192 protein-coding genes and 1 pseudogene (2 of these 193 running past the window's edge) are annotated in these 230686 nt (G+C 73.0%); 98 read left to right on the forward strand and 95 right to left on the reverse strand.

All coding sequences use genetic code 11. From position 1 onward, the window contains the following. Window positions 1-622, reverse strand: the 5' portion of a protein-coding gene (locus FHX74_RS03605) for an ABC transporter substrate-binding protein (protein WP_182558669.1). The gene continues 284 nt to the left of window position 1, outside the view; the window shows 622 of its 906 coding nt (coding positions 1-622); it begins with the start codon at window positions 620-622; its stop codon lies off the left edge, out of view. Window positions 623-679: 57 nt separating this feature from the next. On the opposite strand from FHX74_RS03605, the gene FHX74_RS03610 reads away from it, so the two are divergent. The 10 genes from FHX74_RS03610 (at window position 680) to FHX74_RS03655 (ending at window position 7347) form a co-directional block, all read left to right on the forward strand. Beyond that, window positions 680-1054: a DUF1707 SHOCT-like domain-containing protein gene (locus FHX74_RS03610; protein WP_182558670.1), complete on the forward strand. Its 375-nt coding sequence runs from the start codon at window positions 680-682 to the stop codon at window positions 1052-1054. Window positions 1055-1522: 468 nt separating this feature from the next. After that, window positions 1523-2404, forward strand: coding sequence for a GTP-binding protein LepA (locus tag FHX74_RS03615; protein ID WP_182558671.1), 882 nt, complete (start codon window positions 1523-1525; stop codon window positions 2402-2404). 199 nt (window positions 2405-2603) lie between these two features. Beyond that, window positions 2604-2825 (forward strand): translation initiation factor IF-1, encoded by a 222-nt coding sequence (gene infA, locus FHX74_RS03620; RefSeq protein WP_091075514.1) that lies wholly within the window; start codon window positions 2604-2606, stop codon window positions 2823-2825. Window positions 2826-2901: 76 nt separating this feature from the next. After that, window positions 2902-3015, forward strand: coding sequence for a 50S ribosomal protein L36 (gene rpmJ / locus FHX74_RS03625; RefSeq protein ID WP_013862061.1), 114 nt, complete (start codon window positions 2902-2904; stop codon window positions 3013-3015). A 208-nt stretch (window positions 3016-3223) separates the two neighbouring features. After that, window positions 3224-3598, forward strand: a complete 375-nt coding sequence (rpsM, locus tag FHX74_RS03630) for a 30S ribosomal protein S13 (protein ID WP_182558672.1) — start codon at window positions 3224-3226, stop codon at window positions 3596-3598. Between the two features lie 44 nt (window positions 3599-3642). Next, window positions 3643-4047 (forward strand): 30S ribosomal protein S11, encoded by a 405-nt coding sequence (gene rpsK / locus FHX74_RS03635; RefSeq protein WP_182558673.1) that lies wholly within the window; start codon window positions 3643-3645, stop codon window positions 4045-4047. Between the two features lie 36 nt (window positions 4048-4083). After that, a complete protein-coding gene (rpsD, locus tag FHX74_RS03640; protein WP_182558674.1) occupies window positions 4084-4689 on the forward strand; it encodes a 30S ribosomal protein S4 in 606 nt (201 codons plus the stop codon). A 127-nt stretch (window positions 4690-4816) separates the two neighbouring features. Then, the gene (locus FHX74_RS03645; protein ID WP_182558675.1) at window positions 4817-5842 is read left to right on the forward strand and encodes a DNA-directed RNA polymerase subunit alpha; all 1026 of its coding nucleotides are present in this window, start codon (window positions 4817-4819) and stop codon (window positions 5840-5842) included. Window positions 5843-5907: 65 nt separating this feature from the next. Then, window positions 5908-6588 carry a 50S ribosomal protein L17 gene (rplQ, locus tag FHX74_RS03650; protein ID WP_182558676.1) on the forward strand — a complete coding sequence of 227 codons (681 nt, stop codon included), beginning with the start codon at window positions 5908-5910 and terminating at the stop codon, window positions 6586-6588. Window positions 6589-6690: 102 nt separating this feature from the next. Continuing rightward, window positions 6691-7347 (forward strand): FMN-dependent NADH-azoreductase, encoded by a 657-nt coding sequence (locus FHX74_RS03655; RefSeq protein WP_182558677.1) that lies wholly within the window; start codon window positions 6691-6693, stop codon window positions 7345-7347. 26 nt (window positions 7348-7373) lie between these two features. Here the strand turns inward: FHX74_RS03655 and FHX74_RS03660 are convergent, their stop codons facing one another. Continuing rightward, window positions 7374-7700, reverse strand: coding sequence for a DUF3618 domain-containing protein (locus FHX74_RS03660; RefSeq protein WP_182558678.1), 327 nt, complete (start codon window positions 7698-7700; stop codon window positions 7374-7376). Window positions 7701-7788: 88 nt separating this feature from the next. Then, window positions 7789-9015, reverse strand: a complete 1227-nt coding sequence (locus FHX74_RS03665; protein ID WP_235970091.1) for a citrate synthase — start codon at window positions 9013-9015, stop codon at window positions 7789-7791. 73 nt (window positions 9016-9088) lie between these two features. On the opposite strand from FHX74_RS03665, the gene FHX74_RS03670 reads away from it, so the two are divergent. From FHX74_RS03670 to FHX74_RS03700, 7 genes are all read left to right on the forward strand, one after another. Next, the gene (locus tag FHX74_RS03670; RefSeq protein WP_182558679.1) at window positions 9089-10396 is read left to right on the forward strand and encodes a citrate synthase; all 1308 of its coding nucleotides are present in this window, start codon (window positions 9089-9091) and stop codon (window positions 10394-10396) included. 55 nt (window positions 10397-10451) lie between these two features. Continuing rightward, window positions 10452-11336, forward strand: a complete 885-nt coding sequence (locus tag FHX74_RS03675) for a sugar phosphate isomerase/epimerase family protein (RefSeq protein ID WP_182558680.1) — start codon at window positions 10452-10454, stop codon at window positions 11334-11336. 157 nt (window positions 11337-11493) lie between these two features. Continuing rightward, entirely contained in the window at window positions 11494-11799 is a 306-nt protein-coding gene (locus FHX74_RS03680) for a hypothetical protein (protein WP_182558681.1), read from the forward strand. A gap of 69 nt (window positions 11800-11868) precedes the next feature. Then, on the forward strand, window positions 11869-13446 hold the full coding sequence (locus tag FHX74_RS03685) for an ATP-dependent DNA ligase (protein WP_182558682.1): 1578 nt from the start codon (window positions 11869-11871) through the stop codon (window positions 13444-13446). Between the two features lie 250 nt (window positions 13447-13696). Next, complete coding sequence (locus FHX74_RS03690; RefSeq protein ID WP_328823595.1) at window positions 13697-14629, forward strand: carbohydrate ABC transporter permease; 933 nt, start codon at window positions 13697-13699, stop codon at window positions 14627-14629. A gap of 7 nt (window positions 14630-14636) precedes the next feature. Then, a complete protein-coding gene (locus FHX74_RS20925; RefSeq protein ID WP_220483408.1) occupies window positions 14637-15542 on the forward strand; it encodes a carbohydrate ABC transporter permease in 906 nt (301 codons plus the stop codon). Continuing rightward, complete coding sequence (locus tag FHX74_RS03700; RefSeq protein WP_182558683.1) at window positions 15539-16936, forward strand: ABC transporter substrate-binding protein; 1398 nt, start codon at window positions 15539-15541, stop codon at window positions 16934-16936. The genes FHX74_RS20925 and FHX74_RS03700 overlap by 4 nt, the downstream gene beginning before the upstream one ends. Before the next feature lie 13 nt (window positions 16937-16949). Here the strand turns inward: FHX74_RS03700 and FHX74_RS20930 are convergent, their stop codons facing one another. The 3 genes from FHX74_RS20930 to FHX74_RS03715 form a co-directional block, all read right to left on the reverse strand. Beyond that, window positions 16950-17384 (reverse strand): PH domain-containing protein, encoded by a 435-nt coding sequence (locus FHX74_RS20930; protein ID WP_182558684.1) that lies wholly within the window; start codon window positions 17382-17384, stop codon window positions 16950-16952. A gap of 109 nt (window positions 17385-17493) precedes the next feature. Next, window positions 17494-18120: a superoxide dismutase gene (locus FHX74_RS03710; RefSeq protein WP_182558685.1), complete on the reverse strand. Its 627-nt coding sequence runs from the start codon at window positions 18118-18120 to the stop codon at window positions 17494-17496. A 144-nt stretch (window positions 18121-18264) separates the two neighbouring features. Further along, window positions 18265-21360, reverse strand: a complete 3096-nt coding sequence (locus FHX74_RS03715; RefSeq protein WP_182558686.1) for a glycosyl hydrolase — start codon at window positions 21358-21360, stop codon at window positions 18265-18267. Window positions 21361-21607: 247 nt separating this feature from the next. Here FHX74_RS03715 and FHX74_RS03720 point away from each other — a divergent pair, with 247 nt between their 5' ends. Next, window positions 21608-22477 carry an ABC transporter ATP-binding protein gene (locus tag FHX74_RS03720; protein WP_182558687.1) on the forward strand — a complete coding sequence of 290 codons (870 nt, stop codon included), beginning with the start codon at window positions 21608-21610 and terminating at the stop codon, window positions 22475-22477. Next, window positions 22453-24042, forward strand: a complete 1590-nt coding sequence (locus tag FHX74_RS03725) for a hypothetical protein (RefSeq protein WP_182558688.1) — start codon at window positions 22453-22455, stop codon at window positions 24040-24042. The genes FHX74_RS03720 and FHX74_RS03725 overlap by 25 nt, the downstream gene beginning before the upstream one ends. 107 nt (window positions 24043-24149) lie before the next feature. Here the strand turns inward: FHX74_RS03725 and FHX74_RS03730 are convergent, their stop codons facing one another. From FHX74_RS03730 to FHX74_RS03765, 8 genes are all read right to left on the reverse strand, one after another. After that, entirely contained in the window at window positions 24150-24344 is a 195-nt protein-coding gene (locus FHX74_RS03730; RefSeq protein ID WP_182558689.1) for a CsbD family protein, read from the reverse strand. Between the two features lie 148 nt (window positions 24345-24492). After that, window positions 24493-25092, reverse strand: a complete 600-nt coding sequence (locus FHX74_RS03735; RefSeq protein ID WP_182558690.1) for a class I SAM-dependent methyltransferase — start codon at window positions 25090-25092, stop codon at window positions 24493-24495. Then, on the reverse strand, window positions 25089-26093 hold the full coding sequence (locus tag FHX74_RS03740; protein ID WP_182558691.1) for a tRNA pseudouridine synthase A: 1005 nt from the start codon (window positions 26091-26093) through the stop codon (window positions 25089-25091). Before FHX74_RS03740 ends, FHX74_RS03735 begins: the two co-directional genes overlap by 4 nt. Next, window positions 26090-26746, reverse strand: a complete 657-nt coding sequence (gene trmB, locus FHX74_RS03745; RefSeq protein WP_328823596.1) for a tRNA (guanosine(46)-N7)-methyltransferase TrmB — start codon at window positions 26744-26746, stop codon at window positions 26090-26092. The genes FHX74_RS03740 and trmB overlap by 4 nt, the downstream gene beginning before the upstream one ends. 65 nt (window positions 26747-26811) lie before the next feature. Then, window positions 26812-27057 carry a hypothetical protein gene (locus FHX74_RS03750; RefSeq protein ID WP_182558693.1) on the reverse strand — a complete coding sequence of 82 codons (246 nt, stop codon included), beginning with the start codon at window positions 27055-27057 and terminating at the stop codon, window positions 26812-26814. Between the two features lie 23 nt (window positions 27058-27080). Further along, window positions 27081-27968, reverse strand: a complete 888-nt coding sequence (locus FHX74_RS03755; RefSeq protein ID WP_182558694.1) for an ABC transporter permease — start codon at window positions 27966-27968, stop codon at window positions 27081-27083. Next, window positions 27955-29028, reverse strand: a complete 1074-nt coding sequence (locus tag FHX74_RS03760; RefSeq protein ID WP_328823597.1) for an ABC transporter ATP-binding protein — start codon at window positions 29026-29028, stop codon at window positions 27955-27957. The genes FHX74_RS03755 and FHX74_RS03760 overlap by 14 nt, the downstream gene beginning before the upstream one ends. 4 nt (window positions 29029-29032) lie before the next feature. Beyond that, window positions 29033-30193 carry a LolA family protein gene (locus FHX74_RS03765; RefSeq protein ID WP_182558695.1) on the reverse strand — a complete coding sequence of 387 codons (1161 nt, stop codon included), beginning with the start codon at window positions 30191-30193 and terminating at the stop codon, window positions 29033-29035. Window positions 30194-30346: 153 nt separating this feature from the next. On the opposite strand from FHX74_RS03765, the gene FHX74_RS03770 reads away from it, so the two are divergent. Next, window positions 30347-32044, forward strand: coding sequence for an ABC-F family ATP-binding cassette domain-containing protein (locus tag FHX74_RS03770; RefSeq protein ID WP_182558696.1), 1698 nt, complete (start codon window positions 30347-30349; stop codon window positions 32042-32044). A 78-nt stretch (window positions 32045-32122) separates the two neighbouring features. Here FHX74_RS03770 and FHX74_RS03775 read toward each other — a convergent pair whose 3' ends face one another. The 10 genes from FHX74_RS03775 to FHX74_RS03820 all read right to left on the reverse strand — a co-directional run bounded on the left by FHX74_RS03775 (window position 32123) and on the right by FHX74_RS03820 (window position 44540). Next, window positions 32123-33124, reverse strand: coding sequence for an SMP-30/gluconolactonase/LRE family protein (locus FHX74_RS03775; RefSeq protein ID WP_182558697.1), 1002 nt, complete (start codon window positions 33122-33124; stop codon window positions 32123-32125). 124 nt (window positions 33125-33248) lie between these two features. Continuing rightward, window positions 33249-35381 carry an efflux RND transporter periplasmic adaptor subunit gene (locus tag FHX74_RS03780; RefSeq protein ID WP_182558698.1) on the reverse strand — a complete coding sequence of 711 codons (2133 nt, stop codon included), beginning with the start codon at window positions 35379-35381 and terminating at the stop codon, window positions 33249-33251. Next, the gene (locus FHX74_RS03785) at window positions 35374-36237 is read right to left on the reverse strand and encodes a DUF5666 domain-containing protein (protein ID WP_182558699.1); all 864 of its coding nucleotides are present in this window, start codon (window positions 36235-36237) and stop codon (window positions 35374-35376) included. Before FHX74_RS03785 ends, FHX74_RS03780 begins: the two co-directional genes overlap by 8 nt. A gap of 68 nt (window positions 36238-36305) precedes the next feature. Further along, a complete protein-coding gene (locus tag FHX74_RS03790; RefSeq protein WP_182558700.1) occupies window positions 36306-37532 on the reverse strand; it encodes an ABC transporter permease in 1227 nt (408 codons plus the stop codon). 7 nt (window positions 37533-37539) lie between these two features. Then, window positions 37540-38286, reverse strand: a complete 747-nt coding sequence (locus tag FHX74_RS03795) for an ABC transporter ATP-binding protein (protein ID WP_220483526.1) — start codon at window positions 38284-38286, stop codon at window positions 37540-37542. A gap of 2 nt (window positions 38287-38288) precedes the next feature. After that, a complete protein-coding gene (locus FHX74_RS03800; RefSeq protein WP_182558701.1) occupies window positions 38289-39785 on the reverse strand; it encodes an efflux RND transporter periplasmic adaptor subunit in 1497 nt (498 codons plus the stop codon). A gap of 169 nt (window positions 39786-39954) precedes the next feature. Beyond that, window positions 39955-40572 carry a TetR/AcrR family transcriptional regulator gene (locus FHX74_RS03805; protein WP_182558702.1) on the reverse strand — a complete coding sequence of 206 codons (618 nt, stop codon included), beginning with the start codon at window positions 40570-40572 and terminating at the stop codon, window positions 39955-39957. Then, window positions 40572-41876, reverse strand: a complete 1305-nt coding sequence (locus FHX74_RS03810) for an FAD-dependent oxidoreductase (protein ID WP_220483409.1) — start codon at window positions 41874-41876, stop codon at window positions 40572-40574. Before FHX74_RS03810 ends, FHX74_RS03805 begins: the two co-directional genes overlap by 1 nt. A gap of 173 nt (window positions 41877-42049) precedes the next feature. Then, window positions 42050-43129, reverse strand: coding sequence for a GNAT family N-acetyltransferase (locus tag FHX74_RS20935; protein ID WP_182558703.1), 1080 nt, complete (start codon window positions 43127-43129; stop codon window positions 42050-42052). Window positions 43130-43259: 130 nt separating this feature from the next. Beyond that, window positions 43260-44540 carry a citrate synthase gene (locus tag FHX74_RS03820; protein WP_182558704.1) on the reverse strand — a complete coding sequence of 427 codons (1281 nt, stop codon included), beginning with the start codon at window positions 44538-44540 and terminating at the stop codon, window positions 43260-43262. Window positions 44541-44865: 325 nt separating this feature from the next. Here FHX74_RS03820 and rplM point away from each other — a divergent pair, with 325 nt between their 5' ends. From rplM to glmM, 3 genes are all read left to right on the forward strand, one after another. After that, window positions 44866-45309, forward strand: coding sequence for a 50S ribosomal protein L13 (rplM, locus tag FHX74_RS03825; protein WP_182558705.1), 444 nt, complete (start codon window positions 44866-44868; stop codon window positions 45307-45309). 62 nt (window positions 45310-45371) lie between these two features. Then, the gene (gene rpsI / locus FHX74_RS03830; protein ID WP_182558706.1) at window positions 45372-45881 is read left to right on the forward strand and encodes a 30S ribosomal protein S9; all 510 of its coding nucleotides are present in this window, start codon (window positions 45372-45374) and stop codon (window positions 45879-45881) included. Window positions 45882-45907: 26 nt separating this feature from the next. Next, on the forward strand, window positions 45908-47260 hold the full coding sequence (gene glmM / locus FHX74_RS03835; protein WP_182558707.1) for a phosphoglucosamine mutase: 1353 nt from the start codon (window positions 45908-45910) through the stop codon (window positions 47258-47260). A 3-nt stretch (window positions 47261-47263) separates the two neighbouring features. On the opposite strand, the gene FHX74_RS03840 is transcribed toward glmM, so the two are convergent. The 4 genes from FHX74_RS03840 to FHX74_RS03855 all read right to left on the reverse strand — a co-directional run bounded on the left by FHX74_RS03840 (window position 47264) and on the right by FHX74_RS03855 (window position 51708). Then, entirely contained in the window at window positions 47264-47455 is a 192-nt protein-coding gene (locus tag FHX74_RS03840) for a hypothetical protein (RefSeq protein WP_182558708.1), read from the reverse strand. A 68-nt stretch (window positions 47456-47523) separates the two neighbouring features. After that, on the reverse strand, window positions 47524-48159 hold the full coding sequence (locus tag FHX74_RS03845) for a hypothetical protein (protein ID WP_182558709.1): 636 nt from the start codon (window positions 48157-48159) through the stop codon (window positions 47524-47526). Continuing rightward, window positions 48149-48691 (reverse strand): pyruvoyl-dependent arginine decarboxylase, encoded by a 543-nt coding sequence (locus tag FHX74_RS03850; protein WP_182558710.1) that lies wholly within the window; start codon window positions 48689-48691, stop codon window positions 48149-48151. The genes FHX74_RS03845 and FHX74_RS03850 overlap by 11 nt, the downstream gene beginning before the upstream one ends. A 125-nt stretch (window positions 48692-48816) precedes the next feature. Continuing rightward, on the reverse strand, window positions 48817-51708 hold the full coding sequence (locus tag FHX74_RS03855) for a response regulator (RefSeq protein WP_182558711.1): 2892 nt from the start codon (window positions 51706-51708) through the stop codon (window positions 48817-48819). A gap of 550 nt (window positions 51709-52258) precedes the next feature. Here FHX74_RS03855 and FHX74_RS03860 point away from each other — a divergent pair. Further along, window positions 52259-52687 carry a response regulator gene (locus FHX74_RS03860; protein ID WP_182558712.1) on the forward strand — a complete coding sequence of 143 codons (429 nt, stop codon included), beginning with the start codon at window positions 52259-52261 and terminating at the stop codon, window positions 52685-52687. 55 nt (window positions 52688-52742) lie between these two features. Here FHX74_RS03860 and FHX74_RS03865 read toward each other — a convergent pair whose 3' ends face one another. After that, window positions 52743-53441, reverse strand: a complete 699-nt coding sequence (locus FHX74_RS03865; RefSeq protein ID WP_182558713.1) for a hypothetical protein — start codon at window positions 53439-53441, stop codon at window positions 52743-52745. A gap of 127 nt (window positions 53442-53568) precedes the next feature. Between FHX74_RS03865 and FHX74_RS03870 the strand changes: the two genes are divergently transcribed. Further along, complete coding sequence (locus FHX74_RS03870; RefSeq protein WP_182558714.1) at window positions 53569-54642, forward strand: App1 family protein; 1074 nt, start codon at window positions 53569-53571, stop codon at window positions 54640-54642. Between the two features lie 21 nt (window positions 54643-54663). Here the strand turns inward: FHX74_RS03870 and coaA are convergent, their stop codons facing one another. Both coaA and FHX74_RS03880 read right to left on the reverse strand, forming a co-directional pair. After that, complete coding sequence (coaA, locus tag FHX74_RS03875) at window positions 54664-55638, reverse strand: type I pantothenate kinase (RefSeq protein ID WP_182558715.1); 975 nt, start codon at window positions 55636-55638, stop codon at window positions 54664-54666. 128 nt (window positions 55639-55766) lie between these two features. Continuing rightward, window positions 55767-57074 carry an alpha-L-fucosidase gene (locus tag FHX74_RS03880; RefSeq protein ID WP_182558716.1) on the reverse strand — a complete coding sequence of 436 codons (1308 nt, stop codon included), beginning with the start codon at window positions 57072-57074 and terminating at the stop codon, window positions 55767-55769. A 209-nt stretch (window positions 57075-57283) separates the two neighbouring features. On the opposite strand from FHX74_RS03880, the gene glmS reads away from it, so the two are divergent. The 16 genes from glmS (at window position 57284) to FHX74_RS03960 (ending at window position 74774) form a co-directional block, all read left to right on the forward strand. Then, window positions 57284-59146: a glutamine--fructose-6-phosphate transaminase (isomerizing) gene (gene glmS, locus FHX74_RS03885; protein ID WP_182558717.1), complete on the forward strand. Its 1863-nt coding sequence runs from the start codon at window positions 57284-57286 to the stop codon at window positions 59144-59146. A gap of 52 nt (window positions 59147-59198) precedes the next feature. Next, window positions 59199-59549 (forward strand): holo-ACP synthase, encoded by a 351-nt coding sequence (locus FHX74_RS03890; RefSeq protein ID WP_182558718.1) that lies wholly within the window; start codon window positions 59199-59201, stop codon window positions 59547-59549. Next, window positions 59546-60970, forward strand: a complete 1425-nt coding sequence (locus tag FHX74_RS03895) for an NAD(P)H-hydrate epimerase (protein ID WP_182558719.1) — start codon at window positions 59546-59548, stop codon at window positions 60968-60970. Before FHX74_RS03890 ends, FHX74_RS03895 begins: the two co-directional genes overlap by 4 nt. Then, window positions 60967-62184: an alanine racemase gene (alr, locus tag FHX74_RS03900; protein ID WP_328823599.1), complete on the forward strand. Its 1218-nt coding sequence runs from the start codon at window positions 60967-60969 to the stop codon at window positions 62182-62184. Before FHX74_RS03895 ends, alr begins: the two co-directional genes overlap by 4 nt. Then, window positions 62184-63278 (forward strand): alpha/beta fold hydrolase, encoded by a 1095-nt coding sequence (locus tag FHX74_RS03905; RefSeq protein ID WP_182558720.1) that lies wholly within the window; start codon window positions 62184-62186, stop codon window positions 63276-63278. Before alr ends, FHX74_RS03905 begins: the two co-directional genes overlap by 1 nt. Before the next feature lie 93 nt (window positions 63279-63371). Continuing rightward, complete coding sequence (tsaE, locus tag FHX74_RS20940) at window positions 63372-64466, forward strand: tRNA (adenosine(37)-N6)-threonylcarbamoyltransferase complex ATPase subunit type 1 TsaE (RefSeq protein ID WP_407941457.1); 1095 nt, start codon at window positions 63372-63374, stop codon at window positions 64464-64466. Next, the gene (tsaB, locus tag FHX74_RS03915; protein ID WP_182558721.1) at window positions 64459-65136 is read left to right on the forward strand and encodes a tRNA (adenosine(37)-N6)-threonylcarbamoyltransferase complex dimerization subunit type 1 TsaB; all 678 of its coding nucleotides are present in this window, start codon (window positions 64459-64461) and stop codon (window positions 65134-65136) included. Before tsaE ends, tsaB begins: the two co-directional genes overlap by 8 nt. Then, complete coding sequence (locus tag FHX74_RS03920) at window positions 65133-65753, forward strand: GNAT family N-acetyltransferase (RefSeq protein WP_182558722.1); 621 nt, start codon at window positions 65133-65135, stop codon at window positions 65751-65753. The genes tsaB and FHX74_RS03920 overlap by 4 nt, the downstream gene beginning before the upstream one ends. Beyond that, on the forward strand, window positions 65750-66802 hold the full coding sequence (tsaD, locus tag FHX74_RS03925) for a tRNA (adenosine(37)-N6)-threonylcarbamoyltransferase complex transferase subunit TsaD (RefSeq protein ID WP_182558723.1): 1053 nt from the start codon (window positions 65750-65752) through the stop codon (window positions 66800-66802). The genes FHX74_RS03920 and tsaD overlap by 4 nt, the downstream gene beginning before the upstream one ends. 107 nt (window positions 66803-66909) lie before the next feature. After that, entirely contained in the window at window positions 66910-68178 is a 1269-nt protein-coding gene (locus tag FHX74_RS03930) for a cytochrome P450 (RefSeq protein WP_182558724.1), read from the forward strand. A gap of 260 nt (window positions 68179-68438) precedes the next feature. After that, window positions 68439-70337, forward strand: coding sequence for an ABC transporter substrate-binding protein (locus FHX74_RS03935; protein ID WP_182558725.1), 1899 nt, complete (start codon window positions 68439-68441; stop codon window positions 70335-70337). A 95-nt stretch (window positions 70338-70432) separates the two neighbouring features. Beyond that, complete coding sequence (locus FHX74_RS20045; RefSeq protein WP_182558726.1) at window positions 70433-71512, forward strand: ABC transporter permease; 1080 nt, start codon at window positions 70433-70435, stop codon at window positions 71510-71512. After that, window positions 71509-72360, forward strand: coding sequence for an ABC transporter permease (locus tag FHX74_RS03945; protein ID WP_182558727.1), 852 nt, complete (start codon window positions 71509-71511; stop codon window positions 72358-72360). The genes FHX74_RS20045 and FHX74_RS03945 overlap by 4 nt, the downstream gene beginning before the upstream one ends. Continuing rightward, window positions 72357-73448, forward strand: coding sequence for an ABC transporter ATP-binding protein (locus tag FHX74_RS03950; protein ID WP_182558728.1), 1092 nt, complete (start codon window positions 72357-72359; stop codon window positions 73446-73448). Before FHX74_RS03945 ends, FHX74_RS03950 begins: the two co-directional genes overlap by 4 nt. Further along, on the forward strand, window positions 73445-74560 hold the full coding sequence (locus tag FHX74_RS03955) for an oligopeptide/dipeptide ABC transporter ATP-binding protein (RefSeq protein WP_182558729.1): 1116 nt from the start codon (window positions 73445-73447) through the stop codon (window positions 74558-74560). Before FHX74_RS03950 ends, FHX74_RS03955 begins: the two co-directional genes overlap by 4 nt. Before the next feature lie 34 nt (window positions 74561-74594). Then, a complete protein-coding gene (locus FHX74_RS03960) occupies window positions 74595-74774 on the forward strand; it encodes a hypothetical protein (protein WP_182558730.1) in 180 nt (59 codons plus the stop codon). Between the two features lie 26 nt (window positions 74775-74800). Here FHX74_RS03960 and FHX74_RS20945 read toward each other — a convergent pair whose 3' ends face one another. The 3 genes from FHX74_RS20945 to FHX74_RS20950 all read right to left on the reverse strand — a co-directional run bounded on the left by FHX74_RS20945 (window position 74801) and on the right by FHX74_RS20950 (window position 78667). Continuing rightward, window positions 74801-76111, reverse strand: a complete 1311-nt coding sequence (locus FHX74_RS20945; protein ID WP_182558731.1) for a glucoamylase family protein — start codon at window positions 76109-76111, stop codon at window positions 74801-74803. A 32-nt stretch (window positions 76112-76143) separates the two neighbouring features. Continuing rightward, on the reverse strand, window positions 76144-77286 hold the full coding sequence (locus FHX74_RS03970) for a class I SAM-dependent methyltransferase (RefSeq protein WP_182558732.1): 1143 nt from the start codon (window positions 77284-77286) through the stop codon (window positions 76144-76146). 499 nt (window positions 77287-77785) lie between these two features. Further along, window positions 77786-78667 carry a helix-turn-helix domain-containing protein gene (locus FHX74_RS20950; protein ID WP_182558733.1) on the reverse strand — a complete coding sequence of 294 codons (882 nt, stop codon included), beginning with the start codon at window positions 78665-78667 and terminating at the stop codon, window positions 77786-77788. Window positions 78668-78827: 160 nt separating this feature from the next. Here FHX74_RS20950 and FHX74_RS03980 point away from each other — a divergent pair, with 160 nt between their 5' ends. The 3 genes from FHX74_RS03980 (at window position 78828) to FHX74_RS03990 (ending at window position 81561) form a co-directional block, all read left to right on the forward strand. Then, window positions 78828-79097: a hypothetical protein gene (locus FHX74_RS03980; protein WP_182558734.1), complete on the forward strand. Its 270-nt coding sequence runs from the start codon at window positions 78828-78830 to the stop codon at window positions 79095-79097. 136 nt (window positions 79098-79233) lie between these two features. Next, on the forward strand, window positions 79234-81150 hold the full coding sequence (locus FHX74_RS03985; protein ID WP_182558735.1) for an outer membrane protein assembly factor BamB family protein: 1917 nt from the start codon (window positions 79234-79236) through the stop codon (window positions 81148-81150). A 33-nt stretch (window positions 81151-81183) separates the two neighbouring features. Beyond that, on the forward strand, window positions 81184-81561 hold the full coding sequence (locus FHX74_RS03990) for a hypothetical protein (RefSeq protein ID WP_182558736.1): 378 nt from the start codon (window positions 81184-81186) through the stop codon (window positions 81559-81561). Between the two features lie 15 nt (window positions 81562-81576). On the opposite strand, the gene FHX74_RS03995 is transcribed toward FHX74_RS03990, so the two are convergent. After that, window positions 81577-81882 carry a DUF1905 domain-containing protein gene (locus FHX74_RS03995; protein ID WP_182558737.1) on the reverse strand — a complete coding sequence of 102 codons (306 nt, stop codon included), beginning with the start codon at window positions 81880-81882 and terminating at the stop codon, window positions 81577-81579. A 164-nt stretch (window positions 81883-82046) separates the two neighbouring features. On the opposite strand from FHX74_RS03995, the gene groES reads away from it, so the two are divergent. The 4 genes from groES (at window position 82047) to FHX74_RS04015 (ending at window position 86921) form a co-directional block, all read left to right on the forward strand. Continuing rightward, window positions 82047-82343 carry a co-chaperone GroES gene (groES, locus tag FHX74_RS04000; RefSeq protein WP_182558738.1) on the forward strand — a complete coding sequence of 99 codons (297 nt, stop codon included), beginning with the start codon at window positions 82047-82049 and terminating at the stop codon, window positions 82341-82343. Window positions 82344-82357: 14 nt separating this feature from the next. Then, window positions 82358-83968 (forward strand): chaperonin GroEL, encoded by a 1611-nt coding sequence (gene groL, locus FHX74_RS04005; protein ID WP_182558739.1) that lies wholly within the window; start codon window positions 82358-82360, stop codon window positions 83966-83968. Window positions 83969-84257: 289 nt separating this feature from the next. Continuing rightward, the gene (guaB, locus tag FHX74_RS04010; protein WP_182558975.1) at window positions 84258-85760 is read left to right on the forward strand and encodes an IMP dehydrogenase; all 1503 of its coding nucleotides are present in this window, start codon (window positions 84258-84260) and stop codon (window positions 85758-85760) included. Between the two features lie 57 nt (window positions 85761-85817). Then, complete coding sequence (locus tag FHX74_RS04015) at window positions 85818-86921, forward strand: GuaB3 family IMP dehydrogenase-related protein (RefSeq protein ID WP_328823633.1); 1104 nt, start codon at window positions 85818-85820, stop codon at window positions 86919-86921. 435 nt (window positions 86922-87356) lie between these two features. Here FHX74_RS04015 and FHX74_RS04020 read toward each other — a convergent pair whose 3' ends face one another. The 7 genes from FHX74_RS04020 to FHX74_RS04050 all read right to left on the reverse strand — a co-directional run bounded on the left by FHX74_RS04020 (window position 87357) and on the right by FHX74_RS04050 (window position 96804). Continuing rightward, window positions 87357-88298, reverse strand: a complete 942-nt coding sequence (locus FHX74_RS04020) for a hypothetical protein (protein WP_182558741.1) — start codon at window positions 88296-88298, stop codon at window positions 87357-87359. A 208-nt stretch (window positions 88299-88506) separates the two neighbouring features. After that, window positions 88507-89328 (reverse strand): carbohydrate ABC transporter permease, encoded by an 822-nt coding sequence (locus tag FHX74_RS04025; protein WP_182558742.1) that lies wholly within the window; start codon window positions 89326-89328, stop codon window positions 88507-88509. Then, window positions 89325-90218, reverse strand: coding sequence for a carbohydrate ABC transporter permease (locus FHX74_RS04030; RefSeq protein ID WP_182558743.1), 894 nt, complete (start codon window positions 90216-90218; stop codon window positions 89325-89327). The genes FHX74_RS04025 and FHX74_RS04030 overlap by 4 nt, the downstream gene beginning before the upstream one ends. Next, a complete protein-coding gene (locus tag FHX74_RS04035; protein ID WP_182558744.1) occupies window positions 90215-91519 on the reverse strand; it encodes an ABC transporter substrate-binding protein in 1305 nt (434 codons plus the stop codon). The genes FHX74_RS04030 and FHX74_RS04035 overlap by 4 nt, the downstream gene beginning before the upstream one ends. 490 nt (window positions 91520-92009) lie before the next feature. Next, window positions 92010-94103: a glycosyl hydrolase gene (locus tag FHX74_RS20955; protein ID WP_182558745.1), complete on the reverse strand. Its 2094-nt coding sequence runs from the start codon at window positions 94101-94103 to the stop codon at window positions 92010-92012. After that, window positions 94100-94837 carry an HlyD family efflux transporter periplasmic adaptor subunit gene (locus tag FHX74_RS04045; RefSeq protein ID WP_182558746.1) on the reverse strand — a complete coding sequence of 246 codons (738 nt, stop codon included), beginning with the start codon at window positions 94835-94837 and terminating at the stop codon, window positions 94100-94102. The genes FHX74_RS20955 and FHX74_RS04045 overlap by 4 nt, the downstream gene beginning before the upstream one ends. Continuing rightward, on the reverse strand, window positions 94834-96804 hold the full coding sequence (locus FHX74_RS04050; protein WP_220483410.1) for a glycosyltransferase family 2 protein: 1971 nt from the start codon (window positions 96802-96804) through the stop codon (window positions 94834-94836). Before FHX74_RS04050 ends, FHX74_RS04045 begins: the two co-directional genes overlap by 4 nt. Window positions 96805-97420: 616 nt before the next feature. Between FHX74_RS04050 and FHX74_RS04055 the strand changes: the two genes are divergently transcribed. Then, window positions 97421-98386: a phosphotransferase family protein gene (locus FHX74_RS04055; protein WP_182558747.1), complete on the forward strand. Its 966-nt coding sequence runs from the start codon at window positions 97421-97423 to the stop codon at window positions 98384-98386. Between the two features lie 21 nt (window positions 98387-98407). Then, window positions 98408-98710, forward strand: coding sequence for a chorismate mutase (locus tag FHX74_RS04060; protein WP_407941462.1), 303 nt, complete (start codon window positions 98408-98410; stop codon window positions 98708-98710). A 350-nt stretch (window positions 98711-99060) separates the two neighbouring features. On the opposite strand, the gene FHX74_RS04065 is transcribed toward FHX74_RS04060, so the two are convergent. Then, window positions 99061-100725: an FAD-binding dehydrogenase gene (locus FHX74_RS04065; RefSeq protein ID WP_182558749.1), complete on the reverse strand. Its 1665-nt coding sequence runs from the start codon at window positions 100723-100725 to the stop codon at window positions 99061-99063. A 145-nt stretch (window positions 100726-100870) separates the two neighbouring features. Here FHX74_RS04065 and guaA point away from each other — a divergent pair, with 145 nt between their 5' ends. Beyond that, window positions 100871-102445: a glutamine-hydrolyzing GMP synthase gene (gene guaA, locus FHX74_RS04070; protein ID WP_182558750.1), complete on the forward strand. Its 1575-nt coding sequence runs from the start codon at window positions 100871-100873 to the stop codon at window positions 102443-102445. Window positions 102446-102469: 24 nt separating this feature from the next. Here the strand turns inward: guaA and FHX74_RS04075 are convergent, their stop codons facing one another. From FHX74_RS04075 to FHX74_RS04085, 3 genes are all read right to left on the reverse strand, one after another. Next, the gene (locus tag FHX74_RS04075) at window positions 102470-102928 is read right to left on the reverse strand and encodes a PspC domain-containing protein (RefSeq protein ID WP_182558751.1); all 459 of its coding nucleotides are present in this window, start codon (window positions 102926-102928) and stop codon (window positions 102470-102472) included. A 73-nt stretch (window positions 102929-103001) separates the two neighbouring features. Further along, window positions 103002-103181, reverse strand: coding sequence for a hypothetical protein (locus tag FHX74_RS04080; RefSeq protein ID WP_182558752.1), 180 nt, complete (start codon window positions 103179-103181; stop codon window positions 103002-103004). Then, a complete protein-coding gene (locus FHX74_RS04085) occupies window positions 103178-104545 on the reverse strand; it encodes a PspC domain-containing protein (RefSeq protein WP_182558753.1) in 1368 nt (455 codons plus the stop codon). The genes FHX74_RS04080 and FHX74_RS04085 overlap by 4 nt, the downstream gene beginning before the upstream one ends. Window positions 104546-104798: 253 nt before the next feature. Here FHX74_RS04085 and FHX74_RS04090 point away from each other — a divergent pair, with 253 nt between their 5' ends. The 4 genes from FHX74_RS04090 (at window position 104799) to FHX74_RS04105 (ending at window position 108438) form a co-directional block, all read left to right on the forward strand. Continuing rightward, on the forward strand, window positions 104799-106229 hold the full coding sequence (locus FHX74_RS04090; RefSeq protein ID WP_182558754.1) for an ATP-binding protein: 1431 nt from the start codon (window positions 104799-104801) through the stop codon (window positions 106227-106229). Continuing rightward, window positions 106226-106939 (forward strand): response regulator, encoded by a 714-nt coding sequence (locus FHX74_RS04095; RefSeq protein ID WP_182558755.1) that lies wholly within the window; start codon window positions 106226-106228, stop codon window positions 106937-106939. Before FHX74_RS04090 ends, FHX74_RS04095 begins: the two co-directional genes overlap by 4 nt. 97 nt (window positions 106940-107036) lie before the next feature. Continuing rightward, on the forward strand, window positions 107037-107483 hold the full coding sequence (locus FHX74_RS04100; protein WP_182558756.1) for an RrF2 family transcriptional regulator: 447 nt from the start codon (window positions 107037-107039) through the stop codon (window positions 107481-107483). A gap of 67 nt (window positions 107484-107550) precedes the next feature. Further along, entirely contained in the window at window positions 107551-108438 is an 888-nt protein-coding gene (locus FHX74_RS04105) for a sulfite exporter TauE/SafE family protein (protein WP_182558757.1), read from the forward strand. A gap of 52 nt (window positions 108439-108490) precedes the next feature. On the opposite strand, the gene FHX74_RS04110 is transcribed toward FHX74_RS04105, so the two are convergent. Beyond that, window positions 108491-109684: an alpha-L-fucosidase gene (locus tag FHX74_RS04110; protein WP_182558758.1), complete on the reverse strand. Its 1194-nt coding sequence runs from the start codon at window positions 109682-109684 to the stop codon at window positions 108491-108493. 19 nt (window positions 109685-109703) lie between these two features. Next, complete coding sequence (locus FHX74_RS04115; protein WP_182558759.1) at window positions 109704-110936, reverse strand: phospholipase D-like domain-containing protein; 1233 nt, start codon at window positions 110934-110936, stop codon at window positions 109704-109706. 114 nt (window positions 110937-111050) lie between these two features. Between FHX74_RS04115 and FHX74_RS04120 the strand changes: the two genes are divergently transcribed. Further along, the gene (locus FHX74_RS04120) at window positions 111051-113633 is read left to right on the forward strand and encodes a UvrD-helicase domain-containing protein (protein WP_182558760.1); all 2583 of its coding nucleotides are present in this window, start codon (window positions 111051-111053) and stop codon (window positions 113631-113633) included. Between the two features lie 198 nt (window positions 113634-113831). On the opposite strand, the gene FHX74_RS04125 is transcribed toward FHX74_RS04120, so the two are convergent. The 3 genes from FHX74_RS04125 to FHX74_RS04135 form a co-directional block, all read right to left on the reverse strand. Continuing rightward, window positions 113832-114824, reverse strand: coding sequence for a M23 family metallopeptidase (locus FHX74_RS04125; RefSeq protein WP_182558761.1), 993 nt, complete (start codon window positions 114822-114824; stop codon window positions 113832-113834). Between the two features lie 418 nt (window positions 114825-115242). Then, window positions 115243-116295, reverse strand: coding sequence for a M23 family metallopeptidase (locus FHX74_RS20960; protein WP_182558762.1), 1053 nt, complete (start codon window positions 116293-116295; stop codon window positions 115243-115245). Between the two features lie 413 nt (window positions 116296-116708). Beyond that, window positions 116709-117767 (reverse strand): esterase/lipase family protein, encoded by a 1059-nt coding sequence (locus FHX74_RS04135; RefSeq protein ID WP_328823600.1) that lies wholly within the window; start codon window positions 117765-117767, stop codon window positions 116709-116711. Window positions 117768-117838: 71 nt separating this feature from the next. On the opposite strand from FHX74_RS04135, the gene FHX74_RS04140 reads away from it, so the two are divergent. The 4 genes from FHX74_RS04140 to FHX74_RS04155 all read left to right on the forward strand — a co-directional run bounded on the left by FHX74_RS04140 (window position 117839) and on the right by FHX74_RS04155 (window position 121069). Next, window positions 117839-118315, forward strand: a complete 477-nt coding sequence (locus tag FHX74_RS04140; protein WP_328823601.1) for a cobalamin B12-binding domain-containing protein — start codon at window positions 117839-117841, stop codon at window positions 118313-118315. Window positions 118316-118423: 108 nt separating this feature from the next. Beyond that, window positions 118424-119605: an ADP-forming succinate--CoA ligase subunit beta gene (gene sucC, locus FHX74_RS04145; protein WP_182558763.1), complete on the forward strand. Its 1182-nt coding sequence runs from the start codon at window positions 118424-118426 to the stop codon at window positions 119603-119605. A 15-nt stretch (window positions 119606-119620) separates the two neighbouring features. Beyond that, window positions 119621-120499, forward strand: coding sequence for a succinate--CoA ligase subunit alpha (sucD, locus tag FHX74_RS04150; protein ID WP_182558764.1), 879 nt, complete (start codon window positions 119621-119623; stop codon window positions 120497-120499). Window positions 120500-120511: 12 nt separating this feature from the next. Further along, window positions 120512-121069 carry an NUDIX domain-containing protein gene (locus tag FHX74_RS04155; protein WP_182558765.1) on the forward strand — a complete coding sequence of 186 codons (558 nt, stop codon included), beginning with the start codon at window positions 120512-120514 and terminating at the stop codon, window positions 121067-121069. A gap of 414 nt (window positions 121070-121483) precedes the next feature. Here FHX74_RS04155 and FHX74_RS04160 read toward each other — a convergent pair whose 3' ends face one another. Continuing rightward, window positions 121484-123109, reverse strand: a complete 1626-nt coding sequence (locus FHX74_RS04160) for a hypothetical protein (protein ID WP_182558766.1) — start codon at window positions 123107-123109, stop codon at window positions 121484-121486. Window positions 123110-123268: 159 nt separating this feature from the next. Here FHX74_RS04160 and FHX74_RS04165 point away from each other — a divergent pair, with 159 nt between their 5' ends. The 4 genes from FHX74_RS04165 (at window position 123269) to FHX74_RS04180 (ending at window position 128008) form a co-directional block, all read left to right on the forward strand. Further along, the gene (locus FHX74_RS04165; protein WP_182558767.1) at window positions 123269-124561 is read left to right on the forward strand and encodes a cell division protein PerM; all 1293 of its coding nucleotides are present in this window, start codon (window positions 123269-123271) and stop codon (window positions 124559-124561) included. Window positions 124562-124654: 93 nt separating this feature from the next. Next, on the forward strand, window positions 124655-125242 hold the full coding sequence (gene purN / locus FHX74_RS04170) for a phosphoribosylglycinamide formyltransferase (RefSeq protein WP_182558768.1): 588 nt from the start codon (window positions 124655-124657) through the stop codon (window positions 125240-125242). A gap of 26 nt (window positions 125243-125268) precedes the next feature. Beyond that, on the forward strand, window positions 125269-126885 hold the full coding sequence (gene purH / locus FHX74_RS04175) for a bifunctional phosphoribosylaminoimidazolecarboxamide formyltransferase/IMP cyclohydrolase (protein ID WP_182558769.1): 1617 nt from the start codon (window positions 125269-125271) through the stop codon (window positions 126883-126885). A 109-nt stretch (window positions 126886-126994) separates the two neighbouring features. Then, window positions 126995-128008 (forward strand): glycosyltransferase family 2 protein, encoded by a 1014-nt coding sequence (locus FHX74_RS04180; RefSeq protein WP_220483411.1) that lies wholly within the window; start codon window positions 126995-126997, stop codon window positions 128006-128008. Here FHX74_RS04180 and FHX74_RS04185 read toward each other — a convergent pair. Then, window positions 127972-129078 (reverse strand): glycosyltransferase family 2 protein, encoded by a 1107-nt coding sequence (locus FHX74_RS04185; RefSeq protein WP_182558770.1) that lies wholly within the window; start codon window positions 129076-129078, stop codon window positions 127972-127974. The genes FHX74_RS04180 and FHX74_RS04185 overlap by 37 nt on opposite strands. 92 nt (window positions 129079-129170) lie before the next feature. On the opposite strand from FHX74_RS04185, the gene FHX74_RS04190 reads away from it, so the two are divergent. Further along, on the forward strand, window positions 129171-130391 hold the full coding sequence (locus tag FHX74_RS04190; RefSeq protein WP_182558771.1) for a glycosyltransferase: 1221 nt from the start codon (window positions 129171-129173) through the stop codon (window positions 130389-130391). Window positions 130392-130414: 23 nt separating this feature from the next. On the opposite strand, the gene FHX74_RS04195 is transcribed toward FHX74_RS04190, so the two are convergent. The 9 genes from FHX74_RS04195 to lhgO all read right to left on the reverse strand — a co-directional run bounded on the left by FHX74_RS04195 (window position 130415) and on the right by lhgO (window position 140590). Further along, window positions 130415-131779: a hypothetical protein gene (locus FHX74_RS04195; protein WP_182558772.1), complete on the reverse strand. Its 1365-nt coding sequence runs from the start codon at window positions 131777-131779 to the stop codon at window positions 130415-130417. Window positions 131780-131782: 3 nt separating this feature from the next. Next, window positions 131783-133105: a hypothetical protein gene (locus FHX74_RS04200; protein ID WP_182558773.1), complete on the reverse strand. Its 1323-nt coding sequence runs from the start codon at window positions 133103-133105 to the stop codon at window positions 131783-131785. Then, window positions 133102-133752 carry a serine O-acetyltransferase gene (locus FHX74_RS20965; protein ID WP_182558774.1) on the reverse strand — a complete coding sequence of 217 codons (651 nt, stop codon included), beginning with the start codon at window positions 133750-133752 and terminating at the stop codon, window positions 133102-133104. Before FHX74_RS20965 ends, FHX74_RS04200 begins: the two co-directional genes overlap by 4 nt. A 10-nt stretch (window positions 133753-133762) precedes the next feature. Next, window positions 133763-135070: an NAD(P)H-dependent oxidoreductase gene (locus FHX74_RS04210; protein ID WP_182558775.1), complete on the reverse strand. Its 1308-nt coding sequence runs from the start codon at window positions 135068-135070 to the stop codon at window positions 133763-133765. Then, complete coding sequence (gene rfbC, locus FHX74_RS04215; protein WP_182558776.1) at window positions 135067-135654, reverse strand: dTDP-4-dehydrorhamnose 3,5-epimerase; 588 nt, start codon at window positions 135652-135654, stop codon at window positions 135067-135069. The genes FHX74_RS04210 and rfbC overlap by 4 nt, the downstream gene beginning before the upstream one ends. Next, window positions 135651-136676 (reverse strand): NAD-dependent epimerase/dehydratase family protein, encoded by a 1026-nt coding sequence (locus tag FHX74_RS04220; RefSeq protein ID WP_182558777.1) that lies wholly within the window; start codon window positions 136674-136676, stop codon window positions 135651-135653. Before FHX74_RS04220 ends, rfbC begins: the two co-directional genes overlap by 4 nt. Window positions 136677-136748: 72 nt before the next feature. Further along, window positions 136749-137576, reverse strand: coding sequence for a glucose-1-phosphate cytidylyltransferase (locus FHX74_RS04225; protein ID WP_182558778.1), 828 nt, complete (start codon window positions 137574-137576; stop codon window positions 136749-136751). A gap of 44 nt (window positions 137577-137620) precedes the next feature. Further along, window positions 137621-139117, reverse strand: a complete 1497-nt coding sequence (locus tag FHX74_RS04230) for a sugar transferase (RefSeq protein ID WP_182558779.1) — start codon at window positions 139115-139117, stop codon at window positions 137621-137623. 255 nt (window positions 139118-139372) lie between these two features. Continuing rightward, complete coding sequence (gene lhgO / locus FHX74_RS04235) at window positions 139373-140590, reverse strand: L-2-hydroxyglutarate oxidase (protein ID WP_182558780.1); 1218 nt, start codon at window positions 140588-140590, stop codon at window positions 139373-139375. Between the two features lie 444 nt (window positions 140591-141034). On the opposite strand from lhgO, the gene FHX74_RS04240 reads away from it, so the two are divergent. Continuing rightward, the gene (locus FHX74_RS04240) at window positions 141035-142273 is read left to right on the forward strand and encodes a GNAT family N-acetyltransferase (protein WP_182558781.1); all 1239 of its coding nucleotides are present in this window, start codon (window positions 141035-141037) and stop codon (window positions 142271-142273) included. Here the strand turns inward: FHX74_RS04240 and FHX74_RS04245 are convergent. The 4 genes from FHX74_RS04245 to FHX74_RS04260 all read right to left on the reverse strand — a co-directional run bounded on the left by FHX74_RS04245 (window position 142252) and on the right by FHX74_RS04260 (window position 147281). After that, entirely contained in the window at window positions 142252-143439 is a 1188-nt protein-coding gene (locus FHX74_RS04245; RefSeq protein WP_182558782.1) for a glycoside hydrolase family 26 protein, read from the reverse strand. The genes FHX74_RS04240 and FHX74_RS04245 overlap by 22 nt on opposite strands. Continuing rightward, window positions 143436-144401 carry a hypothetical protein gene (locus tag FHX74_RS04250; RefSeq protein WP_182558783.1) on the reverse strand — a complete coding sequence of 322 codons (966 nt, stop codon included), beginning with the start codon at window positions 144399-144401 and terminating at the stop codon, window positions 143436-143438. The genes FHX74_RS04245 and FHX74_RS04250 overlap by 4 nt, the downstream gene beginning before the upstream one ends. Window positions 144402-144457: 56 nt before the next feature. Further along, window positions 144458-145732: an MATE family efflux transporter gene (locus tag FHX74_RS04255; RefSeq protein ID WP_182558784.1), complete on the reverse strand. Its 1275-nt coding sequence runs from the start codon at window positions 145730-145732 to the stop codon at window positions 144458-144460. A gap of 214 nt (window positions 145733-145946) precedes the next feature. Further along, complete coding sequence (locus FHX74_RS04260; RefSeq protein WP_182558785.1) at window positions 145947-147281, reverse strand: glycoside hydrolase family 26 protein; 1335 nt, start codon at window positions 147279-147281, stop codon at window positions 145947-145949. Window positions 147282-147720: 439 nt separating this feature from the next. On the opposite strand from FHX74_RS04260, the gene FHX74_RS20970 reads away from it, so the two are divergent. After that, a complete protein-coding gene (locus FHX74_RS20970; RefSeq protein WP_182558786.1) occupies window positions 147721-148107 on the forward strand; it encodes a DUF3017 domain-containing protein in 387 nt (128 codons plus the stop codon). Between the two features lie 36 nt (window positions 148108-148143). On the opposite strand, the gene FHX74_RS04270 is transcribed toward FHX74_RS20970, so the two are convergent. The 4 genes from FHX74_RS04270 to FHX74_RS04285 all read right to left on the reverse strand — a co-directional run bounded on the left by FHX74_RS04270 (window position 148144) and on the right by FHX74_RS04285 (window position 151778). Next, window positions 148144-148485: a DUF4190 domain-containing protein gene (locus tag FHX74_RS04270; RefSeq protein ID WP_182558787.1), complete on the reverse strand. Its 342-nt coding sequence runs from the start codon at window positions 148483-148485 to the stop codon at window positions 148144-148146. 108 nt (window positions 148486-148593) lie between these two features. Next, the gene (locus tag FHX74_RS04275) at window positions 148594-149148 is read right to left on the reverse strand and encodes a hypothetical protein (RefSeq protein WP_182558788.1); all 555 of its coding nucleotides are present in this window, start codon (window positions 149146-149148) and stop codon (window positions 148594-148596) included. A gap of 144 nt (window positions 149149-149292) precedes the next feature. Next, a complete protein-coding gene (locus tag FHX74_RS04280) occupies window positions 149293-150768 on the reverse strand; it encodes a S10 family peptidase (RefSeq protein ID WP_182558789.1) in 1476 nt (491 codons plus the stop codon). 17 nt (window positions 150769-150785) lie between these two features. Continuing rightward, window positions 150786-151778 carry a malate dehydrogenase gene (locus tag FHX74_RS04285; protein WP_182558790.1) on the reverse strand — a complete coding sequence of 331 codons (993 nt, stop codon included), beginning with the start codon at window positions 151776-151778 and terminating at the stop codon, window positions 150786-150788. 192 nt (window positions 151779-151970) lie between these two features. On the opposite strand from FHX74_RS04285, the gene FHX74_RS04290 reads away from it, so the two are divergent. The 4 genes and pseudogenes from FHX74_RS04290 to trpS all read left to right on the forward strand — a co-directional run bounded on the left by FHX74_RS04290 (window position 151971) and on the right by trpS (window position 158334). Continuing rightward, a complete protein-coding gene (locus FHX74_RS04290; protein WP_182558791.1) occupies window positions 151971-154214 on the forward strand; it encodes an NADP-dependent isocitrate dehydrogenase in 2244 nt (747 codons plus the stop codon). Window positions 154215-154391: 177 nt separating this feature from the next. Then, complete coding sequence (locus FHX74_RS04295; protein ID WP_182558792.1) at window positions 154392-155705, forward strand: UDP-glucose dehydrogenase family protein; 1314 nt, start codon at window positions 154392-154394, stop codon at window positions 155703-155705. Between the two features lie 76 nt (window positions 155706-155781). Further along, window positions 155782-157179 (forward strand): annotated as a pseudogene (locus FHX74_RS04300) (hemolysin family protein); the annotation flags it as partial. A 147-nt stretch (window positions 157180-157326) separates the two neighbouring features. Beyond that, window positions 157327-158334, forward strand: a complete 1008-nt coding sequence (gene trpS, locus FHX74_RS04305) for a tryptophan--tRNA ligase (protein WP_182558794.1) — start codon at window positions 157327-157329, stop codon at window positions 158332-158334. 244 nt (window positions 158335-158578) lie between these two features. Here the strand turns inward: trpS and FHX74_RS04310 are convergent, their stop codons facing one another. Continuing rightward, a complete protein-coding gene (locus tag FHX74_RS04310) occupies window positions 158579-160480 on the reverse strand; it encodes a cation:proton antiporter domain-containing protein (protein WP_328823602.1) in 1902 nt (633 codons plus the stop codon). A gap of 124 nt (window positions 160481-160604) precedes the next feature. Between FHX74_RS04310 and FHX74_RS04315 the strand changes: the two genes are divergently transcribed. Continuing rightward, window positions 160605-161849: a phosphotransferase gene (locus FHX74_RS04315; RefSeq protein WP_182558796.1), complete on the forward strand. Its 1245-nt coding sequence runs from the start codon at window positions 160605-160607 to the stop codon at window positions 161847-161849. On the opposite strand, the gene FHX74_RS04320 is transcribed toward FHX74_RS04315, so the two are convergent. Further along, complete coding sequence (locus FHX74_RS04320; RefSeq protein WP_182558797.1) at window positions 161774-162538, reverse strand: hypothetical protein; 765 nt, start codon at window positions 162536-162538, stop codon at window positions 161774-161776. The genes FHX74_RS04315 and FHX74_RS04320 overlap by 76 nt on opposite strands. 108 nt (window positions 162539-162646) lie before the next feature. Further along, window positions 162647-163690: a GNAT family N-acetyltransferase gene (locus FHX74_RS20975; protein ID WP_182558798.1), complete on the reverse strand. Its 1044-nt coding sequence runs from the start codon at window positions 163688-163690 to the stop codon at window positions 162647-162649. 110 nt (window positions 163691-163800) lie between these two features. Here FHX74_RS20975 and FHX74_RS04330 point away from each other — a divergent pair, with 110 nt between their 5' ends. From FHX74_RS04330 to FHX74_RS04355, 7 genes are all read left to right on the forward strand, one after another. Further along, window positions 163801-165108, forward strand: coding sequence for an amidohydrolase (locus FHX74_RS04330; RefSeq protein ID WP_328823603.1), 1308 nt, complete (start codon window positions 163801-163803; stop codon window positions 165106-165108). Window positions 165109-165350: 242 nt separating this feature from the next. After that, complete coding sequence (locus FHX74_RS04335) at window positions 165351-166490, forward strand: BMP family lipoprotein (RefSeq protein ID WP_182558799.1); 1140 nt, start codon at window positions 165351-165353, stop codon at window positions 166488-166490. A gap of 30 nt (window positions 166491-166520) precedes the next feature. Then, window positions 166521-168113 carry an ABC transporter ATP-binding protein gene (locus FHX74_RS04340; protein ID WP_182558800.1) on the forward strand — a complete coding sequence of 531 codons (1593 nt, stop codon included), beginning with the start codon at window positions 166521-166523 and terminating at the stop codon, window positions 168111-168113. Beyond that, window positions 168110-169324 carry an ABC transporter permease gene (locus tag FHX74_RS04345; protein ID WP_407941458.1) on the forward strand — a complete coding sequence of 405 codons (1215 nt, stop codon included), beginning with the start codon at window positions 168110-168112 and terminating at the stop codon, window positions 169322-169324. The genes FHX74_RS04340 and FHX74_RS04345 overlap by 4 nt, the downstream gene beginning before the upstream one ends. A 20-nt stretch (window positions 169325-169344) precedes the next feature. Then, entirely contained in the window at window positions 169345-170643 is a 1299-nt protein-coding gene (locus FHX74_RS19800; RefSeq protein WP_328823635.1) for an ABC transporter permease, read from the forward strand. A gap of 2 nt (window positions 170644-170645) precedes the next feature. Then, entirely contained in the window at window positions 170646-171077 is a 432-nt protein-coding gene (locus tag FHX74_RS04350; RefSeq protein ID WP_328823604.1) for a cytidine deaminase, read from the forward strand. A gap of 55 nt (window positions 171078-171132) precedes the next feature. Next, complete coding sequence (locus FHX74_RS04355) at window positions 171133-172209, forward strand: adenosine deaminase (protein WP_182558802.1); 1077 nt, start codon at window positions 171133-171135, stop codon at window positions 172207-172209. On the opposite strand, the gene FHX74_RS04360 is transcribed toward FHX74_RS04355, so the two are convergent. After that, complete coding sequence (locus FHX74_RS04360; RefSeq protein WP_328823605.1) at window positions 172188-173411, reverse strand: benzoate/H(+) symporter BenE family transporter; 1224 nt, start codon at window positions 173409-173411, stop codon at window positions 172188-172190. The two genes, FHX74_RS04355 and FHX74_RS04360, sit on opposite strands and share 22 nt — an antisense overlap. Window positions 173412-173646: 235 nt before the next feature. On the opposite strand from FHX74_RS04360, the gene FHX74_RS04365 reads away from it, so the two are divergent. The 8 genes from FHX74_RS04365 (at window position 173647) to FHX74_RS04400 (ending at window position 192273) form a co-directional block, all read left to right on the forward strand. Then, the gene (locus tag FHX74_RS04365) at window positions 173647-175710 is read left to right on the forward strand and encodes a PhoX family protein (RefSeq protein ID WP_182558803.1); all 2064 of its coding nucleotides are present in this window, start codon (window positions 173647-173649) and stop codon (window positions 175708-175710) included. A 253-nt stretch (window positions 175711-175963) separates the two neighbouring features. After that, entirely contained in the window at window positions 175964-182770 is a 6807-nt protein-coding gene (locus FHX74_RS04370) for an Ig-like domain-containing protein (RefSeq protein ID WP_182558804.1), read from the forward strand. A 230-nt stretch (window positions 182771-183000) separates the two neighbouring features. After that, a complete protein-coding gene (locus FHX74_RS04375) occupies window positions 183001-184992 on the forward strand; it encodes an Ig-like domain-containing protein (RefSeq protein WP_182558805.1) in 1992 nt (663 codons plus the stop codon). A gap of 81 nt (window positions 184993-185073) precedes the next feature. Further along, window positions 185074-186876 (forward strand): methionine--tRNA ligase, encoded by a 1803-nt coding sequence (gene metG, locus FHX74_RS04380; RefSeq protein ID WP_182558806.1) that lies wholly within the window; start codon window positions 185074-185076, stop codon window positions 186874-186876. Window positions 186877-187109: 233 nt separating this feature from the next. Then, entirely contained in the window at window positions 187110-187289 is a 180-nt protein-coding gene (locus FHX74_RS20980; protein WP_182558807.1) for a hypothetical protein, read from the forward strand. A gap of 4 nt (window positions 187290-187293) precedes the next feature. Continuing rightward, window positions 187294-187659, forward strand: a complete 366-nt coding sequence (locus FHX74_RS04390; RefSeq protein WP_182558808.1) for a DUF3253 domain-containing protein — start codon at window positions 187294-187296, stop codon at window positions 187657-187659. Between the two features lie 40 nt (window positions 187660-187699). Then, window positions 187700-189715, forward strand: coding sequence for an FUSC family protein (locus FHX74_RS04395; RefSeq protein ID WP_182558809.1), 2016 nt, complete (start codon window positions 187700-187702; stop codon window positions 189713-189715). A 200-nt stretch (window positions 189716-189915) separates the two neighbouring features. Next, window positions 189916-192273, forward strand: coding sequence for a discoidin domain-containing protein (locus FHX74_RS04400; protein ID WP_182558810.1), 2358 nt, complete (start codon window positions 189916-189918; stop codon window positions 192271-192273). Window positions 192274-192378: 105 nt separating this feature from the next. Here FHX74_RS04400 and FHX74_RS04405 read toward each other — a convergent pair whose 3' ends face one another. The 4 genes from FHX74_RS04405 to deoC are packed head-to-tail and all read right to left on the reverse strand — an operon-like array spanning window position 192379 to window position 196146. Continuing rightward, the gene (locus tag FHX74_RS04405; protein WP_182558811.1) at window positions 192379-192756 is read right to left on the reverse strand and encodes a VOC family protein; all 378 of its coding nucleotides are present in this window, start codon (window positions 192754-192756) and stop codon (window positions 192379-192381) included. Window positions 192757-192787: 31 nt separating this feature from the next. Continuing rightward, on the reverse strand, window positions 192788-193675 hold the full coding sequence (locus tag FHX74_RS04410) for an aldehyde dehydrogenase family protein (protein WP_182558812.1): 888 nt from the start codon (window positions 193673-193675) through the stop codon (window positions 192788-192790). Further along, entirely contained in the window at window positions 193672-195159 is a 1488-nt protein-coding gene (locus tag FHX74_RS04415; protein WP_182558813.1) for an aldehyde dehydrogenase family protein, read from the reverse strand. Before FHX74_RS04415 ends, FHX74_RS04410 begins: the two co-directional genes overlap by 4 nt. Before the next feature lie 18 nt (window positions 195160-195177). Beyond that, complete coding sequence (gene deoC, locus FHX74_RS04420) at window positions 195178-196146, reverse strand: deoxyribose-phosphate aldolase (RefSeq protein WP_182558814.1); 969 nt, start codon at window positions 196144-196146, stop codon at window positions 195178-195180. A gap of 66 nt (window positions 196147-196212) precedes the next feature. Between deoC and FHX74_RS04425 the strand changes: the two genes are divergently transcribed. The 3 genes from FHX74_RS04425 (at window position 196213) to FHX74_RS04435 (ending at window position 199752) form a co-directional block, all read left to right on the forward strand. After that, entirely contained in the window at window positions 196213-196677 is a 465-nt protein-coding gene (locus FHX74_RS04425) for a VOC family protein (protein WP_182558815.1), read from the forward strand. Window positions 196678-196745: 68 nt separating this feature from the next. Beyond that, complete coding sequence (locus FHX74_RS04430; protein WP_182558816.1) at window positions 196746-197591, forward strand: DNA-3-methyladenine glycosylase family protein; 846 nt, start codon at window positions 196746-196748, stop codon at window positions 197589-197591. Between the two features lie 301 nt (window positions 197592-197892). Beyond that, the gene (locus tag FHX74_RS04435) at window positions 197893-199752 is read left to right on the forward strand and encodes a glycoside hydrolase family 76 protein (RefSeq protein ID WP_328823606.1); all 1860 of its coding nucleotides are present in this window, start codon (window positions 197893-197895) and stop codon (window positions 199750-199752) included. 348 nt (window positions 199753-200100) lie between these two features. Here FHX74_RS04435 and FHX74_RS20085 read toward each other — a convergent pair whose 3' ends face one another. The 6 genes from FHX74_RS20085 to FHX74_RS04465 form a co-directional block, all read right to left on the reverse strand. Further along, entirely contained in the window at window positions 200101-201138 is a 1038-nt protein-coding gene (locus FHX74_RS20085) for an N-acetylmuramoyl-L-alanine amidase (RefSeq protein ID WP_182558818.1), read from the reverse strand. A gap of 35 nt (window positions 201139-201173) precedes the next feature. After that, a complete protein-coding gene (locus FHX74_RS04445; protein ID WP_182558819.1) occupies window positions 201174-201944 on the reverse strand; it encodes a tryptophan-rich sensory protein in 771 nt (256 codons plus the stop codon). A gap of 70 nt (window positions 201945-202014) precedes the next feature. Then, window positions 202015-203025, reverse strand: a complete 1011-nt coding sequence (locus tag FHX74_RS04450) for an NADP-dependent oxidoreductase (RefSeq protein ID WP_182558820.1) — start codon at window positions 203023-203025, stop codon at window positions 202015-202017. Between the two features lie 50 nt (window positions 203026-203075). Further along, a complete protein-coding gene (locus FHX74_RS04455; RefSeq protein WP_182558821.1) occupies window positions 203076-203966 on the reverse strand; it encodes a carbohydrate ABC transporter permease in 891 nt (296 codons plus the stop codon). A gap of 1 nt (window position 203967) precedes the next feature. Continuing rightward, entirely contained in the window at window positions 203968-204903 is a 936-nt protein-coding gene (locus tag FHX74_RS04460) for a carbohydrate ABC transporter permease (protein WP_328823607.1), read from the reverse strand. Beyond that, on the reverse strand, window positions 204900-206258 hold the full coding sequence (locus tag FHX74_RS04465) for an extracellular solute-binding protein (protein WP_182558822.1): 1359 nt from the start codon (window positions 206256-206258) through the stop codon (window positions 204900-204902). Before FHX74_RS04465 ends, FHX74_RS04460 begins: the two co-directional genes overlap by 4 nt. A 311-nt stretch (window positions 206259-206569) precedes the next feature. On the opposite strand from FHX74_RS04465, the gene FHX74_RS04470 reads away from it, so the two are divergent. The 3 genes from FHX74_RS04470 to FHX74_RS04480 are packed head-to-tail and all read left to right on the forward strand — an operon-like array spanning window position 206570 to window position 211372. Then, on the forward strand, window positions 206570-209080 hold the full coding sequence (locus FHX74_RS04470; RefSeq protein ID WP_328823608.1) for a glycoside hydrolase family 3 N-terminal domain-containing protein: 2511 nt from the start codon (window positions 206570-206572) through the stop codon (window positions 209078-209080). 25 nt (window positions 209081-209105) lie between these two features. Further along, window positions 209106-210212 (forward strand): LacI family DNA-binding transcriptional regulator, encoded by a 1107-nt coding sequence (locus FHX74_RS04475; protein ID WP_328823609.1) that lies wholly within the window; start codon window positions 209106-209108, stop codon window positions 210210-210212. Window positions 210213-210259: 47 nt separating this feature from the next. Further along, the gene (locus FHX74_RS04480; RefSeq protein ID WP_182558823.1) at window positions 210260-211372 is read left to right on the forward strand and encodes a hypothetical protein; all 1113 of its coding nucleotides are present in this window, start codon (window positions 210260-210262) and stop codon (window positions 211370-211372) included. 10 nt (window positions 211373-211382) lie between these two features. On the opposite strand, the gene FHX74_RS04485 is transcribed toward FHX74_RS04480, so the two are convergent. The 4 genes from FHX74_RS04485 to lat all read right to left on the reverse strand — a co-directional run bounded on the left by FHX74_RS04485 (window position 211383) and on the right by lat (window position 217746). After that, window positions 211383-212606 (reverse strand): acyl-CoA dehydrogenase family protein, encoded by a 1224-nt coding sequence (locus FHX74_RS04485; protein ID WP_182558824.1) that lies wholly within the window; start codon window positions 212604-212606, stop codon window positions 211383-211385. Between the two features lies 1 nt (window position 212607). After that, a complete protein-coding gene (locus FHX74_RS04490) occupies window positions 212608-214815 on the reverse strand; it encodes a thiamine pyrophosphate-dependent enzyme (RefSeq protein WP_182558825.1) in 2208 nt (735 codons plus the stop codon). 22 nt (window positions 214816-214837) lie between these two features. Beyond that, window positions 214838-216334 carry an aldehyde dehydrogenase family protein gene (locus FHX74_RS04495; protein WP_182558826.1) on the reverse strand — a complete coding sequence of 499 codons (1497 nt, stop codon included), beginning with the start codon at window positions 216332-216334 and terminating at the stop codon, window positions 214838-214840. A gap of 80 nt (window positions 216335-216414) precedes the next feature. Then, the gene (gene lat, locus FHX74_RS04500) at window positions 216415-217746 is read right to left on the reverse strand and encodes an L-lysine 6-transaminase (protein ID WP_182558827.1); all 1332 of its coding nucleotides are present in this window, start codon (window positions 217744-217746) and stop codon (window positions 216415-216417) included. A gap of 304 nt (window positions 217747-218050) precedes the next feature. Here lat and FHX74_RS19805 point away from each other — a divergent pair, with 304 nt between their 5' ends. Then, window positions 218051-219892, forward strand: coding sequence for a serine/threonine-protein kinase (locus FHX74_RS19805; protein ID WP_220483416.1), 1842 nt, complete (start codon window positions 218051-218053; stop codon window positions 219890-219892). Window positions 219893-219925: 33 nt separating this feature from the next. On the opposite strand, the gene FHX74_RS04510 is transcribed toward FHX74_RS19805, so the two are convergent. From FHX74_RS04510 to FHX74_RS04530, 5 genes are all read right to left on the reverse strand, one after another. Beyond that, on the reverse strand, window positions 219926-221620 hold the full coding sequence (locus FHX74_RS04510; RefSeq protein ID WP_182558985.1) for a phospho-sugar mutase: 1695 nt from the start codon (window positions 221618-221620) through the stop codon (window positions 219926-219928). A 53-nt stretch (window positions 221621-221673) separates the two neighbouring features. Next, complete coding sequence (locus tag FHX74_RS04515; RefSeq protein WP_182558828.1) at window positions 221674-222480, reverse strand: purine-nucleoside phosphorylase; 807 nt, start codon at window positions 222478-222480, stop codon at window positions 221674-221676. Between the two features lie 101 nt (window positions 222481-222581). Then, window positions 222582-223031, reverse strand: a complete 450-nt coding sequence (locus tag FHX74_RS04520) for a gamma-glutamylcyclotransferase (RefSeq protein ID WP_182558829.1) — start codon at window positions 223029-223031, stop codon at window positions 222582-222584. A 33-nt stretch (window positions 223032-223064) separates the two neighbouring features. Continuing rightward, the gene (locus FHX74_RS04525) at window positions 223065-223694 is read right to left on the reverse strand and encodes a universal stress protein (RefSeq protein WP_182558830.1); all 630 of its coding nucleotides are present in this window, start codon (window positions 223692-223694) and stop codon (window positions 223065-223067) included. Next, window positions 223691-225139 carry an MFS transporter gene (locus FHX74_RS04530; RefSeq protein ID WP_328823611.1) on the reverse strand — a complete coding sequence of 483 codons (1449 nt, stop codon included), beginning with the start codon at window positions 225137-225139 and terminating at the stop codon, window positions 223691-223693. Before FHX74_RS04530 ends, FHX74_RS04525 begins: the two co-directional genes overlap by 4 nt. 94 nt (window positions 225140-225233) lie before the next feature. Between FHX74_RS04530 and FHX74_RS20090 the strand changes: the two genes are divergently transcribed. Both FHX74_RS20090 and FHX74_RS04535 read left to right on the forward strand, forming a co-directional pair. Then, window positions 225234-226253: a carbohydrate kinase family protein gene (locus FHX74_RS20090; protein WP_235970093.1), complete on the forward strand. Its 1020-nt coding sequence runs from the start codon at window positions 225234-225236 to the stop codon at window positions 226251-226253. Next, window positions 226246-226758, forward strand: coding sequence for an NUDIX domain-containing protein (locus tag FHX74_RS04535; protein WP_182558832.1), 513 nt, complete (start codon window positions 226246-226248; stop codon window positions 226756-226758). The genes FHX74_RS20090 and FHX74_RS04535 overlap by 8 nt, the downstream gene beginning before the upstream one ends. Window positions 226759-226887: 129 nt before the next feature. On the opposite strand, the gene FHX74_RS04540 is transcribed toward FHX74_RS04535, so the two are convergent. Further along, window positions 226888-228111 (reverse strand): DUF480 domain-containing protein, encoded by a 1224-nt coding sequence (locus tag FHX74_RS04540; RefSeq protein ID WP_328823612.1) that lies wholly within the window; start codon window positions 228109-228111, stop codon window positions 226888-226890. 22 nt (window positions 228112-228133) lie between these two features. Further along, a complete protein-coding gene (locus FHX74_RS04545; protein WP_220483417.1) occupies window positions 228134-228742 on the reverse strand; it encodes a GNAT family N-acetyltransferase in 609 nt (202 codons plus the stop codon). Window positions 228743-228817: 75 nt separating this feature from the next. Between FHX74_RS04545 and FHX74_RS04550 the strand changes: the two genes are divergently transcribed. Both FHX74_RS04550 and FHX74_RS04555 read left to right on the forward strand, forming a co-directional pair. Further along, entirely contained in the window at window positions 228818-229462 is a 645-nt protein-coding gene (locus tag FHX74_RS04550; protein WP_182558833.1) for a UdgX family uracil-DNA binding protein, read from the forward strand. A gap of 115 nt (window positions 229463-229577) precedes the next feature. After that, window positions 229578-230686, forward strand: partial view of an NAD(P)H-quinone dehydrogenase gene (locus tag FHX74_RS04555; protein ID WP_182558834.1) — the 5' portion only. The gene runs 304 nt beyond the window's last position; the window shows 1109 of its 1413 coding nt (coding positions 1-1109); it begins with the start codon at window positions 229578-229580; its stop codon lies beyond the right edge, outside the window.

A 230686-nucleotide genomic window follows, 5' to 3' on the forward strand; every position in this document is an offset into this window, starting at 1 on the left:
CCGAACGGAGTCCGGGTCGGGCGGCCACCGGCAGCCCGCCGGCCGCGCTGACCTGGTCGGGGATCCAGTGCCCGGCCCCGAACGGCGGGTCCACCCACTCGACGACCGCGGTCCGCGGGCGCGGGCGGCCGGCCCTGAGCGCGGCCACCCGGTCCAGCCGGGCCCGCAGCGCGGCGACGAGGGCCCGGCCTCGGTCGGCCACCCCGGTGACGGCGGCCACCTCGGTCACCGTGTCCAGCACCTGGTCGAGGGTCATCGGGTCGAGGGTGACGACGTCGGCGCGGCAGCCCAGGTGGTCGAGGGCCTCGCGGACGTGGCCGGTGGGGACCGCGCAGACCCGGCAGAGGTCCTGAGTGAGCACCAGGTCGGGGGAGAGGTCGGCGAGCGCGTCGGTGTGCAGGGTGTAGAGGTCACCGCCCTCGGCCAGCCGGCCGCGGACCCAGCGGTCGATCTCGGCCGGGGCGAGGTGGCGGGTGTCGAGCCCGCCGACCACGATCCGCTTCTCCTGGCGGGCGCGGGCCGGTTCGTCGCACTCGAAGGTCACCGCGACCAGGTCGTCCTCGAGACCCAGCGCGTAGACGATCTCGGTGGCCGAGGGCAGCAGCGAGACGATCCGGGGCACCGCCGCAGCCTAGGCGGACCGTGCCCGCCCGGGGCCGGCCCCGCTACTGTGGCGCGGGTGAGCGACCTGCCGATCTCCTCGTCCTACCGCAGCCGGCCGGGCGACCCGGTCGACGAGGACGAGCGCAACCGGGTGGCGGCACGGCTCAACTCCGCCTTCACCGACGGCACCCTCGACCCGGACGAGTACCGCAGCCGGCTGGACCGGCTGTTCGCCGCGGGGACGCTCGGCGAGCTCGTCCCGGTGGTCGACGGGCTCCCGCCAGCGCCGACCTACGACCAGCCCGCCATCGTCGCGCAGTCGCTCTCGACCACCACCGCGCCCGGCGAGCTGACCCCGGCCCGTCACGGCACCCGGGCGGCCGCCATCGCCGTCGGCTCCGTCGCCGCGGCGGTCCTGGTCGTCGTCATCCTGCTGGTCGTCCTGCTCTGAGCGCGGTGGTTTCGCCGAGTCTCTCCCAGCCGTCAAAGGGCGCTTCGACAGGCTCAGCGCACGTGCGCGAGCGGACCGAAGAGGGCCAAATAGGCTGGCGAGTGCCCGGCCGGGGGATCGATACCGGGGCACTCGCCGCCGAGGGCAGCGATCGGCAGAGCCGACGCGCCCTCCAGGCAGCAACCCTCTGGGTGGGTGATCCGCGTGGGAAGTCGGACGACCCGAGCTGCTGCACCTACGAGAGTACCTGCTCAGCGGGGGATTTCCGCGGGGTCGCGCGCATTGGCGGGGACGCCGACGGGGCTCCGGTTCCCGTCACCGGCGGCAGCCCAATCCGGCGCCTCGGACGGCGACGAATCGAAGCCGTCAGACAGCGCTCGATGAGGCCAGGGTTGCCTTACCTAAGCTGTGGCTGACGACACATTCCGCGGGCTCGTCGGCCGGCGGTCCCGTCGATAGGATCCCGCAGTGCCCAAGCAAGTGATCACCGATCAGAAGATCGCCGACCACGTCCGGCGACTCGGCGATCTGTACCCCCCGATCGCGCTCGACTCGGTGGACCGCACGGTGAAGCGCCCGGACCTGGTCCGCGACCGGTTCGGGCACATCCTCAACTACCTCGCCCGGGTCGAGCTCGAGGTCGACCGCAACGTGCTCGAGCTGCTGGTGCTGCTCCCCGACGTCGACGAGACGAACCGGATGTTCTACGCCGACGTGTGGCAGCCGCAGGAGATCCAGCACGGGCTGATCCTCGACCGGCTCCAGCAGGACCTCGGGATGACGCAGGCGGAGCCGGTGCTCGACGTCAGCTTCAAGATCAAGGTGCTGGGGGCGCTGGCCAACCTGCGACCGATCCAGGACGTCGCCCGGCTGCTCTACTTCCTCACCGGTGCGAGCACCGAGCGGCAGGCGGTGCTGGCCTACAACGTCATCAACGACGGGATGAAGCAGCTCGGGGAGGATGCGATCTCCGAGACCGTCATCACCCCGATCAAGCAGCAGGAGCCGGGGCACTTCGCCTTCTACCAGATGTCGGCGACCGCGATGATCCAGCAGGGGCGGCTCAAGCCCTGGCAGATGTTCCTGGCCCGGGTGCTGCGGGAGAAGTCGTACAACCTGGTCGGCACCAACGCGATGCCGCAGTACAAGGCCGACATGGGCGGGGTCATCACCGGGCTCGGGCTCGACGACGACCTCGAGGGCTACGCCCGGGAGATCGGCCGGGTCGAGGCACGGCTGCTGTGGGCCAACAAGAAGGGGATGGAGGTGCCCGGCTACATCCTCCGGGCGCTGCGCGAGTCGGTCGACCTCTACCGCGAGCGCCTCGGCCGCGGCGTCGCCCCCGCCTGACCCCACCCGATCCGCACGGCAGGGTCACCCCGTCCGGTCGCACGGTCCGGGCGGGCCGTCGGGCCCGTCGCCGGCCGCGCTCGACCGCCCGCGGACGATTTGGGCGCGGGGCGGCGATGGCGTAATCTTGCATGTCGGCCATCCGAAGGGTGGTCTGTTCGCGTGTGTCGACAAACAGATCTGAGGCGAATCGGAGTTCATGGCGAAGAAGGAAGGCGCCCTCGAGCTGGAGGGCACCGTGGTCGAGGCGCTGCCCAACGCGATGTTCCGCGTCGAGCTGGCCAACGGTCACAAGGTGCTCGCCACCATCAGCGGCAAGATGCGACAGCACTACATCCGGATCCTCCCGGCTGACCGTGTCGTCGTCGAGCTCTCCGCCTACGACCTCACCCGCGGTCGGATCGTCTACCGACACAAGTGACCGGCGGCTCCGGCCACCACCACCCGTCCACAAGTCGGGCTCGCACCGAGCCCGGCGCGTCCGAAAGAGTTGCTCGATGAAGGTCCAGCCGAGCGTCAAGCGGATCTGCGACAAGTGCAAGGTCATCCGCCGGCACGGTCGCGTGATGGTGATCTGCGAGAACCCGCGCCACAAGCAGCGTCAGGGCTGAGCGAAGCCGCTCCCGCCCGTCGTCCCGAGGGACCGACGCCCCACAACTGAACACCACACACAGTGTGTCGGCACCACCGCCCGGTCCCTGACCGGTCCGGTGTCCACCCCCGGGCGAAGGCCGGGGCCCCGGGTGAGATCGGGGACGCCACACGCCCCACACCTTCGCGGCCCGACCGGGTCGACAACCAGCAAAGGACAACCTCACGATGGCACGTCTCATCGGGGTCGACCTGCCGCGCGACAAGCGGCTCGAGGTCGCCCTCACCTACATCTTCGGCGTGGGCCGCACCCGCGCCCTGGAGACTCTCGAGGCCACCCAGATCAGCGGGGACGTCCGCGTCCACCAGCTGACCGAGGACCAGCTCGTCGCGCTCCGCGACTGGATCGAGGCCAACTACCAGACCGAGGGCGACCTGCGTCGCGAGGTCGCGGCCGACATCCGGCGGAAGGTCGAGATCGGCTCCTACCAGGGCCGCCGGCACCGCAGCGGTCTGCCCGTCCGTGGTCAGCGCACCCGGACGAACGCGCGCAGCCGCAAGGGTGCCCGCAAGCCCGTGGCCGGCAAGAAGAAGGCCCGCTGACGCGGTCCGCCTGATCCTCGAAGACTCCAGGAGAGAAGAAACTCATGGCCCAAGCAGGACGTGGCGCCGCCGCCAAGAAGGTGCGCCGCAAGGAGAAGAAGAACGTGGTGGCCGGCCAGGCCCACATCAAGAGCACGTTCAACAACACCGTCATCTCGATCACCGACCCGTCGGGTGCGGTCATCGCGTGGGCGTCGGCCGGCACCGTCGGCTTCAAGGGCTCGCGCAAGTCGACCCCGTACGCCGCGCAGATGGCCGCCGAGGCCGCCGGGCGCCGCGCCATGGAGCACGGCATGAAGCGGGTCGACGTGTTCGTCAAGGGTCCCGGCTCCGGCCGCGAGACCGCGATCCGTTCGCTGGGGGCCATCGGGCTCGAGGTCGGGGCGATCTCCGACGTCACCCCGGTGCCGCACAACGGCTGCCGCCCGCCCAAGCGCCGTCGCGTCTGACGCCCGCACCCGAGATCGATTGAGGAAGACAGAGAAATGGCTCGCTACACCGGTCCCATGACCAAGAAGTCGCGCCGGCTCGGGACGGACCTGGTCGGCAACGACAAGGCCTTCGAGCGGCGTCCCTACCCGCCCGGCATGCACGGGCGCGGCCGCACCAAGGACTCGGAGTACTCGCTCCAGCTCCGCGAGAAGCAGAAGGCGCGCTACGCCTACGGCGTGCTCGAGAAGCAGCTCCGCCGCTACTACGAGGAAGCGCACCGGGTCACCGGCAAGACCGGCGACATCCTGCTGCAGATCCTCGAGTCCCGGCTCGACAACGTGGTCTACCGCGCCGGCTTCGCCCGGACCCGTCGGCAGGCCCGCCAGCTCGTCGGTCACGAGCACTTCCTGGTCAACGGGAAGAAGGTCAACATCCCGTCCTACCGGGTCAGCCCGCACGACGTGATCGAGATCCGCGAGAAGTCGAAGAACCTCACCCCGATGGTCGTCGCCCGTGAGACCCACGGCGAGCGCGACGTCCCGGGCTGGCTCGACGCGCTGCCCGAGCAGGGCCGGATCCTCGTGCACAGCCTGCCGAGCCGCGAGCAGATCGTGGTCGACGTGGCCGAGCAGCTGATCGTCGAGTACTACTCGAAGTAATCGTCACCGTCCGGCTCCCCTGACCGACCGCGAGGTCGGCGGGGGAGTCGTCGTCAGGCAACCCGGACCGCCGGATGCGGCCCGGGTCCGCGTCGTCAAATAGCGGTCGACGCGGGGAAGGAACGTCATGCTCATCGCACAACGCCCCACGCTCAGCGAAGAGGTCGTCACCGACCACCGGTCGCGGTTCACCATCGAGCCGCTCGAGCCGGGCTTCGGCTACACCCTCGGCAACTCGCTGCGGCGCACGCTGCTGTCCTCGATCCCGGGGGCGGCCGTGACCAGCATCAAGATCGACGGCAACCTGCACGAGTTCTCGACCATCGAGGGCGTCGTGGAGGACGTCACCGAGGTCATCCTCAACCTCAAGGGCCTCGTCGTCTCCTCCGAGGAGGACGAGCCGGTGGTGATGTACCTGCGCAAGGCCGGCCCCGGTGCCGTGACCGCCGCCGACATCGCCCCGCCCGCCGGGGTCGAGGTGCACAACCCCGACCTGCACATCGCCACCCTGAACGAGAACGGGCGGCTGGAGATGGAGCTGGTCGTCGAGCGCGGCCGCGGCTACGTCTCGTCGGTGCAGAACAAGGCCCCGGACGCCGAGATCGGCCGGATCCCGGTCGACTCGATCTACTCGCCGGTGCTCAAGGTCACCTACAAGGTCGAGGCCACCCGCGTCGAGCAGCGGACCGACTTCGACCGGCTGATCCTCGACGTCGAGACCAAGCAGGCCATGCGCCCGCGCGACGCCGTCGCCTCCGCCGGCCGCACCCTGGTCGAGCTGTTCGGCCTGGCCCGCGAGCTCAACGTCGAGGCCGAGGGCATCGAGATCGGCCCGTCGCCGATCGACGAGCAGTTGGCCGCCGACCTGGCCCTGCCGGTGGAGGACCTCAACCTCACCGTCCGGTCCTACAACTGCCTCAAGCGTGAGGGCATCCACACGGTCAGCGAGCTGGTCAGCCGCAGCGAGCAGGACCTGCTGGACATCCGCAACTTCGGTTCCAAGTCGATCGACGAGGTCAAGCTGAAGCTGCACGAGATGGGTCTCTCGCTCAAGGACAGCGCCCCCGGCTTCGACCCGCTGACCGCCATCGGGCGGTACGACGACGAGGTCGAGGACGAGGACGTCGACTACGCCGAGACCGAGCAGTACTGAGCAACGACCCCCGGGCTGCGGCGGCACCTCGCTGACCTGAGTCCGGCCGATCTGGAGAAGAAGAGATGCCTACACCCACCAAGGGTCCGCGGCTCGGCGGGAGCCCGTCGCACGAGCGGATCATCCTGGCCAACCTGGCCAGCCAGCTGTTCGAGCACGGCAAGATCACGACCACCGAGGCCAAGGCCAAGCGGCTGCGTCCGGTGGCCGAGAAGCTGATCACCAAGGCCAAGCGCGGCGACCTGCACGCCCGCCGCCAGGTGATGTCGACGATCCGCGACAAGAGCGTCGTGCACGTGCTCTTCACCGAGATCGCCCCGACCTTCGCCGAGCGCGAGGGCGGTTACCTGCGGATCACCCGGATCGGTCACCGCAAGGGCGACAACGCCCCGCTGGCGCAGATCGAGCTGGTGACCGAGTCGGTGGCCGACTCCAAGAAGGCCAACGCCGCCCCGGCCAACGGTGCGGCCAAGACCGCGGCCAAGAAGGCCCCAGCCAAGAAGGCGGCAGCCGCCCCGGCGACCGAGACCGCCGAGAACGAGGCCGCCGAGAACGAGACCGCCGAGCAGAGCCCGGCGGCCGAGGCGGCGGCGACCGAGGAGGAGACCACCGAGGCCCGGACCACCGAGGCCGACGTGGCGAGTGCCGAGGGCGTCAGCACCTCGACCGAGGCCGACGAGGCCGACGTCGTCGAGCAGCAGACCGCGGTCCCGACCACCGAGGCCGACGAGGCCCCGAAGGCCTGAACAGCGTCACCGTCGAGACGGCGGGCACCCGACCGGGTGCCCGCCGTCTCGTGCGTCCGGAGCACCTCGGGCGCTCCGGCCCGGCTGGATAGGTTGTCCCTCGTGCCCACTCTGCTGCAGCTGGACTCCTCGGCCGACCTGACCGCCTCGCGGTCCCGCGCCCTCACCGCCGCCTTCGCCGAGGCGTGGCGAGCCGCCGGCCCGGACCACACGGTGGTGGTCCGGGACCTGCACACCCAACCCCTGCCGCACCTGGCCGACTCCGAGCAGCACTACGCCGCCGACCTGCGCCGGCCCGGGTCGGCCGTGCCGCCGCAGGCGGACGCCCTCCAGCGGCAGGTGCTCGACGAGCTGCTGGCCGCGGACGCCCTGGTGGTCGGGGTGCCGACCTACAACTACTCGATGCCCTCGACGCTCAAGGCCTGGGTCGACTGCATCCACGTCCCCGGGGTCACCGTGAGCTTCGACGGCACCCTGCACCCGATGGCCGGACGCCCGGCGGTGCTGATCAGCACCGCGGGCGGCACCTACGACGCGGGGACGCCGACCGAGGACTGGAACCACGCGATCCCGCCGTTGCAGATCATCCTCGGCGACGCCCTCGGGATGGACGTGAGTGTGATCCGCTGCACGCGCACGCTGGCCGACCGGGTGCCGGGGCTGGCACCGGAGGTCGACCGGGCGGCTGCGGAGTTCGAGACCGCCCGTCAGGAGGCCGTGGCCATCGCCCAGCGGCTCGCCGGCGTCGTCACCGGTTAGGCGTCACCGGCGGACGGCGCGCGCGCTCAGCGGCGCCGGAGCCGGCGGAACAGCACCAGCGCGACCACCGGCGCCGCGACCAGCACCGCGACCAGCGCGGGGGAGAGCTCCCCGGCGCGCGAACGCAAGTGGCTCGCCTGGGCCGCGGCCAGGTCGCGGGCCTCGGCGGCCTTGATCTTCGCCTCGGCGGCCGCGTGCTCGGCCTTCATCGCGGCGTCGTCGACCAGGTGCCCGGCCTGACCCTTGAGGTCGGCCTTGTCGGCCAGCGCACCGATCGAGTCGGCGAGGTGCTCGCGGGTGCTCTCCATCCTCGCCTCGAGACGATCGGCGTTCCTCTTGGCCTCGGCGCTCATGGTGCGGACTCCTCGGGTTCGGCGAAACGTCCCTCCACCGTAGCGGCAGCCGCGGCCGCCGGCCCCGCTCGGGGCCGGTCCGGCCGGCTCAGCGCTCGGGCACCGGCTGCGGGGCGGGCGGGCCGACGTAGCGCGAGGACGGACGGATGATCTTGCCCGCGGCGGCCTGCTCGAGGACGTGGGCGGTCCAGCCGACCACCCGGGCGACCGCGAACGTGGGGGTGAACGCCTCCCGCGGGAGACCGCAGAACTCCATCACCAGCCCGGCGTAGAACTCGACGTTGGTCCGCAGCCCGCGGCCGGGCTTGACCTCCTCGAGCACCCGGAGCACGCCCTCCTCGACCGCGGTGGCCAGCGCGTACCGCGGGCCGCCGAACCCGGCTGCGAGGTCACGGAGCAGGGTCGAGCGCGGGTCGTCGGTGCGGTAGACCGGGTGGCCGAACCCCATCATCCGGCGTCCGGCCGCGAGCTGCTCGCGCACCCAGGGCTCGATCCGGTCGACGGTGCCGATCGCGTCGACGGTGTCGAGCGCCCGGCTCGGCGCCCCGCCGTGCAGCGGCCCGCTGAGCGAGGCGAGGCCTCCGACCACCGCGGCCGCGAGGTCCGCTCCGGTCGAGGCGACCACCCGGGCGGTGAAGGTGGAGGCGTTGAACCCGTGGTCGATCGTGCTGATCAGGTAGCTCTGCACCGCGGCCCGGGCGCGTTCGTCGGGGACCAGCCCGGTGACCAGGTACAGCCAGTTCGCGGTGTGGTCGAGGTCGTCGCGGGGTTCGAGCGGAGGCTCGCCGCGGCCCAGCCGGAGCAGGGCGGCGAGCAGGGTCGGCACCAGCGCGGCCACCCGGATCGCGTGCTCACGGCGCTGGCCGTCGTCGACGTCGTAGAGCGGGCCGATGCCGAGCTCACCGGCCGCCAGGGTCAGCGCGGCGCGCAGCCCGGCCAGCGGGTCGGTGCGGCCGGTGGAGGCGCAGGCGGCGATGGCCGGGAGGGCGGCCGCCGTCCGGGGCGGGATCGCGCGCGCGGCTCGCACCCGCGCGGCGAAGGCCCGGCCGGCCGCCGCGTCCGGCAGCTCGCCCAGCACCAGCAGGTGCCAGACGTCCTCGAAGCTCCGGCGGGTGGCCAGCTCGACCGCGGAGTACTGCCGGTAGTGGTAGAAGCCCTCGAGTCCGCGGACCTCGCCGATGCGGGTGTCGGCGGCCACCACGCCGGCCAGGCCGGGTGGCACCTCGATCAGTCGCTCGGTCATCCGGTCGGTCCCGGTCGGTGCGGGCTGGGTGGGGCCCGGCCGGCTCGGTCCGGGTGGGGTGGATGTGCTCATGATGTCAGGTTGCGAGTGGACCGCTCGCAGCGTCAACATTGATCACGTCAACGTCGGTCGGTCGAGGAGGGTGATGTCGGACACCAGCGGGACACTGCCCCGGCTGACCGCCGCGGAGACCGCCGCCCGGCTCGGCGTCAAACCCGAGACGCTCTACGCCTACGTGTCCCGCGGGCTGCTGACCCGCGTCCGCGACCGCCGCGGGTCGACCTTCGACCCGCTCGAGGTCGAGACGTTTGCCGCCCGGCGTCGCAGTGCCCCGGCCGACCGGTCCGGGCGGCCGACCGGGGCACCGCTGGGGACGATCGAGGTCGATCTCGCGCTGATCGAGGACGACGAGCTCTACTACCGCGGGCGGCGGGCCGCCGAGCTCGCCGACCAGGGCTTCGAGCGGGTCTGCCGGTGGGTGTGGGCCGCCGCGTCCGGCGGCGGAGGGGCCGACGAGCCGCGCGACGAGCCAGCGGACGGGGAACCGGTGGACGGTGGGCCGGTGGACGGGGGGCGGGCCGGCGAGGAGCTCACGCCCTTCGTCGCCGGCCCGCTGCCGCCGCTGCCGCCGCCCTCCGTCGTCCCGGGGGCGCTGGACCGGATCCACCTCCAAGTGGTCGGGGCCGGTGCGGCCGACCCGCTGCGCAACGACCTCGCCCCGGTCGGCGTGGTGCGGCGGGCCGGCCCGCTGCTGGCCGCGGAGGTCGAGGCGCTGCCGCTGCGCGGCTCCGAGCCCGCTCCGGGCGCCTCGATGGCGGCCCGGCTCTGGCCGCGGCTGACCGAGCAGGCCCCCGCCGAGGACGCGGTGGCGCTGCTCGACGCCGCGCTGGTGCTGCTGCTCGACCACGACCTCGCCGCCAGCACCCTTGCCGTGCGGGTCGCCGCCTCGGCGCGGGCGCACCCCTACGCCGCCGTGGCCGCCGGGCTCGGGGCCCTCGACTCCGCGCTGCACGGGGACGCCAGCCGGACCGCGTACGCCGTGCTGGCCCGGGTGGTCGCCGGGGAGCCGGCGCCCCGGGTGCTCGCCGAGACCGTCCGGGCCGGCGGGCTGGCCGGGTTCGGGCACCGGATCTACCGGCGCCGCGACCCGCGGGCCGAGGACCTGCTGACCCGGCTCGAGCGGCTGGCCGAGGCCGACCCGGGCTCGACGGTGGCGGCCGCGGTGGCCGGCTACCGCGCGCTCGCCGCGGCGGTCGGCCGCGCCGACCCCCGCTGGTTCCCCAACGTCGACCTGGCCCTGGCCGCCCTCGCCCTGGCCTTCGGGATGGCGCCCGACGCGGGCACCGCGGTGTTCGCGATCGGCCGGACCGCCGGGTGGCTGGCGCACGCCCTCGCTGAGTACCGTGAGCCACCGCTGCGGCTCCGGCCGGTGGGCCGGTACCGCGGGCCCTGAACCCGACCGCACGACAGGCTTGCTCAGCAGAACGACCGAACAGGCGAGGGGACCGATGGCCGACCTGGGGGTGATGACCACCGAGTTCGCCGGTGACCTGGAGACCGTCCTGGACGCGGTCGTCGCGCACGGCTTCACCAACGTCCAGCTCCAGCTGGGCAGCACCGCGCCCGACGTGCCCGTCCGCGACGCACTGCTCCGGGGTCTCGAGGTGCTCGGCGGGCGAATCGGGGCCGACACCGCCCACCGCGTCCGCGCAGCCACCGCCGCGCGGGGGTTGCGGGTCGCGGCGGTCGACGGCACCTACAACATGGCCCATCCCGATCCGGCCAGCCGGGAGGCCAACCTGGAGCGGTTGCTCGCCCTGATCGCGCACGCGCAGGCGTTCGGCACCGACCTGGTCACGCTGTGCACCGGCACCCGGGCCGAGCTGATGTGGACCCACCACGAGGACAACCGCAGCCCGGCCGCCTGGGACGACGTCGTCGGCCAGCTCCGCCGGGCGGCTCCGGCCGCCGAGGCGGCCGGCGTCCGGCTGGCCTTCGAGCCCGAGCACAACAACGTCGTCGACACCGCAGCTCGGGCCGAGGCGCTGATCGAGCAGGTCGGCAGCCCGGCGCTCGGGGTGGTGATGGACCCGGCGAACCTGTTCCACCGCGGCGACCTGGCCCGGCAGCGCGACCATCTCGCCGAGGCGTTCGCCCGGCTCGGCCCGTACGTGCTGCTGGCCCACGCCAAGGACCTCGACCACGACGGTGACGCGGGCGGCCGTGCGGCCGGGTGCGGCCATCTCGACTACGACGCGGTGCTCGCCGAGCTGGCCGCCGCCGGCTTCGACGGGACGATCGTGCTGCACCAGCTCGCGGAGCTGGCACCGGACCGGATCGGCGAGGCCGTCGACCACGTCCGCCGGCACGCCCCGGAGGGCTATCTGCGCTAGGGCCGCCCTTCGACAGGCTCAGGGCACCGGGGTGGGTGTGGGGGCTCAGGGCACCGGGGTGGGTGTGGGGCTCAGGGCGTGGGGGTGCGGGGCGCCCGGGGCTCCGGAGGGGTCGGTGCCTGCGACCGTGGTGGCACCCGGCGCGCGACGAGGGTCGGTGTCGGGGAGCGGGGTCCGCGTGGTCGACTGGACGCCGGTGCGGAGCGCACCGACTCCCGACGAGAACGGATGGATCACCGTGGACGACCGGGCCCGCGAGTACGCGACGGCACTGGACGAGCTGGACCGCCTGCGAGCCGACGGACGGCTCGGCCAGGGGGAGTGGGAGCTCCGGCGGCACGAGCTGCTGGCCGAGGCGACCGCCCCCACCGCCGGGGCGGCGGTCGGCCGGCTCTGGCTGTACCTGCTGGGCGCGGTGATCGTCGTCCTGGTGGTGCTGCTGATCCTGGCGCTGGTGCTCTGAGCCAGGCCCGCCGGCCGGGGCGTCTGGCTCGGTCGGTGCACTGTCCGACCCGGCGGCCAGAATGAGTCCGTGCTGTTCGGACGACTGGCGGAGACCTGGCGGGCGCTGGCGGGCACCCGCTCGCGCAACGCCAAGCGCGACATCCTGGCCGCGCTGCTCCGCGAGCCGCTGACCGGTCCGGACGAGCTCGAGATCGTGGTCAGCTACCTGTCCGGGGCGCTCCGGCAGCGGCGCACCGGCGTCGGCTACCGCGCGCTGGCCGACCCGCCGCCGCCGGCCGCCGACCCGACGCTGACCGTGGTCGAGGTCGACGCCGCCTTCGCCGAGATGGCCGGGCTCTCCGGCCCCGGGTCGGCCGGTGCCCGCGCCGACCGGGTGCGCGCGCTGTTCTCCCGGGCCACCGAGCCCGAGCAGGCACTGCTCCGCGGGCTGGTGTCCGGTGAGGTCCGGCAGGGTGCGCTCGAGGCGGCCGTCCAGGACGGTCTGGCCGCCGCCCACGACGTGCCGGTGGCCGCGGTCCGCCGGGCGGCGATGCTGCTGGGCTCGACGCCGGAGGCGGCCACCGTGCTGGTTCGCGACGGCGAGGCCGGTCTGGCCGCGGTCAGCCTGACGGTCGGCATCCCGGTCCAGCCGATGCTCGCGGCCAGCGCGCCCGACGTGGCCGAGGGGCTGGTCAAGGCCGGCGGGAAGCAGACCTCCGCGCCGGTGGCCGTGGACAGCAAGCTCGACGGCATCCGGGTCCAGGTGCACAAGGACGGCGAGGACGTCCGGGTCTTCACCCGCAGTCTCGACGAGATCACCGCCCGGCTGCCCGGCGTCGTGGCGGCGGTCGCCGCGATGGCGCCGCGCCGGCTGGTGCTCGACGGCGAGGCGCTGGCGCTGCGTCCCGACGGCCGGCCGGAGGCGTTCCAGGTCTCCGCCTCGCGCTCGGCGACGCACGCGCGCACGGAACCCGGGGCCGCCGAGCGGCCGGCCGAAGGCGTGGCGTCCGGGCTCCGGGCGTACTTCTTCGACCTGCTGCGGGTGGACGACCGCGATCTGCTCGACGAGCCGCTGTCGGCCCGCCTCGACGCGCTGGCCGCGGTGGTGCCGGCCGACCAGGTGGTTCCGCGGCTGCTGACCGCCGACCCGGGGGCGGCGCAGGAGGCCTTCGAGCAGGCGGTGGCCGCCGGGTTCGAGGGCGTGGTGATCAAGAACCTGGACGCGCCCTACGCCGCGGGCCGGCGGGACTCGGCGTGGGTCAAGGTCAAGCCGCGGCACACCTTCGACCTGGTGGTCACCGCGGTCGAGTGGGGCCACGGGCGTCGCGAGGGCCTGCTCTCCAACCTGCACCTGGCCGCGCGCGACCCGGCGACCGGCGGGCTGGTCATGCTCGGCAAGACCTTCAAGGGCATGACCGACGAGATGCTGGCCTGGCAGACCGAGCACTTCCTCGCCCGCGAGACCCGGCGGACGTCGTGGACGGTGCACGTCGAGCCGACCACGGTGGTCGAGATCGCCTGCGACGGGCTGCAGCGGTCCACCCGCTACCCGGGCGGCGTCGCGCTCCGGTTCGCCCGGGTGCTCCGCTACCGGACCGACAAGAGTGCCGACGAGGCCGACACGCTCGAGACCGTCCGCGCGCTGGCGCCGGTGATCGAGGGCTGATCCGCCCCGACCACCACCCGGCGAGGGGCCGAAAGCACGTCCACAGGCGGCAGGTTTAGCGTGACCCACGGCAGACGGTAAGCGCTGCCACGGGGACGATGCCGACCCAGGAGGTCCGGATGACCACACCCCTCACGACCGGAGGACCCGGTCACCGTCCGATGCCCCGCCGGGTGCCCGCCGGACCCCCGGCGCCGAACAGATCCCTCGCCCCGACGCCGGTCCCGACCCCGGCCTCGGGGAGCGCTCGGTGACCGCGGCCGCGATCGGGACGGAGGCCGCCGCCACCACGACGCGCACCGGCAAGCCCACCGGTCGGGACATCCGCACCGCGCTCGGCTTCCTGGCTCCCAGCCTGATCGGCGTGATCGCCTTCCTGCTGGTCCCGGTGGTCGTGGTGATCGTGCTGAGCTTCGTCAAGTGGGACCTGCTGACCCCGCCGTCCTTCGTCGGGGTGTCCAACTACATCGACATCTTCCGCTACGACGCGGTCGGCCACTCGCTGCTGGTCACCGCCTACTACGTGCTGCTCAACATCCCTGCCCAGACGGTGATCGCGCTGGGCCTGGCGGTGCTGCTCAACCGCAAGCTGCCCGGGACCTCGTTCGTCCGGGTGCTGTGCGTGCTGCCCTACCTGGCCACGCCGGTGGCGATGGCCGTGGTCTGGAACTGGTTCTTCGACCCCAGCACCGGCGTGATCAACACCCTGCTCGGGTTCGTCGGGATCGCCGGTCCGAGCTGGCTCTCCTCGCAGGTCTGGGCGATGCCGGTGGTCGCCTTCGCCAACATCTGGCAGTACGTCGGCTACAACATGTTGTTCTTCCTGGCCGGTCTGCAGTCCATCCCGGCCTCGATGTACGAGGCGGCCGCCATCGACGGCGCCTCCCGGATCAAGCAGTTCTTCTCGATCACCCTGCCGCTGCTCCGTCCGACCATGCTGTTCGTGCTGGTCACCGGGGTGATCGGCTCGTTCCAGGTCTTCGACACGGTCTACGTGCTGACCAACGGCGGGCCGGGCGACGCCACCGAGGTGATGAACTCGCTGATCTACAAGTCCGCCTTCGTGGGCTTCCGCATCGGTGACGCGGCCGCGATGAGCGTCGTGCTGTTCGTGGTGATCCTGGTGGTGACCATCGTCCAGTTCGGCTACTTCCGCAACCGCACGACCTACGAGATGAACTGAGCGCGCCGTGACCGCCACTTCCGCCCCGACCCTCGCCGCCGCGCCGCGCGCGACCGCCGACGTCCCGCACCGGCCGACCAGGATCACCCCCGGCCGGGTGGTCCGGCTGGTGATCTTCTACCTGCTGCTGCTGATCATCGCGCTGGTCTTCCTGACCCCGTACCTGTTCAGCCTCAACGCCTCGTTCAAGCCGCTGGCCGCGATCCTCTCCGACCACGCCTGGACCCCGGCCACCTCGCTGTCGCTGACCAACTTCAAGGAGGTGCTGACCTCCAACGGGTTCGCCACCTACCTGGGCAACACGGTGCTGATCACGGTGATCATCACCGTGGGCCAGGTGCTGTTCTCGCTGATGGGCGCCTACGCGTTCGCGCGGCTGCGGTTTCCCGGCCGGGACGCGCTCTTCTGGCTCTACCTCAGCATGCTGATGGTGCCCAACGTGGTGACCATGATCCCGCTGTACGTCCTGATGGACGGTGCGCACCTGCTCAACACCTACTGGGCGCTGTTCCTGCCGTACACCCTGGGCACGCCCTACGCGGTCTTCCTGATGCGGCAGTACTTCCTCACCCTGCCCTCGGAGATCCTCGAGGCGGCCCGGCTGGACGGCTGCTCCGAGGCCCGGATCCTGTTCCGGATCCTGATCCCGCTGGCCCGGCCGATCATCACCACGGCGGCGATCATCGCCTTCGTGTTCAGCTGGAACAACTTCCTCTGGCCGTTGATCGCCACCAACTCCAGCGACCTGCAGGTGGTGACCGTCGGTCTGGCCAACCTGCAGTCCAACTTCGGCACCCAGTGGAACCTCGTGCTGGCCGGATCCATCCTGGTGCTCATTCCCCTGGTGGTGCTCTTCGTGATCTTCCAGAAGCAGATCGTCAACTCGATCTCCCTGACCGGGACGAACCGGTGACCCGGCGTCCGGTCTCGATGACCCGTCGCCAGCTGCTGGCGGCGCTCGGGACGGCTGCCGGTGCGGTGGCCGGCAGCGCCGCGCTCGGTGGGTGCAGCAACGCGGCGGCCCGCTGGGGCTTCTCGGGCAACCCCGACAGCGCCAAGGCCAACCTGACCTACGCCCTGTGGGACACCTACCAGCAGGAGGGGTACCAGAAGTCGATCGACCAGTTCACCGCGAAGCACCCCGACATCAGCGTCACCATCCAGCAGATCCCGTACGGCAACTACGCGCCCAAGATCACCGCCTCGTTCATCTCGGGCAACGCGCCGGACCTGTTCTGGGTGAACACGCCGTTCCTGGCCGACTGGATCCGGCAGGGGATCATCGCCGACGTCACCGACCGGGTGCGCGCCGCGAACATCGACACCTCGGTCTACGTCGAGGGGCTGGTCGAGCTGCACGAGCGCGAGGGCAAGCTCTACGGGCTGCCCAAGGACTGGGACACGATCTGCTTCTACTACAACAAGTCCTACTTCCAGAAGCTCGGCGTCAGCGCCCCGACCGAGCAGCTGGAGTGGAACCCGGACGACGGCGGGACGTTCCTGAAGTTCCTCCGCACGATCACCAGCGACAGCAAGGGCAAGACCGCCGACCAGCCGGGCTTCGACCCGGGCGACATCGTCACCTACGCGGTCGGGAACACCAACGACCCGCAGTCGGGCTACGGCAGCTACCTGCCGATGAACGGCGGTGCCTTCATCGCCGAGCCGTACGCCGCCCGGACGGTGCTCGACACCGCTCCGAACCGGGAGACGATCAGCTTCCTGTCGCAGATGCTGGTCGACGAGCACGTCCAGATCCCCTACGGCGAGCTCGGCCCGAACGCCGACGGCTCGTCGGCGCTCACCCTGTTCGCTCAGGGCCGGCTGGCGCTGTTCCAGGCCGGGGACTGGAACACCTCCTCGATCAGCGAGCTGACCTCGAACTTCGAGGTCGGCACCTTCCTGCTGCCGCGCGGACCGCAGGGCGGGTGGACGGTGTTCAACGGGCTCACCGACGGCACCTCGACGGCCACCGAGCACCCGGAGCAGACCTGGCTGCTGGCCGAGTGGCTGGGCGGCGCGGACAGCCAGCGGATCATGGGCTCGGGCGGCTACATCTGGCCGGCGATCGAGTCGCTCGACCCGCTCTACGCCGAGCACTGGAAGAAGAACAAGGTCGACGTCTCGGCGTTCCTCACCGCCGCCCAGGGCAAGAAGTCGCTCTACCCGGTGGCGGTGGGGATGGCCGAGGCGGTCTCGGACGTCCAGACCGCGCTGGCGCCGACGTTCTTCGGGACGGCCTCGGCGGCGACCGGTCTGGCCAAGGCGCAGCAGGTGGCCGACTACCGGATCTCGTCGGGGGCCTGAGCCGGCCGGGCGCTCAGACGCCGTGGTCGGCCCGCCAGGCGGTGAGCGTGGCGTAGGCCGTCGGGGCCTCGCGGGCGGGCACCGGCAGGTGCCGGACCCAGCCGTCCGGGGTGATCTCGATCCGGCCCTCGACCAGCTCGACCGACCGCAGCGTCGACCACGGATAGCGCCGGGTGCGGACCGTCCGCACCTCGAGCGCGTCCGGGTGCAGCACCACCCGGCCGCGCGCGCCGCCCACCGACCGCACCAGACCGGCGACGGTGTAGACGATGCCGAGCAGGATCAGCTGGACCTGGCGGAACAGCACCCAGCTCAGCACGATCAGGATCGCGGCCAGGCAGAGCCAACCGAAGACCACCGCGGCGATCTCGCCGGTCCGGCCGCGGCCCGGCCGGGTCCGGGCCGTCCAGAGCAGCAGCGCACCCGCGGGGACGGCGTCGTCGCTCACCTCAGCACGGCCGAACGACGAACGGCGCCCGCGAAGAGCGGGCGCCGTTCGGTGGTCGTTCTCCGGCCGGCGTGCGGAGCTCCGCGGCCGACCGGGTGCGCACGACGGGTCAGGCGGGGACGATCAGCCCGGAGGTCTGCGACCGGGCCGCGGCGAACCGCGCCTGGGCGTCGGCCCAGTTGACCACGTTCCACCACGCCTTGACGTAGTCGGGCTTGACGTTCTTGTACTGCAGGTAGAAGGCGTGCTCCCACATGTCCAGGGTGACGATCGGGATCTGCCCGGCCGGCAGGTTGCCCTGCTGGTCGTAGAGCTGCGCGATCAGCAGGCGCTGCCCCAGGGCGTCCCAGACCAGCATCGACCAGCCGGAGCCCTGGATGGTGGTGGCACTGGCCTCGAAGTGGGCGCGGAACCCGTCGAAGCTGCCGAACGCGTCGTCGATCGCGGCACCGAGCTCGCCGTCCGGCTTGTCGCCGCCCTCGGGGGACAGGTTCCGCCAGAAGATCGAGTGGTTGACGTGTCCGCCGAGGTTGAAGGCCAGGGTCTTCTCGAGGCCGACGATGCTGCCGAAGGAGTTCTTCTCCCGCGCCTCGGCCAGCTGGTCGAGCGCGCCGTTGAGCGCGGTGACGTAGGTGGCGTGGTGCTTGTCGTGGTGGAGCTCCATGATCTGGCCCGAGATGTGCGGCTCGAGTGCTCCGTAGTCGTAGGGAAGGTCCGGGAGTTCGTACTTCGCCATGCTGTCCTCGTGTCCTATCGGTTCGTGATCCGACATCGCACTCCGCGAATACTGCGATCCTAGGGCCCGGTCACAACGCCGCTCCGGCCGGGCCACCCGGCTCAGGACCTCAACCCTGGTTGAGATCCTGAGCCGGTGCCGGTGCTAGCCGCCGAGCGGCAGCGTGAGGGTCGAGGTGTTCCCGACGCCCACGCTCGCGGGGGCCGACCCGATCGCGTTCCACACCTCCACCTTCACCCGACCACCGGCCAGGTGGCCCCAGCGTCCGGTCGAGCCGACCAACCCGGTGGTGGCCGCGGTGGCGTGCTCCCAACCGGGCACCGGGTCGGTCGCGTAGTAGTGGTAGGTCTCGACCCGGTCCCAGCGGCCGTCCCCTGTGAGGTCGACCGACACCCGCACCTGGACGCCGTTGCCCACCGCGGCGCCCGAGTCGACCGCCAGGTCGAACGCGGTCGCCCCGCCGGTCCAGCGTCCGGTCAGCCCGGTCGCGGTGAAGGTCACCGGGTTGTGCGGCTGGTTGTCGGCGATCCCGGTGCTGGCCGGCACCGTGACCGTCCCGGCACCGCCGGACGCCCCCAGTCCGCCGCCGGCCCGCAGGTACAGCCGGCACGGTGACCCACAGCCGCCGCTGGTCGGCGGTGCGCTGGTGGGCGGTGCGCTGGTGGGCGGTGCGCTGGTCGGGGGTGCGGTGGTGGGCGGTGCGGTGGTGGGCGGTGCGGTGGTGGGCGGTGCGGTGGTGGGCGGTGCCGTCGTGGGCGGTGCCGTCGTGGGCGGTGCCGTCGTGGGCGGTGCCGTGGTCGGCGGCGGGGTGCTGCCGCCCGATCCGCTCCCGACGCCCAGCCCGCCGGTGGCCGAGCCGCCCGACCAGGTCCGCGCGCCCTTGGCCACCGTCTTCCCGGCCGGCACGGCGACGCTGGTGCCGTCGGAGAACCGGACGGTGAGGGGCGACGCGGTGATGTTCGCGGCGACGTAGGTGCGGGCTCCGTTGCGGGTGAACACCGCGGCCAGCGGGTGGCCGGCGGTGACCCCGCTGTCGACGGTGCCGAGCGCGGCCAGGTTGTCGATCCAGTGGAAGGTGTGCGCCTTGGACTCGCCCTCCTCGCTGGTGAAGCCGGGGTTCGCCCGGAACTTCGCCAGCGCGCGTGGTCCGTCGCCGAGGGCCAGGTACTCCCAGGCGATGTCCTGCCACTTGGTCGGCGGCCCGCCGATCAGCTTCTCCATCTGGTCGTAGTTGGCCACCACGTAGGCGGGGTCGGCGCCGAGGTAGAGGTGGTTCCCGGTGATCGGCAGGTGGTTGATCCCGGTGATCTCCTCCGGGGTCGAGCTGAACCAGGTGGCGTAGGCGGCGCCGTCGCCCCAGACCATCCCGACGGTGTTGTGGCCGAAGCTCTTCGGGAAGGTCTGCTGGTCGGTGTCGAACCAGTAGTCGTCGATGGCCGCCGACTCGGTCGTGTAGATGTAGATGCCGGCGTCGCGGACCGCCTTGTTGCCGGTGGCCTCGCCCCACTGGATCAGCGCCCCGGCGAAGTTGAGGCCCTCCGAGCTCGACTCCTGGTTGTTGCCGGCCGCGAACGACCCGTGACCCGAGGCCCAGTCGTGCCCGGCGTAGATGTCGAAGTCGCGCAGGTAGGGGAACCGGGTGTCGGAGCGGTCGTAGTTGTTGGCGTCGCGGATCAGCAGGTCGACCATCCCGCCGTAGGCGCTGGTCTTCGCCCAGGCCGGGTCGAACTTGGCCAGCGTGGCCGCGGAGGCGATGTAGTAGCCGTAGTGGAAGTGGTGGTCGTTGAGCTCCTGGTCGGACCCGTACGAGGCCGGGTAGCCGATCAGCGTCCCCCAGTTCTTGTCGTAGTAGAAGACCTGACCGGTCTTGCCCGGGCTGGCGGTGAACCAGTCGGTGAGGGTCGAGCGGATCGCGGCCAGCGCCTTGTCCCGGGTGCCGGTCTCGCCCACCTGGTCGGCGATCTCGGCGATCCGGGCGGCCCGGCCGAGGCCCTTGCCGGTCCAGTAGGTGTCGGCCTTCTGCTGGGCCTCCGGGTCGTCGGCCACCTGGGCCAGGTAGCCCTTGAGCGTGGCAAGGTCGGCGCCGCCGGAGTCGGCGACCGCCGGGACCTCGGGCAGCACGCCGTGGAACGTCATCACGGTGCTGAACGAGCTGATCCCGACCAGGGTCTTCATCGCCCCGCGCGGCGAGACGTAGCTGCGGCTGATCGGGCTGCCGCCGGACAGGTGCTGCCACTCGTGCGGGTAGAGCGAGGCGACGGTGCGGGTCTCGCTGCCCTGCAGGGCGCGGGTGGTGAAGCCGTAGGTGGTGCGGACCTTGCTGGTCGTCTCGTCGTAGCTGTAGGAGACCCGGGTCCCGTTCACCGCTGCGAAGGCGTACCGGCCGTAGCTCGTCGCGAGCGCGGTGCGGTCGCTGTCGCTGTCGGCGCTGGTGGTGGGCAGCACGGCGACGGTGAAGAAGTTCTTGCCGTTGAGGCCCGAGCTGATCGTGCTGCCGTTGACCGACCAGGTCGACCCGCTCGGGGCGTAGGCGACGTAGTCGTGACCGCGGATGCTGAACCCGATCGTCGCGCCGCTGTTGCTCCACACGGCCGGCGGCCCGTCGGTGGTGAGCTGGGCGCCACCACCCTTCACCGTGTAGTAGGACATCGGCAGCCCGTGGCCGATGGTCGCCCGCAGGGTGCGGGTGCCGTCGGTCCAGATCGGGCTGACCGTCCAGTCCGACCAGCCGTCGACCTTGACGCTCCCGGCGTTCAGCCCGGGGACGCCGACCAGCACGTCACGGGTGTAGGGGAAGTGGTACTCGCTGACCCCGGTCGCGCTCCCGGTGATCACCGGGGTGGTGGTGTAGCTGATCCCCAGGCCGCCCGCGCTGGCCGCGTACGAGGCCGGGTGGGCCATCATCGGCTCGCCGAAGGCGCAGTTGGTCTTCTTGAACAGGATCGAGCTCCACCAGTCGTTGGTGGGGATCGCCCCGGCCGGGGCGTTCGCGGTGGTCTGGCTGCGGGGGTCGGTGGAGAGGTCGCCGCAGCCGGTGGGCAGGTCGGCACCGGCCGGCAGGGTGGTGGTGTACGAGCCCTGCCCGAGGCTCTGGGCCGAGGCGGCCCGGGGCAGCCCGAGGCTGATCACCCCGACCAGGGATAGCAGCGCGGCGAGCTGCACGGCGACCAGCCCGGCGATCCGGCGCGGCCGCGGTGACGGGGGTGGGGAGGGGACGTCGGAACGATCGGGTTTCAGCACTGAAACTCCTCGGAGGGGGGACGTGAGAGCGCTCTCACGGGGGTGTTCCACCGTAGACGCGGTCGGTGTGGACGGTCAATGGTTCGGGAGCGGGCCGAGTCCGGAAGGAGACCTGTCGAGTGGTCCGGCCGATGCCGTGGCGGGACCGGGGTCGGGCCCCGGTGCGAGCAGCGGAGGTGCGGTCTTCACGGTGAGCTGCTGAGGGATGTCACGGGTCGCGCCGCCGGCGGCGGTGTTGACTGCTGGCATGAGCAGTTGGACACCCACGGAGAGCCGTCCCGAGCCGGGCGGCCAGCCCACCCAGCCCGGACCCGCAGGAACCGCCGGACCCGTCGGACCCACCGGACCGATCGGCGCTCCCGCGCTCGGGCTGCGCGGGCTGAGCAAGGCGTTCGGGGCCAAGCAGGCCGTCGAGGACCTCGACCTCGACGTGCCGACCGGGTCGATGTTCGGGCTGGTCGGCCCGAACGGCGCGGGCAAGACCACCACGCTGTCGATGGCCACCGGCCTGCTGCGCCCGGACCGCGGCACCGCGACCGTGCTCGGCCACGACGTGTGGACCGACCCGGCGCGCGCCAAGGCGCTGATGGGCGTGCTGCCCGACGGGCTGCGGCTGTTCGACCGGCTGTCCGGACGCGAGCTGCTGAGCTACGTCGGCCGGCTGCGGTCGGTGCCGGCCGCCGACATCGCCTCGCGGTCCGCCGAGCTGCTCGAGACGCTCGGGCTGGCCGACGACGCGAGCGAGCTGGTGGTCGACTACTCGGCCGGCATGACCAAGAAGATCGGCCTGGCCTGCGCCCTGATCCACGCCCCGCGGCTGCTGATCCTGGACGAGCCGTTCGAGGCGGTCGACCCGGTCTCGGGGGAGACCATCCGCCGGATCCTGCGCGGCTACGTCCAGGGTGGCGGGACGGTGGTGCTGTCCAGCCACGTGATGGAGCTGGTGGAGAGCCTCTGCGACCGGGTCGCGGTGGTGGCCCAGGGCCGGGTGCTGGCCACCGGCACGCTCGACGAGGTCCGGGCCGGGGAGTCGCTGCAGCAGCGCTTCCTCGGTCTGGTCGGCGTCCGCGAGGGTGGATCGGAGGCGCTGGCGTGGTTGCGCTCGTCGTCGGTCTGAAGCTGACCCTGCTCCGCAACGGGCTCCGCCGCAGCGTCTGGCGGACCGTCGGGCTGATCATCGGGATGCTCTACGGCCTCGGCCTGGTGGTCGGGGCGCTGGCCGGGCTGATCGCGCTGCGGTGGACCTCGACGGTCTTCACCGCCGACCTGACGGTGGTGGTGTTCAGCATCATCACCGTCGGCTGGATGGCGCTCTCGGTGCTGGTCTTCGGGGTGGACGAGACGGTCGACCCGGGCAAGTTCGCCCTGCTGCCGGTGCCGGCCCGCAAGCTCCAGCCGGGGATGTTCCTGGCCGGCCTGGTCGGGACGCCCGGGATCGCCACCACCCTGATCGTGATCGGCCTGGTCATCACCTGGGCGCGCGACGTCCCGCTGGCCCTCGCGGCGCTGCTCGCGGCACCGCTCGGGCTGGCCACCTGCTTCCTGCTGGCCCGGACGGCCACCTCGGCGTTCAGCCAGGCCCTGGCCTCGCGCCGGTTCCGCGACTTCGCCGCCGTCGCCCTCGCCCTGTTCGGGGCGGTGATCGGCATCACCGCCAACCTGATCGGCAACTACTCCGGCTTCCACCCCGACCAGATGCGCGGGCTGCTGGCCCGGGCGGCCACCGTGCTCGGCTGGACGCCGTTCGGGTGGGCCTGGTCGGTGCCGGCCGCGGTGGCCCGCGGCGACTGGCTCGGGGCGGTGGCCCGGCTGGTGCTGGCTGCGGCCCTGGTGGTCGCCCTGTGGCTGGCCTGGCGCCGCTTCCTCGAGCGCAGCCTCACCTCGCCGCTGACCGGCGGTGGCGGCGGCGGGCGCCAGGTGCGGGCGGGCACGCTGGTCGAGCGGCTCTTCCCGGCCACCCCGGCGGGCGCGGTGGCGACCCGGGCGATGCGCTACTGGCGCCGCGACCCGCGCTATCTGGCCAGCCTCGGCGGGATCTGCGTCGCGCCGATTGTCGTGGTGGTGACCCAGCTCGCCAACCCGCACCGGACCCAGGCGCTGATCGTCTTCGCGCCGATCCTGATCACCCTGTTCCTCGGCTCGATCGTCGCCTCCGACATCTCCTACGACGGCAGCGCGCTGTGGACCCACATCAGCACCGGGCTGCGCGGCGCGGACGACCGGTGGGGTCGGGTGATGTCCACCACGCTGGTGATCCTGCCGATCTCGCTGGTCATGATCATCGCCACCACGGCGATCACCGGCGAGCTCGGCCAGCTGCCCCGGGTGCTGGCCCTGCTGGTGGTGATGGCGCTCAGCGGGCTCGGCGTCGGGTCGTGGATCGGGGCGATCTGGCAGACGCCGGCGCCGCCGCCGGGGGCCAGCCCGTTCGCCAAGAACGAGGGCGGTGGCGCGGCCGCGCTGATCCTGTTCGGGGCCACCACCGGGCTCACCCTGGTCTGCGCGCTGCCCACCGTCGCGCTGGTCGTCGGGTCGGTCTGGTTGCCCTGGCTGGCCTGGGTCGCGCTGCTGGTCGCGCTGGTCACCGGGGTGCTGGCGCTCCGCGCCGGCGTCCGGCTCGGCGGGACCCGGCTCGACCGGCACTGGCCGGACGTGCTCACCGCGGTGACCGCCAAGAGCTGAACAGCACAAGCTGAACAGCAGAAGCTGAACAGCACAGCGCCCGCGCGATCGGTCGATCGCGCGGGCGCTGGTGCGTCAGCGGGGGAGCGGAGCCCACCCGGTCGTGCTCACTTGGACAGGTCGTCCTTGAGGTTGCCGAGGCCCTCCTTGGCGTCGCCGCCGACCTGGTGCGCCTTGCCGGTGACCTGGTCCTTCTGGCCCTCGGCCTGGAGGTCGGTGTTGTCGGTCTTGTCGCCGACGGCCTCCTTGACCTTGCCGACCGCTTCCTCGAGCTTGCCCTTGATCTTGTCGCCCGACACCATCGCTGACTCCTCAACGTCCGTGGCTGCGTCCCTGGGACGGCGCCGCCTGGACCTCCAGACTAGCCAGCCGGGGCCAGCGATCTCTGGGAAGGACCCGTGGAGATCCTGAGCGAATCGTGAACATCGGGGGCCGGGACCGACCGGCGGTTCAGCCGCGGCGCGCGGTCAGCACCCGGAACCCCTTGGCGCTGGCCGTTCGCTCGCACGGGTAGCCCTGGCCAGTCAGCCAGGTCTGCAGCGGGTCGGCGCCGAGGTTGCGGCCGACCACCAGCCGGGCCACCCCGCCGGGCGCGAGCCGCGGCAGCCAGTCGAGCAGCAGGGCGTGCAGCGCCTCCTTGCCGATCCGGATCGGCGGGTTCGACCAAAGCTGGTCGTAGCGGGCGTCCGGGTCGGCCTGTTCGGCGGCCACCGGCGTGACCCGGTCACCGACCCCGGCGGTGGCGGCGTTCTCGGCGCACAGCCGGAGCGCCCGGCGGTTGACGTCGACCGCGTCCACCCGGGCCTGTGGGCAGGCTGCGGCGAGGGCGACGGCGATCGGGCCCCACCCGCAGCCGAGGTCGAGGAACCGGCCGCCGCCGGTGGGCGGCTCGACCGAGCGGAACAGCACCGCGGTGGCCGGGTCGAGGCCGGTGTGCGAGAACGTCCCGGTCGCCGTGGTGAAGGTGAACGCCCGGCCCCAGATGGTCGCCTCGACGGTGCCGCGGCGCTCCGGGACGTCCGGCTCGGCGCTGAAGTAGTGCCCGCTCACCGCGCCGCTCCCGTCGCGTCCGACCGGTCGGGGGTCGCGCGCGACGGGTCTTCGCTCGCGCCCGCCGGGTCCGGTGCGTGCTCGACCGGCTCGCGACGGTTGCGGGCCTCGAGGGCCCGCGCGGCCAGAGCGTCGTCCGGTGGGTAGCCGACCTCCTCGAGGGTGAGCCCGTGCGCGGGGAGCACCGGCACCGTCGACTCGCGGCCGTCCCGGCGGGTGAGGGCGGCCGGCCAGTCGGGTTCGCGCCGCCCCGTCCCGACCCGGACCAGCGCCCCGACGAGCGAGCGCACCATCGAGTGGCAGAACGCATCGGCGCGGACGGTCACCTCGACCACCGGCTGACCCTGGATCGCCACCCGCTCGGCGGTGCACGCGAGCAGCGTCCGCACGGTGGTGGCCCCGTCGCGGCGCTTGCAGAAGGCTGCGAAGTCGCGGAGCCCGAGCAGCCCCGCGCCTGCGGCGTTCACCGCGTCCAGGTCGAGGGCGTCCGGCCAGTGCGCGACGCCGCGGCGGAGCAACGGGTCCGGCGGCAGCGGGCCGTCGACCAGCCGGTAGGCGTAACGGCGCCAGACCGCCGAGAAGCGCGCGTCGAAGCCGTCGGGGGCCGAACGGACGGCCGTGACCACCAGGTCGGCGGGCAGCACGCGGGCCAGCCGGCGGAGCAGCACGGCCGCGGCGTCGGATTCGGTCGCGCGGCCGTCGGGCCGGGCCTCGGGCGGACGCCGTTCGCGGGTCAGCGCGTCCACCGCCGTCGTCGGCAGGTCGACGTGGCAGACCTGGCCGCGGGCGTGTACACCGGCGTCGGTCCGCCCGGCGCAGACCAGGCCGACCGACGGGATCCGGAGCACCCGGGCCAGCCAGTCGCCGAGGACCCCCTCGACGGTCCGGCGGTCCGGTTGCGCCGCCCAGCCGGAGAAGTCGGTGCCGTCGTAGCGCAGGTCGAGCCGCCACCGGCGGGTCGTCGCCGGCCCTGCATCGAACCCGGCATCGAGCCCGGTCACCGGCGCCGGTAGCCCAGGTCGGTGATCGTCCGCCCGGCGTCGAGCCCGCGCTGCTCGAACTTGGTCAGCGGGCGTTCCTCCCACCGGCCGCCCGGCAGCGGCTCGAACGCCGGGTGCGGGTCGAGCACCCGGTGCATCTGCTTGGCGTAGTCGTCCCAGTCGGTGGCCAGCCGCCAGCAGCCGCCCGGGCGCAGCCGCGTGGCGACCAGGTCGGCGAACGCGGTGGTGACCAGCCGGCGCTTGCGGTGCTTGGTCTTGTGCCAGGGGTCGGGGAAGAACGTCCACAGCTCGTCGATCTCGCGGTCGAGTCGGGCGAGCCCCTCGGCGGCGTCGGCCTGGACGATCCGGACGTTGTCGGCGCCGGCCCGGTCGAGCTTGGCCAGGATCCGTGCGACCGCGGGCTGGTAGACCTCGAAGGCCAGCACGTCGACGTCCGGTCGGGCCGCGGCCATCGGGGCGAGCGAGTCGCCCATCCCGGGGCCGATCTCGACCACCAACGGCGCCTCGCGACCGAAGAGCTCCGCGGGTCGCAGGACGTGGTCGGGGGCGATCGACAGCCGGCCCTCGCCGCGCGGCACCTCGACCACCCAGTCGTCGGCGCGGGCGTCCCACCACTTCTGCTGCGCCTTGCTCAGTCGGTCACTGCGCCTCACGAAGGAAACGATCTCGCGCCGGTGGGGCACCGAGGCGTCCCCGGCCGGGAGCTGCGGATCCGCGGTCACCGCGAGCCGCCCCGGCGCTGCCGCCACTTCTCGAACCAGTAGAGCAGCGGACCGAGCACCACCAGGCAGAGCAGGAAGACCCCGATGCCGGGGAGCAGCTTGCCGGTGCCGGCCACCGTCGCCGCCCCGGCCGCCGCACAGACCAGGGCGAGCAGCCACAGCCGGCCCTCCTTGGCCAGGGCGGCCTTCGGGTCCTGCGGGGCGCCGCCGCGGCGGGCGGGCTGCGGGGGTCGTTTCGGCACCGGAGCAGGCTAGTCGAGCAGCCTCAGCTGCTCACGTCCTTGCTGCCGAAGCGGGCCCAGGCGGCCAGCCAGAAGACCACCGCGTAGACGCCGGCGGTGATCAGCCCGCGGGTCATGTCGCCGGTGACGATCGGGTCGCGGAGCAGATCGCCGAAGCTCGTCCACCAGTGGGTGAGCAGATAGGGGTGCAGCCAGTCGAGCTGGCTGATCGTGTCGCAGACGAACATCGCCACGTTGACCAGCACGATCGCCACGGTGGCCCCGATCGGCTGCTCGGTGAGGGTCGAGACGAAGAGCCCGAGCGCTCCCAGTGCGGAGAACCCGGCGGCCAGGTAGAGCACGGCGAGCGCGAGCCGGCCGATCGCGGCACCGAAGCTGATCTGGCTGCCGAAGAACAGCGTCACCGGTCCACCGCCGAAGAGGATCAGCCCGATCAGCACGCCGACGACCGCGACCAGCGCGGTGGCGGCGACGCTGAAGATCACGATGGAGGCATACTTGACCAGCAGCAGCCGGGTCCGCCCGGCCGGCACCGTCAGCAGGTAGCGCAGGGTGCCCTGGTTGGCCTCACCCGCCACGGCGTCCCCGGCGATGGTGGCGACCGCCAGCGGCAGGAACAGCGGCAGCTCGATCACCAGGGCGGCGAAGGCGACGAACAGCCCGTTGTTGGTGATCTGGTCGATGAAGTCGGGGCCGCCCCCACCACCGTCGTTGGAGACCTTGACGGCGACCGCGAGCAGGATCGGCACGGCGGCGAGGACGCCGAGACCGGCGACGTTGCGACGCCGGGTGAAGATCAACCGCAGCTCGGAGAGCAGGAACCGCAGCGGCGCCGGGGCCGAGGAGACCAGGGTGCGGCGACGGGCCCGCGGTGGGGCGGTGCCGACCTGCAGCCGCTCAGCCGCTGACATCGAAGCCCTCCCCGGTCAGCTCGACGAACAGGTCCTCCAGGCTCGGCGCGTCGACCGCGAACCCGAGGACGTCGGCGCCCTCGGCCACCAGGGCCGGGACGATCCGCCGCGGGTCGACCTCGCCGAGCGGGCCGACGACGTGGGTGCCGCCCGGGCCCTCGCGGCCCAGGTCGGTCATCCCGAGCGCGGTCAGCGCGGTCAGCGCCCGGTCGGGCTGGTCGGTACGCACCGTCACGGTCGGCCGGGACCGCGAGCGGAGCTCCTCGACGCTGCCCTGGCTGAGCAGCCGGCCGACGTGCATGACGCCGATGTGGGTGCAGATCTGTTCGACCTCGCTGAGCAGGTGCGAGCTGATCAGCACGGTCACGCCGTCGGCGGCGAGCTCGGAGACCAGGTGCCGGACCTCGCGGGTGCCCTGCGGGTCGAGGCCGTTGGTCGGCTCGTCGAGCACCAGCAGCTCGCGCGGCGTGAGCAGGGCGTTGGCGATGGCCAGCCGCTGCCGCATGCCCAGCGAGTAGGCGCGGAACCGCTTCTCGGCGGCCGGCAGCAACCCCACCCGGTCGAGCGCGGCGTCGATCCGCTGCCGCGAGGTGCGCGGGTCGGTGCCGCGGTCGACGGCGTCGAGCCGGGCCAGGTTCGCCCGACCGGAGAGATAGGGGTGGAAGGCCGGGCCCTCGACCAGGGCGCCCACCCGGGGCAGGGCCTGGTTGGCGCCGGAGGGCATCTCGGCGCCGAGCAACCGGATGCTGCCGGACGTCGCCCGGATCAGGCCGAGGATCATCCGGATGGTGGTGGTCTTGCCCGAGCCGTTCGGACCCAGGAAGCCGTAGACCGCGCCGCGCGGGACCAGCAGGTCGACGGCGTCGACGGCGGTCTGGTGCCGGAACCGCTTGGTCAGCCCGGTGGTGCGGATCGGCGCGTCGGCGGTGTCGTCGTCGTACGTCTCGACTCCGTCGCCGGGACGGACCGCGTCGCGGTGGCCGTCCGCGCTCCCGGAGCCGGACGCGGCGCCGTCGGTGCCGGCCCGGTCGGTCGGGCCGGACACCGTGGTGGGCGTCACCGGATCAGCCGAGGTCGGAGACCAGCCGGTCGACCGGCACGGCGCCGACCGCGACCCGGCCGTCGTCGGTCAGCACGGCCGAGAACAGCGTCCCGTTGAGCGCGTGCCCGGTCCAGCCGCGGCCCTGGACGGTCGGCAGGTTCTGCAGCAGCTGACGCCACTGGTCGGCCTGCCCACCCTGCGACCCGCCCTGACCGGTCTGGTCGGCGGCCCCCGACGGCACCTTCGCGATCAGCACGCTCGACCAGCCGTCGCCGACCGTCCTGACCTGGTCGGCGGCCTTGCGCTCGAGCTCGGCCCGCTCTTTCGGGCTGAGCGCACGCTTGCTGCCCTGCAGCGACCCGCTCTGCGCGGCGTGGTCGGGAGCCTTCTGCTCGGTGACCTTGGTGCCGGACGGCGGCGAGAAGTCGAAGGTGCTGTCGGCCGGGGCGGTGTAGTCGATCGCGGTGTAGTCCATCGAGAAGGCCGCCTTCTGCGGGGTGGCCTTCGGGTAGACGTCGATGCCGAGCGGCAGGAAGGTCTGGCCGTCGACGGCGATCCGCACCGAGCCGACCAGGGTGTCGGTCGCCTTCGGGGTGAGCACCAGCTCGTAGGCCTTCTGCCCGGCCACCATCCGGTTCCGGTCGAGGGTGACGGTGGTGCTGTCGTCGGCGGCGGCGAGGGCGCGCTTGGCGGCCTCCTCCGGAGTGGTCGGCACCTGAGCCGGGTTCGCCGGTGTCCGCGCGGTCCGCTCGCCGGCCGGCAGCTCGATCCGGGTGGCGGTCTTGGCCTTGCTGTTCCAGGTCCAGACGTCGGAGCCGTTCCGGACCACGTCCGACTCGCCGAAGCTGCCGGTGAGGCTGACCCGGGACTTGTCCTCACCCTTGACGTAGACCTGCAGGGTGTTGGTGCCGGTGAGCAACGAGGTGAAGTCGACGCTGCGGCCGCTGCCCCCGGTGGGGAGTGACGGCAGCCCGAGGTCGGCGGTCTCGGTGACCGTGCCGGAGAAGTCGGGGGTCTTCGCGGCCGCCACCTTGGCCACCAGCTGCTCGGCGGTCAGCTCGGGCAGGGTGACGTCGGCGTTCGCGGTGAGGACACCGCCGCCCAGCACGCCGCCCACCGCCAGGGTGAGGGCTGCGGCCGGGGCGATCCAGCGCAGCGCGGGGCGCTTCTCGAAGGTCCGCATGCATCCTTTGTACCCGCGCACCCCAACCAGGACATCGGACCGTGGTCGGAGAGTGCGACAGCCTGTGGTGGGGGACGGGCGGGTGCCGCCGCGCACCGCGGGCGCCGGGAAAACCCGCTGACCGCGAGGCGTCGGTCTCCGTAGGCTGAGGGCATGGGACACGTCGACCTCAGCGGAGTGTCCTACCACCTGCCTGACGGCCGTCCGCTGCTCGACGACGTCAGCTTCCGGGTGGGTGAGGGCGCGGTGGTGGCGCTGGTCGGAGCCAACGGTTCGGGCAAGACCACCCTGCTGCGGATCGTCGCCGGCGACCTCGAACCGACCGCGGGGTCGATCTCGCGCGGCGGTGGGCTCGGCGTGATGCGGCAGTTCATCGGCAGCATCCGGGACTCCTCGACGGTCCGTGACCTGTTGTTCTCGCTGACCCCCGCACGGCTCCGGCGGGCGGTCGAGGAGGTCGACCGGCTCGAGCTCGAGCTGATGACCGACGACTCCGAGCCGGTTCAGCTCCGCTACGCCGAGGCCCTGGCCGAGTACGCCGACGCCGGCGGTTACGACGCCGAGGTGACCTTCGACGCCTGCTGCACCGCGGCGCTCGGGGTCGGCTTCGACCGGTCCCGGTGGCGCGAGGTCAACACGCTCTCGGGTGGGGAGCAGAAGCGGCTGGCGCTCGAGGCGCTGCTCCGCGGGCCGGACGAGGTGCTGCTGCTCGACGAGCCCGACAACTACCTCGACGTGCCGGGCAAGCGGTGGCTCGAGGAGCAGCTGCGGAGCACCCGCAAGAGCGTGCTGCTGGTCAGCCACGACCGCGAGCTGCTGGCCGCCTCGGGGGCGCGGATCGCCGCGCTCGAGCTGGGCGCGGCCGGCAACACCCTGTGGGTGCACGGTGGCGGGTTCGCCAGCTTCCACCAGGCGCGGACCGAGCGGTTCGCCCGGTTCGAGGAGCTGCGCCGGCGCTGGGACGAGGAGCACCAGAAGCTCCACGACCTGATGATGATGTACAAGATCAAGGCCGCCTCGAACTCCAAGATGGCCGGCCGCTACCAGGCGGCGGTCACCCGGCTGAGCAAGTTCGAGGAGGCCGGTCCGCCGCAGGCCGTCCCGATCGAACAGCACGTCACCATGCGGCTGCGCGGCGGGCGGACCGGCAAGCGCGCCGTCGTCGTCGAGGACCTCGAGCTGACCGGGCTGATGCGGCCGTTCTCCACCGAGATCTGGTTCGGCGACCGGGTCGGCGTGCTCGGGTCGAACGGGTCGGGCAAGAGCCACTTCCTCCGGCTGCTGGCCCGCGGCGGGTCGCTGCCCGACGCCGAGCACGAACCGGTGGAGAGCCTGCAGATCGACCCGGTCGCGCACACCGGGTCGGCCCGGCTCGGCGCGCGGGTCCGCCCGGGCTGGTTCGCCCAGACCCACCACCACCCCGAGCTCGTCGGCCGGACGCTGCTGGAGATCCTGCACCGCGGCGACGCCTCGCCGAACGGGGTGGGCCGGGAGGGGATGGGCCGCGAGCAGGCGGCCCGTCAGCTCGACCGCTACGAGCTGGCCCGGGCGGCCGAGAACCGGTTCGAGACGCTGTCGGGCGGTCAGCAGGCCCGGCTGCAGATCCTGCTGCTCGAGCTGTCGGGGGCGACCCTGCTGCTGCTCGACGAGCCGACCGACAACCTCGACATCGAGTCGGCCGAGGCGCTCGAGGCCGGCCTGGACGCGTTCGAGGGGACGGTGGTCGCGGTCACGCACGACCGTTGGTTCGCCCGGGCGCTCGACCGTTTCCTGGTCTTCGGTTCGGACGGGACCGTCTACGCCACCGACCAGCCGGTCTGGGACGAGGCCCGGGTGCAGCGCGCCCGCTGACCGCGCCCGGACGTGCGAACGGGGCGGATCCGACCGCGTGGTCGCGGCGGATCCGCCCCGTTGCTGCGTGCGTTCGGGTCAGACGGTGATCCGGGTGATCCAGTACGACGTGGTCGGGGTCACCGTGGTGCTGAACCGGGCGTTGGGCAGGTAGAGGCTGCGCCCGCGGGCCGCGACCGTGGTCGGAACGTCGAACTGGCTGCTGGTCAGCCGGCGCTCGACCACACCCCGGCGGCCGCTCCGGTCGAGGGTGATCTCGGCGACCTGGTTGAGCCGGTTCTGCACGACCAACAGGGTGCGGCCGCGGAGCAGCAGCCCGTCGCCGTTGGTCACGGACTCACCCCCGAGGTCGACCTTCGTGGCCCGGCCGGTGCGCGGGTCGACCCGGTAGAGCGCGCCCTCGTCGGACTTCACCACCAGCAGCGCCCGACCGTCGGGGGTGCGGGTGATGCCGTTGGCGTTGTTGACCTCCGGGGTCTGCCGCCACTGGCCGGTCAGCGGCAGGGTGATCACCCGCGCCGAGCCCGGCTTGCCGTGCCGGGCCAGCGGGACGCCGTAGAGCTGCGCCTGCAGCGAGTCGGTGAACCAGGCCGTCGTCCGGGTGAGGATCACGTCGTTGACGAAGCTGGTGCCGGTGGTGAAGGTGATGCTCCGCTTCACCGCCCCGGTGCGGGCGTCCACGATCCGGCCGGTGCCCGAGGTGCCGCCGGCCACGTAGAGCAGCCCGCCGCGGACCTTGATCCCGAGCGACGGGGTGCCCGGGCCCTGGCTGAAGACGCGGCCGCGGCCGGTCCGCAGGTCGACCTTGTAGAGGTCGCCGTCGACCCGCGAACCGAGATAGGCGGTGTGACCGGCGACGGCGATGCCCTCGGGGGCGAAGCCGTCCGGCAGCGCGATCCGGTCGGGGAGTGTCGCCGGGCGGTCCCCGGCGGCCTGTCCTGCGGTGTGGTCGACCGCGGCTCGGGGCCCGGGGGCGGGAGCGGCGGTGGCCGGTCCGGCGAGGGCACCGGGGGCGAGCGCGAGCGGGACGGTCAGCGCGAGCGCGAGCGCGCCGCGGTGGAGGAGACGGAGTGGACGCATCGGTGGGCTCCTGCGGGTCGACGAGCACGGCGACCGCAGCCGGTCCGGCGCCGGCGTCGGTCGGGGACGCGGCCACCGTAGGTGCCGGTCGCACGCAACCGAAGCGTCCGGCTATGGAACCCGGTCAGCGTCCGGGCGGCGCGCCACCTCCTCCTCCCGACGTCCGGCCGGCACCGCCGCCGAATCCACCGCCCCCGAGACCAGCGCCCCCGAAACCACCGCCCCCGATGCCGTCACCCGAGAACCGGCGCGTGCTCGACGTGGTGACGCTGGGCAGCGCCTCGGTGGTGTCGGCGAGCACCACGGTCTGGCCGGCGGTGAGGCCCGCCGTGACGGCCGCTGTCGAGCCCCCGACCGCGCCCACCTGGACCCGGACGCGACGGACGGTCCCGGCGTCGAGCACCTCGACGGTGCCCATAGTCGTGGTCGACCCCGCGAGCGTCAGGGCCGAGACGGGGACGGTGACCGCGTCGGTCGCGGTTCCGACGGTGATCACGGCCGTGGCCGTCGACCCGGGGGTCAGCGTGCCGCCGGGGTCGGGGACCGTCACCGTGACCGGATAGCTGACGGTCGAGCTCGTACCGGTGCTGGGCAGGATCCCGATCGCCGTCACCCACCCGCTGGAGGTCGGTCCGGCGGCCACCGAGACGGCGGCCCGCTGGCCCACCTTGATCGCAGCGATCGAGGTCTGGGGGACCTCGAGAGTCGCCTGGAGCGAGCCGTCACCGACGACGGTGATCGCCTCCGCGGTGGTCATCCGGTCTCCGGCCGCGAAGGGCACGGCGCTCACCGTCCCGGAGATCGGAGCGGTCAGCGTGGCGTTCTGCTGCTGGGTGACCGCCGTGGCGAGCGCGAGCTGGTCCTGGTCGACGACCGCCTCGGCGCTGGCCACGCTGGTCGCGCCCCGGGTGCCGGCGGTCCCGCCGGCCCCGCTGCCGGCCCCGCTGCCGGTGCCACCGGCCCCGGTGGCGGTGGTGGTCGCGCGCGGCGAGCCGTGGTCGGAGCCGGAACGATCGGTCCCGCTGCCGCCGGCCGACCCCTGGCCGGTCGTCCCTCCGGTCGGGTGCGACGCGCTCCCGGAGCCGGTGGTCGCGCCCCCGCTGGTCGATCCGGTCGCCGGGCCGGCCGCCTGCTGGGCCTTGGTGAGCGTCGCCAGATCCCGCTCGACCGTCGCCTGGGCGCCCGCCGACGCGGTCTGGGCGCGGAGCGCGGCGCCCAGCGTGGTCACGCACCGCGTCAGCTGCTCCTGACTCGGCCGGCCCGAACCGGTCCCGGTGGAGGGAGGACCGCTCGGAGCGGGCGAGCCCGTGGGGCCGGGCGAGCCGGTGGCGCTAGCGCTCGGCGCACTGCTCCCGGGCGTCCCGGCGGTGCTGGATGTCGTGCTGGGGCCGGCGGTCGGGCTCGCACTGGAGGTCGGGCTCGGGGTGGGGGTGCCGGGGGACGGCGGGGTCGACGCCGACGGTGTGCTCGACGCTGACGGTGTGCTCGGGCCGGCGCTGCTGCTCGGACCGGTAGGGCCGCTGGTGCTGCTCCCGGCGCTCCCCACCACGGGCTGGCACGCGGCGTCGGCGCTGTTCTGGGCGGTGGCCGCGGCCGCGGTCAGCCCGGCCAGCCGGTGCTGGTCGGCGGTCAGCCGCTGCTCGGCCTCGCGCAGCGTCCGGGCGGCCCGCTGCTGCGCCGCGCTCGACGCGCTGCCGGGCTTGCCGGTCGAGGGCGCCGAGGGCGTCGTCGAGCCGGACGCGCCGCGGCCGGGGGAGGTCCTGCCGCTGCCCGTTCCGGCGGCTGCCGACCCGGAGGAGCTCCTGGTCGCCGGTGCGCTGGACGGGGCACTGGCGGAGGCGCTGGCTGCGGCACTGGCTGCGGTCTCGGCGGTGCTGACCGACTGCTCGGCGGCGGCGAGGTCGGCCCGGGCCTGGGCGACCGCCAGGTCGAGCGCGGCCGAGTCCATGGTCGCCAGGGTGTCGCCGGCCCGGACCCGGTCGCCCACCGCGACGTCCACCGTGTCCACGGTCCCCGCGGTGGGGAAGTGCACCGACGCGTTGGTCGACCGCACGAGCGTCCCGTCGGCCGCGACGGTCGAGGTCACCGAACCGGTCCGGGCCACCGTGGTCACCCAGCGGTCCGCCGCGGAGCTCGCCGCCTGGGCCGACCGGACGCCGAACACGGTGCCGACGGCCAGCAGCGCGACGGCCGGGACGGCGATCCGGACGGCCAGCCGCTGCCGACGCCGGCGAGCCGCCGCGCGCGGGTCAGCCACGGTGGCCGAACCCGGGGGAGCACGTCCCGTCGACCGGGGCGGACAGGGTGATCCGGGTGGCTGTCATCGCCCCGGTGCTGTCGGTCGATCCCTGGGCCTCGGCGCACCGGCCGACCTTCGCCGCCGAGCCGCTCACCGTCTTCCGGGTGGTGTACCGGGTGCTGCTGCCGGTGGCGACCGTCACCGTGCGGTCCGCCGACGCGGAGCCGCTGCTGGTCGGGGCCGTCACGCGGACCGTGAAGCCGTTCGCGTCGGTCGCGGTCACGGTCCCGTTCAGCATCCGGGCGAAGCCACCGGGCACCCCGCCGGGGCGGGAGCTGGGTCGGCCGCTGGGCGCCTCGCTCGGCCGGCCTCCGAACCCGGTCCGACCACCGAACGCCGCGGCGGCGCACCCGTCCTTGGTCGTCGGGAGCACCGTGACCAGGGTGGCGGTGACGGTCCCCACCGGTCCCGTCCCGGCCGACCCCGACGGCGCCGCGGTGGCCGGTGCGGACGGTGAGCCCGGCCCGGACCCCGATCGCACCTGCACGCAGCTGCCGGTCCGGACCGCCGCGGCGGTGCCGGCGACGTCCTCGCTGAAGGTCGTCTTCGCGTTCCAGGTCACCGCGGTCTGCGCGCCGTCGCCCTGCACCTGGAGCGTCCTGCCGTCGACCGCGGCGATCTGACCGACCACCCCGGGACGCCGGTCGCCAAAGGCGCCGCCGCCCGGCGCCGCGTTCCCGCCGGGGTACGCACCGCCCTGGACGCCGGAGGCGGCCGGGGTGGTGGACGAACAGCCCGCGAGCAGGGTGGCGCCGATCGCCCCGGCGACGACGAGCCGAGCGGTCCGCGCGGACCGGTGTGCGGATCTGATCATGGAAGCTCCTGGACGGGACCGGTGGTCAGTGGGGCGACGAAGACTGCGAGCAGAGCCGGCACGGCCGCTCACTCGCGGCGCAACGCGTCGATGGGAGCCAGCCGGGCGGCCCGGCCGGCGGGGTAGACCCCGGCGACCAGACCGACGGCGAGCGCCACCGCGAGCGCACCGGCCGAGGCCCAGGCCGACAACGTCACCGGCTGGCCGAGGACCCGTGGGAGCAGCGCCGCGCCGAGGGCGCCGATGCCGAGGCCGAGCAGGCCGCCGGCCACCCCCAGGGCCGCCGCCTCGGCGAGGAACTGGCGCCGGATCACGGTCGGCGTGGCGCCGAGTGCCTTGCGCAACCCGATCTCGCGGGTCCGCTCGGAGACGGAGACCAGCATCACGTTCATCACGCCGATCCCGCCCACCAGCAACGAGATCCCCGCGATGCCGCCGAGCAGGATGGTCAGGGTCCTGGTCACCGAGGTGGCCGCGTTGACCAGCGACTGCTGGCTGGTGATCGAGAAGTCGGCGTCGTCGCCGGTGCCGATCCCGTGCCGGACGTCGAGCGCGGCCGTGGCCTCCTGGTAGGCCGCCGACAGCGTGGTCTCCGCGGTCGCCTCGAGGTAGATGGACGAGACCGTGGTGGCGCTGGTGCCGACGACGTCGGACGCGGTGGTCCAGGGCAGCAGGGCCTCGTCGTCCTCCGAGGTGGTGGACGACGACCCGGCTGCCGCCAGCACCCCGATCACCGTGAACTGGCTGCCGTTGATGGCGACCTGTTGTCCGACCGGGCTGGAACCGGCGAAGAGCTCGTCGGCGGTGTCGGCCCCGAGCACCACCACCTTGCTGCGATCGGTCACGTCGGCGGCGGTCAGCCAGCGGCCGGACGCCGTCGTCCGGGCCCGCACGGCCGCCCAGCTCGGAGTGGCCCCGATCACGCTGGTGGTCCAGGTGCTGGTCCCGGCCGTGAGGACCTGCGAGCTCTGGGTGACCGGAGCCACCGCGGCGACGTCCGGCGCGACGGCGCGGTCGGCCAGCGCGGCCGCGTCGGCCCGGGTCAACGTGGTGGCCGACCCGGCCCCGCCCCGCACGCCCCCGGTGCTGGTCGAGCTGCCGGGGGTGACCACCAGCAGGTTGCTGCCGAGCGCGCTGATCTGTTGTCTGACCGAGGTCTGGGCGCCCTGACCGAGCCCGACGGTCAGGCTGACCGACGCGATCCCGATCATGATCCCGAGCACGGTCAGACCCGACCGGAGCCGGTTGAGCCGGACCGCCTCGAGCGCGATCCGCAGCGTCTCGCGCCACCTCATCGGGTGATCACCGGACCCCTGCCGCGGCCGCGTGGGCCGGGCGCGGCGCCGCCGGTTCGCGCTGGTCGTCGAGCACTCGGCCGTCGCGGACGTGCACCACGCGGTCGGCCCGGTCGGCGACCTCCTGCTCGTGGGTGATCAGCACGATCGTCCGGCCCCCGGCGTGCAGTTCGTCGAGCAGGTCGAGGACGTCAGCGGTCGAGACGGAGTCCAGGTTGCCGGTGGGCTCGTCGGCGAGGATCAGCGCGGGGTCGGTGACCAGCGCCCGGGCGATGGCCACCCGCTGCTGCTGGCCGCCGGAGAGCTGGCCGGGCTTGTGGTCCATCCGCTCGCCGAGCCCGACCCGGGTCAGCGCCGCCTCGGCCCGCGGTCGCCGGTCGGCCGGCCGCATCCCGGCGTAGCAGAGCGGCAGCTCGACGTTGCGCCACGCGCTGAGCGAGGGCAGCAGGTTGAACTGCTGGAAGACGAAGCCGATCCGTCGGTTGCGGACCTCGGCGAGCTCGTGCTCGTCGAGGTCGGCGACGTCCTCGCCGTCGAGCACGTAGCGCCCACGGCTGAGCGTGTCCAGGCAGCCGAGGATGTTCATCAGCGTCGACTTGCCCGAGCCCGACGGGCCCATGATCGCGACGTACTCGCCCTCGACCACCTGCAGGCTGACCCGGTCGAGGGCGTGCACCTCGAGCGTCCCGTTGCGGTAGGTCTTGCCGACCTCGTCGAGCTCGACGATCGGAGCCGGCCCGGTGACCGCTTCCATGATCATCCGCCCTGCCTGCCCTGGCCGTTGCCGTTCTGACCGGCCCCGTTCTGTCCCGACTGCCCGCCGCCGAACCCGCCCTCGCCGCCGAACCCGCCGCCCCCGAAACCGCCGCCCCCGAAACCGCCTCCGCCGAAACCTCCGGCGCGCCCGTAGCCGGCGCGGCCTGTGCCGGCAGCGCGGGCGGCGGTGAAGCCGGTGATCTCGATCCGGTCGCCGGCGCTGAGGCCCTTGGTGATCTGGGTGGTCTCGCCGAAGCTCTGTCCGAGGGTCACCGCGGTGACCCTCGGCGTGCCGTTCACCAGCTTGCGGACCGTCGTGGTCCCGCCGGTGGTGCTGATGGCCACGGTGGGCACCGCGATCGCGTCGGCGAGCTGCTGGACGGTGATGCTGACGTCGACGGCGGAGCCGGGCAGCAGGTCGCTGTGCTTCCCGGTGACGTCGATGGTCACCGGGAAGGTCCCGCTGCCGCCGCTCGAACCCCCGGAACCTCCCGAGCCCCCCGAGCCGCCGGTGGCGACCACCCCGACGGTGGCGACGGTGCCGAACACCGGGGTGGTCGAGCCGGTGGGGGTGATGGTGGCCTGCAGGCCCTTGGTGATCGAGCTCAGGTCGGCGTTGCTGACCGCGGTGTCGACGGTGAAGGTGCCGGTCGAGATCACCGTGATCGACTCGGCGGTCGAGGTCGAACCCGAGCCGGACCCGGTGGATCCTGTGCCGCCGGACGCCGTGCCGCTGCCGCCGCTCCCGTTGCCGCCCGATCCGCTGCCGCTCGATCCGTTCCCGGTCGAGCTGCTGCCCGAACCCCCGCCGGTCCCGCTGCCGGCGGACACCGTGTCGCCCTTGCTGATCCCCACCGCGGCCACCGTCCCGGAGAACGGGGCGGTCAGCGTGGCCGCCGTGCGGGCCTGCTCCGCGGCCGTGAGCTGGCTCTGCTTGAGGGCCAGGGCGGCCCGGTCGGAGGCGATGGTGGTGCTGGCGGCGTCGCCGTTCAGGTCGTTGTCGAGCGTGGTCTCGGCGTCGGTGACCGCCGCCTGCGCGGTGGTCACCGCGACGGCCAGGCTGGAGTCGTCGATCGTGGCCAGCCTCTGACCCTTGGTCACCCGGTCGCCGACCGCGACGTCGACCGCGGTGACCGTGCCGCCGGAGGAGAAGGAGAGGTCGGCCTGCCGGGCCGGCTCGAGCGTGCCGGTGGCGTCGACCGTCCGCTTCAGGGTCTGTGCGGTCACCGTGTAGGTGCGGGTGGTCGATGCGACGGTCTCCGCGGACTGGCGCCGGGACCAGGCGACGACCGCCCCGGCGACGATCAGCACCAGCACGAGCACGACCACCAGCACGATCACCAGCCGTCGCGACCCTCGCCGCGGACGCCCGGCGCTGCCCTCCGCCGACGGTGGTTCCGGATCCGGGGTGGGCTCGACGGCTCCCCGCGCCAGGGCGGAGTCGAGGGTGTCGATCCCGCGCGGGTGCGTCTCGTCGGCCCCGTCGGTGCGGTCCATCCGGTCTCCGTCCTCGGCCAGGCCGCGCCCGGGTGGGGGACGACGGACCTGCCGAGCCGCAGTCGACGGCCGGAGGATAGGGGTGGGCTGGGCCGGAGCTAGCAGTCGGCTGTGAACGGTCCGGCACCCAGCCGGCGCTCAGCGCGGCCCCGCGAGGGCTGCATCGTGGTCAGTCGAGCGGCCCGGCCAGATAACGCTGGACGGTGGGCGCGACCCCCCGGACCACCTCGGCCCGCGGCGCGGTCGCCAGCGGTCCGAGACCGAGCAGGTAGCGACCCATCACCAGACCGAGCAGCTGCGAGGCGGCCAGTGTGGCGCGCCACCGGGCCCGCTGCTCGTCGGGGTCGGTGCCCTCGGCCGGCACCACCCGGACCAGCGCCTCCACCACCACGGCGCGGACGGCCTCGAGGGTCCCGTCGTGCTCGAGTGCGGTCCGCAGCACCGAGCTGGCCGTCGGCCCGGCGGAGGCGTCCCAGAGCTCGAGCAGCCGCGTCACCAGCCGCTCGCCGAGCCCGTCCCGCGGCCCGGCGGCGGCGCGGGCGATCTCGGCGGCCGGACTGAACGGCAGGTCGAGCGTGGCCGAGAACAGCGCGTCCTTGCCGCCGAAGTGGTGGTTGATCATCGCCGGGTCGACCCCGGCCGCGGTGGCGATCCGGCGGACGGTGGCCCGCCGGTAGCCGAGGGCCGCGAACTCGGTGCGGGCGGCGTCGAGGATCGCGTCGCGGCTGCTCGCCGAGCCGGACCGGCGGCCGCGCCGCGACCCGGTGACCGGGGACCGGTCGGGCATCAGCCGACCGGCACCGGCGGGCGCCGGGCGAAGTCCGGCGCCTGCTCGGGACGGGGCCCGAAGGCGATCATCCGCGGCCCGATCAGCCGGAGAAACGGGAGGTGGCGGACCACCCACGGCGCCAGCCGGATCGCCGGTGAGGTCCGCCCGTTCAGCGTCGGCCCGAAGACGGTCCGGTCGAGCGCCAGCTGCATCCGCTGGATCACCACCGTCGGCAGCCGGCGGCGGCGCCGGACCCGGTCGAGTTCGTCGAGGGTGACGTCCCCGCGCAGCAGCGGGCCGCGCAGCAGGGTCGCGGCGGCGACCGCGTCCTGGACGGCGAGGTTGATCCCCACCCCGCCGATCGGGGACATCGCGTGCGCGGCGTCGCCGAGGCACAGCAGCCCCGGTCGGGCCCAGCGGCGCAGTCGGTCGACCTTGACGTCGAGGTGGTGCAGGTCGTCGACCGACCCGATCGCTCCGACCCGGTCGGCCAGGTCCGGACGCAGCCGCGCCACCCGGGCGCGGAACGCCTCGACGCCCTCGGCGCGGAGCCGGGCGTCGTCGCCCTTGGGGGCGAAGTAGGCGACCTGGTAATAGGTGGGGCGGGTGAAGCTCAGCATCGCCTCGCCGGGCGCGAACCGCGGCTCGAGGCTGCCCACCTGCTGCTGCTCCTCGGCGGTGCGGGGCAGCCGGAACCACCAGGTGTCGAAGCTGACGTCGAACCGGCGCGGAACCAGCCCGGCCCGTTCGCGGAGCACCGAGGAGCGTCCGTCGCAGGCGACCACCAGGTCGGCGAGGATCACGCCGCGCGCTCCCGCCGCGTCCCGGCCGCGGTCGTGCACCCGGACGCCGACCACCCGGCCACCGGCGTCGCGGACCAGGTCGGTCACCTCGGTGCTCATCCGGAGCGTGAAGGTCGGTTCGCGCTCGGCCGCCTCGACCAGCAGGGTCAGCAGGTCCCACTGCGGCACCATCGCCACGTGGTCGTACGGCGGCCGGAGGGTGGAGAAGTCGCCGAGGACGATCGAGCGGCCGTGGCGGTCGGGGAGCCGGAAGTTGCCGAGCCGGCTCTGCGGCAGCGCGCGGAACGCCTCACCCAGCCCGAGCTGGTCGAGCAGCCGGATGGTCGAGGCGTGCACGGTGTCGCCGCGGAAGTCGCGCAGGAAGTCGGCGTGCTTCTCGAGCACCGTCACCTGGACGCCGCCGCGGGCCAGCAGCAGCCCGAGCACCATGCCCGCCGGACCGCCGCCGGCGATCAGGCAGGTGGCGCGCTCGGCCCGGACGTCGGTGGCGTCGGTCGGGCGGTCGGCGGTCTCGGTCACGGTGTGCCTCGCTCGGTCGAATTCAACAGCTGTTGAAATTCAGGATGCGCCGAACGGTGGACGGTGTCCAGGGTGCGGGCGGAGACCTGCGTCACCGCGTCGGGTGCAGCAGCGCGCGCGGGCCGACGGACCGCGACGGCGAGTGACCCGACGGCTGCGGAGGGTGCTGCACGTCAGGCGGGCAGCAGCAGCGGGCGCGACCAGATCACCCAGAGCGGCCGGAACCCCTCGCGCGCCCAGAACGGTGCGGACAGCGGGTTGACCGTGCTGTGCGTGAGCAGCACCACCGCGGCCCCGTCCTCGGCCAGCCGGTCGTCGGCGGCCCGGGCGAGCCGGCGGCCCACCCCGGACCCGCGGGCCCCCGCGGTGACGCTCAGACAGTCGACGTAGCCGACCCGGTCGGCTGCGGCCAGCCCACCGACGTCGGCCTGGTCGGGCAGGTCGACGGCCACCAGGCCGACGGCGCTCCCGTCGCGGAGCGCCAGGATCCGGCTGCCGTCGTTGCGGCTGAGCGCGGCCGCCGCGGCGGCTCGGACCGCCCGCTCCACGCTCGAGCGCAGGTGCAGCCCGCCGAGCAGGTCGTCGTAGAAGAGCTCCTCGAGCTGGAGCGCGACGACCGCGTCGAGGTCGTCGAGCCGGGCCGGCCGGAGCTCGAGCCCGTCGTCGGGATCGGCCGGGCCGATGGTGGCCGTGGGAACCCCGGACCCGACGCCGTCGGCCCGCCGCGGTGCGCGAAGACGGGCGGCGACGACGGCCACCGGGGCGAAGCCGCGGCGGGTCAGGGCGGCCACCGCCTGGACGTCGCGGGCCGGCCAGGTGACCGTCAGGCCGGTGTCCGGTTGCGCCACCGGGTCGGCGAGCGCGGCGACCTCGGGGACCCACCGGTCGAGCAGGGCGGTCAGCGCGGCGGCCTGGTCGGTGCCGTCGACGGCGGCCCGGAGCCGGTGGCTCTCCAGCCAGTCGTAGTTCGCTGGCAGCGACGTCGGGTCCAGGCGCACGTGCCGCCAGCGTCCGGCGGCCGCCGAGTCGCCGGAACGCGCGGCCAGCAGCCGTCCGGGATCGGTGTCGGGCCGGTCGCCGACCGCCGGCTCGACCGGGGCGTCGGCAGGCCCGTCGAGCAGCTCGCGCGGGACGGGGAGCAGCGGGTCGAGCCGGGCCCACCGGCGGGCGTTCCCGCGGGCCAGCCGCGCGAAGGCCACGCTGCCGAGCCCCGCGGTACGGTCGCCGCCGGCCGGGGTGTCTCCGCTGCTCACGCCGGAAAACCTAGCGGCCGCCGCGTCCTCGCGGAGACGATCCCCGCAGATGCCGCGACCCGAGTGCCACCGGTTCGGCGGCACCCGGGTCGGGTGCGGGTTCGTGCTGGGGTCAGCGGGAGCGGCAGGCTCAGCGCTGCGCCATCGGGACGAAGTCCCGGGTGCGGTGGCCGGTGTAGATCTGCTTGGGCCGGGCGATCTTCTGCTCGGAGTCCGTGGTCAGCTCCTTCCACTGGGCCAGCCAGCCCGGGGTGCGGCCGATCGCGAAGAGCACGGTGAACATCTCCGGCGGGAAGGAGAGCGCCTCGTAGATCAGCCCGGAGTAGAAGTCGACGTTGGGGTAGAGCTTGCGCTTGACGAAGTACTCGTCCTCGAGGGCGATCTTCTCCAGCTCGAGCGCGATCTTGAGCAGCGGGTTGACCCCGGTGACCTCGAAGACGTCGTCGGCGGCCTTCTTGATGATCTTGGCGCGCGGGTCGTAGTTCTTGTAGACCCGGTGGCCGAAGCCCATCAGCTTCTCCTTGCCACCCTTGACGCCCTCGATGAAGTCGCCGATGTTGTCGGTGGTGCCGATCCGGCGCAGCATCTTGAGCACCTGCTCGTTGGCGCCGCCGTGCAGGGGTCCGTAGAGCGCACCGATGCCCGAGGCGAGCGCGGAGTAGGGGTCGACCTGCGAGGAGCCGACCGAGCGGACGGCGTTGGCCGAGCAGTTCTGTTCGTGGTCGGCGTGCAGGATGAACAGCACGTCGAGCGCCTTGACCAGCCGCTCGTCGGCGACGTACTTCCGCTCGCTCATCTTGAACAGCATGGCCAGGAAGTTCTCGACGTAGGACAGCTCGTTGTCCGGGTAGACGTAGGGCTGGCCCTTGCCGTGCCGGAACGCGAAGGCGCCGATGGTCGGCATCTTGGCGATCAGCCGGGCGATCTGGAGGTCGCGGTTGTCCGCGTCCTTGACGTCGTTGGCCTCCGGGTAGAACGTCGACAGCGCGCTCACCGCGGCCATCAGCATGCCCATCGGGTGGGCGTCGTAGCGGAAGCCCTGGAGCAGCGTCTTGAGGTTCTCGTGGACGAACGTGTGGTAGGTGATCTCGTGGGTCCAGGCCTCGAGCTCGCTCGCGTTCGGGAGCTCGCCCTGCAGCAGCAGGTAGGCGACCTCGAGGAACGTCGAAGACTCGGCGAGCTGCTCGATCGGGTAGCCCCGGTACTCGAGGATGCCGGCGTCGCCGTCGATGTAGGTGACCGAGCTCCGGCAGGAAGCCGTGTTGACGAAGCCGGGGTCGTAGGTGGCCAGTCCGGGCTCGCCGTCCAGGGCGATCTGCTTGAGGTCAGCCGCACGGATCGTGCCGTCGGTGATCTCGATCTCGTAGTCGCGACCGGTCCTGTTGTCGCGAATGCTGAGAGTGTCGGTCATGGGCTCAACGTACGCGGAGCGCGCGAACGGGAGCCAATCAGGTCCGTATGATTCCCGACACCCCGATTCCGACGCTGTAGGGCGCCCGCCGACGGGTCCGCGAGATGTCCGCGAGCGGTCGCTGCTGCGGCGTCCGGCCGCGTTTTGACCCCTCCGCGGTGCACGGGTAATCTGGTCCGCTGTTGCGCTCCGGCGTGCGCGTGTTCGCGCGCCCTCCGCGAAGTCCGTCAGGCAGGTCCGTCAGGCCCGGCCCCCAGGGCGGAGCGAGCGGCAACCCGAAGAGCAGGTCAAACCGAGCAGGTCGAGCAAGAGAGTGGTCGCACACGTGTCTACGTACAGCCCCAAGCCCGCCGACGTCACGCGGGACTGGCACGTCATCGACGCCGAGGACGTCGTCCTCGGCCGGCTGGCCGTCTCGGTCGCCACGCTGCTGCGCGGCAAGCACAAGGCGACCTACGCCCCGCACGTCGACGGCGGCGACTTCGTCGTCGTGGTCAACGCCTCGAAGATCGCGCTGACCGGCAGCAAGCGGACCGAGGCGCGGGCCTACCGCCACTCCGGCCGGCCGGGCGGGCTCAAGTCGGTCAGCTACGGCGAGCTGCTCGACAACGACCCGCGCAAGCTGGTCGAGAAGGCGGTCTGGGGCATGCTGCCGAAGAACCGGCTGAGCCGGAAGCTGATCCGCAAGCTCAAGGTCTACTCCGGCCCGGAGCACCCGCACGCCGCGCAGAAGCCGCAGACCTACGAGATCACCCAGCTGGCTCAGTGAGCCTGCGCCGCAGCCGAGCCCGCACCACCAGCCGAGCCTGAGAGCATCGAGGAACGAACGACGTGACTGACACCGTGACCGAGACCGACGCCCCGGCGCCGTTCACCGAGGGCGACCGCGAGATCGCCTACCGCTCCGAGGCCGGCGAGCGCTCGGCGGCTCCGAACGCCCGCCCGGCGGTCGTCACCCCCGCGGCGGCCACCGGCCGTCGCAAGGAGGCCGTCGCCCGCGTCCGGATCGCCCCCGGGTCGGGCAACTGGACGATCAACGGCCGCACCCTCGAGGAGTACTTCCCGAACAAGGTGCACCAGCAGCTGGTCTCCGAGCCGTTCGTGACCGCGGCCGTGCAGGGCTCCTACGACGTCATCGCCCGCATCCACGGCGGCGGGGTCAGCGGCCAGGCCGGCGCGCTCCGGCTCGGCGTGGCCCGCGCGCTCAACGACGCGGACGCCGAGGCCAGTCGCCCGGCGCTCAAGAAGGCCGGCATGCTGACCCGCGACGCGCGGATCAAGGAGCGCAAGAAGGCCGGTCTCAAGAAGGCGCGCAAGGCGCCGCAGTACAGCAAGCGCTGATCTCCCGGTCGGGGCGACGCTCAGCCATGGGTCGACTCTTCGGTACCGACGGCGTACGCGGCCGGGCCAACGTCGAGCTCACGGCGGAGCTGGCCCTCGAGCTGTCGGTGGCCGCCGCGCACGTGCTCGGCGAGGCCGGCGGCGTCACCGGACCACGACCCCGTGCGGTGGTCGGCCGCGATCCGCGGGCCTCGGGTGAGTTCCTCGAGTCCGCGGTGGTCGCCGGGCTGGCCAGCGCCGGGGTCGACGTGGTCCGGCTCGGGGTGGTGCCGACGCCAGGTGCGGCCTATCTGACCGGCAGCACCGGGGCGGACTTCGGCGTGATGATCTCCGCCAGCCACAACCCGATGCCCGACAACGGGATCAAGTTCTTCGCCCGTGGCGGCGAGAAGCTCGACGACGCGATCGAGGACGCTATCGAGGCGCGGCTCACCGAGACCTGGGAGCGGCCGGTGGGCGACCGGGTCGGCCGGGTCACCGACCGTCCCGAGCTGGTCGAGGACTACATCGCGCACCTGGTCTCCACCCTGGCGCACCCGGTCAGCCTGGACGGCATCACCGTGGTGGTCGACTGCGCGAACGGCGCCGCCTACCGGACCGCGCCGGGGGCGTTCGAGGTGCAGGGCGCCAAGGTGATCGCGATCCACGCCGATCCCGACGGGCTCAACATCAACGCCGACTGCGGCTCGACCCACATCGAGAGCCTGCAGGCCGCGGTCCGCGAGCACGGCGCCGACCTCGGGCTGGCGCTCGACGGCGACGCCGACCGGTGTCTCGCGGTCGACGCGGAGGGCACCCTCGTCGACGGCGACCAGATCATGGCCGTGCTCGCGGTGGCCATGCACGAGGCCGGCGAGCTGCCCGGTGACGTGGTGGTCGCGACCGTGATGAGCAACCTCGGCTTCAGCCTGGCGATGCGGGCGCAGGGCATCCAGGTCGTCCAGACCAAGGTCGGCGACCGCTATGTGCTCGAGGCGATGAAGGCCGGCGGGTACGCGCTGGGTGGCGAGCAGTCCGGGCACGTGGTGATGAGCGAGCACGCGACCACCGGCGACGGGGTGCTGACCGGCCTGCACCTGATGAGCCGGATGGCCTCGACCGGGTCGAGCCTGGCCGAGCTGGCGGGCGTGATGGAACGGCTGCCGCAGGTGCTGATCAACGTGCCCGGGGTGGACAAGAGCCGCGCGGCCACCGACCCCGAGCTGCAGGCCGCGGTGCACCGGGCCGAGCAGGAGCTGGGCGACGAGGGCCGGGTGCTGCTGCGGCCCTCGGGCACCGAGGCGCTGGTCCGGGTGATGGTGGAGGCCCGGTCGGCCGAGCAGGCCCGCGCGGTGGCCGACCAGCTCGCCACCGTGGTCAAGGACACCCTCGCGGTCTGACCGTCAGCCGCCGTTGAGCAGCTTCTGCAGGAACGGCAGGAACGCGATCCCGGCGACCAGGCCGATGATCGCGATCACCACGCTGACCACCAGCGAGAACAACAGGGCGCCGAACGCGGCGAAGAAGCCGATCTTGATGCAGGTGCCGGCGCCGATGGTGATCTTCTGCGGGCCGGTCGGGTACGGGTTGCTCATGCAGGCAACCTAGCCGCCGCGGTCGGTGACGGGTGCCGGGTCGGTGCGTCCGGGGTCGCTCTGCGGCGTCAGTCGGCGGGCGGGCCAGCCACGAGGAAGTCGGTGGTGAAGTAGTGCTGGCTGTCGACCTCGGCGAAGGCGGCCGGGTGACGACGGCCGACCACCGTCTCGATCCGATCGGCGAAGTTCAGCGTGGTGATGTTGAAGGCGCAGATGTCGTAGCCGACCACGCCGTCGGCGGCGGAGATCCGGTCGGTCACGACGTCCATCAGGCGGTGGAACACCCGGCTCGAGCGGAGTCCGGGGCGGACCAGGATGAACCCGAGATAGAAGATGGCGTCCCGCGCGGCGTGATCGGGGTAGCGCGCCGCGTAGAAGTGCGGGCTGATCCAGGGGACCGTGCTGAGGTCCTGGGTGAGCGTGGTCATTCCCGCTGCGCCGTCGTCGTCCCAGACCAGGTACTTGGTGACCCGGGGGTCGGTCATCTCCTCGCTGAACTCGTCGCGGTCGAGCACCTGGCGGGCGGCCGCCTCGGTGCGGAGCGGTCCGAAGGCGCCTTCGTACAGCCTCCAGTACGACTCCTCGTAGACCGGTTCGAGCGTGTCGTGCGCGGTGACGGTCAGCGGCCCGAACACCCAGTGGTCCAGCGCGCGCGCGTCGTCCGGGATCCGCGCCCGGCCACGTTCCTCGACCTCAGTGGTCATGCCCGTCCCAGCCCTGGGCGCTGTAGCTCGCGATCACCAGCGCGCACACCGGATGGTCCTCGCACACCGCCGAGGCCATCACCTTGCCGGCGGGGTGGTAGATCCCGCCCCGCCCGATCGACAGGTCCTCCAGCGTGAGGTCGAGGTCCGTGCTCACCTGCTGCTCGGAGAGACCGCTGTGCTCCACGAACAGGCCGGCTCCGCTGCCGTCCTCGCGGGTAGACCAGGCCACACCGGCCCACGCCTCGCTGTGGGGTGTGGAGGCGAAGGACTCGGCGTAGACGCAGTAGAGCCGGTCACCGTGGTCGCCGCGGAGCTGCTCGTGGCGCCCCACCTCGCTGACGATGCTGCCGGGCGGGATCACCGAGCTCAGCCGGATGAGGTTGAAGTCGGCGAGTCCCGCGTTCCGCAGCGCGGCGTCGAAGGCGGCGAGCCGGGTGCGCCCGGTCCCGACGCCGGTGCTGACCTTGATGACCAGTCCGGTCTGGGCGTTCGTCGCACGGCGTCGGGCGCTGTCGAGGGTGATGCTCATGCTGTCCTTCCTGGGTCATCCGGGGGCTCGGAGACGTTCGGGGCGGCGGATGGTCGACGCGTCGGATCAGGGCGGCACCACTGCTTCGCGGAGGCACACCGGGACCGACCGTCGCCGCTGGCCGCTCACGAGGCCGACCCCACGGTGGCGCGGCTGGCCGGCTCGCTGCCGCTCTCGAGGGCCAGCTCGATCAGCTCGAGCACCCGGTGCTCGAGCAGCTCCGGGTTCGCCCGCCCCTTGGTCAGGAAGATCGTGGTGCCGAGGCGGAGGTGGTCGCGCTCGCCGGCGGGAACGTCGTCGGCGCTGTAGACCACGACCGGCAGATCGGTCAGTCGCTGGTCGTCGCGCATGGCGTCGACCAGCTCCGCACCGTTGCCGTCGGGCAGGTGCAGGTCGAGGATCAGCACCCCGGGTCTGGCACCCTCGACCATGCGCAACGCCTGGCGCCGGTCACGCGCGTGGTCGACGACCAGGCCCCGGCGTTCGAGCAGCGTGGTGAGCACGCTGGCCAGGGCCTCGTCGTCCTCGACCAGCAGCACCCGTCCGGAGATCTGGTGCTCGGCGATGGCGCGGCCCAGCGCGCGGATCAGCCGCTCCTCGTCCACCGGCTTGGTGAGCCACTCGTCCGTGCGGCCGGCCAGGTCGAGGTCGCCGCCCGGCTCCAGCCCGGAGACCACCACCAGGGGGATGTCCCGGGTCCGTGGGTTGTCGCGCAGAGCGGAGATGACCTCCGACCCGCTGGTCCCGGCCATCAGCAGATCGACCAGGACCGCCGCGGGCAGCTGCTCCGAGGCCAGCTCGATCGCCTGGCGTCCGTTCTCGACCCCGATCGCCCGGTAGCCGTTCTTCTGCAGCATCGCGCAGAACACCTGCACGGTGGCCGGGTCGTCGTCGCAGACGATGATCGTCGGACCCTCGACCGCCTCGTCGGCCACGGCAGGCGCGAGCCGCGGGATGGTGAAGGAGAACTGGGTCCCGACGCCGACCTGGCTGTCGACCCAGATCTCACCGCCGTGCCGCTCGACGATGCTGCGGCTGATCGCCAGGCCGAGTCCGCTGCCGCCCTTCTCCCGGGCGTCGGACGAGTCGACCTGCTCGAACCGCCGGAAGACCCGATCGAGCTTGTCGGCGGGGATGCCGCGACCCTGGTCGCGGACGTGGAAGGTGACGAAGTCGCCCTCCGCCGACGTCTCGAGCTCGACCACCGAGTGCGCGTCGGAGAACTTGATGGCGTTGCCGAGCAGGTTCACCAGGGTCTGGACGACGCGGTCGCCGTCGGCCCAGACGACGCCGTCGTCCGAACCGATCACCAACCGGACACCTGCCTCGGACGCCAGCGCCTGCACCTGGTCGGTGGCCGTCCGGAGCAGGTCGGCGACCACGTGGCGGTCCATCTGCATCGGCATCGTCCCCGACTCGATCCGCTCGATGTCGAGGATGTCGTTGATCAGCCGGGTCAGCCGCTCGCTGCTGTCGAGGGCGATCTTGACCATCCGTTTGGCCGGCGCGGTGAGCTCGCCGAGGGCGCCGGCCGACAGCAGACCCAGCGAGCCGCGGATCGAGGTCAGCGGGGTGCGCAGCTCGTGACTCACCACCGAGACGAACTCGCTCTTCATCTTGTCGACCTCGCGACGCTGCGTCATGTCCCGGAAGACCACGACCGCTCCCTCGACCCGGTTGTTCGAGATCAGCGGACTCGCGGTCACCTCCACCGGGAACGGCTCGCCGTGCGGACCGAGGTAGCTGTCCTCCTCGCTGTTGGTGGTCGCACCGTGCCGGACCGCCTCGGCGATGTAGCAGGACTCGTAGGGGAAGGGCGTGCCGTCGGGCTGCGGGGCGTGAAAGAGGTCGTGGGCCCGCTGACCGATCAGCGCCGACGACGACTGGCCGAGCATCGAGGCGGCCGAGGGGTTCACGAAGGTGATCACGCCGTCCGGATCCACGCCGTAGATCCCGTCGCCGACCGAGGTCAGCATCGTCTCGCTCCGGCGGGTCAGGTCCTCCAGCTGGCTGGTGCGCTCCCTGACCCGGGCTTCGAGGTCGCGTCTCAGGCTCTCGTTGTCCGCGATCAGGAGACCCTGGCGCAGCGTCACCGCCAGCAGCACGATCACCCAGACGATCGAGGTGAGCAGGCTGTTGTTGCTCGGGTCGAGGAACGCCACCCGGCAGAACGCGGCGATCAGGAAGGCGCCGAAGACGACGCTGCTGCTCACCAACGGCGGGGTCGCCGCGGCCTCGCTGGTCCGCGCGTCGTCACCGACCGCGTACCGCGCAGCCAGGCCGAGCGCCGCGTACCCCGCCATCCACCCGACGTCGAGGGGACCGCCGAAGGCGAAGTCGTTGTTGGCGGCCAGGGACGCCCGGATCAGGTCGGTGACCGAGTAGCAGAATCCGCCGGCGGAGACGAGCAGCAGGACGGTCCGGTCGGCCCGGTTCCCACGCAGCACGAGCATCGCCGCGAGCGTGCAGAGGATGACCTCGATCACCACCAGCACGAGCGAGGCGGTGCTGGCTCCGGAGTCGGCCTCCGGCGCTGCGAGCAGCTGCGGAACCACCGTCACCCCGACGATCGACAGCAGCGAGGCGCCGATCACCAGGCCGTCGAAGAGGATCCGGACGAGGTCCAGTCCGCGGCGCGGGACCGACGGGAAGCTGATCACCAGGGCGATCGCCAGGATCACGGCGATGGCGAAGAAGACGTTCGACCCGGCGGGCTCGGGACGGTTGTTGAGGTGTGCCTCGAACACCCAGATGTTGCCGGCCATGGCCGACAGCCCGCCGCTGGCCATGAGGATCCAGGTGCGGCGGCGGTGCCCGTGGGTCGACCGCACCCGGAACGCGCCGCTGACGGCCGCGAAGAGCCCCGCGACGATCAGACCGAGATCGCTGACCGTCCGGCGCACCGTGAACGGGAGACCGCTGCTGAGGGTGATCAGCAGGCTCGCGAGCACGAAGGCGACGACGATGCAGAGGTAGAGGAAGCCGTGGTTGCGTCGCGCGGACAACGTCTGCGCCATGGGGGAGCCGGACCTTTCTGCTGGCATCGTGCGCGTGCTCGGCAGCAACTTCTCGGTTCGGGACGGGCGCGTGCCGGGAGGGCACGTCGTTCCGTCCTGACCTTCCCGATCCTGCCGACCGGCGGCTTCCCCCGAAAAGCCTGTCTGGATGCTACGCCCCCGGGACCGCCGACGACGACACGCGCGGACCGGCGCCTGCGGGCGAACGGCCTGGTGAGAGCCGGGCGACCGTCGAGATCGCCCCTCGTCAACGGCCGGACACGGACTTGCCCGAGGTCGATGCGGGGCTACCATGAACGCGCGGAGGCGATGGCGGGGGCCGCGCCGGACGTGATCAACAGAACGCAGTGCCTCCACGGTGCGTCGACCGGAGCAGCGGGTCGGTGACGGTGGCGGCAGACCGGCGACGCGGTTGCTCCACCGACGTCGCACCCCGACGAGGAGATGACGTGGCCAGGCGCCCTGCCCCCGCAAACTCCGCCCCCCTGACCGGGGGCCCCACCCTTCCCACCGGCACCGCGGTCCCGGCTTCCCGTCCCCGGAGTGCCCGGTGAACCGCCGGGTGCTGCTGGTCGACGACGACGACCTGATCCGCGAGGTGGCCACCGCCGCGCTCGAGCTGGTGGCCGGTTGGACCGTGCTGACCGCCTCCAGCGGTGCGCAGGCCATCGAGGTGGCCCGCCGCGAGCAGCCGGACGCCATCCTGATGGACGTGATGATGCCCGGGATGGACGGGCCGACGGCGGTCGTCGAGCTCCAGGACGACCAGCTGACCAAGGACATCCCGACGATCCTGCTGACCGCGAAGGTGCAGCCCGGCGACCGGCGGAACTTCCAGCAGCTCCCGCTGGCCGGGGTGATCACCAAGCCGTTCGACCCGATGACGCTGGCCACCACGGTCCGGCACCTGCTCGGCTGGCGGGAGCCGACCGAGGCCGACCGGGCCGCCGCCGGGCGCACCGGCACCGCCCGCGGCTGAGTCCTCGCGGGCGGGCTCAGGTCCGCCCAGGCCGGCGCAGAGCCGGCTCGGGCGGTCAGGAGAGCGGCACGGTGAGCTGGTCGGACGCCGTCTGCCGGGCGTAGTCCTTCGAGCCCGGTGCGGTCTGCACCAGCACGTCGTAGGTGAGCATGATCGTCACGCTGGTGGCGTCGGTCGACACCGCCGGAAGCTGGAACACCTGGCTGTAGCTGTAGGGGTTGCGGATCACGTAGCCCGGGTTGCTGGTCGCCTTGTCCACCACCGGCGCCGGCCCGTCGAGCGCACCGCCCGCCCCGTACGGCGTCACCACCGCAGTCGCCTTGTCGAGGTAGACCTTCTGCGACGCCGGCGCGTTCAGCCGCCCGGTCAGCGACAGGTTGAGCGGCTTGACCACCCCGGGCGCCCACTGCACCAGCGGCAGCGTGCTCCAGTAGCGCACGGTGACCTGGACCGCGCCCGCGGTCAGCTGGTGGGTGATCGACCCCTCCGCCAGGTCGTTGACCATCGACGGCGTCGGGCTGGCGCTCGGGCTCGCGCTGGCCGCGGTCGGGCTGGCCGAGGCGCTCGTCGGGGACGCGGACGCCGTCCCGGTGCCGGCGGCCGGCGAGGCGGCCGAGCCCTCCTTCCACGGCGGCGTGCCACAGCCCGCCAGCAGCAGCACCGAGGCGCCGAGGGCCAGCGCGACCGGACGACGACCGGTCCGGCGACGCGGTGGGGTGGCGCCGGGACGCGGCGTCGGGGCGGAGGTGGTCACGAGCACTCCCTGGGGGGTCGGGAAGCGGACCGGACCGGCGGTCCGTTCGGGGGGTGGGGTCAGCTTACGGCTCACCGGGCGTGCGGCAGGCCTCGATGATCACGATCGGCCGTGACAGGATGATCACGTGGTCACGCCCGAGCGGACGGACGACCGGCACCGTGCGGCGAGGATCGACGACGCGATCCTCCGGTTCCGCGAGCGACGCGCGCGGCGCCGCCGGGCGTCGCTGACCGTGCTCGGCTACACCGGGTACGGCTCGACCAGCTGGGTCCGGGTGCTCGCCCGCGTCCTGCTCACCCAGGAGCCCAGTGTGCTCGCCCAGAGCACCGCGGCCCGCCGGCTGCTGTCCGGGCCCGGGGTCCGCGGCTGGCGCAGCTTCACCAGCGTCCCGGTCGTGAACGCCGACGTCCGCATCGACGCCGAGGGCGAGGTCCACCACGTCCGCGCCGACCGCGGCGGCGTGGTCGACGTCCGCATCCCGGTCTCGCTCAGCCCGGGCTGGCACACCCTGCGGCTCACCTCGGAGGACTCCGCCCCGGCCGAGGCCGACATCTTCGTGGTCGGTGACGACGTCGAGTTCGGGGTGGTCTCCGACATCGACGACACGGTGATGGTCACCGCGCTGCCGCGCCCGCTCCTCGCCGCCTGGCACACCTTCGTGGTCAACGAGCACGCCCGGACCGCGACGCCGGGGATGGCCGTGCTCTACGAGTGGCTCTCCTCCGAGCACGCCGGCAGCCCGGTCATCTACCTGTCCACCGGGGCCTGGAACGTCGCCCCGACCCTGACCCGGTTCCTGTCCCGCAACCTCTATCCGGCCGGCCCGCTGCTGCTCACCGACTGGGGCCCGACCCGCGACCGCTGGTTCCGGTCCGGCACCGAGCACAAGCGCGGCAACCTGGCCCGGCTGGCCGAGGAGTTTCCGCGGATCAAGTGGCTGCTGATCGGCGACGACGGGCAGCACGACGAGGAGATCTACGGCGAGTTCCTGGCCCAGCACCCAGACCACGTGGCCGCGGTGGCCATCCGGCAGCTCAGCCCCGGCGAGGCGGTGCTGGCCGGTGGCCGCGGTCGGCACGTGCGGCCCGAGTACACCGACCGCTGGTTCTACGGTCCCGACGGCGCCGCGCTGGCCCCGGCCCTGGAGAAGCACGGCCTGCTCCCGCACCGGATGAACGAGGACCCCTTCCCCGGCTGATCACGGGAGCAGCCGGCGGCCTCAGAGCTTGCGGATCCGGATCCACTCCACCCGGTGGTCGGGGCCCTTGCGGAGCACCGCGGTGGCCCGGCCCCGGGTCGGCTTGATGTTCATGGCCAGGTTCGGCCCGTTGATCGAGTCCCAGATCTGCCGGGCCTGCGCCACCGCCTCGTCCTCGGTCAGCCCGGCGTAGCGGGTGAAGTAGCTGCGCGGGTCGCGGAACGCGGTGTCGCGCAGCGAGAGGAACCGCTGGATGTACCACTCGCGGATGGCGTTGTGGTGCGCGTCGACGTAGACCGAGAAGTCGAAGAAGTCGCTCAGCGCCAATCCGGTGGTGCCGTCCGGCCGGGTCCGGGCCGGCTGCAGGACGTTGAGGCCCTCGATGATCAGGATGTCGGGTGAGCGGACGGTCACCCGCTGGTCGGGGACGATGTCGTAGACCAGGTGGCTGTAGACCGGAGCGGTGACCTCCTCGCGGCCGGACTTCACGTCCATCACGAACCGCAGCAGCGCCCGCCGGTCGTAGGACTCCGGGAACCCCTTGCGGGCCATCAGCCCGCGGCGCTCCAGCTCGGCGTTGGGCAGCAGGAACCCGTCGGTGGTGACCAGCTCGACCCGCGGGTGCCCGGGCCAGTTGCGGAGCAGGGCGCGGAGCAGTCGGGCGGTGGTCGACTTGCCGACCGCGACCGAGCCCGCCACCCCGATGACGAAGGGCGTCCGGCCGACGTTCAGCCGGAGGAACTCGTTGGTGGCCCGGTGCAGGTCACCGGTGTGCAGCACGTACTCGCTGAGCAGCCGGGTCAGCGGCAGGTAGACCTCGCGGACGTCGGTCAGGCTGGTCGGGTCGCGCAGACCCCGGAGCGACTCGAGGGTCTCGCCGTCCAGGGTCAGCGGCAGCGCGTGGGCGAGCGCGGCCCAGTCGGCCCGGCTCCGCTCGACGTAGGGGCCGGCGTCGGCGTGGCCGTGCCGGGACGCGGCGGACGAGGCGGTCGACACGAGCGCTGATTATCCCGTTCCGGAGACGCTGCGCCGGCAAGGGTCCGCGGACGCGGCGACCCGCCGCACGCGGGGTGCGGCGGGTCGCCGGCCGGCCCTGATCAGGCGTCCGGGGTCAGGCGTCCGGGTCAGGCGTCCGGGGTCAGGAACAGCTCGACCACCGGCACCGCGACGTCGGGACGCCGCACCGGCAGCGTCAGGGTCAGCGTCCCGGCCGGCTGGCCGCCCATCCCGGTGTTGACGGCCTGGGTGTCCGGCGGGATCTCGGCGAAGTGGATCTCCGAGGCGTCGTGCAGCAGCTGCGCGTAGCGGACCTTGCCGGCCAGCCCGGGCAGGTGGCAGTGCTGCGGCGGCCAGCTGAACAGGTGCAGATAGAGCCGGTCGCCGCGCCGGGTGTACCGGCCGTCGACCGGGGCGGTGAAGCCGGACGGCCCGGCGCCGTAGATCGACCGGCCGTGCAGGTCCATCCACGCCCCGACCTCGCCGAGGATCCGTTGCGACTCGGCCTCGATGGTCCCGCGCCCGGTCGGGCCGACGTTGAGCAGCATGTTGCCGTTGTTGGCCACGCCGTCGATCAGCATCTTGACGATGGTGTCGACCGACTTGAAGTCGTGGTTGTCCCGGTCGTAGCCCCAGCTGCCGTTCATCGTCTGGCAGGCTTCCCACGGCACCTCGACGCCGTCGAGGGTCATCGGCCGGCTCGGCTGGTACTGCTCGGGGGTGACCAGGTCGCCGGGGATCCCCAGCCGGTCGTTGACGATGATCCCGGGCTGCAGCTCGCGGGTCAGCGCCATCAGCTCCTCGCCGCCCCAGTCCTCGTTGCCCTTGGCGTTCCACAGCCGCGGCGGGTTGCCCTCGTGGTGCGGGTCGCCCTTCCAGCTGAAGTCGTAGAACAGGTAGTCGACCCGGCCGTAGTTGGTCAGCAGCTCGCGGACCTGGCCGTGCAGGTACTCGCGGTACTTGGCGATGTCGCGGGTCTCGTTGGCCTCGAACCGGGTCGGGTCGTCGCGGCGGGGGTGGATGCCGTCGATCGGGTACTCGGGGTGGTGCCAGTCGAGCAGCGAGTGGTAGAAGCCGACCCGCAGGCCCTCGCCGCGGACAGCCTCGACGAACGGGGCGATCAGGTCCCGGCCGGCCGGGGTGTTGGTCGCCTTGTAGTCGGTGAGCTGGCTGTCCCACAGGCAGAAGCCCTCGTGGTGCTTGGTGGTGATCACCACGTACTTCATCCCGGCCCGCTTGGCGAGCTTCGCCCAGGCGACCGGGTCGTAGAGGTCGGGGTCGAAGAACTCGGTGTAGCGCTCGTAGTCGGACAGCTCGCGCTGCTCGCGGGTCATCACCCACTCGTGCCGGGCGGGGAGCGCGTAGAGCCCCCAGTGGATGAACATGCCGAACCGGTCGTGGCTGAACCAGTCCGGGACGGTCGGACGTGCGGGCATCGGTGCTCTCCTCGTCGACGGCGCGATGCGCGGGCCGGCTGATCGCTTGGGCGGTCAGGGTCCGCGATAGGTCAGACCTATCATGGCGATCCACCGCGACCGACGCCACCAAGGGGTCGAAACGCGGCCAGAAGTCCGATGAGTAAGGGTTTCCGGGGAAGCGCCAGGAATGCCTCAGGGTGCGCGCCTCGCAGCCTAGACTCAGCGCCATGTGCGGAATCGTCGGCTATCTCGGCCCCCGACCGGCGGTCGAGGTGGTGCTCGCCGGCCTTCGTCGACTCGAGTACCGGGGCTACGACTCGGCCGGCGTCGCCGTGGTCAGCGAGGGGAGCCTGCGGCTGGCCAAGAAGGCCGGCAAGATCGCCAACCTCGACGCGGAGCTGGCCGGCGCACCGATGCCGTCCGACGGCGTCGGGATCGGCCACACCCGGTGGGCCACCCACGGCGCCCCCAACGACGTCAACGCCCATCCGCACCTCTCCTACGACGGCCGCGTCGCGGTGGTCCACAACGGGATCATCGAGAACTTCGCCGCGCTCCGCGCCGAGCTGACCGGCTCGGGCGTCCGGCTCGCCTCGCAGACCGACACCGAGGTGGTCGCGCACCTGCTGGCCCGGGCGCTCGAGGACGCCGCGCCGGGCTCCGGCCCGGCCGACCTGGCCGACGCGATGCGGCTGGTCTGCCGCCGGCTCGACGGAGCGTTCACCCTGGTCGCGGTGGACGCGCAGGACCCCGAGCTGGTGGTCGGCGCCCGACGGAACTCACCGCTGGTGGTCGGCGTCGGGCAGGGGGAGTCGTTCCTGGCCTCGGACGTGGCCGCGTTCATCGACCACACCCGCGACGCCGTCGAGCTCGGCCAGGACCAGGTGGTCGAGCTGCGTCCGTCCGGCGTCCGGGTCACCACCTTCGACGGCGACGAGGCCGAGGTGCGGCCCTTCCACGTCGACTGGGACCTCTCGGCCGCCGAGAAGGCCGGCTACGACTGGTTCATGCGCAAGGAGATCTACGAGCAGCCCGAGGCGGTGGCCAACACCCTGCTCGGCCGCTACGACGTCGACGGCGCGCTCCGGCTCGACCAGATGAGCATCGCGGCCTCCGAGCTCAAGCGGATCGACAAGATCGTGGTGATCGCCTGCGGCACCGCCAGCTACGCCGGCCTGGTGGCCAAGTACGCGATCGAGCACTGGACCCGGATCCCGTGCGAGGTCGAGCTGGCCAGCGAGTTCCGCTACCGCGACCCGATCGTCGGACCGACCACCTTGGTGGTGGCGATCAGCCAGTCCGGCGAGACCGCCGACACCCTGATGGCGATCCGGCACGCCCGCGAGCAGCGCGCCCGGGTGGTGGCGATCTGCAACACCAACGGCTCGACCATCCCGCGCGAGTCCGACGGGGTGATCTACACCCACGCCGGACCGGAGATCGGGGTCGCCTCGACCAAAGGGTTCCTCACTCAGCTGGTGGCCTGCTATCTGCTCGGGCTCTATCTCGCCCAGGTCCGCGGCACCCTGTTCGGCGACGAGGTCGAGCGTCTGATGGCCGAGCTCGAGCAGATGCCCGACACCCTGCGCGGGATGCTCGAGAACCAGGACCAGGTGCTCAAGCTGGCCAGCGACTTCTCCGACAACCCGTCGGTGCTGTTCCTCGGCCGCCACGTCGGCTACCCGGTCGCCCTCGAGGGCGCGCTCAAGCTCAAGGAGCTGGCCTACATCCACGCCGAGGGGTTCGCGGCCGGCGAGCTCAAGCACGGCCCGATCGCGCTGATCGAGGACCGGCTCCCCGTGTTCGTGGTGGTCCCGCCGCGCGGCCGCGACCTGCTGCACGACAAGGTGGTCTCCAACATCCAGGAGGTCCGGGCCCGCGGGGCGTTCACCGTGGTGCTGGCCGAGGAGGACGACGACGAGGTGAGCCCGTACGCCGACGTGCTGATCGGGCTGCCCAAGGTCTCGACCCTGCTCCAGCCGCTGCTGGCCATCGTCCCGTTGCAGCTGTTCGCCTGCGAGCTCGCGACGCTGAAGGGGCACGACGTCGACCAGCCGCGGAACCTGGCCAAGTCCGTCACCGTCGAGTGACCGTCCCGGGCACTGCGCCCGTCGGAGGGCGGCGCTCGGCGATGATCGTCCGGTGATCATCGGGGTCGGGATCGACGTCTGCGACGTCGAGCGGTTCGCGCGCTCGCTCGAGCGGCGGCCGGGCCTGCGGACCCGGTTGTTCACCGAGCACGAGCGCGAGCGGCCGGTGGCCAGCCTGGCGGCGCGGTTCGCGGCCAAGGAGGCGCTGGCCAAGGCGCTCGGTGCGCCGGCCGGGATGAGCTGGCACGACGCCGAGGTGCGGACCGACGCGGACGGGCGGCCGTCGTTCGCGATCACCGGGACGGTGGCGGCGCGCGCCGACGAGCTCGGGGTCGGCAGCATCCACGTGTCGCTGTCCCACGACGCGGGGATCGCGTCGGCCGTGGTGGTATGTGAGGCATGAAGCTGGCCTACCGGGTCGACCAGGTGCGGGCGATGGAGGAGGCGGCGCTGGCCGCCGACCCGGTCCCCGAGCTGATGCAGTCGGCCGCCGCCGCGCTGGCCGCCGCGGTCAGTGACCTGCTCCGGCGTCGTCGCGGCTCGGTCTACGGCGCCCGGGTGCTGATCATGGTCGGCCGCGGCAACAACGGCGGCGACGCCCTGTACGCCGGCGCCCGGCTGGCCGACCGCGGCGCGGCGGTGACCGCGCTGGCCCTGCTGGGCGAGCCGCACCCGGCCGGTCTGGCTGCGCTGCTCGCCGCCGGCGGCCGGCTGGTCGACGCCGCACCCGAGGAACTGGCCGCGCTCGACGTCGCCCTCGACGGGGTGCTCGGCATCGGCGGCCGGCCGGGGCTGCCGGACGACGTCGCCCAGCTCGCCGCCGCGCTCGACGGCGCCGGCGTCCCGCTGGTCGCCGTCGACCTGCCCTCCGGCGTGGACGCCGACACCGGCGCGGTGCCCGCGAGCGCGGTCCGCGCCGACCTGACGGTCACCTTCGGCGTGGCCAAGGCCTGCCAGGTGATCGAGCCGGCCCGCAGCCGCTGCGGGGAGCTCCGGGTGGTCGACCTCGGCTTCGACCCCGCCCTGGCCACGGACGCCCTGCGGTGCCTGGAGCCGTCCGACCTCGCCACCGGCTGGCCGTTCCCGGGCCGGTCGAGCGACAAGTACGCCCGCGGCGTGGTGGGGATCGACACCGGCTCGCCCGACTACCCCGGGGCGGCGCTGCTCGGCACCTACGGCGCGGTGCACGCGGGCGCCGGGATGGTCCGCTTCCTCGGACCCGACGAGGCCGGGGACCGGCTGTTGTCGCTGCTGCCCAACGTGGTCCGCGCCGACGGGCGGGTCCAGGCCCGGCTGGTCGGGTCGGGCTGGGGCGACCGTCCCGACGGCGCCGAGGTGCTGGCCCGGGTCGCCGACGAAGGGCTGCCCGCGGTGGTCGACGCCGACGGGCTGCGGTTCCTGCCCGAGCGCTGTCCGTCGCACTGGTTGCTCACCCCGCACGCCGGCGAGCTGGCCCGGCTGCTCGACCGCCCGCGCGCCGAGGTCGAGGCCGACCCGCTGGCCGCCGCGCACGAGGGCGCCGACCGCACCGGCGCCACCGTCCTGCTCAAGGGCGCCACCCAGGTGGTGGTCGAACCGGGCAACGCCTCGGCGACGATCGCGGTGCCGGGCCCGGCCTGGACCGCGCAGGCCGGCTCGGGCGACGTGCTCGCCGGGGTCTGCGCGGCGCTGCTCGCGGCCGGGCTGAGCACCTCCGACGCCGGGGCCTACGGCGCCTCGCTGCAGGCCCTGGCGGCGGCCGAGTTCCCCGGACCGGTGCCGCCGCAGCAGCTGGCCACCCGGTTCCCGACCGTGCTGGGCCGGCTCGAGGCCGCCCGCCGGTGACCGCGCCCGACCCCGGCGGTGGGCTGATCGACCCGGGCACCGGCTGGGCCGAGATCGACCTGGACGCCTTCGCCGCCAACCTCGACGCGCTGCGCGCCCACCTGCGTCGCAGCCGACCGGACGACCCCGCCGACCTGATGGTGGTGGTCAAGGCCGACGGCTACGGCCACGGGATGGTCCCGATGGCCCGCGCTGCCCGCGACCACGGGGTCGGCTGGCTCGGCGTCGCCACCCCGGGCGAGGCGCTGGCGCTCCGCGCCGCCGGCGACACCGGCCGTGTACTGGCCTGGCTGTACGGCCCCGCCGACGACCTGACCCCGGCGGTCGGCGCGCGGGTCGACCTGGCCGCGCACAGCCCCGACCACCTCGACCGGCTGGCCGCGGCGGCGCGCGCCACCGGCGTCCGCGCCCGCGTCCACCTCAAGATCGACACCGGGCTGTCGCGCAACGGCTGCCGGCCCGAGGACTGGCCCGGGCTCTGTCGGCGTGCCGAGGCGCTCGAGCAGACCGGCGCCCTCGAGGTCGAGGCGGTCTGGTCGCACCTCGCCTGTGCCGACGAGCCCGGCCACCCGTCGGTGGCCGCTCAGCTCGACCGGTTCGCCGAGGCCGTCGGGGTGGCCACCGCGGCCGGTCTGTCGCCGCGGCTGCGGCACCTGGCGAACTCCCCGGCCACGCTGATCGTGCCGGAGGCCCACCACGACCTCGTCCGGGTCGGGATCGCGGCCTACGGCGTCGACCCGGCGCCCGGTCTGGCCGCCCGGGCGGGGGTCACCCTCACCCCGGTGATGACGTTGCGGGCCCGGCTGGCCGCGGTGAAGCGGCTGCAACCCGGCGACGGCGTGTCCTACGGTCACCGCTGGGTCGCGGACCGGCCGACCACCGTCGGGCTGGTCCCGCTCGGCTACGCCGACGGCGTCCCGCGGACCGCCGGGCTGACCGGGATCGCGGTCCGGGTCGACGGCAACCCGGCGCCGATCCGGGGCGTGGTCTGCATGGACCAGTTCGTCGTCGAGGTCGGTCCCGACGCCGCCGTCGGCGACCCGGTCGTGCTGTTCGGCCGGGCGGCCCGCGACGAGCCGACCGCCGAGACCTGGGCCGAAGCCCTGGCGACGATCGGCTACGAGCTGGTGACCAGGGTGGGACCGCGGGTGCCGCGGGTCCCGGTGGGCCGGGACTCCGCCGACGAGGTGGCGGTGCGGGAGAGGACGGACTGATGGCGCGGCTGGGCGGGGCGCTCGGGCTGATCGCGGGCATCGCCGCTCTCGGCGCCGGCGGGGTGGCGGCCGGGTTCGAGCTCGAGCGGCGGGTGGTCTCGAAGCGGATCCGGCAGGACGACGGGGACACCGAGGAGGACTTCTTCGGCCTGCGGTCCTCCGGCCCGGACCTGGTGACCCCCGACGGAGTGGTGCTGCACACCGAGATCGACCCGGCCGACGACGAGGCCGACGCCGACCCGGACGCCCCCTCACCGACGATCGTCTTCGTCCACGGCTACGCCCTCGACCTCGACTGCTGGCACTTCCAGCGCAAACACTTCCGCGGCCGGTACCGGCTGGTGCTCTACGACCAGCGCTCGCACGGCCGGTCCACCCGCTCCGACCCCGAGCTCTGCCGGATCGGTCAGCTCGCCGCCGACCTCGACCAGGTGCTGCACGAGGTGGTCCCGCCCGGACCGGTGGTGCTCGTCGGCCACTCGATGGGCGGCATGACCATCCTGCGGCTCGCCCACACCCGTCCCGAGCTGTTCGGTCCGGACGCCCCGGGCGGCCGCCCGGTGGTCGGCGTCGGTCTGACCTTCACCTCGAGCGGCGAGATGACCGACTACTCGCCGATCCGCGGGCTGCCCGGACGCACGTTCAACCGGATCGCCCCGCCGCTGATGGCCGGTCTCAACCGGATCCCCGAGCTGGTGGAGAGGAGCCGCAAGGCCGGCACCGACCTCGGTTACGTGGTCACCAAGCGGATGGCCTTCGGTCCCGACCCGCAGGGCCGGATCCCGGTCTCCTTCGTCGAGTTCGTCTCCGAGATGCTCGGCGGCACGTCGCTCGAGGTGGTCGCCGACTTCTATCCCGCCTTCGCCGAGCTCGACGAGACCGACGGGCTGGCCACCCTGCGCCGGCTGCCGACCGCGGTCGTCGGCGGCGTCGACGACCGGATCCTGCCGATCACCCACACCGACCGGATCATCGAGTCGTTGCCCGGGGCCGACGTGCTGCGGCTCGAGGACTGCGGCCACCTGGGGATGATCGAGCACGGGCCGGAGGTCAACGCCGTGCTCGACCGGCTGGTGGACCGCGCGCTCGGCTGACCGCGGGAGGCCGGTTCCCCGGACCTCGGACGGACCCGGGACGGGTCGCGGACGGCCGGGAACGGGCGCCGGACGGGCCACTACAGTGTCCGGGTGCAGCCCACGGTCGAGACGGAGCTGAGGCCCCGCTTCCACCCCGCGGCCGCCGAGCACGCGGCCGGGATGGTCGAGGTCATCCACGCCGCGTTCGGGGCCCGACCGCCGCTCGACCCGCCGTCCACCGCGATCGAGGAGACCCCCGACACCGTCGGCCGGGCCGTCGCCTCGCACGGCGGGGTCTACGTCACCGTCGCCGGGCGTCCCGCCGGGTCCTTGATCATCGGCCGTGGTCCGGAGCCGGGCACCGCGGTCTTCCAGCGGGTCTCGGTGCACCCGGACTTCCAGCAGCACGGCATCGCCTCGGCGATGGTCGCCGCGGCCGAGCTCGACGCGGCCGAACAGGGCTTCACCCGGGTCGAGATCTACGCCCGCCGCGAGCTGCCCGAGCTGATCACCTACTGGCGGAACCGCGGCTTCGCCGACGTCCGCCCCGACCCCCACGGGCTGTGGATGGGGCGCGACCTTCCGCTCCGGGCGGTCGTGCCCGACGCGGACGCGATGCACACCCTCGGCCGCCGGCTGGCCGGCGTGCTGACCGCGGGCGACCTGGTGATCATGTCCGGACCGCTGGGGGCGGGGAAGACCACGCTCACCCAGGGCATCGGCGACGGGCTGGACAGCGACGGAGCGATCATCTCGCCGACCTTCGTGCTGTCCCGGATCCACGCGTCCCGCACCGGACGGCCGACCCTGGTCCACGTCGACGCCTATCGGCTCGGCTCGGCGGCCGAGGTCGACGACCTCGGGCTCGACGCCGACCTCGACACCGCGGTGACGGTGATCGAGTGGGGCGAGGACCTGGCCGAGGGGCTGGCGGACAGCCGGCTCGACGTGCTGATCGAGCGGAGCAGCAGCGTCGGCGAGGGCGCTCATGATCACGACCATGATCACGACGACGCCCGTGATCACGACGACGGGCATGATCACGAGGGAGGCCGGGACGATCAGGACGCCGAGGTGCCGGTCGAGCCGCGGGTGGTCTGGCTGGACCCCGTCGGTCCGCGCTGGACGGCCGCGGCACGCGAGCAGCTGATCTCCGTCGTCCGGGCGACCGGCGACCCGCAGCCGGCAGGAGGAGCCGATGAGTGAGCAGACCCCGACCGAGCCGCTGACCCTGGCGATCGACACCTCGACCGACGTCGTCGTCGGGCTGGCCGGCGGCGAGGCGGTGGTCGCCGAGCACCGCAACGCGGACGCCCGGCGTCACGTCGAGGACCTGATGCCTAGTGTGATCACGCTGCTCGGTGGCGCCGGGGTGGCGCGCACCACGCTCGACGCGGTCGTCGTCGGGATGGGACCGGGACCCTTCACCGGCCTCCGGGTCGGCATCGCCACCGCCCGGGTGCTCGCCGACACGCTGCGGATCCCGCTCCGCGCGGTCTGCGGCCTCGACGCCGTCGCCGCGGACTGGGTGCACGGGGCGAACCCGCCCGACGGTGACTTCCTGGTGGTCGCCGACGCGCGTCGTCGCGAGGTCTACTGGGCGCGCTACGACGCGACCGGACGCCGACAGGACGGGCCGTCGGTCTCCGCGCCGACCGGGCTGCCGGCGCTGCCGCTGGCCGGTCCCGGCCACCGCCTCTGCCCGGACCACCGGCTCGGCACCGGCGCACCCGAGCGGCTCGACGGCGGTGCGCTGGCCCGCTGGGGCGGCGGGCTGCCCGAGGTCGGCGACGAACCGCTCTACCTGCGCCGTCCGGACGCCGCGGTCCCCACCCGGCGCAAGTCCGTGCTGGCCGCCCGGACCGGTCACCGGTGACCGTGACCGACGCCGACCAGCCGACGGTGCCCGCCGACCCGGCTCCCGTTCACGAGGAAGCGGTCGCGATCACGCCGGCCCGGCGGGACGACCTCGCGGTGATCATGGAGCTCGAGCGCGCCGGGTTCGCGACCGGCGAGCAGTGGAGCGAGCGGAGCTGGCAGGCGGAGCTGGTCGGTGACGAACGCCGGGTGCTGCTCGCCCGGACCCACCGGGTGGCCGGGGTGATCAGCCTCCGCGCCGGTCGCGAGGCCGAGCTGCTCCGGCTGGTGGTGGCACCCTGGGCGCGCCGGCACGGGATCGGGGCCGCGCTGGTCCGGGCCGGCGTCGAGGCGGTCGGGCACGCCGGCGCCCGCGCCGTCCTGCTCGAGGTCCGGTGGGACAACGAGCCGGCCATCGCGCTCTACCAGCGGCTCGGGTTCGAGCAGCTGGCCGCCCGCCGGGACTACTACGGCCCGGGGCTGGACGCCCTGATCCTCAAGCTCTGGTCGCTCGACGACCTCGGCAAGGGGTGGCGCGACCAGATCCTCGACGAGCAGGCCGACCAGCACCACGACGAGCACCACGACATGCACCATCACGAACAGCACGACGAGCAGGGGAGGGACGACCGATGAGCGGGCCGCTGGTGCTGGGGATCGAGTCCTCCTGCGACGAGACCGGGGTCGGGATCGTCCGCGGGCACGAGCTGCTGGCCAACGAGGTCGCCTCGAGCGTCGACCTGCACGTCCGGTTCGGCGGCGTGGTGCCCGAGGTGGCCAGCCGGGCGCACCTCGAGGCGCTGCTGCCCACTCTGCACCGGGCGGCCGAGCGGGCCGCGGCGGCCGCCGACGTGGACCTCACCGAGATCGACGCGGTCAGCGTCACCGCCGGCCCGGGGCTGATGGGCGCGCTGGTCGTCGGGCTGGCCGGCGCCAAGGCGCTGGCCTGGGCGCTCGACAAGCCGCTCTACGCGGTCAACCACCTGGCCGGGCACGTGGCGGTCGACCTGCTCGAGCACGGGCCGCTGCCGCAGCCCGCGGTGGCCCTGCTGGTCTCCGGCGGGCACACCTCGCTGCTCCGGGTGGACGACGTCGCCACCTCGATCACCGAGGTCGGCGCGACCATCGACGACGCCGCGGGGGAGGCCTACGACAAGGTCGCCCGGCTGCTCGGGCTCTCCTACCCCGGCGGGCCGGTGATCGACCGGGCGGCCACCGGCGACCCGGCGGCGATCGCCTTCCCGCGCGGGCTGACCTTGCGCCGCGACCTCGAGCGACACCGTTTCGACTTCTCCTTCTCCGGGCTCAAGACCGCGGTGGCCCGCTGGGTGGAGCAGCGCGAGGCGGCCGGGCTCGACGTCCCGGTGGCCGACGTCGCGGCCAGCTTCCAGGAGGCGGTCTGCGACGTGCTCAGCGCCAAGGCGATCGACGCCTGCCGCGAGCTGGGCTCGACCGACCTGCTGATCGGCGGCGGGGTGGCGGCCAACAGCCGGCTCCGGGCGCTGCTGGCCGAGCGCGCCGAGCAGGCCGGGATCGCGCTCCGGCGGCCCCGTCCCGGGCTCTGCACCGACAACGGCGCGATGATCGCGGTGCTCGGCGCGGAGGTGGTCGACCGCGGCCTCGCGCCGTCCTCCTTCGACGTCGCCGCGAACTCCTCGCTGCCGGTCTCGACCGTCGCGCTCTGAGCCCGACCGCACCGTCCCGGGACCGCGGCTCGACCGGTTCGGGGTGGTCCCCGATGGCTCGGCGCGGGCCGGGGGAGCAGACTCGCCCTGGACCGAGAGGGGCGGGGATGAGTCACCGACGCGAACAGCTGCAGTTCGCCTACACGCTGTACCGCGACAAGGCCAGGTTCAACTTCCACGGCTACGTCGGCCGGGACCCGCTGTGCCTGGCCAACCTAACGCCGGGCCAGCGTGACCCCTACCCGTTCTACGAGCGGATCCGGGCCCGCGGGCCGGTCAGCCGCTCGGCCGCCGGGGTCTGGGCCAGCGCCGACTACGACGTGGTCCGTCAGGTGCTCCGGTCGCGCGCGATGAGCAGCGCCCCGCCTGAGGGCCAGCAGGGCGCGGACCTGTCGTTCCTCGAGATGGACCCTCCCGACCACACCCGGCTGCGCCGGTTCGCGCTGCCGTCGTTCAGCCCGCGGAACCTCAGCAGCATGGACGCCCGGATCACCGCCGCGCTCAACCGGTTGCTCGACGACCTGCCCACCGACGAGCCGTTCGACCTGGTGAGCCGGGTCGGGGCGCCGATGCCGATCACCGTGATCAGCGACCTGCTCGGCGTCCCCGACGCCGACGCCGACGCGTTCGCCCGCTACGGGTCGACCTTCGGCAGCGCGCTCGGCGGCGTCCGCTCACTCGCCCACGCCCGCCGGCTGGTCGAGGCGCGGACCGCGCTGGGCCGGATCTTCGAGCAGCTCTTCGAGCTCAAGCGCCGCGAACCCGGGGACGACCTGATCACCCGCGCCGCCGAGGCCGGCCCCGAGGTGATCCGCCCCGACGAGATGGCCCCGTTGCTGACCCTGTTGCTGATCGCCGGGTTCGAGACCACGGTCAACCTGATCGGCAACGCGGTGCTCGCGCTGCTCGAGCACCCCGAGCAGTGGGAGCTGCTGGTCGCCGACCCCGACCGGGCCGGCGCCGTCGTCGAGGAGACCCTGCGCTACGACTCGCCGGTGCAGCGCACCGGGCGCCGGGTGGTCGAGCCGGTGACCATCGGCGGGCACGACTTCGTCGCCGACGACTTCGTGGTGGTCTGCGTGGCCGGCGCCAACCGCGACCCGTCGGTGTACCCGGAGCCGGCCCGGTTCGACATCACCCGCACCGACCCGCAGGAGCACCTGGCCTTCTCGGGTGGGATCCACTACTGCGTGGGGGCCCCGCTGGCCCGGCTCGAGGCGACCATCGCGCTCCGGACGCTGGCCCAACGGTTCCCGCACCTGCGCCGGGCCGGGGCGCTGACCCGGCGACCCGGGAGCCTCATCCGCGGGTTGCAGTCTTTCCCGGTGACGGTCGCGCCGGTAGTGTCCCGATCGACCGCCACGGCAGCTGCCTAGGCCCGCCCTCAGGTTCGACGCGGGGGTTTCATCACGGTTTGGGTGTGGTCTGGACCTTTGGCTTGTGAAGACTTTACTAAAACGGTCTGAGTAATCCATGATCTAGCCCGACGGCTGACCGCCAGCTCGTCACAGTCGAGGAGGACTTCATGGGCCGTAGCGTCGGAACCGATCCGGGGGACCCATCCCCGGGCACCCCGACCTCCAGGGACACGGCGGTCGGTGACCGTCGCACCGGGCTGAGGGGCCGGCTCGCCGCCGTGCGCTCCGCGATCAGCCCGAACCGCTCGTCCGCCCGCAAGCTGCGCCGCGCCGCGGTGGCCCTGATCGGCGTCGGCGCGCTCAGCGTCTCCGCCGCGGCCTGCACCGCCGGCAACGCGGGGGGCGGCTCCGGCGGCACCAGCGGTGGCAACGGCGGCAGCGGTGCGACGACGTCCACCAAGTACCTCAACTACTCGCCGTGCTGCAGCTGGAACGCGACCTGGTCCTACAACCCGTACAACGTCAACGGGCTGGGGATCGCCAACGACTTCATCGTCCAGCGGCTGGCCGTGCAGAAGTACCCGAGCCTGACCGACTACGAGCCCCAGCTGGCCGACAAGTGGTCGGTCAACGGCAGCACGATGAGCGTGCACATCCGCGAGGGCGTCAAGTGGCAGGACAACACCCCCGTCACCAGCAAGGACCTCTACGACACGGTGCTGCTCGACGGCCTCCGCGGTGACGGCCTGTGGAGCGACATCACCGGGCTCAAGATCGTCGACGACCAGACCGTCGACTTCACCCTGCGCGAGGGCCAGCCCGCCGCGCTCGCCTACAACGACATCCTCGGCAACGTCTTCGTCTACCCGTCGAGCGTCTACGGCAAGTTCGTCACCAAGCAGGTCGAGGAGGACGTCCCGGCCTACTTCACCGAGAACCAGAAGGACCCGACGAAGGCCGGCAAGATGGACGCCTTCAAGCGGATCAGCACCGCCTTCCAGAAGCTGGCCTCCTACAAGGTCGACACCCTGATCGGCAACGGCCCGTTCAAGCTCGACAACATCACCACCTCGCAGGCCAAGCTGAGCAAGTGGGACGGGTTCTACGCCGCCGACAAGATCAAGATGGGCGGCATCAACTTCGGCAACGGCAGCAACCAGACGATCTACCCGCAGCTGTTCAGTCAGCAGGCGGACTTCTCGAACGTCTACCTGCCCCCGCCGATCCTGCAGCGCTGGGACAAGACCCCGAACGCCAAGCTGGCGCTCCCGTCGGCCTTCGGCTTCGTGCTCCAGTTCAACAACGCCAAGGCGCCGCTGAACGACGTCCGGGTCCGGCAGGCGCTCGCCTACGTGATCCCGCGGCAGACCATGAGCGAGGCCGCCTACGGCACCGCCCAGGGCGCGGGTGGCACCTGGAAGGAGGTGAACACCGGTATCTCCCCGACGCTGGAGGGCCTGTACCTCACCCAGGACCAGATCAACTCGCTGAACAAGTACCCGGTGGACGCCGACAAGGCGACCCAGCTGCTCCAGCAGGCCGGCCTGAAGAAGAGCGGCGGCCAGTGGCTACTGCCGAACGGCAAGCCGTTCACGCTGACCTTCACCGCCAACTCCGACACCTCGGACATCGTCACCTCCTTCACCTCCGCGGCGAAGGCGCTGACCAACTTCGGGATCAAGAGCGACGTGAACGCCACCACCGGTGCCCAGCAGGACGCCGACCAGCACAACGGTGACTTCGAGATCGGCATGAACTTCGTCGGCGGCAACAACCCGCTGGGCATGTACCAGTCGATGATGGGCAGCCAGAACAACTACCAGACGCTGGGCAACTACGCCGGCAAGCGCGGCATCGGCGTCGGCCCGACGGCCAACGTCCCCGGGCTGGGCAACGTCAACGTCTCCTCGACGCTCGACGCGCAGGCCCGGAACGTGGCCCCGGACCAGAAGATGAAGGACCTCACCTGGGACTGGGCGCAGTTCGTCAACCAGCAGGTGCCCTACATCTGGTACGCGACGAAGATCTACCAGTTCTCGTACTCGGAGAAGAGCTTCACCAACTGGCCGCCGACCACCAACAACGGGTCGAGCCCGCTGTGGGACATCGTCGGGGCCAACACCTCCGCGGGCGTCGTGCTGGCGATGGAGCAGGGCTACATCGTCCCGAAGAGCTGAACCCGGTGAGGGCCGGCCGGAGCTGATCCGGCCGGCCCGCACCGGTCGCATCACCCGGATCGAAGAAGAACCCGGATCGGACAAGAGGGAGTCACGTGGCCGTCTACATCGCCAAACGACTCGCGATGGCGTTGGTGATCGTCTTCATCGTCGTCTCGCTGTCGTTCTTCATGATCCGGCTGATGCCGGGGAACCCGATGTCCGCCCTGCAGGCGCAGCTGCAGATGCAGGGCGGACTCACCCCGGAGCAGATCCAGCAGAAGATCAACGCGATCTACGGGGTGACCCCGACCGGACCGCTCTGGCAGCAGTACCTCACCTACGTGGGGAACGCCTTCCAGGGTGACCTCGGCCGGCCGATCACCAACCCCGGCACCACCGTGGTCGCGGTGATCGCGCAGGCGCTGCCGTGGACCATCCTGGTGGTCGCGGTCTCGCTGGTGATCAGCTTCCTGGTCGGCATCGCCATCGGCTCCTCGATGGCGGCGCTGCAGAACAGCCGGTTCGCCAAGGTGATGACGTTCGTGGTCTCGCTGCTCAGCGCGATCCCGAACTACCTGGTGGCCATCGTGCTGCTCTACCTGCTGGCCAACACCTGGCCGATCTTCCCGACCGGCGGCGCCTACTCGGTGGACGTCACCCCGGGGCCGAACCTGCCCTACGTCGGCAGCCTGCTCTACCACGCGATCCTGCCCACCGCGGCCTACGTGATCACCAGCTTCGGCGGGTGGGCGCTGGGCATGAAGGGCAGCGCGGTCTCGGTGCTCGGCGCCGAGTACGTCCGGGCGGCGGAGTCGCGCGGGCTGAGCGAGCGGCGGATCACCCGGTCCTACGTGGGCCGCAACTCGATGCTGCCGATGATCACCCAGCTGGCCCTGTCGGTCGGGTTCATGTTCGGCGGCTCGGTGTTCATCGAGACCTACTTCCAGTACCCGGGCGTCGGGTACTACATGATCCAGTCGGTCAACCAGCGCGACTACTCGCTGATGATGGGCTGCTTCCTGCTGATCACCATCTCGGTGATCGTCACCAACCTGCTGGTCGACCTGCTCTACCCGCTGGTCGACCCGCGGATCGCCAGCCCGGCGGCCCGCAAGCGCGCGGCGGACACGCCGCCGTCGGCGGCGGCCGCGGGTGACAGCGGAGCCGTTCCGGTCGGGGGGTCGATGGCATGAGGTTCGCCTCGGATCTGTGGCGCATCCTGCGCAACGACAAGGGTGCCCTGATCGGCGGGATCATCGTGGCGATCTACTGCATCGTCGCGATCATCGGCCCGTGGATCGTCCAGGTCGGCAACGACCAGGACCCCAACAACGCCTACCTGCCGCCGTCGCTGACCCACCCGCTGGGGACCGACGCGCTCGGCGAGGGTGTGCTCAGCCAGATCATCGTCGGCGCCCGCCCGATCATGATCGTCGGCGTGCTCGCCGCAGCCATCCAGGTGGCCGTCGGCGTCATCGTCGGCCTGGTCAGCGGCTACGTCGGCGGCGTGGTGGACGGCGTGATCATGCGGATCACCGACGTCTTCCTCACCATCCCGGGCCTGCCGCTGGTGATCGTGATCGCCAGCGTGATCCACACCTCGAACCCGGTGGTGCTGGCCCTGGTGCTCTCGATCACCGCCTGGGCCGGTCTGGCCCGGGCCATCCGCTCGCAGGCGCTGAGCCTGCGCAGCAGCGACTTCGTGGAGGCGGCCCGACTCCAGGGCGTGCCGCTGCGCAACATGATCGGGCGGCAGCTGCTGCCCAACGTCGGTCCGTACGTGGCGATCCACTTCCTGCTCGGCATCACCGGCGCCATCTACGCCGAGGTCGGTCTGTTCCTGCTCGGGATCGCGCCGATCAGCGGCACCAACTGGGGGATCATGATCAATCTGGCGATGAGCCAGGGTGCGCTCTACACCACTGACAGCGCGTTCTACCTGTTCAGCCCGATGGCGGCCATCGTCATCCTGCAGGTCGCGTTCGTCTTCTTCTCCCGCGCGCTCGACAGCGTGTTCAACCCGAGGCTGCGGGTCCAGTGACCGCGACACTGACCGACCGCCGGCGCGCCGGCGACGACCCGTCCGCGCCGCTGCTCGAGGTCGACGACCTGACCGTCGCGTTCGGCGACGGGCCCGGTTCGGTCCGGGCCGTCGAGAACGTGAGCCTGTCCGTGGGCACCGGCGAGATCTACGCGCTGGTGGGGGAGTCCGGCTGCGGGAAGTCCACCCTGGGCTACTCGCTGCTCGGCATCGTCCCGCCGCCGGGCCGGATCGCCGGTGGCGACGTCCGCTTCCGCGGCCGCAGCACGACGGCGATGCCCAAGAACGAGCTCAATGGGCTGCGCGGCTCGGAGCTCTCGATGGTGTTCCAGGGCGCGATGAACGCCTTCAACCCGGTGCTGACCATCGGCACCCAGGTGGAGCACATCCTGGCCGCCCACCCGGGCCGGTTCTCCTCCGACGAGGAGGGCAAGGCCTACTTCGAGCACCTGCTCGAGCTGGTCCAGCTCCCGCCGGAGCGGATCTGGAAGTCCTTCGAGTCGCAGCTGTCCGGCGGGATGAAGCAGCGGGTGGCCATCGCGGTCGCGCTGCTGCTCAAGCCGTCGCTGGTGGTGCTCGACGAGCCGACCACCGCGCTCGACGTGCTCAACCAGCGGCTGGTCATCGACATCCTCAAGGAGCTGCACCGCGAGCTCGGGGTGACGATCATCTTCGTCACCCACGACCTCGCGGTGGTCGCCGAGCTGGCCACCCGGGTCGCGGTGATGTACGCCGGCCGCCTGGTGGAGTCCGGCACCGTCGACGAGATCTTCGGCGCCGGTCGCCGGCACCCCTACGTCGAGGCGTTGATCAACGCCATCCCGAGCGTGCTCGACTCCGGGCTGCGGGTGAAGCCGATCGGCGGCAGCGTGCCCAACCTGGCCCGGCTCCCGCAGGGTTGCCGGTTCGCGCCACGTTGCTCGCTGGCCGAGGACCTGTGCCGCAGCACCGAGCCACCGCTGGTCGGCGACGCGGTCGGCCACCTGGTCAGCTGTCACGTGGTCAACCGGGGCCTCGACGGCGACGCCGCCGGGGCCGACAGCAACGGGACCGCACCGCACGCCGACCGGGAAGGGGCTGCGTCATGACGCTCCTCGAAGTCCAGCACGTCACGCACAGCTACCCGACCAGCCCGCGCCCGGTGCTCCGCGACGTGAGCCTCGAGGTCGTTGCCGGCGACGTCGTCGCGGTGGTCGGCGAGTCAGGCTGCGGCAAGACCACGATGGGGCGGCTGATCGCCGGGCTGACCGAGCCGAGCCAGGGGAAGGTGGCCTTCGACGGCTCGGACATCTGGTCGCTCAAGGGCCGGGCCAAGAAGGACTGGCGGCGTCGCGTCCAGCTGGTGCACCAGGACCCGTACGGCTCGCTCAACCCGGGCCTCACCCTGGGCAGCACGTTGGCGCCCGGGATGCTCTACCACAAGCTCGCGACCCCGCGGACGGTCGACCAGGCCATGCTCGAGGTGCTCGAGCAGGTCGGGCTCGACCCCACCAAGGAGTTCCTCCAGCGCTATCCGCACCAGCTGTCCGGCGGCCAGCGGCAGCGGCTCTCGATCGCCCGGGCGATCAGCCTGCGACCCGACCTCGTGGTGGCCGACGAGGTCACCTCGATGCTCGACGTCTCGATGCGGGTGGCGATCCTCGACCTGCTGCTCAAGTTCCGGGCCGAGCGCGGGATCGGCTTCGTCTTCATCAGCCACGACTTCGGCGTCGTCCGCTACTTCACCCAGGGCGGCCGGATCGCGGTGATGTTCTTCGGGTCGATCGTCGAGGTCGGGCCGACCGACGAGGTGGTCACCGCCCCGAAGCACCCGTACACGCAGATGTTGCTGCAGGCCATCCCGGTGCCGAACCCGGCGCTGGCCCGCCAGCGCGAGGCCGAGGAGGCCGCGGCCGGCGGCGAGACCGAGCGCCTGATCGGCGAGCCGTCCTGGACGGGGTGCGTCTTCGCCAACCGCTGCCCGCTGGTGCAGGACGTCTGCCGGACGACCCCGCCGCCGCTGCAGCAGGTGAAGACCGACGACGGCACCGCGACCCAGGGTCACCAGGCGGCCTGCCACTTCTCCGACCGGATCCCGCCGCTGCGCTACCTGGCGCACGAGGGTGACGGCGCCTCGAACCAGAACGGAGCGCGCCAGAATGGTGTTCATGAGTCAGCCGGCGGATCGGGATCGCACCCCGCGCAAGCCTCGGTGGGCTGACCTCACCCCGCTCCAGCTCGCCTCGCGCGTCCTGGTGCGGGCCGGGGTGGCCATGATCATCCTCTGTGTGCTCTGCCGGTTCGCGCCGCAAACCGAGGAGAGCATCGTCGTCAACACCTTGGCGCTGATCGCCAGCGCGCTGGTGGCGATCACCGGGCTGGTGGCCATCCGGGTCGACCGCTGGCGCGAGAGCCGCGCCGACCGCCGGGACTAGCGCTCGGGCCACCGCTCACCCACCGCTCACGACGGCGCCGGGTCCGCCAGCCAGCCGCCGGTGAAGCCGGCCCGCTCCAGCCCGCGCCGCAGGTGCGGGCTGGAGCGCATCGTCCGCCAGACCAGCCCGCTGCGGTGGTTCTCGGTCATGCCCAGGATCGGGCCCTGGTCGATCCCCAGCTGGGTGCCCGCGGTCCAGCCGACCGTCGGGTTGGCGGCGTCGGCGAAGCCGTACGGCCCGTACAGGCCCGGCCGTCCGGCCATCGCGCGCAGCGTGGGGACCACGATCCCGGGGGCGAACGCGACCATCCCGGCCGCCCCGGTCGGGGCGACGGTGCCGTCGTCGAACGCGTCGGTCAGCCCGGCGCCGCGGGCGCTGTAGTCGCTCAGCGGCACGCCGTGGGCCGTCGCGGGGACGCCCGGGGCGCCGCCGGGTCCGTCGCAGGCGGTCAGGCCCCAGAAGTCGGCGCCGTAGCCGTCCCACCCGCCCGGGTTGTCGATCGCGTGACGCTGCTGGGCGACCGCGGCGCGGCGGCTGTTCTCGGCGTAGTCGAGACCGTGGGCGCGACACCACGGGTCGGCGATCCCGGCGAAGTCGACCCACAGGTGGCTGTACTGGTGCCCGAACAGCGGCCCGAACGCCAGGTGCTGCTCGCCGCCGAAGCGGCCCCAGGCGCGGTCGTAAGTCGCGCACCAGGCCGGCCAGGCGTCTTCGCCCACCGGATGGGTGGGCGAGCCGAGGGCGAGCAGGACGACCAGCATCGCCTCGTTGTAGCCGCGCCACTGCGCGGACAGGTAGCCGTGCTCGGGCGTCCAGCCCATCGAGACGAGCGGCGGCTCGTTCTGCAGGAAGGTCCAGTCGACCTGGGCGTACAGGGCCTCGGCGGCCTCCCGGACCGCCCGCTCCGCCGGGTCGTCGGCGTCGAAGTAGGCCGCGGCGAACAGCACCCCGCCCATCAGCAGCGCGGTGTCGACGCTGGACAGCTCGCAGCCGCCGTACCGGAGCCCGGTCCGGAGGTCGAGGAAGTGATAGAAGAAGCCGCGGTGACCGCCCGCGTCGGGTCCGGCGTGCTGGGGCAGGGCCAGCAGCGCGTCGAGGGTGGCGGCGGTGCGGGCCACCGCCTCGGCGCGGGTGATCCAGCCGCGCTCGGCGCCGATCCCGTACCCGGTCAGGCCGAACCCGATCGCCGCGATGCTGGCGAACGCGGGGTCCGGGGTCCGGTCCGGCGTCCGTCCGGTGGCGGGGTCGGTGTGGTCGAGGAACCAGGCGAACGTCCGCCGCCCGAGCTCGTCGAGGAACGCGTCGTCGTCCGGGGATCGGTCTGCGGCGTCCGGCACCCCGGAACCCTAGTGCGACGGTCCGCGGTACCTCAGCCGAGGCGGTCGGCCACGACCACCCGGGCGCCGTCGGGGGTCCGGGTGATGATCAGGGTCGCCTCGCCCGGGCCGGACGGACGCAGCCGCTTCCGGAGCTGGGCCGGGTCGACGTCGAGCCCGCGGACCTTGATCTCCAACCTGCCCACCGCACGCTCGCGCACCCAGCCGCGCAGCATCTTCTCCTTCCACGGCAGCACCTCCCGGACCGCGAAGGCGGTGGCGAACGGGGTGTCGGGGACGGTGTCGGCGGTCAGATAGGCGAGGTCGTCGGCGACCAGCCCGGCGTCGAGCGCAGCGGCCAGCGTGGGGATCGCCCCGGCCCGGATCACCGAGCCGACCGGCTCGATCAGCACCGCGCCGAGCGGACGCACCGCGACCCGCGCACCCGGATCGGGGACCAGCCGGTGGTCGGGCATCACCAGCGCCGCCCGCCCCGGCGTCACCCCCGGTCCGGCGTACAGACCCACCTCGACGGTCTCGCCGTGGTCGGTCACCCACTCCGCCTCGACGCCGTCCGGAACCAGCCGGTGCGGCAGCGCCGGGCCGAGCTTGACCGCGGCCGGCCGGCTCCCGTCGAGCAGCCGGGTGGTCAGCGCCCAGGGCGGGGTGAAGTCCTCGACCCGCCACAGCCGCCCGCTCCCGGCCCGCCGCGCCGGGTCGAGATAGACCGCGTCGACCCGGCCGAGCAGCCCGTCGACGACTTCCTCGGCGTCCCCGGTCAGCACCTCGGCGCCGGTGCCGTCCAGGTTCGCCCGGGCGATCTCGGCGGTCCGCGGGTCCCGCTCGACGGCGATCACCCGCAGCCCGGCCCGGACGAACGCGAGCGCGTCGGCGCCGATCCCGCAGCCGAGGTCAAGCACCGTGGTCGCCCCCGTCGCCGCCAGCCGGACCGCGTGGTGGTCGGCGACCGCGGGACGGGTGGCCTGCTCGAGGCCGTCGCGGGTCAGGAACAGCCCGTCCGCGGCGTCGCCGAACTTGGCCCAGGCCCGGCGCCGCAACACCACCTGGTCGACCGCGGCGGCCGCCAGCTCGGCGCCGAACCGCGCGCGGAGCCGGCTGCCCGCACCGAGCGAGCCCGGGTCGGTCTCGTCCGCGGCGGCGGCCAACGCCTCCGGGGTCAGGCCGAGGGGCAGCACCCGGTCATTCTGACGCGTGCCCGCCCGACGGGACGCCCTTCGACAGGCTCAGGGCGCGGGTGGGGACGTGCGCTGAGCCTGTCGAAGCGCGGCGGGACGCGCGCTGAGCTGTTGGAAGGACGGTGGGGACGCGCGCTGAGCTGTTGGAAGGACGGTGGGGACGTGCACTGAGCTGTTGGAAGGACGGTGGGGACGTGCGCTGAGCCTGTCGAAGCGCGGTGGGGACGTGCGCTGAGCCTGTCGAAGCGCGGTGGGGACGTGCGCTGAGCCTGTCGAAGCGCGGTGGGGACGTGCGCTGAGCCTGTCGAAGCGCGGTGGGGACGTGCGCTGAGCCTGTCGAAGCGCGGTGGGGACGTGCGCTGAGCCCGTCGAAGCGCGGTGGGGACGTGCGCTGAGCCTGTCGAAGCGCTCGGCTGTCGCCCTTCGACAGGCTCAGGGCACGGGTGGGGCTCAGGGTGCCGGGGGGGTGGGGCTCAGGCTCAGGGTGCGGGGGTGGGGCTCAGGGTGCCGTGCTGGGCACCGGGGTGGGGTCGGTCCGGGTGACCAGGGTGGCGGCCCAGGCGGCCGGCGGCGCGCCGAGGACGCGGCGGAACTCGTTGGTGAAGTGCGCCTGATCGGCATAGCCGTACTCGGCGGCGACGTCGGCGAACCGTTCCTGACCGTCGCTCCGGCCGGCAGCGGCCAGCTGGATCACCCGCTCGGCGGCCGCGTGCAACCGGCCGCGGCGGAGCACCCACCCGGGCGAGAGCCCGACCCAGGCGGCGAACAGCCGCTGCAGGGTGCGTTCGCTGACCCCGACGAGCTCGGCCGCCTGGCCGACCCGGGTCACCGCGGGATCGCCGAGCAGCGCGGCGGCGGCCCTCTGCACGGTGTGGAGCTCCTTGGTCGGCTCGAGCCGGAGCCGTCGCAGCCAGTCCTCGAGGACCGTCCGCTGCTCCGCGCGCGACCGGCCGGCCAGGGCCGACCTCAGCCCGGCGCCACCCGGCAGCAGCGACTCGGCCGGTTCGCCGACGGGGTCGAGCCGCGGGGCCCGCTCGCTGACCAGCCGGAAGGCGCCGACGGTGAACTTGATCCCCAGCACGTCGCCGGTGCCGGTCAGGGTCCGGTGCCAGACGCCGCGGGCGGTGCCGGTCACCACCAGGGTGTCGTCGTGGCCCTCGACGGTCAGGTTGACGTTGGGGTGGGGGAGCACCCGCGCAGTCACCGCGTCCCCGTCGGGCAGGTCCCAGGCCGACGACCAGAACCGGTCGACCAGCCAGGCCAGGTCCTCGGCGGGTGGCTGCCGACTGATCCGGAACGGCAGCCGGCCCGGGACGCCCAGCAGACCGCGGGGAACCGCCGGACCCGGCGGCGGTCCTGCCGCGGCTGCGCCGTCGCTCACCGGTCACCGCCCGCGTCCCCGGCACGGACCCGCGCGGGGCCGGGCACACCCACGCCCGTCCGCTGCCAGGATCGGCTCAGCATCCGCCTCACCCCCCGAAGGCTGCCATGTCCGGACCGCCGGCCCCACCCGTCCGCACTCCCGATCCGGACGCCTCCGCGTGCTGGTGCCGCTTCTCGGGGCGGTGCTGCTGCTCGCGCCCGCGGTCCCGGCGGCCGTGGCCACTCACGAGCGGGTCGTCGCCCCGCTCGGTCTGCGCACGAGTGCCGCCTCGGGCGTCCCCGGGGGCTCGGTGCTGGTCAGCGGCACCGGCTTCAGCACCGGCGAGCGGGTCGACCCCACGCTGGCCCGGGGCACGCACACCCTCACGGTCACCAGCACCGGCAGTGCGGCGGTCGACGTCGACCGGGTGGACGTCGGGTCGTTCTGACCCGGTCGTCCACGGCCGCCGGGATCGACGCCGGACGGCGACATCCGGTCAACCTCTGGTAAGCGCTAGAATCTTTGCCAGACTTCTCTCAGGTGGACTGTCCCGGGTCCCCTCGAAGACCCAGAGAGCGGTCGTCATGTCTGTCCTCCCCCCGCGCCGGCTCAGCCGGCTGGTCCTGGTCCTCACCCTGCTCGCGCTCACCGTGGTGGGCCTGCTCGCTCCGGCCCGCACCGCCGAGGCGGGCACCGAGACCGGTCCGACGATCCGGCTCAGCGCCGGCTCGGGGTCGGCCGGCTCCTCCCTGCTGGTCAGCGTGACCGGCTTCAGCCCGGGGGAACGGGTCACCTTCTCGGTCGGGCCGCGCGCGGTGGCCTCCCCGGTGGCCGGTCCGGACGGCAGCCTGACCGGCTACCGGATCGCGGTGCCCGCGGTCACCCCGCTCGGCCCGGTGGGGGTGTCCGCGGACGGGTCCTCCAGCCGGTTCACCGCGCAGGCGACCTGGACCTCGCTCGCCTCGCCCTGGAGCCAGCCGGGGGGCAGCGCCACCCAGACCAACGTCAACGCCGGCGAGAACGGCCTGCGGCCGGCGACGGTCGCCGGGCTGGCGCGGACCGACGCCGGTCTGCAGCGCTGGGTCCGCACCGCCCCCACCGTGGTCGGCCAGACCGTCTTCGTGGGCGATCTGGACGCCGGCGCGGTGCTGGCCACCCGGGCCGACGGCAGCACGCTCTGGAGCCGGACGCTGCCGCTCGACGGGCCGCTGGTGCTGGCCGGCGGCGGCCGGCTGCACGTCCTCGCCGGCGGCCGGCTGCACGTCCTCGCCGGCGGCCGGCTGCACGTCCTCGCCGGCGGCCGGGTGCAGACCCTCGACCAGGCCACCGGCACCGTCCGGTGGAGCAGCACGCTGAGCGTCACCGCGGGCCAGGCCGCCCTGGCCGACGGCGTCGTCTACGTCAGCGGGACGCTCGGCTCCGGTGCGGGCGTGGCTGCGCTGTCGGCGGCCACCGGTCAGACGCTGTGGAGCGTCCCGCTCGCCGGTGCCTCCGAGACCGCCGCCCCGGCGGTCGCCGACGGCCGGGTCTACGTCCGGCTCGCTGCGGGCGGGGTCGTCGCGCTGTCGGCGAGCACCGGGGCCCCGGCCTGGACCCGGACCCTCGACGCCCCCGACGGGTGTCCCGCGGCGGTCTCGGGGACGACGGTGGTGGCCTCCGCGCCGGGTGGGCTGACCGCTCTCGACGCGGCCACCGGTGCGGTCCGCTGGTCGAGCGACGCCGCCCTGGACGGTCCGGTCGCGGTGTTCGGGTCCCGGGTCGTCGGCGCGCTCCGGGGCGACGACGGGCTGTTCCGCGCCACCGCGCTCGCGCTGTCCGACGGCGACCAGCTCTGGCGCGGCGTCCGGGTGAACGGGGGCGCGGCCGCCGCGAACGGGGTGGTCTTCTTCGCCCGGTTCCTCACCCTGCAGGCGGTGGACCCCGCCGACGGCGACCAGCTGGCCGTCGTCTCGGTCAACACCCTGCCGGCCGGCGACTTCCAGGCCGTGGGCGGGGTCGGCACGCCGTCGGTCGCCGGTGGCGCGGTCTGGGTGCCGGTGGCCCGCAGCGACCAGTCCGGACGCACCGACGCCTACGGGCTGCAGCGGTTCGCCGTCCGCGGTCTCGACGGCGTCCCGGCCGTCCGGGTGCTCGACGACACCGACACCGGGACCGGGGACGACCGGATCGTCTACACCGGCGGTTGGGTGGCCGGCACCCGCGACGGCGCCTACCAGGGCACCTTCCACTACGCCCGCAGCACCAACGCCCGCGCGACCGTGACCTTCACCGGGGTGGGGGCGCGGGTCTGGTACTCCCAGGCACCGAACTTCGGCCGTCCGCGGGTGCTGATCGACGGCGTTCAGGTCGACACCCTCGACCAGTACATCAGCAAGGTCCGCCGCGACGGGGTGAAGAGCTGGGCCAGCCCGCTGCTCACCCCCGGCCGGCACACGCTGGTGATCGAGGCCCCGAGCACCACGATCGTCAACGTCGACCGGATCGATCTCGGGACGTCCTGAGGGCTCCCGGCCGGGCGCGTATGCTCGCCCGCCATGACCTGGGTGCTGCTGGTCGCGCTGTACGTGGCCGCCGGCATCGCGGCCGGCTGGGACGCCCGCCGCAAGGGCTGGGACGACCGGATCTTCATGATCATCACGGTGGTGCTGGGCCCGATCGCCCTGCTCGGGATGTGGTTCCTGCCGCCGAAGGCGCTGCGGATCGGCCAGCCGGTCCGGCCGGCCTCGACCATCACCCTCGACGACGGGCGGCAGCTCAAGCCGGGTTTCGTCACCGTGGTCCGCGACACTGCGGTGGTCGACGGCGAGCCGGTCTGCCTCATCACCGCCCCGTCCGGGTCGCGGCACTGGGTGGCCCAGGAGGCGCTGTCGCGGGTCGGTCAGCCCCGGCTGCCCTGGCGGCGCGAGGACTGACCGGGGCCGGGCCGGTCAGACGTCGACCGTCTCGATCCAGACCTGGGCGGTGTCGCCGAGCTCCAGCCCCTCGCGCACCCGGACGGCCTTCTTGACCGGCAGGCTGTAGCGCCCGTCCCCGCCCGGGAACACCGAGGTCGTCCACTGCGAGCCGCCGATCGCCGCCCGCACCCGGACCGCGCCGAAGCCGGCCGGCGGGAGCGCCTCGGCCAGGTCCTCGATCTGCTCGCTGGCCTCCCGCGGCACGCTGACGAAGGCCCAGACCTGGTCGGCCCGGGCGCTCCAGCGCCACACCTCGGCGGTGAACTCGAAGACGGCCACGACCCCTCCGCACCCTCCTGGCACTCGATTCCGCCGAGTGCTAATCTCCCCTTAGCACTCGACCCATGAGTGTGCCAGCTTCCCGGACGGCACCGCGACGACGTCCCGGCTGGACCACGGAACATCCGAACACACGAGACATCCACCTGTGAAAGGGGTTTGAAGTGGCAGTCAAGGTCAAGCCGCTCGAGGACCGCGTCCTCGTCAAGCCACTCGAAGCCGAGCAGACCACCGCCTCCGGCCTGGTCATCCCGGACACCGCCAAGGAGAAGCCGCAGGAGGGCGAGGTCATCGCCACCGGGCCGGGTCGCATCGATGACAACGGCAAGCGCGTGCCGCTCGACGTGGCCGACGGCGACGTCGTGATCTTCAGCAAGTACGGCGGCACCGAGGTCAAGTACGACGGCCAGGAGTGGCTGCTGCTCAACGCGCGCGACATCCTCGCCGTCGTCAAGAAGTAAGGGAGTTCCCTCTCATGCCCAAGATCCTCACGTTCAACGAGGAGGCCCGCCAGGCGCTCGAGCGCGGCGTGGACACCCTGGCGAACACCGTGAAGGTCACCCTCGGCCCGAAGGGCCGTTACGTCGTCCTGGACAAGAAGTGGGGCGCCCCCACGATCACCAACGACGGCGTCACCGTGGCCCGCGAGGTCGAGCTCGACGACCCGTACGAGAACCTCGGTGCCCAGCTCGCCAAGGAGGTGGCCACCAAGACCAACGACATCGCGGGTGACGGGACCACCACCGCGACCGTGCTGGCCCAGGCCCTGGTGCACGAGGGCCTCAAGGCCGTCGCCTCCGGCGCCAACCCGATCGCCCTCAAGCGGGGCATCGACCAGGCCGTGACCGCCCTCGAGGAGCGGCTGCGGCAGAACAGCCGTGGGGTGGAGACCACCCAGGACATGGCCCACGTCGCCACCATCTCGGCCCGCGATGAGCAGATCGGCGCCCTGATCGCCGACGCGTTCGACAAGGTCGGCAAGGACGGCGTGATCACCGTCGACGAGTCGAACACCTTCGGCACCGAGCTCGAGTTCACCGAGGGCATGCAGTTCGACAAGGGCTACCTGTCGCCCTACTTCGTCACCGACGCCGACCGGATGGAGGCCGTCCTCGAGGACCCCTACATCCTGATCAACTCGGGCAAGATCAGCTCGATGAACGACCTGCTCCCGCTGCTGGAGAAGGTCATCGGCGCCTCCGGGACGCTGTTCATCGTGGCCGAGGACGTCGACGGCGAGGCGCTGTCCACCCTCGTGGTGAACAAGATCCGCGGCACCTTCACCTCGGTCGCGGTCAAGGCCCCGGCCTTCGGTGACCGGCGCAAGGCCATGCTCGAGGACATCGCGATCCTGACCGGTGGTCAGGTCGTCGCCCCCGAGGTCGGGCTCAAGCTCGACCAGGTCGGCCTCGAGGTGCTCGGCCGGGCCCGGCGGATCGTCGTCACCAAGGACGACACCACCATCGTCGACGGCGCCGGCGAGGCGTCCGAGGTGTCGGCCCGGGTGGCGCAGCTGCAGGCCGAGATCGAGCGGACCGACTCCGACTGGGACCGCGAGAAGCTGCAGGAGCGGGTGGCCAAGCTGGCCGGCGGCGTCTGCGTGATCAAGGTCGGCGCGGCCACCGAGGTCGAGCTCAAGGAGAAGAAGCACCGGATCGAGGACGCGGTCTCCGCGACCCGCGCCGCGATCGAGGAGGGCATCGTCGCCGGTGGCGGCTCCGCCCTCGTCCACGCGGCCACCGCGCTCACCGGGGGCCTCGGGCTCACCGGTGACGAGAAGACCGGTGTGGCCATCGTGCAGAAGTCGGTGGTGGAGCCGCTGCGCTGGATCGCCGAGAACGGTGGCGAGCCCGGGTACGTGGTGACCTCCAAGGTGGCCGAGATGGAGCCCGGCCAGGGCTACAACGCGGCGACCGGCGAGTACGGCGACCTGCTCGCGCAGGGCGTCATCGACCCGGTCAAGGTGACCCGGTCGGCGCTCGCCAACGCGGCCTCGATCGCCTCGCTGCTGCTCACCACCGAGACCCTGGTGGTGGAGAAGCCCGAGGAGGACGACGCCCCGGCGGCGGCTGGTCACAGCCACTGACCGAGACGCCCGTCACAGGCCCCGGCGCGGGCTCGCTGAGGACCGACAGGCACCCCCGCCGCACCCGCGGCGGGGGTTCCTGCGTCTCCGGGCCCGGGTGACCGGAGGCGAGGGGCGGGCGGTAACGGACGGCCCTGGGTCGGCGTCGGCGCGACGGCTACGATGGACCCTCGTCCAACGTCGTTCGGGCGAGCCGGCGCCCCTTGAATTCTCCGGCGGAAGGGCCTCCGTGAGCTTGCCAGCTGATCTGAACCCGTCCGACCCGGCCGTCGCCGCGCAGTACCCGGACCTGAACGCCGCGGGCGTCCCGGACAAGTTCGCCCCGCTCGGGCTGACGTTCGACGACGTCCTGCTGCAGCCGAACGAGACCGACGTGATCCCCTCGGCCGTGGACACCACCGCGCGGGTGTCGCGGAACATCAGCATCAAGATCCCGCTGGTCAGCTCGCCGATGGACACCGTGACCGAGTCGCGGATGGCGGTGGCCATCGCTCGCGAGGGCGGTCTCGGCGTGCTGCACCGCAACCTGTCGATCGAGGACCAGGCCCACCAGGTCGACGTGGTCAAGCGGTCCGAGGCCGGGATGGTCGACGAGCCGATCACCATCTCCCCGGACGCCACCATCGGCGAGGCCGACGAGCTCTGCGGGCGCTACCGGATCTCCGGCGTCCCGGTGGTCGACCCCGACGGCCGGTTGCTCGGCATCGTCACCAACCGCGACATGCGGTTCGAGACCGACCCGCGCCGCCGGGTCGGCGACGTGATGACCAAGATGCCGCTGGTCACCGGGCACGTCGGGATCAGCGGTGACGACGCGCTCGGGCTGCTGGCCCGGCACAAGATCGAGAAGCTGCCGCTGGTCGACGCCGACGGCAAGCTGCGCGGCCTGATCACCCTCAAGGACTTCGTCAAGTCCGACCAGTACCCCAACGCCAGCAAGGACCCGCAGGGCCGGCTCCGGGTGGCCGCCGCGGTCGGGTTCTTCGGCGACGCCTGGGAGCGCGCGATGGCGCTGGTGGAGGAGGGCGTCGACATGCTGATCGTCGACACGGCCTCGGGCCACAGCCAGGGCGTCCTCGACATGATCCGCAAGCTCAAGGCCGAGCCGATGGTCGACCACGTCGACGTGGTCGGCGGCAACGTCGCCACCTACGCCGGGGCCAAGGCGCTGGTCGAGGCCGGTGTCGACGGCGTCAAGGTGGGCGTCGGACCGGGCTCGATCTGCACCACCCGGGTGGTCGCCGGCGTCGGCGTCCCGCAGGTGACGGCGATCCACAACGCCTCCCGGGCCTGCCGCGAGGCCGGCATCCCGGTGATCGGCGACGGCGGGCTGCAGTACTCCGGCGACATCGCCAAGGCGCTGGTGGCGGGGGCCGACACGGTGATGCTCGGCTCGCTACTGGCCGGCTGCGAGGAGAGCCCGGGCGACCTGGTCTTCATCAACGGCAAGCAGTTCAAGACCTACCGCGGGATGGGCTCGCTGGGCGCGATGGCCAGCCGGGGCCGGCGCGGGTCGTACTCGAAGGACCGCTACTTCCAGAGCGACGTCAGCGAGAACGACAAGATCGTCCCCGAGGGCATCGAGGGCCAGGTGCCGTTCCGCGGCCCGCTGGCCGCGGTGGCCTACCAGCTGGTCGGGGGGCTGCGGCAGTCGATGTTCTACGTCGGCGCGAACACCATCCCCGAGTTGCAGGAGCGCGGCACCTTCGTCAGGATCACCAGCGCCGGGCTGCGCGAGTCGCACCCGCATGACATCCAGATGACGGTCGAGGCGCCGAACTACTCGCGCTGACCCGGGTCGGTCGACCCGGGCGGGAACGGCCACGAGCAAGGAAGCAGGGGCCAGATGGTGATCGAGGTCGGTCGGAGCAAGCGGGCCGAGCAGGCGTACGCGTTCGACGACATCGCGATCGTGCCGAGCCGGCGCACCCGCGGCACCGAGGAGGTGTCGCTGAGCTGGCGGATCGACGCGCTGACCTTCGACTTCCCGCTGATCGCCGCGCCGATGGACTCGGTGATGTCGCCGCAGAGCGCGATCACCCTCGGCCGGCTCGGCGGGCTCGGCGTGCTCAACCTCGAGGGGCTGTGGACCCGGTACGCCGACCCGCAGCCGCTGCTCGACGAGATCACCGGGCTCGCCGACCCGGCGACCGCCACGAAGCGGCTGCAGGAGATCTACGCCGCCCCGATCCAGGCCGAGCTGATCGGCAAGCGGATCGCCGAGATCCGCGAGGCCGGGGTGCCGGCGGCCGGAGCATTGTCGCCGCAGCACACCGCTCAGTTCGCCTCGGCGGTGGTCGAGGCCGGGGTCGACTTCTTCGTCATCCGCGGGACCACGGTGTCGGCCGAGCACGTCAGCTCGGCGGCCGAGCCGCTCAACCTCAAGCAGTTCATCTACGACCTCGACGTGCCGGTGATCGTCGGCGGGTGCGCTACTTACCAGGCGGCGCTGCACCTGATGCGGACCGGTGCGGCCGGGGTCCTGGTCGGCTTCGGCGGGGGAGCGGCGCACACCACCCGTTCGGTGCTCGGCATCTCGGTGCCGATGGCCTCGGCGGTCTCCGACGTCGCCGCCGCGCGCCGCGACTACCTCGACGAGTCCGGCGGTCGCTACGTCCACGTGATCGCCGACGGTTCGGTCGGCCGGTCGGGTGACATCGCCAAGGCGATCGCCTGCGGCGCCGACGCGGTGATGGTCGGCTCGCCGCTGGCCCGCGCCACCGACGCCCCCGGCCGCGGCTTCCACTGGGGCGCCGAGGCCTGGCACGAGACGCTGCCCCGCGGCGAGCGGGTCGAGGTCGGCTCGGTCGGCACCCTTGAGCAGATCCTGCACGGCCCCTCGACGGTCAGCGACGGCACCATGAACCTCGTCGGCGCCCTCCGTCGCGCGATGGCCACCACCGGCTACACCGAGGTCAAGGAGTTCCAGCGGGTCGAGATCGTCCTCGGCTGACCCACCGGCCCCGCCTCGGGCCATGTCCCGGCCGCACCCGTCCCGCCCGCCCGCGCCCCGCCCGCCCCACGCCCCGCCCGCCCCACGCCCCGGCCCGCCCCGGCCTTTGCCCCGCCCTGACCCGCACGTCGCACCGTCTGCGTCCACCTCGCACGCCCTATAGCCGGTGCGACGTGGACGCAGAGGGTGCGAGGTCGTGTGGCTGCTGCGGCCGGCCCCCGGCTCGGGCCGGGCGCCTGCTTCTCCGCTGATCGCACGTCGCACCGCCTGCGTCCACCTCCCTCCGCGCTGAACGCCACGTCGCACCGTCTACGTGCACCCCGCACGCCCTATAGCCGGTGCGACGTGGACGCAGAGGGTGCGAGGTCGGTCACGGAGGTCGGCGCGGCAACACTCCGGAGCGAGCTCGTCGAGAGCGCCGTGCTCTGCCCTCGGTCACCCGCGCCGGAGCGCTGCCCGGGTGAAGGCCCGGTGGAGCGCGGCGAGGATGCGCTCGGGGTGGGCCAGGTCGTCCCAGGACCAGCGGACGACCTCCCAGCCCAGACTCCGCAGAGCGTCCTCCCGTCGCTTCTCGGCGTAGATGACCTCACGGGCTGATCGCCCCTCGGGCACGAGACCGTCGTACTTGATCCGGCCGTCGAACTCGCCGAGCGTGCGGTGGTCCTCCCAGCAGAAGTCGGCGCGGCCGACGGTCAGGCCGTCGGTGTCGATCACCTCGTACTGCAGGTCCGTCGGTGGCACCCCCAGCTGGTGGAGCACGACCCGGCTGACGGACTCACCCACGGATTCGCTGCGGCCGTCGGCCAGCCTCACGGCGTGGCGCGCTGTCCGCATGCCCGGGCGACGGCGGCTCCAGCCGAGGACCTCCTCGAGCTCGTCGGCTCGCACACCCTTCGCGAGTGCGGCATCGGCGACCGCGACACCGCGGCGCAGATCGGTGTGCCTGGCCAGGTCGATCACCGTGCGCGCTGCTGTCGTCACCGGGACGCCGTCGAGCAGCACGATCTCCTCCGCGCGCCACGGTGTCGGGTGGACGTGCTGTCGGGTGCGGCGTCGGCCGCCGTGCGAACGGCTCCGGGTGAGGTGGACCCGGTCGAGGTCGCCGTTCCAGAAGGGCAGACCGTGCAGGACCGCGGCCGACCAGTGGCTGACGACCGCGTCGTCGCAGACCGCGCTGACGTGCGCCCGGATCTCCAGCCGGTGCTGCTCGCGGTGGTCGAGGCCGCCCGGCTCCCACGACGGTCGGACGTAGCGATCACGACGCAACCGTTCGAGTTCCCGACGCTCCACCAGCAGACCGGCGTCGCGATGGGAAAGTCCCTCGGTGCGCAGGTCCGAGGAACTCAGGATGGCGGGTGGTACGGCCGGAATCGTCATGACGCTCAGTCGACGCCATCACCGATCACTCAGGTGTTGTCCGTTGCTGCAGCTGTGGACAACTGTCCGTCCTGAGCTGACGTCGCACCCTTTGCGTCCACGTCGCACTGCCTATGGGCGGTGCGGGGTGGGCGCAGGCGGTGCGGGGTGGGCGCAGGCGGTGCGGGGTGGGCGCAGGCGGTGCGGGGTGCGCCGAGCCGGGTAGGAGTCAGCGGAGCCCGGAGCGGGCGAAGCCCTGGACGAAGAAGCGCTGGAAGACCAGGAAGACGATCACCATCGGGGCGACGTTGATCAGCGCGAAGGCCATCGTGCCGCCGTAGTCCGGGCCGTTCTGGCTCTGCAGGTAGAGCAGGCCGATCGGCAGGGTGAACAGGCTGTTGTCCTTGAGCGCGATCAGCGGCCAGGCGAAGTCGTTCCAGGAGGCCAGCAGCGACATGAAGAACAGCACCGCGATCAGCGGCTTGGACATCGGCAGCACGATCCGGGTGAAGACCTGGCGGTGGCCGGCGCCGTCGATCCGGGCGGCCTCGATCAGGTCCCGCGGGATGGCCAGCAGGAACTGCCGGGACAGGAACACCCCGAACGCCGACGCGGCCGTGGGCAGGATCACCGCCCAGTAGCTGCCGTAGAGCCCGAGGCTCGTGACCAGCCGGAACAGCGCCACCATGATCACCTGCAGCGGCAGGGTCAGGGTGCCGAGCATCAGCAGGAACAGCGGGGTCGAGCCACGGAACCGCAGGTGGGCGAACGCGTACCCGGCCAGCAGGTTGAACGTCACGGTGATCACCGCGGTGGTCAGCGCGATGGCCACCGAGTTCCCGAACCAGGTCAGCACCGGGAAGCTGTCGAGCACGTTGCGGACGTTGTCCAGGGTCAGTCGCTCGGGCCAGAGCCGAAGCGTCCCGCCGAGCAGGTCCGACCGGCTCGACAGCGCGACCACCACCATCCAGTAGAGCGGGAAGGCGATCACCACGGCGACCAGCAGGGCGCCGACGAAGCGGACGGCGGTCAACGCCGGTGGGGTCCTCATCCGGTCTGGTCCCGGTTCCGGCTGGTCCGCCACTGCACCGCGGTGAAGACCAGCGAGATGATCAGCAGCACCACGCCGAGTGCCGCGCCGTAGCCCTGGTCGCGACTGACGAACGCGGTGTCGTAGGCGTAGGTGACCAGCACCGAGGTGGCGTTCTGCGGTCCGCCGCCGGTGAGCACGAACACGATGTCGAAGACCGAGAAGCTGTAGATCACGTTGATGATCAGCAGGAAGAACGACGCCGGCCCGAGCAGCGGGACGGTCAGGTACCACAGCCGCTGCCACCACCCGGCCCCGTCGAGCAGGGCCGCCTCCTGCAGCCCGGGGTCGAGCCCCTGCAGCCCGGCGAGATAGATCAACATGTTGAACCCGACCCGCCACCACAGCGTGATCAGCACCACCGAGGCGAACGCCGCCGCCCCGCCGGACTGCCAGTCGATCCGCGGCAGCCCGACCGCGCCGAGCAGACCGTTGAGGATGCCGTTGTTCTGGTCGAAGACCAGCAGCCCGATCAGCGCGGTGGCCACCCCGGAGACGGCCATCGGCATGATCAACACCGAGCGGAACACCGGACGGGCCGGCAGCGCCGCGTTGAGCAGCAGTGCCGCCCCGAGCCCGAGCGCCATCGACAGCGGGGTGACGATCACCGTGAACGCCACCGTGTTGAGCGTCGAACGCCAGAACAGCGGGTCGCCGACCAGCCGCAGATAGTTGCCGAACCCGATCCAGCGCCCGGCCCCGAACCCGTCGGTGCGCTGGAAGCTCAGCCCGACGGCCCAGCCGAGCGGCAGCAGCACGAACAGGGCCAGCACCAGGACGTTCGGGGCCAGGAAGGCGTACGCCGTCGCGGCCTCGGCCCGTCGCTGCCGCGACGCGGTCGGACGACTCACTTCTGCAGGGCCTGCGCGATCCCGCTGCTCAGCCCGCTGATCGTCGCAGCGGTGCTCTGGCCGCCGACGAACGCCTTGTCGAGCTGGTCCTTGAGCACCGTGATGATGCCCGACATCGACGGCGAGGCGACCTGCGCCGAGTCGGTGGCGCGGACGACCCGCGACTGGCCGACGAACACCGGCGACAGCTCGGGCCGGATCTTGAACTCGATCCCGTCGGCCGACAGGTCGCGCCGGGTGGGCAGCAGCGACGCGCCCGCGCAGAACGTCCGCATCGGGTCGGCCTGGGTGACGAAGTCGAGGAAGGCCGTGGCCAGCTTCGGGTTCTTCGCCTTGGCGGTCACCACCAGCGCGTTCCCCCCGAAGTCGCCGCCGCCGCGGACCTTGCGCGGGGCGTAGGTGGCGCCCCACTCGAACTTGAGGTTCTCGGTCGCGTCGGGGATCGCGAAGGCCCCGGAGAACACCATCGCCGTGGTCTGGGCGTACCAGCTGTCGGCCACGTAGGTGGTGGCCTTGACCGAGCTGTTCGGCGGGACGAACTTCTGGGTGAAGAAGTCCTTGCTGAACTCGACGGCGGCCCGGCCGGCGTCGGAGTTGATCGCCGGGCCGCTGAGCTGCTCGTCGAGGAACCGGCCGTCGGCCTGGAAGAGCAGGTTGAGCCAGCGGGTGACGCCGTTGCCCTGCCAGTTGTAGCCGAACGGGAACTTGGTGGCGGGCAGCGAGGACCGCAGCTTGCGGGCCACCGCGGTGAACTCGTCCCAGGTCCAGGCGTCCTCGGCTTTGGTCGGGATGTCGGTGATCCCGGCCCCCTTCATCAGCGCGGTGTTGTAAAGGATCGCCGAGGTGTCGGTGTGGTGCGGGACGCCGTAGGGCTTGCCGCTGTTCTGCACCGCCGCCCAGGCCGCCGGGGTGAACCGGTCGCCGAAGCCGGAGGGCAGCTGCGAGCTGAGGTCGAGCAGCTGGCCGCGGCCGGCGTAGGCACCGAACGTGTAGTAGGGCACCCGGAACACGTCCGGCGGGTTGCCGGTCTGCAGCTGGGCGTCGATGTCGGTGAACATCTGCTCGTAGGGCACCGCGTTGAGGTTGACCTTGGCCCCGCTGTTGGCCTTCTCGAAGCCGGCGATCGCGGCGCGGAAGCCGGCGAGCTCGGCGTCGGTGCCCCAGGTGGTGAAAGTCAGGGTGTCCGGGTTCGCCGCGGCCTTGGAGCCGGCGGGGGCGAACCCGCAGCCGGCCGCAGCCAGCGGGAGGGCGGTGGCGGTGGCCGCCGCCCCGGTGAGGAAACGTCGTCTGGTCAGCGGCATCGCCGGGCTCCTGCCTGGTCGGGATCGAGCGGTGCTCGGTGAGCGTTGCTCCGGGCGGACGCCACGGGTGGGGCGCCGGGCGTGCCGCCGGCCGGGTGAGCCGGACACGCCAGCCGGCCGGACCGGCGGCGTCCTCGGGGGCGAGACGCCTGGTCGACCCGACCGACCGTCGTGGGTTCGCGGTCCGGCTCGATCTGGATGCACCCACAGAGAGGCGAACGGCGCTACCCCCCCTGTCGGGGTAGCGCCGTTCCTGATGCTGGTCGCGTCCACCGATGACGTCGACCAGCACGTCTGGCCGCCCCGTTCCCTGCAGGCGGGACCGTGCAGGAGAGTCGGGGGCCCGGTGTCACGGGCCGGCCGTTCCCCCCGGAACCAGCCGGCCGCAGCCATCCCCCCCGGACGGGTGTTCCCGGGTGCCCCCGACTCTCGTCTGCGTGGTGGCCGCCGCCGTGCGGGCGGCCACCGGGCTCCGACGGTCGACCGCGGGTCAGCCGTCGGCGCGGGTCATCAGCCAGGCCAACAGGTAGGCCTTGCTGTCGCCGTCGTCGATCCACTGGTCGTCGAGCGTCTTGCCGATCGCCAGCGCCTTCTGCGCCTGCTCCGGTCCGGCCAGCGCCGAGTACATCAGGATGTAGTCGCCGAACTTCTGGTCGAACTTCCCGCCGGTCGCCTCCTGGACGTTGGCCTCGATCCGCGCCGGGTCGCCGGCCAGGTAGGTGGAGGCCGGGCTCATCGGGATCAGCAGGATTCCCAGCATCGCCGCGGGCTCGGGGGAGAACCAGGTCGCGTAGTCGCGCTTGCCGCCCCAGTTGAGCGAGACGATCTTGTGGTCGAAGCCCTGGTAGACCGGGTCGCTGGTGTCGAAGTTCGTCCAGTAGTCGAGCCCGGCCTGCGCCTCGGTCGACAGCATCCACCGCGCCTCGGTGGCCAGCGGCTTGTCGTCGCTGACGTCACCCCACAGGGCGAGGCCGTTCCAGGCGTTCATCGCCTCCGCGCTCGACTCCTGGTTGTTGCCGTCGGCGAACGGCGAGGTGCCCGAGGCCCAGCTGTGGCCGGCGTAGGCGTCGAACGTCCGCCGGTCGGGGAAGGCGCCGTTGTCGCCCGAGCTGGCCAGGTCGGCGGCCAGCAGGTCCATCACCGGCTTGTACTTCGCCACCAGGTCCGGGTGGCCCTGGGCGAGGATCGCCGCGGTGGAGAGGAAGTAGCCGTAGTGGAAGTGGTGGTCGTTGAACTGGTCCGAGCCGAACGACGGCGTCATCCCCACCACGCCCTTGGCCTGGGGGTCGTAGACGAAGCAGAACGCCGGCCGGGTGTCGCAGCCCTTGGGGTCGGTCCACTGCGCCAGCTGCTGCTCGAGCTTGCTGCGCAGCCCGGCCGCTTCGGGCAGGTCGAGCTGTTCGGCCAGCTGGAGCAGCTGGGCCGAGCGGTACAGCGCCTTGCCGCCGAAGTAGGTGTCGGCCGGGTAGGGCTTGGTCGCCTTGATGTCGGCCTTCACCTGGGTGGCCAGCACCGACTTGTCGTCCGCGCTCAGTGCGCTCACGTCGAGGGTGTCGGTGGGGGTGGTCACCGGCGCGGTGTAGCTGATCGCGGTGCCCTCGCAGAGCTTGAGGGTCCCGTAGATGCTCGGGAAGGTGCCGAGGTCGCAGGTGGCCTTGCCGGTGTCCAGCGTCTTCTGCTGGTGCGGCATGACCGCGAAGGCGGTCTCGCCCCGGTCCGCGGTGGCGTAGCTCAGCGTGGTGCTGACCTCGCGCCGGCCGACGTCGTAGGAGACCCCGGTCCCGCTGACCCGGTGGGTGGCGAGCTCGGCGAGCTTCCCGGCGGCGTCGGGCTGGTCGGCGGGCAGGTCGAACCAGGTGGCCACGCCGCCCTTCTCGAGCTGGATCGCGTTGCCCTGGACGGAGCCGTCGGTGACGACCAGGCCGTACTTCGCGGTGCCGGCCTGGGCCACCCAGTAGTCGCCGCTCCTGGTGAAGGTCAGCCCGGTGCCGATCCGGCCGCCGGCGTCGGAGACGTAGCTGATGAACGGCGAGCCCTGGGCGATCGTGGTGTGCCCGATCGCCTTGCCGCTGCCGTCCAGCTGGGCCACGGTGACGCTCAGCTGGTCGTAGCCGCTGACCTGGGCGCTCTTCGCGCCGGTGGTCACGGCGACGTCGGGCTTGTAGCCGCCGGAGATGGTCTTGGCCGAGGCGGTGACCGTCGGCTGGCCGAACGAGAAGCCTCCGTCGGTCAGGCCGAACGACAACGGCATCGGGAAGACCGGCTGCGGCTGGTCGCCGAACACCAGACCGGAGAACCACTTGTTGGTCGGCGGGACCAGACCCGCGGCCAGCCGCTCGGTGCCGAGCGGCTTGACCGTCTTCTCCGGCAGGGCCGCGACCAGGGGGTCGATCTGCGAGGCCGGGAAGACGGCCTGCGCGGTGCCGGTGACCGTGTTGGTCGGTGCGGTCGCCGGGTCGGCCCCGTCCTTCGGGGCGCACCCGGCCGCGGTGACCGCCAGCACCGCCGCGGCGGCGGTGATCCTGGTGGCCAGGCCGGTGGTGATCCTGCTCGTCCGGAGTCGCTTCATGGGGGTCGGGGTCACTGCACACCGATCTTTCGGAGGAAGTCGAAGACGATCTGGTTGGCCTCGGCCAGCGGACCGACCGGACGCAGGTGCAGCGTCGCGGTGACCGGGGTGCCGGACTGCGCCAGCGCCGCCAGCTCCGACGTCCGCAGCGCGTCGCTGTCGATCCGGACCTCGGTGTCGGCCTGGCCGGACCGGGTCTGCACCTTGACCGCGGTGATGGTGCCGCGCACCGTCTGGTCGTTGGGCAGCAGGATGTCCGCGGTGGCGCCCTTCTCGACCCGGTCGTAGTCACGCGGGGTGAGCACGTAGTTGGCGATCACGAACTGCGAGCCGGTGACGTCGATCCGGGCCGCGGTCGCTCCGCTGATCACCGAGCTGCCGATCTTGGCCTGGAAGTCGGTGATCGTGCCGCCGGAGACCGCGCGGTAGGTGACGGTGCCGGCCTGCTGGTCGACCGTGTAGGCGTCCGAGCTGGTGGCCGTCAGGCCGTTCTCGACGTCCTGGCGCAGCTGGATGCTCAGCACGGTGAAGAGCTTCTGGCCCTTGGTGACCGTGTCGCCGTCCTTGACGTACTGCTGGGTCACGGTGCCGCCGTAGGCGGCGCCGACGGCGTACTGCTCGGTGCTGATGGTCGCGGTGTGGCTGGCCGCCTCGGTCTGCCGGTGGTTGAACACCAGGGTCAGCACGGAGACGAGGGCGACGACGGCGAGGATGCCGCCGAGGAGACGGAGTCGTCCGATCCAGGTCATGACAGGGTCACCTTCTCGTGGGTGCGGCCGGGTTCGGTGGTGGCCGCGTGGGTCAGGTCGGTCAGGTCGGCCGCCGCGGTGGGCGCCTCGGTCCGGGCGCGGGCCGGGCGGTGGTCGACGGTGCTCTCCGCGACGTCGGTGGCCGCGCGGGCGGCGCGGGCCGGAACCGCGGCGGGCTCGGGCTCGGGACGAGCAGGGGGACGGGGAGCGGGGGACCGGTGGGCCTCGTCGGCACCGGTCCGGAAGGCCGCGCCGGCGCCGAGCACGCTCTCGAGCTCGCTCGGGACGACGATCTTGGTCATCGGCTCGTCGTCGAGCTCCTCGACCGCGAGCGGGGTGCGGGCCGGCTTCGGGTGCCGGATGCGGTGCGCCTCACGGAAGGCGACCACCATGAACGAGCCGAGGATCAGCAGGTTGGTCACGGTCCAGGCCGTGGCCAGGCTGAAGGTGCTGTTGGAGTGGTCCCGCCAGACCGAGACGACCGCGGTCAGCAACAGGAAGACGAAGGTCATCACCTGCGGGACGATGAAGTTGAAGGGCGAGTCGGCCTTGGTCTTGCTGCCGGTGACGTGCCACTTCTGCTCCTTGCCCATGATCGCGTTCACCAGGGCCTTGGCGTAGATCGGGAACGACACCGCGGCGAGCATCAGCACCTCCCAGCGGAACGAGCCCAGCGTGTAGAACGCGAGCAGGATCTGCAGGACGTAGAAGCCGGCGTAGAACAGCAGCCAGGTCTCCCAGCCGATGTGCAGGTTCACCGGACGGAGGTCGAAGAAGATCTCCAGCGGCGGGACCAGCAGCAGCAGACCGGGGGCGATCCCGGTGAGGTAGTGGGTCGCGGTGACCAGGTACATCAGCCGCTGGTCGAGCGTCAGCCTGCGCCGCGGGCTGAGCGGGTTGTGGGTCAGCATGATCTCGAAGCCGCCGGTGGCCCAGCGCAGCTGCTGCTTGGTGTAGGCCTCGATGGTCTCCGGGGCGTCGCCGACCGCGAGGGTCTTCGCGATGTAGATCGTCTTCCAGCCCCGCTCGTGCAGCATCAGCGAGGTCCAGACGTCCTCGGACTTCGAGTCGGCGTAGATGCCTCCGATGTCGTTGATCGCGGCCCGGCGGAAGATCACGTTGGTGCCGACGCAGAAGGCCGCGTTGAAGTGGTTGCGCCCCGGCTGGACGAAGCGGTAGAAGACGGCCTGCATGTAGCCGGCGCCGCGGGCGATCATCGTGGTGAGGTTGCCGTAGGTCTGCGGGGTCTGGACGAAGGCGACGTTGGCGTTGACGAAGAACGGCACCGTCTCGAGCAGGAAGTCCTGCTTGGGCACGAAGTCGGCGTCGAAGATGCAGAAGTAGTCGCCCTTGGCCACCGACAGCGCGTAGTTGACGTTGCCGGCCTTGGCGCCGTTGCTGCTGAGTCGCCGCAGGTAGTGGCAGCCGAGCTCGGCGGCCAGCTCGCGGACCTCATCGGACCGGCCGTCGTCGAGGATCCAGGTCCGGTGCTCGCCCTTGATCTTGAGTGCGGCGGTCGCGGTGGCGCGGATCTTGGCCAGCTCCTCGCCGTAGACGGTGATGAACACGTCGACGGTGGCCCGTCGTCCCTTGAGCAGGATCGGCCACTGCTCGGGGTGGTCCTCGAGACCGCGCCGGCGGATGTCGTCGTGGTCGAACAGGGCGCTCTTCGCCTCGTGGAAGGCGAAGTCGCGCGGGCTCTTGGCGCCGGACAGGATCGTCCACATCGCCAGCAGGGCGTGCGCGACCAGGATGGTCTCGGCGGTGATCACCAGCGCGTAGGGCAGCCAGTCACCCCGGTTGCGCGGGTTGAGCAGGAACTGCCCGTAGAGCAGGATGCCGAGGGTCGCGATCAGCGACAGCAAGATCATCACCGGCGAGTACGGGTTGGCCGTGGCCACCCGTCGCGTCACCGGGACGTGCTTGTCGACTTGCGCGAAGTCGTTGGTTTCGGCCCGTGTGGGCATGGTCGGTCCTCCACAGAATCGGTGTCTGCGTGGTCGGCACGGTTCAGGGCGTGCCGCTGCGGCGTCGTCGGCGCTCGACGTGGTCCGGACGTGGCGTCCGGTCGCACGTGGTGCCTGGTCTGGTGTCGCCAGGGGGACTGCGTGCTGCGGTCAGGTGGCGCAGCGGGTCCCGTGGTGGTGGAGCTCCGGGCTCGCCGTCAGTGGCGGCCGATCGGCGAGTCAACCCCGAGTCGCCGACCGCTCCTCGTCCGCGATCATGATCGACATCTCATCCCCGAGTCGTGCCGTCGATCGTGCGGACGTGGACAACGATAGGGGCTCGCGAGCGCACTGCGCCGGTTACCGACGGATACCGTCCGGCACCGCTCGCAGCCGCGGTCGACCGGCTCGCGACCGGCACCGGGGTGGCATCTCATCTGGTCTGGAACTGGTATCACCGAGCGGTCCGCCGGGTCCCCGGCGCGGCCGCGGGGCACGGAGCCGCCGGACGCGGTGCACTAGCGTGACCGGACCGGGCGCGGACCGGTCACTGGTCCGCCGAACTGGTATCACACCAGTAGGGGAGGTGGTCGCGACGGACGCGGAGCTGAGAGCCTGGGCGGAGACGACGCTCGACGTGAGCGAGATCACGCCGGTACGTCGTCGTCCGTGGGCCGATCTGTGGCGGATCGAGGCCGCCGACGGGCGCTGGTGGCTCAAGGTCAACAAGGCCGGCACGGTGCACGAGCCGGCCCTGCTGCGGCTGCTGGGCGACCGACCGCACCCGCTGGTGCCGCGCTCGCACGTCCATCCCAGCCGGCCGTGGAGCCTGATCGCGGACGCCGGGGTCCCCGTCCGCGAGCGGGCCTCCGGCGTCGACCGGGCGGCGCTCGTGGCGTTCTGGTGCGACCTGATGGCCGACTACGCCGACCTGCAGCGCTCGCTGCCCGCCGCGGACCTGCTGGCCGTCGGGGTGCCCGACTTCAGTACCGCGACGCTCCCGGACCGGCTGCACGAGGTGCTGGCCCGCACCGAGTGGTTCGAACCCCCGGCGGCCGAGCTGGACGCGGCGCAGCGGGCGGCGCTGGAGACGCTCGGGCCCGCTCTCGCGGTGGCTGCCGACGCCCTCGCCCACAGCGGCACCGGGGTGCGCGACGGCCTGCAGCACGACGACCTGCACGACGCCAACGTGCTGGTCAGCCCGGCGGGCGGGTCGGCTGACCTGTCCGGGCGCCGGGTGATCGACTGGGGGGACGCGGTGGTGGCGCATCCCTTCGCCACCCTCCGGCTCACCCTGGACAGCCTCGCCGAGGACCTGGCCGCGCTGCCGGGCGACCTCGACCCGGAAGCCGGCGTCGCCCGGGTCCGGTCGGCCTACCTGGAGGGCTGGCGCACCGGCGGGACCAGCGAGGCCGACCTGCTGGCCGAGGCGTCGCTGGTCCGCTGGACGGCGTGCCTGCTCCGCGCGTCGTGCTGGATCCGGGCGCTCGGCGACGTCGACACCGGGCTGGCGGCCGGGTCCGCCGGCTCAGCCGCCGGATGGCTCGGCCGGATGCTCGAGGAGCGGCCGGACGGGCTGACCGCGGCCGCCTGGACGCCGTAACCTGACGCCGTGGAGGCCGGGGTGGAGGACCAGCAGGAAGCGCGCCGGGAGCTGCTCCGGTTGCGGGACAGCATCGACAACATGGACGCGGCGCTGGTGCACCTGCTGGCCGAACGCTTCAAGATCACCCAGCGGGTCGGCGAGCTCAAGGCCGCGCACGGGATGCCGCCGGCCGACCCCGAGCGCGAGCGGGCCCAGATCGCCCGGCTGCGCGCCCTGGCCGTCGAGGCGAAGCTGGACCCCGAGTTCGCCGAGAAGTTCCTCGGCTTCGTGGTCGCCGAGGTGGTCCGTCACCACGAGGCGATCGCGGCCGACGCGCGCTGAGCCTGTCGAAGCGGAGATCCGTACCCTGAGCTTGTCGACGCGCGGAGGAACGTGCGCTGAGCCTGTCGAAGCGCGTGGACCCGTGCGCTGAGCTCGTCGAAGCGCGCTGCCGCTGTGGTCGCGCCCGGCGGCCGGAGGCCGGGTGGTCGACTCGTTCGCAACCAGTCTCCCTCGCAGGCTCGGTCGACGGCCAGGCCCGTCCACGCTCTCTCCTCGACCACCCGGCCCCCGACCGCCTCAGCGCCGCGGTGCGCTCGTGGTCGTGTCGCCGCGGTCGGCCGGGAGGAGGGCCGGGCACCGCACTCCGTGCGGGCTGCCGCTCCGGGTGGCGGGCGACTGCGGCTCTCGGGTCAGAGCGCGGCGGCCGCCCGGCGTCCGGTGAACAGGCAGCCGCCGAGGAAGGTGCCCTCGAGCGAGCGGTAGCCGTGCACACCGCCGCCGCCGAAGCCGGCGGCCTCGCCGACCGCGTACACGCCGGGCAGCGGCGTGCCGTCGGGCTGCAGGACACGGCTGTCGAGGTCGGTCTCCAGACCGCCGAGGGTCTTGCGGGTCAGCAGGTGCAGCCGGACGGCGATCAGCGGGCCGTGGTCACCGACCCGCCCGTCGGGGTCGGCGCCCGGGACGCCGGTGGCCAGCAGCGGGTGCGGCGGGCTGACGCGCATCAGCCGGTCGACCACGTAGCGGCGGGCGGCCGAGGTCGCCACCACCTGCGGGTCCTTGCCGAGCCCGGAGCGGACCTGCGCGTCGCGGGCCCGCACCAGGTCGAGCACCTGGTCGGCGTCGACGAGGTCCTCCCCGCCGGTCAGCGCGTTCATCCGGGCCACCAGCTCGCGCACCGTGCCCGCGGTGACGAAATCGACCCCGCGTTCGAGGAATGCCTGCACCTCCGGGGTCGGACCGGGGCCGAGCCGGTCCCGGACCAGCCGCCGGACGTCCCTGCCGGTCAGGTCGGCGTTCTGCTCGGAGCCGGACAGCGCGAACTCGGCGCCGAGGATCGCCCGGTCGAGCACGAACCACGACCACGGACGTCCGGTCCGGGCGATGTGCCGGGTGGCGCCGAGGGCGTCGAAGCCGGGATAGAGCGGGGCGGGCAGCCGGTGGCCGGAAGCGTCGAGCCAGAGCGACGACGGGCCGGGCAGGATCCGGATGCCGTGCCGGGTCCACAAAGGGCTGTGGTTGATCAGCCCCTCGGGGTAGTGCCACATCCGGTCCGGGTTGATCACCCGGCCACCGGCTGCGGTGGTCACCCGCAGCATCGAGCCGTCGACGTGGTCGGGCACGCCGCAGATCAGGTCGTCGGGCGGCACGCCCCAGTCGGTCGGCCAGTTGCGCCGGACCTGGTCGAGGTCGCCGCCGATCCCGCCGCCGGCCACCACCACCGCGCCGGCCTGGTACACGAACCCGCCGACCACCGTCCGCGGGCTCGGACGTCCCCGCTCGACGCTGCTCGGTGCGAGCACCTCACCGGTCACCTCGACGCCGTCGGCACCGGCGGTCAGCCCGGTGACCCGGTGCCGGGCCCGGACGGTGACGTGGTCGGAGCCGAGCACCGCGTCCGCGAACGGCGCCACCAGCCCCGGGCCGGTGCCCCAGGTGACGTGGAACCGCGGCACGGTGTTGCCGTGGCCGGGCACCGCGTACCCGCCGCGCTCGGCCCACTGGACCACCGGGAAGAACCGCACCCCGAGCCCGTGCAGCCAGGACCGCTTCTCGCCGGCCGCGAAGTCGACGTAGGCCTCGGCCCACCGGCGCGGCCAGTAGTCGCTGTCGCGGTCGAACCCGGCCGAGCCCAGCCAGTCGGCCAGGGCCAGCCCGGCGCTGTCGCGGACCCCGAGCCGGCGCTGCTCCGGGCTGCCGACCAGGAAGAGCCCGCCGAACGACCAATGCGCCTGCCCGCCGAGCGAGGTCAGCGGCTCGGCGTCGAGCAGCAGCACCCGGCGGCGCCGGGCGGCCAGCCCGGCCGCGGTGACCAGCCCGGCCAGGCCGGCCCCCACCACGATGACGTCGGCGTCCACGACCCCATCCTGCCCGGTTCCCGCCGCCGGACGCAGCGCGTCGCCGAGCCGGGTTCCGCCCTAGAGTGAAGCCCCGGCCGGCCTGCGGTCCGCGCCGGTCCCCGCGTCACTCCCGCGTCACCCGTACCCCGAGAGGCCCGCACGCATGACCTCCGAGCACGACCTCGTCCTCGTCGTCGACTACGGCGCGCAGTACGCCCAGCTGATCGCCCGCCGGGTGCGCGAGGCCAAGGTCTACTCCGAGATCGTCCCGCACACCGCCGCCACCGAGACGATCCTGGCCCGGCAGCCCAAGGCGGTGATCCTGTCCGGCGGCCCGTCCTCGGTCTACGAGCCGGGCGCCCCGCAGCTCGACCCGGCGCTGCTCACCGCCGGCACCCCGGTCTTCGGGATCTGCTACGGCTTCATGGCGATGGCCCAGGCGCTCGGCGGCACGGTGGCCCGGACCGGGATGCGCGAGTACGGCCGGACCGCGGTCGAGGTGCTCGAGCCGGGCACGCTGCTGGCCGGGCTGCCCCCGACGCTGAGCTCGTGGATGTCGCACGGCGACGAGGTCACCGGCGCCCCCGACGGCTTCACCGTGGCCGCCACCTCGCCGCGGGCGGCGGTGGCGGCCTTCGAGAACACCGCGGCCGGGCTGGCCGGCGTCCAGTGGCACCCCGAGGTGCTGCACAGCGAGCACGGCCAGCAGGTGCTCGAGCACTTCCTGTTCGACATCGCCGGCTGCCGACCGACCTGGACCATGGTCAACATCGTCGAGGAGCAGGTCGAGGCGATCCGGGCCCGGGTCGGGGACGCCCAGGTGCTCTGCGCGCTGTCCGGCGGGGTCGACTCCTCGGTCGCCGCCGCGCTCGTCCAGCGTGCGGTCGGTGACCAGCTGACCTGCGTCTTCGTCGACCACGGGCTGCTCCGGGCGGGCGAGGCCGAACAGGTCGAGCGCGACTACGTCGAGGCCACCGACGTCAAGCTCAAGGTGGTCGACGCCTCCGCGCAGTTCCTCCGCGCCCTGGAGGGGGTTTCCGACCCGGAGACCAAGCGCAAGATCATCGGCCGCGAGTTCATCCGCACCTTCGAGGCCGCCGCCCGCGAGGTGGTGGCCGAGGCGGCCCACGACGACCAGCCGGGCGAGATCGAGTGGCTGGTGCAGGGCACCCTCTATCCGGACGTGGTCGAGTCAGGTGGTGGCGAGGGCGCGGCCAACATCAAGAGCCACCACAACGTCGGAGGCCTCCCCGACGACCTGGAGTTCGGGCTGATCGAACCGCTGCGCACGCTGTTCAAGGACGAGGTCCGCGCCGTCGGCGAGCAGCTCGGACTGCCGCCGGCGATGGTCTGGCGGCACCCGTTCCCCGGTCCCGGGCTGGCCATCCGGATCGTCGGCGCGGTCGACGGCGAACGGTTGGAGATCCTCCGCCGGGCCGACGCGATCGCTCGTGAGGAGGTGACCGCAGCCGGCCTGGACCGCGACATCTGGCAGTTCCCGGTGGTGCTGCTCGCCGACGTCCGCTCGGTCGGCGTCCAGGGTGACGGCCGCACCTACGGCCACCCGGTGGTGCTCCGGCCGGTGACCAGCGAGGACGCGATGACCGCCGACTGGGGCCGGCTGCCCTATGACCTGCTCGAGCGGATCAGCACCCGGATCACGAACGAGGTCGACGAGGTCAACCGGGTCGTGCTCGACATCACCAGCAAGCCGCCGGGGACCATCGAGTGGGAGTGAGCCGGGCGGGCCGGCGCGACCCGGTCAGCTGACCGGGTCGTCGCCCTTGCGCGGGGTCTCCTCGGGCCGCGGCGCCGGCTGGCTGCTCGGCTGCGGCTGCTCCCACGGAGCCCCGGCCGCACCCCAGACCCCGTCGCCCTGCGCGGGCGCACCGGGCTGCCAGCCCGGAGCGCCGGGTCCGTGCACCTGGGGCGGCACCTGGTCCTCCTCGGGCACCACGAACAGCATCACCAGGTAGACGAGCAGACCGGCACCGCTGGTGACCAGGCTGAGCACCACCCACAGCACCCGGACCAGCGTCGGGTCCATGTTGAGGTAGCGCGCCACGCCGCCGCAGACGCCGCCGAGGAACTTGTCGCCGCGGCTGCGGGTGAGCTTCCGAGGGGGCGGCGGGTAGCCGCCTGGCTGGAACGGGCCGGCGCCGGGCTGCTGCGAGGGGCCGGGCTGATCGCGGTACGGGCCGGGGCCGTAGGGACCGGACATGGACGAGATCCTTCCGTGCGGACGAGCGGAGCGAAAGAGGTGGAGCGCCGGTCCGCCGGGTGGCGGGCCGGGTTCAGCTGCGGTTGCGCGACAGAGCCAGGCCGACCACCCCGACCACGACGAGCGACAGCGGGGCGGCGATCTTGAGCGCCGCCCAGTCGACGCGGCCGACCACCGACTGCCAGAGCGCCACCAGCGCGACGGCGCTGAGCAGCAGCCCGAAGACGAGCGCGGTGACGTCCAGCCTCCTCATCGCCGCACCTCCAGCAGGCCCTGGTCGACGCTCGCCTCGACGGTGAGCACCGGACCGGTCGGGTCGGTCCCGGCGTAGTCGGACGTCGCGGTGAGGTCGGAGCCCCAGCGGGCCCGGCCCGGTCCGACCTTGAGCAGGCCGTCGTCGATCTTCCCGACCACCCGCACCCGGACGGCCGCGGGAGCGACCACGGTCAGGGTGCCGCTGTCGACGTGCAGCGAGACCGTCCGGTCGTCGCTGACCCGCAGCCGGCTGAGGTCGACGGTGAGGCTGCCGGACGTCCACTGCTGGGCGGCCGGGATGGTGGCGCTGTCGGTGTAGACGACGTTCTCGATGCCGACGCCGTCGCGGGCCGAGTTGGTGCCGCCGACCGCGCTGATCGTGGTGGCCACCGCGAGCAGCAGCGCGACCGGCAGGATGCCACGGGCCCGGCCGACCCAGGCCGCGGCGACGAGAGTCAGCCCGCAGACCAGCAGGGCGGCGGCCAGATAGGTGGTGGGACCGACCGGCACCCCGAGCCGCGAGGCGACCGCGAGGGCGGACATGGTCAGCCCGAGCACGATCAGCCCGACCAGGCGGAGCCGACGCGCGGGCTGGGTGGCGCCGCGGCGACCCCGCCGGGTGGACACCGCGGTGCCGACGCCGGCCCCGGCCACCTCGGCACCCGACGTCGCAGGGGTCGGGCTGTAGAGGCCGACCGGGTCCGGGCTGGCGAAGTAGGCCGCCCGGTCCGCCTCGCGGACCCGGGTCTGCTCGGCCGTCATCGGTCCCCACCCGGGTGCGCGCGGGGCGGCGAAGCCCTGCTCGTACTCGCGCATCCGTTCCTGCCAGGCCTGCGCGGCCTGGGTGAAGGCGGTCCGCTCGCCGGTGAAGGTGAAGTAGTCGTAGCGCGGGCGGGCGTCCTCGGGCTGCGCCGCACCGACCGCGCCGGTCGGGCCGCCGGCGTCCCGGCCGGAGTCGCCGGCGCCCGGAGTCGCGTCGCGCGGGGACCGGTGCTTGTAGTAGCCGAAGTACCAGATCGCGGCCAGCACCAGCGCCGAGCCGAACCCGAACGGGAGCACCGGGGCGAGCAGGCTGGCGCCGATCACGCAGGCGGCGGCGACGATCACGATCTTGACCCCGCGCGGCCAGCGACGGGCCTGCGGTAGGAAGTCGTCGAGGTGGGTCCGGGTCTCGCCGGCCACCGGGATCATCAGCCAGGCGGCCGCGTAGAGCACGACGCCGATGCCGCCGCTGAGGCCGAGCAGCACCGCGCCCACCCGGACCAGGACCGGGTCGACCGCCCACTGTTCGGCGACCCCACCGCACACGCCGCCGATCTTGGCGTCGGTGGCGCTGCGGCGCACGGTCCAGACGGAGCTCATGGACCTATCCTGGCTGCGGGGTCGGGCCCCGACCATCGGGGACGACCCCGAACCGCACCGGTTCGTCGTCCGTCCCGACCGGGTCGACCTCGGTGCCCCCGCTCGGGGGCGGCTCGGGGTGCACCCTGCTGCCTGGCGCCGGAGCTCGTGTGAGGCTGGGGCCCGCGGAGCAAGGCCCCGGACAGCCCGCCGGACGCCGGGCGCGACCGCGACGACCAGCGAGAACCAAGCAGCGCACGACCGGACAGGACGGATGGCCACAACCGACCCGGTGACCCGACCGGGAAGCACCGCGGACGCCGACGGCGACCGCGGTCCCGGCGCGCCCGGAGTCGGTCCGATCCCCGCGCCGGGCCCGGTGGCCGGAGCGACGCCGGGGGAGAGCGTCAAGGAGCGGGCCCTCGCGGCCGCCGACGCGCAGGCCGCCGACGAGATCGGCGAGAGCCGTCCGCGCGCCCACCGGGTCGCCGAGGGCGCGATGCTCGGTGGCGTCTGCACCGGGCTGGCCAAGCACCTCGGCTGGCCGGTGATGGTGTTCCGGGTCGGCTTCGTCGCCCTGCTGATCACCCAGTTCATCGGCGTCATCGCCTACGGCGCGCTCTGGTTGCTGATGCCGCCCGAGCCGGCGCGCACCACGCCGGGTCTGTCCGCGGCTGACCGGCAGGGTCTGCGGACCGGGACGGCGGCGCCCCGGCGCGGCCACCGCGGCTTCGACGTCGGTGCCCTGGTCGCGCTGGTGGCGCTCGGGGCCGGCCTGCTGTGGATCGTCCAGATCAGCGGGCTGGGGATCAGCCAGCGGCTGTTCTGGCCGGTCGCGTTCGCCTGCGCCGGGGCCGCGCTGGTCTGGCGGCAGGCCGACACCGCGCGGCAGCGGCAGTGGAAGGCCGAGGCCGGCGGCCGGGTCTGGCTGGCCCCGCTGATCGCCCGCGGCGGCTGGCCCGCCGTGGTCCGCACGGTGGTCGGGCTGGGCCTCGTCGGTGCTGCCTTCGGCATCGTCATCGCCCAGCAGAACGACCTCCAGCTGCTGCCCGAGGTGCTGGCCATGACCGTGCTGGCCCTGGCCGGGCTGGCCATCGTGCTGGCGCCTTGGCTGCACCGGTCGCGTTCGGCGCTCAACGAGGCCCGGGCCGAGAAGGTCCGGGCCGACGCCCGCGCCGACATGGCCGCGCACCTGCACGACTCGGTGCTGCAGACGCTGGCGCTGATCCAGCGGCAGGCTGACGACCCCAAGGCGGTCCAGCAGATCGCCCGCCGGCAGGAGCGCGAGCTGCGCACCTGGCTCTACGGCGACACGCTCGCCGAGACCACGCTCAAGGCCGGGCTGACCACGGCGGCCGCCGAGGTCGAGGACGAGCGCGGGGTGCCGGTGGAGTTGGTGATGGTCGGCGACGCGGAGGTGACCGACGGGCTGAGCGCGATGATCCGCGCCGCCCGCGAGGCGATGGTCAACGCCGCGAAGCACTCCGGGGCGGCCAAGATCGACGTCTACGCCGAGGTCGACGAGGACCTGGTGGAGATCTTCGTCCGCGACCGCGGCCAGGGCTTCGTGCTCGACGCGATCGACGACGACCGGATGGGCGTGCGCGGCAGCATCGTCGACCGGATGGAACGCCACGGCGGCCGGGCCCGGATCCGGTCCGCCCCGGGCGAGGGGACCGAAGTGAGACTGGAGATGGAGCGATGACCGACAGCGAGACCGGACCGCAGACGAACGCGCCGCAGGCCCCGGCGACCCCGGACCCACGGACGCAGAACAGCTACCACTCGGTGGTGGTGGTCGACGACCACGCGATGTTCCGCAGCGGCGTCCGGGCCGAGATCGGGGCCAAGACCCGGTTGCTCGGCGAGGCCGACGACGTCGACTCGGCCGTCCGGGTGGTGCTCGAGACCCGGCCCGACGTGGTGCTCCTCGACGTCCACCTGCCCGGTGGCGGGGGCGTCGAGGTGATCCGCCGGGTGCACGAGAAGAACGCCGACCAGAAGTTCCTGGCGCTGTCCGTCTCGGACGCCGCCGAGGACGTCATCGGCGTGATCCGCGCCGGCGCCCGCGGCTACGTCACCAAGTCGATCAGCGGTGACGAGCTGATCGACGCGATCCGCCGGGTCGCCGAGGGGGACGCGGTGTTCTCGCCGCGGCTGGCTGGCTTCGTCCTGGACGCGTTCTCCGGCGCGATCGACATCGCCAGCGTCGACGAGGACCTCGACCGGCTGTCCCAGCGCGAGCGCGAGGTGCTGCGGCTGATCGCCCGCGGGTACGCCTACAAGGAGGTGGCCCGCGAGCTGTTCATCTCGATCAAGACCGTCGAGACCCACGTCAGCAGCGTGCTCCGCAAGCTCCAGCTCTCCAACCGGCACCAGCTGACCCGCTGGGCCACCGACCGGCGCCTGGTCTGAGGCCGGGCGCCGGTCCGCCGCCGGGGACTGAGACGACCACCCCGGCCGGGGCCGGTCGGACCGGCGACCCGAGCGGCTTCGGGATACCCTCGCCGCGATGAGACTCTCCGCCCGGGTGGACTACGCGCTCCGGGCGGCGGCCGAGCTGGCCGCCGCCGGGGCGCCGCGCACCGTCGATCAGCTCGCGGGCGCGCAGACCATCCCGGCCAAGTACCTCGAGAGCATCCTCGGCGAGCTCCGCCGCGGCGGGATCCTGCGCAGCCAGCGCGGTCCCGAGGGCGGCTACCGGCTGGCCCGGCCGGCCGCCGAGATCAGCATCGCCGACATCATCCGGGTTCTCGACGGCGAGCTGGCCAACGTCCGCGGCAGCCGGCCGGAGCAGCTCGACTACGTCGGCGCGGCGGTCCCGCTGCAACAGGTCTGGATCGCCCTGCGGGCGAGCGAGCGGGCGATCCTCGAGAAGGTCTCGCTCGAGCACATCGCCCGGGCGGAGATGCCGGACTCGGTGGCGGCGCTGATCGCCGAGCCCGCCGCCTGGATCTGACCGCCCACGGCGACCGGTCCGGCTCCGGGCCGGGACCGGGCGAGGCACGAGGAACCGGAGGTCGCGCGTGCGGACGCTGATCCTGATCGCGCTGCTCGGCGTCGTCACCCAGCTGATCGTCGGCAGCATGGGGATGGGCTACGGGGTCATCGCCAGCACCGCCCTGGTCTCGATCGCCGCGCTGACGCCGGCGGTGGCCTCGGCCACCGTCCACCTGGCCGAGCTCGGCACCACCAGCTCGCTCGGCATCTCGCACGCCCGGCTGCGCAACGTCGACTGGGGCGTGGTGGCGCGGATCGCGGTCCCGGGCGCGGTCGGCGCGTTCGCCGGTGCCCAGACGCTGTCCCGGCTCTCGGTCAAGGCGGCCGCCCCGGTGATGTCGAGCCTGCTCGCGGTGCTGGGCGCCTACATCCTGGTCCGGTTCACCCTCGGGATCACCACGGTGATCCGCGGCCGGCTGACGGCGCGGTTCCTGGTGCCGCTCGGGCTGGTCGCCGGCTTCGTCGACTCCACCGGGGGCGGGGGCTGGGGCTCGCTGACCACCACCACCCTGCTCGCCGACGGTCGGCTCGAACCCCGGCGGATCATCGGGTCGATGGACACCGCGCGGTTCTTCGTGAGCCTGGCCGCGGTGCTCGGCTTCCTGACCGGGATGGGCGTCGGGCAGATCCAGTGGCTGGTGGTGCTCGCGCTGATGCTGGGCGGGATCGTGGCCGCGCCGGTGGCCGCCTACCTGGTCAAGCACGTCCGCGCGCAGCCGCTCGGGGTCGCGGTGGGCGGGCTGATCCTCGTCATCAACACCCGGGTGATCATGCAGGCCGCCTCCGCGCCGGCTCCGCTGCGCTGGGGGGTCTACGCCGTGATCGTGGGGCTGGTGGCGCTCGGGCTCACGGTGGTGATCCGCCGGATGCGCCGGGAGGCGCGGGCGTCGGCCGCCGAGGTCACCGTCCGCTGAGACCCCCGTCCACTAGGCCCCCGTCCACTGGGGCCCCGTCCGACGGGCACGGTCAGCCGCGCAGGCCGGTGGCCGCCGTGAGGTCGGCGTCCTCGCCCTCCCAGTCGATCCGCAGCGTCCGGACCTCGGAGGCCCCGGTCAGCGCGAGCGTCCGGCTCACCCCGACCGACCCGGCGGTGGCCAGCACCCGCTCGGGGTGCTCGGCGTCGACCACTTGGACCCCGGTGACCCGCTGGCCGGCCCCGAGCTCCTCGGCGAGCACCACCCGGTCGGCGGGCTGGTCGAGGGCCAGCTCGGCGCGGTGGTCGCCGGTCCGGGTCAGCCGGCCGTCGACCGGGCGGCGGGCGGCGAGCGCGGCCCGGTAGTCGCCGATCGCGGCGAGGTCGTTCTCGGGCACCAGCCCACGCCGGTCCGGCGGCAGGTTGAGCAGCAGGTTGGCCCCGAGCCCGACCGAGCGGTCGTGGATGTCGAGCAGGTGGTCGGTGGCCTTGGGCTCCTCCTGCGCGTGGTGGAACCAGCCGGGACGGATTGACACGTCGCACTCGGGCGGCAGGTAGAGCTCGGTGTCCGGCGGGTCGAGCCGGTGCTCGTTCTCGGTCAGCTCGTCGAGGCGGACCTGGTAGCGCATCGGGTCGGCGGCCAGTCCGTCCTCGTTGCCCACCCAGCGGATGGTCGGGCGGCCGAGGTTGAAGATCATCGCCTGCGGTTGCAGCCCCCGGGCGGTGTCCATGTAGCGGTCCCAGGCGTAGCGACGGCCTTCGGAGCCGGCACCGTCGAACCACAGCTCGAAGAGCTGCCCGTAGCGGGTGCAGAGCTCGGTCAGCTGGGCCAGGTAGAGCCGGTCGTAGGCCTCCGGGTCGGCGTAGCGCGGGTCGTGGCGGTCCCACGGCGACAGGTAGAGGCCGACCTCCAGACCGGCGGCGCGGCAGGCGGTGAGCACCTCCTCGACCACGTCGCCCCGGCCACCGCGCCACGGCGACGACGCCACGCTGTGGTCGGTGGTCGCGGTCGGCCAGAGGCAGAAGCCGTCGTGGTGCTTGGCGGTCAGCACCACGTACCGGGCGCCGACGTCGACCGCGGCCTGGGCCCACTGCGCGGCGTCGAGCTCCGCGGGGTCGAAGACCTCCGGCGACTCGCTGCCGTCCCCCCACTCGCGGTCGGTGAAGGTGTTCACGCCGAAGTGGAAGAAGACCCCCACCTGCGCGCGCTGCCAGGCGAGCTGCTCGACCGTCGGTGCGATGATCACCGGCCCATTCTCGGACGGCTCAGAGCAGCGGGCGGAACGGGGTCAGCACCGCCTCGGAGAACTTGACCATCACCGGACGGCCGTGCCACTCCTCGCTGGTCAGCTCGCGGCTGTTCGAGCTGTCGATGGCGAAGATCTCCTCCATCTGGCGGGCCACCTCGGGGGCGAACACCTCGATGTTGATCTCGTAGTTGCCGCTCAGGCTCAGGCGGTCGATGTTGGCGGTGCCGATGGTCGACCACTGGCCGTCGATGGTCGCGGTCTTCGCGTGCACCATCGCGTGCTGGTAGAGGAACAGTCGGACGCCGCCCCGGAGCAGCTGGCCGTAGAGCCCGCGGGACAGCCAGTCGGCGACGATGTGGTTGCTCTCCTCGGGCAGGATCAGCCGCACGTCGACGCCCCGCTGGGCGGCCAGCACCAGCGCCCGCAGCATGTCCTCGTCGGGGATGAAGTAGGCGTGGGTCATGTAGATGTGGTGCGCGGCCCGGTCGATCGCCTCGAGGTACATCGCCCGGATCGGGTAGATCATGTTGCGCGGCACGTTGCGGTAGAGCCGGATGTTGGGCTGCCAGACCCGGATCCCGCTGTCGGCGATGGTGGGCAGGGTCTTGCTCGGGTAGAGGTTCCAGTAGTCGATGAAGGCGTTCCGCATGTCCCAGACGATGTCGCCGGTCAGCCGGGCGTGGGTGTCGCGCCAGTCGGTGGCGTAGAGCGAGCCGACGTTGTAGCCGCCGACGAAGGCGACGTCGTCGTCGACCACCATCAACTTGCGGTGGTTGCGGCCCGAGGAGCGCGGGAACCGCAGCCAGTTGCCCACCAGCGGGTGCGGCTTGCACATCACCTTGGGTCCGAACCGGTAGAAGCTGCGGGGCACGACCAGGTTGGCGAACTCGTCCCAGCTCACGTACACCTCGACGCCGCGGTCGGCCGCCTCGATCAGCGCCTGCTTGAACGCCTGGCCGACGGCGTCGGACTTCCAGATGTAGGTCTCGAAGAAGATCTGGCGCTTGGCCTGGCGGATGGCGCCGAGCATGTCGGCGTAGACGTCCTCGCCGTAGGTGTAGAGGGTGACCTCGGAGCCGCCGGCGGTGGTCGAGCGCGGGGGCACCCGCGGGAAGACGGCGGGGGCGCGGTTCTTCTTGCGGCGGTGGTCGACGAGGTAGAGCCCGGCCAGCGTGGCGCCCTGGACGGCCCCGACCGCGAGCAGCGTCCGGCGGACGATCTTGCGGACCGGGATCCGACGGAAACGCATGACGCAAATCTAGACGCCGGGTGGGCCGGGCGGGCACCGGATGGTCCCCGACCCGACCCCGAGCGGGCGCTGCGGCGTGAGCCTGTCGGTGCTTCCGTCTAGTGTGGAACGGTCATGGCCAGCCAAACCGAGACGTCCGCCCCGGCCGCCCCCGGATCCACCCGGACGCCGCCCGCCGAGCCGCTCGACGCGCTGTTCCCGGACCCGCAGCCGCCCCGCCGCAGCCGGGCCCGACGCGACGACCCGGCCCGGCTGCTCGAGGGGCTCAACCCGCAGCAGCGCGCCGCGGTGGTGCACACCGGGGCGCCGGTGCTGGTGGTCGCCGGCGCCGGCTCGGGCAAGACCCGGGTGCTGACCCGCCGGATCGCCTACCTGGTCGCCGAGCGCAAGGTGCACCCCGGCTCGATCCTGGCCATCACCTTCACCAACAAGGCGGCCGCCGAGATGCGGCAGCGGGTCACCGATCTGGTCGGCAACCGGGCCCGGCTGATGTGGGTCTCGACCTTCCACTCGGCCTGCGTCCGGATCCTGCGGGCCGACATCCACCGCTTCGGCATCGCCCGGACCTTCTCGATCTACGACGACACCGACGCCAAGCGGCTGATGCAGCTGGTGGCCAAGGACCTCGACCTCGACCCCAAGCGCTACACCCCGCGGAGCCTGCTCACCTGGGTCTCGAACCAGAAGAACGAGCTGGTCGACCCCGAGTCGGTGGTGATCGAGAACGGCGCCGACGCGAGCTTCCAGGCCGCCTACGCCGAGTACCAGCGGCGGCTGAGCGCGGCGAACGCGCTCGACTTCGACGACCTGATCATGACCACCGTCCACCTGATGATGGCCTTCCCCGAGGTGCGCGAGGGCTACCGGCGCCGGTTCCGGCACGTGCTGGTCGACGAGTACCAGGACACCAACTACGCGCAGTACGCGCTGGTCCAGCAGCTCTGCGGGCCCGAGCCGACCGACGACGCCGGGCCCTCGGCGGCTCCGGCCGAGCTGATGGTGGTCGGCGACTCGGACCAGTCGATCTACGCCTTCCGGGGCGCGACCATCCGCAACATCAACGACTTCGAGCTCGACTTCCCCGGCGCCGAGACGATCATGCTCGAGCAGAACTACCGCTCGACGCAGACCATCCTCGACGCGGCCAACGCGGTGATCCGGCGGAACGCCGACCGGCGGGAGAAGAAGCTCTGGTCCGACCTCGGCACCGGCGACCCGCTGGTCGGCTACGTGGCCGACACCGAGCACGACGAGGCCCAGTTCGTGGCCGGCGAGATCGACGCGTTGTCCGACGCGGGGAAAGGCCGCTACGGCGACGTCGCCGTCTTCTACCGGACCAACGCGCAGTCCCGCGCGTTCGAGGAGACCTTCATCCGGGTCGGCATGCCCTACAAGGTCGTCGGTGGTGTCCGGTTCTACGAGCGCCGCGAGATCCGCGACGCGATCGCCTATCTGCGAGCGATCGCCAACCGGACCGACGACGTGTCGCTGCGCCGGATCCTCAACGTGCCCAAGCGCGGGATCGGCGAGCGGGCGGAGTCGGCGGTCGAGAACTTCGCCCGCGAGCAGCGGATCAGCTTCGCCGACGCGCTCCGGCGCACCGGTGAGATCCCCGGGCTGGCCACCCGTTCGGCCAAGCAGATCGCCGAGTTCGCCGGGTTCATGGACCGGTGCGAGCAGCTGGTCGCCGACGGCGTCCCGGCCGACGAGGTGCTGACCACGGTGCTCACCGACTCGGGCTACCTGGCCGAGCTGCAGGCCTCGACCGACCCGCAGGACGAGACCCGGCAGGAGAACCTGGTCGAGCTGGTCGCTGTGGCGCGCGAGTTCGTCGCCGCCCAGGCCGGGATCGACCAGCTGACCGGCGAGGACGAGAGCGGCGAGCCGCTCGACGACCCGGCCACGGCGCCGGCCACGGTGCCGGGCACCGAGGGCTCGTCCGACGACCCGTCGACCCCGGCCGACGGCGCCGCCCCGCCGAACCTCGCCGCCGGGCAGCCCGAACCTGACACCTCGCTCGGTGCCTTCCTCGAACGGGTGGCGCTGGTGGCCGACGCCGACTCGATCCCGCCCGAGCCGGGCACCGACGACCAGGGCGTGGTCACCCTGATGACCCTGCACACCGCCAAGGGCCTCGAGTTCGACACCGTCTTCCTGACCGGGATGGAGGACGGGATCTTCCCGCACCAGCGGGCGCTGCTCGACAAGGCCGAGCAGCAGGAGGAGCGCCGGCTCGCCTACGTCGGGCTGACCCGGGCGCGCCAGCGGCTCTACCTGTCCCGGGCGATCGTCCGGTCAGCCTGGGGCGCGCCGCAGCACAATCCGCCGAGCCGGTTCCTCGACGAGATCCCGGCCGAGCTGATCGAGTGGCGGCGGACCGAGAACGCGGTCACCAGCTGGCGGTCGACGTCGGCCACCGCGGCCTACCAGCAAGGCGGCGGCTCGGTGGCGCAGAGCCGCCGCGGCGGCGAGAACCGGCAGTGGCGCAACACCGTCGGCTACGGCTCGGCACCGCCGGTGCGCAAGGAGGTCCCGGCGCTCCAGCCGGGGGACAAGGTGCTGCACTCGACGTTCGGGATGGGCACGGTGGTGGCCACCTCCGGTGGCGGGGCCGAGCTGGCCAAGGCCGACGTCGACTTCGGCTCCGTCGGGATCAAGCGCCTCGCGCTCAAGCACGCCCCGCTCGAGAAGCTCTGACCGCAACCCGGAGCCGTCGTCGGCGCGAGCTCCAGCGCTTCGACAGGCTCAGCGCGCGTGATCTGGTGCCCTGAGCCTGTCGAAGGGCGCGCACGATGGCCCGGGAACCACCATGGCCCAGAACGCAGACCGCCCCCGCGCGGGCTGACGGACGTCAGCGCCGGGCGGGGGCGGACTCGTGGAGACGGGGGGACGGACTCAGGGGTTGAGCCCGAGCGCCTTGAGCCACGGCAGCGGGTCGACCGCCTTGTAGACGTCACCCGGCGTGACGCCGGCCGGGTAGACCTCGAAGTGCACGTGCGGCCCGAACGAGCGACCGGTCATCCCGACGTGGCCGATGACCTGCCCGCCGGTGACCTTCTGACCGACGCTGACGGTCACGTCGGCCATGTGCGCGTACAGCGACTGGGTGCCGTCGGCGTGCCTGATGGTCACGTAGTTGCCGGCCCAGCCGGCCTCGCCGTTCGGGCCGGCGTTGGTGACGACGCCGTCGGCCACGGCGTGGATCGGGGTACCGATCGGGCAGGCGAAGTCGAAGCCGGTGTGGTAGCGCGCCCAGGCGCCGACCTGGCCGAACCGGGCGGCGACGGTGTAGCCGCTGGTGATCGGCAGGCTGACCTGCCCGGAGTCCTGCGCGGCCGAGGCCACTGTGGTGCCGTCGGCGGAGGCGTTCGGCGAGGAGGCGTTGACCGCGGCCTCGGCCTTCTCGGCCTCGAGCTTGTCGGCCAGCTTGGCGGCCTTCTCCTGGGTGCTCTCGAGCACCTTGGCCCGCTGGCGGGCGGCACTGGTCGACGCGCCGGAGGCGCCGGTGGAGGTGGCGCCGGTCCGCTGCTGCGCCTTGGCCGCGGCGGCCTGCGCGGCGGCGGCCGCCTTCGGGTCGACGGTCTCGCCGTCGAGCGGCAGCCGGCTCGCGTCGCGCGAGGTGGACTGGGTGCGGGCGTCGAACGCGCTCGGCACCTGGCCTGTGCTGGTGGCGGCCGGAGCAGCGGGCACCGAGGACTCGGCGCGGTTGGCAGCGGTCCCGGTCAGGGCGACCGACCCGGCCACGACCAGGCCGAGGGCGGCGACCGCGAGTCCGGCCGCGCCGTGCCGGAGCCAGCTCCGCTTGTCGCTCTCGATGTCCTCGATCAGCGCCCGCCGGGCCAGGCTCTGCTGGGTCGACCCGGTGAGGCCGGGCAGGGTCCGCCGCAACCAGGTGGGGTAGGGGCGGTTCGACGCCGGGCGGTGTGGCCGCGGGCTGGGCACAGGCGGGTGACTCCTCGGTGGACGACAGGGCGGCCGAGGGGCGGGCGGCAGCCGGTCGTCACGGAGTGGACCAGGGCCTGCGGCTCGCGCCCGACCGTGGGGTGCGATCGCCTCACGGCGAAGCAACGCGGGATCGCGGGGATCCAGCACGGTGGTGCGCAGGGCACCGGGAGGCGTCGGCACCGGCCGCGTCGACTTCCCGGTGGTGGACCCGCTCCCGGCGCGCCCGACGGTCTCGCGGACCAGGTCGGGACGCCTGCCGTGGCAGGTTCGGGACGAGACGATAACGGAGTCATAACGGCAGGGCAAAACCCTGCGAGACCACCGGCCGCACTGGTCTGGACCGCGCTCAGCGGTCTCTGGGTCAGCTCCGGCGGAGCTGGACCCCGTAGTGCTCGAGCCAGGGGAGCGGGTTCACCGCGCGGTAGACGTCGCCGGGACGCACTCCGGGCGGGTAGACCTCGAAGTGCAGGTGCGGGCCGGTGACGTTCCCGGTGGCCCCGACCAGCCCGATCACGTCGCCGGCGCGGACCCGCTGGCCCACCTGGACCTGGATCGCCGACAGGTGCGCGTCCATCGTGGTCCAGCCGCCGGCGTGCTGGACGGCGACGTGCAGCCCGGCCCAGCTGTCGCCGTTGCGGCCGGCCAGGGTCACGACGCCGTCGGCCACCGCGCGGATCGGCTCGCCGAGCCCGGCGTGGAAGTCGAGCCCGGTGTGGTAGCGCGCCCACATCGGTCCGACGTCACCGAAGGCGGCACCGTAGGTGGCGGCCGCGATCGGTGAGACGGCCGTGGTGATCGGCGGCAGCGCGGCGGTGTCGGCGGGCAGCCAGCTGCCGGTCGCGGTGGCGGTGCTGGCGTCGGCGGCGGCCGCCTCGGTGGCGGCGAGCGCGGCCGCCCGGGCCTCGACCCGGAAGGCGTCGGCGCGGGCGGCCATCTCGGCGGCGACCTGGCGGGCGATCTGGTCGTCCTGCTGCTGCTGGGCGATCTGCGCGGCGGTCTGGTCGATGGTCTGGTGCAGGCTGCTCAGCTGCTGTTCGCGCTGCTGCTGCTGGAGCGTCTGCGCGAGGTCGAGCGTGGTCGCCGCGGCGCCGGCCAGCAGGTAGCTGCGCTGCAGGCCCTGGGCGCGGGCGTTGGCCACGGCACCGGGCAGCGGGGTGCCCCGGACGTCCTGCGCCGTCACGTCGAACGCGGGGTCGACGGTGCCGGTGCGGGTTCCGGTCGAGACGGTCGGGGCAGTGGTCTGGCTGCCCGCGGCCGTGGTCGGCTCGAGCAGCGACCCGGCGGCGACCAGCGCCAGCCCGGCCGAGGCGACCGCGAGCCCGACCAGCCCGTGCGACAGCCAGCTCCGCTGCTCGGGTTCGGTGACGACCTCGGCCATGTGCCGGGCCAGTACCCGGGTGCGCTCGCGAGCCACCGGTCGGTTCTTCTCCCGAGCTGCCGTCCGGCTCGAGCGCGGTCCCGGTCCGCCGGAGCCGGGCGTGCCGGAGGTCCGGCGATCCGGTTCGGCAGGTGCGGCCACGGTCCTCGATCCGTCGGTCCCGGCCATCCGGGAGCGTCGTCCCGTCGGTGGGGGGACCGCCGGGGTCCGTGGTCGGTCGCGGTGCGGTCGTGGACGGCGGAGGCGGGGCCGTGGTCCCGACCCGGGACCGACCCCACGGGAGCCGCCGGCTACGGCTCGGACGCGGGTGACGCGCGAACGTGTCCATCGTCTCATCGATCCGGGCCGTTCGGCGGCCGATCGAGGTCCCGATCCGGTGACGGTCGCGCGTCGGCCTGGTGCCGACCGGGGGTCCTGTCCGGGGGTCCTGTCCGGGGCGGGGACGCGGGTCAGTCGGCGCTGGCCCGGGCAGTTCCGGCGGGACGGCCGGCGCCGGCCGGTTCGGGCGGGGTGAGGTTGGCCAGCGACTCCGCGATCCGGGCGGCGATCGTCCGGTTGTTGGTCAGCGACATGTGGCCGACCCCGCGGACCGCGACGTTGGTGACCGCGAGGTCGGGGTGCGCGAGCCGGGCGTTCCGCCGGGGCACCATCAGCTGGTCGAGATCGGACCAGAACACCAGGAACCGGGTCCGGCAGCCCGGGGCGGGCTCGGAGAGCTCGCGGATCAGTTCCGAGCGCGGCGTCAGCTGGCGGACCAGCGGCAGCACCCGGCCCACCTGGGCCAGCTCGGTGCCCTGGTGTGGGCTGCCCAGCGTGACCAGCGTGTGCACGTGCGCGTCGCCGCCGAGCCGTTGCACGTAGTAGCGGGCGATCAGTCCGCCGAGGCTGTGCCCGATCACGTGAATCCGGTCGCGTCCGGTCCGGGCCAGCAGGTCCTCGACCACCCGGCCGAGCCGGGTGGCGGTCGCACGGACGTCGGTGGTCAGCAGCCCGTAGTCGAAGAAGCGGAGCCGTTCGAAGCCGCGGCGGCGCAGTGCCCGCTCGAGCGAGGTGAAGATCGTGTGGTTGTCGACGATCCCGTGCACCAGCAGGATCGGCGTGCCGGCGGCGTCGAGGTCGTGCTGGATCAGCCCGCGCTGCGAGAGCGACAGCCCGTACCGCCGACGTCGGGCGCCACCGGAGCGGTCGACCACCATGCCCAGGGGGTAGCGGGCCAGGTGCTGGGAGATCCAGCGGACCTCGGTGGCGATCCCGTTCGCGGTCCGCGGCAGGTCCTCGGTGACCAGCCGGCCGAGTCCCGGCCGGGCCGGCGAGGGGCTGGATCCGTCCTCGACCACCAGCTGCTCGTCCTGGTGCTCGTCGTCGAGGTGCTCGTCCGGGACCGGATCCACCCCGTCGGCGGCGTCGGCTCGCGCGTCGGCGGCGGCGACCGCGTCCGGCCCGGACGCGGTGCGGCGGCCACGTCGACCGCGGGACGCGGGACGCCCCGGCACACGCTGGCTGAGCACGCTCCGAGATTACCTCCGGGGTGGTGCGCCGACCGGTCCGCGACGACGCCCGCCCGGCGTAGATTCGGCCCGTGACCCAGGCGCCGCAGGCCGAGCAGGGGATCGGCCGGAGCGGGCCGATCCGGGTGGTGGTGGCCAAGCCCGGCCTCGACGGGCACGACCGCGGGGCCAAGGTGGTGGCCCGGGCGTTGCGCGACGCCGGGATGGAGGTCGTCTACACCGGCCTGCACCAGAGTCCCGAGCAGATCGTCGCCACCGCGCTGGCCGAGGACGCCGACGCCGTCGGGCTGTCCGTGCTGTCGGGGGCGCACCTGACGCTGTTCGCGCGGGTCACCGCGCTGCTCGCCGAGGCCGACGCCGCCGACATCGTGGTGTTCGGCGGCGGCATCATCCCCGAGGCCGACCGCGAGCCGCTGGCCGCGATGGGCGTGCGGGCGGTGTTCGGGCCGGGAGCCAGCACGGCCGAGATCGTCGACTGGGTCCGGGCCAACGTCCGACCGGGTCCCGGCCTCCAGACCGGTTCGGGCGATCCGGACCCCGACCACTAGGCTCGCCGGTGGCCTCCGGCCGCCGCAGCGCGCCGGCCGACGGTCCTCGCCCGCGCTCGTCGGCGGGTGTGTCGTTCTAGCTGTTCAGCTGAGGAGGTTGGGGAGTCGGTGGATCTCTACGAGTACCAGGCCCGCGACGTGTTCGAGGCCCACGGTGTGCCGGTGCTGCGCGGCATCACCGCGACTACCCCGGAGGAGGCGAGCGCGGCCGCGGCCGAGCTCGGGACCCCGGTGGTCGTGGTCAAGGCGCAGGTGAAGACCGGTGGCCGGGGCAAGGCGGGTGGCGTCAAGATCGCCAGGAGCCCCGAGGAGGCGGCGGCACGGGCCGAGGAGATCCTCGGCCTCGACATCAAGGGCCACGTCGTCCAGAAGCTGATGATCGCCGAGGGGGCGAACATCGCCGAGGAGTACTACTTCTCGGTGCTGCTCGACCGTGCCAACCGCACCTACCTCGCGATGTGCAGCAAGGAGGGCGGGATGGAGATCGAGCAGCTCGCGGTCGAGCGCCCCGAGGCGCTGGCCCGGGTGCCGGTCGACCCGACCGTCGGCATCGACCAGGCCAAGGCCGACGAGATCGTCGCCGCGGCCGGGTTCGACGAGGCCGACCGGGCCGAGATCGCCCGGGTGATCCAGAAGCTGTACGAGGTCTACGTCGCCGAGGACGCGACGCTGGTCGAGGTCAACCCGCTGGTCAAGACCGGCGAGGGTCGCATCGTCGCCCTCGACGGCAAGGTCACCCTCGACGAGAACGCCTCCTTCCGGCACCCCGACCACGAGGCGCTGGTCGACAACGCCGCGGCCGACCCGCTGGAGAACAAGGCCAAGGAGAAGGGCCTCAACTACGTCAAGCTCGACGGCTCGGTGGGCATCATCGGGAACGGCGCCGGGCTGGTGATGAGCACCCTCGACGTGGTCGCCTACGCCGGTGACCAGTTCGCCGGGAAGCCCAAGCCGGCCAACTTCCTCGACATCGGCGGCGGCGCGAGCGCCGAGGTGATGGCCAACGGCCTCGAGATCATCCTCGGCGACCCGCAGGTGAAGAGCGTCTTCGTCAACGTCTTCGGCGGGATCACCGCCTGCGACGCGGTGGCCAACGGCATCGTCCAGGCTTTCCAGCTGCTCGAGGGCCGCGGCGAGGCGGTCACCCGGCCGCTGGTCGTCCGGCTCGACGGCAACAACGCCGAGCAGGGGCGGCGGATCCTGAACGAGGCCCGGCTGCCGGGTCTCGAGCAGGTCGACACCATGGACGGCGCCGCCCGGCGGGCGGCCGAGCTCGCCGCGGCGAACTGAGAGAGAGGCACGATCATGGCGATCTTCCTGAACTCCGATTCCAAGATCATCGTCCAGGGCATGACCGGCTCCGAGGGACGCAAGCACACCCAGCGGATGCTGGACTCCGGCAGCCAGGTGGTCGGCGGCGTGACCCCGGGCAAGGGTGGTCAGAGCGTCGAGTTCGGCGGCACCACGCTGCCGGTGTTCAACTCGGTCGGTGAGGCCGTCGAGGAGACCGGCGCCAACGTCACGGTGATCTTCGTCCCGGCCAAGTTCACCCGCGGTGCGGTGGTGGAGGCCATCGAGGCCGAGATTCCGCTCTGCGTGGTGATCACCGAAGGCGTGCCGGTCAAGGACTCGGCCGAGTTCTTCACCCTGGCGCAGGGCTCGAAGACCCGGCTGATCGGGCCGAACTGCCCCGGGCTGATCTCGCCCGGACAGGCCAACGCCGGGATCATCCCGGCCGACATCACCCAGCCGGGCCGGATCGGGCTGGTCAGCAAGTCGGGCACCCTGACCTACCAGATGATGTACGAGCTGCGCGACATCGGTTTCTCCTCCTGCGTGGGCATCGGCGGTGACCCGGTGATCGGGACCACCCACATCGACGCCCTGCAGGCGTTCCAGGACGACCCGGACACGGACGCGATCGTGATGATCGGCGAGATCGGCGGCGACGCCGAGGAGCGTGCCGCCGAGTTCATCAAGGCCAACGTGACCAAGCCGGTGGTCGGCTACGTCGCCGGTTTCACCGCTCCCGAGGGCAAGACGATGGGGCACGCGGGCGCGATCGTCTCCGGTTCGTCCGGCACCGCCGCGGCGAAGAAGGAGGCCCTCGAGGCCGCCGGGGTCAAGGTCGGCAAGACGCCGAGCGAGACCGCGGAGCTGATGCGCCAGATCATGAAGGGCTGAGCGCAGCCCGCGTTGAGCAGCTGGCGGACCCGGACGTCACGGGTCGTCTACGAGAACCGCTGGATCACCGTCCGGGAGGACGAGGTCGTCCGCCCGGACGGTGCGCCCGGTCTGTACGGCGTGCTCGAGACCCGCTCGCCGGCGGTGTTCGTGGTCGCGGTGACCGCGGCCGAGGAGCTGGTGCTCGTCGAGGTCGACCGCTACACGGTCGGGCCGTCGCTCGAGGTGCCCGGAGGCGGGACCGACGGCGAGGACCCGGTGGCCGCCGCGCGGCGTGAGCTGCGCGAGGAGACCGGCCTGGTAGCCGACGACTGGCGTGACCTCGGCCCGGTCCATTCGCTCAACGGGATCACCCGGTCACCGGGCCGGGTGCTGCTGGCCACCGGCGCCCGACCGGATCCCGGGGCCTCCGCACTGACCGCCGAGGAACAGGCCCGCGAGGGGATCACCGCGGTGCGGCTGGTCCCGTTGGACGAACTGCCCGCGCTGCTCGCGGGTGGTGCGATCACCGACAACGAGGCGCTCGGTGCGCTGCTGCTCGGGCTCATCGCCCTCGGCCGGGTGTCCTGAGCGGTCTTGAGTCCCTGCCCTTCGACAGGCTCAGGGCACCGTGGTGCGGGTGGCCGACTCACGCGCACTGAGCTTGTCGAAGTGCTTCGTGCACACCGCCCTTCGACAGGCTCAGGGCACCGTGGTGCGGGTGGCCGACTCACGCGCACTGAGCTTGTCGAAGTGCCTCGTTCCCCTCGCGCGCACTGAGCTTGTCGAAGTGCCTCGTGAGCAACCCCGGACTCACGCGCACTGAGCTTGTCGAAGTGCTTCGTGCACACCGCCCTTCGACAGGCTCAGGGCACCGTGGTGCGGGTGGCCGACTCACGCGCACTGAGCTTGTCGAAGTGCCTCTTTCGCGTTGCGTGCACTGAGCTTGTCGAAGTGCTTCTCTCGCGTTGCCCTTCGACAGGCTCAGGGCACCGTTGTCGGCGCTCAGGTGGCCTGGGTGGCGCGTTGCGCGGCGCGGATGGTGAGCGCCATCCACTGGTCGTCGGTGAGGTCGAACTTCCCGCCGGTGGGCAGGAAGGTGTAGACGACCTGGTCGCCGGCGACGGCAACGCCGACCCGGAACCGCGAGGTGGTGGTGTCGCTGACCTTCTGGCTGACCACCCACGTCGTCGCCTCGATGCCCACCCCGCCGGCGCCGAGACCGCGGGCCTGGTCGCCGCCCTCGACCGAGGCGGTGAGCTGCCGCTCCTTGCAGCTCTTGAGGTTCTTGTTCAGCTCGTCGGCCAAGCCGGTGGCGTCCTTGGCGTCGGCGAAGGTGAAGACCGCCTCGTCCAGCCCGAACGAGGCCGGCATGCCCGGCGGCTTGTCCGAGAGCAGATAGCTCCGAGCCGTCGCGCGCTGGGCGTCGACCTTGCCGAAGTCGACGTCCTCGCACCCGCTGGTCACCAGGTCGTCGGGCTTGCCCGGCTGCAGCCCGGCCCAGGTCCCGGTGCCCGACTGTGGCTGCGGGATGTCGGCGAGCGCGAGCAGCCCGGGCTGGTCGCCGGCCGCGGGCGGCGGACCGGCGGTGACCCGGACCAGGCTGGCGCAGATGCCGTGCGCGTCGGTGCACTGCCGGTCGGTCAGCGTCGCCAGGGCGTCCACGACCGCGTCGATCGCCTTGAGCGGTTCCGACGTCCCGGCCCGGGTGACCAGATCGATCACGTTGACCACCGTCCCGGTCCGGTTGATGACCACCGTCCGGTCCACGTCGTGCGGCGCATCGCTGACCTGGACGGCCGCGCTCTGGTCGCCGAGCCCGGTGACCACGGCGGCCCCGGACAGGTAGGAGGCGGCGAGGTCGCAATTGCCCAGGGCGCGGGCGAAGGTGGCGTAGGTCTCGGTCGCCGCCGAGGCGTCGGCGAAGGCGAGCGCCTGGTGCAGCACCACCGGCACGTTCCGGTCGGGTCCGGTCGCGGGCGCGCTCGGGGTGGCCGCGGACGACGCGGCCGACGACGACGTGGTGGAGGAGGGAGCGGGGGTCGGAGTCGGTGAGGCGGTCCCACCGGTGGTGCCGAGCGAGCGGGTGAGCACCCGGGTCGGGTCCGGCGCCTGGGCGGTGGCCTCCGGACTCAGACAGGCCGCCCGCGAGGTGCTGGCGTCGGTGCCGGTCTGGTCGGAGGTGACCCGCCAGGCCGCGCCCGGCAGGATCGTGCGGGCGAGCGCCGGGGTGAGCAGGTCGTCAGCGCCGAGCCCCGCCTCGGCGGTCGCACTCGGTGTCGCCGGAGCCGACCCGGTCGGGGGAGCCGTGGCGGTCGCGCCGTGCTGCCGGAGGGCCACGACGGTGATGCCGATCCCGAGCGCGATCACCACCAGCGCGGCGATCACGCCGGCCAGCCACCGTCGACGGGCGGACCGGACGGGGCTGTCGGGGTGCCGGCGCCGGGCCAGGTCGGGTCGGTCACGGCGGTCGCGCGCGGTCGTCGGCCGGGAGGTCGGCTGGTCGCCCGGAGCCGGAGCACCCGAGGTGTCCTGGTCTGTGTCGTGCTCGGCGGCGTGTTCGGCGGCGGCGTGCTCGCCCGGGGTCTCGTCGGCGTCCGGCCCGTCGGGCGGCGTGCTACCGGACGACATACCGGCGGGAACTCCTCGGGTCGGCGGCGCGCGGGCCGGGTTCGGTCGAGACGTCCGGCGCCGGCCGGTGGACCGGGGCGGGCTCCGGGCAACGAAACCTTACCCGTCCGGGCGTGTCAGCCCGAAGGACGACGGGCCGCCAGCGAGCATGGAAGGGCCATGGCCTCACTCCTCTCGCCCCGCCGCAGCCCGTCCGACCGCGGGCCGGGCCGCACCGACGGCGGGGTCCGGCTGACCGCCACCCTGACCCAGGACGACGAGGTCGAGCAGACCGAGCTGCTGGCCGTCCCGACGGTCGGGTGGATCGTGATGGCGCTCAGCGGGGTGCTGATCACCGCGCTCTGCGGCTGGGTCATCGTCACCGGCCTCACCGTGCTCGGCTGGCTCTCCGACGCCGCCGCCGGGCTGACCTCCGCGCTCGGCGTCGGCACCCAGCTCTGGCTGCTGGCCAACGGTGCGGGCGCCCGGCTCGGCGGCATCGGCTGGACCGTGACCCCGCTCGGGCTGAGCCTGGTGGTCGCCTTCCTGCTCAGCCGGTTCGCCGGCCTGGTCGCCCGGCAGTACGTCGCCGAGCACGCGGGCACCACCCGCCGGCGGGCCGTCGGCACCGTCTCGGCCGTGGTCGCCGCCGGGTACGCCGTGGTCGTCGCGGCCACCGCGCTCGCGCTCGGTGCCCCGGGCCAGGTGGTCCGCGGTTTCGTCGGGGCGCTGCTGATCGCCGCGGTCGGCGCGCTCTGGGGAGCGTCCCGCGCCGTCGGGTTCCGTCTCACCGAGCGCTGGCCCGGCTGGGCCCGCCCGGTGCCCGGGGCGGTCGCCGCCGCGCAGCTCGTGCTGCTCGCCACGGGCGCGGCGGCGCTGGTCGCCTCGCTGCTCGTCCACCTCGACCGGGTGGTTCGGCTCACCGACGACCTGCACGCCGGGGTCGCCGGCGGCGTCGCGGTCCTGGTCGGCGAGCTGGCCTTCGCCCCGACGGCACTGATCTGGTCCGGTTCGTACGCGCTCGGCGCCGGGTTCACCCTGGGCCCGCAGACGCTGGTCGCCCCCGCCGCCACCACGCTGTCGCTGCTCCCGCCGTTCCCGCTGCTCGGGGCGCTGCCGGCCGAGGGCGGCAGCCCGTGGCAGCTGCTCTGGCTGCTCGGCGGCGCCGTGGCCGGTGGGCTCGCCGCCTGGCAGGTCGCCCGACACCGGCCGGACGCCCGGCTCGACGAGAGCACGCTGGTCGGCGGTCTCTCCGGGGTGCTGGCCGCGCTGGTCTTCACCGCCCTGGCCTGGCTGAGCAGCGGCGACCTCGGCGACGTCCGACTGGCCGGGGCCGGCCCGCGGCTGCTCCCGCTGCTGATCATGTCCGTCACCGCGCTCGGCCTCTCGGGGATGGTCTGCGGGTTCGTCCTCGGTCTGGTCCGGCTGGTCCGGACCCGGCTCGCCCGCCGCGCCGAGCACCCCGCGGGCTGACCCGCCGGCTCGCCGGCCGCGGCTCCGGGGGCGCACCGTCCGCCGTCCTGTGACCGGTTCGGGCCAGGGCCACCGCGTTGTTAGGGTGCGGACGTGGCGTTCGGGCTCGTGGTGCTGGTCTCCGGCACCGGGACCCTGCTGCAGACCCTGCTCGACGCCGCCGCCGAACCCGGGTCGGTCTTCGCCGTCCGCGGCGTGGTGGCCGACCGCGACGGCATCGCCGCCCTCGACCGGGCCGCGGCCGCCGGGGTTCCGACCGTCGTCCACCCGCTGACCAAGGGATCCGACCGGGCCGCCTGGGACGCCGGGCTGACCGAGGCCGTCGCCCGATGCGACCCCGACCTGGTGGTCAGTGCGGGCTTCATGAAGCTGGTGGGCGCGACCTTCCTGGCCCGCTTCGGCGGCCGGACGATCAACACCCACCCGGCCCTGCTGCCGTCGTTCCCGGGGATGCACGGGCCGCGGGACGCCCTGGCCCACGGGGTCAAGATCACCGGCGCCACCGTCTTCCAGGTCGACGAGGGAGTCGACAGCGGCCGGATCCTCGCCCAGGCCGCCGTCCCGGTGCTCGACGGCGACACCGAGGACCTCCTGCACGAGCGGATCAAGGTGGCCGAGCGCCAGCTGCTGCTCGACGTCGTCCGCGACCTCGCCACCCGCGCCGCGCACCCCGCGCACTGATGCCCCGACCCGAGAGGCCGCCCGCCATGACCCAGCCGCAGACCGATCCGGCCACCGGCCCCGACCACGCTGCTGCGACCGCGGAGGGCCGCCGGCCGATCCGGCGGGCCCTGCTCTCGGTGTACGACAAGACCGGGCTGGTCGAGCTGGCCCGGCTGCTCGCCGACGCCGGGGTCGAGCTCGTCTCGACCGGGTCGACCGCGAGCCGGATCGCCGAGGCCCGGGTGCCGGTGACCCCGGTCGAGCAGGTCACCGGGTTCCCCGAGTGCCTGGACGGCCGGGTCAAGACGCTGCACCCGCACATCCACGCCGGGCTGCTCGCCGACCAGCGCAACCCCGACCACGTCGCCCAGCTCGCGCAGCTCGGGGTGGCCGGCTTCGACCTGGTGGTCAGCAACCTCTACCCGTTCAGCGCCACCGTCGCCTCGGGCGCCGGGCCGGAGGAGTGCGTCGAGCAGATCGACATCGGGGGCCCCTCGATGGTCCGCGCCGCGGCCAAGAACCACGCGTCGGTCGCCGTGGTCACCGCGCCCGACCAGTACGACCGGCTCCGCGCCGCGGTCGCCACCGGCGGGTTCACCCTCGCCGAGCGGCAGCAGCTGGCCGCCCAGGCGTTCGTCCACACCGCCGGCTACGACGTGATGGTGGCGAGCTGGATGGGCACGGTGCTCACCGACAGCTCCGCGGGCACCGGGTTCCCGGCCTGGGTCGGCGGGACCTGGGAGCGGGAGACCGTGCTGCGCTACGGCGAGAACCCGCACCAGCAGGCCGCGCTCTACCGCAGCGTCGGCGGCCCGACCGTCGGGTTGGCCGGTGCCGAGCAGTTGCACGGCAAGGAGATGTCCTACAACAACTACGTCGACGCCGATGCGGCCCGGCGGGCGGCGGCGGACTTCGACGAGCCGGCGGTGGCGATCATCAAGCACGCCAACCCGTGCGGGATCGCGGTGGGCGCCGACGTGGCCGAGGCGCACCGCCGGGCGCACGCCTGCGACCCGACGTCGGCCTTCGGCGGGGTGGTGGCGGCCAACCGGCCGGTCAGCGTGGCGATGGCCGAGCAGCTCGCCGACATCTTCACCGAGGTGGTGGTCGCCCCCGGGTACGACCAGGGTGCGGTCGAGGTGCTGGCGCGGAAGAAGAACGTCCGGCTGCTGGTCACCGAGCCGGCCCGCCGCGGCGGCGTCGAGGTCCGCCAGATCGACGGCGGGATGCTGATGCAGGTCCGCGACGTCCCCGCCCTCGACCACGACCGGGCCGCGCACTGGACGCTGGCCGCCGGCGAGCCCGCCGACGCGGCCACCCTGGCCGACCTCGAGTTCGCCTGGCGCGCCTGCCGGGCGGTCAAGTCCAACGCGATCCTGCTGGCCTCCGACGGCGCCAGCGTCGGGATCGGGATGGGCCAGGTCAACCGGGTCGACTCCTCGCGACTGGCCGTGGCCCGCGCCGGCGACCGTGCCGCCGGCTCGGTGGCCGCCTCCGACGCCTACTTCCCGTTCGCCGACGGGCTGGAGATCCTGCTCGAGGCCGGTGTCCGGGCGGTGGTGCAGCCGGGTGGCTCGATCCGCGACGCCGAGTCGGTCGAGGCGGCCCGGCGGGCGGGCGTGACGATGTACTTCACCGGGGCCCGGCACTTCTTCCACTGACCCGCCCGCACCCGCAGTCGGCCGGGGCGGTCTGCCGACACTTCCGGGGACACCGAGTCGTCGACGTCGGCCCGGGTAGGGTGCAGGGGATCGCCGACCAGGAGAGACCGTGTCCCACCCACCCCCCGAAGCGTCGCGCGCCGAGCGCACCCGGACCGAGCCGTCGGCCGACCGCACCGACGATCTCGCCACCCTGACCGCGGCCGAGCTGGTGCTGGTCGCCTACCGCAGCCGGGGACACGTCGAGACGCTGTTCGCGCTCTGGCCGGACGAGCTCCCGGTGGTCGTGGTGGACAACTCCGGCGACGTCGACGGGCTGCGGTCGGTCGTCGAGGCCCGGCCGCACACGCGCTACGTCGACGGCGGCGGCCAGGGCTTCGCCCGGGCCGCCAACCTCGGGGCGCTGAGCAGCACCGCCGAGGTCGTCGTCTTCGTCAACCCGGACTGCCGTCCGACGCCGGCCGCGCTGGCCGCCCTGGTCCGTGGCGTGCTCGAGGACGAGGGGGCGCTGTCGCACGCGGCCACCATGCTCGGCACCGACGGCGAGGTCGAGTCCGGGGTGGGCGGCTGGGAGCCGACGGTCCGAAGGGTCGCCGCCTACGCGGTCGGCCGTGGCGGGCCGGGCCGGACGTTCTTCGCCAGCCCCCGGCGCGGTGAGCACCTCGAGGTCGACTGGACCACCGGGGCCTGCATGGCGGTGCGGAGCGCGACCTTCCGGGCCCTCGGCGGGTTCGACGAGACCTTCTACGTCTACTGCGAGGACGTCGCCTTCGGCCGGGCCGGGCGCCGGGCCGGGCTCCGGTCGGTGCTCCGCGAGGACGTCACCGTGGTGCACGGGTCCGGCAGCTCCGGCGCGCCGTCGGCCGAGATGATGCGGCTCCGCGGGGTGTCGTTCGCCAACTACCTGCGCCGCTTCGACCGGCCGCTGCCCGCCGCGGTGATGCGGGCGACCATGATCGCCGGGTCGCTGCTGCGGGCTGCCGCCAACGCGGTCCGGCGACGTCCGTTCGGGGGCGAGCTCGCCTTCGTCCGCGGTCTGGTCACCCGGACCGCCTACGTCGGCGGACGCGAGGTGGCCGCCGTCCGCTACGCCGAGGTCGGCACCCGCGGGCTCGCCGACTGAGCGCCGGACGTGGCGGTGACCGAGCTGCCGCTGGCGCGCGCCGGCTGGAGCCGGAGCACCAGACCCTCGAGCATGCCCAGGCCCCAGGCCAGGTGCAGCGTCGAGAACACCAGCGGCAGCGACCAGGCCGCCGTCGGTTCGGTCCCCGTCGTCCCGTCGGTCGCGCCCACGAGCTCGGCCGCGTGGGACTCGGGCAGCTCGTCGCGGGTGGTCCAGATGCGCCAGCTGGCCAGCCCGACCAGCGCGAGATAGGGGACCGCGGCCAGCAGCACGGCGGGCTTCCGGGTGGCCAGGAGCAGCCCGGCAGCGCCGGTCAGCACCGCGGCGGGCGGTGCCAGGTGCCGGGCCCGGACCGCCTGACGGCCGTTCTTGCGGATCATGTTGCCCTTGCCGCGGCCGTAGCGGCGGTACTGGCGGAACAGCGCGGGCACGCTCTCGCGCACCTGCCAGCCGAAGCGCATCGCCGGATCGAAGCCGATCTGGTATCCGGCCAGCCGGAGGCGGTGGTCGAAGTCGACGTCCTCGTTGACCAGCAACCCCTCGTCCCAGCCGCCGACCTCGCGGGCCGCGGCGGCGCGGACCACCGCGAAGGACGCGTGATCGGTCAGACACGGCTCGGTGGCGTAGTGGTAGACCGAGTTGCCCACGCCGAACTTGCTGGTCATGGCCAGAGCGATAGCGCGGCCGATGGGCGTCCGCGCCACCCCGATCTTGCGGCCTCCCACCGCGGCCATCCGCGGCTCGCGGAGCAGCCAGGCCAGTCCGGTGGCCAGGTAGTCGGGGGTGATCGACGAGTGCCCGTCGACGCGGGCCACGAACTCGCCGCGCGCGGCGGCCAGCCCGATGTTGAGCCCAGCCGGGATGGTGTGCCGTGGGTTGTGCAGCAGTCGCACCCGCGGATCGGCGTCGGCGAGCTCCTCGACGAGGGTGACGGTGGCGTCGACCGAACCCCCGTCGATCACCAGCACCTCGACCTCGACGCCGTCCTGGGCGAGCACCGCCCGGACGGATCGAGCCACCGAGTCGGCCTCGTTGAGCACCGGCATCAGCACGCTGATCAGGTGGGTCATCGTCTTGTCGCCTTCCGATCGATGGGCGACCCGTGGCCGCCGACTGTCTGCTGGTGCGGTGCTGAAGCCGGGTGGCTGTCTACGCTTGCGCCATGACCACCGCGCCCCCGCACCGCTGGGTCGTGGTCGCCGACTCGCCGTTCCTGCCGGCCTCCGGGGGTGGCGAGCGCGAGCACGAGGGCTTCGTCGCGGCTGCCGTCGCCGAAGGGTTGGTCGCGGCGCTGGTGGTGCCGGTCGACGACCCGCCGGTGGCCGACGGTCCCGACTACGACCTCGACGCGATCGACGCCCTGGTGGCACCCGCCCCGGTGATCCGCACCCCGCGCCGTCGGTCGGCGCTGGCCGCGCTGTCGCTGCGGACGCCCTACGTCGTCGCCTCGCGTCCGGTGCCCGCCGACCTCGTCGACCGGGTCCGGACCGCCGTGCCGGACGCCGACGCGGTCGTGGTCTTCTCGCACAAGGTCAGCCGGCTCGGCCAGACGCTCGCCGAGGGGCTCGGTGTGCCGGCCGTGCTCCGGCACCACAACCTCGAGGGCCCCTACCACCGGGCGCTGGCCGCGGCCAGCCGACCGCCGAAGTCCTGGGTGATCGGGCTCGAGGCCCGCCGGATCGACGCCGACGAGCGTCGGCTCGAGCGGTCGTCCTGGCTGACCGGCATCGCCGACATCTCCAGCGCCGACGCCCAGGTCCGCGCGGCGCGCTCCCGGGTCCCGGTGGCCTCGGTGCCCTCCTTCGCGGCCGGCTCGGTCACCCGTCCGGAGGAGGCGGCCCGCCGGCGCGACCCGGTCCCGACGGTCGTCTTCGTCGGCGCTCTCGATGTGCTCACCAACCACGACGCGGTCCGCTGGTTCGCCGAGCAGGTCTGGCCGGCTGTCCGCGACCGCGGTCCGGACGGCGTCCGCTGGCAGGTGGTGGGGCGTCGCCCCACCGAGGAGGTCCGACGGCTGGTGGCCGCGACCCCCGGTGCCGAGCTGCACCCCGACGTCCCCGACCCGGCGGAGTACCTGCGCGGGGCGTGGGTGGCGGTCAACCCGGCCGTTTCCGGCTCCGGGGTCAACATCAAGCTGGTGGAGTACCTGGCCCTCGGCGTGCCGGTGGTCAGCACCCGGCGCGGGATGGCCGGGATCGGGCTCGATCCCGGTGCCGATCTCGAGGTCCGCGACGACCCTGCGGCCTTCGCGGACGCCGTGCTCGGCCTGCTCGCCGACCCGAAGGCCGCCGACCGGCTCGGGGCCGCCGGACAAACCACCGCGGGCCGCATCCTCGACGTCCGGGCCAGCCTGCGCGCGCTCGCTGAGCTGCTCACCGGCTGACTCGGCGTGCTCACACCGCCTGCTCACCGGCGGACCATCCGTTTCGGTCCACCTGACCCGGCCCATCGCGGTCCTCGAGGCATGCGCCAAGCCCTGCCGACAGAGCGGTCCACCGGCGCCCAGAGCGTCACCGTCAGGAGCGAGCACAAAACCAGCGCCGGGGCCGCGGCCTGCAACGTGAACATCGACGCGGCCAGAGCCAGCGAGACGGCGAGATCCGGACTCCGCAGGTAGACGGCGACCATGACTGCGACCAGCAGCACACCACCGACCACGCCGTAGTCGAAGAAGACCTTGGCGACGTTGGGCACCAGCAGGCCGGTGATCGCCGAGCCGGTGACCTCCTGCCGCGAGGCGCCGGCGCCGGCGCCGAACACCACCGAGGCCGGGTCCGAAATCCAGCGGGGCCAGAGGTAGGAGTAAGGCTCGATCGCCCGCAACGAGGTGGACGAGTCGGAGCTCGTCCCCTCGTTGACCCGGCTGAACACGCTCTCGCCGAGCGCGGTCAGCCCGAAGACCAGCACCAGCGCTGCCCCGGGGAGCGCGTAGCGCCGCAGCACCGCGGCCCGTCCGGTCAGCACCAGGACGACGACGAAGACCGCGACCACCGCGATCCCCGAGCCGGCGGTGGTGGCCAGCAGACCGAGCGCGATCCACAGCACCTTGACCAGGTGCATCCCGGCGAGCAGGGCGCAGATCAGACTGACGCCCAGCATGAACGACATGAAGGAGGGCTCGAGCGCGAGCCAGCCGTTCGACTTGTAGAGGCTCGAGCCGTAGCTGATCGGATAGGTGATGATGAAGCCCTGCACCTGCAGGCTGGACGGCAGGTATTCGGCGACGAAGTCGCGGTAGCCCAGCCCGAGCAGCTGGACCCCGATGAAGAGCACGGAGAACCCGCTGAGGAACAAGCCTGCCGATCCGATGGCCCGCTGCGCCCGGCGGTACGTCGCCGCCGAGCGATCGGCCAGGTGGACGACCATCGGGAGCCACAGCACCATCCAGAACGCCCAGCTGGTGACGCTCACGTACGGCGCCCGGTCCAGCAACAGCTGCGGAATCGCGAGCAGCGCCGTCACGGCGGCGGCGACCAGCCAGAGCACCAGCCGGCGGTGGTCGATCCTGACGACCTGCTGACGAAGCGCGGCGACCAGCCAGACCATGGTGACCGGGACGATGATCGGCACCTCCGACACCCCCGGCGTGGCGACCCGCTGGATGACGAAGGTCAGCACGAACAGTGTGGTGATCCAGCGCACCGGGTCGCGGCGGCGCGGCCCGCGGTCCTCGTCCGCGAGGGTCGCGGTGACCTGGCCGGTACCGCCCGGTCGTCCCCGGGAGGACTGCACCGCAGCCAGCGCCCGGGGCATCACCTCCGAGGGACTCACGGCTCAGACCGCCCAGTCCGCGGCCGCGTCGTGCACCAGCAGGTAGGTCCGGTCCGACAGGTCGGCCGCGTAGGCGTCCAGCCACTCGAGCCGGGTGCTCCGCGGCTCGACCGACACGACGAGCAGTGTGTTCGGGTCGCGGTTGACCCGACGCACCACCGCGTCGTTCAGCGTCGTGACCAGCACGCCCACGCCGGCGTCGGTCTGGGCGCGCCGCCCGGTGGACGGCAGCCATGCCTGGCCGCTCTGACCGTGGTGGTGCCCGTTGAGCCCGCCCTCGGTCGACCGGCCGTTGCGGTGCGTGCCGTTGAGCTGCTGGCCCTCGGCTGTCGGGTAGGACGGCTGGCCCTCGCCCGCCGCGCCGGTGGTGACCCCGGCCAGCTGGTGCCGGGCACTGCTGGTCGGCTGGCTCTGCAACCGGGGCTGCAGCCCGGAGGTCTCGAGGGCCGCTGCCACGGTCTTACCGAGCGCGTCGAGGTGCCCGCCTCCGTCCCGGGCGCCGCCCACGATCACCGTGCTGAAGCTGCCCGCCTCGAGGGCGAGCATCGCGCCGAGCTCGGCCTCCTCCAGCACCGGAAGGTGCGGGTAGAGCTGGTGCAGCTCCTTGGTGGAGTGCACCCGGCCGCGCCGGGCACCGATCACCAGGGCGATCGCCACGCCGAGCAGGGCGCCACCGAGCAGGCCGAGACCGGCCAGGGTGGTCCGTCCGACCGACGCGGTGCCCGGGCTGCCGGCCTCGAGCAGGCTGAGCTGGTCGGACTGACTGAGCAGGGTGCTCTGGCTGGTGGCCAGGCCGCTGCCGAGCGCGCTCTGCCGTGCGGCCTCGGCCGATCGCTCGGGGAGCGTCGAGCTCGAATCGGTCATCAGCCGGCGGGTCGACTGGGTCAGGGCCTTGAGATCGCTCTCCGTGCGCTCCTGGTTCAGATCGACCGCGGCCTGGGCGACGGCGGTCGCCTGCCGCGCTGCCTCGGTGCTGTTCGACGCGGTGACGGTGACGGTCAGCATCTCGGCGTTGGACACCGCCTGCACCTTGGTCCGGGTCTGCAGATCCTTCGGGTCGACGCCGAGCGCCTTGCCGGCGCGAACGTAGATCGGCGTGGTGCCGATCTCGATCACCGCGCTCTGCAGCGCTCGGGCGATGCTCGAGTCATCGGTGGCTGCAGTCTGCAGCAGCAGCGTGGCCTGGCCGCGAGGTGCGGCCACGGACCCCACCCCGAAGCCCGCCGCCGCCCCGAGCAGCGCGAGGGCGACCGGGAAGACGAACCAGCGCCGAATGGTCGCCAGGATCGAACGGCCCCACGGGTCGAACGAGTTCTGTGAGCTCATCGTGAATCTCCTTGATGCGACGGACCTGCGGCGGCCCGGGTGCCCCGGCCGCGGTAGTCCGTCATGGATGTCACCGGTGCCGCGACCGCCCGGCCACGCTGCCGGACGACGCGGGCCGGTGCCCCGGCGACGACGCAGTCGTCGGGGACGTCGTCGAGGACGACCGCGTTGGCGGCCACCACGACCCGGTCGCCGAGGGTGATGGGACCGAGAACCACGGCGCCGGCGCCGATCGTCACGTCGTCCCCGAGGACCGGCTGGCCGCCGTAGGGCCGCCGATCGCCCAGGGTGACGTTCTGGTGCAACGTGAGCCGGCGGCCGGCGACGACTTCGTCGCCGACCACCAGTCCGGTGGTGTGCTTGATCAGCACCCCGGGACCGATGCGGGCGCCCGCTTGGAGCTCGGCTCCGCTGATCGCGAGGATGCGGTCGGTCAGCCACAGCGCTGCCGGCTTGAGCAGCGGTGTCCGGAGACCCCGTTGGGCGAGCCGCCAGTAGACGGTGACCCGCCACCGGGCATGGACGAGCAGACGCAGCGCCAGCCGGGTGCGGCTGACCGCAAAGCCCTCGGCGAGTGCCTCGACATCGGCTCCCACCAGGTCACGCCAGCCGGGCTGGTCCGCCCGGTCGGCTCCTGCGTGCGTCACGTCTCGGCCCTCAGACCCCGGTCAGCGCGGCGACCGGGAGCTGCTCGGCCTGCCGGGCCCGCAGCTCGTCGACCAGCCGGCCGGACGGGAGCTCGACGTCGGCGTAGGTGAGCCCCTCGTCCTTGGCCACGTCGCGGAGCAACCGGCAGCCCTCGGCGACACCGACCGGCAGCAGCCGCTCGTCCGCCGTGACGTCGGCCCGCTCGGCCTGCCCGTAGTAGTCGTAGCCGCCCAGCCCGTCGAGGACGGTCCCGGCCGGCAGATCGCGCTTGGCCGTGGTCAGCACCTCGACGGTCGGCGCGCCCAGCGGCACGATCGTCGGGTCGCCGAACAAGACCGCCCGCGCCACCGTGGTGGGCACCTCGAAGTGGCACAGGTGGTAGGGCGTGTAGAACGAGTACAGCGGCCCGGTCCCCAGCTTGTAGAGGTTGAGGTAGTGCTGCTGCTTCGGGTCGTCGTGGCTGGCCAGCACGTAGACGCCCGGGCCCGGCTTGGCGCCGACCACATAGTCGACCGTGCCCCCCATCGCCCGCAGCTCGTCGACGTCCCACTCCTGGGTCAGCTCGTCGACGTGCCCGGCGAAGTCGCCGCCGCGCATGCCGCGCCGGCTGACCGTCATCCCGCTCGCGTTGGCCACCGTGGCCTGCTCGATGCTGATCTTGGTGCCGTCGGCGAAGCTGGTCACCATGTGCGGGTCCTGGCCCCACTTGGCGGCGAACCCGGCCTGGGTGGTCGGCGTGCGGTAGGGGTCCTGCAGGCCCTTGATGTTGCCGGCCACCAGCGGGGTCAGCCCGATGCCGCGGACGAACCGGATCAGGTTCATCTGCACGCCGGGTTGGTCGCCGTCGCAGCCGGTGTAGACGACACCGGCGGCCTGGGCCATCCGGGCCAGGATCGGCCCGACGGTCGCGTCGACCTCGGCGTTCATCAGCACGACGTGCTTGCCCTGCTCGATGGCCCGGACCACCACGTGGCAGCCGAACTCGACCGCGCCGGTGACCTCGACGATCGCCTCGACGCACCCGGCGTCGGTGACCGCCGTGTAGTCGTCGGTGACCACGGCCCGGCCGGCGGCGACGGCGACGTCGACCTCGGCCGCGGTGGCGGCGTGCGCCGGGTCGGTGACCCCGGCCTCGCGGTAGGCCCGCTCGGCGTTGGCCACGCTGCGGTTGGCGATCGCCACCAGCTGCATGCCCGGCACCGAGTTGACGATCTGGTTGGTCAGCCCGCGGCCCATGAAGCCGGCGCCCACCATGGCCACCCGGACCGGGCGGCCCTCGGCGGCCCGGCGCTCCAGTGCGGTGTCGACGATGATCATGCGTGCGCCTCCGCCAGGGACGGGAAGCGGTCGCTCGGACGGCCGGCGATCTCGTCCTCGGTGAGCAGCGGCCAGGACGCGTCCTTGTCGCTGATCACCTCGACGTCGACCGGCCACTCGATGCCGAGGGCCGGGTCGTTCCAGCGCAGCCCGCGCTCGGCCTGCGGGGCGTAGGACCCGCTGACCTGATAGGTGACCTCGGCGTCGTCGGTGAGCGTCAGGTAGGCGTGCGCGAAGTACGGCGGCACGTAGAACGCCTTGCGGTTCGTCGCGCTCAGCTCGACCGCGACGTGCTGCAGCCGGGTCGGGCTCTCCGGACGCATGTCCACGATCACGTCGAGGATCGCGCCGCGGATGCAGCGGACCAGCTTCGCCTCCGGGTGCGGCGCGATCTGGAAGTGCATCCCGCGGAGCGTGCCCTTGGCGTAGTTGTAGGACAGGTTGCACTGCTCGACGGCGGGGGAGAGGCCGGCCGCCTCGAACTCCGCGATGTCGAAGGTGCGGGCGAAGAAGCCGCGGTTGTCGCCGCGCTCCTCCAGCTCGATGATCGCGACGTCGGCGATCGGGGTCTTGTTGATGATCATCGGGTGGCCTTCCAGAACAGCTTCTCGTCGAGCTGCGCGGTGTCGATCAGGTGCTGCAGCTGCTTGAGCCGGGTGTGACCCCGGCCGGTGAAGGTGGCCTCGTCCATCTGGATCCGGCTGAACACCTCGTGCAGCTGCTGGGCGCCCTTGACGGCGTCCCACTCGCAGGCGAAGCCCGGCAGCTTGTTGTTGATCTTCTCGAACGAGACCCGGTAGCTGCGGTTGTCGCCGCCGCTGTCGCCGAAGCTCACCTCGCCGCCGAACACGTCGCCGACGATCTCGGCGATCTCGCGGACCCGGTAGTTCTGCTCGCTCGAGCCGACGTTGTAGACCTCGTTGTGCACCAGGTCGCGCGGGGCCTCGAGCACCCGGCGGATCGCCTGGCCGATGTCGAGCGCGTGCACCAGCGGGCGCCACGGGGTCCCGTCGGAGACCATGGCGATCTTGCCGGTCGTCCAGGCCAGGCCGGACAGGTTGTTCAGCACGATGTCGAACCGCATCCGGGGCGAGGCGCCGAAGGCGGTGGCGTTGCGCATGAACGTCGGGCTGAAGTCGTCGTCGGCCAGCGCCTTCAGGTCGCGCTCGACCAGCGTCTTGCACTCGGCGTACGCAGTCTGCGGGTTGACCGGGGAGGTCTCGTCGACCTCGCCCTCGGCCACGCCGTAGACGCTGCACGAGGACATGTAGACGAACCGCTCGACCCCGGCGGCCTTGGCCAGCCGGGCCAGGTGCAGCGAGCCGGCGTGGTTGATCTCGTAGGTGATGGTCGGCGAGAGCTGACCCAGCGGGTCGTTCGACAGCTCGGCCATGTGGACGACGGCGTCGACGCCCGCGAAGTCCTCCGCGGTGACGTGGCGGATGTCCTTGACCAGGGTGAGCGGGGTCGTGTCCAGCCCGTTGTAGAGCCAGCCGTTCTTGTAGAAACCGGTGTCGACCGCGACGACGTCGTGGCCGTCGCGGATCAGCTCGGGTGCCAGCAGCGAGCCGAGGTAGCCCTCGGTCCCGGTGACCAGGATCTTCATGATCGTCTTCCTAGTGTGTGGAGGTGGTGTGGAGGTGTGCTGCGGTCCAGCGGTGGTGCGTTGCGGGGAGGCTCAGCTCTCCCAGACCCGCCAGGGGGCCTGCCCCTTGTCCCAGAGCCCGTTGAGCTCGGTCCAGTCGCGGAAGGTGTCCATGCCCATCCAGAAGCCCTCGTGGTGGTGCACGGCGAGCTCGCCGTCGGCCGCGATCTGCTGCAGCGGCTTCTTCTCGAGCATCATGTCGACGTCGTCGTCGATGTACTTGTCGATCACCAGCCGGTCGAAGGCGAAGAACCCGCCGTTGACCCAGCCGGTGGCCAGGGTCGGCTTCTCGTTGAACTCGGTCACCTGCGCGCCGTCGACGTGCATCTCGCCGTAGCGGCTGGTCGGGTGCACCCCGGTCACGGTGGCCAGTCGGCCCTCGCGGCGGTGGGTGTCGAGGACCTCGGCCAGGTTGACGTCACCGATCCCGTCGCCGTAGGTCAGCATGAAGGTGTCGGTGTCGATGAAGTGCGACACCCGCTTCACCCGGGCCGCCGTGCCGGTCAGCAGGCCGGTCTCGACGAAGGTGATCTCCCAGTCCTCGGCACCGGTCTGGCCGTGCCAGGTCGGCTCCTCGTTCACCTTGCCCAGCTGCAGGGTGAAGTCGTTGACGTTCTGCCGGTAGTCCAGGAAGTAGCGCCGGATCAGCTCGCTCTTGTAACCCAGCGCCAGGATGAACCGGCGGAAGCCGTAGTGGCTGTAGGTCTTCATGATGTGCCAGACGATCGGCTTGCCGCCGATGTCGACCAGCGGCTTCGGCAGCTTCTCGCTGGCCTCGCGCAGGCGGGTTCCCATCCCGCCGCACAGCAGCACCACCGGGATGTCGGCCGGATTCGCGTGCTCGGTCTTGCTCTCGTACATCTTTTCCCCCGTACGGATGTGTGGACAGTGCGTGGTGCCTGGTGTCAGGCGCCGGGTGACTTGAAGACGGAGACGACCGTCAGCAGCATGATCTTGAGATCCAGCCAGAGCGACCAGTTCTCGATGTAGAAGTTGTCGTAGCGGGCCCGCTCGGCGATGTCGGTGTCGCCGCGCGACCCGTGCACCTGGGCCCAGCCGGTGAGCCCGGAGGGCACCCGGTGGCGCGCGGCGTACCCGCCGTAGAGCCGGTCGAACTCGGCTACGAAGTGCGGCCGCTCGGGCCGCGGGCCGACCAGGCTCATGTCACCGCGCAGGATGTTGACCAGCTGCGGCAGCTCGTCGAGCGAGAGCTTGCGGATCAGCCGGCCGACCGGACCGACCCGGTCGTCGTGCGCGATGTTCCAGTTCGTGCGCGACTCGTCCTCGTTGACCGGTCGCATGGACCGGAACTTCATGATCACGATCCGCCGGCCGTCGACGCCGACCCGCTCCTGGCGGAAGATCACGCCGGGACCACCCTCGAGCCGGACGGCGAGCGCGACGGCGGCGAGCACCGGCGAGAGGATGATCAGCGCGATCGCCGAGAGCACCGCGTCGATGACGCGCTTGCAGCGCCACTGCCAGCTCCGGTACGCCGCGCGGCGCAGCCGGACCAGCGGCATGTCGCCGAGGAAGTCCATGTCCTGGCCGACCTGGGTGACCTCGTACAGCCGGGGCAGCACGAACAGCTCGCAGTGGTAGCGGTGGCACCCGCGGATCATGGCCACCAGCTCGGTCTCGCTGAGCTGGCTGCGGGCGATGATCAGCGCGCGCGGCGAGTACCTCTCGAGGATCGGGATCAGCTGGGCCGGACCGCCGAGCACCGGTGCCGGCAGCGGCACCCGCTCCTCGACGTGCTGGTCGAGGAAACCGATCGGGGACAGCCCGCAGTCCGGGTGCCGGATCAGCTGGTTGGCCACGTCCCGGCCGGTGCTGTCGCAGCCGACCACGACGGTCGGGTGCGAGACGAATCCGCGCGCCCGCAGCGAGCGGACCGCCGCGTAGTTCAGGGTCCGGAAGGCCAGCACGGCCAACCCGGCCATGAAGACCACCTCGAAGTCCTCGAGCGCCGCCTTGCCGATCAGCTGCGAGCCGACGATGAAGACCGCCACGGCCATCAGCCAGGCCTGGACGATCCGCGGCACGTCGTCGAGCACCGACAGCGCCAGCCGCGAGCGGTAGGCCCCGCCCAGCGCCATCAGGGCCACCAGGATGACCGCGAACCCGGCCGCCTGCCGCAGCGACGTGTGCGTGACGACGGCGGCCAGCAGGCAGCCGGCGAGGTCACCGACCAGCAGCAGCGGGCGGATGCCGTCGCGGAGCAGCGGCATCCAGAAGGGCTTCTCGTGCTCGCCCGCGACCGGCTCGTCGCTGGCGGCCGGGTTCCAGACCACCCGTGGCGTGCGCGCCTCCGGGTCGTTGCTCACCGGGGACAGCACGATGGACTCCGGGAGCCCGACCGGCTGCGCGGTCACCGGCGGTCCGACCGGCTGATCGGTCACGGTCGGGTGGTGCCCGTCCAGGTCGACGACCGAGACGGACGGCTCGGCGGTGCCGAGAGCGGTGCCGACGGTCGGCTCGGGCGGCCCGGGACTCGACCCGGGCGGCGCGACCCTGGGGCGCGCCGAAGACGATGAGATGCTCACGCTGGGAAACCCCCGTTTATCCAGCTTGACGTTGTGGAGGTATGCGGTTGTGGGTTTAGAACGGCAGGCAGGCCCGCCAGGCGCCGGGTCCGGCTGGACCCGACCGCCGCGTCAGCGGACGGAGCTGAGCCCGAAGGTCTGCGCGGCCTGACCGGCGAGCCGGTCGGCGATGGCCAGCGAGGCGGTGGCCGCCGGGCTGGGTGCGTTGAGCACGTGAACGCTGTGGTCGGTGCTCGAGAGCACGAAGTCGTCGACCAGCCCACCGCGGGCGTCCACCGCCTGGGCCCGGACGCCGGACGGGCCGAACACCAGCTGCTTGCCGGTGATCTCGGGCACGTAGCGCTGCAGGTCCTTGACGAACTTCGCCTTGACCACGTCGCGGAAGATCTCGGCCGCGCCGGTCTTCCAGTGCTTGCGGGCCAGCCCCGGGAAGCCGGGGTGCCGCAGGGTCTCGGTCAGGTCTCGCAGGTCGAAGCCGCTGCGCTTGTAGCCCTCGCGCTCGCCGGCCAGGACCGCGTTCGGGCCGGCCCACACCTCCTGGTCGAACCGCTTGGTGAAGTGCACGCCGAGGAACGGCAGGGCAGGGTCGGGCACCGGGTAGATCAGCCCGCGGCACAGGTGCCGGGCCTCCGGGGTGAGCGTGTAGTAGTCGCCCCGGAACGGGTAGATCGCGACCTCGGGGTCGGCGTCCATCCGGGCGACCCGGTCGGAGTGCAGACCGGCGCAGCTGATCAGGTTCTTGGCCCGGAACTCGCCGCGGCCGGTGGTGACGACCGACTCGTCCCCGACCCGGGTGATGCTGCGCACCTCGTGGCCGTAGTACAGCTCGGCACCGGCCTCGACCAGCAGCCGGGCCAGCGTGCGGGTGACCCCGGCGAAGTCGATGATCCCCGTCCGCGGGCTGTGCAGCGCCCGGATCCCGGCGGCGTGCGGCTCGATCTCCCGCAGCTCCTCGGGCCCGACCACCCGCAGTCCGGGGACGCCGTTGGCGTGCCCGCGCTCTTCGAGGTCGGCCAGTCTCCCGAGCTCGCTCTCCTCGGTGGCGATGATGAGCTTGCCGCACAGCTCGTAGCTGACGCCGTGCTCGTCGGCGAAGCGCTCCATCCGGGCCTTACCGTCGACGCACAGCTGCGCCTTGAGCGAGCCGGGCTTGTAGTACACGCCGGCGTGCAGGACTCCGCTGTTGTGGCCGCTCTGGTGCCGACCCGGGCCGGTCTCCTTCTCGAGCACGGCGACCCGGAGCGACGGGTGATCCGTCAGCAGCTGGCGTGCGGTGGCGAGCCCGACGATGCCGGCGCCCACGACGATGACGTCATAGAAATCAGACAAGATGAATTCCCCCGTGAAATACACGGCCCCCCGACCGGGCCGAGGGCGTCTGCTCCCTCGACACGAGAACAGTAACCGCTCGTAGGCCCATTTCTTTCTTCCTGGTGCAATCCACTTCCTGTGTGAATCCTGAAGATGGCCTCAGGAACCGCCGCGGGCGTCGGGTCCGGGGTCGACCAGAACGATCGCGCCACGAGGGCAGACCCGGGCGAGCTCCGATCGAGGGAGTGCCACACGGCGCTGCGGGCCGGCCAACGGAGGGTGCACGCCTAGACTGCACGGAACTCGACGACCTCTGCCGCCGACCATCGGAAGTGTGATGCCCGCCCCCTGGACACCCTCGCCCGACCACCTGGAGCGCTACAGGCCCACCGCCTGCGGGCCGCGGGGACATCGATCGTCCCGGCGCGGGCCGCAGTCCGTCACGCAGCGTGGAGCCTAGCCGTGGCGCCTGAGATCAGCCTGCGTGCTGCGGACCGGCTCTCGGCCACAGAGACCGGACAGTGGGAGGCGCTCTTCGCTGCGCAGGCCGAGGACCCCGGTGAGGTCGTCAATCCGTTCACCGCGCCCTCGTGGGTGCTCGCCTGGTACCGCCACTTCGTGGCGGTGGAGGACCGGGTGCTGCTCTGGATCGAGGAGGACGGCCAGTTGGTCGGGGTCGCACCCTTTTATCGCGGCCGGGTGGGGATCAGCCGGTTCCGCTTCGGCACCCGTCTGCAGCTGGTCGGTCTGGGTCTAGCGGGCTCACCGCTCGAGCTGCCGCAGGTACTCACGCGCCCGGGTGCCGCCCGCACCGTGCTGGCGGGGCTCGTCCAGACGATGGTCACTGACAAGTCACTGCTGAGCCGGGACACCTGGGCAGAGATCTCGGTGGGGATCGGTCAGGGGTGGTTCGAGCCGCAGTGGGTCCACGACTCCGGCCAGCCGTTCGCGTTCTGGCGACACCAGGCGGCCCGGGCTTGCGTGGTCCTCCCGCTCGAGGCCGACTGGGAGAGCACCCGCAGCCGTCTCAAACGCAACGTCAAGGAAAGCCTGCGGCGCTCGCGCAACCGGCTCAAGAAGGACGGTCGACCGTACGCGGTCGAGCAGCTCGGCCAAGGGCTCGACGCGCCGATCGAGCTCGCCGCGGTCGACGAGTTCCTCGGGCTGCACCGCCACCGGTCGTCCCTGTCCGGGCGGCCGTCGCACCACGACGCCTACGCCCGTCCGGACTTCCGCCGGTTCATGCGCGACCTGCTCCCGGAGCTCGGTGACCGCGGGCTCGCTCGGTTGGCGCGGCTCCGGCTGGGGGACCGGGTGGTCGCCTCGCAGCTGATACTGGAGGCGCCGGGCACCTGGTACGTGCACTCCTCGGGCTTCGACCCCGACGAGTGGGCACTCGGTCCGGTCACCTACATCCAGGAGCAGGTCTTCGAACAGGCCACCCAGGCTGGGGTCCGCTGGATCAACCTGTCGCCGGGCCCGAACCTGTCCAAGATGCGCTGGAGCGAGCGGATGGCGGTCTCCGACGACTTCGCGTTCGGGAGCGGGGGCAAGGCCCTACGATCCCGCTACACCGCATTCGCGGCGGGAAGCGCGGTCTCGCAGGTCAACCACGTGTCCGAAGAGGCGTCCCGGGCCAGTCGCTCGACGGGGTCGCACCCGGAGGTCGCCGGCTCTGGTCAGCCCCAGAGCCGGCGGTAGGCCGCCGCCGAGGCCGGATTCTGCACCGGATCGTAGATGCTGTTGCGGATCGAGGTCTCCGGCTCGCTGAAGTAACTCTCGAGCACCAGGATGTCCTGATTGGCCTCGAAGAACCCGCGCATCCTCTCGATGAAGAGTGGGTTGTCCCCGCGGCCCTGCTGTGACGGGTCGGCCAGTCCCCATTCGGGAACGCTGAGCCCCTTGCCGTGCGCCCGGGCGAAGGCGGCGACATCACCGATCCCGACCGATGAGGACGGGTGCTGGGTCCGCGCCCAGGTGGCGTCGTCGGTGGTGATCGTGTTGTACCAGTCGTACGTGTCGCAGCCGACCAGGTCGACCACGTCATCGCCGGGGTAGAGGTCGGTGAGCGCGTCGGTGCGGGAGTCCTGGCCGCGGAGCTTCGTGCCGCAGGCCAGATCGAAGTCGATGACCAGGTCGGGTGCGACCGACCGGAGCACACCGACGATGTGGCGGAAGGCGTTGCGGTAGGCCGCCGCCTGGCTGGCCCGGGTGTTCCAGGGGAACCAGTCGCCGTTGGCCTCCCAACCGATCCGGACGATCGCCCTGCCTCGCTGGTTGGCCAGCAGGTCCTTGGCGACTTGACGGTAGACGTCATCGTGCTCGCCGCGCACGATCGAGTCGAAGTCCCCGGGATCGTTCGTGGGGAGCATCGGGAGCCCGTAGACCAGCACACCGGGGAAACCGTTGAACGTCGAGATGTGCCAGTTCGACTCGCTGATCTCGCTCCAGCTGCCGGAGGCGGGGTAGGTCGTGGCCGCATCGAGCGGTTTCCCCCGCCAGGTCCCGAACGCCTTGTAGCGCTGCGCGGTGGCGACCCCACCACCGACCCAGGCGCCGGAGAACCATGGCGATCCGGAGGGCGGAGTGCCCAGGAGCGTCCGAGCTCGCTGCAGACCCGGCCTGACGCCGCCGGGGATCGGGGTGACGCTGACGCTGGGTACGGGTTCGACCGCCTCGCGATCGATCGTGCGCCCGATGGCCACCGACCCCGCGGTCACCGCAAGCACGAGCGCCACGACGACGGCAAGCACCCGCGGTCGGCGCCAGAACGGCAGTCGGGCCGCCTTGGTGGCATCGGTGGATCCGGCGTGCGCGCTCGAGCCGGTCGGACCGGGCGATTCCGTGGTGCTCGGCTCGGCGCTCATCCGGCCTCGCGGCGCGGTGTCGACGGGCTCATCAGGTCCGCCTCGATAGTGGCCGCGGCCTCCTCGTCTCCGCGCTCTCGGAGCCAGTCGACGACCTCGCGAGCCACGGTGGGCCAGTCCCGGTCGGTCGAGACCACCTCGTCCTCGAGGTGACTGGCCCGGGTCGGGCCCACCGCGTAGAGCCGGTGCGGGTCCTTGCGCCGCGTGAGGGCGCGGAGGTTGAGCGCGACCCGGAACGGGATGAGAACGATCGTCCGCACGACTCCGCGCAGGGTCGGCTGGAAATCGTCTGGGAGCCCGATCAGGTACTCGAAGCCGTGGTAGGGGACGACGCCCTGGTAGAGCAGGCAGGTCTCGTGGTCGAGAAAGCGCCGACGGAAGGGCACCATGGCCTGGGCGAAGATGCCGCGGTCGGCCTCGACCGCGCCGACCCGAGCGCTGAACGTACTGGTGATCGACGGGTGGTGCCACCAGTGCTCACCTGGGAAATCGACCGACGGTTCGGGCCGCCATCCGCGGGGAAGGCTGAACTGCCGCCGCGAGTTCGGGTCGTCGTAGTCGGGCTCGCCTGCGTAGAGCGCGAAGTAGGACGCCTGCGGCAGCCGCTCGGCGCCGTTGCGGAGGGTCAGGAACGCGTCCTCGGTGAAGAGGTAGTCGTCCTCGTTGAACGACACCACGTCGTCCGCCGGCCAGCCCCGTCGCGCGGGCAGATCGAGGGCGAAGCGGTAGCTGGCCCGCATGCCACCTGGCTGGTCACCGAGAGAGACGACTTCGCCGGCGCGCTCCATTAGACGCAACCGATCAGCAGGGATCGGGCCGTCGTTGAGGAACAGCACCTCGGCGTCGGGCACCTGCTCGGCGGCGCGGATGAACGAGGCCAGGCAGAGCAGTTTGCTGTAGTAGGCCGGCCGGTTCTTCCGGTTCTCTCCGCCGTAGGAGCGGTGGAGCAGTCTCAGTCGCATCGTGTCTCCGTTGCTGGAAGGTCGGTGCTGGGCCAGGGGCTGCGGATCGTCGTAGATCATCCGGCCGCCTGGACGAGCGGTTCGCGCGGGGCGGGCACCGGAGCGGCGAGCGCGCGGCGGAGGGCAAGCAGCCACAACGGCAGGACGACCGCTTCGGTCAGGGCCAGAGCCCAGGCCGCGCCGGTCTCGGCCCAGAGGTAGGCGCCGCCGATCACGGTGGCCAGCAAGATGGGGCCCTTGATGAGGTTGATGCGGAACGTGCGTTGTGCCTGGCCCATCCCGTAGAGAACGCCCGCCGGCCCATTCGCCAGCGAGGAAGCGAGAGAACTCAGGCCCATCGGTAGCAGGACCAGGGCGGCTCCGGCCCACGAGTCGCCGAACAGGGCCGACCCCCAGCGGTCGGGGATGAGCAGCAGCACGACGAGGTAGACCGCGGTGATCGTCCCGAGCACGCCCGAGATCCCCAGACCGAAGAGCCCGCGCCGGCGGGCGTCGAGCTCGGGGCGGCGAGCGATCTCCGGGACCGCGAACTGGAACACGGCGGCACCGACCACGCCGAGCGGCCCGAGCAGTACCTGCGCTGCGCGCAGGCTGCCGACCGCGTTCGCCGAAACGATCGCACCGACGATCAGGATGGCCAGCTGCATCGCACCCAGACCGATCACGTACTCGGCGAAGAGGAAGCGGCTCAGCTCGCGCTGCTCGACCAGCCAGGAGATCCCGCGAGCAGGACGCGGGACGACACGCAGCACGATCAGCCCCAGCACACCGGCGACGGTGCCGGCGAGTCCCCAGGCCAGTACCAGCGAGCCGAGTCCCGCGGTCGCGGTGAGGACCAGTACGGCGAGAGCGCAGAACTGCAGGACCGTCCAGACGCCGTCGATCAGCGCGGCGTGCCAGGCACGCCCGAGCGCGAAGAAGCACATACGGCAGCTGTCCTGCACCAGCAGCCCGGGCAGGACCGGGGCCAGGGCGATCAGCGCCAGCCCGGTCTGCCCGCCGAGTGCAGCACCGACGCCGAGACTGATCAGGGCGCCGCCCATCCCAGCGAGCAGGGCGAAACCGAACGCGCGGGCTGCGGCCTCTCGGACCACCTCGGGTGACTGGGCGCTGAACGCGATCTGCAGCGGCTGACCCACCACCGCCCGGGTGACGGCGATCGCGATCCCGAAGACGAGGAAGGCGATCGAGAAGGCGCCGAAGGCGTGAGCATCGACCGAGCGCGCGACCACGATCGAGAGCGCGACGTTGCTCAGGGCAGAGAGGACCTGATCGACGACGTTGCCGCCGATCCGTCCGAGCAGGCGCGAAGGCGCCAGCGCACGTTTCACGAATTCCCCCCGAAGCGCCGAACGCGCCGCGATTCGTCACGATCACTGGATGGGCATGACGCGATTCCGCAGGTCTCCCCAGCCCGGTTCTCACGGTATCAGCCGCTGAGACCGTTTCCGGCCGGATCGATCCACCCGATGAAGGGGGTGGACCGACCCGGCCGGTATTGCAGCGCAGGGAAGGCTGAGACGAACGCGATGGCCCAGGCCAGGCTCAGAAGAGCTTGCGGTACATGGCTGCCGCCTTGCGGTTCTGCCCACCGCTGGTCAGCGACGACTGCAGGTAGCTGTCCGGCTCGTCGAAGTAGCACTCGTAGGCGAACACGTCGGTGTTGTTCTTCGCCCAGTCGAACATCGCCGCGATGAAGTGCAGGTTGTCCCCGCCCCCGCCGCCGTTGCTGGCCCGGGCCAGACCCCACTCGCCGATGCCCATGGCGATGTGGTGCGCGCGGGCGAACCGGGCGAGGTCGTCCAGCCCGGGCCCGTAGAGCGGCTTCCGCAGCCCGGCGGCCGAGGTCGCGGTCACCCGGGTGGTCCACCAGTCGTAGACGTCGCAGCTGACGATGTCGGTGACGTCGTCGCCGGGGTAGAGCTGGGTCAGCGGGGCGAGCCGGTCGTCGGTCCCGTTCATACCGACGCCGCAGCCGACGTTGAAGTCGATCAGCAGATCGGGGTCGGCTGCCTTGAGCACGGTCGCGACGCGCCGGAACGCGGCCCGGTAGGTGGCGGCGTCGGACTGGCCGACGCCCCAGCGCCAGTCCGGCAGGTTGGCCTCCCAGCCGATCCGGACGATCGCGTTCCCGCGCCCGGCGCGCTGCAGGTTGGCCGCGACCGCGCGCCAGACCCAGTCCTGGTCGCCGCGGGCGATCGAGGCGAGCGATCCCTCGCCCGAGTCGGGGAGCAGGGCGAGGCCGTAGTTCAGCCGCCCCTGGAACCCGGCCCAGGTGTCGATGGTCCAGCTGTTGTTGGCCATCGTCGCGTAGCTGTCCCGCGGGGAGTAGGTGGTGACCAGGTCCATCGGTCGCCCGCGCCAGGTGCCGAAGGCGTTGATGCTCGGGGTGTCGAACCGGCCGCCGACCCAGGCGCCGGACGCCCAGGGCAGCCCGGACCGGGTGCTGCCGAAGAGCTTGCGGGTCTCGCTCTCGCGGACCAGCTTGACGGTCGTCGTGCGGCCCTTGGCGACCTTGACCCAGGCGGGACCCCAGGTGGTGCGAGGGAGCCCGGACGCGGTCTTCGAGGTCACCGACCCGTAGCCCTTGGGCACGTAGTAGGCGGTCGGACGGACCGAGCCGAGCTTGCGGGTGGTGCCGGCCTTGGCCGCGATCTTCGGACCTTTGGTGGTGCAGGTCTTGCCCGCCGTGCAGACGGTGAGCGCGCGGCTGGACTTGTTGACCACCACGGTGCGGGCGGCCGCTTCGGCGCTGGGGGCCGCGGTGAGGGCGGTGCCGGCGAGCAGCGCGGTGACCACCGAGGCGTAGACCGAACGGCGGGCGATGCGGCGGATCCGGAGGCCGGGGGTGGGCAGGGAAACGGGAGCGAGGGAGGGCATTGGATCTCCTGGAGGCTGGGTGGGTCCCCGGTAGTGATCCCCGACGAGCAGTCCCCGATGGACGAGCAGTCCCCGATGGTGCTGGCCCCGATGGTGTTGGCCCGATGGTGCTGGGCCCGGGACGAGCGTCCGGCCCCGGCCGAACACCCTCCCTGCGTGCGCCGACGGCGACGCTGTTCCCCCTGCTGATTCCCCTGGGCGGTCCCCTGACCGCGGCGGGCTGCGTGCGGGCCGACCCCTCGACCCGAGCGCCTCGCCGGTCGGTGCTGCCCGGGTGGACCCGGTCGCCGACCGCGGCAAAGGTAACCGAGGTCACGGGTCGTTGACCACGAGAGGACGGTGAGAAAATACCCAGCCCTGCTCAGGTGCCCACGGTCACTGGTCCCGAGGCCGGGCGTCGGGCCGCCGGACCCGAGCCCCGGGCTGGCATGCTGGCCCGGTGACCGAGCCGGATCCCGTCGCGCTGCCCGAGACCGAGGACGGTCGTCCCGGGGTGTCGCTGGGCACCTCGGACACCGGTCCCGGCGCCGGATCCGCGGCGGGTGTCCCGGCGACCGCCCGACGACCGACCTACCGCTGGCCGCTGTTGGTCGTGCTCGCCGGAGTGGCCGCGGGGCTGGTGGTGGTGGCGCTCGGCGCCTGGCGGCTCGGGTGCGTGATCACCGGCGCCGCGCTGGCCATCGGTGCGGTGGAGCGGATCGCCCTGCCGCGACGCAACGCCGGACTGCTCCGGGTCCGCAGTCGCGCCTTCGACGTGCTGGTGATGCTGGGGCTCGCGGTCACCATCGTGGCGCTCGCCTTCGCGGTGCCCGAGGGGCGGCGCTGACCGCCGGCCTGGTTCGCCGCCCGCGGTGCCCCCGGGTCAGCGGTACTGGGTGAACGCCATCCCCAGCAGGCTGACCACGAAGACCAGGTAGATGATCACGAAGATCGCCGACAGGCCGAGCAGCACGGTGCCGATGATGCCGAGGATCTTGCCGATCTGGATGTGGCTGCTGTTGGTGCAGGTCCAGCCGCTGGCCCGGATCTCGCGCTCGGCCTTGACGGCGTAGTACCAGGCGAACGGCGCTGTGACCCCGACCACCAGCGACAGGACGCCGAGGACCAGCACGGTGGTGCCCTGCGGGTGCTCGTAGGCCGGGCGGACCGGGTAGCCGCCGTACGGCGGATAGCCGCCAGGACCCGCGGGACCGGGGTAGCTCATGATCGGGAGTATCGCAGTCGTGCGGGCCACCCGAACGCCCTCAGAACGCGGACGACGCCCGGATCCGTTGCGGATCCGGGCGTCGCCGGTGGTCGTGCGGGGTGGTGATCAGCTGCTGCCGCTCGAAGCCGCCAGGATCACCGCGAAGATGATGAAGACGATGTAGATCGCGATGAACACGATGTAGATGATCGTGAACACCTTGCCGAGCATCCGGCCGGTCTTGATGTTGCTGTAGTTGCTGTAGCTGCCGGTGTTGGCGCCGATCTCGGCGAGCGCCTTGTTGCCGAGGTACCAGGCGATCGGCGCGCAGATGCCGACGAAGATGCCGACGATGCCGAGCACGAAGACCGTGGTGCCCTGCGGGTGCTCGACCGGGGCGCCGCCGTAGCCGCCGGCGCCGTAGGGAGAGACCCCGTAGCCCTGCTGGCCGTAGCCCTGCTGCTGGCCGTAGCCCTGCTGGCCCTGGTCGTAGCCCTGCTGACCGTAGCCCTGCTGCTGGCCGTAGCCCTGCTGGCCCTGGTCGTAACCCTGCTGACCGTAGCCGCCCTGCTGGCCGTACTGGCCCTGCCCGTAGGTGGGGTCGTTCGCCGAACCCCCGCTGTTCGGGTAGTTGGGGTCACCCGCGGAGCCGGAGCTGGACGGGTAGTTCGGGTTGCTCATCGCCTGAGTTCCTCGCCTTGTCGGTGGGTGGACGCCGGTGAGGCGTGTCGCGTGACATTGTGACCCATCGGTGGTCCAGCGTCACGTGATCGGCCGCCGCCCGCCCGCGTGTCTCGCGGCCGGTGACGGCGCGGCGGGGCCCGGTCAGTCCCGGGCCGAGGCGGACTCGACGAACGCGGCCAGGGCGGCGGACTGGGCCACCCGGCTCGGCTCGTGGACGTACATCATGTGACCGGCCTCGTAGTAGTGCCACTCGACCCGGTCGAGCTCGTCCCGCGGCAGCTTGACGTGGGCGAACACGTGCTCGGCCGCGAAGTGCGGGGTGGCCCCGTCGTAGTAGCCGCAGGCGACGTGCACCCGCAGCGCGGGGTTGACCCGCATCGCAGTGGCCAGCGGTCCGCTGACCTGGACCATCGCGTTCTCGAACTCCGCGTAGGACCAGGGGTGCACCTTTGGGGTGAGGACGTTGTAGACGAGGTCGGTGCGGTAGCCGAGCTCGCCGCGGACGTAGGCGTTGAACGCCACGCTGTAGGGGCCGGTGATCGCGTGCAGCGACGGGTCGTCGTAGGTCGTCGAGGCGATCGCCGACTCCGGCCAGCCGGTGAACCGCAGGTCGAGCCGGCCGACCACCTGGCCGCGGTCGCGGAGCAGCTCGGTGGTGAACTGGAACAGGTCGACCCGCAGATCGGCCCGGTCGACGTACCCGGCGTCCAGCCCGGTCAGCTCGGCGTACCGGCGGACCACCGCGGCCCGCTCCTCGGGGTCGAGCCGGTGCCCGCGGGCCAGCGCGGCGGCCAGCGGCCCGGCGGCGAACTCCTCGGACTCGCGGACCCGGTCGGCCAGCGCTCCGTCGACCTTGCCGTGGTAGTGCGCGGCCGCGGTGTAGGTGGGGACGAACAGCGTGTACGGCAGGTCGTTGCCCTCGGCGAAGTCCAGGGTGCCGAAGTCGAGCGCGGTCGAGATCAGCATCAGCCCGTTGAGGTAGAGCCCGCTCGACTCGGCCAGGTGCGCGGCCAGCGCCGCCGCCCGGGTCGTTCCGTAGGACTCGCCGGCCAGGAACTTGGGCGACAGCCAGCGCCCGTGCCGCGAGGTCCACAGCCGGATGAACTCGGCCACCGACTCGAGGTCGCGCCGGAACCCGTGGAAGTCGTCGGCCTTGTGCCCGTCGACGGTGCGCGAGAACCCGGTGGTCACCGGGTCGATGAACACCAGGTCGGCCACCCGCAGCAGGGTCTCGAGGTTGTCGGCGAGCCCGTAGGGCGGCCGGGCCAGCGCGCCGGCGTCGCCCATCACCACCCGGCGCGGGCCGAGCAGCCCGAGGTGCAGCCAGACCGAGGACGAGCCGGGGCCGCCGTTGAAGGCGAACACCACCGGCCGGTCGGTCGGCTCGACCGCCTCGCCGCCCCGGCTCTCCAGCCGGTAGGCGACGTGGAAGATCTCGGCCTGCGGCTGTCGGCCGGCGTAGTCGCCGTCCTCGACCACCTCGTCGCCGAGCACCACCCGGCCGGTGGTCACGGTGTAGTCGAGCCGGTCCGCGCCCTCGCCGATGTGCTGCTGGCGACTGACCACGTGGTCGTGCGGCGCCGGGCGGTCCTTGCGGTCGGTGGTGTCCGTCGTCATCGGGGTATGGGTCCGGTTCAGCCGAGCAGGCCCATGCCGTGGACGGCTTCGCGCTCGGAGTTGAGCTCGGCCACCGAGGCGTCGATCTTCTCCCGCGAGAAGGCGTCGATCTCGAGGCCCTCGACGATGCTGTACTCGCCGTCGGTCACCGTGCAGGGGTAGGAGGTGATGACGCCCTCGGCGATCCCGTAGGACCCGTCGGAGGGTACCGACATCGACACCCAGTCGTTCGCCGGGGTGCCGCGGACCCAGTCGCGCATGTGCTCGATGGTGGCGTTGGCCGCGCTGGCCGCCGAGCTCGCGCCGCGGGCGTCGATGATGGCCGCGCCGCGCTTCTGCACGGTGGGCAGGAAGTCGTTCTCGACCCAGTCCTGGTCGTCCACGACCTCGGCGGCCGGTCGGCCGTCGACGAGCGCGTGGAAGACGTCCGGGTACTGGGTGGCCGAGTGGTTGCCCCAGATGGTCATCTGGCTGATCGCGTTGACGCTGACGCCGGTCTTCTGCGCCAGCTGGGCGACGGCCCGGTTGTGGTCGAGCCGGGTGAGGGCGTTGAACCGCCGGTTCGGGATGTCGGGAGCGTTGCTCATCGCGATCAGCGCGTTGGTGTTGGCCGGGTTGCCGGTGACGAGCACCTTGACGTCGTCGGCCGCGTGGTCGTTGAGCGCGCGGCCCTGGACGGTGAAGATCGCGCCGTTCGCCTCGAGCAGGTCCGAGCGCTCCATCCCCTTGCTCCGCGGCCGGGCGCCGACCAGCATCGCCAGGTTGACCCCGTCGAACACCGTGTTGGCGTCGTCGCCGATCTCGACCTTGCTGAGCAGCGGGAAGGCGCAGTCGTCGAGCTCCATCACCACGCCCTCGAGCGCCTTGAGCGCGGGGGTGATCTCGAGCAGTCGCAGCTCGACCGGCTGCTCGGGACCGAGCAGCTCGCCGGCGGCGATCCGGAACAGCAGGTTGTAGCAGATGGCCCCGGCCGCACCGGTGACGGCGACCTTGACGGGGGTGTTGCTCACGCTCGGGCTCCTGACGTCTCGACGGCTGGACCGGCGACCCGCACACGGGGTGCCAGTGCGGACCCTAGCAACGCGGCCGGAGCGGGAGCCGGTCGGTCGGGGCCGCGGTCCGACGGCCGGGTCGAGACCGGCGGGCGATCTCCGATATCTTGACGTCAAGGTAAATCGACGTCCAGGAGGGTTCTCGCACCCATGGCCACGACCGGCTCGAGCTCGAAGATCATCTACACCTACACCGACGAGGCGCCGCTGCTGGCGACCTACTCGTTCCTGCCGATCATCTCGGCGTTCGCCTCGACCGCGGGGGTGGAGGTCGAGACCCGCGACATCTCGCTGGCCGGCCGGATCATCGCCCAGTTCCCCGAGCGGCTGACCGAGCAGCAGCGCCAGCCCGACGCGCTGGCCGAGCTCGGCGAGCTGGCCAAGACGCCCGAGGCCAACATCATCAAGCTGCCGAACATCTCGGCCTCGATCCCGCAGCTCAAGGCGGCGATCAAGGAGCTGCAGGCCCAGGGCTACGACCTGCCCGACTACCCGGACGAGCCGAAGACCGACGAGCAGCGCGCCGACCGGGCCAAGTACGACAAGGTCAAGGGCAGCGCGGTCAACCCGGTGCTCCGCGAGGGCAACTCCGACCGTCGGGCGCCCGCCTCGGTCAAGAACTACGCCCGCAAGCACCCGCACCGGATGGGGGCCTGGAGCGCGGACAGCCGGACCGAGGTCGCGCACATGACCGCCGACGACTTCCGGTCCAGCGAGAAGTCGGTGGTCGTCCCGGCCGACGACACGCTGCGGATCGAGCTGCACGCGGCCGACGGGTCGGTGACCGTGCTCAAGGAGTCGGTGCCGGTGCTGGCCGGCGAGGTCGTCGACGCGACCGCGATGAAGGTCGGGCCGCTGCGCGCGTTCCTGGCCGAGCAGGTCCGGCGGGCCAAGGCCGACGGCGTCCTGTTCAGCGTCCACCTCAAGGCCACCATGATGAAGGTCTCGGACCCGATCATCTTCGGCCACGTCGTCCGCACCTTCTTCGCCGACGTGTTCGAGCGCTACGGCGCCGACCTGGCCGCGGCCGGGCTCAGCCCGAACGACGGGCTCGGCGGCATCCTGGCCGGGCTCGACAAGCTCGACAACGGCGCCGAGATCAAGGCCGCGTTCGACCGGGCGCTGGCCGAGGGCCCGGAGCTGGCGATGGTCGACTCCGACCGCGGGATCACCAACCTGCACGTGCCGAGCGACGTGATCGTCGACGCCTCGATGCCGGCGATGATCCGCACCTCGGGTCACATGTGGGGCCCCGACGGCGCCGAGCACGACACCCTGGCGGTGATCCCCGACAGCAGCTACGCGGCGATCTACCAGGTGATGATCGACGACTGCAAGGCGCACGGCGCCTACGACCCGGCGACCATGGGCTCGGTGCCGAACGTCGGTCTGATGGCCCAGGCGGCCGAGGAGTACGGCAGCCACGACAAGACCTTCGAGATCCCTGCCGACGGGACGGTCCGGGTCGTCGACTCCGCCGGCAGCACGCTGATCGAGCACGAGGTCTCGGCCGGCGACATCTGGCGCGCCTGCCAGACCAAGGACGTCCCGATCCGCGACTGGGTGAAGCTGGCCGTGACCCGGGCCAGGGCCACCGGGGCCCCGGCGGTGTTCTGGCTCGACGAGAACCGCGCGCACGACGCGAACCTGATCGAGAAGGTCAAGGCCTACCTGCCCGAGCACGGCGCCGGGCTGGACGGCGAGGGCGGGCTGCAGCTGTCGATCATGGCCCCGGCCGAGGCGATCGCCTTCAGCCTGGAGCGGATCCGCCGCGGCGAGGACACCATCAGCGTCACCGGAAACGTGCTCCGGGACTACCTGACCGACCTGTTCCCGATCATGGAGCTCGGCACCTCGGCCAAGATGCTCTCGGTGGTGCCGCTGATCAACGGCGGCGGGCTGTTCGAGACCGGGGCCGGCGGTTCGGCGCCGAAGCACGTCCAGCAGCTGGTCAAGGAGAACTACCTGCGCTGGGACAGCCTGGGCGAGTTCCTGGCCCTGGCGGTCAGCTTCGAGCACCTGGCCACGGCCACCGGCAACGCCCGGGCGCAGATCCTGGCCGACACCCTCGACCGGGCCACCGGGACCTTCCTGGACGAGAACAAGAGCCCGGCCCGCAAGGTCGGCTCGATCGACAACCGCGGCAGCCACTTCTACCTGGCCCTCTACTGGGCCCGCGAGCTGGCCGCCCAGACCGAGGACGCCGAGCTGGCCGCGGCGTTCGCCGGGCTGGCCCGGACGCTGGGCGAGCAGGAGGAGACCATCAACGCCGAGCTGCTCGGCGTCCAGGGGCAGCCGGCCGACATCGGCGGCTACTACCGTCCCGACGACGCCAAGGCCTCGGCCGTGATGCGCCCGTCCGCCACGCTCAACGCGGCGCTCGCCGCGCTCTGAACGGGCTCCGGCCAGAACCGCTGATGCACTGACCGCCCGCCGCGGTCCCCGACCTCCCGGTCGGGGGCCGCGGCGGTCGTCGGTCCGGGCCGGTTCGTGTCCCGCGGGGAGGGCGAGCCCGACGCGTGCGGGCGTGCGGATTTGGGTGGCTTCGACACGAACCGGGACAATCGGCGGGTGACCCTGCGCATCAGTGTGATCGGCACCGGCTACCTCGGCGCCACCCACGCCGCCTGCATGGCCGAGTTCGGCCACCAGGTGATCGGGCTCGACATCGACCCGGACCGGGTCAAGAAGCTCAACGCCGGCCAGTCGCCGATGTACGAGGACAACCTCGAGCCGCTGCTCGAGCGGCACACCGCGACCGGCCGGCTCCGCTTCACCACCGACTACGCCGAGCTCGCCGACTGGGCCGACGTCCACTTCCTCTGCCTCGGCACCCCGCAGGGCCCCGACGGCGCCGCCGACCTCGGCCAGCTCGAGTCGGCCACCCGGTCGCTGGCCCCGCTGCTGACCCGGCCGACGCTGGTGGTCGGCAAGTCGACCGTCCCGGTCGGCACCGCGGTGCAGCTTCGCGCGCTCTTCCAGCAGCTGGCCCCGGCGGGGGAGCAGGTCGAGCTGGCCTGGAACCCGGAGTTCCTCCGCGAGGCCTTCGCGGTCGAGGACACCCTGCGTCCGGACCGGATCGTCTTCGGCACCGACGACGGCGCCGGGCTCGAGCTGCTCCGCGAGGTGTACGCGCTCCCGCTGAGCGAGGCGACGCCGGTGGTCGAGTGCGACTACGCCACCGCCGAGCTGATCAAGACCGCGGCCAACGCCTTCCTGGCCACCAAGATCAGCTTCATCAACGCGATGGCCCAGATGTGCCAGGCGGCCGGCGGGGACGTCACCCTGCTCGCCGATGCGATCGGCCACGACCGGCGGATCGGCCGGCAGTTCCTCAACGCCGGGCTCGGCTTCGGCGGCGGCTGCCTGCCCAAGGACATCCGGGCCCTGGCCACCCGCGCCGACGAGCTCGGCGTCGGGGTGCTCAGCGACTTCATCGCCGGCGTCGAGGCGATCAACACCGGCCAGCGGCTCGAGATGGCCGAGATGGCCGTCGACCAGCTCGCCGGCGACGTCACCGGGAAGCGGATCGCCGTGCTCGGCGCGAGCTTCAAGCCGGGCACCGACGACACCCGCAACTCTCCGGCGCTCACCGTGGCGACCGCCCTCGCCGAGCGGGGCGCCGAGATCGTGGTCTACGACCCGCAGGCCCGGGTCGACTGGCCCGGCATGAGCCAGGCGTCCTCGGTGATCGAGGCGCTCACCGGGGCCGACCTCGTGCTGCACCTGACCGAGTGGCCCGAGTTCCGCCAGCTCGACCCCGAGCAGCTCGCGCCGCTGGTCACCAACCGGATCGTCATCGACGGCCGGCTCAAGCTGCACGCCCCGACCTGGCGCCGGTCGGGCTGGAAGGTCGTCCAGATGGGACGCGCGGCGACGCTGTGAACGCTCGACGTGGTGCGTGCTCGCGGACCGGGCCGCCGTCCGAGGCGGTCACTAGGCTGGACGGGGTGACGGGCCGATGACCGAGATCCTGCTCAACAGCGGCCTGATCCTGCTGTTCATCTGCATCAGCGGGGTGTTCGCCGCGGCCGAGATGTCGCTGGTGTCGCTGCGCGAGAGCCAGGTGCGCCAGCTCCAGCACCGCAGCCGCCGCGGCCCGCTGATCGCCCGGCTGACCGCCGAACCCAACCGGTTCCTCTCCGCGGTGCAGATCGGCGTCACGCTGGCCGGCTTCCTGTCCGCCGCCTTCGGCGGCGCCACACTGGCCGTCCACCTCGGCCCGCAGCTCCAGAAGCTGGGGCTGGGCGAGGGGCTCGCCAGCACGCTGGCCCTGATCCTGATCACCGCGCTCATCAGCTACGTCTCGATCGTGCTCGGCGAGCTGACCGCCAAACGGCTCGCGCTCCAGCGGACCGAGGCGTTCGCCACCGCGCTCGCCCCGCTGGTCGACTTCATCGCCCGGATCGGCAGACCGGTGATCTGGTTGCTCGGCGTCTCGACCAACGGCGTGGTCCGGCTGCTCGGCGGCGACCCGTCGGCCAGCCGGCAGGAGGTGACCGACGAGGAGATCCGGGCCATGGTCGGCGCCTCGCAGACGCTGGGTGTCGAGGAACGCCAGATCGTCGAGGACGTCTTCGACGCGGGTCAGCGCAACCTGCGCGAGGTGATGATCCCGCGCACCGAGGTCGACTTCCTCCCCGGCAGCATGCCCGCGTACAAGGCGGCCAGCCAGGTTCTCGCCGCCCCGCACTCGCGCTATCCGGTGATCGGCGACTCGGCCGACGACGTGATCGGCTTCGTCCACGTGCGGGACCTGCTCGACCCCGAGATCAGCACCCGCTCGACGCCGGTGGCCGACCTGGCCCGCCCGGTGATCATGCTGCCCGACACCGTCCGGGTGCTGCGGGCGCTGACCGAGATGCGCCGGGTCTCGGCACACCTGACCATCGTCCTCGACGAGTACGGCGGCACCGCCGGGATCGTGACCATGGAGGACGTCGTCGAGGAGCTGGTCGGCGACATCACCGACGAGTACGACGAGGTGCCCGACGCCCGTCCGGCGCTCGACGGCGCCCGCGACTTCGACGGACTGCTGACCCTCGAGGAGTTCGAGGACCGGACCGGGTTCCGGCTCCCCGAAGGGCCCTACGACACGCTGGCCGGCTTCCTGGTCGCCCGGATGGGTCACATCCCGACGGCCGGCGAGCGGGTGGTCGCGGTGGTCGAGCGTGCGGACGTCGACGGCGAGGAGCTCGAGGAGCGTCCGGCGGCGGCGCTGGCGCTGACCGTCGCCGAACTCGACGGCCGGCGGGTGTCGGTGATCCGGGTACAGGCGGCCGAGCCGGTCCCGACCGAGGCGCTCGACCCTGCCGGCACGGCCGGTGGGCCGACCGCCGTCGCTCCGGCGGCGGCCGCCGCGGGGGCGACCGGTGAGTCCGCGGGAGCCACCGTCGTCGGGCCGGGCCACCCGACCTCCGACCACCGGCTGACCCGACGCACCCGCGGCTGAGCCCGGCCGAAACTGCGTCGAGACCGCCCCGGGGGCCGTGACAGGATGGACGTCATGTCCGACCGGCCCCGCGTGCTCTCCCTGGTCCAGCCGACAGCGAACTCGCTGCACCTCGGCAACTACCTCGGGGCGCTGCGGCAGTGGGTGCCGCTCCAGGACGAGTTCGAGACCTTCTACGGCGTCGCCGACCTGCACGCACTGACCGTCGAGAACGAGCCGGCCGCGCTGACCGAGAAGACCCTGCGGGCCGCCGCCCAGCTCATCGCCGGCGGGGTCGACCCGGACCGGTCCACGGTCTTCGTCCAGTCGCACGTGCCCGAGCACACCCAGCTGACCTGGGTGCTGTCCTGCATGACCGGCTTCGGCCAGGCCAGCCGGATGACCCAGTTCAAGGACAAGAGCAGCCGGCTGGGTGCCGACGCGGCCAACGTCGGGCTGTTCCTCTATCCGGTGCTGATGGCCGCCGACATCCTGCTGTACCAGGCCGAACGGGTCCCGGTGGGCGAGGACCAGCGGCAGCACCTCGAGCTCACCCGCGACCTGGCCGGCCGGTTCAACGCGCGCTACGGCGAGACGTTCGTGGTGCCGGAGCCGCACATCCTCGCCTCGGTGGGCAAGATCATGGACCTCACCGACCCGACCGCGAAGATGAGCAAGACCGGCTCGCCGCCGAACGGGATCATCGAGCTGCTCGACCCCGACAAGGCGAACACCAAGAAGATCAAGTCCGCGGTCACCGACAGCGACCGGGTGATCACCTTCGACGAGCAGGCCAAGCCCGGCGTGGCCAACCTGCTGCGGATCCTCTCCGCGCTGACCGGCGAGAGCATCGAGTCGCTGGTCGCCGGCTTCGAGGGCAAGGGCTACGGGGACCTCAAGGGGGCCGTCGCCGACGCGGTGGTCGCCTTCGCCGGCCCGTTCCGCGAGCGCACCTTCGCGCTGATGGGGGAGCGGACCGAGCTCGAGAAGATCCTCGCCGCCGGAGCCGAGCGGGCCCGCGACGTCGCCGCGGGGACCGTGCGCCAGGTCTACCGGACGATCGGTCTGCTGCCCCCGGGCTGATCAGGAGCTCGCACCCCGGGGCGGCAGCCCGCACGCAGTGCGGTGATCGGCCACCCACCCTCACGACGCGAGCGGTACGACCAGCCCGGGAGGGCGGGCACCGCGTCGGGGTGTGGTCGGGCGTTCCGAGCGGAGCGGAGCCCCAGCGGAGCGCAGCGAGGTGGGCGGGACGCGGTGCCCGCCCTCCCGGGCGCACCCGAGGTACCGCGCTTCGATGAGCTCAGCGCACGTCTCCGGACGACTTCTAGCCCAGCCGCTCGTCGACGTAGCACCAGCGCCAGGACTCGCCCTGCTCGAAGCTGCGCATCACCGGGTGGCGGCTGTCGTGGAAGTGCCGGGTGGCGTGCTTGCCGACCGAGGAGTCGCAGCAACCGACGTTGCCGCAGGTCAGGCAGAGCCGCAGGTGCACCGGCCGGGTGCCCTCGCGGATGCAGTCCTCGCAGTCGCGGCTGAGTGGGCGGACCACGGTGGGAGCCTCGTCGAGGTGCTCGCACGAGCCGTCCGCGCCGGCCGGGGTCCGGACGGCCAGCTCGGTGTCGCGCACCCCGTCGGCCTCGCGGTTGAAGGCCATCAGCATCGACTCCTCCTGGTCGAGCGAGGCGAGCACCTGGGCGATCACGTCGCTCTCGATCGTCCCGGCCGAGCGGATCCGCAGCACCTCCCCGCGTTCGGCCTCGAGGGTGGCCAGGCGGAGCCGGCGGTAGGCCTCGGCCGGGGTCTCGAACGTCCCGGGTGCCCCGAGCCGCTCCCAGATCGAGTTGGTCCGGGTGTCGATCCGGCGGCGCAGGGCGGCCAGGGTCTCGTCGGTGTCGTGCGGCTGCCGGATGTCGTCGAGGGTCTGCAACGCCACCGCGGTGGAGGACTGCAGCACCGAGGCGGCCTGCAGCGCGTCCTCGCGGGCGTCGGGGCCCCGCAGCCCGCTGCGCCGGGCGACCCACGGCAGGCTGAGCCCCTGGATCAGCAGCGTCCCGACCGTGACCACCAGCGCCGCGAAGACCAGCACCGGCCGGATCTCGCTGTCCGGCAGCACGAACGCAGCGGCCAGCGTCACGACACCGCGCATGCCGGCCCAGCCGATCACCGAGGTCTTGGCCCACTGGTGGCTGATCGATCCCGACGGCGCCCGGAACAGGTAGAAGCCGGCGATCCCCACCCACAGCAGCCGGAGCACGATCACGCCGACCAGCACCGCGGCGCAGAAGCCCACGATGGTGCCCAGCGCGAGGTCGGTCCGCTGCAGGTCGGCCACGATCCGGCGGACCTGCAACCCGATCAGCAGGAAGACCGAGTTCTCCAGCACGAACTGGATGGTGTTCCAGTTGGTGCGTTCGCTGATCCGCGACCGGGCGGTCTGGATCACCGGCGCCTTGTGCCCGAGGATCAGGCCGGCCAGCACCACCGCGACGACGCCGGAGGCGTGGTAGTCGCCCCAGCCGAGCTCCTCGGCGGGCAGGTAGGCCAGGAACGGGACCAGCAGCGAGAACGCCGTGTCGAAACGGGTCTTGTGGATCCGGCGTCGGATCAGCGCGGCCACCCAGGCCACCACCAGCCCGACCAGCACGCCGCCGCCGGCCGCGATCACCAGCCCGAGCAGCGCCGTCCCGGCCGTCTCCAGCCCGCCCGGCGTCCGACCCGCGCCGGCCGCGGTCGTGGCGATGAACAGCGAGACCCGCAGGGCGGTGATCGCGGTGGCGTCGTTGACCAGCGACTCGCCCTCGAGGATCGTCACCACCCGACGGGGCAGACCGACCCGGCGGGCGATCGAGGTGGCCGCGACGGCGTCGGGGGGCGCCACCACCGCACCGAAGGCGACGGCGAGGGCGAACGGGATCGGCAGGATCAGCCAGGTGATCAGGCCGATGCCGAACGCGGTGATCAGCACCAGCAGCACCGAGAGGAAGCCGATCGAGGCCTTGTTGGCCCGGAAGTCGATCACCGAGATGCGGATCGCGGCCGAGTAGAGCAGCGGCGGGAGCAGGCCGATCAGGACGATCTCGGGGGTGAGCTCGATGTCGGGGATGAAGGGCACGAACGAGCCGATCGCCCCGACCAGCATGAGCACCAGGGGAGGGGACAGCCGCAGTCGCTCCGCCCCGGCGGTGACGGCGATCACCACCCCCACCAGCGTCACCAGTCCGATCGCCACGAGCACTCCGTCATCTTGCCGCAGCGGGATGGTCCGGCATGCAAGGATTCCGCTGCCGGGCCGGCCGTTCACCGAGGGCGGACATCCCGGTGGTCCGGGACACGCGAGCGGGAAAGGGGAGGGCATGCCGGTCGTGACCCGATCTCCCGTACCCCCGGACGACGGATCGGACCTGCTCACCTCGCCCGCGGTCGCCGACCTGCTCCGGGCTGCGGTCAGCCACGGGGGCGGGACGCTGGTGTCGTGGCGGCTCGACCACGTCGACGCCGACCCGCAGCGTTCGACCACCGCGACCTTCCGCGCGGTCATCGACTGGCCGTTCGGTCGTCGGGACGAGCTGCTCGGGGCCAGCGCCCGGGTCGGTGGCCCGTCGGTCTCCGACGAGCGGGCGGTGATCTTCGCCGACGGGCGTCGCGAGGTCGCGGTCTGGCTCTACCCGCACGACCCGGACCTGCCCGCGCTCGACCGGGCCGCGTACGCCGAGCAGCTGGCCCGGACGTTCAGCGACGCCGGCACCTTCGGCGCCCCGGTCAGCCCCGACCAGCTCGAGCTCACCATGGTCGGCTACCGGCCGCGGCGCCGTGCGGTGCTCCGGGCCCGGGTGCAGCTGCCGTCGGGGCCGCTGACCTGCTTCGTCAAGGTGCTGCGGCCGAACGCCTACCAGCCGGTGCTGCTGCGGCACCAGATGCTGGCCGGCGCCGGGCTGCCCTCACCGCAGGTGCTGCTCGCGCTGCCCGAGGGGCTGCTGGTCACCCGCGAGCTGGCCGGACGGCCGTTGGCCCGGGCGATCTTCGACGCCGCCGCGCCGTGCCGCGCCGAGGACCTCATCGCGCTGCTCGACGCGATGCCGGCCGAGGTCGCCACGCTCGAACGCCGCCAGCCCTGGACCGACGCCGTCGGACAGTACGCCGGGATGGTCGCGACCGCGCTGCCCGAGGCCGCACCGCAGCTCGAACGGCTGACCGAGGCGATCACCAGTGGCGTGGCCGGGATCCCGCCCGGGGACGAACCGACGCACGGCGACTTCTACGAGGCGCAGGTGTTCGTCGGGGGCGGCCGGGTGACCGGGATGCTCGACGTCGACACCGTCGGCCCCGGCCGCCGCGCCGACGACCTGGCCTGCCTGATCGCCCACCTGACCACCGTGCAGCGGATGAACCCCGAGCAGGAGGCCCGGGTGCGCCAGCTGGTCACCGAGTGGCTCCCGGTCTTCGACACCCGGGTCGACCCGGTCGAGCTGCGGCTCCGCGCCGCCGCCGTGGCGATCTCGCTGGCCACCGGCCCCTACCGCGGTCAGGAACGCGACTGGCCCGGCGAGACGCGGATGATCCTCGACGCCGCCGAACGACTGGTCCGCTCGGTCCGCTGACGTCCCGGCCGCGGGCGGCGGGAACCAGTCACACCGAGCAGAGCGCCGAGGACGCCGATGACCAGCGACGCGACCATCAGGACTCCGCTCCCGGGCGGCCAGTCCCAGTTGTCCTGGTTGATCGAGCCGAGGACGAGGTACTCGCCGAGAAGGTGACCCGCGCCGAACGCGCCGCAGCCCCACGACAGCGCGAGCAGGGCCAGTCGGTCCCGGGTACGCGACACGGCGCAGCAGGCGACGACGGCACCGACGAGCAGCGCAACCTCGGAGAGAAGACCCGGCACCAGCGACACTCGTCCGACGTCGACGCCGTTCAGCCAGCCGACGGCGGTGAGGACCGCCATCAGCACGGTCGGTGACGCCGCCGACGCGACCACGGCCCGGGCGGTCCGCGAGAGCGGGAGGCCGAGCGCCACCACGATCCAAGCCAGACCGGCGAGAGCGAACGCGCCGGCGGCCGCAGCGAGCTCGGTGTCGCTCTGTTCGGCCGGTACCGGCGGGAAGTAGATGGCAGGCCCGCGGTTCATCGCGCGAAGGCACGCGTCGGTGTACTCGCCGTCGTGACCCCACGGGGTCCCGATCAGCATCTGGCCGCGGCACGGCAACCAACCGAGTCGCAGGCACACCGCTGCGCAGCCGGCGGCGGCCAGCAGCACGAGCGCTGCCCCGAGGGTCGTCACACGTCTCATCGGTGGAACGTACAGCGCTGTACGCATCTCGTGGGCCCGAACGATGAATCGGAGTGCCCCTGGCCCTTCGACGGGCTCAGGGCACCGTGATCCAAATCCGTCGGCGGCTCAGGGGAGCGGGCGGCCGGGCGGGACGGTGGAGTCGGCGACGATCCGGAACGGCTCGGCCGGGGTGCCGTGGTGCACGAGCGAGGTGACCAGGTCGGCGAGCAGCCGGGGGAAGGTGGCCACGGCCGAGTCGCGGAGCTCGTCGACCGGCCACCAGCGCAGCCCGACGAGGTAGTCCTCGTCGCCGCGCAGGCCCGAGCGGTCGAGCAGGATCCGCGCGCTGCGGGCCCACCAGAGCTCCTCGACCTGGTGCAGCACCAGGTCCGGGAAGGCCACCCAGTAGTCCTGCAGCACGACCGGACCGGCCAGCTCCGGCACCACCAGGCCGGTCTCCTCGGTCAGCTCGCGGCCCGCCGCCGCGGCCGCCGTCTCGCCGTCCTCGACCCCACCGCCGGGCAGGGCCCAGTGCTCGCGGCGGACCCCGTCGGCTCCGCGGAGCACGTTGTGGGTCAGCAGCACCCGGTCCTCGGGATCGAGCACCAGCGCCCGCGCCGAGGCCCGGTGCCGGACCGGCCCTCGGGCTGCCGGCTCCGGCGGATCCGGCCAGAGCACGCGCTCGAAGCAGCGGACGGGGCCGATCCGGGCGTAGTGGCCGTAGTTGGGGACGAGCCGCCAGCCCGCCCGGTGGTAGAGGGCGATCGCCTCCGGCTGCCGCGGCCCGGTGGCCAGCACCAGCCGTCGGAGCCCGCGGTCGGGGGCGGTCGCCACCACCGCGTCGAGCAGCGCCGCCGCCACGCCGCGGCGCCGGGCGCCGGGCTCGACCCAGAGCCGCTTGACCTCACCGGTGCGGTAGCCGTCGGCGTCCGGCCCGGCGGCCAGCGCCACGCATCCGACCGGACGCCCGCCGTCGACAGCCGTCCAGCAGCCGAGCACCGTGGCCGGGTCGAGACCGTCGGCCGTCGCTCCCGGCACGTCGGCGTAGCGCCCGGCCACCTCGGCCTCCTGCGCGGTCCGCAGCGCGGTGAACGCCGGATCGCTCCAGGCGACCGGCGACACCACCGGGTCGCCGGACCCTGACCCGCGACCGATCGCTCCCGGCTGCACGCCCCGACGCTAGCGCCGATGCTGAGACGACCCACAGAACCCAACGTGAGGTGACCCACAGACGACGCGCAGGCGACGATCCGATAGCCCCTGCATGCGAAACTGGCCGGGTGCCTGACGTCGCCACCGAGACCGCGTTGACCCCCGAGTCGACCACCACATCGGCGACCCCGGACGCCCGCCGCGAGAACGCCGGGTCCACCCGCGCCGCGCTCGACGCCACCATCACCCGGCAGGCCGAGGCCCTCTTCGACGACCTCGTCGACATCCGCCGCGACCTGCACGCCCACCCCGAGACCGCCCGCAACGAGCACCGCACCACCCGTCGGATCAGCGAGGTGCTGCGCGCCGCCGGGCTCGAACCGCGGGTCCTCCCGGTCGGCACCGGCCTGCTCTGCGACGTCGTCCCGACCGACCCGGTGGCGGCCGCCCGGCCGTGGATCGGGCTCCGGGCCGACATCGACGCCCTGCCCATCACCGACGGCAAGCACGTCGAGTACCGCTCGCAGAACCCGGGCGTCTGCCACGCCTGCGGGCACGACGTCCACACCACCGTGGTGCTGGGCGTCGGCCGCGTGCTCGCCGCGCTCCGCGACGCCGGCACCCTGCCGCGACCGGTCCGGCTGATCTTCCAGCCCGCCGAGGAGGCTAGCCCGTGCGGCTCGCTGGACGCGATCGCCGGCGGCGCGCTGACCGACCTGACCGAGGTCTACGCGGTGCACTGCGACCCCAAGCTCGAGGTCGGCACCATCGGGCTCAAGGTCGGCCCGATCACCGCGGCCTGCGACCGGATCCTGGTCCGGGTCAGCGGCACCGGCGGGCACACCTCGCGTCCGCACCTCACCGCCGACGTGGTCGGCGCGCTCAGCCTGGTGGCCACCTCGACCCCGCTGCTGCTGTCCCGGCGGATCGACCCGCGGGTCGGCGCCTCGCTGATCTGGGGTCGGATCCAGGCCGGCTCGGCCTGCAACGCGATCCCCAGCGAGGGCGAGATCGAGGGCACCATGCGGGCGCTCCAGGTGGACGGCTGGAAGATCGCCGAGGACATGCTGCCCGAGATCGTCACCGAGCTGGCCACACCGTTCGGGGTCAAGGTCGACGTCGAGATGGTGCCCGGCATCCCGCCGACGGTGAACCACGCGGTCGGCATCGAGCGGCTCACCGACGCCGCGGGCCGGCTGCTCGCACCCGGGGCCGTGCTGCCCACCGAGCAGTCGCTCGGCGGCGAGGACTTCGCCTGGATGCTCCAGCGGGTCCCCGGCGCGCTGGCCCGGCTCGGTGTCCGCGAGCGCGGCGTCGAGGGCTTCGCCGACATCCACCAGCCGACGTTCACCGTCGACGAGGAGGCCATCGCGGTCGGCGTCCGGCTGCTGGCCGGGGTCGCCACCCGCACCGACGGGACCGACGCCGAGGGCTGAACGTCCCGGGTTACGAACCGGTATCGCCCCCGATACGGGGCCTCGCCCAGCGCGACAAACCCCGGTCGTGCTGGCTACAGTGCGGCAAAAGCCCGCACCGACACGTCGTCACCGGTAAATGCTGCCGTCAGCGACGAGCCGACACCGCACGCGCCGACCGCGGCGACGTCGACCGGTGGGGCCGCCGCGGAACCGGTCATCCCGGTCCGCACCGACGACATCCGCGCGAGGAGAACACCCAGGTGAAGACCGCCACCCGCCGACTGCTGCTCACCACTCCGGCCCTGATCGGCGCCGCCGCGCTCAGCCTCTCCGGCTGCGCCAAGCCGCCGGCCCCGGCCGGCCAGAGCTCCTCCTCGGCCGCGCCGAGCTCGGGCACCAGCGCCTCGGGCGCGAGCAGCGACTTCAAGGCCTGCATGGTCTCCGACACCGCCGGCTTCAACGACAAGTCGTTCAACCAGACCTCGCTCAAGGGCCTGACCGACGCCGCCTCGGCCTACGGGATCCAGACCGACAAGATCCAGTCCTCCAGCGCGTCGGACTACGCCAAGAACCTCAGCTCGATGGTCAGCGCCGGCTGCAACATGGTGGTCTCGGTCGGCTTCCTGCTCGCCGACGACACCCTGGCCGCGGCGAAGGCCAACCCGAAGGTCAAGTTCGCGATCGTCGACGACAACGACCCGAAGTTCGCCGGCACGAAGAACCTCAAGCCGCTGGTCTTCAACACCGCGCAGTCCTCGTTCCTCGGCGGCTACCTGGCGGCGGCGATGACCAAGACCGGCAAGGTCGGCACCTTCGGCGGCGCCAAGATCCCGACCGTCACGATCTACATGGACGGCTTCGCCCAGGGCGTCGAGTACTACAACAAGACCAAGGGCAAGAACGTTCAGGTGCTCGGCTGGGACTCGGCCAAGCAGGACGGCCAGTTCGTCCCCGGCGACAACCCGTTCGAGAACACCTCCGGTGGCCAGCAGACCGCGCAGGCGCTGACCAGTCAGGGCGCCGACGTCATCTTCCCGGTGGCCGGCGGCGCCGGCGTCGGTGCGCTCCAGGTGGCCAAGGCCAGCGGCGGCAAGGTCAACGCGATCTGGGTCGACGCCGACGGCTGCCAGACCCAGCCCAACTACTGCTCGAGCATCATCACCAGCGTGTTCAAGGGCATGGACGTCTCGGTCAAGGACGCGATCGGCGACGCCCTGCAGAACAAGTTCACCAGCACCGCCTTCGTGGGCACGCTGCAGAACGGGGGCACCGGGCTGACCGGTTTCCACGACTTCGACAGCAAGGTCCCGGGCGACGTCAAGACCGAGCTCGACCAGCTCAAGAGCGACATCGAGTCGGGCAAGATCACCATCACCTCGAAGTCGCAGCCCTCGTCCTGACGCGGTCCTGACCACCGGGACCCGGTCACGATGACCACCCAGCCGGACCAGACCGCCGAGCCGCAGCCCGCACCCGGGCTGCGGCTGCGCGGCATGACCAAGCGGTTCGGGTCGCTGGTCGCGAACGACGCGATCGACCTCGACATCGAGCCGGGACGGATCCACTGCCTGCTCGGCGAGAACGGCGCCGGCAAGTCGACGCTGATGAACGTCCTCTACGGGCTGCTGCAGCCCGACGAGGGCGAGATCACGGTGGACGGCGAGCCGGTCCGGATCGGCAGCCCCAAGCAGGCGATGGCCGCCGGGATCGGCATGGTGCACCAGCACTTCATGCTGGTCGACGTCTTCACCGTGGCCGAGAACCTGGTGCTCGGCCGCGAGGGCGGTGCCCTGCTCGACATGCGCCGGGCCCGTCGCACCGTCCGCGAGCTGTCCGACCGGTACGGGTTCGCGGTCGACCCGGACGCGGTGATCGAGGACCTGCCGGTCGGCGTCCAGCAGCGGGTGGAGATCCTCAAGGCGCTGGCCAACGACGCCCGGTTCCTGATCTTCGACGAGCCGACCGCGGTGCTCACCCCGCAGGAGACCGACGAGCTGATCGCGGTGATCAAGTCGCTGCGCGACGAGGGTCGCGCGATCGTCTTCATCACCCACAAGCTCCGCGAGGTCCGCGAGCTGGCCGACACCATCACCGTGATCCGCCGCGGCAAGGTGGTCGGCACCGCCGAGCCGGGGGAGTCCGAGGCCAAGCTGGCCGAGCTGATGGTCGGCCGGTCGGTCAACCTCACCGTGGCCAAGGCGGCGCCCGCCACCGAGGGCGACCCGCGGCTGGTGGTCCGGGGGCTGTCGGTGACCGGCCCGACCGGGGTGCCGGTGGTGCGCGACGTCGACCTCGACGTGCACGGCGGCGAGATCGTCTGCATCGCCGGCGTGCAGGGCAACGGCCAGACCGAGCTGGCCGAGGCGCTGCTCGGCACCGTCCCGGTCAGCGCGGGCGGCGTCGAGCTCGACGGCACGCCGATCACCCGGCTGACCCCGCGACAGCGGATCGACCTCGGCCTCGGCTTCGTCCCCGAGGACCGCCAGCGCGACGGGTTCGTCGGCAGCTTCTCCGTGGCCGAGAACCTGGTGCTCAACCACGTCACCGAGCCGCCGTACGCGTCCGGCATCGGGCTCCGGGTCGACCGGATCCGCGCCGAGGCGCTCGACCGGGTGGCCGAGTTCGACATCCGCACCCAGTCGGTCGACACCCCGGTCAGCGCGCTGTCCGGGGGCAACCAGCAGAAGGTGGTGCTGGCCCGCGAGATGTCGCGGCCGCTGGCCGTGATGATCGCCAACCAGCCGACCCGGGGCGTCGACGTCGGGGCGATCGAGTTCCTGCACGCCCGGCTCGTCGCCGAGCGCGACCGCGGGACGGCGGTGGTGATCGTCTCGACCGAGCTCGACGAGGTGATCGCGCTGGCCGACCGGATCGTGGTGATGTGCGGCGGCCGGATCGTCGGCATCGTCCCGGCCAACACCTCGCGCGAGGTGCTCGGCCTGATGATGGCCGGGGTCTCCGCCGACGAGGCGATGCGGACGGCGGCCACCACCACCGAGGACGTCAACGAGGTGATCACGTGAGCGGCACCGCCACCGTGCCCGACAGCGGCGCGCCGGCGCCGGCCGGGAAGCAGCCGACCGCCCCGCCGCCGCGGGCGAACCGCGGCTTCCCCTGGACCGAGCTGGCCACCACGGTGGCCGCCTTCGTGCTGGCCTTCCTGGTCGGTGCGCTGCTGATGATCTTCTCCGACCCGAAGATCCTCTCCCAGCCGCAGTACTTCGGCTACCTGGCCACCCAGAAGGTGGTGTCGGCCTACGGCGCGCTGATCGACGGCTCAGTCGGCAGCTGGCAGGCGATCACCGAGTCGACCGCGCAGGCGGCCCCGCTGATCTGCGGCGGGCTGGGCGTCGGGCTGGCCTTCCGGGCCGGGCTGTTCAACATCGGCGGCCAGGGGCAGGCGATCTGGGGTGCGATCCTCGCCGCCTACGTCGGCTTCAGCTGGCACCTCCCGCCGGTCGTCCAGCTGGTGGTGGCGGTCATCGCCGGGGTGCTCGGCGGCGCGGTCTGGGGCGGGCTGGTCGGCTGGCTCAAGGCCCGCACCGGCGCGCACGAGGTGATCGTCACGATCATGCTCAACTACGTCGCCGCCGGCCTGCTCGGCTATCTGCTCACCACCAGTGCCTTCCAGCGGCCGGGCCGCACCGACCCGATCTCGCCGGTGGTCGACTGGAACGCGACCTTCCCGCGGCTCGCGGGCAGCCAGCTGCACCTCGGCTTCGTGCTGGCGCTGCTCGCCGCGGTGGCGGTCTGGTGGATCCTCGACCGGTCGACGATCGGCTTCACGATCAAGGCGGTCGGGGCCAACCCGAACGCCGCGGCGACCGCCGGGATGAGCGTCGCCCGCACGACGATCATCGCGATGACCCTGGCCGGGGCGCTGGCCGGTCTGGCCGGCGTGCAGGCCGCGCTCGGCCCGACCACCGGCGGCACCCCGGTGCCGCTGTCCAACGGGATCGTCGGCACCATCGGCTTCGACGCGATCACCGTCGCGCTGCTCGGCCGGTCGCGTCCGCTGGGCACCGTGCTGGCCGGGCTGCTGTTCGGGGCCCTGCACGCCGGTGGGCTGGCCATGCAGAGCATCGCGCAGACCCCGCTGACCCTGACCACGGTGCTCCAGGCGCTGATCGTGATGTTCGTGGCCGCGCCGATGCTGGTCACCAAGCTGCTGCCGTTCCTGCGAGGACGCCGGGTCGGCACCGGCGTCCCGTCGAGCTCGGGAGGTCTCGCGTGAGCGCCCCCGCCACCCCGGCCGTGCCCAGCGCCCCCACCCCGCCGCCGCCGGCCGCCGCGACCCCGGGGCCGCGGCTCGAGTCGGCCGAGAAGCGTCGCCAGCGGCTCTCCACCGGCGTGCTGATCGTCGTGGTGGGCGTGCTGCTGCTGGTGCTGCTGGCCTCCACCCACGGCGCCTCCCGGTTCGCGCTGTCCAACGCGTTCGACCCGGTCCAGCTGCCCACGGTGAGCCTGCCCGGGCTGCCGACCGTGCTGGTCTGCGCGGTGCTCTGCCTGCTGGCCGGCGCCGGCTTCGTCTCCGGACGGCTGCACGGCCGGCTGCCCGCGGTGGCCGGGACGGTGGCCGGCATCGCCTTCACCCTCGGCTTCCTGGCCTGGGCCGCCGCCGGTCGCGACCTGCCGTTCCCGGTCAGCAACCAGTTCGCCGGCACCCTCAGCCTGGCCACCCCACTGGTCTTCGGTGCCCTCTGCGGTGTGCTCTGCGAACGCGCCGGCGTGGTCAACGTCTCGATCGAGGGCCAGTTCCTGGTCTCGGCCTTCGTGGCCGCGGTGGTCGGTTCGGTGACCGGCTCGCTGGCCGCGGCGATCGTCTCGGCGATGGTGGCCGGCTTCGGGATGGCGGTGCTGCTGGCGCTCTTCGCGATCGGGTTCAAGGTCAACCAGGTGGTGCTCGGCGTCGTCCTCAACGTCTTCGCCAGCGGCATCACCGGGTTCCTCTTCGACCAGCTGGTCAGCCCGCAGGCCGAGAAGCTCAACAGCGCGCCGGTGATGGCGGCCCTGCCCATCCCCGGGCTGAGCAAGATCCCGTTCTTCGGTCCGGTGCTGTTCTCCCAGCCGGTGCTGGCCTACCTCGCGGTGATCGCTGTCGTGCTGGTCTGGTGGCTGCTCACCCGGACCAGCTGGGGGCTGCGGATCCGCTCGGTCGGCGAGCACCCGGCGGCGGCCGAGGTGGTCGGCATCAGCGTCACCGGCGTCCGCTGGTCGGCGGTGCTGGCCGGCGGTCTGCTGGCCGGGCTCGGTGGTTCGTTCTTCACCGTCGGGGCCACCGGTTCGTTCGACAAGGACTTCACCGTGGGCAACGGCTTCATCGCGCTGGCCGCGCTGATCATGGGCCGGTGGAACCCGGTGCTGGCCGCGCTGATGGCGGTCTTCTTCGGCTTCGTCACCCAGATGGGCTCGCAGATGCAGACCCTCAGCACCCCGGTGCCCAGCCAGTTCCTGCTGCTGCTGCCCTACGTCGCCACGATCATCGCGGTGGCCGGGCTGATCGGCCGGGTGCGGGCTCCGGCCGCCGACGGCGAACCGTACGAGAAGGGCTGAGCGTGACCGACGACCGCACCGGGACGAACCGCCCCGAGATCGACTGGGACGCGCTCCGGACCGCCGCCCGGGAGATCAGTCGCAAGGCCTACGTGCCCTATTCGCGGTTCCCGGTCGGGGCCGCGGCGCTGGTCGACGACGGCCGGGTGGTCACCGGGTGCAACATCGAGAACGCCTCCTACGGCGTGACGCTGTGCGCCGAGTGCGCGATGGTCTCCGAGCTGGTCACCCAGGGGACGGGCACGCCCGGCCGCCTGGTTGCGTTCGCCTGCGTCGACAAGCACGGGGCGGTGCTGATGCCGTGCGGCCGCTGCCGGCAGCTGCTCTGGGAGTTCGGCGGGCCCGACCTGCTGGTGGACAGCCCGAGCGGGATCGTCCCGATGACCGCGGTGTTGCCCGACGCGTTCGGGCCGCACGACCTCGAGACCCGCTGAGCCCATCCCGGTTCGGACTGCGTCCGAGCCGACCACCACGAAGGAACCCGCCCGCATGACGCTGGATCCCGAGCTCGTCCGTCGCGCCCCGAAGGTGCTGCTCCACGACCACCTCGACGGCGGGTTGCGCCCGGCCACGGTGGCCGAGCTGGCCGTCGAGGTCGACCACCCGCTGCCGGTGACCGACACCGACGCGCTCGGCCGCTGGTTCGCCGAGACCGCCGACTCGGGGTCGCTGCCCGCGTATCTCGAGACCTTCGACCACACCGTGGCGGTGATGCAGACCGCGCCGGCGCTGCGACGGGTGGCGCGCGAGTTCGTCGAGGACATGGTGGCCGACGGCGTGGTCTACGCCGAGACCCGGTGGGCGCCCAGCCAGCACACCGCGCGCGGTCTGAGCCTCACGGAGGCCGTCCGGGCCGTCCAGCAGGGCCTCGACGAGGGCGTGGCCGCCGCCGACCGCGCCGGGCACCCGATCCGGGTGGGCCAGCTGCTGACCGCGCTCCGGCACCAGGACGACAGCCCGGAGATCGCCGAGCTGGCGGGCTCCCTGCGCGGCGAGGGCGTGGTCGGCTTCGACATCGCCGGCCCCGAGGCCGGGTTCCCGCCGGTCGACCACCTGCCCGCACTGCAGCGGCTCAAAGAGCTCAACATGAAGATCACCATCCACGCCGGCGAGGCGTTCGGGCCGGCGTCGATCTGGCAGGCCGTGCAGCGGTGCGGGGCCGACCGGGTCGGGCACGGCGTCCGGCTGGTCGAGGACGTCACCGACGGTCCGGACGGGCCCCGGGTGGGCGAGCTCGGCGGCTATCTGCGAGATGCGCGGATCGCCCTCGAGCTGTGCCCGCGCTCGAACGTCCAGACCGGTGCGGTCGCCTCGGTCGCCGAGCACCCCATCGACCTGCTGACCCGGCTCGGCCTGCGGACCACGGTCAACACCGACAACCGGCTGATGAGCGACACCACGCTGAGCAAGGAGTTCCTCGGCCTCGGCGAGGCGTTCGGCTACGGCCTGGACGAGCTGCGCCGGTTCACCCTCAACGCGGCCAAGGCGAGCTTCCTCGACCTCGACGCCCGGCGCGCGCTGATCACCGAGGTGATCGTCCCGGGTTACGCCGCGCTCGGCGTCTGAGGACGGCGCCTCGCCCGGAGCAGCGCCCAGGCGACCAGACCGGTGACCAGGGCCCAGAACGCCGGCCCGATCCCCAGCACGGTCGACCCGCCCGCCGCGACCAGGAAGGTCAGCGCCGACGGGATCCGGTCGAGCACGGTGACCGGGGCCGGGACGCCGGCGAGCGGCGGTGCGCTCGGCGGCGGGTCGAGGGCCGCGGTCAGCGCCCCGGCCAGCACCGGCAGCAGGCCGAGCCCGGCGGCGGCCTCGACCGGGCCCTCGGGGCCGGTCGTGATCAGCCCGACCAAGGCGGGGGACAGCAGCCCCAGCACCACGTAGGTCAGCCCGGCCGTTCGCGCCGCCCGCCACCGTTCTGCGGGGTCGGGGTCGGCCTCCGGTGAGGCGGACAGCGCGGCGGTGATCGCGGCGAGGTTGATCGCGTGCCCACCGAACGGCGCCCCGAGCAGCGTGCCCACCCCGGTCACCGCCATCGACGGCCGCCACGGCGTCCGGTAGCCGTAGGAGGCGAGCACGGCGACGCCGGGGACGTTCTGCGCGGCCATCGTGACCACGTACAGCGGGAGCGCGACGCCGATCACTGCGCCGAGCGCGAACGACGGCGTGGTCCACACCGGGTGCGGGAGTAGCGTCACCGCCGGAGCCGCGCCGGGGCGGAGGGCGACCTCCAGCCCGACGACGACCAGCGCCAGCGCGAACGCGGCCGGGGTCGCCCAGCGCGGTGCGAGACGCTGGAGCACCAGCCAGACCACGATCACCGGCAGGGTGAGCAGCGGCGTGCTGACGGCCGCCCGGACCGGCGCCAGACACAGCGGCACCAGCACCCCGGCCAGCATCGCCTGGGCCAGCGGGGTCGGGATCCGGCCGATCAGCCGCCCCAGCCCCGGCCAGGCGGCGGTCAGGCAGATCAGCAGCCCGCTGACCAGGAAGGCCCCGATCGCGGCCGGCCAGCCGCCGACCACGGCGCCGGTGCCGACCAGCAGCGCCGACCCCGGGGTCGACCAGGCCAGCGTGACCGGCAGCCGGGTGCGGACGGCGAGCAGCGCGGTGCCCAGCCCCATGGTGAGGAACAGCACCAGCAGCCCGGAGGCCGCCTGCGCCGGACTCGCCCCGACCGCACGGAGCCCGGCCAGCACGACCGCGAAGGAGCTGGTCGAGCCGACCAGCGCGGTGACCAGGCCGGCCACCAGCGGTCGCGTGCGCACGGCGGCTCCTCTCGACGGCGGGTCACGGCGGTCCTCGTCCCGCGCGGGTGCCGGACGGCGCCAGCCAACCAGGCCGGACCGCGGTCGAGCAGCGTTTCCCGCGGCGCGGACGGGGCCGACGGGTGCGTGCACTCCGGGCACCCCTGTGCGTCGTCGGGCCGGGGACACCGGCGAGTTCACCGGGGTGTCACCGTCCGCCCGCCGACGGTTCACCCCTGCTCAGCACCCTCTCAGCATGACGACCAGCACCCGACCGCCCCTGCTGATGCTCGGCCGGACCCACGGCAACCGCAGCGCGGTGACCTGCGCGCTCAAGTGCGACAACGCGTGTGCCGCACCGACCCCCAACGAGAGCACCGAGCCGACGTTCGCCGACGTCGCCTCGCAGGCGCTGCTCTCCCGGCGCCGGCTGCTGCTGGCCGGCGGCACCCTGGCCGCAGGCGCCGCCCTGACCGTCGGGCCGACCGCGCTCGAGCCGGCCGCCGCCTCCGGGCGCCCGCCCGCGACCCGGACGCCGCCCGCGGCCCGCCCGGGCGGGCCGCTGCGGTTCGACCCGATCGCCTCGGTGCCCGACGACGTCGACGCGGTCACCGTGCCCGCGGGCTTCGGCTGGCGTCCGGTGATCCGGTGGGGCGACCCGCTGTTCGCCGACTCCCCGGACTTCGACCCCGAGCACCCGGACGCCGACGCCCAGGAGCGCCAGTTCGGCTACAACAACGACTACACCGACGTGATCGTCACCGACCCGCGCGGCCGCCGCGCGCTGCTGTGCTGCAACCACGAGTACACCAACCGGGCGATCATGTTCCCGCCGACCAGCAGCGTCGCCGCCGAGGCCGAGGTGCTGCGCACCCTGATGGCCGCCCACGGGTTCAGCGTGGTCCAGCTCGAGCGGCGCGGGCGCGGCAAGCCCTGGCGCTATCGCCGTGGTGCCCGCCGCAACCGCCGGATCACCGCGACCACCGTCTTCCGGCTCGACGGGCCGGCCGCCGGCTCGGAGCTGCTGCGGACCGCCGCCGACCCCTCCGGCACCCGCGTCCACGGCACGCTGGGCAACTGCTCGGGCGGCACCACGCCGTGGGGCACCGTGCTGTCCGGCGAGGAGAACTTCAACGGCTACTTCCGGGCCGATCCGCAGGCTGTCGGGTCGAAGCGGTACGGGCTGACCGACAGCCCGAGCAGCTACGGCTGGGAGCAGATCGACCCGCGCTTCGACGCCCGCTCCGCGGACCACGCGAACGAACCCCACCGGTTCGGCTGGATCGTCGAGATCGACCCCACCGACCCGTCGTCGACACCCCGCAAGCACACCGCGCTGGGCCGGTTCAAGCACGAGGGCGCGAACGTCCGGGTGGACAGGGAGAACCGGGTCGTGGCCTACCTGGGCGACGACGAGAAGTTCGACTACCTCTACAAGTTCGTGGCCCGGGACCGCTACCGGCCCGGGCGCTCGAAGGCCGCCCGGCGCCACAACCTCGGACTGCTCAGCGAGGGCGACCTCTACGTCGCCCGGTTCGAGGGCACCCGGAGGCCGGGGAACGACAACCTCGGGACCGGCCGTTGGCTGCCGCTGGTCGAGGACGGCCGTTCGGCGGTGGAGGGGATGAGCGTCGAGGAGGTGCTGGTGTTCACCCGGCTCGCCGCCGACCGGCTCGGGGCGACGCCGATGGACCGCTGCGAGGACGTCGAGCCCAGCCGGGAGACCGGCAAGGTCTACGTGGTCTGCACCAACAACAGCGACCGCGGCGTCAAGACCGGCAAGCCCGGCGCGGACGCGGCCAATCCGCGTGACGCGAACAAGAACGGTCACATCATCGAGCTGACCGAGACCGGCGGCGCCGCCGACGCACAGACCTTCGCCTGGGACCTGTTCATGGTCTGCGGCGACACCGACCAGGCCGGCACCTACTTCGCCGGCTGGGACGGACCGGTGGCTCCGATCTCCTGCCCCGACAATGTTGCTTTCGACTCCGAAAACAACCTCTGGATCGCCACCGACGGGCAGCCGGGGTCGATCGGCCGGAACGACGGCCTGTTCCGGGTGCCGCTGGACGGACCCGAGCGCGGCCACCTGACCCAGTTCCTGGCCGTCCCGGTCGAGGCCGAGACGTGTGGACCGGTGATCCATGATCGCGACGGGTCGGTGTTCGTCGCCGTCCAGCACCCGGGCGAGGACGGCGACTGGGCCGACCAGCACTCCGCCTTCCCGGATTACGTTCCCGCCGGCGCCCGACCGGCACCGGGGGAGTGGCGCGGACCCCGCCCGGCGATCATCCAGGTGACACGCGAAAGCCGCTGACCAGGAGGTTCTCTCCCCATACGCACGACACGGCCCGACGTCGGCGATCCATGATCACCGCCGTCGGGCCGTGTCGCGTGCGACAGGATTCAGCCAACCGTCAGGCCCAGTTTAGTTTCAGCTCTAGCGAAACTTAGACGTCTGTGTTTGAGTAGCGCACGCTGGTGTCGACCGTGTGGGACGGGCGGCCCGGCACGTCGCTCGGGGGAGTCGGCCGCACCTCACCGTGCTCTTTCCCCCCGGAGTGTTCTTCGTGAGACGTCTCGTCAACGCCTTCCTCTGCAGCCTGCTGGTGCTGGGCACGGTGCTGGGCCTGCTCGGCACCGGCGCGTCCCGCGCCGTCGCGGCCCCGCTCCCGGCCGCGTTCACCGGCAGCGCCGGCGGCACCGTCGCCAACGTCAGCGTCACCACCGCCGGGCTCAACCTGGCCGGCGTCCGGCTGGCCGACACCGCCGCGTCCGCGGACTCCGGGGCCAGTCCGCGCACGTCCGCCGTCTCGCGGAACCTGGGCGCCACGGTGGCCGGCCTCGGTGTGGCCGTCGACTCGAACAGCCAGACCGCTCCGCCCGACAACACCGACGCCTCGACCAGCAACCTGGCCGCGGTCAACGCGCTGGGCATCGGCGCCAGCGCGCTCACCGCCAGCGACCTCGCCCGGTGGACCGGTGACGCCAGCTGCGTCCCCGACCAGCTCTCCAACGCCTACGTCCGCACCGGCGGGGTCACGGTCAACCCGAGCATCGCCGGCATCAGCCTCGGCGCCCCGGTGCTGACCACCGGGGCCGGCACCACCCGCGGCATCACCTCGCTGGTCGGCGCCGGGCTCAACAAGGCCGTGCGCGGCAGCGTCACCGGTGGCGTCACCGGGGTGAACGTCCTCGGCGCCGTCGGGATCGACATCGCCGACACCACGCTCAGCGCGACCGCCGACGGCAGCACCGGAGCCGCCGGGTTCGCCTTCACGCCCAACACGATCAGCTACACCTACCAGGGCACCACCCGGACGCTCGCCGCCGGGACCAGCACCACGATCACCCTCGGCACCGTACTTGCCGGTCAGCAGGTGATCACCCTGACCGCCAACAACCCCACCACCACCGGGAACGGCCGGTCGGCCAGCACCGCGGTCACCGTGCTGAGCATCGGGATCACGGTCAAGGCGCCGGCCACCGGGACCACGCTGGCCACCGTCGGGGTCGACCTGCTCCCGCTCCGCGCCGCCGCGACCGCGCCCGTCGGCGGGATCGACTGCCCGCCCGCGGCCCCGGTCCTCACCGGCCCGGGCAACGGGACCACCACCAACGACTCCACCCCGGAGATCACCGGCACCGGCACCCCCGGCGCGAGCGTCAACGTCACCGTCGACGGGACCGTCCGCAGCGCCGTGACCACGGTCGGGAACGACGGCACCTGGAGCTGGTCGCCGACCACGCCGCTCGCCGACGGGTCGCACACGATCAGCGCGACCCAGACCGTCAACGGCGCGGTCTCGCCCAGCAGCGGCAACCGCAGCTTCACGATCGACGCGACCGCACCGGCCCGGCCGGTGATCACCGCCCCGACCGACGGCAGCCTGCTGGCCACCCGCCGTCCGACCGTCCAGGGCGCCGCCGAGGCCGGCAGCAGCGTCGTGGTCCGGGTCGACGGGACCAGTGTCGGCAGCACCACCGCGACCGGCGCCGGCACCTTCAGCCTGGTCCCGAACACCGACCTGGCCGACGGCAGCCACACCATCACCGCGCAGGCGACCGACACCGCCGGGAACACCTCGGCGACCTCGGCGGGCGTCACCGTGCAGGTCGACGCCACCGCGCCGGCCGCCCCGGTGCTCACCACCCCGGCGAACGGCGTCTCCACCCGCGACGCCACCCCGGTGATCAGCGGCACCGCCGAAGCGGGCAGCACCGTCACCGCTACCGTCGACGGCACCGCGCTGACCACCACCGCGACCGCCGGGTCCGGGGGTGCGTACGCGCTGACCGCGCCGACCCTGTCCGAGGGGTCGCACACGGTCTTCGTCACCGCCACCGACGCCGCCGGCAACGTCTCGGCCGCCTCGGCGACGCACACGTTCAGCGTCGACCGGACCGCTCCCGCCGCGCCGGTGATCACGGCGACGGCCGACGGCTCCGTGATCAACACCGCGCTGCCCACGATCACCGGCAGCGGCGAGAACGGCGCCATCGTCACCGTCAGCATCGACGGCACGGTCGCCGGCGGCGCCACCGTCTCCGGCGGCGCCTGGTCGCTGACCCTGAGCACGCCGCTGACCGACGGCCCGCACACGGTGACCGCCGTGCAGACCGACGCCGCCGGCAACACCTCGACGATCGCCACCGCCCAGTTCGGGGTCGACACCGCGACCCCGGCCGCCCCGCTGATCACCGCGCCGGCAAACGGCGCCCTCGTCCGCGGCCCGGACATCACCCTGGTCGGCACCGGCGAGGCCGGCGCCAGCGTGACCGTCCAGCGGTCCGGCGGCGGCAGCTACGGCCCCGTGACCGTCACCTCGGCGGGCACCTGGAGCGTCCCGGTCACCGGGCTGAGCGACGGCTCGGCCACCTTCACCGCGCGCCAGACCGACGCCGCCGGCAACCAGTCCGCGGCCTCGGCCACGGTCACCCTGACCGTCACCACCTCGGGCCCGGTCCCACCGGTGATCACCGCGCCCGCCACCGGTGCGGTCACCGCCAACCCGTCGGTCACCGTCCAGGGCACCGGCGTCGCCGGGGCCACCGTCACCCTCTACGAGGGCTCGGCGACCGTGCTCGGCACCGCCACCGTCAGCTCCGGCGGCACCTGGACGCTGACCCGGACCTTCGCCGACGGCCCGCACAGCCTCTACGCCACCCAGGACCAGGGCGTCGGCAGCTCGCCCGCCTCGGCGGTGGTGATCATCAGCATCGACACCGTGGCCCCTGCCGTGCCCGTGGTGGTCAGCCCGGCGAACGGGACGGTCACCGCCGACCGGACGCCGATCGTGGCCGGCACCGGAGAGCCCGGCGCCCGGGTCACCGTCACCGTCGGCGGCACCACGCTGCCGGTGGTCACCGTGCTCGGCGACGGCACCTGGAGCGCCCCGGTCACCGCGCCGCTGGCCGACGCCGTCTACACGGTGACCGCGGTCCAGCGCGATGCCGCCGGCAACGCCTCGCCGACGGCCACCAGCACCTTCGAGGTGCTGGCCAGTGCACCGCCGGCCCCCGGCGTCGACACCCCCGCCGACGGGGCCGTCGTCGGCACCACCACGCCGGCCCTCGGCGGCACCGGCGAGACCGGTGACACGGTGCTGGTCAGCGTCGACGGCGTCGCCGTCGGCAGTGCGCCGGTGGCCAACGGCCGCTGGAGCCTGACCCTCGCCACTCCGCTGGCCCAGGGCACCCACCAGCTCTCGGTCACCCAGCGCGGCCGGTCCGGGCTGCTGTCGACCGCCACCGACACCGCGTTCGTGGTCGACACCGTCGCCCCGGACGCCCCGGTGCTCACCGCACCGGCCGACAACGCCGTGCTCAGCGTCACCACGGTGACCGTCCGCGGCACGGCCGAGCCGAACAGCACGGTGACCGTCTCGCTCAACGGCGGGACGGCCGGCACCGCCCAGGCGAACGGCGCCGGGATCTGGAGCCTGACCACCGCGACGCTCGCCGAGGGCAGCTACACGGTGACCGCCACCGCGCAGGACGCCGCCGGGAACACGTCGGTCGCCTCGGTCGGGCGCACCTTCACCATCGACCGGACGGCGCCGGCCGCGCCGCTGCTCACCAGCCCGTCAGCGGGTGCGGTGATCAACGACCCGACGCCGCTGCTGACCGGTTCGGGTGAGCCCGGGGCCACCGTGGCCGTCTCGGTCGACGGCGGCGCGCCGCAGACCGCGCTGGTGGACGTCAACGGGCTCTGGCAGCTCACCGTCAGCCCGGCGCTGATCGACGGCGCGCACACGCTGACCCTGCTGCAGACCGACCGGGCCGGCAACGTCTCGGTGGGCCGCAACGTCACCCTCACCGTCGACACCCAGGCGCCGGCCACGCCGGTGATCACCGCGCCGACCGAGGGCGCCATCCTCACCGGACCGGACGCCACGGTGACCGGCACCGGCGAGCCCGGCAGCACGCTGGCGCTGACCCTCGACGGCACCGCGCAGCCGCCGGTCGTGGTGCCCGGCAACGGCATCTGGTCGGTCGCGCTGACCGGCCTGAGCCCGACCGCGCACACCGTGTCGGCCACCCTGACCGACGCCGCGCAGAACGTCTCGAACGCCGCCACCCGGAGCTTCGAGATCGCCCCGACGGCCCCGGCCGCCCCGGTGATCACCGTGCCGACAGCGGGTGCCCTGGTCGGCGACGCCACCCCGACGGTGTCGGGCACCGGCGTCGACGGCGCGACCGTCACCGTCCGGGTGGATGGGACGGTGGTCGGCACGGCCACCGTCGCCGGCACCGCCTGGAGCCTCGGGCTGACCGACCCGCTGGCCGACGGCCCGCACACGGCGACCGCCACCCAGGCCGTCGGGATCGTCGACTCCGGCGAGTCCACCCCGGTCTCGTTCACGGTCGACGCCACCCCGCCCGTCGCGCCGGTGGTCACCACGCCCGCCGACGGGACCGTCGTCGCCGACGACACCCCGACGATCACCGGGACGGGGGAGACCGGCTCGACCGTCACCGTCTACATCGACAACGCCCCGCAGGGCAGCGCGCCGGTGACCAACGGCAGCTGGACGTTCACCCCGACGCTGGCGCTCACCGCCGGCCCGCACCTGATCAGCGCGACCCAGACCGACGCGGCCGGCAACGTCTCCGACCCGTCGACCAGCGTGCGGATCACCGTCGACACCGACGCGCCGGCGGCCCCGGTGATCACCGGCCCGGCGAACGGCGGCGCGGTCAACGATCCGACGCCCGACGTCACCGGCACCGGTCAGCCCGGCGCCACCGTGGTCGTCACCGTCGACGGCGGCGCCCAGGTGACCACCACCGTCGGGACCGACGGTCGCTGGAGCGTCACGCTCCCGACGCTGGCCGACGGCCCGCACACCGCGGTCGCCTCGCTCACCGGCACCAACGGGCTGCCGGCGGTCGGGACGGCGAGCGTCGCCTTCACCGTCGACACCGTGAGCCCGTCCGCTCCGGTGATCGTCACCCCGCCGACCGGAGCGGTGCTCGGCACCGCGACGCCGACGATCACCGGCACCGGCGAGCCCGCCGCCACGGTCACCGTCAAGGACGGCAGCCGGACCCTCGGCACCGCCGTGGTCAACGACCAGGGCAACTGGAGCCTGGTCAGCGCCCCGCTCGCCGAGGGCCAGCACGTGCTGACCGCCACGCAGACCGACCGGGCGGGCAACCCGTCCTCGGTGTCGTCGGCGCACCCGGTCTCGGTCGACCTAACCGCACCGGCCGCGCCGTCGATCGGCACGCCGCCGAACGGTGCGGAGCTGCCGGTCGGCCCGGTCACCATCAGCGGGACCGGTGAGCCCGGCGCCTCGCTGGTGCTGCTGGTGAACGGCGCTCCGCTGGCCCCGGTGACGGTCAACGACCAGGGCGGCTGGACCGCGACGCTGACCAACCCGGCCACCGCTCCGTACACGGTCAGCGCCACCCAGACCGACGCGGCCGGCAACCGGTCGCCGGCCAGCCCGACCGTCTCGTTCACGGTGTCCACCACCCCGCGTCCGTCGGCCCCGGTGATCACCGTCCCGGCGGACGGGTCGACGACCACGGACCGGACGCCGACGATCAGCGGCACCGCGACCGCCGGCGCCACCGTCGCGGTCACCCTCGACGGCACCCTGATCGACACGGTCACCGCCGGCAGCACCGGCGCCTGGTCGGTGGACGTCACGGCCACCCAGCCGTACGGCCAGCACGTGATCGCGGCCACGCAGACCGTCGGCGCGCGGACCTCGAGCCCGGCGAGCTCCACCGTCACGGTGCTGCCTGTCGGGGGCCGGCTGCCCGCTCCGGTGATCACCACCCCGGCCACCCGTTACCGGACGACGCCGGTGACCGCGATCAGCGGCACCGGGGAGCCCGGGGCGCAGGTCAGCGTGACCGTCGACGGGGGCAGCAGCCCGCGCGGCACGGTCACCGTCGGCGGCAACGGGATCTGGACGCTGACCGTCGACCCGGCGCTCGGCGAGGGCACCCACACGATCGCCGCCACCCAGGCGGTGTTCGGGCTGCCCGCCACGGCCTCCGACCCGGCCCGGGCCACGGTCACCGTGGACAGCCGGGCGCTGGCTCCGGTGATCACGTCGCCGCGGAACAACACCGAGATCACCGACGCCACCCCGACGGTGACCGGGACCGCGGAGCCCGGAGCCCGGGTGACCCTCTACACCAACGGCGGGTCGCCCCGGACGGTCACGGCCAACGCCACCACGGGTGCCTGGTCGCTGACCCTGCCGACCCAGAAGGACGGGAAGCTCGCCTTCACGGCCTCCCAGGTCGACCTGGCCGGGAACGTCTCGCCGCGGTCGGGCACGGTGACGGTGACGTTGCGGACAGTGGCCCTGCCGGTGGTGGTCGCGCCCAAGGTGACCTCGACCTCGACCCGGCTGCTGGTGATCGGGACCGGCCAGCCGAAGGCCTCGATCCGGCTCACCGTGACCTCCGGGTCCAAGGTGGTCAAGGTTGGGCCGGCGACGGTCGGGAGCACCAGGCAGTGGTTCCTGGTGACCCCGGTGCTCGCCGGCGGGACCTGGAAGGTCCAGGCCGCGCAGTCGATCAGCGGCAAGCCGACGCTGTCGTCGAACACCACCACGGTCAAGATCATCGGCTCGACGTCGGCCACCAAGCCGAAGATCACCTCGCCGAAGACCGAGGTGTCGGTGTCCAGCAACAAGCTGACCATGAGCGGCACCGGGGCCAAGGGCACCCGGATCGGGATCATCGGCACCGGTGGTCGGTTCTACGGGATCGGCACGGTGAACAGCTCGGGCAAGTGGTCGATCCCGATCACGCTGCGTCCGGGCACCACGCTGTTCAACGCGGTGCAGATCAATAAGGACTCGAGCGAGATCATCTCGCCGACCATCACGGTCCGGCTCAAGTCCCGCTAGGTCCCGCCCCCCGGTCGGACGGCCCGGACACCCGCAGGGTGCCCGGGCCGTCCGGTGTCCACCCGCGGAAGGGCTGCGGCCACGCCCGGATGGTGCTTGACTGCCAGCAGACCCTGCACCGAGGCGGGCCGGTCGTCCCGGCGGTTGGGCGGAGACGGTGGTGCGCGGTGCGCGGTCGGCAGAAGGATCTTCCCGGAGCGACCTCCCGACGTCGACGCGGTCGGGCGTCGGTGCTCCTGACCGCGGTGGTGCTGGTCCTGATGGTCCCGCCCCCGACGGCGCACGCCCTGCCGCCGTACCCGCCGCCGGCCGCCCCGGTGATCGGATCGCCGTTCGCCGGCGCGGTCACCGGCGCCGACCTGCAGGTGGCGGGCTCCGGTGAGGAACGGAGCACCGCGACGATCCGGGTCGACGGGATCGCGCAGCCGCCGGTCACCGTCGACTACGCCGGGTGGACCGAGCGAATCACCGGCCTGTCGGCCGGCCCGCACACGCTCTCGGTCGCGCTCACCGGCGGCACCTCGGCGACCACGACCACCTCCTTCACCGTCGATCCTGCGGCGCCCGCCGCCCCGGTGATCACCGCACCCGCGGAGCAGTCGACCACCAACGCCTCCACGCTCACCGCCACCGGCACGGGGACCGACGGAGCCACCGTCCGGCTGTTCGCCGACGGTGTGGCCGTCGGGTCGGCGCCGGTGACCGCGGGCCACTGGTCGGTCCGCTGGACCTCGGCAAAGGTCGACGGCGTCCACGTGCTCAGCGCCGACCAGACCCTGGCCGGCGTCCGGAGCCGGGCTGCCGCGCCGGTCCGGTTCTGGACCGACAACACCCCGCCGATCGGCTTCGGCGTCCTCGAGCCCGGCGACGGCGAGGTGCTCACCGACGCCACCCCGAGGCTGACGCTCTGGCAGTACGACGGCACCGCGACCTCCGGCACCCTCTACGTCGACGGCCGGGTCGCGAGGACGTTCGCGTGGGCCGCCGACGACTACACCAGCCTCCAGCTCACGACGCCGCTGAGCCAGGGGCCGCACACCCTCGCGGTCAGCGCGGCCGACCAGGTCGGCAACGTCGCGCCGAGGTCGTGGCCGAAACGCGTCCTGGTCGCGTCCGTGGTCACCGACCGTCCGGTGATCACGACGCCGTTCGTCCCGCAGGCCGTCGTCGACCCGGTGGTCACCGGCACGGGGAAGCCGGGTGGGCACCTGACCCTCCAGGTCGACCACCACGCCCCCTGGCACCTGACGATCGGCGCGTCGAGGCACTGGAGCCAGCGGCTGGGGGTGCAGAGCGAGGGCACCCACACGGTGACCGCGACGATCGCCGGGGTGACGGGCCGGGCGACCCGGAGGTTCGTCGTCGATCTCACCCCGCCGGCTCCGCCGACGGTCACCGCCCCGGCGGACGGGACCCGGAGCCCAGGGGGCTGGGTGACCCTCGAGGGCCGCGGCGAGCCCGGCGACCAGCTGGGTGTCGGCGACCGCTTCAGCACCCTGGTCGGCGCGGACAACATCCAGGTCGGTGCCGACGGCCGCTGGTCGAGCCGGGCCCGCTTCGGGCCGGGGGTGCACGCGCTGGTGGCCTACGTGCGCGACGCGGCCGGCAACCGGTCGTCCGTCGGGATCGGGCCGGTCTTCGTGACCGACGGCAGCGCCCCTCCGGCCACCCGTCCCACGGACCCGCCCACCGTCGTCTGGCCGGTGGCCGGCTCGCGGGTCCGGGCGGTCCCCGCGGTCGCCGGCACCGGCTCGCCGGGGGCGACGGTCACCGCCCGGCTCGCCGACCGCACCGCGCTCGGGCAGGCCACCGTCGGCGCCGACGGCCGGTGGGTGCTGACACTGGGTCACCCGTTGAGCGCCGGACAGCACACGGTCTACGCCCGGCAGAGCTCCGGTGCGGTCAGCTCACCCGAGCGACGGGACCTGTTCGTCGTCGACTCCTCGATCGGCCGGCCGACGATCACCAGCCCGCCGGACGGCCGGCACACCACCGACCGGACGCCGACCGTCCGCGGTCGCGGGGAGCCCGGCGCCCGCGTCGGACTGGCCCGGGACGGCGCGGGCGTGGGCAAGCCTGCCGTGGTGCGGGCCGACGGCAGCTGGTCGATCACCCTGCCCACCCAGCCGTACGGCCGTGCCGTGCTGACCGCGAGCGTGTCGGACGCTGCCGACAACGTCACACGGCCTTCGGCGCCGGTCACCCTGACGATCACCCACTGACCCGGTCGATCTGACAGCGGCGACGACCACGGAGCCGGAAGCCGGTCGAGGCCGTCCCGGGCGCCCTCTAGGCTGGCCCGCATGGCTTCTCGCGTGCTGACCGCCGTGGCCTGGCCGTACGCCAACGGCCCGCGCCACATCGGTCACGTCTCTGGTTTCGGTGTCCCGTCCGACGTGTTCTCCCGCTACCAGCGGATGATCGGGAACGACGTGCTGATGGTCTCCGGGACCGACGAGCACGGCACGCCGATCTACGTCCAGGCCGAGCGCGAGGGCCTGACCAACCGCCAGGCCGCCGACAAGTACAACCGGGTGATCGTCGAGGACCTGCAGGGTCTCGGGCTGTCCTACGACCTGTTCACCCGGACGGTCACCCGCAACCACTACGCCGTCGTCCAGGACCTGTTCCTGGCCCTGCACCGCAACGGCTACGTCGTGCCGAAGACCCAGCTGGGCGCGGTCAGCCCGTCGACCGGCCGCACCCTGCCCGACCGCTACATCGAGGGCACCTGCCCGATCTGCGGCTACGACAGCGCCCGCGGCGACCAGTGCGACAACTGCGGCAACCAGCTCGACCCGACCGACCTGCTCAACCCGCGGTCGCGGATCAACGGCGAGACGCCGAAGTTCGTCGAGACCGAGCACTTCTTCCTCGACCTGCCCGCGCTGGCCCACGCGCTGCAGGGGTGGCTGTCCACCCGGACCGGTTGGCGGCCCAACGTGCTCAAGTTCAGCGAGAACCTGATCAAGGAGCTCAAGCCGCGGGCGATCACCCGCGACATCGACTGGGGCGTGCCGATCCCGCTCGACGGCTGGCGCGACCAGCCGATGAAGCGGATCTATGTCTGGTTCGACGCGGTGATCGGCTATCTGTCGGCGTCGATCGAGTGGGCCCGCCGGACCGGCGACCCGGACGCTTGGCAGCGCTGGTGGCTCGACCCCGAGGCCCTCGGCTACTACTTCATGGGCAAGGACAACATCGTCTTCCACTCGGTGATCTGGCCCGGCATCCTGCTCGGCCACAACGGCGCCGGGGACCACAACGGGATGGTCGGCAAGTTCGGCACCCTCGACCTGCCGAGTGAGATCGTCAGCTCGGAGTTTCTGACCATGAGCGGCGCGAAGTTCTCCACCAGCCGCAACACGGTGATCTACGTGACCGACTTCCTGCGCGAGTTCGGCCCGGACGCGCTGCGCTACTTCATCAGCGTGGCCGGGCCGGAGAACACCGACACCGACTTCACCTGGGACGAGTTCGTCCGTCGCAACAACACCGAGCTGGCCAACGAGTGGGGCAACCTGGTCAACCGGGCGATCTCGATGGCGCACCGCAACAACGGCGCGATCCCCGGGGCACCGGACGAGCGCGACATCGACCGCGAGCTGGTCCGCACCTCGGCCGCGGCCTTCGACACCGTCGGCGGCCTGCTGGCCCGGAACCGTTTCAAGGCGGCGATCAGCGAGGCGATGCGGGTGGCCGGTGCCGCCAACCGCTACCTGTCCGAGACCGAGCCGTGGAAGCTCAAGGCCGACGAGGACCGCGACCGCCGGGACACCGTGCTGCACACCGCGCTGCAGGTGGTCAGCGACGTCAACACGATGCTGACGCCGTTCCTCCCGCACTCCGCCCAGCAGGTGTTCGCCTCGCTCGGCGGCGTCGGCACCTGGGCCGCGCAGCCGGAGATCCGTTCGGTCACCGAGGACGGCCCGGACGGCGAGGACGCGCCGTACCCGGTGCTGATGGGTGACTACGCCGCCCAGCAGGCCGTCTGGGCGTCGCGGCCGATCGAGGTCGGCACCCCGCTGCAGAAGCCGGTGCCGCTGTTCCCCAAGCTCGACGACACCCTCGGCACCACCGGCCCCGACTGGGCGCCGATCGGCTGACTCCTGGCGCGGACCCGGGCGGGTCCGCCTCGCACCGCCCGCGTCCACCTCGCACCGCCCGCGTCCACCTCGCACCGCGCGCGTCCACCCAGCACCCCCGCGTCCACCTCGCACGGCCTGGGTTCACCTCGCACGGCCTGGGTTCACCTCGCGCCGCCTGGGTTCACCTCGCACCGCCCGCGTCCACCTCGCACCGGGTATAGGGGGTGCGACGTGCACCGGAAGGGTGCGACGTGGTGGTCGGGTGGTGGTCGGGTGGTGGTCGGGTGGTGGTCGGGTGGTGGCCGGGTGGTGGTCGGGTGGTGGTTGGGTGGCTGTGGGTGGCCGACGGCTGGCGGTCGGCTGGCGGTCGGCTGGCGGTCGGGCGGGCGGTGCCGACCCGGTTCCGGCGGTGGGGCCGGGCGGTACCGTGACGGCGTGGACGTCCCGACCAAGATCTGCCGCAGCTGCGGGCGCGAGTTCGCCTGGCGGAAGAAGTGGGCGGACAACTGGGACGACGTCGTCTACTGCAGCGACGCCTGCCGTCGCCGCAAGGTCACCAAGGTCGACGCCCAGCTCGAGACGACGATCACCGAACTGCTCTCGCGCCGGGCGGCCAGCGCGACCATCTGTCCCTCCGACGCAGCCCGCGCGGTCGACCCGGAGGGGTGGCGCGAGCTGATGGAGCCGGCCCGTCGGGCCGCCCGTCGGCTGGTCGCGGCCGGCGAGGTGGTCATCACCCAGGGCGGCAAGGTGGTCGACCCCTCGACCGCCAAGGGTCCGATCCGGATCCGCCGGCGGTGAGTCGACACCGGCCGGTGGCGCCGAGGGCGGCAACCGGGCCATGAGCACCGACCGGCCGGCGGCCCGGACCGCCGACGACCCGGTCGGTCGGCTCGCCGAGCGCCCCGGCGGCCAGCGTGCCGACCGTGGCCCGGTGGGTCGGGACCCGAGCGTGCTCGACCCGATCGCCCCCGACTGGCTGGTGCGGATCCTCGCCCCGAAGAAGGCTCCGGTGCCGTGGCGGGACATGACCCGGGTGCTGGTCAGCATCGTCGCGCCCCTGGGACTCGGGGTGCTGCTCGGCCAGCAGGCGCTGGCCATCTTCGTCGGCATGGGTGCCTTGGTCGGCGCCTTCGGCGACCGCGGCGGCACCTTCGGCCAACGGTTCGCGCGGACCTCGGCCGGGGTGCTGGCCGGTCTCGTCGGCCTGGTCGCCGGTCAGCTCACCGCGGGCAACGGCCTCCTGGCGGTGGCCGTGGTCGGCATCTTCGCCGTGGTCTCGGCCCTGGTCAGCGCGATCAACGCGACGCTGTCCTTCGCCGCCCTGCAGCTGTTGGTCTATCTCGCGCTCTCCGGCGGCGTCACCGCCAAGGTGTCGGTCTGGGTGATCATCCCGGCCTTCCTGGTCGGGGCGTGCTGGTCGCTGCTGATGTCGTTCGTCCAGTCGCGGTTCGACCACGCCGAGGACGCGCCGCGGGCCGAGACGGTCGCGCTGCTGCGGATGATCGCCACCATGCTCCGCGAGCCCGCCGGACCCGACCCGGTGGCCGGCGCCGAGCAACGCAACGCGGTCAGCGTCGCGCTCTACCAGGCGGTCGACGTGGTCGTCACCACCCGCGCCCGCAGCTCGGGACGGCGGGCCGACCTCCGCGAGCTCAACGCCGTCCTCACCGGGGCGAGCCGGCTGGCCGCGGCCGCCTACGGGTTCTCCCGGCGCGGGGAGCCGACGCCCGAGCTGGCCGACCTGGTCGACCGGCTGGCCACCGCCGTCGAGGCCCACGACCGCGACTGGCGACCGCCCGAACCGCCCGAGCAGCTGCGCCGCGACGCCACCTCGACCGCCGGCAGCGTCCGCGCCGCGGTGGCCCGGATCGCCGAGGCGCAGAGCGACCCGCACGGCGCCAAGCTGCGGCCGGTCGACCGCGAGGCGCACCGGCTGCAGCGCTACGCCGTGCTGCTGTTCGGCCGCACCGCCTGGACCTTCGCCGCCCGGCTCGGGACGACGATGGTGGTGGCCGAGATCGTCCGGCAGCTCGTGCCGGTGCAGAAGCCGTACTGGATCCTGCTGACGGCCGCCCTGGTGCTCAAGCCCGACCTCGGCTCGGTGTTCGCGCGCGGGCTGCAACGCACCCTCGGCACGCTCGTCGGGGTGCTGGTCGGGGCCGTCGTCCTCCAGCTGGTCCCGGTCGGCGGCTGGATGCTGCTGCCGATCGCGGTGCTGGCCTTCGGCTTCCCGCTGGCCATGAGCCGCAACTACGGGATGCTCTCGACCTTCATCACCCCGCTGGTCTTCCTGCTGCTCGACTTCGCCGCCCCGGTGAGCTCGTCGCTGGTGCTGGCGCGACTGGCCGACACCGCGCTCGGCGCCGGGATCGTGCTGGTGGTGGGATATCTGTGCTGGCCGTCGACCTGGCGTCCGCGGCTCGGCCGGACGGTGGCCGACGCCACCGCCGCGCTCGCCGACTACGTCCGGGTCGCCTTCGGGGACGACTGGCCGGCCTCGGGCGCGGCCCGGCGGCGGGCCTACCGCGCGCTCTCCGACGTCCGCGCCGCGCTGCAGAGCGCGCTGGCCGAACCGCCGCCGCTGTCCACCCGCGCCGCCGCCTGGTGGCCGCTGATCGCCCAGCTCGAACGGGCGGTCGACCGGACCAGCCACGCCGTGCTGCTGGCCCGGCACGCGGGGGAGCATCCCGACCCGACCGACGTGAACGAGGTGGTCGACGCCCTCGAGGATCTCGGCGCCGCGCTCCGCGAACGCCGCCCGCCCCGCAACCTGACCCTGCCCGAGGACGGTCCGCTGGATCTGGCGGCGCACGAGGTGGCCGCGGCCCGCAGAGTGGTGGCACGAGGCAGCTGACCCGCCCGACCCTGCCGACCCGACCGTGCCGGTGCGGCCGTGCCGGTGGACCATTCCGGGTGCCGAACTCACCGCCGTACGGGCGTCCCCGGGACTTCTTGACACGTCTGGGGGCCGGGGCCAGGGTGAGGGAGCCCGCACCGCCGGGTGCCGCCGCCGGACCCCGAGCCGCGGTGGCAGGTCGACACGACGGAGTGACGATGACCAGCACCCTCCCGCGCCCCACGCTCCCGCGCCCGGCTCTCTCGCGCCCGGCCCGCTCGCGCCCGGCCCTCGCGCGCCCGGCCGGCCGGCTCGTCCCGGCCACGACCACCGCGGTCACCGTCGTGGCGCTGGCCGTCGCCCCGCTCGGCCCGGTGGCGTCCGCGGCGGCGGCCCCGGCCGTCGACCCGTCCCTCGCGCCCGGCGCGGTGCGGGTCTGGACCACCGACCTGGCCGCGGGCCAGCACCTCGCACGGGGCGCGGACCTGTCCTGGTCGACCGGCCCGGTCACCGGTCCGGACGCCGGCACCGTGATCGCCGTCGACCCGACCCGGCGCTACCAGCGGATGACCGGGTTCGGGGCCGCGATGACCGAGTCGAGCGCGATCGTGCTCGGCCGGCTGCCCGAGGAGACCCGGCGCTCGGTGATGACCGACCTGTTCAGCCCGCGTCAGGGGATCGGGCTCAGCTTCCTACGCAACCCCATGGGCGCCTCGGACTTCGCCACCGACTCCTACAGCTACGACGACCAGCCGGCCGGGCAGACCGACCCGAGGTTGCGCGACTTCAGCATCGCCCGCGACGAGCAGGCGGTCATCCCGCGGCTGCGGGAGGCCCGCCGGATCAACCCCGGACTGACGCTGATGGGGACGCCGTGGTCACCGCCCGGCTGGATGAAGACCTCCGACTCGATGGTCACCGGGACGCTGCTCCCGCAGTACGCGAAGACCTACGCCCGCTACTTCGTGAAATACCTCGAGGCCTACCGGGCGGCGGGGCTGCCGGTGCAGTACGTCAGCGCCCAGAACGAGCCGCTCTACGAGCCGGCCACCTACCCGGGGATGAGCTTCACGGCCGACCAGGAGGCGGCGTTCATCGGGCGGGACCTCGGTCCGGCCCTCGCCCGGGCCGGGCTGGGGACCAAGATCCTCGGCTACGACCACAACTGGGACGTCCCCGCCTACCCCGAACAGCTGCAGGCCGACCGGCGTGCCGCCCGCTACGTCCCCGGGACGGCCTGGCACTGCTACGGCGGCGACGTCGGCGCGCAGTCGGTCGCGCACAACGACTACCCGCGGGCGCAGGCGTTCGAGACCGAGTGCTCGGGCGGGACCTGGCAGGGGACCGACACCCAGGCGTTCGCGGCCACCATGCAGACCCTGATCGGGGTGCCGCGGAACTGGGGCCAGTCGGTGGTGCTGTGGAACGTCGCCCTCGACGACCGGCGCGGGCCGCAGAACCACGGCTGCGACACCTGTCGCGGGCTGGTCACCGTGCACGACGACGGCACCGTGACCAAGGAACTCGACTACTGGGCGCTGGCCCAGGCCAGTCGGTTCGTCCGTCCCGGCGCGGTCCGGATCGCCTCCTCCGAGCCGGCGCTGCCGGCCGGCAGCACCGGCCTCAGCGACGTCGCGTTCACCAACCCCGACGGCAGCCAGGCGGTGATCGTCTTCAACGGCGGGACGACCGCCGCCGACCTCACCCTGCGGGTCGGCGGCCGGCACGTCAGCACCAGCCTGGCCGCCGGCGCCGCGGCCACCTACACGTTCCGTGCTCCGGCCGGGGTCCGGCCGGCCGGGGACGCCCGGCTCGGGTGGACCGACCTCGACCTCGGCCGCGCACCCGCGGGGACGCCGACCGGGCGGTACACGCTGAGCGTCGGTCCGGCGCTGCTCGACCAGCTCGACCAGGTGCGGGTCGGCGACCGCTGGCTGGTGATGTCCCGGCCGTACGGGTCGCAGCTGGTCGCGCCGGCCAGCACCGCGCTGAGCCGCACCGGCTGGCAGGTGACCGCCTCGGCGAGCGACCCGGACTCCCCGGTGGCCAACCTGCTCGACGGCGACCTGTCCACCCGGTGGAGCTCCGGCACCGGACAGGTGCCGGGGATGTCGTTGACGGTCGACCTGGGCGCCGCCCGGACGTTCAGCCAGCTGGTGCTCGACAGCGGGACGAGCGTCGGGGACTACCTCCGCGGCTACGAGCTGCAGACCTCCCCGGACGGCTCCGCCTGGACCACGGTGGCCCGCGGTCAGGGCACCGGGCCGGTGACCACGGTGGCGCTGCCCCGGACCACCGCGCGCTACCTCAGGATCGTCAGCACCGAGAGCTCGGGCAGCTGGTGGTCGGTGGCCGAGCTCAACCTGCGGGAGGCGTCCGGCACGGTGCGGCAGACCAGCCGCGGCACGCTGCGGCGTGACAGCGCCCGGCTGCCCGACGGGACGCGGGTGCAGGCGGCGCTCAACGCCGGCCGCTCGACCGCCCGGGTGGCGATCCCCGTCGCCGGCTTCGACTACCGCTACACCCTGCCCGCCGGGGCCGCGGTCACCTTCGCCGAGCGTCCGGTCACCGGCTGAGCCCGGAGCGCTTCGACAGGCTCAGCGCGCGGGACCACGACGGTGCCCTCGGCGCGCGGAGCCCGAGACGGTGCCCTGAGCCTGTCGAAGGGCAGGCGATCGACGTCAGCCCGCGGCGCCCGCCCGGTGTTCCACCAGCCCCACCAGGTTGCCCTCGGGATCGCGGACGAACGCCTGCCACTCGGCCGTGCCGGCCGGGCCGAGGGTGTCATCCTGGTGCTCGAAGATCACGTGGGGGTCGGACTCGACCACCTCGCCGCGGGCGCGGAGCCGGTCGACGGTGCCCACGACGTCGTCGACCGCGAGATAGAGCGTCGCGCTCGGCGCACCCTGCTCGAGCAGCAGCCGGACGCCGTCGAGGTCGAAGAACACCAGGCCCGGCGGGTCGAACGACGCCGTCGGCGGCACCCCGAGCAGATCGGCGTAGAAGGCGGTCGCCCGCGCGAGGTCGTCGGCGTGCTGGGCGATCTGGACCAGTCTCATGGTCGGCTCCCCGGTGGTCGAAGCGGCCGTGTCAGTAGCTGCTGCCGGCGGCCAGCGAGACCGCGCCGGTGGGGTGCCAGACGGTCTTGATCTCCAGGAACGCCCGCAGCCGGGCGGTGCCGGGGGCCGCGGCGAAGTCCGGGACGCCGGCCGGTCGGTAGACCCGCTTGACCGTCTCGGCGGAGTCGGCCTGGCAGGCGGCGGCCAGCTCGTCGTCGAGACCGGTGAGGTCGAGCGCGTCGACGTCGGCGTGCCGGGCCAGGTGGGGCGCGAGCTCGGCGGCGCTGCCGGTCAGCACGTTGACCACCCCGCCGGAGACGTCGGAGGTGGCCAGCACCTCGGCGAGCGCGATCGCCGTGCAGGCGTCGGGTTCGGCGGCCACCACCACCGCGGCGTTGCCCCCGGCGAGCACCGGCGCGAGCACCGACACCAGCCCGAGCAGCGGGGCGCCGGTCGGGGCGAAGACGGCCACCACCCCGGTCGGCTCGGGCGCGGAGTAGCTGAAGTAGGGCGCGGAGACCGGGTTGGCCGAGCCGAACACCGCGGCCAGCTTGTCGGTCCAGCCCGCGTAGTGCACCAGTCGCTCGACCGCCGTCTGCACCTCGGCGGTCGCGGTCCGGGCGGCCGCCCCGGTGGTCGTGGTGATCAGCTCGACGAACTGCGCGCTGCGGCCCTCGAGCATCTCGGCGATCCGGTAGATCACCTGGCCGCGGTTGTACGCGGTCGCCCCCGACCAGGCCGTGAATCCCTTGCGGGCGGCCGAGACCGCGTCCCGGGCGTCCTTGCGCGAGGCCTGCGCGGCGTTGGCCAGGAACCGTCCCTGGACGTCGGTCACCGGATAGGTGCGCCCCGACTCCGAGCGCGGGAACTTCCCACCCAGATAGAGCTTGTAGGTCTTGGGCACGGTCAGGTGGGTCATCGGTCCCCGTCCCGGCCGGTGCTCGCCGGACGGGCCAGCACCGGTTCGTCGTCGTCGTGCAGGTAGGCGCGCATGCCCGCCGGACCGCCCTCGCGGCCGAATCCGGACTCGCGGTAGCCGCCGAAGGCGGCGGTGGGGTCGAAGCGGTTGAAGGTGTTGTCCCACACCACGCCCGCACGGAGCCCGGCCGCCATCGCCATCGCCCGCGAGCCCTTCTCGGTCCAGACCCCGGCGCTCAAGCCGTACGGGGTGTTGTTGGCCTTGGCCAGCGCCTCCTCCGGCGTCCGGAAGGTCATCACCGACAGCACCGGTCCGAAGATCTCCTCCCGGGCGACCCGCATCGAGGGGCTGGCCTGCTCGAAGATCGTCGGCGCCAGGTACCAACCGCGGTCGGGCAGCGGGCAGGACGACGTCCACCGTTCCGCGCCCTCGGCGTCGCCGGCCTCCAGCAGCGCGGTGATCCGGTCCAGCTGGGCCGCGGAGTTGATCGCGCCGACGTCGGTGTTCTTGTCCATCGGGTCGCCGACCCGCAGCGTCTCCACCCGGCTCTTCAACCGGGCGAGGAACTCCTCGGCGACGGGTTCCTGCACCAGCAGCCGCGAACCGGCGCAGCACACCTGGCCCTGGTTGAAGAAGATCCCGTTGACCACGCCCTCGACCGCCTGGTCCTGGGCCGCGTCGGCGAAGACGATGTTGGCGCCCTTGCCGCCCAGCTCGAGGGTGAACTTGCGGCCGGTGCCGGCCAGCCGGCGCTGGATCTGCCGGCCGACCGCGGTCGACCCGGTGAAGGCGACCTTGTCGAGCCCGGGATGATCGACCAGAGCCGCCCCGACGTCCCCGGCTCCGGGGACGATGTTGACCACGCCCGGCGGCAGGTCGGCGTCGGCGATGATCTCGGCCAGCACCAGGATCGACAGCGGCGTGGTCTCGGCGGGCTTGATCACCACCGTGTTGCCGGCGGCGAGCGCGGGCGCGATCTTCCAGGCGGCCATCAGCAGCGGGAAGTTCCACGGGATCACCTGCCCGGCCACGCCCAGCGGGCGCGGGCTGGGGCCGAGCCCGAGGTGCTCGAGCTTGTCGGCCCAGCCGGCGTGGCTGAAGAAGTGCTGGGCCGCGGTCGGGACGTCGAAGTCCCGGGTCTCCTTGATCGGCTTGCCGTTGTCGAGGCACTCGACCACCGCCAGCTCACGCGACCGCTCTGCGATGCCGCGGGCGATCCGGAACAGGTAGGCCCCGCGCTGGGCGCCGGTCAGCCGCGACCAGGGTCCGTCGAACGCGGTCCGGGCCGCGCGGACGGCGACGTCGAGGTCCTCCTCGGCGACGGTCGAGACCACGCTGAGCAGTTCGCCGGTCCCCGGGTTGACCGTCTCCAGGTCGGCGCCCTTGCCCTCGACGAACTCGCCGTCGATGTAGGGCAGGTAGCGGTCGCGGACCCGGCCGATCGCCGCCGACTCGGGAGCCGCCGCGTAGCTGAAGTCGATCATGGTTCTCCTCCTGCCGCGTCAGTCGAGGCTGACGTAGTCGGCGCCCCAGTAGTGCCCGGCGCGCTGCGCCTGCCGCTGCATGATCAGGTCGTTGAGCACCGACGAGGCCCCGAACCGGAACCAGTGCGGGTCGAGCCACTCGGGTCCGGCGACCTCGTGGACCGCCACCAGGTAACGGATTGCGTCCTTGGTGGTGCGGATGCCGCCGGCCGGCTTGACCGCCCGCTGCTCACCGGTCAGCAGCTTCCAGTCGCGCACGGCCTGGAGCAGCACGTGGGTGACCGGGAGCGTGGCCGCCGGCGACACCTTGCCGGTCGAGGTCTTGACGAAGTCGGCGCCGGCGAGCAGGGCGAGCCAGGCGGCCCGCCGGACGTTGTCGTAGGTGGCGAGCTCGCCGGTCTCGAGGATGACCTTCAACCGAGCCCGCCCGGCGGCCTGCTTGATCGCCACGATCTGATCATGGACGAGCCCGTACCGCCCGGCCAGGAAGGCGCCGCGGTCGATCACCATGTCGACCTCGTCGGCACCGGCGGCCACCGCGAGCTCGGTGTCGGCGATCTTGACCTCGAGGCTGCTCCGGCCGGCCGGGAACGCGCTGGCCACCGAGGCGACCAGCACCCCGGAGTCGCCGAGGGTCTCCTTGGCCACCGCCACCCGGTCGGGGTAGACGCAGACCGCGGCCGGTCGCGGGGTGTCCGGAGCACCCGCGTCGGGAGTCAACGCCTTGCGGCACAGGTTGACGATCTTGCCCGGGGAGTCCGCGCCCTCGAGCGTGGTCAGGTCGACCATCGCGATGGCCAGGTCGATCGCGGCGAGCTTGCTGTCCTTCTTGATCGAACGGGTGGCCAGGCCGGCTGCACGCTGCTCGAGACCGACCGGGTCGACCGCCGGCAGCCCCTCGAGGAACCGCCGCAGGGCGGCCTCGTCGGCGCCGGCCGGGGGCAGCCCGGTGGCAGGCTCGCTCGGGGTCCCGACTGCCGTGCTCATTGCTCGATCCTAGCCAGGACCGACCGTCCGGTGACGGCTCGATCCCGTCGGGCGCAGGATGACGGGATGAGCGGAGCAACGGGTGACGACGCGGACCCGGCGACGTCGACCGGGCCGATCGGGCGTCCGCACCACCTGGTGGTCGACTCGGCCGATCCTGCGCGGGCGGCCGCCTTCTGGTCCGCGCTGCTCGGCCGCCCGGTGACCTGGTCCGAGCAGGACTTCGTGGTGGTGGCGCCGGACGACACCAGCTCCGGGCTCGCCTTCCAGCGGGCCCCGGACCACCGCCGTCCGACCTGGCCCGACCCGGCCGTGCCGCAGCAGCTGCACCTCGACGTGATGGTCGACGACCTCGACGCCGCCGGCGCGGCGGTGCTGGCGCTCGGGGCCACCCGGCTGCCCGACCACGGCGGCACGGACGGACGGAGCGACGTCTACGCGGACCCGGACGGACACCCCTTCTGTCTGATCCGGCGGCCGGGGTGGGCACCGCCGGTCGGCCGGGCCGGAACTGTCGGCGGTCACGGCTAACGTCCGGCGAGCCGGTAGGACGCCGGCACGACGCCGGCACGACGCCGGCTGGACGCAGGGGTGGGGACATGGGGCGACACCGGGTGGAGACCGAGGTGCGCGGGCCGTGGCGGCTCGACGTGAGCCGGGCGTTCTGGGAGGGCTTCAGCCCGAACCGGCTGCGCGACCAGGACGCGGGGTCCGCTCTGACCATGACCTTCCGCTCCGACACCGACTGGTCGCGGGTCGAGGCGGTCGTCCACCAGCAGGGGAGCAGCGCCGCGATCGAGGTCAGCGGTCCCGGTGACCTCGACGCCGCCGTCGAGCAGGTGCGTCGGGTGCTGGCCCTCGACGTCGACGGGACCGGGTGGCCCGCCGTCGGTGTCCGCGACCCCGTGATCGGGGCCGCCCAGGCCGAGCTGCCGGGGCTGCGTCCGTGCGGCTTCTACTCGCCCTACGAGGCCGCGGTCTGGTCGGTGCTGTCGCAGCGGGTGCGGATCACCCAGGCCGCGGCGCTGCGCGAGCGGATCACCCGCGAGCTCGGCGACGACGGAGCGTTCCCGGCTCCGGACAGGCTGCTCCGCGCCGGTCTCGACCTGCCCGGCCGGAAGAACGAGTACCTCGAGGCGGTGCTGGAGGCCGCGCTCGACGGCCGGCTCGCCGGCGCCGCGTTGCGGGCGGTCGACCCCGAGGTCGCGCTCGAGCAGGTCCGGGCGATCAAGGGCCTCGGTCCGTTCGCGGCCGAGCTGGTGGTGCTCCGCGGCGCCAACGCGCCGGACGTGCTCCCCACCCAGGAGAAGCGGCTCGCCGCCGAGGTCGCCGACCGCTACGGCGGGCGGCCGCTGGCCGAGGTCGGGGACGGCTGGCGACCGTTCCGCACCTGGGCCTCGGTGCACCTGCGAGCCCTGCGTGAGCGCGCCCGCACCGCGGCCTGAGCTCCCGGTCCGCGATCGGGTGCTTCCCGACCGGGTCATCGATTCCGTCGTTGGTTCTTGACACGTCGGGTCGGCCGGCGGTTCGATGGCGGGACGCTGGAAACGTTTTCAGCACGAGTGGTCCACGGACCGCCCACCCCTCACGCTCACCTCCACGGAAGCAGGTCGAGTCATGACCTTGGCAACGACGCCACCCCGTCCGCAGGATCCGCTCACGCCTGTCGAGCCCTCACCCGCCGCGGACCGGTCAGCTGTCCCTCGGACCCGACGGCGCGGCCGGCTCGCGGCCCTCTGTGCGTCCGTGCTGCTGCTGGTCACCGGTCCCGGGCTGACCACCGCGCACGCCGCACCGGAGCCGGCGGGGATCGCGGGTCCGTCGGGTCCGACCGCCGTCGCCCGGGCGCGGGTCGCCGCCGACGTGTTGATGAGCTCCTACGACCCGGACAAGGCGTGGTTCCCGTCGAGCTGGTGGAACTCGGCGGTCGCGCTGCAGACGATCGGCGACTACATGCAGCGGACGGGCGACCGGCGCTATCTCGGCCAGCTCGACAACACCTTCGTCAAGGACCAGGGCAGCTTCCCGGCCGGCGAGCTGTCCGGCGACCCGTTGCTCGGCAACTTCACCAGCCGGGCGATCGACGACTCGGAGTGGTGGGGGCTCACCTGGGTGCAGGCCTACGACCTGACCCACCAGCGGAAGTACCTCGACATGGCGGTCAGGATCGCCACCTACGTCCACGGCTACTGGGACACCAGCACCTGCGGCGGCGGCGTCTGGTGGGACGCCGAGCGGACCTACAAGAACGCGGTGACCAACGGTCTCTACGTCCGGCTGACCGCCGAGCTGCACAACCGGCTGCCCGGCGACACCCTCTGGCTCGGCCGGGCCACCGAGGCCTGGACCTGGTACACCCACAGCGGTCTGATCAACGCCGACGGTCTCGTCGACGACGGCCTGACCAGCACCTGCGCCAACAACGGCCAGACCGTCTGGAGCTACAACCAGGGGCTCGGGATCGGCGCCGGGCTGGAGATCTACCGGGCCACCGGGCAGAAGAGCGCGCTGCGCACCGCCGAACGGCTGGCCGACGCGACGCTCACCTCGCCGCTGGTCCGCGACGGCGTGCTGACCGAGTCCTGCGACGCCGCCGACCAGACCTGCGACGACAACGCCAAGCAGTTCAAGGGCGTCTTCCTGCGCTACTGGATGGACCTGGCCGACACCACCCACGCCGCCCGGTACACCCGGTTCGTGCACCGGCAGGCCCAGGCGGTCTGGACCGACGACCGCGACGCGGCCGACCGCCTGGGCACCCGGTGGTCGGGGGTGACCGGCGGGGACCACCCGAACGTCTTCGACTGGCGGACCCAGGCCAGCGCGCTCAGCGCCCTGATCGCCGACGTCCCGCAGCGGGCGCCGAAGCGCTCGCTGGCCGTGACCCTCGACCCCGCGCAGCCGGTGGTGATGCCGGCGAAGACCGGGACCACCACCGTGCGCACCACCGTGCGGGTCAGCGCCACCGGCCCGGCCGGCGCCCGGCTGCCCGTCCGGGTGCGGCTGAGCGCGCCGGGGGGCTGGGAGGTGACGCCGAGCAGCGCGACGCTCACCCTGACCACCCGCGGGGTCGCCCGGCCGGTGGCCGCGACCGTCACCGTCCGCGTCCGGGTCCCGGCCGGCGCCGCCACCGGGACCGGCACGGTGCGCGCCCGGGTCAGCGGCGGCGGCATGGCCTTCGACGGCCGGTCGGACGTGCTGGTCGCGCGCAGCATCGACTTCGACACCGGGACAGCGGCCGAGACCCCGTGGCTGTGGGACGCGGACGGCTCGCAGAGCAACGGCGTCCAGAACCGGTTCGCCGACGGCGACCACGACTTCGTCTACCGGTTCCCGCTGCCCCGCGACACCACCGCGGCGAAGGTCACGCTCACCATCGACGCCGAGTACCTGGTGCAGGCGAGCTCCGACGGCTCGACCTGGACCACCGTGCTCAAGGAGGACCAGCCGGTCACCGACGGTTCGAACAAGGGCGACCACACCCTCGACCTGACGCCCTACCTCGGCACCACCAAGACCGTCTACCTCCGGATCGCCGACAGCTTCCCGGCTGACGGCTGGGGCGGCCGGCTCTACCACCTGACCGGCACCTACACCGAGGCCTGACCACCACGGCGCCCTGAGCCTGTCGAAGGGCGAAGGGTGCGGCGCTTCGACAGGCTCAGCGTGCGTTCCCGCGGGAACGTCGCCACGGTGCCCTGAGCCTGTCGAAGGGCGAGGGGTGCAGCGCTTCGACAGGCTCAGCGCGCGTTCCAAGGTGAGGGGTGCGGCGCTTCGACAGGCTCAGCGCGCGTTCCCGCGGGAACGTCGCCCACGGTGCCCTGAGCCCGTCGAAGGGCGAGCGCTGAGGCGCTTCGACAGGCTCAGCGTGCGTTCGAGGGCGAAGGGTGCAGCGCGCTTCGACAGGCTCACCGCTCGTGCGAGGAAGGCTCAGCGCGCGTCGTCGCGGGCGGGTCAGCGACGGGCGGCGAGGCAGCGGCCGAGGGAGGCGCGGGTGGCGGGGGAGCGGTCGCCGTTGGGGACGGCGGCCTCGGCGCCGTCGAGCAGACCCTGGGCGTAGGCGGTCTCCTGGGCGACCGTCAGCTCGCTGGTGGTGCTCCCACCGGCGCGGGCGCCGAGCTCGTTGTAGACCCACGGCCGGTGGGTGAGCAGCTGGACCAGGGCCAGGTTGCCGGGTTCGAGCGGGGGCCGGCCGGCGAAGTTCTCCTCGGCCAGCCGGACCGGGCGGCCCTCGGCGCGGCTCCGGGCGCGGGCGATCAGGCGGGCGGCCCGGTCGCTGGCGCGGGCCACCGACGGCTGGTCGAAGACCGTCCGGTGACTCCCGCGACCGCGCCACATCGCGTGGTGGCGTCCGTCCACGGTCAGCCCGAGCTGGCTGTAGACCGCTTGGAACGTCGGTCCCTGGCTGTGGTCGTCGTGGACGCTGATGGCCAGCGCGGCGTGCGCCCGGTCGGCGATCCGGGCCCGCTCGGTCAGGCTGACGCTCGAGCTCTCGTGGGCCTTGGTCAGCAGCACCCGGTAGCCGTCGCTCCGCAGCCCGGCGGCGACGCAGCTGCTGACGTCGAAGACCTCGCGCATCTCCGGCTGGTTCGGGTAGTCGACGTCGAGCAGACCGTTCACCGTGCGGCTCCGGATCGACCGCCCGCTGTGACCCGGGTCGATGACGATCACTGGGTGGCTGGTCGCCCCGCCGGAGCCGGCGGTGCTGGAGGGCCGGGTCGACACGCGGGCCGACGGCCTGGCCGAGGCGCTGGCCGAGGACGTGACCGACGGCTTGCCTGACGGGGTGCCCGAGGGCGTGGCCGCGACGGTGGGAGGTGCGGTCGCGGTGGTCGGCGCGGGGAGCGCGGTCGCCGTGCTCACCGGCGCCGGGCCGGCCGACGGCACCGACCCGCACCCGGCCAGCGCGAGGCCCAGTGCGAGGCCCGGTGCGAGGCCCAGCGGCACCGGGACGATCAGGCGCGGGCGGCGGGGGCTCCGGGCGCGGCTCACGGCGTCACGCTAACCGGAGCCGGCCCGGTCGGGGGTCAGCCGAGCAGGATCGTCGGCTTGCGGTCGCTCCGCCCGGTCCGGACGATCAGCGCGGCCGCGACGACGACGGCGGCCAGCACGGCGGCCACCCGGACCACGTCCGACGGCGTGGCGACCACCACGGCCACCAGCGCCCACAGCGCGGTGAAGGCGAACGCGGCCAGCGCGGTGGCCCGGCCGACCACCCACAGGCAGCACAGCGTGGCCGCGGCCAGCAGCAGCACCGAGACCACGGTCACCCAGGCGGCGGCCGGCGGCATCCCGAGGCTGCGGAACGTCACGCCGAACCCGGCGGTCGCGGCGAGCACGGCCCAGCCGAGATAGAGCGTGATCGGCAGCCGGACCAGCGCCCGCTCGGTGGTCCGCTGCGCCGGCCCGGTGCGGGCGGCCCGCACCGCCGCGGTGATCAGCGCGACGACCAGCACCAGGATCACGATCTGCGACAGCCAGATCGTCCTGGTGGCGAAGATCGGCACCCAGACCGTGCTCGAGGCGAAGGCCAGTGCCATCCACCAGCCGGTCCGGCGCTGGACCGGGCGGGTCCGTTCGCTCGGGCGCAGCTGGTTGGTCGCGTAGGCGAGCGAGGCGAGATAGATCAGCCCCCAGATGCTGAAGGCGTAGCCGGCCGGGGTGATCAGGCTGCGGTTCGCGTCCGAGACCGCTCCGGTGTCGGGACCGATCCCGAGCAGGGTGGTCAGCGGCGAGCTGACGATCTGCAGGACGGCCAGCGCCAGGACGACGACGGAGCGGGTGCGGTCGGAGGACATGCGCCCAGTATCGGCGCGACGCGCAAGACGTCCCGGGACGCCGAGCGCTCGCGCCGCACCGCGGCACCGCTCAGAAGGTGACGACCATCTTCCCGGTGTTCTCCCCGGCCAGCAGGCCGAGGAACGCCCCGACGGCGGAGTCGAGACCCTCGCGGACCGTCTCGCGCACGACCAGGTCGCCCGCGGCGAACCAGCCGCCGACGCGCTCGGCGAACTCGCCCTGCAGGTCGCGGTGGTCGCCGACCAGGAAGCCCTCGAGCCGCAGCCGGTTGCTCACCATCAGACCGAGGTTGCGAGGCCCGGGCGGCGGCTCGGTGGCGTTGTAGGCCGAGATCGCCCCGCAGAGCGCACCGCGTCCGCGCAGCCGGAGCGCCCCGATGGCCGCCTCGAGCTGCTCGCCGCCGACGTTGTCGAAGTAGACGTCGATGCCGTCGGGGGCGGCCTCCCGCAGCCGGTCACGGACCGGGCCGTCGTGGTAGTCGAAGGCGGCGTCGAAGTGCAGTTCGTCGGTGAGGAAGGCGACCTTCTCGGCCGAGCCGGCGCTGCCGACGACCCGTCCGGCGCCGCCGAGCCTGGCGAACTGGCCGACCAGGGAGCCGACCGCGCCCGCGGCGCCGGAGACGAACACGGTCTCACCGGCCTGGAGGGCGCCGACCCGGAACAGCCCCGCGTACGCGGTCAGGCCGGGCATGCCCAGGACCCCGAGGTAGTGGCTGGGGGAAGCCCCCGGCACCTCGCGCAGCGGCTGGACGGCGTCGGCCGCGACCAGCGCGTGCTCGCGCCAGCCGAGGTTGTGCAGCACCAGGGTGCCGACCTCGACCGTGGTGTCCGGGCCTGCTGCCACCACTTCGCCGACCGCCCCGCCCTCGAGCGGAGCGTCGAGCCGGAACGGGGCCACGTAGGACTTGCTGTCGTTCATCCGGCCGCGCATGTACGGGTCGACCGACATCGCCCGGTTGCGGACCAGCAGCTGGCCGGGTCCGGGGTCGGGGAGCGTGGTCTCGACGAGCCGGAAGTCGTCCGGCGTCGGGGTGCCGTGCGGGCGCGCGGCGAGGTGGATCTCACGGGTCTGGGTGCTCACCGGGACACGCTAGGCCACCGCCGCAAACCGTGGCGGCGGTGGCCCCGGCGTCACTTCGAGAAGCCGGCGGTGAGCCCGGAGAGCAGCTGGCGTCGCCCGATCACGTAGAGCACCAGGATCGGCAGCGTGGTCAGCACCACCGAGGCCAGCACCGCGGGGACGTTGACGCTGTACTGGCCCTGGAAGCTCCACAGCGCCAGCGGGAGCACCCGCTTGTCCGGGCTCTGGGTCAGGATCAGCGGCAGCAGGAAGCCGTTCCAGATGCCGAGCGCGCTGTAGATGGTCACCGTGACCAGCGCCGGACGGGTCAGCGGGAAGGCGAGGTGCCACAGCGTGCCCCACTCCGAGGCCCCGTCCACCCGCATCGACTCGAAGAGCTCCTTGGGTACGTCGCGGATGAAGTTGCTCAGCACCAGCACGGCCAGCGGGATCGAGAAGGCGATCGACGGCAGCGCGATCGCGGCCAGGGTGTCGTAGAGCCCGAGCTTGATGATCAGCAGGTAGACCGGGATCACGGTCGCCTGCAGCGGGATGGCCAGGCCCATCAGGAACAGCGAGTTGATGAACCGGAGCACCCGCGTCCCGCTGCGGACGATCGCGTAGGCCGCGACGAACGACACCAGCACTCCGGGCACCACGGCGCCGACGGTGACGATCACGCTGTTGAGGAAGTAGCGCGGGAAGTCCGAGGCGATCACCAGCGAGTAGTTCTCGATGGTGGGCGCGTCGGGAACCAGCGGATTCGTGGCGTAGTAGACGTTCTGGCTCTTGAAGCTGGTGATCACGATCCAGTAGACCGGGATGATCACCAGCGCCAGCCAGACGATGCTCAGCACCCCGCCGATCACGTTGGGACGGAGCGTGGCCCGGCCCGACCGACGCGGCCGGCCGCCGGTGCTCACGGTGTCGGTGCGCTGCTCGGTGAGGGTCGCGGTCGCCACCTCAGGCTCCTTCCAGCTGGCTGTCGGTGCCGTTGCCGCCGAGCCGGCGGAGCAGCAGGGCGAGCACCAGGCCGACCAGTACGAGGATCACCGCGATGGCGCTCGCCGGCCCCATCAGGTTGGCCTGGAAACCGGTCTTGTACATGTCCAGCGCCAGCACCCGGGTGGCGTCGGCCGGGCCGCCCTCGGTCAGCACGAAGATCAGGTCGAAGAAGGTCAGCGACCCGACGACCATCAGCGTGGAGGAGGTGATGATCGTGTACTTCAGCTGCGGCAGGGTGATCGAGAAGAACTGCTGGAAGCGGCCGGCGCCGTCGATCAGCGCGGCCTCGTACATGCTGGTCGGGATCTGCCGGACCCCGCCCTGGTAGATCAGCGAGTGGAACGGGATGTACTGCCAGGACACCACGAAGATCACCACGCCCATGGCCAGCCCGGGCTGGCCGAGCCAGTCCTGGCTGAGGGCGGCGATGTGCAGCCCGGCGCTGAGCCCGAAGTTCGGGTCGAGCAGGGCCTTGAAGGCGATGGCGATCGCCGCCGAGCTGAGCAGCAGCGGGATGAAGTAGAGCACCGCCAGCACCGCGCGGTAGCGCTGCTGGCCGGCGATGAAGGTGCCGAGCAGGATGCTCAGCGGCGTCTGCACCAGCCAGCTCAGCGCCATCACCTCGAAGGTGACCAGCAGCGAGTGCGGCAGCCCGGGATCGGACAGCACCGCCTTCCAGCTGGTCAGCCCGGACGGCCGGATCGCGCCGATGCCGTCCCAGGTGGTGAACGACAGCGCCAGCACCCCGATCAGCGGGACGATCCCGAACAGGGTGAAGAAGGCGAGCGCGGGCAGCGCCATCCAGGTGAGGTCGGCCCCCTTCAGGTGACCGGCGCGGGAGCCTTCCCCCGGCGGCGCGGCCTGCACCGCCGCCGGGGCCGCGAGGGCGGTCACGATCCGATGGCCTTGTTCATGTTCTCGACCCACTGCTCGGGGGTGACGCTGAGCTGGAACAGCTTGGCGATGTTGTCGAGCAGGGTCTCGGCCTGGGTGGGGGAGAGCGCCTGGTCCCAGGACTGGGCGAAGTTCTTGGCCCCGCTGGCCGTCTTGTAGACGAAGGACAGGAAGTCCGCGTCGCCGCCGCTGCCGAAGTTCTTGTCGGCGCCGTTGACGATCGGGACGTTGCCGGCCTTGACCCAGGCCTGGGTCTCGGTGTCGTCGAGGACCGTGGTGGAGAAGAACTTCTTGGCCGCTTCCTTCTGCGCATCGGTCGCCTTGGCGGAGATCGACAGGTACTGGCCCGGGTTGCCGACGGTGTCGCTCGGGTCGCCCTTGCCGCCCTCGACGGTCGGGAAGTTCATGTAGCCGAGGTGGCCGCCGGTGACGAAGTCGCCGCCGCTCTCCTTCATGCTCCCGTAGGTCCAGCTGCCGTGCAGCATCATCGCGGCCTTGCCGGTGTAGAGCAGCGCCTGGTCGGCATTCGAGTCGGCGGTGATCGAGGAGAAGCCCTTGACGAAGCCCTTGGCCTTGACCAGGTCCTGGATCTTGGTCAGCATCTCGGTGACCGCCGGGTCGGACCAGGCGTCGGACTTGCCCTCGAACACGTTCTGGAAGACGCCCGAGCCGCCGATCCGGTCGAGCAGGAACTCCAGCCACATCATGTTCGTCCAGCGCGACTGCCCGCCCAGCGAGAACGGGGCGACGCCGGCGCCGTTGAACCTGTCGACCAGGTTCATCACGTCGGTCCAGGTGCTCGGCGGTTGCGCCCCGACCTTGTCGAAGACCGACTTGTTGTAGTAGAGGACGATCGGGGCGACCGTCTCACACGGCATCGCGTAGATCTTGTCGTTCACGGTGGCCGCGGCGAACGAGGAGGCGAACAGCTTCTGCTTGAGGGCGTCGTTCTGGCCGAACCAGTCGGTGAGGTCCTCGACCTGGTCGTTCTTGACGTACTCCTGCAAGCCGCCGCCGCCCCAGCCCCAGATGATCGACGGACCCTGACCGGCCCCGAGCGCGGTCTTGATCTTGGTCTTGTAGGCGTCGTTCGCGAACTCGGTGTAGGCGATCTTGCTGCTCGCGTTGGCCGCGTTGAACCGCTTGACGGTGTCCTCGCGGATCCCCTGGCCGGGCTGGCCGGTGAGGAACCAGTAGCTGGTGGAGCCGGCGTCGCCGCCCCCGTTGCCCCCGCCGCCGGCCGCACCGGTCTGGGTGGGGGTGGTGCCGCCGCAGGCGGCGAGCGCGGCCGCGCTCGCCGGGACGCCGAGGGCGAGGCCGAGGAACTTCCGGCGCGAGGTGATTCTGGGGTCCACGTTGATCTCCCTGTCGGTTGCCGGGACGGCGTCGCGTCCCACGAGCGCTGAGGCTGGGTGCCGCGGCGGCGACCGACCGAGGCTCGAGGTGAACCGCCGCCGCTGGCCGGGCCAACGTAAATTTGCGCAAGATGTGCTGTCAAGCAATTCGCACCGATCGGTCCTGTGCCGTGATCTATTCGAGACCGAGCCGTCGGCGAGGTCGTCTTTCCCTGCTGACACGGGGGTTGTGGCGTTGTATGGTGCGTCGGTCGTCCGCCGGTCGCGACCTCGAAACTTTCGACAGCGGCTGGGCCCAACCTGGAGGTGCCGTGACCACGACCCCGATCCACGACCGCCGCGCCACCGATCCGAATGCGGTCTGGCGCGACGTCGACCGGCCGGTGGCCGAACGGGTCACCGCGCTGCTGGCGGCGATGACCCTGGAGGAGAAGGTCGGGCAGCTGGGCAGCCGGTGGGTGGGCAACGACAGCGCGGACGGCGGCGGGGCGATGAGCCCCGAGCTCCAGCACCACGACGACGGCGCGCAGCACCCACCGGCCGCGACCGACACCAGCGAGACCGACACCAGCGAGAACGACACCGTCGGGGCGGACACCAGCTTCAACGTCGCCCCGCTGGCCGACGTGTTCGCCGCCGCGGGCAACCCCACGCTCGAGGAGGCCAGCCGCCACGGGCTCGGCCACCTGACCCGGGTCTACGGCAGCGTCCCGCTGACCCCGCGGCAGGGGGCCGAGGAGCTGGTCCGCCAGCAGCGGGTGGTGCTGGCCGGGTCACGGCTCGGGATCCCCGCGCTGGTGCACGAGGAGTGCCTGACCGGGTTCACCGCCTACGGCGCGACGGTCTATCCCGCGGCGATCGCCTGGGGGGCCGCCTTCGACCCGGGCCTGGTCGAGCGGATGGCCGCGGCGATCGGGGCGGACATGGCCGCGCTCGGTGTCCACCAGGGGCTGTCGCCGGTGCTCGACGTGGTCCGCGACTACCGCTGGGGGCGGGTCGAGGAGACCATCGGCGAGGACCCGTACCTGGTCGGCACGGTGGCGGCGGCCTACGTCCGCGGGTTGCAGAGCGCCGGGGTGATCGCCACCCTCAAGCACTTCGCGGGCTACTCCGCCTCGCGCGGCGCGCGCAACCACGGCCCGGTGCCGATGGGCCGACGCGAGCTGGCCGACGTGATCCTGCCGCCGTTCGAGCTGGCGGTCCGCGAGGCCGGCGTCGGCTCGGTGATGAACTCCTACGCCGACGTCGACAACGTCCCGGCCGCCGCCGACCGCTGGCTGCTCACCGAGCTGCTCCGCGACGCCTGGGGGTTCACCGGGACGGTGGTCTCCGACTACTGGGCGATCCCGTTCCTCGCCTCGATGCACCGGGTGGCCGGCGACTTCGACGACGCCGGCGTGCTCGCTCTGGAGGCCGGGATCGACGTCGAGCTGCCCGACACCATCGGCTACTCCCAGGTGCTCGCCGACCGGGTCCGTGCCGGCGAGCTCGACGAGGCACTGATCGACCGGGCGGTGACCCGGCTGCTGACCCAGAAGGTCGAGCTGGGTCTGCTCGACCCCGACTGGACGCCCGAGGGGTCGGTGGCCGGCGTCGGAGCGGTCGACCTCGACGGGCCGGGCAACCGGGCGCTGGCCCGCGAGCTCGCCGAGCGGTCGGTGGTGCTGCTCGAGCCGGGCAGCGCACTGCCGCTGCTCGCCCGTGACCGGACCCCCGGGCTGGGCACGGTGGCGGTGGTCGGGCCGTGCGCCGACGACCCGCGGACGTTCATGGGCTGCTACGCCTTCCCCAATCACGTGCTGCCCCGGCACCCGGGCTTCGGGCTCGGTCTGGAGGTGCCGACACTGCGCGCCGCGCTGGCCGCCGAGCTCGGCGAACACGGGGTGGAGACCGTCCACGCCCCCGGCTGCGCGGTCTCGGGCGGCGACCGGTCCGGTTTCGCCGCGGCGGTCGAGGCGGCGTCCGCGGCCGACCTGTGCGTCGCCGTGGTCGGTGACCTGGCCGGTCTGTTCGGGCACGGCACCTCGGGCGAGGGCTGCGACGCCGAAGACCTGAGGCTGCCGGGCGTCCAGGCCGAGCTGCTCGAGGCGCTGTTCGCCACCGGCACCCCGGTGGTCGTGGTGGTGGTCTCCGGGCGGCCGTACGCGCTCGGTGCGGTCGCGCCCCGCGCGGCCGGGCTGGTGCAGGCCTTCATGCCCGGCGAGGAGGGCGGCGCCGCGGTCGCCGGCGTCCTCACCGGCCGGGTCCAACCGTCCGGACGCCTGCCGGTGCAGATCCCGCGGCGCCCCGGGGCGCAGCCCGGCACCTATCTGCAGCCGCCGCTGGGCAGTGAGCACGGCGGGACGACCAACCTCGACCCGACGCCGCTCTACGGCTTCGGCCACGGCCGCAGCTACACCACCTTCGGCTACGACGACCTGCGGCTGAGCGCGTCCGAGATACCCACCGACGGCACGGTCGAGATCTCGGTGCGGGTGACCAACACCGGCGACCGGGCGGGCTCCGAGGTGGTCCAGCTCTATCTCCACGACGTGGTCGCCTCGGTGGCCCGCCCCGTGCTCCAGCTGACCGGCTACGCCCGGGCGGACCTGGACCCCGGCACCTCGGCCCGGGTGACCTTCCGGGTGCACGCCGACCGGACGTCGTTCACCGGTGCCGACCTGCGCCGGGTGGTCGAACCCGGGGCCATCGAGGTGCTGGTCGGGCCGTCCGCGACCGACCTGCCGTGCCGTGGCCGGGTGACGCTGACCGGTCCGACACGACGGGTCGGCGTCGATCGCGTGCTGACCACCCCGGTCGACGTCTCCGTAGACTCGGCCTGACGGTCTGAGCCCCAGGCCGGTGACCGTGGGAGGACCAGTGGCGGCGGAGGAGACGGCAGCCGCCGACGGCGGCCGACGGACCGGGGACCGGGCACGCGGCCGTCGGCGCGGCGGCACCGCGAACCTGGCCACCGTGGCCGCCTCGGCCGGGGTCTCGATCGCCACCGTCTCCAAGGTGGTCAACGGCCGCTCGGACGTCGGACCCGAGACCCGGGCCCGGGTGCAGAGCCTGCTCGAGCAGCACAACTACGTCGGCCGTCGGGCCGAGCCGGCGACCGGGACCGGCCCCCGGACCGTCGAGCTGGTCTTCCACGGCGACCAGACCGGCTACGCGCTGGCCATCCTCGACGGAGTGCTCGAGGCGGCCGCCCGGGCCGGGGTGAGCGTCGCAGTCAGCGTCCGGGCCCGGCGCGACCACCCGGTGGAGCAGCCGCCCGCCAACGTCTGGGTGCGGCAGCTGGTCGCGCTCGACCGGACCGCGGTGATCGACGTCGTCGACGACGCCCGGCACGGCGACCTGGCCGCGCTGGCCCGCTCGAAGGTCCCGTTCGTGCTGCTCGACCCGCTGAGCCTGCCGCAGCGCGAGGTGCCCAGCATCGGCACCACCAACTTCTCCGGCGCGCTCACCGCCACCCAGCACCTGATCGACCTCGGCCACCGGCGGATCGCCCACTACGGCGGGCCGCCGGAGTTCCTGTTCAGCCGGGCCCGGGCGCACGGCTACCGCGCCGCGATGGAGGGGGCCGGGCTGCCGGTGCCCGACGGCTACGTCGGCGTCGGCTCCTACGACCACGCCGGCGGGGTGGCCGGGGGCGGTGCGCTGCTCGACCGGCCGGACCGGCCGACCGCGATCTTCGCGGCCACCGACGAGAGCGCGGCCGGCGTCATCGAGGCGGCCCGGCTGCGGGGGCTCCGGGTGCCCGAGGACCTGAGCCTGGTCGGCTTCGACGACGCGCCGATCTCCCGGCTGCTCTCGCCGCCGCTGACCACCGTGCGCCAGCCGCTGCTCGAGATGGGCCGGGTGGCGCTGCAGACCGCGCTGCGGCTGGCCGCCGGCGAGCCGCTCGAGGTGCACCACGTCGAGCTGGCCACCGAGCTGATCGTCCGGGCCTCCACCGCACCGCCGGTCTGAGGCGCACGCACCGCCGGATCGCTCCCCGGCCGTGATCGAATGCGGCCGTGGCAGCACGACAGGTCGGGCCCTACCGACTCAGGCGCGCGCTGAGCAAGGGTGCCGGCGGCAGCGTCCACCGCGCGGTCGGCCCGACCGGCACCACCGTCCTGGTGGTGCTCGCCCCGGCGAGTCCGGCCGAGGCGGTGTCGGCGTTCGTCTCGCGGGTGAACGCCGCCGCGATCGGCACCATCGAGAACAGCAGCCTCTACGAGGACCGGCCGTGGGCCGCGGTCCCGGCCTCGCGTCCCGACGTCGCCTGGGGCCTGCTCGGACAGGCCGCCCCGGCCGCCGCCGGCGCCCCGGCCGTGTCGAGCTACGTCGGCTCCGGTCCGGCCGGAGCCGACCGGCCGGAGAGCCGGGCCGAGATGCTCCGGCGCGTCTACCCCCGGACCGCCGACAGCTACCCGCCGCCGTCCGCGGCCCGGCCGACCAGGCTGCTGGTCGCCGCGGTCACCACCGCGGTGCTGATCACGGTCGTCATCGTGACCGTGGTGCTCCACCGGCCCGCCGAGACCTCGGGACCGCTGCCGCTGCCGTCACCGACCACGACGCGCAACCCGACCCCGCGGGGTCCGGTGCCGACCCGGGACCCGAGCAGCGGGCCGCGTCCGGACGTCCCGATGCTGTCGCACCGCTGGGGCGTCACCGACGACGTCTACCGGATGGCCCTCGGCGGCGTCCCGTTCGCCTTCCGGGCGCCCGGCAGCTGGGGCTGCATGGCCCGCGGTGATGCCGTGCACGTCTACTGGGAATGCGTGAACGAGCAGAGCAAGGACCCGGTGCCGTCGGTGATGCGGCTGTTCGTCGAGCCGTGTTCGCCGTGCACCGGCAGCCGGGAGAAGGCGCTGGTCGACGCCCTGGGCAGCCGACGACAGGCCCGGGCCGACCTGTGGGAGTCGACGAAGCAGGTCGAGACCGGCACCCGGGTTTTCGAGGAGCACCTGAGCGGCCAGGCCGCGAAGGACACCTGGCCGCACGACTACGCGCTGATCCGCCAGCTCGACGAGAACGCCGACGGCAAGCCCGACGCGGTGCTGATCGCCTTCGCCTACGCCAACGACGACGACCGGCTCGGCACCGAGAAGATGTTCGGCGACCTCTACGACGGCAGCCGCTGAGGGCGGGCGTTCAGCTGAACGCGTTCTGGCCGGTCAGGGCCTGACCGATGATCAGCTGGTGCACCTCGGAGGTGCCCTCGTAGGTGAGCACCGACTCGAGGTTGTTGGCGTGCCGGAGCACCGGGTACTCGCCGGTGATGCCGTTGGCGCCGAGGATCGTCCGGCAGGTGCGGGCGATCTGCAGCGCCTCGCGGACGTTGTTGAGCTTGCCCAGGCTGACCTGTCGCGGGTCGAGGGCGTGGTCGTCCTTGAGCCGGCCGAGGTGCAGGGCGAGCAGGAACCCCTTCTGCAGCTCGAGGGCCATGTCGGCGAGCTTGGCCTGGGTCAGCTGGAAACCACCCAGCGGCCGGTCGAAGACCTCGCGGCTGGCCGCGTAGTCGATCGCGGACTGCAGGCAGTCCCGGGCCGCGCCGAGGGCGCCGAAGACGATCCCGAAACGCGCCTCGTTGAGGCAGGACAGCGGACCGCGCAGGCCGCGGACCTCGGGCAGCACCGCGTCGGCGGGCAGCCGGACCCCCTCGAGCACCAGCTCGGAGGTGATCGAGGCCCGCAGCGACAGCTTGTTCCTGATCTTGGGGGCGCTGAAGCCGGGGGTGTCGGTCGGCACCAGGAAGCCGCGGATCCCGCTGCCCTGCTTGACCGAACCGTCGGGGTGGTGGTCGACCTCGTCGGTCTGCGCCCAGACCACCGCGACGTCGGCGACCGAGCCGTTGGTGATCCACATCTTGGTGCCGTCGAGCACCCAGTCGGCGTCCTCCCCGGTGCCGTCGCGGCGGGCCCGGGTGCGCATCGCCGCCGGGTTCGACCCGAAGTCGGGTTCGGTCAGCCCGAAGCAGCCGATGGTCTCGCCCTCGGCCATCCGCGGCAGCCAGCGCTGCTTCTGCTCCTCGCTGCCGAACTTCCAGATCGCGAACATGGCCAGCGATCCCTGCACCGAGACCATCGAGCGGACGCCCGAGTCGCCGGCCTCGAGCTCGAGGCAGGCCAGGCCGTAGCTGACCGCGTTGGTGCCGGCGCAGCCGTAACCCTGCAGGTGCATGCCGAGCAGCCCGAGCGACCCGGCCTCCTTGATCAGGGACAGGTCGACCTCGCCGCGCTCGTACCAGTCGGTGACGTAGGGCCGCACCCGCTGGTCGACGAACTCGCGCACGGCGCCGGCGATGTCGCGCTCGTCGTCGGTGAGCAGGTGGTCGATCTTGAGCAGCTCCAGGGGCGTGGGGTTGGTCCCGGTCATCTCATCGTCCTCTCCCGGCCAGCTCGGAGGCGGCCTTCTCGATCTCGTCCTCGCCGAGCAGCACGTGCTCGGTGGCGCGTCCCAGCGGGACGAAGCTGTCGATGCTGCTGACCCGGGTGATCGGCCCGGTGAACCCGTGCTCGACCAGCGCGGTGATCACGCCCTCGCCGACGCCGCCGCTGTGCCGGGTCTCGTCGACCACCAGCACCCGTCCGGTGGCCCGGGCCTGCTCGACGATCTGGGCCACCGGCAGCGGCGACAACCAGCGCAGGTCGAGCACCCGCGACCCGACGCCGGCCTCGGCCAGCCGCCGGGCGACCCGCAGGCTCATCGGCACCCCGTTGCCGAAGGTGATCATGGTCAGCTGCTCCTCGGCCGCGCTGCCGTGCGCCCGGTGCACCCGGCCCACCCCGACCGGCGCGTCGGTGCGGTCGTCGGCGGCCAGCCAGCCGCCGTCCCCGGGCTCGTGCAGGTCGCGGCGGTGGTAGAGCGCGATCGGCTCGAGGAACACGCAGACGCTGCCGTCGACGTCGGCGGCGGCCAGACAGGTGCGGAGCATCGCGGCCGCGTCGTCGCCGCGGGACGGGCAGGCCACCACCAGGCCGGGGACGTCGCGGAGCGAGGCCAGCGCGTTGTCGTTGTGGAAGTGACCGCCGAACCCCTTCTGGTAGGCGAGTCCCGCCACCCGGACGACGAGCGGGTTGCGGTACTGCCCCGAGGAGAAGAACGACAAGGTGGCCGCCTCGCCGCGGAGCTGGTCGATCGCGTTGTGCAGGTAGGCCAGGTACTGGATCTCGGGGACCGGCCGCAGCCCGGCCAGCCCGGCGCCGAGGGCCAGCCCGAGGATCGACTGCTCGTCGAGCACGCTGTCGAACACCCGCGCGGCCCCGAACCGCCGGGCCAGCCCGCCGGTGACGCCGTAGACCCCGCCCTTCACCCCGACGTCCTCGCCGAAGACGGTGGTGCGCGGGTCGGCGGCCAGCGCGTCGGCCAGGGTGGCGTTGATCGACTCGGCCAGGGTGCGCGGCGGCCCGGACTGGGATCCGCCGCCGAGCTCGCGCGCCCGCGCCGCCACCACGGCCGGACGCCGTGGAGCGAGCGGGGCGATCACCTCCGACGTCGAGGCCAGCCCCGATTCGGGGGCGATCTCGGCCGCGGCGGCGTCCACCGCGGCGCGGGCGGCGTCGTAGCGGGCCAGCACCGCGTCGGCGGAGAGGCCCTGGCCGACCAGGGCGCGGCCGAGTCCGAGCAGCGGGTCGCGGGCGTGGTCGGCCTCGACCGACCGCGGCGTGCGGTAGGCGATCTCGGCGTCGCTGCCGGCGTGCGCGCCGAACCGGACCGTCCGCAGGTGCAGGAAGACCGGCTGGCCGGCGCGCGCCGTCGCGACGGCGGCGGTGGCCGCGGCCCAGACCGCGGACGGGTCGGCGCCGTCGGCGGTCAGGTAGGTCAGCCCCGGACGCGAGCCGTACGCCTGGGCGATCCAGCCGGCCGGCGTGGGCACCGAGATGCCCCAGCCGTTGTCCTCGCAGACCAGCAGCAGCGGGACCGGGAGCCGCCGGTAGGCCGCGTTCAGCGCGGTGTTCACCGCACCGGCCGCGGTCGAGTGGTTGGCCGAGGCGTCGCCGAAGCTGCACACCACCACGGCGTCGTCGGGGTAGGGGGTCTCCAGACCGAGCCGGGTGGCCCGGCGCAGCGACAGCGCGAGTCCGACGGCCCGCGGCAGGTGCGAGGCGATGGTCGAGGTCTGCGGGACCACCCTCAGCGCGGCGTGGCCGAACACCTTGTGCCGGCCGCCGGCGATCGGCTCGGTCGCCTTGCCGGTCAGCCCGCGCAGGACGTCGTGCACCGGCGTGCTGCCGGGCACCTGCCCGGCCCGGGCGGCGTAGAAGCCGCCTGACCGGTAGTGCAGCAGCGCCGGGTCGGTCGGCCGGAGGGCCAGCGCCACCAGCGCGTTGCTCTCGTGACCGGAGGACCCGATCGTGTAGAAGCCCTCCCCGCGGGCCTGCAGCTCGCGGGCCACGACGTCGAGGTGCCGGCTGCTCGCCGCCGCCGCGAATGCCGCCTCGAGCACCGGCACCGGCACCGGCACCGGCGCCGGCTGGGTCGGGTCGGTGTCGGCCGTACCGGGTCGCGCCGCTGCGAGCGCCGACCGGAGGTGCCGGTCGAGCGCGGCACCGGGAGCCGGGCCGCTCCCGCTCGGGACGTTCATCGTGTCCGGACCCGCCGAGGGCTCAGGACCCGAGCCGGAAGCCGGCGTCGCCGGTCAGCTCGCCGACGTCCATCTGCGCCTTCTGCAGCCGGCCGGAGTAGTCCCAGTTGACCGACTGCCAGCGGGTGAACTGGTCGAGCACCCAGATGCCCGACTGCCGCGACCCGTTGCCCGACTTGCCGTTCCCGCCGAACGGCAGGTGCGCCTCGGCGCCGGAGGTCGAGTTGTTGACGCTGACCATCCCGGCGCTGATCCCGTCGCGGAAGCGGAACGCCTCGAGCGCGTCGGAGGTGTAGATCGCCGAGCTCAGCCCGTACCCGGGGTGGTTGGCCATCGCGATCGCCTCGTCGAGGTCGCGGTAGGTGGCCACCCCGACGATCGGCCCGAAGGTCTCCTCGTCGAACAGCCGGTCGCCCGGGCGGGTGCCGTCGACCACGACCGGGTGGTAGTAGAGCCCGGCCCCGGGGTCACCGACGAAACCGTCGCGCGGGTTGTCGGCGCCGATCCGGCCGGTGGCGCCGTGCACCTTGTGGTGCGGTGCGACCCAGCCGAGGTACTCCTCGTAGCGCTCGGCGAACTTGGCGTCGAGCATCGGGCCCATCAGCACGTCCTCGGTCGGGTCGCCGACCCGGGCGGCGGCGACCGCCGCGGTGAACCGGGCCAGGAAGTCGTCGTGCACCGACTCGTGGACGATCACCGTGCCCAGCGAGGTGCAGCGCTGCCCGGCGGTGCCGAACCCGCTGAACAGCGCACCCTCGACGGCCAGGTCGAGGTCGGCGCTCGGCGTGACGACCAGCGGGTTCTTGCCGCCGAGCTCGAGGCAGGCGGTCTGCAGGTGCCGGCCGGCCAGCGCCCCGATCTCGGCGCCGACGGCCGAGCTGCCGGTGAAGCCGACCTTGTCGACCAGCCCCTGGTCGAGGGAGCGGCTGAGCCCCTCGAAGGTGGCCGCGCCGTCGGCCTGGACCAGGGTGAAGACCCCGTCGGGCAGCCCGCCGCCGCGGACGAACAGGTCGCGGAACGCCTCCGAGACCACCGGGGAGTAGTCGGCCGGCTTCCAGACGATGGTGTTGCCGGCCAGCAGCGCCGGGACGATGTACCAGCTCGGCACCGCGACCGGGAAGTTGCCGGCGGTGATCACCGCGACGGTGCCGACCGGCTTGCGGAAGGTGAACAGCTGCTTGTCGGGCATCTCGCTCGGGACGGTCTGGCCGTAGAGCCGCCGCCCCTCGCCGAGGAAGAAGTCGCAGGTGTCGACGATCTCGCGGACCTCGCCGAGCGCCTCGGCGTAGGGCTTGCCGATCTCGGCGGTGACCAGCCGGGCCAGCGCCTCGGCGTTGGCCTCCACCACCCGGCCGATCTGGGCGATGGCGCGGCCGCGCACCGGGGCCGGGATCCGGGCCCAGCCGGGCTGCGCGTCGTGGGCCGACTGGGCGGCGGCGACGAAGGTGTCGGCGTCGCCGAGCTCGACCTCGCCGACGACCTGGTCGAGGTGTGCCGGGTTGGTGCTGGTGATGATCATGGTGGGTGTCTCCTCACGACCACCGCGCCGCGGCGCCCGCCGGCTCGCGGGGCCGGCGTCGGTGGTCTCGAACGATCGGGTCAGACGATACGGGCGAGCGAGCGGCGCAGCGCGTCGACGGCCTCGTCGAGCTCGGCCTCGGTGACGCTCAGCGCCGGGCGGAACCGGACGGCCCGCTCGCCGCTGGCCAGCGCCAGCACGTGCTCGGTCTCGCGCAGGTCGGTGAGCAGGGTGTCGCGGGTGCCGCGGTCGGGCAGGTCGGCGGCGATCATCAGCCCGCGGCCACGGACGTTGGACAGCACGCCGGTCTCGGTGGCGAGCTGCCACAGCCGAGCCACCATCCGGTTGCCCTTCGGCCCGGCCTGCTCGATCAACCCCTCGGCCTCGATGATCTCCAGCAGCCGGGTGCTGCGGACCATGTCGACCAGGCCGCCGCCCCAGGTGGAGTTGATCCGGCCGGAGACCGCGAACACGTTGTCGGGGACCTCGTCGACGCGACCGCCGGCCATGATGCCGCCGACCTGCGCCTTCTTGGAGAACGCCACCACGTCAGGGGAGACCCCGAGCTGCTGGTAGGCCCAGGCGGTGCCGGTGGTGCCGAGCCCGGTCTGCACCTCGTCCATGATCATCAGCGCGTCGTGGTCGTGGACCAGCCGCTGCATGGCCTGCAGGAACTCCGGCCGCAGGTGGTTGTCGCCGCCCTCGCCCTGGATCGGCTCGCAGACGAAGGCGGCGATGTCGTGCGGGTGCGCGGCGAACGCGGCGCGCGCCTGGTCGAGCGCGCGCGCCTCGGCAGCCTCGACCTCGGCCCGGTGGTCGGCCAGCGGGAAGGTGATCGCGGGGACGTCGATCCGGGGCCAGTCGAAGGCCGGGAAGCGCTCGGTCTTGACCGGCTCGGTGTTGGTCAGCGACATCGTGTAGCCGCTGCGGCCGTGGAAGGCGCGGGTCAGGTGCAGGATCCGGGTGCCGAGCCGTGGGTCGCGGCCGGCGGCCTCGTTCTGTCGGCTCTTCCAGTCGAAGGCCACCTTGAGGGCGTTCTCCACGGCCAGCGCGCCGCCCTCGACGAAGAAGAGGTGCGGCAGCGCCGGGTCGCCGACGACCCGGGCGAAGGTCTCGACGAACTCGGCGTAGGCGGTGCTGTAGACGTCGGAGTTGGCCGGCTTGTTGGCCGCCACCTGACCGAGCCGCTCCATGAACGCCGGGTCGTCGACCACGCCGGTCGGGTTGAGCCCCAGCGGGGCCGAGGCGAAGAAGGTGTAGAGGTCGAGGTAGCGCTGCCCGGTGCGGGCGTCGACCACCCGGCTGCCGCGGCTGGCGGTCAGGTCGATGACCAGCTTGAAGCCGTCGGTGAGGACGTGGCGCCCGAGGACCTCGTGGACCTCGGCGGGGGCGACGGTGGCATGTTCGGCCATCGTGGGACTCCGTTCGGTTGCGCCCCGCGGGATGGGCGGGACGATCTCCAGTGAGAACGCGTGTCAAGCGTAAGACTTGCGGCGACTCTAGGGAACGGCAGAAGGATCCACCAAACGACACGTCGGCGGGCGGTGGTCGGGTCCTCGGCGCGGCCGGATGCGCGCAGTCGGACCGGGTGCGGACGGTCGCGGTCACCCCGGCAGGTCCTAGGCTCGGCCGTCGGACACGACCGGGACACGACCCGCCTGACGACTGGGGACAAGACCCGGGCGATGGGCACGAGCAGGCGGACGGAGGAGGCGGATGAGCGCGCCGGGTGACCTGATCGCCGACCGCTACCGGCTCGTCCGGCTGGTCGGCAGCGGTGGCATGGGCGCGGTCTGGGAGGCCCGCGACGAGCGGCTGGCCCGGCCGGTCGCGCTCAAGCAGCTGCACGCCCAGGTCGGGGTGCCGCCCGCCGAGGCCGGTCTGGCCGAGCAGCGGGCGATGCGGGAGGCGCGGATCACCGCCCGGCTGCACCACCCCAACGCGGTGCCGGTCTTCGACGTGGTCGAGCACGAGGGCCGCCCGTGCCTGGTGATGCAGTACCTGCCGTCGACCCCGCTGTCCGAGCTGCTCCGCCGGGACGGCGCGCTCGACCCGGCTCGGGTCGCGGTGATCGGCCAGCAGACCTCGTCCGCGCTGGCCGCCGCGCACGCGGTCGGGATCGTGCACCGCGACGTCAAGCCGGGCAACATCCTGATCACCGAGGACGGCTCGGCGGTGCTCAGCGACTTCGGCATCTCGCACGCGCTCGGCGACGCCACCCTGACCAGCACCGGGCTGGTGCACGGCACGCCCGCGTTCCTCGCCCCCGAGGTGGCCCGCGGCGCCGAGTCCGGGTTCGCCTCCGACGTCTACTCGCTCGGGGCCACCCTCTACACCGCGGTCGAGGGCGCGCCGCCGTTCGGCACCGATCCGAACGCGATGGCCCTGCTGCACCGGATCGCCTCCGAGCAGCCGCGCCCGGTGCAGCGGGCGGCCGCACTCGGCCCGCTGATCGAGTCGATGCTCGCGCCGTCCCCGCAGGACCGGCCGGCGATGGCCGAGGTGACGCGTCGGCTCCGCGGGCTGGTGGACACCGGTGTGCTGCCGGCCGCCGACCCGGACGCGACGGTGGCGCTCACCGCACCGACCGTGCTCGACCGGAGCGAGCAGGGGGACGACCAGGTCACCCCCGCGCGGCCGACCGCCCGGGTCGCGCCACTCGCCCCGACGCCGTCACCCGCCGCGACGGTCCCGGTCAGCCCGGACGGGACCCGGCTGCTGGCCACGCCCACCGACCCTGGCCGAGCCGACCCGGACGACGACGCGCGGCGTCGGACCGCACCCGTGGTCGCCCGGTCGGTCTCGGAGGCCCCTCCCGGCCGGACGCCCCCGGCCGAGCGGTCCCGGCGCCGGGCCGGCTGGATCGCGCCGCTGGTCGCCCTGCTCGCGGTCGTGGTGCTCGCCGGTGCACTCGGCTGGTACCTGCTCCGCGACACCGGCTCGGCCGCCGGCCCGACCGGAGGCACCACGGCACCGTCGTCCGGCCGGACGACCGGCTCGGGCTCGACCGGGTCGGCCCGCCCGTCGGCGTCGAGCACGCCGTCGACGTCCGCCAGCCCGACGAGCTCGCCCTCCGCGTCGGCGACGTCGGCCTCGTCCAGCCCCTCGGCCTCGGCCGGGCAGCTGGCCGCGGCGATCAGCAGCTACTACGCAGTGATGCCCGGCGACACCGACGCCGGGTGGCAGCGTCTGACCACCCGCTACCAGCAGAGCACCGCCGGCGGCCGGTCGGCGTACGACCGGTTCTGGGGTCAGGTGCGCGCGGTGTCGGTGCAGGACGTCAGCGGCGACCCGCCCGACCAGGCGATCGCCACGATCGTCTACACCTACGACGACGGCCGGGTGGTCACCGACCGCACCCGGTTCGGGCTGGTCCCCGTCGACGGCACGCTGGAGATCGACAGCAGCCAGGTGCTCAGCTCGACCACCGCGGGCAGCACGTCCGGACCCGGCTCGAGCGGGAAGGGCTCGGGGGACGACAAGGGCGGCGACCGCGGTCCCGGCAAGGGCCCGGGGAAGCCCGGCGACGGCCCGGCTTCGCCCAAGGGTGACGGCTGAGGCCGCCACTGGGCCCCGCACTGGGCGAAGAGGTCAGCCGAGACCGAGCAGGGTCGCGACCTCGCCGCGGAGCAGCTCCAGCCGCGTCGCCACCGATTCCGCGGCTCCCGCCCCCTCGGCCGGGTCCGCCGCGACCTCCAGGTAGCTCTTGAGCTTGGGCTCGGTCCCCGACGGCCGGACGACCACGGTGATCCCGCCGCCGGTGAACAGCAGCCCGTCGGTCGGCGGCAGCTCCGGACCGCCCTGCGCGGCACTGTCACCGGCCAGGTCGACGCACCGGACCGGCGACCCGCCGAGCACGGTCGGGGGGTCGGTGCGCAGCCGTGCCATCAGGGTGCGCAGGGCGGCCGGGTCGTCGGTGCGGAGCGACAGCTGGGTGGTGCGGACCACGCCGTACCGGTCGTCGATCTCGGCCAGCCGGTCGGCCAGAGTGCGACCCTCGGCCCGCAGCCCGGCGGCGAGCGTCAGCACCCGGGCCAGTGCGCTGATCCCGTCCTTGTCGGCCACGGCGGACGGGTCACAGCAGTAGCCGATCGCCTCCTCGTAGCCGAAGGCCAGCCCGGGGACCCGGCCGATCCACTTGAACCCGGTGAGCGTCCGGACGAACGGCTGCCCGTGGGCCGCGGCCATCCGTGCCAGCAGCGAGCTCGAGACGATCGAGCAGGCGTAGGTCCCGGTGACCCCGCGGCGGAGGGCGTCGTCGGCGAGCAGCGCGCCGAGCTCGTCGCCGCTGAGCACCCGCCAGCCGGTCCGGTCGGGCCCGAACGGTGCCGCGACCGCGCACCTGTCGGCATCCGGGTCGTTGGCCACCACCAGCTCGGCCCCGTTCTCGGCCGCGGCGGCCAGCGCCAGGTCGAGCGCGCCCGGCTCCTCGGGGTTGGGGAAGGCCACGGTCGGGAAGGCGGGATCGGGCTGCTCCTGCGCGGTCACCACCGTCGGCTCGCGGAACCCGGTGGCGGCCAGGGCGGCGGCGACCACCCGGGCGCCCACGCCGTGCAGCGGGGTGTAGACCCAGTCGAGCTCGCGCGGTGCGTCGGCGGGGACCAGCGAGGCCAGCCGGGTCACGTAGCCGTCGAGCAGCTCGGGACCGACGGTGGTGGTCGCGTCGCCGCGCGGGACGTCGGCGAGCGGGCGGCCCGCGACCACCTCGATCCGGGCGGCGATCTCCGCGTCGACCGGCGGGACGATCTGCGACCCGTCGCCGAGGTAGACCTTGTAGCCGTTGTCCTGGGCCGGGTTGTGCGAAGCGGTGACCACCACGCCGGCCACGCAGCCGAGGGCGCGGATCCCGTAGGCGATCACCGGGGTGGGGGTCGGGTGGTCGACCAGCAGCGGGTGCAGACCGGCGCCGGCCAGGATCTCGGCGGTGTCGCGGGCGAAGACCGCCGAGTTGTACCGGGCGTCGTGGCCGACGACGACCCGCGCGGGTCCGCCGGCGTCGGCGGCGGCGGTGTCGGTCAGCCGGTCGGTGAGCCAGGCGGCCAGTCCGGCCGCGGCCTGGCCGACCACCACCCGGTTCATCCGGTTCGGCCCCGGGCCCAGGGCGCCCCGCAGCCCGGCGGTGCCGAAGGCGAGCCGACCGGAGAAGGCGTCCTCGAGCTCGGCGCGGGCACCGGCGTCGCCGTCCGCGGCCCGGGTCACCAGCCCGTCGAGGGCCAGCTGGGTGACCGGGTCGGGGTCGTCCGCGCGCCAGCCCGCCACCCGCGCGCCGAGCTCGGCGCCGAACACGTGCCGCGGGTCGGGGACGGCCGCGCTGACCGGGTCGTGGCCGCCGGGGACGGTCACAGTCGTTCGGCGAGCCCGGCCAGCAGGGTCTGCAGCCGCGGCGCGGCGGCCCGGCCGGCGGCGATCACCTCGGCGTGGTCGAGCGGCTCGGGCGAGATCCCGGCGGCCAGGTTGGTGACCAGCGACAGCCCCAGCACCTCGAGCCCGGCCTCGCGGGCGGCGACGGTCTCCAGGCTGGTGGACATGCCGACGAGGTCGCCGCCGATCGCTCCGGCCATCCGCACCTCGGCCGGGGTCTCGTACGACGGGCCGCGGAACTGGACGTAGACCCCCTCGGGCAGCGCCGGGTCGACCTCGCGGGCCAGCGCGCGGAGCCGGCGGCTGTAGGCCTCGGTCAGGTCGATGAACGTCGGGCCGCGGAGCGGGGTGGCCGCGGTCAGGTTGATGTGGTCGCTGATCAGCACGACCGTGCCGGGACCCCACTCGGTGCGGAGCCCGCCGCACCCGTTGGTCAGCACCAGGGTGCGGACGCCCGCGGCCGCCGCGGTCCGCACGCCGTGCACCACCGGCTCGACACCGCGGCCCTCGTAGAAGTGGGTGCGCCCGGTGAACACGAGCGCGGTCCGGCCCGCGGTGGTCCGGACCAGCCGCAGCTCTCCGCCGTGACCGGCCACCACCGGTGCCGCGAACCCGGGCAGCGTCTCGAGCGGGACGCTCCCGACCGTCTCGCCGAGCCGGTCGGCGGCCGCCGACCAGCCCGAGCCGAGCACGAAGGCGACGTCGGCACCCTCGACCCCGAACCGGTCACGGACAGCCTGGGCCGCCTCGGCCGCGAGCCGGGCGGGATCGTCGGTGTCGGTCACGCCCCGAAGTGTAGGGAACGCCCACCTCTGGGCCGTCCCGCCCGTGGGTGCGGGTGACGGGGGGGGCTGGGGTGCGGACGGCGGAGCGGTGGCCGCGGCGGTCACCAGCCGCTGGTGCACTCCCGGCTGCGGAGGGCCTGGACGTAGTCGGCGGGGGCTCCGGCGACCTCGGCCGCGTCGGAGAGGATGCCCAGGGTGCGGGCGCTCGGCACGCCGCCCTCGAAGTCGTCCAGTGCGTAGACCCAGGCGGTCACGTCCCCGTCGAGGGTGGCCACCCGCACCGTGAGCTTGCGGTAGAGCCCGGTGTCGGCGCTCTCCCACTGGTCGAGCGTGGCGGTGTCAGCCTCGCTGACGTCGTAGAGGCCGACGAAGACCTGCGCGTCGGGGTCGGTGGTGTCCTCGACCACGGTGGGCAGCGGCCCGTCCCAGCCGTCCCCGCCGAAGGTGAGGCGCCAGCCGGTCAGCCAGCCGGTGCCGCGGAGCGGGGAGTGCGGACAGCGGTGCGCCATCTGCTCGGGGTCGAGGTTGCTCCCGTAGGCGGCGTACAGCACGGCACCAGAGGGTAGCCGCCGACCCGCCCGGCGTCAGTCAGGCGACGGACCCGGACCCGGCATGTTCGGCGGTCGGACCCCGGGCCGCCCGGCCGCGGCGAGCGTCCGGCCGATCTCCTCACCGGCCCGGCGGCCGACCCGGCTGAGCGCGGACTCGGGCTGGCCGGAGATCCGCGGCGGCATGATCACCACCGGGCAGGCGGCGGCGTAGACCAGCCGGTGCGCCAGCATCGGGGTGGTCTTGAGATCGGTCCGGCGCGGTGCGTCGAGCACCAGCAGCAGGGCGCTCTCGGACAGCCACTGCAGCACGGACAGCGCGGTCCCGTCGTGCAGCTCGCAGCGGGCCCCGTGATCGGGACCGAGGACGTCCTCGACGTCGGCCTCGAGGCGGGCCACGGCATAGCTGCGCTCGGCCTCGGTGTCGCGGCTCACCACGGGAGGACGTCCGCTCGCCGCGGCCGGCGGGTGGCTCGGTCGCCAGGCCCGGACGGCCAGCAGCTCGGCGCCGGTGCGTTCGGCCTCGGCCGCCGCCCACCGGACCGCGGTGGGCGAGTGGCTGGTCTGGCTCACCCCGACCACGATCACCGGTCGGGGTTCGGCTCCGGGACCGGCGTCCTCCAGCGCGGTCGCCGGGTCCGGGGTGGTGCTGGTCGGTTCGGTCATGCGGCCTTCCCTCCGGTCGGCTGGTCGGCCCGCGAGAGCGGGTCGGCGATGTCCTCCAGGGCCTTGCCCTCGGCGTTCACGCCGCAGGCGAAGGCGACCACGCCGCCGATGATCATGATCACCGAGGCGCCGACGTACCCGATCGACAGCGGCCCGCGGCCGCCCTCGACCAGCGCGCCGTAGGTGACCGGGCCGAGGGCCCCGAAGCCCTGGGCGACGATGAAGAAGTAGCTGATCGCCTGGCCGCGGAGCTCGAGCGGGAAGATCTCGCTCACCGTCAGGTAGGCCGACGACGCACCCGCCGAGGCGAAGAAGAAGCAGATGCACCACAGCACGGTCTGGGTCACGGCGCTCAGGGCGTCGGCGGCGAACAGCGCGGCCGAGACGGCCAGCACGGCCCCGGCGACGCCGTAGGTCAGCAAGATCATCTTCCGGCGGCCGACGGTGTCGAACAGGTGACCGAGCACCAGCGGGCCGAGCAGGTTGCCGATGGCGAACGGGAAGAAGTAGTACGACGTGTGCGAGCTGTCCACGCCGTAGTAGGTGCCCAGCACGGTCGCGTAGGAGAAGAAGATCGCGTTGTAGAGGAACGACTGGGTGATCATCATCGTCAGGCCCATGATCGTCCGCTTGGGGTAGCGGCGGAGGAAGATCCCGGCCAGCGTGCGGAACGGGATCGACTCGGTCGGCTTGACCGACATCGCCTTGCTCTGGTCGACCTCGGGCAGCTGGTGGCCCGACTCACGGACCCGCCGCTCGATCTCCTCGACGTTGTTCTCGGCCTCCTGGTGCCGGCCGTGGGTCATCAGCCAGCGCGGGGACTCCGGGATGTGCCGGCGCAGGTAGATGATCGACAGACCGAGCACCGGGCCGATGAAGAACGCGATCCGCCAGCCGATGTTCTCGCTGAACAGGTCGGTGTTGAGGAAGAACAGGTTGCCGAAGGCGCCGAGCGCGGCGCCGGCCCAGTAGGTGCCGTTGACCGCGATGTCCACCCGGCCGCGGTACTTGCTGGGGATCAGCTCGTCGATCGCGGAGTTGATCGCGGTGTACTCGCCGCCGATGCCGGCACCGGCGATGAACCGGAAGATCCAGAAGATGATCATGTTCGGCGCGAGGCCGGCCGCCGCGCTGCCGATCAGGTAGATGGCCAGGGTGAGGATGAACAGCCGTTTGCGTCCGAGTCGGTCGGTCATCCGGCCGAAGACCAGCGCACCGGCGACCTGGCCGAGCAGGTAGATCGTGCCGGTCAGGCCGATCTCGGTGGCGTTCATCCCGAGGCTCTTGGCGAAGCCGTTGGCCGAGACGATCTGGATCTCCAGGCCGTCGAGGATCCAGCTCACCCCGAGGCCGACGACCACCGACCAGTGGAAGCGTGACCAGGGCAGTCGGTCCAGCCGGGCCGGGACCAGGCTGACCTGCGGTTCGGACGTCGTCGTACTCACAGTTAGGGACACTATCCACGCTGGAACGGGCTCCGGACGCGGGTCCCGACCGGGTGCAGACTGGGCGCACCAACCGACCGGAGCGGAGGACCCGATGAGCAGCGAGACCGACGCGGCGAGCGGGCCCCGGCTGGACGCGCTGTTCGCCGGCACGGTGTTCCTCGACCTGGTCTTCGCCCAGGTGCCGAACCCCGAGGCCGGCACCGAGGTCTTCGCCCGGGCCTTCACCATCTCCCCTGGTGGGGCGGCCAACCGGGCGGTCGCCGCGGCCCGGCTGGGGCTGCACACGGCGCTGCTCGCCGAGCTCGGCAACGACCCGCTGGGCAACACGCTGCGCGAGGTGCTGGCCCAGGAGGTCAACCTCGACATCTCCTGGATCGCCCAGCGGGCGGGGTTCCAGAGCCCGGTCACGGTCAGCCTGACCAACGACGCCGACCGCCGGTTCGTGACCTACGCCGAGGAACAGGCCGATCTCTGCTGGCCGGCCTCGCTGCCGCTGGTCCGGCTCGCGCAGGTCGAGGTGGCGCACGCGCTGCCGCACTGGTCGGCGGCGCTGCGCAGCCGCGGCACGGTGTTCTACGGCGGCGTCGGCTGGGACGACACCGGCGAGTGGTCACCGACCGTGCTCGACCGGCTGGCCGAGGTCGACGTCTTCGTCCCCAACGACGTCGAGGCGATGCGCTACACCCGCACCGACCGTCCGGAGGAGGCCGCGCGGGTGCTCGGCGAGCGCGTCGGGCTGGTGGTGGTCACCTGCGGCGCCGACGGGGCGATCGCCTACGAGCGCGAGACCGGTGAGCTGACCCGGGTGCCGACGGTGCCGGTCCGGGCCACCGACCCCACCGGTGCCGGCGACACCTTCGTGGCCGCCCTGATGGCCAGCCACGACCTCGGCTGGCCGATGGAGCAGCGGCTGTCGCTGGGCTGCCTGGCCGCGTCGTACTCGGTCCAGTCGCTGGGCGGGGCGAGCAGCGCGCCCCGGCCCGCCGACCTCCGGCGGTTCCTCGGCCAGGTGCGCCCGCCGGGCGACTGGGCCGCGATCGCCGCCTGGCTCGAGACGGTGGACGCCTCCCGGCCGACCCGGTACGAGCCGAGCCCGGGCGCCGGTGGGTAGTTGCGCGCACGGCGCCGCCGGCCCGGCTGGCGAGCGGCTGCTCGGCCGACAGGAGTTCCTGGCCACCCTGCCGCGACGGCGGCTGGCCGCCGGTGCGCTGGTCCGCGACGAGCAGGGCCGGTTCTGCCTGGTCGAGCCGACCTACAAGCCGCGCTGGATCCTGCCCGGCGGGACGGTCGAGACCGGCGAGTCCCCGCGGGAGGCCTGTGCGCGCGAGATCGTCGAGGAGCTCGGGGTCGCGCTGCCGGTCGGCCGGCTGCTGGTGCTCGACCCGGTGGCGCCGGACCCGCCGGTCGACCCGCACGGCGCGCTGATCCTCGCCTACGACGGCGGCGTCTGGGACGGGGCGACCATCGCGCGGTTCCGGCTGCCCGGCGACGAGCTGCGGTCGTTCCGGTTCGTCGACGTGGACGAGGCGACCGGTCTGCTCGACGCCGTGAACCACCGCCGGGTGGTCGCCGCCCTCGACGCGTTGCGGACGGGCACGGTCGCCGAGCTCGGCTGACCCCGGGCGCCCTTCGACCGGCTCGGGTCCCGCGCCCTTCGACGGGCTCAGGGCACCGTGGTCTCGACAGGCTCAGGGCACGGCGAGTGGGACTGGTCGGTCGGGTCACCCGGGGTGTGGACGCGACGGTCAGGACGGACGGCGAGCGAGGACGTAGAGACGTTCGGTCGGGGCCTCGTGGGGGAGCGGGCCGCGGCGGTACCACTCGACGTCGGTGAGGCCGGCGGCGGTCACCGCGGCCAGCACCGCCGCGGGATCGTGCAGGACGAAGTCGAGGTCGGAGTCGACGCCGAACAGCGTGCCGGGGTGCTCGACCGACGAACCGACGTGGGTGGCCAGCGCGAGCCGGCCGCGGGGTTGCACCACCCGAGCCCAGGCCGCGACCGTCCGCTCGAGCTCGGAGCCGGCCAGGTGGACCAGCGCGTACCAGGCGGTCACCACCGCCCAGCCGGGACGACGCGGGTCCCCGCCCCGGGGCATCGGCGGGACCGCGAACCCGCCCTGGACGAAGTCGACGTCCGGGTGCAGCCCGCGGGCCCGGTCCAGCATCCCGGCGGACAGGTCGAGCCCGGTCATCCGCAGCCCGTGCCCGGCCAGCCGCCCGGCGACCTGCCCCGGCCCGCAGCCGAGGTCGAGCCCGGGCGCCCCGGCCTCGGTGTCGGCGGCCAGCCGGTCGAGCACCCAGCGGTCGAACGGCTTGTCGGCGAGGTCGTCGCTCAGCGCCTCGGTGTAGGCCCCGGCCAGCCGGTCGTAGCCGGCCGCCACGCGGCGGTCACGCGCCGGGGCGCCGTCGGCCAGCACCGCCTCGCGGTCGACCGTGGGTGCGGTCGCCACCGTCGGTGCGGCGAGCGTCCCGGCGCCGAGCAGGTGCGCCCAGCGCGGGTCGTGCTGGCCGGCGCGACGCTCGCGTTGCTCGACCAGCGGCGGGTCGAGGGCGGCCAGCTCGGCCAGCGTCCGCTCGACGGCCTCGCGGTCGGCGAAGCCGTGCAGCCGCTCGGTGCGGGTCTTCAGCTCGCCCGCCGACTGCGGCCCGCGGAGCAGCAGCACCGCGACCAGCGCGGCCCCCGCCGGGTCGAGAACGAGACGCTCCTCGAGCCGCTGGTGGTACTTGACCACCCGCAGCCCGGTGGTCCTGACGAACCGCACCAGCTCGCGGTCGCGGAGCCGTCCCAGGACGTCGACCAGGGTGGGTTCGTCGTAGTCGGTCACCGGTTCGCGGCTGGTCGCCTGGTTGCAGGCGGCGCGGAGCGCGTTGAGCGAGAGCGGATAGCTGTCCGGGACGGTCCGCTGCTTCTCGAGCAGCGCACCGAGCACCCGCTGCTCGACCGGGTCGAGGGTCAGCCGGTCCGACACGACCTCAGCGTGTCACACCTGGTCAGCGGTCCAGCACCCGACGCATCACCACCCGCTCGCGGCCGCCGCTGTGCGCGGTGGTGGCGGCGGCGCGGGTGAACCCGGCCCGGGCAAACAGCCGGGTGGTGCCGACGTAGCCGGAGATCACGTCGACGCGCTCGTCGGGCCGGAGGTCGACCGGATAGCCCTCGACCGCGCCGGCGCCGTGCCGGGCGGCGTGGTCCACCGCGCCGTCGAGCAGCACGTCCATCAGGCCGTGGCGGCGGAACCCGGCCCGGACGACGAAGCAGACGGCGACCCAGGTCTCGCCCCCGGGCTCGTCCTCGAGGACCGGAATCGTCCGCGACCGGAGCAGCCGGCGGTACTGCGAGCGCGCGGCGACCGAGCACCAGCCGGCGGCGACGTCGTCGACGTAGGCGAGCACCCCCGGCCCGGGCTCGGTGTCGCACAGCGCCGCGACGGCGTCCGGTCGCTCGGCGTTGGGAATGCGGCTGTCGCGGTAGGACAGGCACCAGCAGGCACCGGCGCCCGGCGTCCGGGTGCCCACCAGGGTCACGACGTCCTCGAACCGCCCGAGCGCCGGGCGGACTTCGATCGTCGGCTCGTGGTCGGTCGGGAAGCGCGGTCGCACGCGACCACGCTAGGGCCGCCCACCGACATCCGACCCGGACGAATCCAGCAGCGGCCCGGACGGGAAGGTGGGGACATGCCTGCGCACCCTGCCCCGGTCGGCGCCGCCCAGTGGGTCGACCCCGACGCCGACGTCCCCGCCCTGCGAGAGGCCGCGGCCGGGTGCCGCGGCTGCGAGCTCTGGGAGCCCGCCACCCAGGTGGTCTTCTCGGCCGGCAACGACCACGCCCCGCTGATGCTGGTGGGCGAGCAGCCCGGCGACCAGGAGGACCAACGCGGCATCCCGTTCGTCGGCCCCGCGGGGCAGGTGCTGCAGCGGGCGCTGGCCGAGGCCGGGATCGAGCGCAGCCGGGTCTACGTCACCAACGCGGTCAAGCACTTCCGGTTCGAGCTCCGCGGCAAGCGAAGGATCCACCAGACCCCGCAGGTCAGCCACATCAAGGCGTGCAAGCCGTGGCTCGAGGCGGAGGTGGCGCAGGTGCGTCCGGCGCTGGTGATCGCGCTCGGTGCGACCGCGGGCAAGTCGCTGCTCGGCAGCGACTTCCGGATCACCCAGCAGCGCGGCCGCCGGCTCGAGGCCGTGGTCGGCCCGACCACCGTGCCGGTGGTGGCCACCATCCACCCCTCGGCGGTGCTGCGGACCGAGGAGGGCCCGGACCGCGACGCCGCCTACGCCGGGCTGGTCGCCGACCTGAGGACAGCGCTGGCCGAGGCCGGGTGATCGCGCAGGAAACCGCGGCTCGATCGGCCCCGAGCCCGCGCAACGCGGGTGGACGGCGATCGAGCCGCCGTTTTCTGCACTCGGCCGGTGCGCGGTCGCGTGGAAGGATGGGCGTGTGACTCGCGTGGTGATCGTCGGTGGCGGCCCCGGTGGCTACGAGGCCGCCCTGGTGGGCAGCCAGCTCGGCGGCGACGTCACGCTGGTCGACACCGACGGGCTCGGCGGCTCGGCCGTGCTGACCGACTGCGTCCCGTCGAAGACCCTGATCGCCACCGCCGAGGTGATGACCGAGGTCAAGGCCTCGACCGAGCTCGGGCTGCGGTTCGGCCGGCACGGCGAGGATACCGTCGAGGGTCAGGTGAACGTCGACCTGGCGATGGTCAACCAGCGGGTCAAGCGGCTCGCCCAGGCCCAGAGCGCCGACATCGTCGACCGGATCCGGCGCGAGGGCATCCGGGTGGTCACCGGACGCGGCCGGCTCGACGGCCCGGAGCGGGTGGTCGCCGAGACCGCCGACGGCGAGCAGAGCTTCGACGCCGACGTGGTGCTGATCGCCACCGGCGCGCACCCGCGGGTGCTGCCCGACGCGGTGCCCGACGGCGAGCGGATCCTCACCTGGACCCAGGTCTACGAGCTCACCGAGCTGCCCGAGCGGCTGATCGTGGTCGGCTCCGGCGTGACCGGGGCCGAGTTCGCCAGCGCCTACGACGCGCTCGGCGTCGACGTGGTGCTGGTCAGCTCGCGCGACCGGGTGCTCCCCGGCGAGGACGCCGACGCGGCCCGGGTGCTCGAGGACGTCTTCACCCGCCGCGGGATGACCGTGCTGTCGCGGTCGCGGGCCGCGGGGGTGGTCCGCGACGGCGACCAGGTCACCGTCACCCTGACCGACGGCCGCATCGTCACCGGCTCGCACTGTCTGCTGGCGGTCGGGTCGATCCCCAACACCGCGGACATGGGGCTTGACACCGCCCGGGTGGACGTCGACCGCGGCGGCTTCGTCACCGTCGACCGGGTGTCGCGGACCTCGGCTCGCGGCGTCTACGCGGCCGGCGACTGCACCGGCGTGATGATGCTGGCCTCGGTGGCCGCCATGCAGGGCCGGATCGCCATGTGGCACGCGCTGGGCGACGCGGTCAGCCCGCTCGACCTGCGCTCGGTCAGCTCGAACGTCTTCACCTCGCCCGAGATCGCCACCGTCGGCGCCACCCAGGAGCAGGTCGACAA

This window comes from Microlunatus kandeliicorticis (assembly GCF_014137855.1).
Taxonomy (GTDB): domain Bacteria; phylum Actinomycetota; class Actinomycetes; order Propionibacteriales; family Propionibacteriaceae; genus Microlunatus; species Microlunatus kandeliicorticis.

Excerpts from the sequence above, each read along its gene's own strand:
- FHX74_RS04225 (WP_182558778.1), bottom strand. The coding sequence starts at position 137,576 with ATGTACGAGAGCAAGACCGAGCACGCGAATCCGGCCGACATCCCGGTG.
- FHX74_RS04445 (WP_182558819.1), bottom strand. The coding sequence starts at position 201,944 with ATGTCCTCCGACCGCACCCGCTCCGTCGTCGTCCTGGCGCTGGCCGTC.
- FHX74_RS04315 (WP_182558796.1), top strand. The coding sequence starts at position 160,605 with ATGCCGGTCGTGACCCGATCTCCCGTACCCCCGGACGACGGATCGGAC.
- FHX74_RS04365 (WP_182558803.1), top strand. The coding sequence starts at position 173,647 with ATGACGACCAGCACCCGACCGCCCCTGCTGATGCTCGGCCGGACCCAC.
- FHX74_RS04400 (WP_182558810.1), top strand. The coding sequence starts at position 189,916 with ATGACCAGCACCCTCCCGCGCCCCACGCTCCCGCGCCCGGCTCTCTCG.
- FHX74_RS20090 (WP_235970093.1), top strand. The coding sequence starts at position 225,234 with ATGAGCAGCGAGACCGACGCGGCGAGCGGGCCCCGGCTGGACGCGCTG.
- FHX74_RS03945 (WP_182558727.1), top strand. The coding sequence starts at position 71,509 with ATGAGGTTCGCCTCGGATCTGTGGCGCATCCTGCGCAACGACAAGGGT.
- FHX74_RS03800 (WP_182558701.1), bottom strand. The coding sequence starts at position 39,785 with ATGGACCGCACCGACGGGGCCGACGAGACGCACCCGCGCGGGATCGAC.
- FHX74_RS04405 (WP_182558811.1), bottom strand. The coding sequence starts at position 192,756 with ATGAGACTGGTCCAGATCGCCCAGCACGCCGACGACCTCGCGCGGGCG.
- FHX74_RS04210 (WP_182558775.1), bottom strand. The coding sequence starts at position 135,070 with ATGATCATCGTCGACACCGCACTGGAGCGCCGGGCCGCCGAGGGCCGC.
- FHX74_RS03670 (WP_182558679.1), top strand. The coding sequence starts at position 9,089 with ATGTCGGACACCAGCGGGACACTGCCCCGGCTGACCGCCGCGGAGACC.
- FHX74_RS04120 (WP_182558760.1), top strand. The coding sequence starts at position 111,051 with ATGGCCAGCCAAACCGAGACGTCCGCCCCGGCCGCCCCCGGATCCACC.
- FHX74_RS04525 (WP_182558830.1), bottom strand. The coding sequence starts at position 223,694 with ATGACCGAACCGACCAGCACCACCCCGGACCCGGCGACCGCGCTGGAG.
- FHX74_RS03770 (WP_182558696.1), top strand. The coding sequence starts at position 30,347 with ATGGGACACGTCGACCTCAGCGGAGTGTCCTACCACCTGCCTGACGGC.
- FHX74_RS04290 (WP_182558791.1), top strand. The coding sequence starts at position 151,971 with ATGGCCACGACCGGCTCGAGCTCGAAGATCATCTACACCTACACCGAC.
- FHX74_RS03845 (WP_182558709.1), bottom strand. The coding sequence starts at position 48,159 with ATGACCACTGAGGTCGAGGAACGTGGCCGGGCGCGGATCCCGGACGAC.
- FHX74_RS03795 (WP_220483526.1), bottom strand. The coding sequence starts at position 38,286 with ATGGAAGCGGTCACCGGGCCGGCTCCGATCGTCGAGCTCGACGAGGTC.
- FHX74_RS04025 (WP_182558742.1), bottom strand. The coding sequence starts at position 89,328 with ATGAGGACCCCACCGGCGTTGACCGCCGTCCGCTTCGTCGGCGCCCTG.
- FHX74_RS04115 (WP_182558759.1), bottom strand. The coding sequence starts at position 110,936 with ATGCGTTTCCGTCGGATCCCGGTCCGCAAGATCGTCCGCCGGACGCTG.
- FHX74_RS04395 (WP_182558809.1), top strand. The coding sequence starts at position 187,700 with ATGAGCACCGACCGGCCGGCGGCCCGGACCGCCGACGACCCGGTCGGT.
- FHX74_RS04410 (WP_182558812.1), bottom strand. The coding sequence starts at position 193,675 with ATGACCCACCTGACCGTGCCCAAGACCTACAAGCTCTATCTGGGTGGG.
- rpmJ (WP_013862061.1), top strand. The coding sequence starts at position 2,902 with ATGAAGGTCCAGCCGAGCGTCAAGCGGATCTGCGACAAGTGCAAGGTC.
- FHX74_RS04245 (WP_182558782.1), bottom strand. The coding sequence starts at position 143,439 with ATGAGCGCCGAGCCGAGCACCACGGAATCGCCCGGTCCGACCGGCTCG.
- FHX74_RS03880 (WP_182558716.1), bottom strand. The coding sequence starts at position 57,074 with ATGCCCGCACGTCCGACCGTCCCGGACTGGTTCAGCCACGACCGGTTC.
- FHX74_RS04200 (WP_182558773.1), bottom strand. The coding sequence starts at position 133,105 with ATGAGCTCACAGAACTCGTTCGACCCGTGGGGCCGTTCGATCCTGGCG.
- groL (WP_182558739.1), top strand. The coding sequence starts at position 82,358 with ATGCCCAAGATCCTCACGTTCAACGAGGAGGCCCGCCAGGCGCTCGAG.
- metG (WP_182558806.1), top strand. The coding sequence starts at position 185,074 with ATGGCTTCTCGCGTGCTGACCGCCGTGGCCTGGCCGTACGCCAACGGC.
- deoC (WP_182558814.1), bottom strand. The coding sequence starts at position 196,146 with ATGAGCACGGCAGTCGGGACCCCGAGCGAGCCTGCCACCGGGCTGCCC.
- FHX74_RS04220 (WP_182558777.1), bottom strand. The coding sequence starts at position 136,676 with ATGAAGATCCTGGTCACCGGGACCGAGGGCTACCTCGGCTCGCTGCTG.
- FHX74_RS04085 (WP_182558753.1), bottom strand. The coding sequence starts at position 104,545 with ATGAGCTCCGTCTGGACCGTGCGCCGCAGCGCCACCGACGCCAAGATC.
- FHX74_RS03790 (WP_182558700.1), bottom strand. The coding sequence starts at position 37,532 with ATGAGGTGGCGCGAGACGCTGCGGATCGCGCTCGAGGCGGTCCGGCTC.
- FHX74_RS03840 (WP_182558708.1), bottom strand. The coding sequence starts at position 47,455 with ATGAGCAACCCGTACCCGACCGGCCCGCAGAAGATCACCATCGGCGCC.
- FHX74_RS04425 (WP_182558815.1), top strand. The coding sequence starts at position 196,213 with ATGAGCGGAGCAACGGGTGACGACGCGGACCCGGCGACGTCGACCGGG.
- glmM (WP_182558707.1), top strand. The coding sequence starts at position 45,908 with ATGGGTCGACTCTTCGGTACCGACGGCGTACGCGGCCGGGCCAACGTC.
- FHX74_RS04160 (WP_182558766.1), bottom strand. The coding sequence starts at position 123,109 with ATGTCGTCCGGTAGCACGCCGCCCGACGGGCCGGACGCCGACGAGACC.
- FHX74_RS03720 (WP_182558687.1), top strand. The coding sequence starts at position 21,608 with ATGAGCAGTTGGACACCCACGGAGAGCCGTCCCGAGCCGGGCGGCCAG.
- rpsM (WP_182558672.1), top strand. The coding sequence starts at position 3,224 with ATGGCACGTCTCATCGGGGTCGACCTGCCGCGCGACAAGCGGCTCGAG.
- FHX74_RS04355 (WP_182558802.1), top strand. The coding sequence starts at position 171,133 with ATGACGCTGGATCCCGAGCTCGTCCGTCGCGCCCCGAAGGTGCTGCTC.
- FHX74_RS03820 (WP_182558704.1), bottom strand. The coding sequence starts at position 44,540 with ATGACCGACACTCTCAGCATTCGCGACAACAGGACCGGTCGCGACTAC.
- FHX74_RS04270 (WP_182558787.1), bottom strand. The coding sequence starts at position 148,485 with ATGAGCTACCCCGGTCCCGCGGGTCCTGGCGGCTATCCGCCGTACGGC.
- FHX74_RS04485 (WP_182558824.1), bottom strand. The coding sequence starts at position 212,606 with ATGACCGGGACCAACCCCACGCCCCTGGAGCTGCTCAAGATCGACCAC.
- FHX74_RS04490 (WP_182558825.1), bottom strand. The coding sequence starts at position 214,815 with ATGAACGTCCCGAGCGGGAGCGGCCCGGCTCCCGGTGCCGCGCTCGAC.
- FHX74_RS03765 (WP_182558695.1), bottom strand. The coding sequence starts at position 30,193 with ATGCGGACCTTCGAGAAGCGCCCCGCGCTGCGCTGGATCGCCCCGGCC.
- FHX74_RS04090 (WP_182558754.1), top strand. The coding sequence starts at position 104,799 with ATGGCCACAACCGACCCGGTGACCCGACCGGGAAGCACCGCGGACGCC.
- FHX74_RS04430 (WP_182558816.1), top strand. The coding sequence starts at position 196,746 with ATGGGGCGACACCGGGTGGAGACCGAGGTGCGCGGGCCGTGGCGGCTC.
- FHX74_RS04495 (WP_182558826.1), bottom strand. The coding sequence starts at position 216,334 with ATGATCATCACCAGCACCAACCCGGCACACCTCGACCAGGTCGTCGGC.
- FHX74_RS03775 (WP_182558697.1), bottom strand. The coding sequence starts at position 33,124 with ATGCGTCCACTCCGTCTCCTCCACCGCGGCGCGCTCGCGCTCGCGCTG.
- FHX74_RS04280 (WP_182558789.1), bottom strand. The coding sequence starts at position 150,768 with ATGACGACGGACACCACCGACCGCAAGGACCGCCCGGCGCCGCACGAC.
- FHX74_RS04250 (WP_182558783.1), bottom strand. The coding sequence starts at position 144,401 with ATGCGACTGAGACTGCTCCACCGCTCCTACGGCGGAGAGAACCGGAAG.
- FHX74_RS04415 (WP_182558813.1), bottom strand. The coding sequence starts at position 195,159 with ATGATCGACTTCAGCTACGCGGCGGCTCCCGAGTCGGCGGCGATCGGC.
- FHX74_RS03710 (WP_182558685.1), bottom strand. The coding sequence starts at position 18,120 with ATGGCGAAGTACGAACTCCCGGACCTTCCCTACGACTACGGAGCACTC.
- FHX74_RS03755 (WP_182558694.1), bottom strand. The coding sequence starts at position 27,968 with ATGTCAGCGGCTGAGCGGCTGCAGGTCGGCACCGCCCCACCGCGGGCC.
- FHX74_RS04275 (WP_182558788.1), bottom strand. The coding sequence starts at position 149,148 with ATGAGCAACCCGAACTACCCGTCCAGCTCCGGCTCCGCGGGTGACCCC.
- FHX74_RS03855 (WP_182558711.1), bottom strand. The coding sequence starts at position 51,708 with ATGGCGCAGACGTTGTCCGCGCGACGCAACCACGGCTTCCTCTACCTC.
- purH (WP_182558769.1), top strand. The coding sequence starts at position 125,269 with ATGACCCAGCCGCAGACCGATCCGGCCACCGGCCCCGACCACGCTGCT.
- FHX74_RS03895 (WP_182558719.1), top strand. The coding sequence starts at position 59,546 with ATGAAGCTGGCCTACCGGGTCGACCAGGTGCGGGCGATGGAGGAGGCG.
- rfbC (WP_182558776.1), bottom strand. The coding sequence starts at position 135,654 with ATGATCATCAACAAGACCCCGATCGCCGACGTCGCGATCATCGAGCTG.
- FHX74_RS04340 (WP_182558800.1), top strand. The coding sequence starts at position 166,521 with ATGACCACCCAGCCGGACCAGACCGCCGAGCCGCAGCCCGCACCCGGG.
- guaA (WP_182558750.1), top strand. The coding sequence starts at position 100,871 with ATGACCTCCGAGCACGACCTCGTCCTCGTCGTCGACTACGGCGCGCAG.
- FHX74_RS03660 (WP_182558678.1), bottom strand. The coding sequence starts at position 7,700 with ATGAGCGCCGAGGCCAAGAGGAACGCCGATCGTCTCGAGGCGAGGATG.
- lat (WP_182558827.1), bottom strand. The coding sequence starts at position 217,746 with ATGGCCGAACATGCCACCGTCGCCCCCGCCGAGGTCCACGAGGTCCTC.
- FHX74_RS03955 (WP_182558729.1), top strand. The coding sequence starts at position 73,445 with ATGACGCTCCTCGAAGTCCAGCACGTCACGCACAGCTACCCGACCAGC.
- FHX74_RS03675 (WP_182558680.1), top strand. The coding sequence starts at position 10,452 with ATGGCCGACCTGGGGGTGATGACCACCGAGTTCGCCGGTGACCTGGAG.
- FHX74_RS03850 (WP_182558710.1), bottom strand. The coding sequence starts at position 48,691 with ATGAGCATCACCCTCGACAGCGCCCGACGCCGTGCGACGAACGCCCAG.
- FHX74_RS04165 (WP_182558767.1), top strand. The coding sequence starts at position 123,269 with ATGGCCTCACTCCTCTCGCCCCGCCGCAGCCCGTCCGACCGCGGGCCG.
- FHX74_RS03785 (WP_182558699.1), bottom strand. The coding sequence starts at position 36,237 with ATGATCAGATCCGCACACCGGTCCGCGCGGACCGCTCGGCTCGTCGTC.
- FHX74_RS03985 (WP_182558735.1), top strand. The coding sequence starts at position 79,234 with ATGTCTGTCCTCCCCCCGCGCCGGCTCAGCCGGCTGGTCCTGGTCCTC.
- FHX74_RS03905 (WP_182558720.1), top strand. The coding sequence starts at position 62,184 with ATGGCGCGGCTGGGCGGGGCGCTCGGGCTGATCGCGGGCATCGCCGCT.
- FHX74_RS04320 (WP_182558797.1), bottom strand. The coding sequence starts at position 162,538 with ATGAGACGTGTGACGACCCTCGGGGCAGCGCTCGTGCTGCTGGCCGCC.
- FHX74_RS04045 (WP_182558746.1), bottom strand. The coding sequence starts at position 94,837 with ATGACCTGGATCGGACGACTCCGTCTCCTCGGCGGCATCCTCGCCGTC.
- FHX74_RS03645 (WP_182558675.1), top strand. The coding sequence starts at position 4,817 with ATGCTCATCGCACAACGCCCCACGCTCAGCGAAGAGGTCGTCACCGAC.
- infA (WP_091075514.1), top strand. The coding sequence starts at position 2,604 with ATGGCGAAGAAGGAAGGCGCCCTCGAGCTGGAGGGCACCGTGGTCGAG.
- FHX74_RS04080 (WP_182558752.1), bottom strand. The coding sequence starts at position 103,181 with ATGAGGAGGCTGGACGTCACCGCGCTCGTCTTCGGGCTGCTGCTCAGC.
- rpsD (WP_182558674.1), top strand. The coding sequence starts at position 4,084 with ATGGCTCGCTACACCGGTCCCATGACCAAGAAGTCGCGCCGGCTCGGG.
- FHX74_RS04260 (WP_182558785.1), bottom strand. The coding sequence starts at position 147,281 with ATGCCCTCCCTCGCTCCCGTTTCCCTGCCCACCCCCGGCCTCCGGATC.
- FHX74_RS04075 (WP_182558751.1), bottom strand. The coding sequence starts at position 102,928 with ATGTCCGGTCCCTACGGCCCCGGCCCGTACCGCGATCAGCCCGGCCCC.
- FHX74_RS19805 (WP_220483416.1), top strand. The coding sequence starts at position 218,051 with ATGAGCGCGCCGGGTGACCTGATCGCCGACCGCTACCGGCTCGTCCGG.
- FHX74_RS03990 (WP_182558736.1), top strand. The coding sequence starts at position 81,184 with ATGACCTGGGTGCTGCTGGTCGCGCTGTACGTGGCCGCCGGCATCGCG.
- sucD (WP_182558764.1), top strand. The coding sequence starts at position 119,621 with ATGGCGATCTTCCTGAACTCCGATTCCAAGATCATCGTCCAGGGCATG.
- FHX74_RS04035 (WP_182558744.1), bottom strand. The coding sequence starts at position 91,519 with ATGCCGCTGACCAGACGACGTTTCCTCACCGGGGCGGCGGCCACCGCC.
- FHX74_RS04020 (WP_182558741.1), bottom strand. The coding sequence starts at position 88,298 with ATGACGATTCCGGCCGTACCACCCGCCATCCTGAGTTCCTCGGACCTG.
- FHX74_RS04050 (WP_220483410.1), bottom strand. The coding sequence starts at position 96,804 with ATGCCCACACGGGCCGAAACCAACGACTTCGCGCAAGTCGACAAGCAC.
- trpS (WP_182558794.1), top strand. The coding sequence starts at position 157,327 with ATGTCCGACCGGCCCCGCGTGCTCTCCCTGGTCCAGCCGACAGCGAAC.
- FHX74_RS03665 (WP_235970091.1), bottom strand. The coding sequence starts at position 9,015 with ATGAGCACATCCACCCCACCCGGACCGAGCCGGCCGGGCCCCACCCAG.
- FHX74_RS04100 (WP_182558756.1), top strand. The coding sequence starts at position 107,037 with ATGAGACTCTCCGCCCGGGTGGACTACGCGCTCCGGGCGGCGGCCGAG.
- FHX74_RS04550 (WP_182558833.1), top strand. The coding sequence starts at position 228,818 with ATGCCTGCGCACCCTGCCCCGGTCGGCGCCGCCCAGTGGGTCGACCCC.
- tsaB (WP_182558721.1), top strand. The coding sequence starts at position 64,459 with ATGAGTGAGCAGACCCCGACCGAGCCGCTGACCCTGGCGATCGACACC.
- FHX74_RS03730 (WP_182558689.1), bottom strand. The coding sequence starts at position 24,344 with ATGGTGTCGGGCGACAAGATCAAGGGCAAGCTCGAGGAAGCGGTCGGC.
- FHX74_RS03805 (WP_182558702.1), bottom strand. The coding sequence starts at position 40,572 with ATGCCCGACCGGTCCCCGGTCACCGGGTCGCGGCGCGGCCGCCGGTCC.
- FHX74_RS03930 (WP_182558724.1), top strand. The coding sequence starts at position 66,910 with ATGAGTCACCGACGCGAACAGCTGCAGTTCGCCTACACGCTGTACCGC.
- glmS (WP_182558717.1), top strand. The coding sequence starts at position 57,284 with ATGTGCGGAATCGTCGGCTATCTCGGCCCCCGACCGGCGGTCGAGGTG.
- FHX74_RS04095 (WP_182558755.1), top strand. The coding sequence starts at position 106,226 with ATGACCGACAGCGAGACCGGACCGCAGACGAACGCGCCGCAGGCCCCG.
- rpsK (WP_182558673.1), top strand. The coding sequence starts at position 3,643 with ATGGCCCAAGCAGGACGTGGCGCCGCCGCCAAGAAGGTGCGCCGCAAG.
- FHX74_RS04190 (WP_182558771.1), top strand. The coding sequence starts at position 129,171 with ATGACCACCGCGCCCCCGCACCGCTGGGTCGTGGTCGCCGACTCGCCG.
- tsaD (WP_182558723.1), top strand. The coding sequence starts at position 65,750 with ATGAGCGGGCCGCTGGTGCTGGGGATCGAGTCCTCCTGCGACGAGACC.
- rplQ (WP_182558676.1), top strand. The coding sequence starts at position 5,908 with ATGCCTACACCCACCAAGGGTCCGCGGCTCGGCGGGAGCCCGTCGCAC.
- FHX74_RS04185 (WP_182558770.1), bottom strand. The coding sequence starts at position 129,078 with ATGACCCACCTGATCAGCGTGCTGATGCCGGTGCTCAACGAGGCCGAC.